Raw genomic sequence first — 195,203 nt, 5'->3', positions numbered from 1 at the left:
GAACATCTGCACCGCGATCAGCGCCGACAGCAGCGCCACGGGCACCAGTTCGGCGCCGGACCCCGGCCGGGTCAGCCGTAGAGGCGTTCGAGGACCTCGGCCACGCCGTCGTCGTCGTTGGAGGACGTACGGTGCCCGGCCGCGGCCAGCACCAGCGGGTGCGCGTTGGCCATCGCGTAACCGGCCCCCGCGAAGGCCAGCACGGCCAGGTCGTTGGGCATGTCGCCGAACGCCACCACCTCGGCGGGCTCGACCCCGCGCGCCAGGCACAGCTCGGCCAGCATGCCCGCCTTGGTCACGCCCAGGGCGCTGACCTCCAGAAGCCCCGGCACCCCGGAGTGGGTGACCTCGGCCAGCTCCCCCACGGCCGCCGCCGCGACGGTCGACATCTCGTCGACGGTGTGCGCGGGCGAGAGCACCAGCAGCTTGACGATCGGCTCGCCGGCCTCGCACGCCGAGACCACCTCCCGGTAGTGCCGCACGTCGTGCGCGACCCGCCTGGTGTAGCCGGACTCGGTGAGCACGCCCGTGCCGGTCTCGACGGCGAAGGCCGCCCCCGGCAGGGCCGCGGCCAGGCTGTCGGCGACCTTCCTGGCGGCCTGCGGCTCGATCGTGCGGCTGGCCACGATCTCCGCGGCGGCCAGGTCGTACAGCAGGGCGCCGTTGCTGCAGATCGCCAGGCCGGTCAGGCCCGCCTGGCCGGCGATGGCGTGGATGGAGCGCGGCGGGCGGGCGGTGACGAAGACGATCTCCGCTCCGGCGGAGCGGGCCAGGCCCAGGGCCCGCCGGGTGCGCGGGGAGACGACGCCGGCGGAGGTCAGGAGGGTGCCGTCGAGATCGGTGGCCACGATGCGGGGCGGGGGGGCTGAGGTCACGCCCCCTACCGTAGGTCCTGGCCGGGAGGGGCTCAGGAGTAGGGTGCCCTCGTGTCCTCCATCTCGGGGCGTTTCGCCCGGTCCGGGCCGCGTCCGGACGACCGGGTCGCCTCCGTCTTCCGGTTCGCGTCGGAGCTGGTCGCCTGGGTCGCGGCGCCGTGGGCGCTGCTTCCCGGGTCGGTGTGGCAGGCCGTGTTGTCGGTCGTGGTGCTGATCGGGCTGCCGACGGTGTTCGCCACGCCCGGCGACAAGCGGGGCGTGCCGGTCGCCGTGCCCGGGTTCGTGACCGTCGGGCTGGTCGCCCTCCAGCTCGTGGTGGCGGTGGCGGCGGCGTGGGTGGCCTGGCACGCGGTCGTGGCGGCGGTGGTCACGGTGCTGGCGGTGGTCACCGTGGTGCTGGAACTGCCGCGCTGGCGCTGGCTGCTGACGGGCTGAGCGGCCGCGCGTCCGGAGCTCTCAGAGGCGCATCTCGGCGGGCAGGCGGGTGGCGGCGTTGAGGAGCTCCAGGCCGAGCAGGTCGCCCGAGGCGCCGTAGTCGAGGACGACGCCCTCCGAGACGGTCTGCCGTACCGCCTCACCTGGCACTATTTCATGCTTCATCGCGATATAGGCGATGTCTTGTTCCTTGTCCCAGCTGACGTACACGGTCCGGGTGAGCTGGCGGTCCGGCGGGGCGTCGTCCGGCTGGAGCAGGCCCTCCTTGGCCTCGTGCGAGCCGGCCAGCGCCGCCCGTACCATGGCCAGCGCCACCTCGACCGCCTCCAGCGAGTCGCGCCCGGTCGCCCGGCGCTCGTGCTCCCACCCGGCCAGCCCGTCGACCCGGTACGGGCACGACCACTCCCCCGCCTCCTCGTACGGCATGCCGACGGCGACGGTCACCTCGCGCGGCGGCACGGTCTCCAGCACCAGCACCCGCTGGGCGATCTCGTACATGCCGCATGATCTACCCAGGCGCCCGCTTCCGGAAGACCCGCGCCGCGAGCCATATCATCAGGGGCCGATGCGTTCCGGGTTCCGGCGGCGGCGGGTTAGTGTGCGTTAGGGTCGCAAGGGGGCCTAGATGAACGAGTCGTTCGGCACACGCCTGCGTGCCAGGCTGGACAAATTCGGCCCGCTCTGTGTGGGCATCGATCCGAGCCCGGCGTTGCTCGACGCCTGGGGCCTCGACGACTCACCGGGCGGCCTCGAGCGCTTCAGCCGCACGGTGGCCGACACGATCAGCGACGTGGCCGCCGTGGTCAAGCCGCAGTCGGCCTTCTTCGAGCGCTGGGGCAGCCGTGGCATCGCCGTCCTGGAACGCACCATCGCCGACCTGCGCGAGGCCGGCACGCTGGTGCTGCTCGACGCCAAGCGCGGCGACGTCGACACCACGATGGCCGCCTACGCCGAGGCCTACCTCGACCGGGGCAGCCCGCTGGCCGCCGACGCGGTGACGCTCAGCCCCTACCTGGGGTTCGGCTCGCTGGAGGTGGCGATCACCTCGGCGGTGGCCAACGACGCCGGCGTCTTCGTGCTGGCCCGTACCTCCAACCCGGCGGCGGCCGGGCTGCAGCAGCGGGTGGCCGACCTGGTGATCGCCGGGGCCGCCGCGGCCAACGCGGGCCACGAGCCGTTCGGGCCGGTGGGAGTGGTCATGGGGGCCACGCTGCCCGCGCTCGACCACTCCCTGGCCGACCTCAACGGCCCGATCCTGGCGCCGGGGCTCGGCGCGCAGGGCGCCTCACCCGCCGACGTGGCCCGGCTGTTCGCCCCGGTACGCGGCTCCGTCGTGCCGTCGGTCTCCCGGGCCGTGCTGGCCGACCCGCGACAGCTGCGGTCGAGGACCCTGCGGTACCGGGACGAGTGCGTCACGTACCTGACGTACTGAGCCGGTTGACGGCGGCCAGCACCGCCCGTACCGACGCGGTGAGCACGGAGGTGTCCTGACCGGCGCCCCAGCCGATCACGCCGCCGACCGCTCCACCGACCCGGGCCTCCACGTACGCGACGGCGCTGCTGCCCGTCCCCGGGTCCACGGCGTGCTCGGCGTAGTGCAGGACGTCGACCTCGACGCCGTCCCCGGCCAGCGCGGCGGTCAGCGCGGACAGCGGCCCGTTGCCGGTGCCGCGCAGCGCCCGCCCCGAGTCCAGGACGCCCTCGAACTCGTGCGTCCCCGGCGCGGTCTCGGCCGTGCGCCAGGAGGCGAACCCGGCGCGCTCGCCGGGCGCGATGTAGGTGGCGTGGAAGAGCGCCCACAACTCGTCGGCGGTGATCTCCTCGCCGCTGTCGTCGGTGGCCCGCTGCACCGCCGCGGAGAAGTCGATCTGCAGGCGGCGCGGCAGGTCGAGGCCGTGGCGGGCGCCCAGCAGGTACGCGATGCCGCCCTTGCCCGACTGGCTGTTGACCCGGATGACCGCCTGGTAGCCGCGCCCCACGTCGGCCGGGTCGATGGGCAGGTACGGCACCTCCCACGGCGCCCGCTCCGGCGGCACGCCCAGCTCGGCGGCCCGCGCGGCGTGGTGGGCCAGGCCCTTGCCGATGGCGTCCTGGTGGGTGCCGGAGAAGGCGGTGTAGACCAGGTCGCCGGCGTAGGGGTGGCGGTCGTGCACGGGCAGGCGGTTGCAGTGCTCGACGACGCGCCGGATCTCGTCGATGCCGGAGAAGTCGATCATCGGGTCGACGCCCTGGGAGTGCAGGTTGAGCGCGAGGGTCACCAGGTCGACGTTGCCGGTGCGCTCGCCGTTGCCGAACAGGCAGCCCTCCACCCGCTGCGCCCCGGCGAGCACGGCCAGCTCGGCGCAGGCCACGCCGGTGCCGCGGTCGTTGTGCGGGTGCACCGACAGGATCACCGAGTCGCGGCGGTCGAGGTGGCGGTGCATGTACTCGATCTGGTCGGCGTACACGTTGGGGGTGGAGATCTCGACGGTCGCCGGCAGGTTGTGGATCACCGGGCGGTCCGGGGAGGCGTCCCAGAGGGCGGTCAGGTCGTTGCAGACCTCCAGCACGTAGTCGGGCTCGGTGAGGTTGAACACCTCGGGCGAGAACTCGAAGCGCACCGGGAGCCCGTCGGCCAGCCGGGCGACCTGGCCGGCCGCGTCCAGGATGAGCTTGCGCAGGGTGTCGCGGTCGTGGCCGAGCACCACGTTCCGCCAGGTGGGCGCGGTCGCGGTGTAGAGGTGCACGACCACGTCGGGCAGGCCGCGGATCGACTCGAAGGTGCGCTCGATCAGGTCCTGCCGGGCGGCGGTGAAGGCCACCACGGTCACGTCCTCGGGCACCGCGCCGGGCTCGGCCAGCTCCCTGAGGAAGTCGAAGTCGAGCCTGCTGGCCGACGGGTAGCCGACCTCGATCTCCTTGAAGCCCATCCGCACCTGGAGGTCGAACAGGCGGCGCTTGCGCGCCGGGTCCATCGGCTCGGCCAGCGCCTGGTTGCCGTCGCGCAGGTCGACCGGCACCCAGAGAGGGGCGGCGGTGATGCGGCGCGAGGGCCAGGCGCGCTCGCCGGTCAGGGGCACCTCGACCCGCTCGTGGGCGGGCCGGTAGCGGTGTGAGGGCATCGCGCTGGGGCGCTGCCGGTTCCATGCGTACACGTCTTCGTTCCTTCTTCGGCGGTCGGACGACCGGCAGCACCTCGCACGCCGCGGCGGGGTGCCGGTCCGGTCAGGCCCCGCCGCGGCGGCCGAGAAGAAGGAGACCGTACGACGACATGGCGGCTACACTAACCACAACACAGGTCCTCAGACAACCTGAGAGGTACGCATGCCGCTCGGCGCCCTCCGTCGCAGCCCCCTGGTCGACCAGGCCGTCCAGCACCTGCGCGAGCAGATCACCGAGGGCCACTGGCCGGTCGGCACCCGCCTGCCCGGCGAGAACGCGCTGGCCAAGACGCTCGGGGTGGGCCGGTCCACGGTCCGCGAGGCGCTGCGGGCGCTGGCCGGGGCGGGGCTGGTGCGGGCGCGTCAGGGCTCGGGCGTGTTCGTCATCGCCGCGGAGCCGGCCGAGGACTGGCCCACGCGGCTGCGCCGGGCCGCGATCACCGACGTGTACGAGGTCCGCATGGTGGTCGAGACCCAGGCGGCCAGGCTGGCGGCGGCCCGGCGTACCGACGAGGACGTGGCGGCGATGGAGGCGGCGCTCCAGGCCCGCGAGCGGGCGGCGGGCGAGGACGACGCGGCGTTCGTCGACGCCGACATCGCGCTGCACGCGGCGGTCGTGGCGGCGGCGGGCAACCCGGTGCTCACGGACCTGTTCGCCGAGTTCGCGCCGGCGTTGCGGGAGGGGCTGATCGACATGGTGGAGCTGCTGGAGCTGCGCGGGCACGACCGCAACCCGGGGCACGACGCGCACGCCGCGCTGGTGGCGGCGGTCCGCGACGGCGACGCGGCGGCGGCCGGCGACCTGCTGCAGGCCGAGCTGGAGCAGACCCTCGCCCGGCTGCACACGAAATCCGGCGCCTGGTGACCGCCGGGAGCCGGTCGCGGCGGGTGGGTCAGGCGGGTGGGTCAGGCGGTGGGGCCGGCGTCGGGGCGGATGACGTCCTCGCCTTCGTCGTCCTCCTCGGGCGGCTCCTCCGGGGTGGGCTCCTCCTGCTCGTCGGGCGGGTCCGCGGACAGCGGGCGGCGGGTCCTGGGCGATCCTGAGGCGGACCGCTCGGCGACCACGTCGCTCTCCCCGTCCACGCCTCCCACCGCCGCGGGCAGGTCGTCGGGCTTCTGGCTCATGGCCCCCACCTGCCCGAGACGGCGTCCCCTGACGCCCGGCCGGACGTCAAGGGACGGGCTAGGACAGCTCCCGCAGCGCGCCTTCGATCTCGGCCCTGACCGGCATCGACGTGCTGGCGCCCGCCCGCTGCACCGACAACGCCGCCGCCACCGAGGCGAAGCGCAGCGCCTCGGCCGGCGCCAGCCCTTCGGCCCGCGCGACCGCCAGCGCGCCGACGAACGTGTCACCGGCGGCCGTGGTGTCCACGGCCTTCACCTCGATCGCGGGCACCCGCAGCCGCTCCCCCGAGCGCGAGCCGTAGAGCGCGCCCCGCGAGCCCAGCGTGATGACGGCCTCCTCGACGCGTTCGAGCAGCGCGTCGAGGGCGGCGTCGGGGTCGGCCTGGCCGGTGATGTCGGCGGCCTCGTGCTCGTTCGGGACGATCATGGTGACCGCGTCGAGCAGCTCGTCGGGCAGCGGCTGCGCGGGCGCCGGGGTCAGGACGGCGGGCACCCCGGAGACCCGGGCCGCCTCCGCGGCGGCCACGACCGCCTCCATGGGCAGTTCGAGCTGGAGCAGCAGGGCCCGCGACCCGGCGATCGTGGCCAGGTCGCCGCCGGACGGCCCGGTCACGGTGCCGTTCGCGCCGGGCACGACGATGATTGAGTTGCCGCCGGCGTCGTCGACCACGATGTGCGCGATGCCGCTGGGGCCGGGCACCTGGCGCAGGCCGCGGACGTCCACGCCGGCCTCGGCCAGGGTGGAGCGCATCTCGGCCCCGAAGGCGTCGTCGCCGACCGCGCCGAGGAAGGCCACCTGCGCGCCGGCGCGGGCCGCGGCGATGGCCTGGTTGGCGCCCTTGCCGCCGGGCACGGTCCGGAACCGGTGACCGGTGACCGTCTCGCCCCGTTTGGGGGCTTGGGAGACGTACGCGACGAGGTCCATGTTGGCGCTGCCGAAAACCGAGATCATGAGGCCATCATCTCCTGAGTACGTCGCGCCAGTTCGCCGAGCCCCACCCCGTCGAAGCCGGTCAGGCTGCTGGCCAGGCTGTCGCGCATGAGCCAGCGGTCCGGTACGCCGCCGTTCAGCGCACCCGCCACGGACCCCGCCGTGGCCCCGGCCGAGTCGGTGTCCCAGCCGCCGGCGACCGCGCCCGAGATCGTGGCGGTGAAGTCGCCCGCGCCGTGGATCAGCGTGGCGGCGACCAGCGCGGCGTTGTTGATCGTGTGCACCCAGTGCAGCGTGCCATGCCGCTGGTGCAGCAGGTCGATGACACGCTCGAAGTCCGGCTCGCGGGCGGCGTCGGCGACCGCCAGGCCGACCGCCTCGTGCAGGCGGGAGCCGCGCGGCACGACCGACAGGCCCGCCTCGACGGCCTCCCGCGCCGAGCCGGCGACCAGGGAGGCGGCGCACATGGCCGCGACGAACATCGCGCCGTAGATCCCGTTGGCCGTGTGGGTCAGCCGGGCGTCGCGCCAGGCCAGCTCGGCGGCCGTGGCGGGGTCGCCGGGGTTGGCCCAGCCGTAGACGTCCGTCCTGATGAAGGCGCCGATCCACTCGCGGAACGGGTTGCGGCGGGTGGCCGTCTCCGGCGGCTCGAAGCCGTCGAGCAGGTTGCGGTAGGCGACCCGCTCGGCGGTGAACGTGCGGCCGGCCGGCAGCTCGTCCAGCCACAGCCTGGCGACGTCCTCGGTGGTGAAGCCGCGGCCGTGGCGCTCCAGGACGGACAGCGCCAGCAGCGGGTAGTTGAGGTCGTCGTCCTCGGGGATGCCGTCGACGTTCTCGGCCAGGGAGTTGACCGCGCTGCGCCGGTTCCACGGCCACCTGCGCGCGATCTCCTCCGGCAGGCCCTCGGCGGTGAACCAGCCGGTGACGGGCCAGTTGCCGGTGGCCTCGGCGATCTGCCTGATGCCCTCGCGCGGGATCTTCTCCACCGGCTTGCCCAGCACGCATCCGGCCGCCCGTCCCTGCCAGGCGCCCAGCAGCCGCGCCGGGTCCGCCTTCGCCGCGGTCCCGGCCGACGGCCAGTCGGGGCAGGCGGCGACGATGGCGTCCAGGTCGGAGGGCTCGGCCAGCGGCGAGGGGATCGCGGCCAGCTCGTCCAGCAGGCTCTCGGCCAGGGGACGCAGCCGGGCCGCGGCGGCCTCGGAGGCGCCGGCGCGCGGCGGCGCGTCGTGGCCGCCCGCCGCGTGCCACCGCCCGGCCAGCTCGCGCACCTGCGGCAGGTCGCCCCTGCCGTCCTCGCCGGCCTGGCGCAGCTCGTGGCCGACCAGGTCCTCCGGCTGGACCCAGGTGAGCCTGATCATCGAGCGTCCAGCTCGGCGAAGGCGGCCTCGTGGGCGCGCCGCCGCGCCAGGTCGTCGGCGTGCACCCGGCGCGCCACCTCGGCGATGGCCAGGCCGGGCGCCACCAGGTCGGTACGGCTGGCCGCCCCGACCTGCTCCACCCACTGCGCGGGCACCGCGGACAGCCCCCCGAGGGCGCCCGCGATCGCTCCGCCCATGGAGGCGATCGAGTCGGCGTCGCGGCCGTAGTTCACGCCGCCGAGCACGGTGTCGCGGAAGTCGCCCTTGGCCGCGACCAGGAATCCCAGCGCCAGCGGCAGCTCCTCGATACTGTGCACCCGGCTCGGCCGGCGCGCGCCGAGCCCCTGGTCGCGGTAGGTGTCGGCGACCGTGTCGAAGGGCCGTACGGCGGCGCGCAGCACCTCGAAGGAGCCGTCCCAGTGGCCGACGCCGGCCGCGGCCTCGCAGACCGCCTCGATGGCGGCGCGGGTGCCGTCCTTGGCCAGGCGCAGGCAGGCGGCGACCACGGAGTCGACCGTGGCGCCCGGCCGCATGGCCTCGGCGACGGCGGCGGCCATCACGCCGGCGGCCTCGCGTCCGTAGCTGGACTGGTGGGCCCCGGCCAGGTCGACGGCCTCGGCGTAGGCGGCGTCGGGGTCGGCGGCGTTGACGATGCCGACGGGCGCGACGTACATGGCCGCGCCGCAGTTGACGATGTTGCCGACGCCGGCCTCGCGCGGGTCGACGTGCCCGTAGTGCAGGCGGGCCACGATCCACTTCTCGGCCAGGAAGATCCGCTGCAGCGGCAGCGCCTCGGCCTCCAGCTCGGGGATCCACCGCCGCTCGCCCATCAGCTCCGGGACGAGGTGGTCGGCCATGGCGTACGCCCCCAGGTGCCCGCCGGCCTTCTCGTACACGCGGATCAGGGCGTGCGTCATCAGGGTGTCGTCGGTGATGTGCCCGTCGCCCTTGTGGTACGGCGCGATCGGCCGGGCGTTGCGCCAGTCCTCGTTGTACGGCGGCACGATGCCCTCGACCCGGCCCCCGTACCGCTCCACGATCTGTTCGGGAGTCCAGCCCTCGGTGGCGCCGCCCAGCGCGTCACCGACCGCCGCCCCCGCCACGCAGCCAGTGGCCCTGTCCTCAAGCGGCGTCATGCGATTCCCTTCGTCAGTTCGATCAGATCCTTGCCCGCCAGCTCCGGCAGGCAGCAGCCCGCCAGCGTGCGGGCCGGCGCGAGCCACCCCTCCGGGATCGCGCCGTACCCGCCGGCGGCCCCCGCCAGCGCGCCGGTCAGCGCCGGCGCCGAGTCGGCGAGCGCCGACAGGCAGGCGGCGGCCGGGACGGCGCGGGCCAGGTCGCCCCCCGCCGCCTCGGCCAGCGCCAGGGCGACGGGCACCGTCTGGGCGGCGCCCACGCCGTAGCTGTAGACGTGGTCGAGCAGCGCGGCGTCCAGCGCGGGCACCGCGCCGAACGGGTCGCCGGCCTCGCGCGCCGCGGCCAGCGCCACCCGGGCGTTGTGCCCGATGGCGGTGTCGGCGGGCAGGACGGCGAGCGCCGCCGCCACGGCCTGGCCCACCGAGCCCGAGGCGACCGCCGCGGCCACGGCGGCGGCCATGGCCTGGGCGCCGAGCAGGCCGTCGCCCGCGTTGGTGACCTGGGCGTCCTCGGTCGGGTCCCTCCCCAGCGCCCCGAACGCGACCGCCCGGACGGCGGCGGCGTCGTCGAAGTGGTGGGGGTTGTCGTGCCCGGAGGCCGGCGGCTCGACGCCCCTGGCCAGGTTGTCCAGCGCGGTGGCCACCGAGATGCGCGCCCGGACGCCGGTCAGCTCCCGGAACGCCGCGGCCCGCGGCCGGTCGATCGTCAGCAGCGTCCAGGCCAGCCATTCGGCGTCGTCGGACGGCCCGACGGCCAGCGGCGCGATCGGCTGGTTGAGCGCGAACGGCACCGGCAGCGTGGTGACCCGGTGCTCCTCGGCGAAGGCGTCCAGCTCGCGGTGCAGGCGCCGGCTCCAGGGCGCGTGCAGGGCGGCGCGGTGCCTGGCCGCGGGCCAGCCGACGGCGTCGCCCACGGCGAGCCCGATGAAGGCCCCCCTGATTCTGTCCCCCGACATGATGATCTACAGTCCTTCCGCCAGTTCGTCGGCGACGTCCAGCACGTGTCTTCCGGCCACGACGGGCAGGCATTTCCCGCTCACCGGGCCGATCCGGGCCGCCCATCGTCCGGGCACGCCCTGTTCTCCCTGGATGGCGCCGGCGACCGCGCCGGCGATGGCGCCGATCGTGTCGGCGTCCCTGCCCAGGCTGACCCCGAACGTCACCGTCGCCTCCACCTCGCCGCCGCCCGCCAGGACGGCGCCCAGCGCCAGCGCGACGGCCTCGGGCGCGAGGTCGGTCCAGGGGTAGTGCCGGACCACGACGGCCTCGTGCAGCGCCTCGACGAGGTCCGGCTCGGCCGGCGTGCCCTTGGCGGCCACGTCGCGCGCCCGGACGACGGCGCGGGCCGTCCAGGAGTCGGCGGGGATCACCGACAGCGCGGCCTCCACGGCCTCGGCGGGCGTGCCGCCCGCCATGGCGGCGGCCACCGCCCCGGCGACCGCGCGGCCGCCGAGTATGCCCTCGCCCGACCCGCTGACCAGCCCGTCCTGCTCGATGAGGCGGGCGGCCTCGGCCGGGTCGCCGGGGCAGAAGATCCCGTACGGCGCCGCCCGCATGGCCAGCCCGTCGGACCAGCCGTGCTGGTGGACACGCCCGGTCAGCGGCGGCTCCAGCCCCCGGCGGAGCGCTTCGATCGTGCCCAGCTCGGAGAAGCCGGCGCCGCGCATCGGCCCGGTCACCGACGGGATGATCTCCTGCCGGTACGCCCGCGCGACGTCGGCCGCGGTCAGGCCGTGCCCGTGCCGGACGAGCAGCGAGGCGGCGAAGATGGCGTACTCGGTGTCGTCGGTGCCGCCGCCCTCGATCTCGGTGAGCCGGCCCCACCGCCGCCGGATCTCCGACGGCGACAGGTTCTCGGCGGGGGCGCCGAGGGCGTCGCCGGCCGCCAGGCCGAGCAGACACCCCCGGGCCCTCAGGCGATGAGTCACTGCTGGTACCGCTCCAAGACCTGGTTGCCGTCCTCGACGAGCCGCTTGGCCGCGTCGTCGAGGGTGATCTTATTGGCGAAGTACTCCTGGAGGACCGGCGTGGCGACCTTGCTCTTCCACTCGTCGAAGCCGTTCACCTTCAGGAACGGGGCCACGACCAGGTTCTTGGCGGAGGCGGTGGCGACGTCCCAGCCGTTGTCCTGGGTGGTCATCGCCGGGTCGGCGGCGGCCGTCTGCGAGGTCGGCAGCAGCCAGTCGCCCTTGGCGAGCTTGGCCTGGTTGGCGCCGTTGAGGAAGAACGAGATGAACTTCATGGCCTCGTCCGGGTGCTTGCTGTCCTGGGCGATCGACAGCGTCTGCGAGACCGCGCCCTGCTGGGCGCTGGTGCCCTTCGGCGCGGGCAGCGTCACCCAGTCGAAGTCGTCCGGGGCCTGCTCGGCGACCTGCTGGCGCAGGTAGACGCCGGCCGGCAGCAGCGCGAACTTGCCCTTGTAGAAGGTGGGCAGCGGGTCGGCGGTGCCCTGGCCGAGCGCGGCCGGGTCGGCGGACTTGTCCTTGTAGAGCTGGTCGTGGATGCGCTGCAGCACCTCACGCTCCTCCGGCCCGACCTTGACCGTGGTCTTGCCCTCGGCGGTCTGGAAGAACGTGCCGCCGAAGTTGAGCGCCAGGTTGAGCGTCTTGTTGACCGGCGACTTCATCGGCCAGGCCACGCCGAACGTGCCGCCCTTGGTCATCTTCTTGGCGGCCTCGGAGAACTCGTCCCAGGTCCACGGGTTGTCCGCGGTGGGGACGCGCACCTTGGAGGCGTCCAGGAGCTTCTTGTTGGCGATGATGACCTGCGACTCCTGCAGGAACGGCACGCCGTAGATCCCCTGCTCGCCCTTGCCGCCGTTGAAGGTGACGGTGTCCCAGGCGGACTGCGGGATGTCGCCCTTGAGCTCGGCGGGCAGCTTGCTCGTCAGGTCGAGCAGGTAGCCGTCGGAGGCGAACCCGGCCAGCGCCGGCGAGTCGTTGTGGATCACGTCGGGCGCGGTGCCGCCGGCGAACTGGGTGACGAGCTGGTCGTTGACGTTGTCCCAGCTGCCCTGCACGTAGGTGACCTGGGTCTTGGGGTTGGCCTTGTTCCACTCGTCGACGATCTGCTTGTTGGCCGCGACGGACTCCTTCTGCCAGGCCAGGCTGAGGAAGTTGAGCTTCACCGGCTCGCCGGACGAGGCGGCCTCTCCACCGCCCCCTCCTCCGCTGCTGCCACACGCGGCGGCGAACGCGACGACGGCCGCCGCCGCCAATGCGGACTTGATTCGCATATGAGCCTCCTACTAGCCCTTCACGGCGCCGGCCATCAGGCCGGACTTCAGTCGCCGCTGAATGATTGCGAAGAAGATCAGGCTCGGGATCGTCGCCATGAGCGACGCCGCGGCCAGCGGGCCGAGCCTGGCCACCCCCTCGGGGCCGGTGAACCGCACCAGCGTGAGCGGGAGTGTCATCACGTCGGGGTCCTGGAGGATCACGAGCGCGAACAGGAACTCGTTCCACGACGAGATGAAAGAGAACAGCAGCGTGGCCACCACGCCGGGCGCGAGCAGCGGCGCCACCACGCTGGCGATCGAGCGCAGCCGGGTCGCGCCGTCGACGGCCGCGGCCTCCTCCAGCTCGCGCGGCACGGCCCGCACGTAGCCCTGGAGCATCCACAGCGCGAACGGCAGCGTGAACGTCACGTGCACGACGACGAGCCCCGGCAGGGTGTTCACCAGCTCCAGATCCCGCAGGATCATGAAGAGCGGGATGATGATCAGGATGAACGGGAAGACCTGGCTGACCAGCACCCACCCGATCGCGACCTTGTTGAGCAGGCTGCGGTAGCGGGCCATGGCGTACGAGGCCGGCAGCGAGATCAGCACGGTGATCACGCTGCTGAACAGCGCCACCACCAGGCTGCGGCCGGCCGCGCCGATCAGGTCCTGCTCGCCGAAGGCGTCGGAGAAGTTGGACAGGGTCGGCTCGCGCGGGATCCACGTCGGGTCGGCGAGCGCCATCTCCTGGGGCGTCTTCAGCGCCGTCGACAGCAGCCAGAACAGCGGGAACGCCAGGAAGACGATGTAGGCGACCAGCGCGAGGTACTGCGGGGCGCGTCTCATCGGGTCTCCCTCATCTGGCGCCACAGGTACAGGCCGAGCACCGTGAGCACGACGATCGCCATGGCCAGGCCGAGCATCGAGGCGTATCCGGCCATCCGGTAGCGGAACGCCTCCTCGTAGGCGAACAACATCGGCAGCCGGGTCTGGCCGCCGGGCCCGCCCTGGGTGAGCACGTAGACCAGGCCGAACTGGTTGATGTTCCAGACGAAGTCGAGCGAGGTGATCGACACGATCACCGGGCGCAGCTGCGGGAGCGTGATGCTCCAGAACCGCCGCCAGCGGCCGGCGCCGTCGACCTCGCCCGCCTCGTAGAGCTCCTTCGGGATGCCCTGGAGGCCGGCGAGCAGGACCACGGTGGTCTGCGGCATGCCGGTCCAGACGCCCACCACGATGATCGCGGGCAGCGCGAGCGAGAAGTCGGCCAGCCAGTTGACGTGCGTGCCGAGCAGGCTGTTCAGGATGCCCGCGTCGGGGTGGTAGACGAGCTTCCACATCAGGCCGATGACCACCGGCGGCATCGCCCACGGCACCACCGCGAGCACCCGGGCCAGGGTCCTGAAGCGCAGGTTCTGGTTGAGCAGCACCGCCAGGCCGAGCGCGGCCAGGAACTGCAGCACGGTCACCGAGACCGACCAGATCGCGCCGATCCGGAAGGAGGCCCAGAAGTCGTCGTCGGTGAGCAGCCGGCCGAAGTTCTCCAGGCCGACGAAGCTGGTCTCGTGGACGCGCGTGTTGCGGGCGTCGGTGAAGGCCAGGCCGATGCCGTACAGCAGCGGGCCGACGCTGAACAGCGCGACGGGCACCAGCGCGGGCAGCATGAGCAGCCACATCTCGCGGTTGCCGCGCGACTTGGGACGCCGCCGGGAAGGCGGGCGCCGGGGCGGTGCCGCCGTCGTCACGGTCGCGGTCACGTCCTGCCTCCCTCATGTCCGTAGGTCTCGCCCGCCGTCGAGGCCCGCACCACCAGGCGCGGCGGAACGGTGATCACGCGTGGCGCGGCGTCGTCGCCGTTCAGCCGGTCGAGCAGCAGCTCGGCGGCTGCCTTGCCGCGTTCGGCCGAGCCGAGCGAGACGCTCGACAACGACGGCCAGGACGCGGCGGCCAGGTCGGTGTCGTCCATGCCGACCACCGCCACGTCCTCGGGCACCCGGCGGCCCGCGGCGCGCAGCACGTCGAGGGCGCCGAGCGCGATCAGGTCGTTGGCGCACATCAGCGCGTCGACGTCGGGCGCCCGGTCCAGCAGCTCGGCCACCGCGCGGCCCCCTTGCGCGCGGTAGAAGTCGCCGATCTGGACCAGGTCGTCGTCGTAGGGCAGGCCGAGCTGCTGGAGCGCCTCGCGGTAGGCCGCGCCGCGCGAGGCGCCGGGCCAGGTGTCGGGCGGGCCGTTGACCAGCGCGATCCGCCGGCGTCCGAGCGCGTGCAGGTGGTCGACGGCGAGCTTGACGCCGGTGCGCGAGTCGGCCCGTACGTTGTCCACCGGCGTGCCCTCCGGCACCGTGCCGATGATGACGACGGGAGCCCTGGCCGCGGCCAGCATCTGCAGGTGGGCGTCGGTGACCCGGAGCGGGCTCATGATCAGCCCGTCCACGTAGCGCTCGCCCAGGCTGTGCAGCACGTCGATCTCGTCGGCCACGACGGCGTCGGTCGAGTGCAGGACGAGCCGGTAGCCGGCCGCCTTGAGCACCGGCTGGATCTGGCGCAGCATCGCCAGGTAGGCGGGGTTGCCGACGTCGGCCATGGCGAAGGCGACCTGGTGGGTGCGCCGGGACTTGAGCGACCTGGCCACGGCGTTGCGCACGTAGCCCAGCTCGTCGGCGGCGGCCATCACCTTGCGCACGGTCTCCTGCCTGGTCGGCAGGCCGTTGAGGACCCGCGAGACGGAGGCGATCGAGACACCGGCGCGCTCGGCGATCGTGGTGATCGTGGGTCCGTCGGCCAAGGCTGTCCTTCCGAGAAGGTAAACGTTTACGGGAAAGTGTCTGTAAACGTTTACCGTGTTTCGCACATGAAACCGGGCCCTAACTTCCGGGTCAAGTCACGATCCCATAACACCAGGTCAGCGGGCATATGGGCGAAAGAAGAGCGCCCGCTCCCCCGGGCTCGGGGAAACGGGCGCGCCAGGACACTTCAGAACGCTCCAGGCCGCGGACGGCCTCCGCGAGCCGCGGCCACACGAAGAGCCCGGCGGTTACGCGGAACGTTCGGCGGGGACGGGCACGGGCGGCGACTGCCGGGTGAGCAGGCGGATCCCCGGAGCGCCGCTGAGCGCGACGACGGCGGCCAGGACGGCCGGGATGATCAGGGCGACCGGCAGCGACCCGGTGGCCTCGGCCACGTACCCGAGGACCGCCGGGCCGAGCAGCAACCCGCTGTAGCCGAACGCCGTCACCATGGCCAGGGCGCGGCCCACCGGGCCGCCCGCCGCGCCGACCGCGCTGAACAGCACCGGCACGACCGTGGCCAGCCCCACGCCCGCCAGCGCCCAGCCGGTCCACGCGCACACCACGCGCAGCGGCCCGCCGAGCGCCGGGGCGGCGAGCACCAGGACGTACCCGAGGGTGGCGAAAGCGCCGGCGAGCTGGATCGTGCGCACCGAGCCGAGCCTGGCCCTGATCGGGTCGCCGAGCAGGCGGACGGTCGTCATCGCGACCGAGAAGATCGTGTAGGCCAGGGGCGCGTCGGCCGGGTCGGTGTGCAGCACCCACCGGGCGTGCAGGGCGGCCCAGTCGATGGCGGCGCCCTCGCTCAGGTGCCCGGCGAAGGCCGCCACCCCGAGCAGCGCGATCAGCGCCCACTTCAGCGTGCCGCCGCCCTCGCCGCCGGCCGCCTCCTCGCCGGCCTGCCGGGCGGCGTCGGGCAGGAGCACACGGCAGGCCAGCAGGTACAGGAACGGGACGACGACCGCCCCCGCCACCAGCAGCGCCTGCGGGTCGATCGACGCCCGCAGCGCGAGGGACGTCAGCACGCCCCCGGCCGCCCCGCCCAAGCTCCACGTGCCGTGGAAGGCCGAGATGATGGGCCGGCCGTAGACCCGCTCGACCTCGACGGAGTGGGCGTTGATGGCGACCTCGATCACCCCCAGCCCCATCCCGAACGCCAGCGCCAGCGCCATCAGCGACCCGTACGAGGGGGCCAGCGCGGGCCCGAGGAGCAACACGGCCGACAGCGGCCCGCCGATCCAGCACACCTGCCGGCTCGACCACCTGTCCACCAGCCGCCCGGCCACCAGCATCGACACGAGGGCGCCGCCGGAGATCAGCAACAGGACGGTGCCCAGCCTGGCGGCGCCGAGGCCGAGGCGGTCGTTCAACGAGGGCAGGCCGGCCGCCCACAGACCCATCACGAATCCGCTGAGGGAGAAGAGACCGAAGACTCCGACACGTGCCCGTCTGGCATCAATGAGGCTTTTGTTCACGCCTAGAGCATAAGCTGGGAGTTGTGAAAAGTGCTACGACGAGCGGCGAACTTCGCGCGCACAACCGGGTCCGGCTGCTGCGCGCGGTGCACGACTGCGCGGCGACCCGTACCAGGTCGCAGCTCACCCGCGATCTCAACCTGGCCAGGGGCACGGCGTCGGTGCTCGTCGCCGGCCTGGCCGAGGACGCCCTGCTGCACGAGGAGCCCGCCGCCGGGCACACCAGGGGACGGCCGACGCAGGTGCCCGGCCCCCACCCGATGGGCCCGCTGGCCCTGGCGGCCGACGTGCGCGAGGACGCCTGGGAGCTGGCGGCGTGCGAGCTGGGCGGACGGACGAGCGTGCTGGAGGTCCAGCCGCACGACGGCACCCCGGAAGGCGCCCTGGCCTCGCTCGGCCAGGCGGTGGCCGACCACCTGTCGCGGCGGGTGGTCGGCCTCGGGGTGGCCCTCGCCGGCCCGGTCCGGCACGACGGGCTGGTGGACATCGCCCACCTGGGCTGGCGGTCGGTGGACGTGCCCCGGCTGCTGGGCCTCGCGTGGCGGCCGGCCGGCCCGGACCCCGTCCTGGTCGGCAACGACACGGGCCTGGCCGCGCTGGCCGAGGCCAGGCGGGGACGGCTGCGCGGCGTACGGGTGGGCCTGCACCTGCACGTGGACTTCGACCTCGGCGGCGTCCTCGTCGTGGACGGCCGGCCGCTGGACGGCGCGAGCGGCCCTGGCGCCGAGTTCGGCCACATGCCGCTGGGCGGCGGCGACCGGCCGTGCGCGTGCGGCGCGGCCGGCTGCTGGGGCCAGGAGGTGGGCGCGAACGCGCTGCTGCGCCACGTGGGCCTGGCCCACGGCGGTGGCCGGGGCCGCGCGCAGGCGGAGGAGGTGCTGGCCGGCAGCCAGGAGGCGGTCGAGGCCGGGGCCCGCGCGCTCGGCCTGGGCATCGCCGCCCTGGTCAACGCGCACGACCCCGAGGTCGTCACGCTCTCTGGGCACGGCGTCGCGCTGCTGGAGCGCGCGGGAGAGGCCCTGACGGACTCCTGCCGGCCCGCGCTGATGGCCATCCGGCGGGAGCGTCCGCCCCGGATCGAGGCCGCCGCGCTGGGCTGGCGCGCCGCCCTGGTGGGGGCCATGGAGTCGGTCTTCGACGCCTTCCTGACCCCCGAAGGGCTGGAGAGATGGCGTGAAACCGGCCCCGACCAGGGCGCCGACACGCCCGGATCACGAAATGTGACGCATTCCACCCTCAAGGGGAAAATCTTGCAATAACTTCCGGCCACCCGAACGCCGACCAGGCGATCTTGCGCCCCCCTCCCCGGCGCTGTACGGATGGAAGGGCCCGGCGCGCTCACGATCATCGACGGGGGTGGGAACGCGTGGATCTCGAACTCGCGCTCCGCATGACCGAGGCCGCTCTGAAACAGGCCGTCCGGGAGGGCGCGCTGGTCTCGGTGGCGGTCGTGGACGCGGGCGGACATCTGGTGTCTTTCCAGCGTATGGCGGGTGCGGAGATCGCCGGGCCGGTGCTCGCGCCGGGCAAGGCGTACACGTCGGTGGCCCTTCGCGCGGCTACCGCGGACCTGGCTCCGCTGGTGGCGCCGGGCGGGGAGCTCTTCGGTCTGACTAGTGACAGATTCGTCTGTTTCGGGGGTGGTATCCCCCTCTGGGCGGACAACGGCGAAGGGGAACGGGTGGCCGGCGGCGTGGGGGTCAGCGGCGGCACGATCAGCCAGGACGTGGCGTGCGCCGAAGCGGCCGCCCTGGTGTGGCGGACCCGTTGAGCGGGCGCTTTCCGCAACACGAACCGCTGGTATCCGCCATGATTAGCCACTGCACCACGGGAAACAGTTTCCCGAACCCAACTCCCCGAGGAGAGAACGAGATGGCACTTCCCACTCTCACCCCCGAGCAGCGTCAGGCGGCTCTGGCGAAGGCGGCCGAGGCCCGCGCGGCCCGCACGGCCCTGCTCGCCAAGGTCAAGGCGGGCGAGCTGACCTTCGCCCAGCTCCTGGAGCGCGACGACGACATCGCCAAGAAGATCAAGGTGTCCCAGGCCCTGCGCGCCGTCAAGGGCGTCGGCCCGGCCAAGGCCACCGCGCTGATGGAGGAGGCCGGCGTCGACGAGAAGCGCCGTCTCGGCGGCCTGGGCGCCCAGCAGCGCAAGAAGCTGGTCGACGCGCTCGGCTAGGACCGGGCGGCCGGGTCCGCGCGCCATGTCGCGCGGACCGGCCGGCGACCCCTCGTAGGGCCAGGAGGGGCCGGAGAGCGGCGCACGCTCCACGGCGGGCCCGGCCGAGGGGTCAACCTCAGGCAGTCGACCCCAGGCGGTCAACCCCAGGCGGCGGTCAGGACCTCAGGTACGCCAGCACGGCGAGCACGCGGCGATGCTGGTCGCTGTCGTCGGCGTAGAGACCCAGCTTGCTGAAGATGCTCCTGATGTGCTTCTCCACGGCGCCGTCGCTGATGACGAGCTGCCGCCCGATGGCCGGGTTGGACTTGCCCTCGGCCATCAGCCCGAGCACCTCGCGCTCGCGCGGCGTGAGCTGCGCCAGCGGGTCGTCCTTGCGTCTGCGCACCATCAACTGGGACACCACCTGCGGATCGAACACGGTGCCTCCCGCCGCCACCCGCCGCAGGCCCTCCAGGAACTCGTCGACGTCGACGACCCGGTCCTTCAGCAGGTAGCCCACCGCGCCGCGGGCGTCGGCGAGCAGGTCGTCGGCGTAGGAGACCTCGACGTACTGCGACAGGATGAGCACCGGGGCGCCGGACACCCGTCGCCGGGCCTCGACCGCCGCACGCAGCCCCTCGTCGGTGAACGACGGCGGCATGCGCACGTCGACCACCGACACGTCGGGCCGGTGCTCGACGATCGCCTCCACGAGGGCGTCGCCGTCCCCCACGGTGGCGACCACCTCGCAGCCGAACTCCTCCAGCAGCCTGACCAGGCCCTCCCTGATCAGAACCGCGTCATCGGCCACGACTACGCGCACGGCACCTCCGCCACGATCACCGTCGGCCCGCCGTCCGGCGACCTGACGGTGAGCTCCCCGTCGACGGCCCGGAGCCGGTCGGCCAGACCGGCCAGGCCGTGTCCCTTGGCGACGTGTGCGCCGCCAACACCATCATCCCCGATCGTGAGCATGAGGACGTCACCGATACGGATGAGCTGAACCGTGCAGATGGTCGCGCGGCTGTGTTTGGCCACGTTGGTCAGGGTTTCCGCGCAGACGAAGTAGATCGCGTTCTCGGTCGCCGCCTGGAAGCGGCCCACGATCTGCACGTCGAGGTCGACCGGCACCGTGCAGCGGCCGGCGAGGGCGGCCAGCGCGGGCGCGAGGCCGCGGTCGGACAGGATGGGCGGCGCGATGCCGCGCGAGAGGGCCCGCAGCTCGTCGAGCGTCTCGCGGGTGGCGCTGATCGCCGAGCTGATGGTGGCCGAGGCGGCCTGCGGGTCCTTGGCGAGCTGCCGCTGCGCCCTGGACAGCTCCATGGCCAGGGAGACCAGGCGCTGCTGCGGGCCGTCGTGGATGTCGCGCTCCAGCTTGCGCAGCGCGTTGGCCTCGGCCGACACGGCCGCCGCCCGGCCCTCGGCCAGGTCGTCGATGCGCTCCTGCAACTCGGCGACGCCGGTCAGCAGCGCCCGGCCGAGCCCGGCCCTGACCAGCGCGGCCCCGCGCACCATGAACGGCATGACGAACGTGAAGACCAGGCCGAGGGAGACGTAGAAGATCGTGTTCACCACGTAGCCGGAGCCCAGCCCGAGCAGCTCGGGCAGCTCCGCGTTGCCGGGGATGCGCGAGGTGATCAGGCCGTAGAGCGGGTAGGTCAGCCCGAGGATCGGGATCGCCCAGAACACCACGGTCAGCACGAACGCCAGAATGGCGAACGGGAAGTTCAGGATGCCGTGCAGCAGGTCGAGCCACGACTGGCCGTTGGTCAGCGGGTTGACGATGCGGCGGAAGCGGCCCGCCCCCTCGGGCGCCGGACGGTAGCGGGGCCGCACCGGCGGGCGCTTGAGCACGTCGGAGAGCCAGCCGCGCTCGGCGTCGGCGAAGCCCCTCGCGATCAGGAGCGTGCCGGCCAGCAGCGGCACGCCGATCCACACGACCGCGGTGCCCACGCCCGCGGCGAAACCGGCGACCATGGTCACGAAGCCGATGACGGCCGTCGGGAATCCGACCAGCGTGTAGCGGGTGTCGAGAAGGACACGCCTCATCAGGGAGCGCATGCAATGAAGGCTAAGTCCCCCGGCGGAGCGGTACGAGCCGGTACGCAGGCGTCCGGGGGTAGGGCTGGCCCTACCTCCGGGGGTGGTGCGATCTTGACCTGAAGACGGCGGCCCGCGGCAATGTGCCCGGGCGTCCGGGACGGAAGCCTTGAGTCATCCGCTCTCCCGCTCGAAACGAGGCTCCCCCATGACCGTCCTGCTCGATCGTCCCGCGCCGGTACGGGCGCCGCGCGCGACGGCCAGGGACCCGTTCATCGACCTGCTGCGCGTGGTGGGCATGGCGCTCATCGTGCTCCAGCACTGGACGATCCCCGTCCTGTCCTACGAGGGCGGCCGGCTGACCACGGGGAACGCGCTGTCCATGCCGGGGGTGTGGGTGGTGACGTGGCTCAGCCAGGTCATGCCGCTGGTCTTCTTCGCCGGCGGGGCGGCCAACGCGATCAGCCGCGGCCGGTCGGCGAAGAGCGACCAGGAGTGGCTGGCCGGGCGGTTGCGCAGGCTCGCCTGGCCGTTGCTGCCGCTGGCGGCGGTGTGGATCCCGCTGCCCCACGTGCTGCTCACGCTGGGGGTGCCGGAGCAGCCGCTGGCGGTGGGCGCCAAGCTGACCGGGCAGTTGCTGTGGTTCCTGGCCGTGTACCTGATCGCGGTCACGGTCACGCCGTACGCGCTGCGCCTGCACCGCAGGTTCGGCGTGCTGGTCCCCGTCGCGCTGGCGGCCGGGGCGGCGCTGACGGACGTCGTGCGCTTCTCGACCGGCCTGGAGGCGGCCGGTTACCTGAACATCGTCTTCGTGTGGCTGGCCGTCCACCAGATCGGCTTCTTCTACGCCGAGGGCCGGGTGCGGCTGCCCGGGTTGCTGGCGGCCGGCGGGTTCGGCGTGGCGGCGCTCCTGGTGGGGTTCGGCCCCTACCCGGGCAGCATGATCGGCCTGCCCGGCGCCGAGGTGTCCAACATGGCCCCGCCCACGCTGGCCATCATGGCCGTCGGCGTCGGCCAGATCGGCCTGGCCGTGCTGCTGCGCCCCTGGCTGGTCCGGCTGCCCCTGCGCCGTGTCCTGGACTGGGCCGGCCCGCGGATCATGACGGTCTACCTGTGGCACATGCCCGCGCTGTTCGCCGTGACCGGCGTGGTCGTGGTCCTGCTGGGCGTGGAGACGCCGGAGCCGGGCAGCCTGTTCTGGTTCGCCGGGTGGCCGGTGTGGTTCGGGATGTTGTGCCTGGTCATGTGGGGGCTGGTGCGGGCGTTCGCGAGGTTCGAGACGCCGCCGTCGCTGCCGTACGGGACCGCCGGCCGCGGGGCCATGCTGGTGGCCGCGGGGCTGGTCGGGGCCGGGATCCTGACGCTGACCGTGGGCGGCTTCGTGCCGGGCGGCGGCCCGTTCCTGGCGGTGCTCGCGGTGCTCGGCGGCCTGCTGCTGACGGCGCCGAAGGCCCGCGTGTAACACCGGCGAAACGCGTCCCGGCCACAATCGGGCGGCATGACGACGATCCGCGACCTGACCGAGGACGACCTGCCCGCCGTGACCGCCATCTACGCCCACTACGTGACCGGCGGCGTGGCCACGTTCGACGAGACGCCGCCGGGAGCCGATGAGTGGCGGGTCAAGGCGGCGGCGCTGGCGGCGGCGGGGCTGCCGTTCCTGGTGGCCGAGGACGACGGCGCGGTCACCGGCTACGCCTACCTCAGCCAGTACCGGCCCAAGCCCGCCTACCGCCACAGCCTGGAGGACTCGATCTACCTGGCGCCCGGCTCCACCGGCCGCGGGCTCGGCCGCCTGCTGCTGGGCGAGCTGATCAAGCGGAGCACGACGACCGGCGCGCGCACCCTGATCGCGGTGATCGCCGACGGCGGCGAGCCCGCCTCGCTGCGGCTGCACGCCGCCTTCGGGTTCCAGGAGGCGGGACGGCTGAGGAACGTGGGGTTCAAGCACGGCCGGTGGATCGACACCGTGCTGCTCCAACTCGACCTCCATTAGGGGCGGCGGGTTCGACCACACGGCAATCTTCGGCAGGATAGAGACGTGAGCCTTCTCGTTGACCGCCTGCCGGAAGACATCGACGCCGACCCCGACGTCATATTCGACGCGTTCGTCGCCTGGAACGCCGAACGGGGGCTCACGCTCTATCCCGCCCAGGAGGAGGCCCTCATCGAGGTCCTCTCCGGCAGCAACCTGATCCTCGCCACGCCGACCGGCTCGGGCAAGTCGCTGGTCGCCGCCGGGGCCCACTTCGCCGCGCTGACCAGAGACGTCCGCACGTTCTACACCGCGCCGATCAAGGCGCTGGTGTCGGAGAAGTTCTTCGACCTGTGCGCCGTCTTCGGCACCGCCAACGTCGGCATGATGACCGGCGACGCCAGCGTCAACCCGGGCGCGCCCATCATCTGCTGCACGGCCGAGATCCTGGCCAACGTGGCCCTGCGCGACGGCGCGGCGGCCGACATCGGCCAGGTCGTGATGGACGAGTTCCACTTCTACGCCGAGCCCGACCGCGGGTGGGCCTGGCAGGTGCCGCTGCTGGAGCTGCCCGACGTGCAGTTCGTGCTGATGTCGGCCACGCTCGGCGACGTGTCGATGTTCGAGCGCGACCTGACCAGGCGCACCGGGCGGCCCACGGCCGTGGTCAAGCACGCCGAGCGGCCGGTGCCGCTGGTGTACTCCTACCGGATGACGCCGCTGCACGAGACGCTGGAGGAGATGCTCACCACCGGGCAGGCCCCCGTCTACGTCGTGCACTTCACGCAGGCCGCGGCCATGGAGCGGGCCCAGGCGCTCATGTCGATCAACATGGCGACCAAGGCCGAGAAGGAGGCCATCGCCACGATGATCGGCGGCTTCCGGTTCACCACCCGGTTCGGGCGGGCGCTGTCGCGCCTGGTCAAGCACGGCATCGGCGTCCACCACGCCGGGATGCTGCCCAAATACCGGCGGCTGGTGGAGCGGCTGGCCCAGGCCGGGCTGCTGAAGGTCATCTGCGGCACCGACACGCTCGGCGTCGGCGTCAACGTGCCCATCCGCACGGTCCTGTTCACCGCCCTGTCCAAGTACGACGGCAACAAGGTCCGCCGGCTGCGCGCCCGTGAGTTCCACCAGATCGCCGGGCGGGCCGGCCGCGCGGGCTTCGACACCATCGGCTACGTCGCCTGCCAGGCCCCCGAGCACGACATCGAGAACGCCAAGGCGCTGGCCAAGATCGGCGACGACCCCAAGCGGCGGCGCGGCTACGCGCGCAAGAAGCCGCCGGAGGGGTTCGTCGGCTGGAGCGAGGAGACGTTCGAGAAGTTGCAGCAGGCCGAGCCCGAGCCGCTCAACTCCCGCTTCAAGGTGAGCAACGCGATGCTGCTGGCCGTGATCAACCGGCCGGGCGACTGCTTCCAGGCGATGAGACACCTGCTCACCGACAACCACGAAGACCGCAAGTGGCAGCGTCGGCACATCAGCCAGGCCATCGCCATCTACCGGTCGCTGCTGGCCGGCGGCATCGTCGAGCAGTTCGCCGAGCCCGACGAGCAGGGCCGGCGGGCCCGGCTGACCATCGAGCTGCAGGAGGACTTCGCGCTCAACCAGGCGCTGTCCACGTTCGCGCTGGCCGCCTTCGACCTGCTCGACCGCGAGTCGCCCTCGTACGCGCTCGACATGGTCTCGATCGTCGAGTCCATCCTCGACGACCCCCGCCAGATCCTGTCGGCCCAGCTGAAGAAGGCGCGCGGCGAGGCGGTCGCCCAGATGAAGGCCGACGGCCTCGAGTACGAGGAGCGCATGGAGCAGCTCGCCGAGGTCATGTACCCGATGCCGCTCGACGACCTGCTGCTCGGCGCGTACGAGACCTACCGGCGCGGCCACCCGTGGGTCGGCGACTACACGGTCAGCCCGAAGTCGGTGGTGCGCGACATGTTCGAGCGCGCGATGACGTTCGGCGAGTACATCCAGTTCTACGAGCTGGCCCGCTCCGAGGGCACGGTGCTGCGCTACCTGGCCGACGCCTACCGCACGCTGTCGCGCACGGTCCCCGAGCACCTGAAGACCGAGGACCTGGTCGACCTCATCGAGTGGCTGGGCGAGCTGGTCCGCCAGGTCGACTCCTCGCTGATCGACGAGTGGGAGAAGCTGACCAACCCCGAGGAGGCGCTGGAGCGCCAGGCGCAGCTGGAGACCAAGGTGCGGCCGGTCACGGCCAACCCCCGGGCCTTCCGGGTGCTGGTGCGCAACGCCATGTTCCGGCTGGTCGAGCTGTGCGCCATCGAGAAGGAGGACGAGCTGGCGGAGCTGGCCCCCGACGTCGACTGGGGCGCGGCGCTCGACGCGTACTACGCCGACCACGAGGAGATCTTCACCGACGCCGACGCGCGCGGGCCCGCGCTGCTGCGGATCGAGGAGGAGAGCGGCCTGTGGCGGGTGCGCCAGACGATCAAGGACCCGGCCGGCGACGGCGACTGGGGCATCGACGCCCAGGTCGACCTGACCGCCTCCGACGAGGAGGGCCGGGCCGTGCTGCACGTGGTCGGGCTCAACCGGCTCTGAGCGACTGCGGAAGGAGAACAAGCCGTGTGCCGGAACGGACTGGCAAGGGCGTTCCGGCACCGGCTTGTCGCTTCATTCTCGGACGGCGAAGTTAGGCGTCGGGTCATGGCGATGTCTCAAGATCGAGACATTCAGCACTCCGCCAGCGTGCAGATCTTGGCGAGCATCGTGCCCGCGTCCTTCCGCTGGCGGCTGAAGTCGGCCTTGGCGGGCTTGCCCCACTCGCCGCCGGCCGTGTAGACGATCAGGGCGTTGGCGCGGCGGGTCACGACGGCCCGCTCGCCGCCGACGGCCGGCTTGCCGTGGTCGTAGGCCTGGCCGGTGACCAGCAGGCCCTCGTCGCCGAGTGCGATCTTGGCCGCGCCGTACCGGTAGCGGGCGGTGCCGCAGGCCCGTACGGCCGCCCTGAGGTCGCCGACAGCCTTGCCGGCCGCCTGCGGCGAGGAGTAGAGGATCACCTGCTCGGACTTGGAGTAGTCGGGCACCGACGTGTAGACGATCGTCCTGGCCGCCGTGCGCCCGGCCTGGCCCAGCCCGGCCTTCTGGCACGGGTTCACGACGAGCTGGGCGTTCTTCTTGCCGGACACCGTCCAGCTGTGCTCCGGATTGGGGTCCTTCTTGGCGGCGGCCTTCTCGTACAGCAGGAAGTTGCCCGGGATGGCCAGGCCGACGGCGACGAACAGTGCTGCGATCATGGGACAAAATGGTAGGGGTGAGCGACGAAGACCTCAGACGCGTGCTCGGGCTGCTCTGCCAGGACGACACCCTGCGCGCACTCGCGTCCCTGGTGCTCGGTGACACCGGCGACCTGCCCCCCAAGGCGCTCGACCGCCTGGCCAGCGGCGGCCTGGCCGAACGCGACGACGACGGCAAGTGGCGGGCGCGGCCGGAGCGCTTCCGCGAGCTGCTGCGGGAGCGGGCCGAGCCCCCCGCGGAGCTGAGCGCCGAGGAGCGGGTGCTGCGCACGTTCCTGGTCGACGGCCGGCTGACCACCATGGGCATGCGCCGCGACAAGCGGCTGATCGTGCTGCGCTACATCTCGCGGGTGTTCGAGCCGGGCGTGCGCTACCCCGAGACCGACGTCAACGTGGCCCTGCGGGCCTTCCACGACGACTTCGCGGCGCTGCGCCGCTATCTGGTGGACGAGGAACTGCTGTCCAGGGAGGGCAACGTCTACTGGCGCAGCGGCGGGCCGGTCGAGGTGTGAGGCGGGTCAGGGGGCTGAGGGGGGTCAGGGGCGGCGCAGGCGGGCGCGGTAGTCGCGGGGCGGCAGGCCGTACTCGCGCCTGAAGGCGCGGCTGAAGTGGAACGGGCTGACGAAGCCCGAGGCGGCGGCCACCTGGCCGACGTCCAGGTCGGTCACCTCCAGCAGGCTCGCGGCGTGCCGCACCCGCGCCCGGCGCACGGCGCCCATCGGGGTCTGGCCGGTCTCGGCCGCGAACAGGTGCGCGAACCTGGACGGCGACAGCGCCACCGCGCGGGCCAGCGAGGCGACCGAATGCTGGGCCTCGGGCTCGGCGGCGATGAGGTCGAGCACCCGGCGCACCCGCTCGTCCCCGCCCTCGGCCCCGGAGGCGGGAACGGCCCCCGCCGTGGCCAGCACCAGCACCTCCTCCACCGCCCCGAGCACCAGCTCCCGGGCGGGACTCGACATGACGACCGCCGGCGCGGGCGGCGGCGTGGTGGACGGCGGCCCGGCGGGGGTGGTGTGGCCGGGGATCCAGCGGGCGTCCTGGAGCGCGCGGTCGAAGGCCCGGTCGACGCGGTCGCGCACCCCGCCGGGCACGCCCGCCACGAGGTGGCAGCCGGTGGCCAGGGCGTACGGCGCCAGCCAGGCCGTCCAGGACGGGCGCGGCTGGAAGTGCACCCACCAGAACCGCCATCTCCCCGCCCCCGGCGCGACCCGGTAGCGCTGCGCCGAGCCCGGCCCGAGCACCGTCAGGTCCCCCTCCCGCACGGTGAACGCCGCCCCCGCCTGCTCGACCCGCCCCTCCCCCGCCTGGGTCCACAGCAGGAGCCAGCTCGGCGAACCGTGGGGGCGGCGGGTGCCGTACCCGGCCGGCTTGTCGTAGTGGCCGACGATCATCAGCTCGGCAGCAGGAACAGACAGGTTCTCAGCGGTCACGGTCATACCGTCCCACGAGCCGGATGCCTACGGTGAAGGGCATGAGGCTGAACGACTTCCACGACCGGGGGTACGTGCTCGTCCCCGCGCTGCTGGCTCCCGAGGAGGTGGCCGAGCTGCGCGAGGAGTTCATGGCCCTGCACGCCGCCGGCCCGATACCCGGGCATTTCTCCCCCGTCCCCCAGGATCCGGGCGCGCCCTACGACGTCCTGCGCGACTACCCCCGGGTCATGCACCCCCACCAGGTGAACGACGTCGCCCTGCGCTACCTGCTCGACGCCCGCTTCGCCGCGATCCTGCGCGAGCTGCTGGGCGAGGAGCCGATAGCAGCCCAGAGCATGTTCTACTTCAAGCCGCCGGGCGCCCGCGGGCAGGCGCTGCACCAGGACAACTTCTACCTGCGGGTCGAGCCGGGCACGTGCGTGGCCGCCTGGGTGGCGCTCGACCGCGTCGACCGCGCCAACGGCGGACTCGAAGTGGTCCCCGGCACCCACCTGATGGACCTGTTCTGTCCGGAGGAGGCCGACCAGGACCTCTCCTTCACCCGCGAGTACGTCCCGCCGCCCCCGGGGCTGGAGCGGGTGCCCGTGGACATGCAGCCCGGCGACGTGCTCTTCTTCAACGGCAGCCTGGTGCACGGGTCGGAGCCGAACAGCACGGCCGACCGGTTCAGGCGCAGCTTCATCTGCCACTACACCGGCCGCTCGGCCGAGCGCATCTCCTCCTGGTACGAGACGCTGACGATGGACGGCGAGCGCCTGCTCCTGGAGCCGTCGACCGGCGGCGGCCCCTGCGGCACCGAAGCCACCGGCCCCCACTGACCGCGGTCCGTCAGCCGCCGGATATGTCCGACTCCGCCTCGTCCGGGACCACGCAGTCCCACGGGTCGTCGAGCCACCCGTCAGGCAGTTGCACCTTCTGACGCTCGCCCGACTTCCCGCGGGGCGTGTCGGTGTTCGGCGGCCACGGCTGGTCGTGGTCGAGCTTGGCCAGCCCCTCCCTGAGCCCGTCGAGCGACTCGGCCGTGGCCAGCTCCCGCCGCACCGCGCTCCCGACCTCGAACCCCTTGAGGTACCACCCGACGTGCTTGCGGAAGTCCGCGATCGCGTACCGCTCGGTGTCGAAGCACTCGGTGAGGCCGGCCGCGTGGCGCTCCATCGTCCCGGCCACCTCGCCGAGCGTCGGCCTGACCCGCTCGGGGCTGCCGTTGAACGCGTTCTCCAGGTCCTTGAACAACCACGGACGCCCGAGGCAGCCGCGCCCGACCACGACGCCGTCGCAGCCGGTGCGCGCCACCATGCGCACCGCGTCGTCGGCGGACCAGATGTCGCCGTTGCCCAGCACCGGGATCTCGGGCACGGCCTCCCTCAGGCGCGCGATCGCCGCCCAGTCGGCCACGCCGCCGTAGTGCTGCTTCGCCGTGCGCGCGTGCAGGGCGATCGCCGCGACGCCCTCCTCGACCGCGATGCGGCCGGCGTCGAGGTAGGTCAGGTGGTCGTCGTCGATGCCCTTGCGCATCTTCATCGTCACCGGCAGCGCCCCCGCGTTCGCCACCGCCGCCCGCAGGATCCGCCGCAGCAGGTTCCTCTTGTACGGCAGCGCCGACCCGCCCCCGCGCCTGGTCACCTTGGGCACCGGGCAGCCGAAGTTGAGATCGACGTGGTCGGCGAGGTCCTCCTCGGCGATCATCCGGACCGCCCTCCCGACGATGTCGGGATCGACGCCGTAGAGCTGCAGGCTCCTGGGCCGCTCCGACTCGGCGAACCTGATCATCCTGAGCGTCTTGGGATTGCGCTCGACCAGCGCCCGCGTCGTGATCATCTCGCACACGAACAGCCCGGCGCCCTGCTCCCGGCACAACACCCGGAACGGCGCGTTCGTGATGCCCGCCATGGGCGCCAGCACCACGGGCGGCCATGCCCCAATCGGCCCAATCTTCACTCCGTCAGTTGTAGCGCAGCTCAGGCCGGAAGCGGTATTCGCCTATAGGCTGTGGACCGGCATCACCAGGGAGGGATCGATGCTTCTTCGCGTGCGCGTGGCGCTGCCCGACCGTCCGGGGTCTCTGGCCCAGGTCACCAAGGCCCTGGGCACGGCGGGGGCCGACATCACCCAGGTCACCGTCCTCGACCGGGGGGCCGGTTCGGCGGTCGACGACATCACCGTCTTCTGCCCCGAGAGCACCTCGCGGGAGATGCTGGTCAAGAGCCTGGAGAGCGTCGACGACGTCCGCGTGGAAGGCATCTGGACCACCCGCGAGACCGCCGGCACCTACCCCGAGCTGGAGATACTCAAGTACATCACCACGGCGGGCGACCGCGGGCTGACCACGCTCGTCGACTCGCTGCCCGTGCTGTTCAGCGCCGACTGGGCCGCCACGGCCGCCGACCACGGCGTGGTCTACGCGAGCTGGCGCGCCCCGCAGGGCCTGACCGTCCCCAGCCCGGCCCCGCCACGCCCGGCGGCCCTCACCCTGGACGGCGGCGTGCACGCCATCCACGCCTCGCTCCCGCCGCTCGCCCTCACCCTGCTGCTGGCCCGCTCCGAGGGACCGGCCTTCCACCGCATCGAGGTCCACCGGCTCACCCGGATCCTGGAGATCTTCCTGAGCCTGCCGGCCACCGAACGCGGCGTCGCCCGCCGGCTCCGCAAGTAGCGGGAAGCATCTGGTCGGAAAAGGCGCTAGAGTTAGGCACGCAACAGCGCGGAAGTGGCTCAGTGGTAGAGCATCACCTTGCCAAGGTGAGGGTCGCGGGTTCGAATCCCGTCTTCCGCTCGGAGTGGTTCGACTCGGTGGAGTGGCCGAGAGGCGAGGCAGCGGCCTGCAAAGCCGTCCACACGGGTTCAAATCCCGTCTCCACCTCCAAGGACGATTAGCTCAGCGGGAGAGCGCTTCCCTGACACGGAAGAGGTCACTGGTTCAATCCCAGTATCGTCCACCACACTCCAAGGCCAGACCCGGGACAACGGGGTCTGGCCTTTCGGCTGTCCGGGCTCCCTCGATGATGGCCGGTACGCGGACGAGCCCTCCCTGCGCCCCGGGCAGAGCGGTGGCGCGCCGCTGAGATGGTGACGGGATCCGGCATGTCGTCGAGCGGACGGAAGTTCGCGGCGCTCGGCACGTCCTGATCGGGGTGGCCGGGGACTCCGTATCTCTCGTGACCAGTAACGTGATCTTGAGAGGATCCGCTGGAGGAAACGTTGGGCCGTCGTGAGCAGCCGTTGGACCCGACCTCCGGGCCCGTCGCCCGATTCGCGTACGAACTGCGCAAGTTACGGCAGAAGGCCGGCGGGCTCACGTACCGGGCGATGGCGGCCCGCGCCCACTACTCCGCCGCCACCCTCGCCCAGGCCGCCGCCGGTGACCGGCTGCCCTCGCTGCCCGTCGCCCTGGCCTACGTCCAGACCTGCGGCGGGGACGTCGAGACCTGGCGGCGGCGCTGGGCGGAGGCCGACCGGGAAGCCCTCGCCCAAGCGGCCGCCGAGGACGACTCCCCCGCCCCGTACCTCGGGCTGGCCCGGTTCGAGACCAGCGACCAGGACCGCTTCTTCGGGCGCGGCGCGCTGGTGGAGCGGCTGGCGGCGCTGGTCGGCGAGCACCGGCTGGTCCTGCTCGTCGGGCCGTCCGGCAGCGGCAAGTCCTCCCTGCTGCGTGCGGGGCTGGTGCCCCGGCTGCTGCGGGCCGGGGGCTCCGGCGGCCGGCCGCCGGTGGTCCGCGTGGTCACGCCCGGCCCGGAGCCGCGGCCGGAGGAGGCCGGCGTGCGGGCGGACGTGCTCGTCGTGGACCAGTTCGAGGAGGTCTTCGCCCTGTGCGCCGACCCGGCGCGGCGGGCCGCCTTCATCGACGCGCTGCTGGCCGCCGCGCGGGCCGGGAGGGGGCCGCGGGTCGTGCTGGCCGTACGGGCCGACTTCTTCGGGCAGTGCGCCGGGCACCGCGGGCTGGCCGAGGCGGCCAGGGACGCGACGTTGCTGATGAGCCCGATGAGCGCGGCCGAGCTGCGGGCCGCGATCGTCCGGCCGGCGGCCGGGGCCGGGCTGGTCGTGGAGCGCGAGCTGACCGCCATGATCGTCGGGGAGGTGGCGGGCGAGCCCGGCGCGCTGCCGCTGATGTCGCACGCGCTGCTGGAGACCTGGCGGCGGCGGCGCGGCCGGGTCCTGACGGTGGCGAGCTACACGGCCGCGGGCGGCCTGCGCAGCGCCATCGCGCGCACGTCCGAGGAACTGTACGCCGGTCTGTCCCCCGCGCGGCGGGAGCGCCTGCGCCACCTGATGCTCCGCCTGGTCACCCCCGGCCAGGACGGCCAGGACACCCGCCGCCCGGTCGAACGCGCCGAGCTGCTCACCGGGGAGCCGGACGACGAGACCGGCGTGCTGCTGGAGCGGCTGGCCGAGGCGCGGCTGGTCACCCTCGACGAGGGACGCGTCGACCTGGCGCACGAGGCGCTCCTCACCGCCTGGCCCCGGCTGCACGGCTGGATCGAGGAGGACCGCGAACGCCTGCGCGTGCACCGCCGCCTGACCGAGGCGGCCGGCACCTGGACGGACCACGACCGCGACCCGGGCGGCCTGTACCGGGGGGTGGCGCTGGCCGTCGCCGACGAGCACCTCGGACGGGCCGACAGCCTCACGCCGCTGGAGCGCGACTTCCTCACGGCGAGCCTCACCGCCCGCGACGGCGAACGACGACGGCGCAGGCGGCGCACGACGGCCACCGCGGTGCTGCTCGTGCTCACGCTGACCGCGGCGCTGCTGGCCTGGCAGCAGAGCAGGACCGGCGAGCAACGGCAGCGCGAGGCCGAGGCCCGCCGCACGGTAGGCGTGGCGGCGAGCCTGCGCGACTCCGACCCGCGCGCCTCGATGCGGCTGGCCCTGGCCGCCTGGCGGCTGGCGGACCTGCCGGAGACCCGTTCCGCCCTGCTGACCGCGGCCGCCCAGCCGCCCCAGGACGTCTTCACCGACCCCGCCGGCGGCAACCGGACCAGGCGGCACCTCAGCGCCGACGGGCGGACCGTGATCAGCGTCGGCGCCGACCAGGTCACGTCCTGGGACCTGGACACCCGCCGCGCGACGGGCTCCATGCCGGGCCCCGGCGCGGCGCTCGACCAGCTGGGCGCCGGGCGAGGCGACGCGTGGACCCTGCCCATGCGCCTGCCGGACGGCGAGGTGGGACTGTGGGACCTGCGGACCGGCAGCCGGGCCCCGGCCGCCCTCGGCCGCGCGCGGGACGGGTACGAGGCCGGCCCGGACGGGCACACCGTCATCGGCTACGACGCCGGGCGGGACACCTACCGGGTCCGGGTGTGGGACACGCGGACCCGGCGCGAACCGCTGACGATCGCCTTCCCCCGCCGGGCGCCCGCCGAGCCGGCGGAGATCACCTGGGAGTTCGGGACGGCGTACCTGCGCAGCTCGGCCGACCGGCGCGACTGGGCGGACCCGTCGTTCCCGGACGCGACGCTCGGCCCGGACGGCCGCCTGCTGGCGCTGTGCGTGCCCGGCGAGCCGTTGCAGCTGTGGGACGTCGCGGCGGCCCGCAGGATCGGCACGCCGTGGGCGCCCGTCCTCACCCGCGAGCAGTGCCAGTACGAGCGGGTGCGCTTCACCCCCGACGGCGGGCGCCTGGCGGTGGTCACGAAGGAGAAGGTGCGCATGTGGGAGCTCGCGTCGGGGAAGGAGCTGCCGGGCGTCGTCCGCCGCGACGTCAGGGAGGTATCCTTCAGCGCCGACGGCGCCTTCCTGGCCGCCTCCGACGGCGCCGCGATCCTCCTGTGGCGCCTGGCCTCCCCCGAATCGCCGGTCTTCCGGCATCCCCTGTCGGGCGAGCAGGCGGTGGACCTGCGGGTGGACCCGGCGGCGAACCGGATCCGCTACCTCGCCGGGTCCGGCTCCACGTGGCCCGCCACCGTGCGCACCCTCGGCCTGGGCGGGGCGGCGAGCCCCGGATGGCGGGAGGAGGCGGCCGCCGCGGCGGCCTTCGGCCCGGACGGGGCCGCGCTGGCCCTCGGCTACCCGCGCCACGAGCCGGGCCTCGTGCGCTTCCGGCTGTACGACCGGCGGACCGGCCGGCCCACCGCCGACCTTCCGGAGGTGGCCTGCCCGGAGCCGGAGTCGCAGGTCCCGAGGTGCACGGTGCTGCTGGCCTTCGACGACGCCGGGCGGCGGCTGGCCTACGGCGGCTCCCCCCTGGGATACCGCTCGCTGCCCACCCGGGTGTCCGTGTGGGACGTCGCCGGCGTCCGCCTGTCGGACAGCCTGACGCTGGACGGCGACGCCCGCTCGGTCGGCTCCCTCGCCTTCGGCCCCGGCGGCACGCTGCTGGCGGCCTCCCCGCCCGTGGTGGGGAGGCTGAGCGTCTGGGACCCGCGCAGCCGGACCGTCACGAAGGTGCTCCCCGACGTCACCGGCCACGAGCTGCGGACCGACCGCGACCGGCGGCTGCTGGTCACCTCCGCGGGCGACCTCGTCGATCTGCCGTCGATGAGGCCGATCCAGGGCCGGTACGGGCCCGGCGAGACCACCTCCCTGGCCTTCAGCCCGGAGAGCCGCTACCTGGCCGCGGGCGACGCCACGGGCCGCACCGTCCTGTGGGACGGCCGGGCGGAGCGCCGTCTCGGCACGCTGGCGATCCCCACGACGGCCGCCGCCGACCGCAGCGTCATGGTCAACGCGCTGGCGTTCTCGCCGGACGGCACGGTCCTCGCGACCGGCGGCGCGAACGGCTCGCTGCAGCTGTGGGACGTGGCATCCCGCCAGCCGATCGGATCGCCGCTGCCCACGCCGGGCGACGCCGTCCTCGCGCTGGCCTTCGGCGACGGCGGCCGGGTCCTGTACGCGGCCGGGGAGCACGTCCCTGTGCAGCGGTACGAGCTCGATCCGGCCGCCTCGGCCGCCGTCCTGTGCCGGCGGGCCGGGGAGCTGACGCCCGCGGAGTGGCGGACGTACTTCCAGCGGCGTCCGTACCAGCGGGGTTGTCCGCCCGGCCGGCCGGCGGCTCCCACCCGGGCGGCGCCGGCCGGTGGGCCGGGAGAAGAATCGTCCCCATGGACATCGAACGTGCCCGCACCGCCCTCGCCGCCGCCTACCGCGAGTTCACGGCCGCGGTGAAGGAGACGGACCCGCTCAGGCCCACCCGGTGCGCCGGTTGGGCCGGGGTGGATCTGCTCTTCCACGTGCTGTGCGACGCCCAGCGGGCCCTCGTCGCGTTCGCCACCCCCGCCGAGGGGCCGCCCGACGTGGACCACGTCACCTATTGGAGCTCTTTCCAGCCCGTCCCGGACGCCCCGGACGGCGGGGGCGGCGCGGACGCCCACGCCTGGTGGGTACGCAGGTCCGCCTCCGCCTTCACCCGGCCCGCCGGGGTGTTGCGGGTGTGGGAGGACACCGCCCCCGCCGCCGTGCGGGCGGCGCTCGCGGCCGACCCGGCGGGGCACGTCGCCACGCAGGGCCACATGATCGCCGTTCCCGACTTCCTGGCCACTCTGGCGACCGAGGCCGCCGTCCACCACCTCGACCTGCGGGCCGCGCGGCCGCCCGCCCGTGAGGCGCTGGAACTGGCGGGCGAGACCCTCGACGGGCTGCTCGGCGCGGACCGCCCGTCCCGTCCGGACCTGGCCACGTACGTGCTCGAAGCCACCGGACGGCTCCCGTCCACCGACGACCGCTTCCCGCTGCTGGGCTGAGCACCGCGGAGCCGAGGGGGCCGTGCTCTCGTCGTGATCATCCTGCGGCAGGATCTGCTCGTGAAGAAGACGATGATCATCGCCCTGACGGCCTGCGCCTGCGTGCTGACGGCGACCGCGCCCGCCCAGGCGGCCCCCAAGGACCCCGTACGCGCCCTCAAGGCCAAGCTCGCCGCCGGGCACGGCGTGCGGTTCACCGAGACGACCGTGCTCTCGGGCCCGAACAAGGGCAGGATCCAGAGTCGCAAGGGCACCTTCCAGTTCGACGCGAAGGGAGTGGCGGCCTCCGACATCACCGCCACCCCCGTGGGCCGGCCCCGCGAGCGTACGATCAGCATCGGCAAGGTCAGCTACACCTCCGGCGGCATGTGGTCGGACCGCCTGCCGGAGGGCAAGTCGTGGCTCAAGGGCAACGCACTGCTCGGCGGCGGCAGCGGCTTCCACGGGCAGGTGATCAACCCCGTCGAGCCCACCACGCTGGCGGCGCTGGTCAAGAAGGGCAGGCTGAGCGGGAGCACGCTCACCGGGAAGATCACCTTCAAGGAGCTGGAGAAGGTGTCGCGCTGGTTCGGGGCCTCGATCCCGCTGCGCATGCATGACGACACGAAGGTCTCGTACACGCTCACGCTGACCTCCGCCGGGCTGGTGAGCCGGGTGCGGTCGTCGTACGCGGCCACGGGGGTCCTCGACACCAGCCGGTTCGAGGGCGGCACGATCACCATCGACAGCCGCTTCACCGGGTGGGGCGCCAAGGTGTCCATCAAGGCGCCCGACTCCGACGCGGTGACCACCGACACCGGCGAGTGACCGCCCCTCCCGGGTGCCGGCCGCACCTGAGGGGGGTTCAGGCGTCGTCCGGGTGCATGCGGAAGTCGGCCAGGCACTCGGCGGCCCTGCCGGTTTCCGGCAGCGCGACGGCCGCCTCCATCGCGGTGCGGCGGACGGTCGTCGTCATTTCCCCATCCCCAAGGTGATGCCTTCGGTGACGCGGCGTCCGACCCAGGCGAAGAGCACCACCATGGGCAGCACGACCACGCAGACGCCGGCGAACATGCCGCCCCAGTTGGTGCCGGTGTACTGCTGCTGCTGGGCGAAGCCGATCAGCGCCACCGGCAGCGTCTCCTTCTCGTCGTCCTGCATCAGCACCAGGGCGAGCATGGTCTCGTTCCAGGAGACGATGAGCTGCAGCACGAACACCGTGACCAGCCCCGGCCTGGCGACCGGCACCACGATGCGCAGGAACGTCCGCCACACCCCGGCGCCGTCCAGCGCGGCGGCCTCCTCCAGCTCGCCGGGCAGCGACCGGAAGAAGCCGGTCAGCAGGAAGACGGTGAACGGCATGGCCGTGCCGACGTAGGCCAGGGTGAGGCCGGTCAGGGTGGAGGTGAGCTCCAGGCTGCTCAGCATGAGGAAGATCGGCAGCAGGACGACCTGCGTGGGCACGCCGGTCCCGAGCGCGAACAGCAGCGTCAGCGGCCGGCCCGCGCGGTTCGCCGTCCGGGTCAGCGCGTACGCGGCCGGCGCGGCGACCACCACGGCCAGCACCGAGGACAGCACGCCCACGACCGCGCTGTTGACCGCGGCCCGGCCGAAGTTCCCGACCTCCAGCGCGGTCAGGTAGTTGTCCAGCGTCGGCGGGATCGGCAGCCGCCACGGATGGTCGAACACGTCGCGGGTGCTCTTCAGCGATGTGATCAGCACCCACGCCAGCAGCGCCACGTCGGCGGCGACGACCGCCCACACGACCGCCTTCATGGGCGCGAGCCTCGTCGTTCGCCTGGTCGGTCTCATGGTCGGCCCCCCTTCAGAACCGGACGGCTTCACGGTCGAGCGCCCGCCGCAGCAGGAGCACCACGGCCGCCGCGATCAGCAGGCTGAACAGCGCGCCGGCGGCGGTCATCCCCAGCTCGGGCGGCGAGCCGGAGCCGCCGTACGTGGCCGCGTAGCTGTAGAGGGCGACGGTCCAGGTGCTGCTCGGCGGGGTGCCCGCGGTGCCGCCGCCGAACACCAGCACCAGCTCGAACACCTTGATCGAGCTGATGGTCCACAGCAGCGCGCAGACGCTGAGCACGTCCCAGGTCAGCGGGATCGTGACGTGCCGCAGCCGCTGCCAGGACGTGGCGCCGAGCAGCGCGCAGTCCTCGTAGAAGGAGGCGGGGATGCGGTCGACGGCGGCCATGATGATCGTGGTGTAGTACCCGACGGCCGCCCAGATCGCCACGATCATGATGAGCGTGAACGTGTTGTCCACGGCCAGCCACTTGGGCGGGTCGCTCACCCCGAAGACGCCCTTCAGCACGGTGTTGACCAGCCCGTCGGGGTTGAACAGGAAACCCGCCACGATGGCCGGCACCAGCGCGCTGACGATGTTGGGGAAGAACAGGATGTTGCGCGCGACCAGCCGCCCGCGCATCTCCCTGAGCACCATCGTGAGCGCGAACCCGGCGGCGAACGTCACGCCGCCGCCGACGACCAGCAGCTTCAGGGTGTTGAGCAGCGCGGTGTGGAAGACCGGGTCGCCCAGCAGGCGGGCGTAGTTGCGCAGGCCGACGAAGCGCGAATCGCCGTACCCGGCGGTCTGCTGGAGGCTGATCCACACCGCGTGGCAGGCCGGGCCGAGGACGAAGACGGCCAGCAGCGCGAGGGCCGGCCCGACCATGGGGACGAAGGCCCGCTGCCGGGCCCGCACGGCCGGACCGGGCCGCGTCTCGGGTTCGGCCGCCATCAGCTGCCCTGGTTCTTCCAGAAGCCGGCCTGCACCGCGGTGATCTTGTCCACGAACCCCTGCGCGGTGAGCCTGCCGTTGAACAGCTCGCCCACCGTCGGGTAGTAGACCTTGTCGGTCCAGCCCGGCACGCTCAGCCCGGCCGCGAACGGGTAGGTCTCGGGCACGCTGTCGAGCTGCCTCTTCACCCCGGCCAGGGCCTCGGGCACGAACGCGTCCTCGCGCGGCGAGAGCACGGAGGCGGTCCTGGCCAGGTCGTCGGCGAACTCCTTGGTCGTCAGGTACGCGATGAACCGCTCACCGGCCTCGACGTTCCCGGCCTTGGCCGGCATCGCGAAGCCGAACTGCACGACCTCCTCGCCCTTGGCCGGCCCGCCGACCTCGGGGAAGGGCATGGAGGCGGGCTTGAACCCGGCCCTGGCGTACGAGCCGACCTCGCTGGGCAGCCAGGAACCCATGATCATGAACGCGGCCCGGCCCTGGGCCCAGTTCTTCTGCTGCTCGGGGTATTTGCTCGCGTCGTACCCCTTGAGCAGGTAGCCCTCCTTGGCGAACCGCTCGATCTGCCGGGCGGCGGCCAGCACCTCGGGCTTCTTCCACGACTGCCCGGTCCTGTCCTCGGCGAGGGCCTTGAGGCCGTCCGCGCCGATCGTCCGGTAGAGGTAGTAGTTCATCCAGTAGGAGTCGGACCAGTACTGTTCGCCGTCGGCGGTGAGCGGGGCCGTCCGGCCGCCGGCCTTGAGCCTGCCGAGCAGCGCCAGGAACGCGTTCCAGTCCGTCGGCGGCGTCCCGGTGACGGTGGCGGCGTCGTAGAACAGGCCGATGCCGGCCACGCTGTAGGGCACCATGTACGGCTGCCCGTCCGGCAGCCGCAACGCCGGGCTCTGCGAGTACTTGGCCGGGATGACGTCCTTGACCTTCCTGCCCGCCTCGCCGGGCACGTCGGCCTCGTACACCTTGGCCAGTCCACGGGCCACGCCCGGGGTCACCATGAACGGCCGGATCGTGTCGTCGGACTGGTCCACCACGTCCGGCACCTTGGACGTGGTGAGCGCGGCGGGCAGCTTCTGCTTGACCACGTCGCGGCCGGCCCACTCGACCCTGACCTTGATGCCGGTGGCCCGGGTGAAGCGGGTGATCGCGGCCTGCAGGGCCACCTGCTGGGGCTCGCCCTGCTTCCACATCGACCAGTAGACGAGCTCCTTGCCGGCCGCGTCCTGGGCGCCGCCGCCGCAGGCGGTGACCAGGCTGAGGGCCAGCGCGCCGGCGGCGAGCCCGGCGAACGCTCTGCGGATGGGAAGGGATCGGGATGAGCTCATCGAGCGGCACCGCCTGTCGTGTGAGGTTCGGGGGGTGATCGGCCCGGCGGGGCCCGGTGCGGGGCCCCGCCGGAGGAGGGTCAGCCGACGGCCCAGCGCTGCAGCGCCGAGCCGGTGTCGTCCTGCTGGGTGACGAGGGCGCCGTCGGCGGTGGAGGCCGTGGTGAGCAGCAGCCCGCTCTTCTGCGAGGCGATCCGGTAGCCGCCCGCGGGGGCGGGGGTGACCTGCCAGCGCTGGTTCGCGGCGCCGGTGCACGTCCACTGGATGACCTTGGCGCCGGCGGCGGCCGAGCCGCCGCTGACGTCCGCGCAGAGCTTGGACAGGCCGTTGGCGATCTGGTAGGAGCCGTCGGACTGGCGGGTGAAGACCCAGCGCTGGTTGGCGCCGGAGTTGGGGGTCCAGGTGATGAGCTGGGTGCCCGGGGTGGTGGAGTGGTCGGGGTCGTCCAGGGCCTTGCCGGCGGCGGTGAGAGTGTGGGGGCCGCTCAGGTCGCCGCCCGAGGCGCCGGTGTCGGTCAGCGTCAGGGTCTGCTCGGCCGCCGTGCGGTGGCCGCCTACCGTCCCGCCGGAGGTGTCGCTCCAGTGGCGTACGGGGGTGGTCTCGGCCGGTCGGGCCGCGTCCGCCGTCAGGGCGAGCGCGAGGCCGCTGTAGCGGTTGACCAGCCGGTGGCCGCTGCCGCCCGGCACCACGAACCACTGCTGACCCGCGGTGGGCCCGCCGGCGCCGGGGGCGGTGACGGCCGGCTTAGCCCCCCAGGCGCGGCCGGCCGTCGTGGCCGCGTCCACGCCGAGCAGCCCGCCGGTCGAGGCGTTGGCGACGCGGTAGGAGCCGTCGCCGTTGGAGGTGAACGTCCAGTTCTCCAGGGCCGAGCCGGTCGGGGCGGCGGTGGAGGTGGTCGCCGGGCCGCCGGAGACCTGGGCCAGGACGCGGCCCGCCCCGGTGCCGATCCGGTAGGTCCTGGCCGGGTCCGCCGGGGCGGGGGCGGGCGCGGAGGAGGTGACGGTGAGGTTCGCGTACTCGCCGCTGGAGGTCGCGCACTCGATCGAGCAGTACGAGCGGAACGTCCTGCCGACGATGGCCGAGCCGGTCCTGCTCACGTCGTCGAGGAACCAGCGGTACCAGGAGCCGGAGACGTAGCTGCCGGTGTCGCCGATCAGGCGCCATCGCTGGGTCGACAGGTCGTCGGTGACGTAGAGGCGCTGCGGCTGACGGCCGGAGACGACCTCGGGCTCGCCGAGGTACAGGCCGAGGTGGGCGTCGTAGGCGATGTTCATGATGAACAGGTCGGACTTCGGCGGCAGCTTCCCGGCGGCGATCTGCTGGTCGACCGTGCCGGTGCCGGCCGGGTCGTAGTCGCCGCTCACGGGCGTGTAGCCCCGGGGGTTGGCGGCGGTGACCGGGACCATGTTGCTCTCCTTGCCGCCCACGCCGGGCTGCGACCAGGAGCCGTCGTACCACTTGGTCCACGAGCCGGTCGCCATCCTGGCCGACATCGGCGCCCGCGCCACGTGGGCCAGGCCGCCGTTGCCGCCGCCCACGCCGCCCTTCGGGATGATCCGCGAGCCGTAGTAGACGTAGAAGTAGCCCGAGACCGGGTCGGCGAACAGGCGCGGGTCGCCGTCGCCGTAGTCGTAGGTCTGGTTGGGGAAGGCCGCGCCGTCGTCGCGCTTCGTGCTGTACGGCGAGGTGATCGCGTGGCCGAGGATGGTCCACACCCGGCCCTGGTCGCGGGAGACGGCGTAGTCGAGCGAGTCGTAGTGCAGGCCGTCGCCGAAGGGCCGGGGGGTGAACTCGTTGTGGACCAGGCCGTACCAGTCGCCGGTGTCGGGGTCCACCCAGACGCCGACCAGGTCGCAGTAGTTCTTGTGGGCGTACCCCGAGCCCGCGCCGGCGGGGGTCGCCTCGACGCCGGTCGGGCTGTTGTTGCAGCGCCAGGTCGTGTCGTTGTTGCGGTCGGCGGAGTTGGCCGGGTTGACCGCGTCGCTGATCGCGGCCGAGCGGGTGGCGGTCTCGAAGGTGGTGCCGGTGAAGAAGTCCCAGTAGCGGGGGTCGGAGGCGCCGTAGAGGGCGGCCGACTGCTGGAAGTAGAAGGTGCCGTCCTTGTCGATGTAGGTGGCCGCCGGGGTGTCGGTGGGATGGGCGTAGCGGCCGGTGGAGCCGACGGTGATCGTGTAGGTGGCGTCGGGCGGTGCGGCCGACGCGGGCGGGACGGCCAGGGAGCCGCCCAGGACCAGCGTCAGGGCCGCGGCGGTGGCGGTGAGCACGTTGCGATGGGGGGACACGGGTGCTCCTTTCTGTCGGGCACGCCACATCTGGCGGCCCTTGGGGAACCACGAGCCGGAACCGCGTGGCCGGACCATACGCCAGATTTGACCGCTCAAACAAGGCCCGAATTTGCGTTCTTGCTCTCTTGTCCGGTCAAACGGCACGTAATGCGCACAATGGTTGACGAGATCAGAGCCGGGCGGTTACGTTTCGGGGCGACGTCATTGGACCGGTCAAACCCCCTTGGAGGCCGCGTGGTCACGATGCAGGACGTGGCCGAGCGGGCCGGGGTCACCAAGCAGACCGTCTCCAACGTGGTCACCGGCCGCGTCCGCGTGCGCCCCGAGACCGAGGCCAGGGTGCGCGCGGCCATCGCCGAGCTCGGCTACACCCCCAACCTGGTCGCCCGCTCGCTGGCCACCGGCACCACCATGACCGTCGGCCTGTTCGTGCCGACGGTGGCCAGCTCGTTCTACTCGGCCGTGGTCGAGGAGGCCGAGAACGTCCTGGAGGAGCACGGCTACCACCTGCTGCTGTGCACCACCCGCCTCGACGGCGACCGGGCCCGCCGGCACATCACCGGCCTGACCAGCCGCTCGGTCGACGCCCTGCTGATCGCCGGCGACAACGGCCTCACCGAGCACCTGCCGCTACTGGCCGACGCGCGTTTCCCCGTGGCGCTGTGCGCGTGGGAGAGCGAGGTGCCCGACACCCTGCCCGTCGTCACGATCGACTACGAGCAGGCCGGCTACCTGGCCGGGCGGCATCTGCGCGAGCTGGGCCACGAGCGGGTCGCGGTGCTGAGCAGCGCGCCGCACGCGCTGCGCGTGCAGGGGTTCCGGCGCGCGTTCGCCCGCGACGGCCTCGACGTCCCGGCCGCGGCCGTCTTCACCGCGCCGGAGCCGACGGCGATGGGCGGCTTCACCGCCGCCACCGCGGCCCTGACCGCCGACCCCGGCGTGACCGCGGTGTTCTGCACCCACGACATCCTCGCGCTGGGCGCGCTGGAGGCGGCCCGGCTCGGCGGCCGCTCGGTCCCCGGCGACCTGTCGGTGGTCGGCCACGACGACATCGACGAGGTACGGGTGACGCACCCCGCCCTCACCACGGTCGCCGTCCCGAGCAGGGAGATGACCAGGCAGGCCATCGAGCTCCTGCTGCGCGCCCTGGACGAGGGCCGCCCGCCGGTCAACTCCCTGCAGCTGCTGCGCTCGACCCTGATCGTCCGCGCCAGCAGCGGCCCCGCCTGACCTCCTGCGGCGCGGCGTACCCGGCCAGCGTGCGGTACAGCCGACGTCCGCAGCTCCGGGCGCTCCAGCCCGCCGCCGCCCCGACGGCGACCCCGGCCAGCACGTCGCCCGGGTAGTGGGCGCCCACGTACACACGGGAGGCGGCCACCGCGGCGGCGAGCAGCGTGACCGAGGTGGCGACCGGCAGCGGCGCGTCCCTGGCGACCGCCACCGCGAAGGCGACCGCGGACGCGCTGTGCCCCGACGGCAGCGACGAGGACGCCGGCACCCGGCGGCGCCGGATCACCGGGATGAGGTCCGTGAGCGGCCGCGGCCTGCGGATCGCCTGCTTGACGACCATGCTGGTCAGCGGGCTGGCCAGCGAGATCGCCAGCAGCCCGCGGACACCCGCCCGCTGCAGCCGCGGCCGGCCCGTCATCATCAGCAGGCCCGCGACCAGCCCCCACAGGACCGAGTTGTCGGCCGCCGACGACAGATGCGGCAGCAGGGCGTCGAGCACGGGCAGGTCGGAGCGCGCGACCCGGTCGAAGGCCCGTTTGTCCCAGGCGTCGAAACGTTCGAGCAGCATCATCCAGCCGATCACCTCCGCGACGGCCCTACACCTGCCCGCCGATCATGCCGATCATGCCCGGGACGGCCTGGCTCCCGTGCTCTCCCTCACCACGAGCTCGGGCTCGACCAGCCGCCGCGCCTCGGGCTCGTGCCCGGCCATGAAGTCGAGCAGCAGGTGGAAGGCGTGCCTGCCGACCTCGCCGAAGTCCTGGCGCACGGTGGTCAGCGGGGGCCAGAAGTAGGCCGACTCGGGGATGTCGTCGAACCCGGCCACGCTCACGTCTTCAGGCACCCGGCGGCCGGCCTCGCGCAGCGCGCGCAGCACGCCGAGCGCCATCTGGTCGTTGGCCACGAACACGGCGGTGACGTCGGGGTTCTCGCAGAGGCGGCGGCCGAGCTGGTAGCCCGAGCGGGCGCTCCAGTCGCCGCGCAGCACCTCGGGCACCTCCCGGCCGGCGGCCTCCAGCACGCCGCGCCAGCCCTCGATGCGGCCGTTGGCGTCGAGCCAGTCGGCCGGGCCGGCGACGTGCCAGACCGTCTCGTGGCCGAGGCTGAGCAGGTGGCGGGTGACCCGCCTGGCGCCCGCCTGCTGGTCGACCTTGGCCACCGGCACGGGGATGTCGTCGCCGGCGTCGACGGCCACCACCGGCATCTCGGGCGGCAGGTGGCGCAGGCCGTCGGCGGCCGACTCGTGCGGCGCCACGATGATCACACCGTCGACCGCCTGGGCGCGCAGCCGCTGCACGCCCTCCTCCATCGACCTGCGGCTGAGCGAGGGCAGGCTGGCGATGCTGACGTTGTAGCCGGCCCGCCTGGCGGCCTGCTCGATGCAGTAGAGCGTGGAGGCCGGGCCGTAGAGGGTGGTGTCGATGCTGACCACGCCGAGCACCCCGGACCTGCCGGTGACGAGCTGGCGGGCGGCCTGGTTGGGCCGGTAGTCGAGCTCGCGCACCGCGGCCATGACGCGGGCCCTGGTCTCCGCGCGGACCCGGTCGGGCGCGTTGAGCACGCGCGAGACCGTCATGGCCGAGACCCCGGCGAGCACGGCCACGTCCATGAGCACCGCCGGCCTGTCGCCCTTCGATTTCACCGCCGCTCACCTCCTGTCAGCGGTAACGCTAACAGGCCCGGGGCGCTCCCGCGCGACCGCGCGGGAGCCGCGAACGGCCCCCGCCGACCCGCGGCACGCCTGGTCGGCGGCCTGACTCTGCCAGGCAACTGCCAGGAACGGTAGGTAGTCTGCCTCGCCATGAACTGGCAGCGGCACGTCAACAAAGCGCTGGTCAGGTTCACCGGATTCCAGATCGAGCGAGTCGGGAACACGCCCCCTCCCCCGCCCGCTCCCGAGATCAGACCGCCCGCGGATCCGCTAACCGACCGGCTGCTCGAATCCCCCGTCTTCCTCCTGTCCCCCGTGCGGTCCGGCTCCACGCTCCTGCGCGCGATCCTCAACGCCCACCCGGACCTGCACGCCCCGCACGAACTGCACGTACGCCGGTTGCGGGTGCAGTTCGGCACCCCGCTGGCGGCCAGGGCGATGGCCGCGCTCGGGCACAACCAGGCCGATCTGGAACACCTGCTCTGGGACCGGGTGCTGCACCGCGAGCTGGTCCGCAGCGGCAAGCGGTACGTCGTGGACAAGACCCCCGCCAACGCCTTCGCCCACCAGCGCATCGCCGCCTGCTGGCCGGACGCCCGCTTCGTCTTCCTGCTGCGCCACCCCGCCTCCATCGCCACGTCCTGGCACGAGGCCGGCCCCGACCGGCGCACCCCCGAGGAGGCCGCCCTCGACGCCCTGCGGTACATGAAGGCCGTGCAGAAGGCCAGGGCCGCGCTGCCGGGGCTGACCGTCAGGTACGAGGAGCTGAGCGCCGAGCCCGAGCGCGTCACCCGCGAGATCTGCGCGTTCCTCGGCCTGGAGTGGGAGCCGCGGATGCTCTCCTACGGCGAGCAGCAGGTGCTGGAGAAGGGGCTCGGCGACTGGCGGGACAAGATCAGGACCGGAAGCGTCCAGCCCGCCCGCGAGCTGCCCTCCCCCGACCGGATCCCCGACCCCCTCAAGCCCATCGCCCGGACCTGGGGGTACCTCGCGTGAAGATCCGCTACCTGATGCTGCACGCCTACGGCATGGGCGGCACGATCCGCACGGTGGTCAACCAGGCGAACGCGATGACCGCGGCCGGGCACGACGTCGAGCTGGTCAGCCTGGTACGGCGGCGCGCGACCCCGCAGTTCGCGATCGACCCCCGCATCACCGTCACCACGCTGGTGGACCAGCGCGAGGGCAGGCAGCCCGACTCCGTCGGCCGCAGGGCGTGGCGGCGGATCCGCGGCAAGATCGTGCCGCGCGGCGAGTTCGCCGCCGACTACTTCACCGAGCGGGTGGAACGCGCCGCGATGGACTACGTCTCCGGCCTGAGCGGCGGCGTCCTGGTGACGACCAGGCCCGCGCTGAACCTGATCTCCGCCCGGCGCACCCCCGCCGACGTCGTCAGGATCGCGCAGGAGCACATGAACCTGTCCGCCTACCCCGACACTATCCGCGGGGAGATCGCCCGCCACTACGGCAAGTTCGCCGCGATCACCGTGCTGACCAGGACCAACAAGCACGAATACCAGCGCCTGCTGCCGGACACGCCGGTGGTGGTGATCCCGAACGCCGTCCAGCGCGTGCAGCAGGAACGTTCCCGGCAGGTCGAGCCGGTCGTGGTGGCGGCCGGGCGGCTGGTGCCACAGAAGGGGTTCGACCTGCTCATCGAGGCGTTCGCGCAGGTCGTACGGGTGCATCCGGAGTGGCGGCTGCGCGTCTTCGGCACCGGGCCGCGCCGCAGCCAGCTCAGCGGGCTCGTCGCCCAGCACGGGGTGGGCGACCACGTGACGCTGCCCGGCCGTACCGAGCGGCTGGAGAAGGAGCTGGCCGAGGCGTCGGTCTACGCGCTCAGCTCCCGCTTCGAGGGTCTGCCCATGGTGATGATCGAGGCCATGACGCACGCGCTGCCCGTGGTCGCCTTCGACTGCCCGACCGGGCCACGGGACGTGCTGACCGACGGCGTGGACGGCGTCCTGGTGCCGCCCAGGGACGTGGACGCGCTGGCCGCGGCGCTGATCCGGGTGATCGGCGACCGGGAGCTGCGGGTGCGGATGGGCGAGGCGGCGGCGGCGACGTCGCGGGCGTACGGGCCGGAGGTGGTGATGCCGATGTGGGAGGAGCTGTTCTCCGGGCTGACGCGGGGGCAACAGGTGGCGGACAACCTCTGGACGGGCCGCTGACGGTCCCGGCACGGAAAGATCTACCTGGTGGATCCGCCGGTGGCGGCGAGGTTTCTAACGATTTGGTCACATATTTTGCCTCAAATCGTTAAAAGCATGCCAAACCGGGCGGCAGCCTGGGGTGCATGCGTAACCGGAAAGCTCGACTCACCGCGTTCGCAGGCGCCTTCGCCCTGGTCACGGGGCTGGGCGTGCCCGCGTACGCGCAGACCGCCGCCCCCTCCGTCGCCGTCCCCGCCCTCGCCACCCCCGCCACCCCCGCCCTCGCCGCCTCCGCCGCCGACGCCGGGGCGCCGGCCGTTCACGGCCGGGCCGCCTACCTGATGGACGCCCGGTCCGGCGCCGCCCTGTTCGGCAAGGCCGCCGACACCCGCATGCCGATCGCCAGCCTCACCAAGACGATGACGGCGTACGTCGTCCTGCAGTCGGCCAAGCCCACGGACATGGTGGAGATCGCCGCCCAGGACGCGCGGTACGCCGAGGACGGCGGCGGCACCACCGCCGACCTGCGGCCCGGCGACCGGCTGCCGGTCGGCGAGCTGCTCTACGCGCTCATGCTGCCCTCGGGTGCCGACGCCGCCCACGCGCTGGCCCGTACGTACGGGCCCGGCGTGCCGGGGTTCGTCGCCAAGATGAACGCCACCGCCCGCTCGCTCGGCATGAACGACACCCGTTACGTCAACGCCGACGGGCTGCCGACGCCGGCGGGCGACGGCTGGTCCACCGCCCGCGACCAGGCCGTACTGGCCGCCAAGGCCCTCCAGGTGCCGCTGATCGAAGGCGTGGCCGGGACCCGGTACCACGAGCTGGCCGCGACCGGCGAGCACGGCGCGTACGGCTGGCGCAACACCAACCGCCTGCTCGCCGAGCCGGGGGTGATCGGGTTGAAGACGGGGTTCACCCGCGCGGCGGGGTACAGCCTGGCCTTCGCCGGCGATCGGGACGGGCACCGGCTGGTGGGCGTGATCCTGGGCGAGTCGGTCTCCAGCCGCCGCTTCGACACCGCCCAGGCCCTCCTCACCTGGGCCCCCACCCGCGCCTCCGCCTGACCCACCACCAAACCCCTCACCACCTGACAGGCGTCGCCTCCGGGGCGGCTGGTTGTCCGCATGATGGACGCTCGTGATCTCTTGGGTTAGTTTGCCCGGCATGAACGTTCGCATCGCGATGAGCGTGCTGTCCGCGGCGCTCGTGCTCGCCGCCCCGCTCCCCGCCCACGCCGCCACTCCCAGCCCCGGCCTGGGCCTCGGCTGGGAGCTGAAGGAGACCGGCGTGACCGCCCGCTTCCGCGGTCTCGCGCCCGTCAGCAGGGACGTGGTGTGGGCCGCCGGCACCGGCGGAACCGTCCTGCGCACCGTGGACGGCGGCCGCACCTGGCAGAACGTCTCCCCACCCGGCACCGAGTCCCTCCAGTTCCGCGACGTGGAGGCGTTCGACGCCCGCCACGCCCTGGTCCTGTCGATCGGCACGGGCACGGACGGCCGCGTCTACCGCACCGAGGACGGCGGCCGCACCTGGACCGAGTCCTTCAGGAACGACGAGCCGAACGCCTTCTACGACTGCATGGCCTTCTTCGATCGCCGCCACGGCCTGGCCATGAGCGACCCGGTGGACGGCAGATTCCGCCTCCTGGCCACCGAGGACGGCGGGCGGAGCTGGCGGGTTCTCCCGTCCACCGGCATGCCGGACGCGCTGCCCGGCGAGGCCGGTTTCGCGGCGAGCGGTCAGTGCCTGGTGACCGCGGGCGGGCGGGACGCCTGGATCGCCACCGGCGGCGGCGAGCGGTCGCGCGTGTTCCGTTCGGCCGACCGCGGGCGTACGTGGACCGTCTCCGACACCCCGATCCCGGCCGCCGACCCCGCGAAGGGCGTCTTCGCGCTGGCCTTCCGCGACCGGCACCGCGGGATCGCGGTCGGCGGCGACTACCAGCCCGGCCTCCCCTCCCCGAACGCCGCCGCGGTCACCAGGGACGGGGGCGCCACCTGGCGGACCGCCACGACCCCGCCGCCCGCGTACCGGTCGGGGGTGACGTGGCTGCCGCACCTGCCGTTCGCGGCCATCGCCGTCGGGCCCACGGGCAGCGACGTGACGTACTCCGGCGGGACCCGCTGGGAGACCTTCGACGGCGGCTCGTTCGACACGGTCTCGTGCACCCCGGACCTGTCCTGCTGGGCCTCCGGCGAACAGGGCCGCATAGCCCGTCTCCGCCTCCGCTAGCGCGGCGGAGGCACGGGTCAGCGGACGCCGCGGGGTCTGAACTGGATGCTGATCCGCGGCCCCGCGGGCCGGGCGGTCTTGGGGATGGCGTGCTCCCACGTCCGCTGGCAGCTGCCGCCCATGACGATCAGGTCGCCATGGCCGAGGTCGCGGCGGATCGAGGGGCCGCCGCCGCGCGGGCGCAGCAGGAGCGGACGCGGGCTGCCGACCGAGACGATCGCGACCATGGTGTCCTCGCTGCTGCCCCGGCCGACGGTGTCGCCGTGCCAGGCCACGCTGTCGCGGCCGTCGCGGTAGAAGCACAGGCCCGCGGTGCGGAAGGGCTCGCCCAGTTCCTCGCCGTAGTGGGCGTCGAGCGCCGCTCTGGCCTGGTCGAGGACGGGGTCGGGCAGCGTCTCGCCCTCGTCGTAGAACTTCAGCAGGCGCGGGACGTCGAGGACCCGGTCGTACATGCGGCGGCGCTCGGCGCGCCACGGCACCGTCTCGGCCAGCCGCGCGAACAGCGTGTCGGCCCCCGTCAGCCAGCCGGGCCGCAGGTCGATCCAGGCCCCGTGGTCGAGGTACGTCCGGCGGACCGTGGCGCCCAGCCGCCCGACGCCGAGCTCCTCGTCGAGACCCAGCAGGGATGCTTGGAACGCGGCTTTCATGAGGCCGAGTCTATGCCATTGTTCAAACACATATTCGACTCGGGGCCGGTGGAAGGCGCCCGGCCTGTGCGGTACGCAGTCCGTACAGGCCGGGCGGGTCGCCGCCGGCGGGCGCCAGGCCCGCGCAGGACGATCACCCGAGCTCTTCCCCACCGGGACCGGCCCTTAACACGGATCCTGTAACGTCTTGCCAGTGTTGACACGTTACATGGCCGGGGTGGTCGCGGCCCGGACCGGCGATGAGATGTCCGGGCCCGCCCTCCTGGTGGCCGGGCTCGCCGCCACCGGGTCGCCGCTGCTGGGGGCGTCGCTGCTGGCCGGGCTGACCGTCTCGGCGGCCGTCGGTGGGCCGCTGCTCGGCGTGCTGCTGGACCGCGCCCGCCGTCCGGGCCGCTTGCTGGCGTTCTGCCTGCTCGGGTACGCGGCCGGCCTGCTGCTGGTGGCGGGCGGCGTCGGGCGGGTGCCCGGGACGGCGCTGGTGGCGCTGGCCGTCGTGACCGGGCTGGCCGGCCCCGCGCTGACCGGCGGCTGGACGGGACAGCTCCCCCTGGTCTCCGGGCCCGACGGGGGGCGGCTGGCCCGGGCCACCACGCTCGACGCCATGACGTACAACGTGGCGGGACTGGCCGGTCCGGCGGCGGTCGGCGTGGTCGCGGCCGTGGCCGGCGGGACGGCGGCGGTGCTCGTCTCCGTGACCCTCCTCCTGACCGCCCTCCCCGCAGCCTGGACCCTGCCCACCCGCGCCCCCCGCGACCGGCCGATCGGCGGTGACCTGCCCGCAGGCGACCGGCCGGTCGGCGGGCGGCGGCGCTTCGGCCGCCTCACCTCGCCGGTACGGGCTGCGGGAGCGGTCATGCGGGAGATGGCGGCCGGGGTTCGGGCGGTGCTCGGGAACCGGGTGCTGGGGCGGGCCACCGCCGGGTCGATGGTCTCGTGCGCCGGGGCGGGCATGTTCGTGGTGTCGGCGCCTGTGCTGGGACTGGAGCTCACGGGCGACAGCAGCCGCGGCACGCTGCTGCTGGCCGTCACGGCGGCGGCCGGGCTGGCCGCGAACGGACTCCTGGCCTGGCGCGGCGGCCCCCGCAGGAGGAACCCGACACCGTCGTGGGACGCGACCCTAGCCTGGTCCACCGCGCTGATCGGCGCGGGCATGGCCTTGGCCGCCATGGCCGCAACAGCCGCAGCCGGCACGGCAGGAACGGCCGCAACGGGTACGGCCCTGGCGGGATCTGCCCCGGCGGGGACAGCCCTGGCCGGGACAGCTGGGGCGTACTGGATCGCGGTGGTCGCGGCGGGGCTGGTGGGCGCGGGCGAGGGGCCGCAGTTGACGGCGCTGTTCGCGGTGCGGCAGCGCGAGGCCCCCGCCGGGCTGCGCAGTCAGGTGTTCACGACCGGCGCCAGCCTCAAGATCACCTCCTTCGCCGTCGGATCGGCGCTGGCGGGCCCGCTGAGCGCCCACGCGGCCGGCGCCGCCCTGCTGACCGGAGCGGCCTTACAGGCCGTGGCCGCCTGCGTCCTCCTCCGCCGCCGCGGTTAGCGGCCGTCATCAGGGGGCCGCGGGCACCGGCAGGCGGCGGTCGGGCGCGTGCGTGAGCAGCCAGTCCGGGGGCGCGGTGGGCGCGGGTGTCAGGGGGTGGGCGCGGGCGCCAGGAGGGTGGGCGCGGGTGCCAGGAGGGTGGGCGCGGGTGCCAGGAGGGTGGGCGCGGGTGCCAGGAGGGTGGGCGCGGGTGCCAGGAGGGTGGGCGTGGGTGCCAGGAGGGTGGGCGCGGGTGCCAGGAGGGTGGGCGTGGGTGTCAGGGGGGTGGTTGGGGGCGGGCGCGGTGGGCGGCGACGCGGGCGCGGGTGGCGCAGCGGGTGCCGCAGTAGCGGCGGGGGCTGCCCCCGCCCAGGTCGAGGTACGGCCGTCCGCACCCCGCGGCCGCGCACAACCCGCCCGGAACGCGCTGATGGTCGGCGACCAGCACGGCCAGGGCCATCGCCGAGGAGGCCAGGAACCACTCGGCCCACGGCGCGTCGTCGCCGCTGTCGACGTGGAGGTGCCAGGACGTCGTGCCCCGGTGGCTGGTCAGCCTGGGCGGCCGGGCGGTCTCGGCGAGCAGGCGGTTGAGCAGGCCCGCCGCCTCCCCGGCGTCGCGCGCGCCCAGCACGTCGCGCAGCCGGGCCGCCGCCGCGCGCATCGCGGCCACGTCGGAGTCGTCGAGGCCCAGGTCGCCGTGCTCGCCGTGGCGGCGCAGGACGTCCGTCACCGAGGCGGGCGTCGGCTCTTCGTGCAGCAGCGCCACGCACAGCTCGACGGCTCTGACGGCCATCGCCCTGGTCGAGTGAACCTCCACGCGGCAAGCGTATCCACGGCGGGGCTCCCCCTGCCCCGCCGCGGATCCTGCCCCGCCGCGGACCGTGCCCCGCCGCGGACCGTGGTTCGGCGTCAGCCGCCGCAGGCGGCGAAGACGAAGCTGTCCTTGAGCACGGTGTACCGGTCCCTGACCCGTACGGCGCCCGTCCCGGTGTCGACCTGGACGATGGTCATCCTGGACGAGCCGGACACCAGGTGCAGCGTGACCTGCGTGTCGCCGGTCCAGTCGATCATGCTGAGCTCGCCGTCCGGCAGCTTGATCTTCCTGCGTCCGGTGACCTCGTCGGTGGCGAGGTCGTAGGTGAGCAGCTCGGTCTTCCTGCCGCGGATCACGACCGCCGCCGTGTGCCCGTCGCCGGCCAGCGCCTGCGGGCCGTTGGCGGCCACGACCTGCGGCGGCGTGACGCGTACGAGATGCTCGCCCGTCTGGTCGCGGACGACCAGGTCGGTGACGGAGTCGTCGGACTCGATCGTGGACAGCACCTCGTCGCCGTCGCCGCTGAACCCGAGGAGGGTCTCGTCGGCGGGCACGGTGCCGAGCAGGGCGCCGGTCGCGGTGTCGAAGATCTTCGTGGCGGCGGGCCTGTCGCTCTGTACCACGACGGCCAGCCGCGCGCCGTCGTCGGAGAGCTGCAGCGTCACCTCGTTCTGGGCGACCCGCGGCAGCGCGTCCTTCGGCAGCAGCGTGAGGCCGCCGCCGAGCACGCGGACGGCCGGCCGCCCGGCCTTGGTGAGGTACGCCACGCGCTGCCCGTCGCCGCTGACCGCGATCGGCGCCGGCGAGGTGACGGTGGACCTGCGCCTGGCGTCGAGCGCGACGACCTGGGCGTCGGGCAGCGTCATGCGCCTGCCGTCGTGCATGACCAGCCGCCACTGCCCGCAGGGCCTGGACGCGCCGTCCTTGTCCGGGCAGCCCTTGACGGAGGCGTACCGGATGCTGTCGTGGCCGTGCTGTGGCGCGGCCTGGGCGGCGGCCGGCACGGCGGTGAGGGTGAGCAGGGCTGCGGTCAGCAAAGGGACGATTCTCACGATGGTCACTCCCCCGGGAACACGATGGTGTGCGGGTCGGGGCCAACCTTGTACGTGTCCGTACGGCGGGCCTGGCCGGAAGCGGGGTCGACGGTGAGCACCCGTACCACCGTCGACTTCGTGGTGCTGCTGTCGTAGGAGTAGGCGACGAGCGTTCCGTCAGGGGTCCAGCGGGCGTGGTCGGGCGGGGTGTCGCTGGTGAGCGGCAGGTTCACGCCGTCGGAGAGCCGGGCGGTCTCCAGGTCGTACGTGCGCATCCGGGGCGGACCGCCACGGCTGCCGCCGGAGCTGAACGCGGCGACGGTGTGCCCGTCGGCGGACAGCGCGAGGGTGACGGCGTTGGCGACGAACTGGGGGGCCGGGCTCCGCAGCGCGCGGCCGTCGAGCCCGTAGGAGTGCAGCCATTTGGTGCCGTCGCTCAGGTCGCGGGTGGTGAGCACCTCGTCCCCGTCGCCGCTGAAGCCGGCCGGTTCGCCCTTGACGGTCAGGCCGGTGATCCTGCCGGTGGCCAGGGTGAGCACCTCGGCGTGGCCCCGGCGGCCGACGAGGACCCGGTCGCCGGCCGGTGAGAGGTAGAGGGCGTCGTCCTCGCCGGGCCGGAGGGACCTGGGCAGCTCCCTGACCGGGCCGCCGGCCGCCGCCCGTACGACCAGCCGGTGGTCGCGGGCCCGCTGGTAGACGATGGTCCGGCCGTCGCCGCTGAGGGCGAACAGGGAGGTCGCGCGGTCCTTGGCGCGGGCGGCGGAGTCGCCGACGGTGACGGTGCGGCCGTCCCGCAGGAGCAGGTGCCAGGGGCCGCACGGGGACGTGCCCTCGACGGGCAGCTCGCAGGCGGTGACCCAGGCCGCGCGGGCCTGCGGCGGCCCGGTGCGCGCAGGTGCGGCGGCGGCCGGCAGCCCCAGCCCGCCGGCGACCGCCGGCGCGAGGAGCGCGACGGCCGCTGAGGATAGCCTCATGAGTGGTGATCCTTTCGCTCACCTGGTTAGACCCATGGGCACGGTGGCGAGTTGGTCACATGTAGGCCACGCTTCAGGGCAGCGGGCGCCGCCCCGCGAAGCCCAGATCCGTACGGTGGTACCAGGCGAGCTCGGGCTCCCCCTCGATCCAGCACAGCCGCACCGAGGACCCGCCGAGCACCGAGGGGAAGTCGATCAGCAGCGGCGCGACGCCCTTGACCTCGATTCCCTGCTCGCTCCACCGGGTCAGCGTCTCTTCGATGCGCGCCTCGATCGCCTTGATCTCGGGCAGCCCGCCGAGCCGCGACCCGCCGGCGGCCTCCCGGTCGAAGGCGATCTCGGCCAGGTCGGCGCGGCCCGCGACGATCTCCCGCGCCTCGGCGATGATGCCGGGCAGCAGGGCGCGCGCCTCGTCCAGGGTGAAGATCCGGTCCATGCGGAAACGCTACCCGTTCGGCTGGTAGGCGTGGATGAGAAGCCGCTCGGCCTCGTCGAAGTAGTCGTCGAGGTAGGCCGCCGCCTCCTCGGTGCGGCCGGCCGCCAGCAGGGCGAGCAGCGCGCGGTTGCGGTCGATGAACGGCTCGTGGAAGGCGCGCGGGTTGTCCATCACGTGGAAGACCAGGCGCAGCTCGGCCAGGAGCTGCCGCATGGCCTCGTCGAGGCGGGGGCTGCCGTGCAGGCCGACCAGGGCCTGGTGGTAGCGGATGTTGGCGGTGCCGACGCCCTGCCAGTCGCCCTGGGCGGCGGCCCGCTCGGCGTCGCGCACGGCCTCCTCGATGAGCGCCAGCGCCTGCCGCGACGCCGTGCGCCGGACGGCGGCCCCTTCGAGCACCCGCCGCATCGTGTAGAGGTCGGAGACGTCCTCCACGGACGGGAGCCGGACGAAGACGCCCCGGTTGAGCCGGTGGTCGAGCAGGCGTTCGTGGCCGAGCAGGCGGAACGCCTCGCGCAGCGTGTTGCGCGAGACGCCGAGCCCTTCGGAGATGACCTCCTCCGACAGCCGCTCGCCCGGCGGGAAGGCGCCTTCGATGATGCTGTCGCGGAGGATGTCGGCCACGCGCTCGGCCGTGCTGCTGCGGCTCAGTCTCGACCGGTGCCGGGCGAGGTCCGCGACCACGTCTTCCACGTTCGCCAGGGAATCATGGAGCAAACCTCTTGTCGAATTGTTCAACAATCCTTACGTTGAAACTATCCCCTCGACCATCTGGGAGCCTTCGATGTCAAGCTCCGCGCACCAGACCCGCCGGGTGATCCTCGCCGCCCTCGTCGGCACGTCCCTGGAGTGGTACGACTTCTTCCTCTACACCACGGCCGCGACGCTGGTCTTCGGCAAGCTGTTCTTCCCGTCGCTCGACCCGCTCAACGCGACGCTGGCGGCCCTGACCACCAACGCCGTCGCGTTCGTCGCCAGGCCGCTCGGCGGCGTGGTGTTCGGGCACTTCGGCGACCGGGCCGGCCGCAAGACCGTGCTGGTCGTGACGCTGCTGCTGATGGGCCTGTCCACGTTCCTCATCGGCCTGCTTCCCGGCTACGCGAGCGTGGGGGTGGCCGCGCCCGTCCTGCTGGCCGTGCTCCGCTTCGTCCAGGGCTTCGGGCTCGGCGGCGAGTGGGGCGGCGCGGTGATCATGTCGCTGGAGCACGGCGACAGCAGGCGGCGCGGCTTCAACGCGAGCTGGCCGCAGGTGGGCGTGCCCGCCGGGTACGTGCTGGCCACCGGCCTGCTCGCGATCCTGTCCTTCGCCCTGTCGGACGCGGCCTTCCAGTCGTGGGGATGGCGGGTGCCGTTCCTGCTGTCGGGCGTGCTGGTGCTCGTCGGGCTGTGGGTGCGCACGCGGGTCACCGAGTCGCCGCTGTTCTCCCGCGTCGAGAAGCACGGCGCCACGGCCAGGATGCCGCTGGTCGAGGTGCTGCGCACGCATCCGCGGGCGCTGCTGTCGGCGTTCACCGCGCGCATCGGGGTGGACGTGGCCTTCTACACCTTCACCGCGTACATCATCGTCTACCTCACCGGGCAGCTGAAGCTGGAGCGGTCGGTGGCGCTGTACGCGGTGCTGATCGGCTCGCTGCTGCAACTCGCCCTGATCCCGCTGTTCGGCGCGCTGTCGGACCGGCTGGGCCGGCGGCCGGTCTACTTCGCGGGCGTGCTGGCGGCGGCCGTGTGGGTGTTCGCGTTCTTCCCGCTGCTGGACACGAAGTCGTTCCCGCTGATCGTGCTGGCGGCGGTGGTCGCGCTGGCCGCCCACGCCGCCATGTACGGCCCGCAGGCCGCCTTCATCGCCGAGCTGTTCAGCACCCGCCTGCGCTACAGCGGCGCGTCCATGGGCTACCAGGTGGCCGGGATCGTCGGCGGCGCGCTGGCCCCGATCATCGCGCTCAAGCTCTTCGACCTGTACGGCACCACCCTCGCCGTGTCCCTGTACGTGGTTGTCGCGCTGGCCGTCACCACCGTAGGTTCGGCCATCGCCCCGGAAACCCGCGACCTGGACATCGCCGCCGGCGAGAGCGGCACCGCCAGGAGGCTGCCCGGCCAGGTGGGTCCCTTCGCCTGAAAGCGGAGGAAGGCGGGAACGCCGCGAAGGCGTGGGCGGCGGCTGCCACCGCCGCCCACGCGAGCCGCTCAGGCGCCGCTCTCAGACGGCGGTCTCGGGCTCGGTGACCCGCGGGCGCCTGCGCCAGTCGCCCTTGAACGCCGCCATCGAGGCCAGGAACACGACCTGGCCGGCCAGCGCCACGGCGAGCCAGGTGCCCCAGCCGCCCGCGGAGACCACCATGGGCGAGACGACCAGCAGCACCACGATCATGACGCGGACGACCATGCCCCAGATGCCCAGCGCCGAGCCCTGCAGGCGCGACTCGACGTCCTCGGCGTTCTCGGAGAAGTTGGCCATCCACGGCACGTACGCGACGCCCATGAACAGGAAGAGCAGCGCGTAGACGGCGGTGACGTGCCCCGCCGGGACGCCGGGGCCGACCAGGCTGATGAAGTAGGCCAGGGTGAGGACGGTCAGCGCGGTGCCGGCGGCCGTGAACGGCTTGCGCAGCCGCAGCCGGTCGGAGACCCGGCCGACGACGACCACGGCCACCGCGTTGAGCACGATGCCGAGCGCCACCACCCGGTTGGCCCCCGCGGGCTCCAGGCCGAACGCCTCCACCAGGATCGTCTGCCCGAAGATCGCGAACGTCCAGTAGAGCACCTGCCAGCCGGTGTTGCCCAGGACGTGGGCCCACAGGTGGGGATGCCGGAACAGCTCACGCACCCGTCCGGCGTCGACCTTCTCCTCCGCCGCCACGGCCTCCTCGGCGTCGAGCACCTGGGCCCGCAGCGCGGCCGACGGCTCGGCGATCTTCCAGACGATGACCGCGCACATGGCCAGCGAGACGACGCCCATGATGATCGCCTGCGACTGCCAGGCGTTGTCGAACAGCGGCAGCGTGAACCCGGCGATGAACGAGGCCAGGAAGGACGCACCGACCGGCCCCCACGTCCAGAACGCGAACGCCTGGGCGCGGCCGAGGCGCGGGGAGAAGTCGCGGACGAGGGAGGCGGTGATGGTGATCCCGGCGCCCTCGATGAACAACATCAGGCAGCGCACCCAGAACAGGCCGGCCACGGTGTCCACGGTGGCGAGCAGGAAGTTGCAGGCCGCCGTGACGGTGAGGGTGGGCACCAGGAGCGTGACCCGTCCCCAGCGGTCGGACAGGATGCCGCCGACGCCCGCCGACAGGCCGCCGATCAGGACCGATCCCGCGGCGAGCAGGCCGTAGACCGTGAGCGACATGCCCAGGTCCTTCATCAGCAGCGGCAGGATCGTGGCGAGCGTGGTCTCGAAGTTGGCCACCAGGCTCGCCAGCACGGCTATCGCCAGCAGGAAGATCCGCCGACGACCGACCGGGTACACGCTCAGCTCGCGGACATAGAACGGCTTCATTCCCATCCTCCGGGGACGGTGTGTGACGGTCGCTCTAGAACGCGTTTCTAGTTGCCTCAGAGTTGCCCTTCTCAGGGGTGTTCGTCAACGGCGGCGGCGGTCACGATGTGATCTCGATCACAGCATTCCCGTTGTGACGGAATCGCTCCCGATTCACAGAACAACCACCCGCGAATAGGCATAAACTGCGCGCCTGTGAGCCTGCCTGTACGTGAACGTTCCCCCCGGCCCGGCGGCGGCCGGCACCGCCGCCCCGTGCCCACGTCCCTGCCGCCGGACGCGCCCATGCTCGTGCTGGCCACCCCCGGCGGCACCGGCGGCGTGGCCGAAGAGATCGCGGCCGTGGTGCGGGTCGACAACCCGCAGATCGAGGTACGGCTCACCGCCGTCGCCGACCTGGCAGACTCGCTGCCCGCGGGCCGCGACGCCGTCGTGGTGCCCCTGCTCACCTGGGACGACCCGGTCGTCATGGCCGAGATCGGCAAGGCCATCGCGGCCGCCGGCTCCGGCGCGGTCGCCACCGAGGCGCTCGGCCCCCACCCGCTGCTCGCCGAGGCCCTGCACATCAGGCTGGCCGAGCGCGGCCTGGCCAGGGCCGACCGCGTCCGCCTGCTCAACGTCTCCAGCCCCGTCGACGCCGTCATCCTCGGCACGGTGGGCGGCGAGCGCGCGGTGCACGCCGTCCAGGCCACGGCCGTGCTGCTGGCCTCCAGGCTCACGCTGCCGGTGGTCGCCGCCTCGCTGGACAGCGAGCCCGGCGTGGACGTCGCCGCCCGGCGCCTGCGCGCCGCCGGGGCCGAGCGGCTGGCCATCGCGCCCTGCCTGATCGGTCACGAGGCCCCGGCGGAGATCGTCGAGCGCGCCGCCGCCGCCGTCGAGGCCGGTCACGCCGAGCCGCTCGGCGCGCACAGCGCCGTCGCCGAACTTGTCGCGCGGGCTTACGGCAGTCAGCTGGCGACTTGACACCCTTGTAAAGATCGCTACAGTCGCGTTACCTTCTGCGCATGCGGCGCGTGACGGTCATCGGCGAGCGAATCGGACTTCGTGACCTCACCGACGCCGACGTCGTCCCGCTGCACTCCGTCTACGGCGATCCGGCGGCCACGCAGCACATGCCGTTCGCGCCGCGCAGCGTGCAGGAGGTCGCCGCCCTGGTCGGCCAGGCCATGGAGGCGGCCGCCGCCGAGCCGCGCCGCCTCTACGTGCTGGCCGTCGTGGACGCCGACCGGCGGCACGTGATCGGCGTGGCCCGCCTGAAGATCGACCCCGACCTGCCCCACAGCGGCGAGATCGGCTTCGGCCTCCATCCCGACCAGTGGGGCCGCGGCATCGGCACCGACCTGGTCCGGCTGCTGCTGTCGTTCGGCTTCAAGCAGCTCGGGCTGCACCGCGTCTGGGGCGCGCGGTCGCCGGCCAACCTGCCCGCCCAGCTCGCCATGCTGACGGCCGGCATGGTCGAGGAGGGACGGATCCGGCACCACGTGCACACCCCGCACGGCTGGCGCGACTCCATCGTGCACGCGGCGATCCAGGACGAATGGACCGAACGCTAGCGGCGACGAGTGGACGGCGAGTGGCGCGCGGCGGAATTGTCGGTGGCACGTCCTACGATGAGCCTCCTCACGGAGGGATAGCCGCATGCCTGACTCGCTGATCGTGCCCCTGTTCGTCACCACCGACCTCCCGCCGCCCGCGGACCTGGCCGAGTTCGGTGAGCTGCTGGCCCGCACGGCGCGGGTGCTCGGCCCCGGCGGCTCCGAGGCGGTCCTGTCCGGCAAGGTGTTCTGGCTCGACCGGCCGGTGCTGCCGGCGCAGCGGCCCGCCGCCGACGACGAGCTGCGCTTCGCCGGGATGCTCGGCCACCTCCTCACGTCCGGGCCCGGCGTCCGCGAGGTGGTGGCCGGCCTGCGGCGGGCGATCGGCGCGGCGGTGACCGAGCGCTACGGCGACGTGGGCGCGGCGCCCGCCGTGTTCGCGATCCGCGACCGCGACGTGCGCGAGCGCACCCCCGACTCGGCCCTGCCCGTCGACAGCCGGCGGGCCGCCGAGCTGGTCGGCGCGGCCCGGTGAGGACACTCCCGGGCGGGGTAGTCCAGAGGCATGCTCTATGGCAAGGAACACGTGCAGCGCTATCAGGCCACCGACGGCGCGGAGGGGCACGACTGGAACAACACCACCGTCCTGCTCCTGACCACCAAGGGGCGTAACTCCGGCAAGCCGTACACCACGCCGCTGATCTACCAGCGGTTCGGTGACGACTTCCTCGTGGTCGCCTCCAAGGGCGGCGACCCCGAAGATCCCCAGTGGTACAAGAACCTGCTGGCCCATCCCGACGTCGAGGTGCAGGTCAAGGGCGACAGGTTCAAGGCCCGCGCCCGCACCGCCGCGGAGGAGGAGAAGCCCGCGATGTGGCGGACGATGACCAGCACCTGGCCCCAGTACGACGAATACCAGGAGAAGACCGACCGCCGGATCCCGGTGGTCGTGCTCGAACGCGCCACCTAGGCAGTCACCGGGCCTCGCCGGCCTTCCGAGCGGTCACCAGGGCCTCGTCGGCCTCGGGGAGCCAGGAGCCCGGCGGGCGGCGCAGCCAGTGGCGGGCCCGTCCCAGCTCGGCGACGGCGGCCAGGAGCGCCGCGAGGCCCGGGTGCCGCAGGCCCTCGGGATGCACCAGGTTCTGCAGGCCGAGCGGCACGGGCTCGGCCAGCGGCCTGTTCACCGCGCCCGGGATCCCACCGATCCCGGAACGCGGGAGCCCGTCCCGTTCGTTGGCCGGGCATGGCTGACATCCCCTACGACCGCAAAGAGCAGTTCAAGCAGATCGAGAGCGGCCTGCTCCCCGGCGAGCAGATCATCGCCGTCTACGACGCGATCGGGGCGGGCACCGGGTTCCTGGGGCTCACGGACCGGCGGGTGATCGTGCAGGACAAGTCGTTCGTGGGCAAGCGCATCGCGATCACCAGCATCCCCTACGCCAAGATCTCGGCGGTGAGCGTCGTGAGCAACAAGTCGCTGGCCGGCGGGTTCTTCTCCTCGGGCGCCATCGCCATCCACGTCGGCACGCACACCTACGAGGTGGACTTCCGCGGCGACAACAAGGCCCACCACGTGCACAACGTCATCCTCCACTACATTTCGCAGGCCTGATCGGCGTCACGCGTGGTCTCGTGGGCAGGGTTGAGCGTATTCTGCCGGTGATCACGAAGGGGGCGAGTTGCGGCGTTCCGTACGTGCCCGCGCGGCCGGTCTCGGCGTGCTGCTGACGCTCCCGGCCTGCGCCGGGCCTCCCGGGCGGGACGTCCCGTCCGCACCGGCGGTGAGCCTCACGGTCCAGGCCCGCTGCCCCCGGCCCGGCGGCGACGACCTGCGCGCCGAGCCCGTACGGTCACCGTGGCGGACGGTCCCGGCGGGCGACGGGCACGGCACGCTCGACCGGCTCGCGGTCGCCCCCGACGGGGCGGTGTGGGCGGTGCGTTCCGTCCAGCGCGAGACGTCCGCCGGGATGGAGACGACGTCCGGCGGGCTGGGCCGGTGGGACGGCGCCCGCTGGCGCACGTACGCGCTGCCGTCCCGGATGACGGTGGCCGCCGTCGGAGCGGTCTCGGGCGAGCGGGCGTGGGCCTTCGGGACCGGCGACGACGAGCGTCCCGGCCTGGTCGCCGGCGTCGCGGACGGCGCCGTGAGCGCCTCCACGCCGCTCAAGGAGGGCGCCTCGGCCATCGGCCTGCACGGCACCGCGGCGAGCGGCCCGTGGGCCGTGTCCGGGCGCGACGCGCTGCGCTGGGACGGCTCGGCCTGGCGCGCGTACCGGCTGCCCGCCCCGGCCCGCGCCCTCGGCGGCGAGGGCGCGGACGTGTGGACGGTGGGCGAGACCGCGCACGACCCCGCGGCCCGCTGGAACGGCGCCGCGTGGCAGGCGGTGCACCTGCCCGAGCCGGGCGCGCCCGAGGGTGCGCGGTCGGCCCGGACGGAGCTCGGCGACGTGGCCGTGCTCGGGCCGGACGACGTGTGGGTGGTCGGCGGGGTGTCCTGGTTCCCGCCCGACGAGTACGACGAGCAGGGCGAGCCCCTGGAACGCCGCCGCCCGCTGGCCCTGCACTGGGACGGCTCGGCCTGGCGGTGCCGCTGGGGCCCGGAGGGCGCGGCCTTCACCGAGGCCGAGCCCGACGGCCGGGCGGGCCTGTGGGTGCTCGACTCGACCCGCTCCCGGCTGCACCACTACGCGGCCGGCCGCTGGACGACGACGAGCGTGCGCGGCACGGTCACCGCCCTGGCCCGCCGCCCCGGCACCACCGAGGTGTACGCGGCGGGCTGGACCGGCCCCGAGGGCGACCTGACCAGGCCGGCCCTCTGGCTCACCCGCTGACCCGCTGACCCGCTGACCCGCCGCCACCCTTACATGCAGGTGAAGCCGTTCGGGGCCGCCCGGCAGAAGTCGCGCAGGTCGCGCAGCCAGGAGGCGGTGGCCGAGTAGTTGAGCGCCAGGTCGTCGCGGTGGAACCGGTGGTCGTCGGGCTCCTCGGTCACCTCGCCGTCGAGCCGGACCCGTCCCCGCTCGGGCAGGCCGCCCAGGTAGTCGTCGAGGAACGCCGCGATGCGGCTCGCGTCGGCGCCGGTGAGCGTCGTGCCGCCGTTGAAGCCGAGCAGGCACGCGGTCTCGGGGTCGAGCACCCGCGCCTCCTCCAGCAGGGACAGGGTCGGGCGCCAGTTCCAGGCGTTGACGCTCAGGCACCCGCCCTCGGGGGTCTCCAGATCCCAGCCCATGCGTTCAGGGACGGCGCAGCGAGGCGTAGAGGTCGAGGGTGCGCCGGGCGATGCGCTCCCAGGAGAAGTGCTCGACGGCCCTGGCCCGGCCGGCGCGGCCCATCTCGGCGGCCCGCGCCGGGTCGGCCAGCAGCGCGTTGACCCGCTCGGCCAGGTCGGCGGCGAACGCCTCGGGGTCGTGCGGGGTGCCGTCGGGGCCCTGGTCGATCGGCACCAGCAGGCCCGTCTCGCCGTCGGCGACGACCTCGGGGATGCCACCGGTCGCGGTGGCCACCACGGGCGTCTCGCAGGCCATGGCCTCCAGGTTGACGATGCCCATCGGCTCGTAGACCGACGGGCAGACGAAGACCGACGCGTGCGTGAGGAGCTGGATGACCTCCGGCTTGGGCAGCATCTCCGAGATCCAGAGCACGCCGTCGCGGTCGAGGCCGCGCACCAGCCCGGTCACCTCGGCGGCGATCTCCGGCGTGTCCGGCGCGCCCGCGCACAGGACGAGCTGGGCGGCCGGGTCGAAGGAGCGGGCGGCGTGCAGGAGGTGCACCAGGCCCTTCTGCCGGGTTATGCGGCCGACGAAGATCACGTAGGGCCGGTCGGGGTCGACGCCGTGCTTCTTCAGCACGTCGAGGCCGGGGTCGGGGGCGTACTGGGCGGTGTCGATGCCGTTGTGGATGACGGTGACCCGGCCGGGCGGGATCTCGGGGTAGGCGGCCAGCACGTCGCGGCGCATGCCCTCGCTGACCGCGATCACCGCGTCGGCGGCGGCCAGGGCGGTGCGCTCGGCCCACGACGAGACCGTGTAGCCGCCGCCGAGCTGCTCGGCCTTCCACGGGCGCAGCGGCTCCAGGCTGTGGGTGGTGACGACGTGCGGCACGCCGTGGAGCATCTTGGCGACATGCCCGGCGAAGTTGGCGTACCAGGTATGGGAGTGGACGACGTCCGCGCCCTCGCAGGCGGCGGCCATCTCCAGGTCGACGCCGAGCACCTGGAGGGCGGCGTTGGCCCGCTCCAGGCCGCCGGGCACCCGGTAGGCCGACACGCCGGGCTCCTCGCGATCGGCTCCGAAGCAGCGCACCCGGACGTCGGCCAGCTTGCGCAGCTCCCTGGCCAGGTACTCCATGTGCACCCCGGCGCCGCCGTAGACGTCCGGCGGGTACTCCCTGCTGAGCAGATCAACACGCATGCCCACGACCTTACGACGCGCCGGGCCCGGCGCCCTCCAGCGAGCGGCAAGTTTTGCGCCGACCATCAACTCCGGCACCGCACTTGTGAACCGACGCAAGCATAGGGAACACATCGATACAGCCCAATGTCGGTAAGTCCGGCCCCTGCTCTACGCGGATAAGTCAGGACACGGCGGCACAGCACAGTGCGCGGTTTCGTCGATAGATCGGCCATTTACGGGTAGCGTCCTGGACATGAGGTCCCGGAGGGTGCTTGCGGTTGTGCTGGCAGGTGGAGAGGGCAAGAGGCTCATGCCGCTCACGGCGGATCGGGCCAAACCGGCGGTGCCGTTCGGGGGGATGTATCGGCTGATCGACTTCGTGCTGTCGAACCTCGCGAACGGCGGCTTCCTGAAGATCGTGGTGTTGACCCAGTACAAGAACCACAGCCTCGACAGGCACGTCTCCCGTACCTGGCGGCTGTCGGCGATGCTGGGCAACTACGTGACCCCCGTGCCCGCCCAGCAGCGGCTCGGGCCGCGCTGGTTCTCCGGTTCTGCGGACGCGCTGTTCCAGAACCTGAACCTGATCTACGACGAGATGCCCGAGCACGTGATCGTGTTCGGCGCCGACCACATCTACCGCATGGATCCGCGGCAGATGGTCGAGCAGCACGAGGACTCGGGCGCGGACGTGACGGTGGCGGCGATCCGCCAGCCGCTGTCGCTGGCCGACCAGTTCGGCGTGATCGAGACCGACCCCGAGGGCCGCCGCATCGTGGCCTTCAGGGAGAAGCCGAAGGACGCCGTGGGCCTGGCCGACTCCCCCGACGAGGTCTACGCCTCGATGGGCAACTACGTCTTCAAGACGCAGGCCATGATCGACGCGCTGCGCGAGGACGCGCTCGACCCGACCAGCAAGCACGACCTGGGCGGCAACATCATCCCGATGCTGGTCAAGTCCGGCGGCGCGGACGTCTACGACTTCAAGAACAACATCGTGCCCGGCTCCAGCGAGCGCGACCGCGGCTACTGGCGCGACGTGGGGACCCTCGACGCCTACTACGAGGCCCACATGGACCTCATCTCCGCCCACCCGATCTTCAACCTGTACAACGACAAGTGGCCGATCTTCACCGGGCACGACCCGCTGCCCCCGGCCAAGTTCGTGCACAACGACGGCGACCGGGTGGGCCGGGCGATCGACTCGCTGGTCTCCCCCGGCGTGATCGTCTCGGGCGGCATGGCGATGCGCTCGATCCTGTCGCCGAAGGTCGTGCTCCACTCGCACTCGCTGGTGGAGGACTCCGTGCTGATGGAGAACGTCAAGGTGGGCCGGGGCGCGATCGTGCGCAAGGCGATCATCGACAAGAACGTGGTGATCCCCGACGGCGCGCGCATCGGCTTCGACCTCGACTACGACCGCACCCGCTTCGCGCTGACCCGCGGCGGGGTCGTGGTCATCGGCAAGAACGAGATCGTCGACCGTTAGGGCGCGGGCGGGCCGGTCCGCGCCCGGGGCCGGCCGCGTGCCGGGCGGCGGCCGTCCGGATCGGCTCCGGCGGCCCCGCGAGTGTCCTCATCGCGTGGGCGGACGGGTCCGGGGCTCGGCCGGTCGACAGCGGGGGGTGTGGGGCGCCGGGCACGGCGGGCACCCGGCAACGCAGGATCCCGGGCCACGCACGGCGCGGCCCGGGCTCAGGTGGTGCGACCTCAGATGCCGGCGCCGACGCCCAGGCTGCCGTACGCCCAGCCGCCGGGCCAGTAGCCGCGGCCGCCCCAGTAGCCCCAGTTGTAGCCGTCGTAGGGACGCCCGTAGCCCCTGCGGTGCTCGCATGCCTCAGCGTCACGGTGTCCGGCGGACACGCCCCACGGCGTGATGCGGAGCGCGGTCGAGTCGTCGGACGTGCTCAGGTCGCACTTCTCGTGATGGTCGTTGGCGTTGGCCGCCCCCGCCATGCCGAACAACGCGGCGACGGCGAAGCCGCCGGCCACGATGAGGTTGGCTTTCATGATTCCCCCTGGATCACGAAGTGACATCGCTGCTCACTGTACGTAATCGCTTCCGTACCGCGTGTAACGCCACGCCAAGAAAGGACTCGGCGCTTTCCGGTGCCACCCCGGTGATGTCCGGCCTTCTCCGGCCACTCCGGAAACCCCCGCCGCGCCCCGGAACGCCGGTCGCAGGGCCGGGACGCGTAGTCTGCTCCGGACGCCGCCCGCACACGGCGGGGTCGCCGTGATCCGTCCGGAGAGGACCTCATGCCGCCCACACCGCCCGGCCCCTTCACCGGCCGCTCCGTCACCGACCTGGCCCGTGACCTGCGCGCCGGCCGGACCACCGCCGCCGAGCTGGCCCGGCTGGCGCTCGACGCGGCCGTCACCCTGGATCCCGCGCTCGGCGCCTTCGTCACCGTGGACCCGGTGGGCGCGACGGCCGCCGCCCGGCGCGCGGACCAGGAGCTGGCCGCGGGCACCGACCGCGGCCCGCTGCACGGCGTGCCGGTCGCCGTGAAGGATCTCATCGACGTCGCGGGGCTGCCCTGCACGATGGGGTCGCGGCACTTCGCCGGCCACGTCGCCGAGGCCGACGCCGCCTGCGTGACGCTGCTGCGCGGGGCCGGGGCGGTGATCGTCGGCAAGACCACGACGCACGAGTTCGCGTACGGCCCCACCGGCGACCGCTCGGCCAACGGCCCCTCGCGCAACCCGCGCGACCCCGGGCGCATGTCCGGCGGGTCGAGCGGCGGCAGCGCGGCCGCCGTGGCGGCGGGCATGGTGCCGCTCGCACTCGGCACCGACACGGGCGGTTCGGTGCGCATCCCGGCTGCTCTGTGCGGGATCGCCGGGTTCAAGCCCGCCTACGACGCGATCCCCACCGCCGGGGTGTTCCCCCTGTCCCGGACGTTCGACCACGTCGGCGTGCTGGCCGCAAACCCGCTGGACTGCCTGGTGGCCTACCGGCAGCTCGCGACCGGCGGGCCACCGCCCGCCCGTGACATCGCCGGTGAGGCGGCGGTGCGGGTGGGGTGGCTCGATCCCGCCGTCCTGTCGCCCTGCGATCCGCGCGTCGTGGAGGTGGCGCGGGCGGCGGCGGGCGCGGGGCTGGGCGAGGTCGGGCTGCCCGGGGAACTGGCCGAGGAGCTGCGGGAGACGTACGCGACGGTCCAGGGCGCGGAGGCGTCCGCCGTGCACGCCGACCGGATGGCCAAAGCGCCCGAGCTGTTCGACCCCGAGGCGCTCGACCGGCTGCGCGCGGCGATGGATCTGCCCGCCTGGGCCTACGTCAAGGCCCTGGACGAGCGGCCCGCGCTGGCCGCCGCGGCGGAGTCGCTGTTCGACGACCATGACGTGCTGGCGCTGCCGGCCGTGCCGCTCGTCGCGCCGCCGCTGGAGCAACGTCAGACCGAGCTGGACGGGCGGGCCGTCGCCGTCCGGGCCGCGCTGCTCGCCCTGACCAGTCCGTGGAACGTGCTCGGCCTGCCCGCGCTGACGGTGCCGGCCGGCTCGGTGGACGGCCTGCCGGTCGGGCTGCAGCTCGTCTGCCGGCCCGGCCGGGAGGAACTGCTGTTCCGGGTGGCCGGCTCACTGGGCGGGTGAGGATGGGCGGGTGAGGAAAGGTGGGCCCCGGGCCGGCCCGGCGCAGGCCGGACCCGGGGGCGGGGGCTCGTGTCCGGCCGGGGGGCGCCATTCCCGTCGGCCAGGCCGAAGCCCACGGCCCTTTTCTTTCAGGGCCGTACGTCCGAGTGGCAGGATTCGAACCTGCGGTGCTCCTGCTCCCAAGGCAGGCGGGCTGACCAAACTGCCCCACACTCGGTCATGAAATCAACGAAGCCGCCCCGGCGGAGGCCCGGGACGGCTTTCCTGGTCGATTCTCCGCGGAATCACCTGGAAAGCCTTGGCCGCAGCTCAGGCCGGTTGCCGGACGGCCTGGAGGGTCGAGGTCCGCACATGGCCGCCGCCTTTCTCGTCGTTTCCGTGAATGTCGTTCCGGAACGAGATCAACGGTAGACCGGGGGCTGCCGGAAATGCCACGCATTTATCGCCGGTCGCGGTCCTGGTCGTTGGTCCAGGCCACCCCGGCGCGCGTTTCCGGCGCCTCGACGCGGAACCGGGGAAGGGCGTCCGGGTAGTTGTCGCGGACGAAATTGACGAGGAATTCGCGGACGTCGCACTTGAGGTCCCAGGAGGAGGGCGAGTCGGCGGCGCTCATCAGGGCGCGCAGCTCGACCAGGCCGTTGGGCAGCACGTCGGTGACCTGGAGCGTCCAGTCCTTCTGGTCCCACAGCGGGTTGCCCTGGAGGAACTCGTACAGGGCGTCGCGCAGTTTGGGCACCGGCACCGCCCAGTCGACCCGCAGGAACACCACGGCGAGCACCCGGCTGCCGTGCCTGGTCCAGTTCTCGAACGGGTTCTGGGTGAAGTAGGAGACGGGCAGCACCAGCCGCCGCTCGTCCCACAGGCGCAGCACCACGTACGTGAGCGTGAGCTCCTCGATCCTGCCCCACTCCTTCTCCACCACGACCACGTCGTCCAGCCGCAGCGCGTCACTGAAGGCCAGTTGCAGCCCGGCCAGCATGTTGCCGATGGTCGGCTGGGCCGCGATGCCGACGATGGCGCCGGCGATGCCGGCCGAGGCCAGCAGCCCGGCGCCGAGCGCCCGCACCTGCGGGAAGGAGAACAGCATGGCGCCGAGCGCGATGACGATGATGACCGCGGCGGCGATGCGGCGCACCAGCGCGATCTGCGTCCTGATCCGCCGCGCCCGGCGGTTGCGCTCGCCCTCGACGAGCACCAGCCGGTCGAGCACGACGTCCGTCAGCGCGTACGTCGCCTGGATGATCAGCCAGGTCACCGTGCCGATGGTGAGCAGGCCGATGACGCGGTCGACCGACTGGGCCATGCCGCGCTCGTCGGCCGTGTCACCGAAGATGCCGGGGGCGAAGACCAGGTTGCAGGCCACCGTGGCGGCCACGCAGAAGGCCGGCCACGTGCAGTGCTCGACCAGGTGGCGGGCCAGTGCCCATTTTCGTCCGACCCGGATCAGCACCCGGCGGACCACCTCCACCAGGAGCACCGCTCCGACCACCGAGATGACGAGGATCGGCCAGGCTGCCGGCGACTGCACGTTTCGCGCCCCCTATGTTGTAGAACGTCGCTTCAAGGTCACATTGCCCTCAACCGCCACTCCATACGCACGGACACGCCCTTTCGGCTAGTGGCCGTTCCCGCAACTGCCCCAGCACGTCGTGGCTCTGGTGCTGGCCAGCAGCCCGAGATCGCGCAGCACGGCCTGGGTGCGCTCGACCTCGGAGGTCAGCCAGAGGCGGAAGTCGTCCCCGCTGAGCGGGATCGAGATCCACCCCGCCGTCCGGCACGCCCGCCGCCACGAGGCCGACGAGGTCACCTCGTCGCACATGCGCACGGCCGACTCCCTGCCGTCCTCCGGCATGTTCTCGGGCCCGACGGCCGCGGCCCAGTCCGCGAAGTCCACCCGTACGCCGGACTCCAGCAGGGTCGGCACGTCGAGCTCCGGCACCCGGCGGGCGCAGGAGACGGCGAGAGCCCTGACCCGGCCGCCGTCGATGGCCGCGCGCCAGTCGCCGAGCAGGCCCGCCGCGGCCGCCGCCTTGCCGCCGAGCAGCGCCGAGACGGCCTCGTGGCTGCTGGGGTAGCCGGTGTAGTCCATCTGCCTGGTGTCGGCGCCGAGCCCCTTGGCGATCAGGCCGAACAGCAGGTGGTCGGGCTCGCCCTGCGGCCCGCCGGCCAGCATCGTCCCGCTCGGGTCGGCCCGCAGGTGGGCGCCGAAGTCGTCGAAGTCGGTGAACCGGGAGTTGGCGGGCACGACGACGACCTCGACGTCGCCGGTGAGCCTGGACAGCGGGGTGGAGGTGTCGAGCAGCGTCTGCCCGTTGTTCAGCTCGGAGGCCGCCAGCGCGGGCAGGCCGGTCACGGTGATCCGCGTGCCGGTGGGCGACGCGCCGACGCCGGAGGCGCGCGCGGCGGCGGCGAACGCCTCGCCGACCCGGGCCCAGCGGTCGCCGCCCGCGACGATCGAGAACCGGCCTCTCGCGCCGGCGGGGCCGCCGACGACGTGCTCCGTCCCGCATCCGGCCGCGCACGCCGCCGCGCCCAGGGTCCATGCCAAGAAACGCCGACGACGCATCCGCCCTCCCCCGACCTTCGCGAGTACCGCCATTACCTGAAGTTATTGACAGTTCACTCGCTGTTACACATCGGGATACGGTTGACCGAAATTTCGGCGTATACCGGAGTCAGTCCTGCTTCGTGGCCACCCCAGCCATCAGGGACGACGGCAGCGACCAGTCGCCCACCAGCTTGGGCCGGTCCGGCCGCCAGTCCACGGCCTGCACCAGGCCGGGCGGGTCGAGCGCGAAGCCGCCGAAGAACGCGCGGATCTCGGCCGGGCTGCGGTCGGCCCCGCCCGAGCCGGCCGAGCCGCGGCGGAACGGCCGCGGGTTCTCCTCGTCCGACAGGCGTCCCATCGAGGTGGCGTGGGAGATCACCAGGCGACTGCCGGGCGCGACCGCCTCGCGCAGCGCCGCCACCGCGCCCTGCGGATCGGCCGCGTCGGGCAGGAAGTGCAGGATCGACACCAGCACGATCGCGACCGGCCGCGACAGGTCCAGGAACCGGCCCGCGCGGGCCAGCACCGCCTCGTGGTCGAGCAGGTCGGCCTCGAGGAAGGCGGCCCTGTCCGCCCCGGCGAGCAGGGCCCTGGCGTGCGCGGCGACGACCGGGTCGTCGTCGACGTAGACGACCCTGGCCGCCGGCGCGACCTCGTGCACGCTGCCCTGGGTCGGCAGCCCGCTGCCCAGGTCGATGAACTGGGTGATCCCCGCGGCGGCGACGTAGCGCACGGCACGCTGGAGGAAGGCCCGGTTCGCGCGGGCCAGCGGGACCGCCTCCGGGACCAGCTCGGCGAGCTGGTCGATCGCCAGGCGGTCGACCGCGAAGTTGTCCGTCCCGCCGAGCATGTAGTCGTACATGCGTGCGAGATTCGGAGTGTGGGGGTCGAACTGCCGCACAGTAATGAATTTATGTGGTCCGCAGCCGGATAACACTACCCTGCGAGGATTGTGGCTGAATTTATTCCACAGTCACGCTCTTGGCGAGATTGCGAGGCTTGTCCACGTCCCTGCCGAGGGCGACCGCCGCGTGGTAGGCCAGCAGCTGGAGCGGGATCGTCAGCAGCATCGGGTCGAGCTCGATCTCGTTCTTCGGGATCACGATCACGTCGTCGGCCAGCTTGGCGTCGGGCTCGCGGTGGCCGACCATGAGCACCTGGCCGCCGCGGGCGCGGATCTCGCCGAGCGTGGTGAGGTTCTTGTCGAGCAGCTCGTCGTCGGGGACGATCGCGACCGTCGGCATGTCCGGGCCGATCAGCGCGAGCGGGCCGTGCTTGAGCTCGCTGGCCGGGTACGCCTCGGCGTGCACGTACGAGATCTCCTTGAGCTTCTGCGCGCCCTCGCGGGCCACCGGGTAGCCCCTGACCCGGCCGATGAACATCATGCTCGGGTGCTTGGCGTACTTCTGCGCCAGCTCGGCGATCTTGTCGCCCTGGGCGAGGATCTCCTCGATCTGGCCGGGCAGCCGGCGCAGGCCCTCCACGATGCGCCGCCCGTCGGCCGGCGACAGGTCGCGCACCCGGCCCAGGTGCAGCGCCAGCAGCGCGAAGGCGACCGAGGTCGAGGTGAACGCCTTGGTCGAGGCGACCGACACCTCGGGCCCGGCGTGCAGGTAGATGCCGCCGTCGACCTCGCGGGCGATGGCGCTGCCCACGGCGTTGACGATGCCGATCACTCGGCCGCCCTTGCGCTTGAGCTCCTGGACGGCGGCCAGCGTGTCGTAGGTCTCGCCCGACTGGCTGATCGCGACGTAGAGGGTGTCGGGGTCCACGACGGGGTTGCGGTAGCGGAACTCGCTGGCCGGCTCGGCGTCGGCCGGGATGCGCGCCAGCTCCTCGATGAGCTGCGCGCCGATCTGCCCGGAGTAGTACGCCGACCCACAGCCGATGATCTTCACCCGGCGGAACGAGCGCGTCTCGCGGGCGTCCATGTTGAGGCCGCCGAGGTGGGCGACGTGGAAGCGCTCGTCGAGGCGGCCGCTCATCGTGCGGGTCATCGTCTCGGGCTGTTCGGAGATCTCCTTGAGCAGGTAGTGCTCGTAGCCGCCGGTGTCGTAGTGGCCGGCGTCCCAGTCGACGGTCAGCGGCTCCTTGGCGGTCTCGCGGGCGTCGCTGGCGAAGGTGTGGAAGCCGTCGGCCTTGAGCACGGCCAGCTCGCCGTCCTCCAGGTGCACGACCTGGCGGGTGTAGCGGACCAGGGCGGCGACGTCGGAGGCGGCGAACATCTCCTTCTCCCCGATGCCGAGCACGATCGGGCTGCCGTTGCGCGCCACGACCACCTCGCCCGGCCGCTCGGCGTCGATCACCGCGATGCCGTACGTGCCGACGATGTTCTTGAGCGTCTTCCTGACCGCCTCCTCCAGGGAGTCGTTCTCGTCGGCGGCGCGGGCGATCAGGTGGGCCAGGACCTCGGTGTCGGTCTCGGACAGGAACTCGACGCCGTCGGCCTCCAGCTTGGCGCGCAGCTCGCCGGCGTTCTCGATGATGCCGTTGTGCACGACCGCGATGCGCTGGTCGGCCGACAGGTGCGGATGCGCGTTCTCGTCGCTGGGCACGCCGTGGGTGGCCCAGCGGGTGTGGCCGATGCCGTGGTTGCCCTTGAACCGCACCGGCACGACCTTGGCCAGGTCGGCGACCCGGCCCTTGACCTTGCGTACCTTGAGTCCCTTGTTCGACACCACGACCCCGGCGGAGTCGTAGCCCCGGTACTCAAGCCGCTGCAGCCCTTCCAGCAGGATGGGCGCCGCGTCCTTGGGGCCCACGTAGGCCACGATTCCGCACATCGAGGTCTCCTCTTATCCGTAAACGATCCTGCGGAGCTGCCGCAGCGACAGCTCTGGTGCCGCTACCCGGCGTGCGGGTAACTCGGCGGCGATCCGGGGGAAGATCTCGTCGTTGGTCAGGCCGCGGGCCTTGAGCTCGCCGTGACGGCGCCGTACGAACTCCTCGACCGGCTCGGAGAAGTACGACAGCACGTCGGCGACCACGCGGGCCGCCTCTCCTGGGTCGAGCGCGCTCGTCCGGGTGAGATGGGCGATGAGGTCTTCATAGGGATGCCGCGCCGTGGACACAGACGAGGACATTACGCATCTGGAGCGAGACACGCCAACATCCTGCCCGGAATCGGGCAGGATTTAACTCCAGGACGCTTCCACTTCTCCCCTGCCGCTCGCCGACGAGCCGGCGGACGGATCCCGGGATTCTCATCCGTATCATCCGACCCGTCTGACACATCCCTTTCTGGGAATGGTTACGGTCAGTGATCGAGCAGTGCCGTTCCGTGGGGAGATGTCATGCAGCTCCGGCTTGCCGCCGTCCTGGCCACCAGCTTGTCCGCCGGTCTGTGCGTCGTCGCCGGCGGCCCGGCCGCTCCCGCCGTCATGGGCGGCACGGGCGTCCGGGATCAGGGGCGGCAGGCCGACTTCGCGGCCGCCGCGGCGGAGTTCGGGGTGCCGGTCAGCGTGCTGCTCGGGGTGTCGTACCTGGAGTCGCGGTGGGACGCCAACGGCGGGCGTCCCAGCACGGCCGGCGGGTACGGCCCGATGCACCTGGTGGACGCCGTGGCCGCCGGGCAGGCGGGCACGGTCGCGGAGGGCTTCGCGCCGGGCGACGCCAGGGGCGACGACAGCCGCCCGCTGCCCCGGTCGGCGACCCGGCCGGTCAGCCGGTCGGCCTCCCGGTCGCCCCGGTCGGCTTCGCAGGCGGGGGCCCGGTCGGCGGCACGGTTGATGGCGGGATCCGGCACGTCGGCGGCTTCGCTGCCGGACACGACGCTCGCCCTGGCCGGGCGGCTGGCCGGGGTCGCGCCGCGGGTGCTGCGCGCGGACCCGCGCGCCAACATCAGGGGCGGCGCCGCCCTGCTCGCCTCCTACCAGCGCCGCCCCAGCCCCGACCCGGCCGACTGGTACGCGGCCGTCGCCCACTACGCGGGCACCCGTGACCCGCTCGCCGCGCGCTCGTTCGCCGACGAGGTGTTCGCGGTGCTGGGCGAGGGCGTCGCGCGGCGCACGGACGACGGCTTCGACGTGCGGCTGGACGCCGTGCCCGGCCTGCGCCCGCCCGCGGCGCCGGCGAAGAGCGCGACCGGCGACGACTCCGACGAGGACGACGACCCGTTCTTCTTCTCCGACATGGAGCCCGAGGGCGACGACGACTCCGAGTCGGCCGACGAGTCCGACTGGGACGTGCCCGCGCAGGACGAGATGCCGCTGACCGCCGCCGACTCCTCCACCGGTTCGTCCGCCGAGTGCCCGAGCAGCCTGCGGTGCGAGTGGATGCCGGCCGCGTACAAGAGGTACGGCAGGAAGAAGGACCGCGGCTACGGCAACCACGACCGGGTCGAGGGCCGCCGCCAGGTCGACTACATCGTCATCCACGACACCGAGGGCGGCTACCAGGGCATCCCGTCGATGGTCGGCAACCCGAGGTACGTGAGCTGGCACTACACGGTCCGCTCCCGGGACGGGCACGTCGCCCAGCACGTGCCGACGAAGGACATCGCCTGGCACGCCGGCAACTGGGACTTCAACGCCCGCTCGATCGGCATCGAGCACGAGGGCTACCTGGCCAGGGGCTCCTGGTACACCGAGGCGATGTACCGGTCGTCGGCCAGGCTGGTGCGCTACCTCGCCGGCCGGTACGGCATCCCGCTCGACCGCGCCCACATCCTCGGCCACGACAACGTGCCGGGCGCCACGGCGCAGGCGGTCGCCGGCATGCACGAGGACCCCGGCCCCTACTGGGACTGGGCCCACTACTTCGAGCTGATGAACCACCCGATCAAGGGCGACGGGACGGGCTCGTCGGTGATCATCCGGCCCTCCTACGACGACAACCGGCCCTACTACACCGGCTGCGCCAGCACCAAGCCCGGCCGCCGGTGCCCGGAGCACGGCGCGGCCAGCGTGTGGCTGCACACCGGGCCGAGCGAGAGCGCCCCGCTGGTCAGCGACGCCGGCAAGCACCCAGGGAAGCCGAGCACGTACAGCGTCTACGACCACAGCGCCCGCGCCTCGACCGGGCAGCGGTTCGCGGTGGCCGGACGGCAGGGCGACTGGACGGCGATCTGGTACCTGGGGCAGCGGGCCTGGTTCCTCAACCCGTCCTCCGCCCCCACGGCCGTGCCGGCGACGGGCCCGCTGGTCACGCCGCTGGCCGCGGGCACCAAGGTGTACGGCCGCGCCTACCCGGAGCGGTCGGCGTACCACGGAGGCGGGGTCCAGCCGTTGACGCCGCTGCAGTACCGGATCGGGCCGGGGCAGTCGTACTCGCTGGGGGGCACGGTCACCGGCTCGTTCTACTCGGCCGGCGCCTTCAACCCGGCCAGGCACGTGCGGGTCACGGGGTCCGTCCGGTACCACCAGATCCAGCTCGGGCATCGTGTCATGTTCGTCCAGGCCAAGGATGTGCGCGTCATCCGCTGAATTTCGCCCCACGGGGCTCGGGCTGCGCACGGGCACTCCGCGAAGACGATATGGTTTTCCCGTGACCCCGCGAGTTCGCGGGGGATTCACGCGGAAGTGGCTCAGTGGTAGAGCATCACCTTGCCAAGGTGAGGGTCGCGGGTTCGAATCCCGTCTTCCGCTCGGAGTCATACTCCTGGTGGAGTGGCCGAGAGGCGAGGCAGCGGCCTGCAAAGCCGTCTACACGGGTTCAAATCCCGTCTCCACCTCGGTGGTACAACGGACTCTTCTGGGTCCGGTAAAGTAAAGAGCGCCATGCGGAAGTGGCTCAGTGGTAGAGCATCACCTTGCCAAGGTGAGGGTCGCGGGTTCGAATCCCGTCTTCCGCTCTGAGTGACAACTCAACAAAGGACGATTAGCTCAGCGGGAGAGCGCTTCCCTGACACGGAAGAGGTCACTGGTTCAATCCCAGTATCGTCCACCCACGCTCGTCGGGAGTCAGACCGGGTTTCGGTCCGGTCCGGACAGCGGTCAAGCCCCAGCGAACGGCAGATGCCGGACGACTGGGGCTTCTTCGTTTCGAGAGCCGGGCCCCGCCTTTCCGGGCAAAGCCCGCCCGCGGCTCCAGACACTCATCCCCAGGCGGTCGCCCGTCGGACCGCCGGCCCCGGGGCCTGTACGGAGTTCGGCTCTCCAGGCCGGCCAGCGGCTCGTACTCGTCCGGCAGGTCACGTCCCACGGGCTGCCGGTACGGAACCGCCACATCACCAGCCGCCGTAGATCCGGTCTCGGGCCGCGCTCACCCAGCGGTCGATCAGGGACCGTTCTTCGCCGGTGAGGTCTCCCCGCCATGTTCGATGGCCCACCAGGGCCACCGGCCCTACCCCCCGGGCTGTCGCGCGGCCTGCGCCAGTGCCTTGATGTCGGGGATTCGGTGTATCGCGGGCGTATCGAAATGCGCATACGCCACCGCAACAGTCCTCCGTCTTCAGTAGAGGCACCGACCACATGGTGGTGATCGGCTGCCGGCGGCGGTCGCGGTCAGACCTGCAGCGGTCGGTTCGTCGTCAGGAAAGGACCGTGATCATGGACTCTGCAGGTGGCGTCGGCCGGCGGCGGCTGCTCGGGTGGAGCGGGCTCGCGGCGGCCGGCGTGGTGGCGGCCGGCGCGCCGCTGGTGGGCGGCCGGCCCGGCAACCGACAGCACCGTCCGGCCGTAACCGGCCCCGGCATCCCGCCGGACACCCGTCCCGGCGGAGCCTACGACCGGTACGTGGCGAAGCTGGCCGCGGAGGGCAGGTTCTCCGGCGTGGTGCTGCTGTCGCACCGGGGCCGGACGGTGCTGTCCCGCAGCTACGGCATGGCGGACAAGGAGAAGGGGATCCGCAATCACGAAGGCGTCGCGTTCAGCCTCAGTTCGGCGGGCAAGCCGTTCGGCGCGGTGGCCGTCCTGCAGCTGGTGCAGCAGGGCAAGCTGAAGCTGTCGGACACGGTGGGCACCCACCTGACGGGCTACGCCAAGGACGTCGCCGAGCAGGTGACCGTCCACCACCTGCTCTCCGGCACCTCCGGGCTGAACACCCCGGAGGAGGACCCGCAGCGTATCTTCCGGAGCCGGGAGGAGGTGCACGAGTTCTACGAGCAGTGGGCCCGGAAGGCGAAGCTGGTGGCCGCCCCCGGCACCCCCACCGAACACGCCGGCGCCGACGTCGTCATCCCGGCGCTGATCGTGGAGGCGGTGACCGGCAGGACGTACTGGGACTACGTCGAGGAGAACATCTTCAGGCGCTGCGGCATGACCGGCTCGGCGTTCTACACCAGGCGGCAGTGGCTCACCGATGCGCACATCGCGCACCCTCACATGAGGCTGGCTGACGGCAGCGTGGTGGACGCCGTCCGCAACCTGGGCAAGAGCAGCTCGAACCAGTCCACGCCGGGCAGGAATCCCGGCCGTAGCTTCATCGACGTCCCCGGGGACGGGGGCTTCGCCACCGCACCGGATCTGGTCCGGTTCGCGCACGCCCTGAGCGAGGGCACAGTGCTGGAACGGCCCTACGCCGAGGTGCTCACCGCGGCCAGGTCCCCCCACGGGCCGCAGTCGTTCGGGGCCTACCACATGCCGGTCCGCATCGTCAGCGGTCAGTGGGTGCACGGGCGCGCCGGCGCCAACCCCGGTGTCGGCGCCAGCTGGAACATCTACCCGTACACCGGCTGGGTCGGTGTCATCCTCAGCAACACCGACGGCGGGACGCTGCAGGAGCTGACCGGGCGGGAGGTACAGGCCGTCACCGGAGGCACGCCCGGCGGCGGCGGGGGCGGCTGAGGTGGTCCGGCGGTCGACACCAAGAGAACGGATCTCCTGACGTCTCCTGTGGCCACCGCAGCCTGATGCCGGCCGGTCACGGTCCTTCGCGCACCTCTCACCGGCGCGCAACAGATCGACCACAACCGCAGGGTCAGTCGGGGCGCTGAGGGAACACGGCGTTGCCTGCCCTGAGTTCGCGCGCGTCCCGGCTCGGCGCAGCGGACGTCGCCGCCAGGTGATCGACTCCGCGGCCACACCTTTGAGAGGCCTTTCGAGCGAGCGAGGAGTTGGTCATGGATCGCATGGTGGAGATCGCCATTCCGGTCTACAACGAGCAGCATGTGCTGGCGTGCAGCGTGCGAAGACTGCACACCTATCTGGAAGAGACGTTCCCCTACCGGTTTCGGATCACGATCGCCGACAACGCCAGCGTCGACGGAACGTGGCAGGTCGCGCAGGCGCTGGAGACCGAACTGCAAGGGGTCCGGGCAGTACGGCTGGAGCAGAAGGGCCGGGGACGGGCGCTGCGGCATGTGTGGAGCCACAGCGACGCCGACGTGGTCGCCTACATGGACGTGGATCTGTCCACCGACCTGGACGCCTTCTTTCCGCTGGTGGCGCCGCTGATCTCCGGGCACAGCGATCTGGCCATCGGGACCCGGCTGACGCGCGGGTCGGCGGTGGTACGCGGCCCGAAGCGGGAGCTGATCTCCCGGGGGTACAACGTGTTGTTGCGCACGACGCTGGCGGCCCGCTTCACCGACGCCCAATGTGGCTTCAAGGCCGCGCGGACCGTGATCGCCAGGGCGTTGCTGCCGTCGGTGCAGGACGAGAAGTGGTTCTTCGACACCGAGTTGCTGCTGCTGGCCGAGTGCAACGGGCTGCGCATCCACGAGGTGCCGGTGGACTGGGTCGACGACCCCGACAGCCGCGTGGACGTCCTGCGAACCGCACTGGATGACGTGAAGGGCATGGCCCGGGTGGCGCGGCGCATGCTGACGGGCGCGTTCGACGCCCCGGTGGAGAGCCGGCCGCGGCCGCGGCTGCCGGCGGGGATGGCCCGGCAACTGCCGACTTTCGCGATCATCGGGGTGTTCAGCACGATCGCTCAGCTGGTGCTGTTCGTGCTGCTGCGCATGGTGATGGGGCCGCTGTGGGCGAACGCGGTCTCGCTGTTGATCACCACTGTCGGCAACACCGCCGCCAACCGCCGGTTCACCTTCGGGGTGACGGGCCGGGAACGGGCGTTCAGGCAGCAGCTGGAGGGCGGTCTGGCGTTCCTGCTCGGACTGGTGCTGAGCACCGGCTCCTTGGCCCTGCTCCACGCCCTGGCGCCCGGGGCGCCACGGGCCGTCGAGATCGCCGCGCTGGTGACCGCCAACGGGGTCGCGACGCTGGTGCGGTTCCTTCTGATGCGCACCTGGATCTTCCATCCACGGCGCCTGGGGCGCCGGTCGGCCCCGGCCGATCCGACCGTCGGCACGGCCCGGAAGGACGAGGCCGCATGACCATCCGCGTACGTCGTGCACAGACGCCCTCCGATCCGCGGGGCCCGTCTGACAGGCCCCGCTCGCATGCCGCATCGGGGTGGCTGCGCCGGCTGGCCTTGGGCGGGCCTGAAGATCCGCGCTGGTCGCGTCCGGCGCTCTGGGGCGTGCTGTTGGCGGCTTTCGTGCTGTACGCGTGGAACCTGTGGTCGGCCGGCTACGCCAACTCCTACTACTCGGCGGCGGTCAGGAGTGGCACCGAGAGCTGGCAGGCGTTCTTCTTCGGGGCCCTGGACTCCGAGTCGTTCATCACCGTGGACAAGCCGCCGATGGCGCTGTGGGCCATGGGCCTGCTCGCCCGCGTCGTGGGGTTCGGGACGTGGAGCCTGATGTTGCCGCAGGTGCTGGCCGGGGTGGCCGCCGTCGCGGTGCTGCACGCCACGGTACGGCGCGCGGCCGGGTTTCCGGCGGCGCTGATCGCTGCCGGGGTGCTGGCGCTGACCCCGATCACGGTGGCCATCAACCGCGACAACAATCCCGACACGCTGCTGGTTCTGTGGCTGGTGCTGGCCGCGTGGTCGTGTCAGCGCGCGATCGAGTCGGGACGCCTGCGCTGGCTGCTGGCCTCGGCCGCGTTCGTGGGGTGCGGGTTCAACACCAAGATGCTGCAGGCGTTCGTGGTCGTCCCGGCGCTGGCGCTGGCCTACCTGGTGGCGGCCAGGCCGGGCGTGCTGCGCCGGGTGCGGCATCTGCTGGCGGCGGGTGCGGTGCTGGTGGTGTCGAGTTCCTGGTGGATGGTGGTGGTCGACCTGACCCCGTCCGGGAGTCGCCCGTTCATCGGAGGCAGCACCGACGGCACCGTGCGTGACCTCGTCATCGGCTTCAACGGCCTGGGCCGGATCTTCGGCCTGGAGACGCCCGGCGGCGGCCGTGGCGGCGGGGGTTTCGGCGGCGCCGCGGGCGCGGGACGAATGTTCAACGACATGGTCGGCGGTCAGATCTCCTGGCTGCTGCCGTTCGCGATGCTCGCGCTGAGTGCGGGGGTCGTGCTGCTGTGGAAGCGGTCGCGCACCGACCTGGCCCGGGCCGGGCTGGTGCTGTGGGGCGGCTGGCTGGCGATGTACTGCGCGGCGTTCAGCTTCGCCAAGGGCGTGTTCCACCCGTACTACACCACGTCTCTGGCCCCCGCGATCGCCGTACTGGCCGGAGCGGGCGGGGTGTGGTTGTACGACGCGTACCGGGGGCCGGTCCGGTGGTCGTGGGTGCTGCCCGTGGGCGTCGCGGTCACAGGGGCGTGGTCCTTCGCGCTGCTGAACCGGACGCCCGACTGGAATCCATGGCTGCGCTGGGTGATCGTGGCGGCGACCGTGCTGGCGGTGCTCGCGCTGGCGGCCGCGCGGCTGCCGTGGGCGCCGGGCCACGGCATCGTCGTCGCGTCGATGGCGTTCACGCTGGTCGCGGCCCTGGCAGGTCCGGGGGCGTACGCGGCGGTGACCGCGTTCGGCGGTGGCAACACCAGCGGCAACGCGCTGGCGGGGCCGTACGCGGCGCAGGCCCAGAACGGTCAGCCTGGGAACGGTCCGGCGCCGCCCCAGGGGCGGGGCGGCATGCTGGTGGTCGGCGGGCCGGCCGGTGAGTTGAGCGACGACATGGTCGGCTACCTGCTCAAGAACCGGGGCGGTGCGCGCTGGCTGGTCGCCGTGGTCAGTGCCCAGCAGGCGTCGTCGATCATCCTGTCGACCGGCGAGCCGGTGATGGCGATGGGCGGCTTCACCGGGCAGGACCCGGCGATGACGGTGGCCAGGCTGCAGGAGTACGTCCGCAAGGGCGAACTGCGCCACATCGTGATCAACGGGTCGGGTCGGAGCGGTCCCATGAGCGGCGACCCCGCCATCGCCTCATGGGTGCGGAAGAACGGCACGAGGGTTCCCGCGAGCGTGTACGGCGGCATGTCCGACGAGGGCGGCGGTGAACTGTACCGGCTCGGCTGAGGGGGGAGGCCGAGCGGGCGGATCACGGCCAGGGGGTGGACGGCTCCTGCTCGATCGTCGTCACGCTCGCGTCCCCCGGCCGCTCCAGTGGCATACGGCGATCAGGGGTTGGGTCTTCGCCGGTGGTGGCGGCGTCGAGTGATCGCAGGGCCCGCCCGGCTGCCGGCGATCAGCCCGTACTCGCCCAGGACCAGCAGCCCGATCCCGAGCGCGCGCAGCGTGCTGTGATCGGCGGAGTCCCGGGCGCGGGCGGAGTCGACGAGCGTGGTGAGCAGGCCACGGTCGCGGGGGACCATCCGTTGGCGTTCGTCGTAGGTGATGAGCTGGTTGATTGCGTCGAAGAGCACGGCCTGACCTGGGCTACAGATATTCGTGGGGGCCGGTGGGCACGGGCTCGCCGGCGGGTGTGGCGGGGCGGTCGTCGTCGGACAGGCCGGTGAGGATGACGGCGAGTTCGGCGCGGGTGTGGATGCCGAGCTTGCGGTAGATGCGGGCCAGATGGGTGTCCACCGTGCGCTTGCTGATCGACAGCGTCGTGGCCACCTCCAGGTTGCTCATCCCGCGCAGCACCAGGTCGGTGACCCGGCGTTCGCCGACGGTCAGCACGTGGTCGTCCTGGCCGGGGATGAGGGTGGCGGCGCGCGCCGGGGCGGTGGCGGCGCGGTGCTTGTCGGCCAGGGCGGCCAGGCGGCCCGCGCCGCAGTCGGCGGCCAGCCGCAGCGCCAGGGCCAGCGTCTCGTGGGCCTTGCCGTCGTCGCCCGCCTGGCGCTGGGCGATGCCGAGGCGCAGCAGGGCCCTGGCGTGTTCGAGCCGGGCGCCGCGGTTGCCCAGCAGGGCGACGGCCTCGTGCAGCATGTCGAGCCGGACCCGGCCCTCGTGGGCGAGGCTGCCCGCGCTGAGCGCGCGGGCGACGACGGTGGGCGCGCCCCAGGCGCGGGCCAGCTCCAGCTCCCGCTCGGCCACCATGCGGGCCGCCGACCGCTCCCCGGACAGGACGTACGCCAGGATCGAGTTCGTGCCCCAGGGCACGCAGGCCGGGTTGGTGATGCCGGCGGCGGTCAGGCGGCGGCCGCACTCCAGCAGGGTCAGCAGGCCGTCGCGCGGGCGGCCCTGCGCGAGCCGGAGACGGCCCAGGGCGTCGAGGGCCTGCCCGGAGATCATCGGGTGCCAGTCGCCGTACGGGGCGACGGACTTCAGCGCCGACTCCGCGGCCTCCAGGTCGCCGAACTCCACCAGCACCCGGGCGGCGCAGGCCGCGGCGGCCACGTGGAAGCCCTCGGCCTGGCACGCGCGCGCGCTGGCGACGGCGGCCTCGGCGTCGGCCAGCCCGGCCTCCAGGCTGCCGAGCTGGTAGCGCACCTCGGCCCTGGTCAGCAGCGCCAGCGCCAGGCCGGTGCCGGAGCCGGCCTCCTGGGTCTCGCTGACCAGGCGTTCGGCCCAGTAGGAGGCCTCGTCGAGGCGGTCGCCCCACACCAGCGGCAGCACGGCGGCCGCCGGCACCGGGCCCTGGCCGTCGAGGCAGCGCCGGGTCTGGGCGAGCGTGCGCGGCAGGCTGCGGCCCCGCGCGCCGGTGGCCAGGGCCAGCACGCTGAGGAACTCCCTGGCCGCCGGGCTGACCAGCGTGCCGAGGGAGCGTCCGAGCCGGCGCAGGCCGAGCCGTCCGGCCGAGCGGCCCCACAGCAGCGCCTGGGCGGCGAACACGAGCAGCAGGTCCGCGCCGCCGAACTGGGGGGCGGCGGCGGCGCTCCCGGCCGCGCCGGCGAAGACCTCGGCGGCCTCGGCGGAGTTCGCGGTGACCAGGATGTCGGCGAACGGCGCCAGCGACATCAGGGCGTGCGGGGCCATCCTGACCCGGCCGTAGGCGGTGCGCAGGTGGCGCAGGCAGGCGGGCAGGTCGCGGTGCTTCTCCACGGCGCCCAGCTCGGCGGTGACCTCCAGCACGGTGTCCTGGTCGTCGGTCTCGGCCAGCGCGCGGTGCAGGTAGCCGGTCGCGTCCTCCCACGAGTGCCGGGCGGCGGCCTCGCCGGCGGCCTCCCGCAGCACGGTGACGGTGAGCGGGTCGCCGGTCGGGCCGGCCGACATCAGGTGGCGGGCCGAGCGTCTCAGCGGCGCGCCCAGCCGGTACAGCAGCGACGCGGTACGGCGGTGCAGCCGGTCGCGCTCGCCCGGGTCCATCCCGGCCAGCACGGCCTGCTGGATGCGCGGATGGGCGAAGCGGTCGGGCGGCGTGCCGGTGACCAGCCCGGCGCGGCGCAGCGTCTCCCCCGCCGCCCTGGCGGTGTCCTGGCCGTGCCCGGCGATCATGGAGGCGACCTCCATGCCGTCCTCGGGCGCGACGATGGCCAGGCTGCGCAGCAGGTCGACGCCCGCGGCGTCCACGCCGGAGCCGCTGCCGGACAACCAGCCGAGCGCGGTCTCGGTCAGCGCCAGCGCGCCGATGTCCAGCACCCGGGGCAGCTCGGCGCTCACCGGGCGCACGCCGGACCGTCCGAGCCGCCCGGCCAGCTCCCGCAGCAGCAGCGGGTTGCCCTGGGTGAGCCGGTGGCAGGCGGCGGCGACCTCCTCGCCGATCTCGTCCCCGATCTCCTCGCCGCCGCCGAGCACGGACTCCATGAGCCGGGCGGCGCATCGGGCGCACAGGGGCGCGGGCCGCAGCAGCCGCGTGTACGGCAGCGCCGCCAGGTCCCTGGCCAGGTCGTCGGGGCCACCGGCGTCGGCGGTGGTGTCGGCGGTGGTGAGGATCATCGCGATGGGCAGGCCGTCGAGCCGCCGGGCGATGTAGGAGCACCACTGGGAGGACTGCGGGTCGGTGTGGTGCACGTCGTCGACGGCGATGATCAGCGGCCGGTCGCCGGTGAAGGACCGGGTGGCCCGGTAGAGGCCGTGCAGCAGGTCGGGGGTGACGGGATGGCCCCGGTCGAGCCCGCCGCCCAGGTCGGGGCCGACGACGGCGCTCCCGCCGGACGGCGGCGCGCGGCCGGCGGTCATGAGCGGTTCGAAGAGCTGGCGGACCACGCCGAACGGGTGGTCGCGCTCGGTGGGGTGGCCCCTGGCCATCAGCAGCAGCGCACCCACCTCGCCCCTGGCCGCCAGCGCGGCGTTGAGCAAGGTGGTCTTGCCCATGCCCCGGGCCCCCTGGATCAGCAGGACGGAGGGGCCGCCGGCACGGACCCTCGACAACGCCTCCCGCATCGCGGCGGTCTCGACGTCACGGTGTAGCAGCGGCTGTCCCGAAGACATCGCCACTCCCCACAGTTCGGCCCCCCTGAAACTGTCCACCAGGATCATGCCGCCCGGGGCGGGCGGGCTGTCAATACCTAGGCGCACGAATCCGACTAATCAGGACTATTGGCACCGGGTTCAACAGCAAGCCCATGCCGGGGCGCATGCGCATTCCCGACGGACCAATACGTATTTTCCCCGTCGTCCCGGTGAAATGCGTACGCCGGAATTACGTCTTTACACCGGATCCGGGCCGGTGCGACTCTGCGATCAACCGATTTGGACCCGATACGGGGAGGGTCATGGACCGCCCACGTCTCAAGGCGCACTTCACACCCCAGGTGATCGACGGGTCGAAGGTTTTTCTCCTGGCCGAGGGGCAGCACTACCTCGTCCAGTCGGCGGGGGCCGGGAAACTCCTTCCCTACCTGGACGGACGGCGCACCGTCGCCGAGATCGCGAGCGCGCTGAGCGACGAAGTGCCGCTCCCGCAGACGCTCATCGCCATTCGCAAATTCGCCGCATTCGGCCATCTCGCCAATGGCCGCCCCGATTGGCCGGACAGCACGCTGGCATTCTGGGACGCGCAGGGAATTGACCCCGTCCACGCCCACGACGCGCTCTCCCGCGCCGAATTCACCGTCGTGGCCTGCGCGGGGGCCGACACCGCGCCGCTGCTCCCGGTGCTGCGCGAGCACGGATTGCGTATACGTACGGCCGGCGTGGAGGAGGCGGCCGCCGAGCCCGGCGGGACGATGTCGGTCGTGGTGGCCGGCGACTACCTCGATCCGGCGCTCGACCGGCTCAACGCCGCCTACCTGGCCGCCGGGCACCCATGGGTGCTGGTGAAACCGGGCGGGATCACGCTCTGGGTCGGCCCGGTGCTCCAGCCGGGACGTACCGGCTGCTGGGCCTGCCTGGCGCAGCGGCTGGCCGGGAACCGGCAGGTCGAGCGGTACCTGGCGGGCAAGCGCGGCGGCGGGCTGCCCTTCCACCCGGCGCGGGAGTCGGCGCCCGCCGGTCCGGCCGTGGCGGGCGGGCTGCTGGCCGTGGAGCTGGCCCGGATCGCCGCGGGGGCGGCCTCCTCGCGGCTGGAGGGCCGGATGACCACCGTCGACCTGCGCACGCTCGGCGTCATGGAGCACACCCTGGTCCGGCTGCCGCAGTGCCCGGCCTGCGGCGATCCCACGCTGATCAGCGAGCGCAGCCCCAAGGTCGCGCTGTCGGCGCGCAGCGCCCGGCACGTCACCGACGGCGGCTACCGCATCGAGCCGCCCGCGCGTACGTACGCCCGGCTGGAGAAGCACATCAGCCCGCTGATCGGCGCGGTCACCCGGCTGCACACCTTCGCCGAGCAGGACAACGGCGTCACCTACAGCTTCACCGCGGGCCACAACTTCGCCATGATCGGCGACAACATGGACCTGCTGCGGCGCAACCTGCGGGGGCAGAGCGGCGGCAAGGGCCGGACCGAGGTGCAGGCCAAGGTGAGCGCGCTGTGCGAGGCCATCGAGCGCTACTCGGGGGTCTGGCGCGGCGAGGAGCCGGTCACCGAGGCCGCCTACGCCGACCTCGACCCGGCGGTGGCCGTCCACCCGGAGTCGCTGCTGCACTTCTCCGACGCCCAGTACGCCGGCCGCGAGGAGTGGAACAAGGACCCCGCGCACCGGCTGCACCTGGTGCCCGAGCGGTTCCGTACGGACCTGCCGGTCGACTGGTCACCCGCCTGGTCGCTGACCGAGGAGCGGGAGCGGCTGGTGCCCTCCGGCTACGCCTGGTACGGCCACCCCGACCTGGAACGCCACTTCTACTGCGTGGGCGACTCCAACGGCAACGCCTCGGGCAACTCGATCGAGGAGGCCGTCCTTCAGGGCTTCTGCGAGCTGGTCGAGCGTGACGCGGTGGCCATGTGGTGGTACAACCGGGCCCGGCGGCCGGCCTTCGACCTGGACTCGCTGCGCGACCCGTACGTCGACACCGTGCGCGAGTTCTACCGCGGCATGGACCGCGACCTGTGGCTGCTCGACATCACGACCGACCTCGGCATCCCGGCGTTCGTCGGGGTCTCGCACCGGCTGGGGCACCCGGTGGAGGACGTCATCGTCGGGTTCGGCGCGCACCTCGACCCGCGGATCGCCGCCATCAGGACGCTGACCGAGGTCAACCAGTTCCTGCCCTCGGTGGAGCGGCGCGACGAGCGGGGCGAGACGCTCTACCTGGACGACGACGTCGCCACGCTGGCCTGGTGGAAGGAGACCAAGCTGGCCGAGGAGCCGTGGCTGGTGCCCGACCCCGCCGCGCGTCCCCGCACCCTGGCCGACTACGCCCGCTCGGACGGCGGCGACCTGGCCGGTGACGTGCAGACCTGCGTGGCCAGGGCCGCCGCGGCCGGGATCGAGGTCATCGCGCTCGACCAGAGCCGCCCGGACCTGGAGCTCAGCGTGGTCCGGGTGATCGCGCCCGGCATGCGGCACTTCTGGCGGCGGCTCGGCCCCGGCCGGCTGTACGACGTGCCGGTCTCGCTCGGCTGGGTCCCCGAGCCCCGCGCCGAGGACGAGCTCAATCCGACCAGCGTCTTCTTCTGACCGGTTCGCGGGGCCCCTGGGTGACGGAGAGGAGCGGGCCATGGACGAGACCAAGCTGCGGCTGCGGCGGGACGCGGAGCTGACCGAGGCGGACGGCGAGGTGCGCATCTCGGCGCCGGCCGGCTCGCTCGGCCTGCGCGGGCTCGACGCCGGCACCGCGGCCGCCCTGCGGATCCTGGGCGGCGGCGACGCGGGCGAGACCGCCCTGGCCGCGACGGTGGGCGAGGCCGGGTTGCTGCGCTGGAACCTGCTGGTACGCCGCCTGTCCAGGGCCGGCCTGCTGGAGTACGCCGCGGCGGGGGCCCGGCTGCGCCCGGTCGGCGCCGGGAGCGTGGAGCCCGCGCCCGCGCCGGCGGCGGACACGCCGATCAGGCTGTCGCGCTTCGCCGTCGTCACCGCCGGTGATGGCGTGCTGACCGTGCGTTCCCCGCGCAGCCCGGCGGTGGTCGAGCTGTCGCCGGACGTCTGCGGGCTGCTCGGCGCGCTGGCGTCCTGGACGACCCCGGCGGAACTGGCGGCCGACGGCCGGCCGCGAACGCCGGCGCAGGGGCAGGTGCTGCGGTTCCTGGCGGCGGCGGGCGTGCTCGCCACCGGCCCCGAGGACGACGACCTGCGCCAGGCCCAGTGGCACCCGCGCGACCTGTGGCTGCACGCCCACAGCCGCGGCCCCCGCTACACCGGCCGCTACGGCGGCACGTACGCCTTCACCTCCCGCTTCGACCCGGTGCCCGCCGGCCCCCCGCCGTGCACCGGCGAGCGGATCGAGCTGCCCCGCCCCGACCTGGAGCTGCTGGCCAAGACCGACCCCAGCCTGACCGACACGCTGGAACGCCGCCGCTCCCTGCGCGAGCACGACCAGGACGCGCCCATCACGCTGGCCCAGCTCGGCGAGCTGCTCTACCGGACGATGCGGCGGCGGGCCGTGTTCACCTCGCCGGACGGCCAGGAGCTGGCCGACCGGCCCTACCCCTCCGGCGGCTCGGTCCACGAGCTGGAGGTCTATCCGCTGATCGTGTCCTGCCAGGGGGCCGAGCCGGGACTGTGGCACTACGACACCGCCGGGCACGCCCTGGAGCTGGTCTCGCCGCCCACGCCCGCCGTGCGGGCGCTGGTCGAGCGGGCCAGGTCGGCGGCCCAGCTCACCGGCGACCCGCAGGTGGTGCTGACCGTCACCGCCCGCTTCGGCCGGGTGATGTGGAAGTACGAGACGATCGGCTACTCGCTGGTCCTCAAGCACGTGGGCGTGCTCTACCAGACGCTCTACCTGGCCGGCACGGCCATGGACCTGGCCGTGTGCGCGCTGGGCGGCGGGGACGCCGCCGACTTCGCGCTGGCCAGCGGCCTGGACTACCTGACCGAGGGCAGCGTCGGCGAGCTGATCGTCGGCAGCCGGCGGTGATGGGCACATGACGGCACGACGGCGGCCTGACGGCCGCTTCCAGGGGACGGCGTGATGAAGTTCCGGTTCAAGGCGTTGCAGCGGATGCGGGAGCCCGACGAGCTGGACTCGCCGACGCTGCTGGCCTCTCCGCGCGGGTGGATCGCCACGTTCGTGGTGCTGATCATCGTGGTGGCCGCGGGGGTGTGGTTCTTCGCCGGCAGGCTGCCGGTCACGGTGCCCGCCGTGGGGCTGCTGACCCATCCCGGCGGCACGGCGCGGCTGCAGAGCCCGTACGGCGGGACGGTGCGCTCGATGCTCGTCCAGCCGGCCGAGGCGGTGCGGGAGGGCCAGGCGGTGGCGGTCATCGCCGCCGACGGCGGGTCGGAGCAGGTGGTGCGCAGCCCGTTCACCGGGCGGGTGGTCGCCGGTTCCGCCGTGCCGGGGCACGTGGTCAGGGAGGGCGAGGAGCTGCTGCTCATCGAGCGTACGGACGCGCCGGGCGACCGGCTGGTGGCGATGTTGTTCGTGCCGGTCGACCGGGCGATGGGCGTGGTGCCGGGCAAGCCGGTCGATCTGGCGGTCTCCTCGGCGCCGCCCGGCGCGTACGGGCTGCTGCGCGGCCGCGTCGTGTCGGTCAGCGCCTATCCGGTGATGACCGAGCAGGCCGCCGACCTGGTGGGCGGCGAGGACCCGGCGCGCGGCTACCTGCGGAACACGCCGTCCCGGCTGGTGATCGTGGACCTGGTGCGCGATGCCGCCACGCCGTCCGGCTACGCCTGGTCGACCAGGAACGGGCCGCCGGTGGGCCTGCAGTCGCAGGTCTCCGTCAGTGGCGCGATAGGGCTGGGCAGCCAGACGCTCTTCGACCTGCTGCTCGGGCGCTGAGGTGAGCCGCGTGAGCGCCCCCGCAGCCCGGCCGAAGGAGGGATGCGTGACCACGACCAGCGCCCCCGGGAGGGACGTGTGACCACCACCGGCGTCCCCGAGCAGGGGCATGTGGGCCAGGCCCCCGGGGAGCCCGCCGCGCCCGCTCCCCCGGCGGCCCCCGTACGGCGGCGGCGACGGTGGAGATGGCGGCGGCGCACGCCGACGGTGATCCAGATGGAGGCCGTGGAGTGCGGGGCCGCCTCGCTGGCGATGATCCTCGGCTACCACGGCAAGTTCGTGCCGCTGGAGGAGCTCCGCTCGGCCTGCGGCGTCTCCCGTGACGGCGCCAAGGCCTCCAGCGTGGTGGCCGCCGCCCGCCGCTACGGGCTGATCGCCAGGGGCTTCCAGATGGAGGCCGAGGACCTGCGCTCGCTGACCGAGCCGGCCATCGTGTTCTGGGCGTTCCAGCACTTCATGGTCCTGGAGGGGGTGCGCAGCCGGTTCGGCAGGAAGGCCGTCGCGGTCAACGACCCGGCGGGCGGCCCCCGGATGATCGACTGGGACGACTTCGACTCCGGCTTCACCGGCGTGGTCCTGACGTTCGAGCCGGGGCCGGACTTCCGGCCCGGCGGCCGGCCCACCCGGGTCGGGCAGGCCCTGCTGGCGCGGCGGCTGCCCTCGGGCCGCGCGCTCCCGCTGGTGCTGCTGGCCAGCCTGCTGCTGGTCGTGCCGGGCATCATCGGGCCGGCGTTCAGCCGGGTGTTCATCGACCGGATCCTGACCGGGCGCGACCCGGGCTACCTGGTGCCGCTGCTGTTCGCGATGGGGGTCACCGCGGTCGTGGTGTTCGTGCTGACCTCGGTGCAGCGGCACTACCTGCTGCGGCTGGAGATCCGGCTCGGCCTGGTCAGCTCGGCCCGGTTCTTCCGCCATCTGCTGCGGCTGCCGGTGGAGTTCTTCCTCCAGCGCCGTCCGGCCGAGGTGGCCAAGCGGGTGCAGGCCAACGACGGCGTGGCCGAGATCCTCTCCCGGGACCTGGCCGTCACGCTGGTGAACCTCGTCCTGGTGCTGTTCTACGCGGCCGTGCTCATCCGCTACGACGTGCTGCTCGGGCTGGTCGGGGTGTCGATGGCGCTGCTGAACATCCTGGTGCTGCGCCAGGTGTCGCGGGCGCGGACGGACGCGGTGGCGGCGCTGCGGGCCGACCTGGGGAACCTGACCTCCACCACGTTCAACACGCTGCAGCTCGTGGAGACCGTCAAGGCGACGGGGGCCGAGCCGACGGCGTTCCAGCGCTGGGCCGGGTTCCTGGCCAAGGCGGTCACCGCCAAGCAGCGGCTGGGCGTGGCCACGGCCACGCTGACCGTCGTGCCGCCGCTGCTGGCCGGGATCAACAGCGGCCTGATCCTGCTGATCGGCGGGCTGCGGGTGGTGGACGGGGTGATCAGCGTCGGCATGCTGGTGGCGTTCCAGACGCTGCTCAACGCCCTGTCCAGGCCGGTCACCCAGCTCACCAACCTGGGCGGCCAGTTGCAGGACATCTCGGCCGACATCTGCCGCCTGTACGACGTCGAGAAGTACCCGATGGCCAGGACGTTCGAGCGGGCAGCCACCGGCGGGGAGCAGGCCGACCCGGGCGGGCGCCTGGACGGGCGGCTGGAGTTCGCCGACGTGACCTTCGGCTACAACGCGCTCGCCGCCCCCGTGATCAGGAACCTGTCGTTCACCGTGGTGCCGGGCCGCCGGGTGGCGATCGTCGGCAACTCCGGCAGCGGCAAGTCCACCGCCGGCAAGCTGGCCGCCGGCCTGTACGCGCCGACCGCCGGCCAGGTGCTGCTGGACGGCCGGCCGCGCGACGACCTGCCGCGGGCCGTCGTGGCCGCCTCCGTCGCCTACGTGGACCAGGACATCACCCTGTTCGAGGGCACCGTGCGCGACAACCTGACGTTGTGGAGCGACGACGTGCCCGACGAGGTGGCGGTCTCGGCGCTGCGCGACGCGGCGCTGTTCGACCTGATCGCGGCCCGGCCCGGCGGCCTCAACAGCCGGGTGCTGGAGGGCGGCAGGAACCTCAGCGGCGGCCAGCGGCAGCGGCTGGAGCTGGCGCGGGCCCTGTCGATCCAGCCCACGCTGCTGATCCTGGACGAGGCGACCAGCGCCCTGGACCCGGAGACCGAGCGGACCATCGCCGACAACCTGCGCAGGCGCGGCTGCGGCTGTCTGATCATCGCGCACCGGCTGTCCACCGTGCGCGACGCGGACGAGATCATCGTGCTCGACCGCGGCGAGGTGGTCGAACGCGGCAGGCACGCCGAGCTGCTGGCGCTCGACGGCCACTACGCCGAGCTGCTCAGGAGCTCGCGCAAGAACGGCGACGGCGGATGACACGGAGGATGACGCAGTGCTGAAGGTGGCCGGTTTCTCCCCGTTCTTCACCGACGCCGCCACGCCGGTGGACTACTCGGCGGAGAACCTGTTCGTGTTGTCGGGCGTGCGCGAGGTGCTGCTGGTGGAGGAGGGCGCGGTCGACCTGTTCGCGGTGCGGCTGGAGGGCGGCCGTCCGGTCGGCCGGTGGCACTACCTGTGCCGGGTCCGGCAGGGCACGCTGCTGCCGGGCTCGCCCAAGGGGCCCAGGCACGGCATCGTGGGCCGTCCGGTGCTCGGCACCCGGGTGTCGCGCCTGCCGCTGGCCAGGCTGGGCGAGCTGTCGGGCACCAACCGGTCGGCCACGATGTCCACCGCCGAGTACGGGCTGGCCGTCCGGCAGTTCGTCCGCGGGCTGGAGGCCGGGATGATCGCGCTGGCCACCGCCCTGCGCGACGCGCTGCCGCCGCGCGAGTTCGTCCCGCTGCTGCCCGACGCGGTGACCGAGCTGCCCGCCGGACGCGCCGCCCGGTCGGTGGACGGCGTGCGGTGGATGACCGTCGAGGCGGGCGCGGTCGAGATGCCCGACGGGGTGGCCGGCGTGCTGACCGCGGGCGCCGAGCTGGCGGTGACCGAGCGGGACTGGCTGGTCGCCGACGCGCCCGCCCGGCTGCGCGCCCGTTCGACCTGGCAGCTGCTGGCCGACGAGACGATCTGGGCCCGCTGGGTCGAGCACGCCATCCGCTTCCTCTACACCGTGGACCGCCGGGTCGAGCGGCGGCGGGCGCTGGAGCTGGAGGCGTTGCGGCGGCGCAAGGAGCGCGAGGCCGGCACGACGCGGGCGGCCCGCCGCGGCTTCGACACGCTGCTCCGCGACACGGAGGCCAAGGTGCGCCTGGCCGACGTCACCGCCGACCCGCCGACGCTGGCCGCGGCCAGGCTGGTGGCCTCGCACGGCGGGTTCACCGTGACCGCGCCACCGCCCGGCCAGGCCCGGGCGGCCGACCCGCTGCAGGCCGTCGCGCTGGCCTCCGGGGTGCGCACACGCTCGGTCCGGCTGGACGACGGCTGGTGGAAACACGACATCGGGCCCATGGTGGGCTACCGGTCCGACGACGGGACGCCGGTGGCCCTGCTGCCGATCGGCTCGCGGTACGTGGTGGCCCAGCCGGGCCACAGCCGGGTCACGCCCGTCACCAAGGCGGTCGCGGCCACGCTGAGCGGCAAGGCCGAGGTGCTGTACCAGCCGCTGCCGCGCGAGGTGCGGACCGTGGCCGGGCTGCTGCGCTTCGGCCTGGCCCGCAACGGCCGCGACTTCTGGGTGCTGGCCTCCCTGGGCACGCTGGTGGCGGTCATCGGCCTGCTGGTGCCCGCGATGACCGGGCTGGTGCTGGGGACGTTCGTGCAGCGGGCCGAGCGCGACCTCATCGTGCAGGGCGCGGCGCTGGTGATCGGCGGCGCGCTGGTGGCGGGGGCGCTGTCGATCGTGCAGAACGTCGCGGCTCTGCGCATCGAGGGCCGCTCGTCGGCCCGGGTGCAGGCGGGCGCGTGGACGCGGCTGCTGTCGCTGCCCGTCACGTTCTTCGGCCGGTACTCCACCGGCGAGCTGGGCACGACCGTGCTGGGCGTGAGCGCGGCGCAGGAGACGCTGTCGGGCGTGATGACCACGGCGACGCTCGGGCTGTTCGGCGGGCTGGCCAACCTGGCGCTGGTGTACTTCTACGACGTCGGGCTGGCGCTGCTGGCGACACTGCTGGTGCTGGCCGGCGTGCTGGTGTGCGCGGTCGCCGGCTTCTTCGAGGTGCGCCTGCAACGCCGCCTGTACGAGCAGGAGCAGCGGCTGTCCTCGCGGGTGTTCCAGCTCCTGTCGGCGGTGCCCAAGCTGCGCGTGGCGGCCGCGGAGGACCAGGCGTTCGGCGTGTGGACGCGCGACTTCATGGCCACCAGGACCACCTCGGCCGCGGCCCGGCGGCTGCAGAACGTGGTGACCACCTTCAACGCCGGGTTCCCGCTGGTCTGCTCGGTGGTGATCTTCGCCGTGGCGGCCGGGCCGCTGCGCGGGCAGCTCCCGATCAGCGCGTTCCTGGCCTTCTTCGCCGCGTTCAGCCTGCTCATTGCCTCGGTGTTGCAGTTCACCGGGGCGGCCATCACGGCCATGGGCGTCGTGCCGATGCTGGAGAAGCTGGCGCCGGTGCTGGAGGCCGAGCCGGAGGACCACGCGGGCAAGGCCGACCCCGGCGACCTGTCGGGCCGCGTCAGCCTGTCGCGGGTCTCCTTCCGCTACGGCGAGGACGGCCCCGCGGTGCTGACGGACATCGACCTGTCGATCGAGCCCGGCGAGTTCGTCGCGATCGTCGGCCCGACCGGCAGCGGGAAGTCCACGATCCTGCGCCTGCTGCTCGGCTTCGAGCAGCCCGACGTCGGCTCGGTCCTGTACGACGGCCAGGACCTGGGCGAGCTGGACCTCGGGGCGGTGCGCCGGCAGTGCGGCGTGGTGCTGCAGAACGGCGCCCTGCTGGCCGGTGACATCAGGCAGAACATCGTCGGCAGCACGAACCACACCATCGACGACGCCTGGGAGGCGGCGGCGATGGCCGGCATCGCCGACGACATCACGGCCATGCCGATGGGCATGCACACCGTCCTGTCGGAGGGCACGAACACGCTCTCCGGCGGCCAGCGGCAGCGCGTCATGATCGCCAGGGCGCTGGTCTCGCGGCCCCGCATCGTCTTCTTCGACGAGGCGACCAGCGCCCTGGACAACCCCGCCCAGAACGTCATCGCCGAGAGCACCCGGCGGCTCAACGCCACGCGCGTGGTCATCGCCCACCGGCTGTCCACCGTCCGGGACGCCGACAAGATCCTGGTGCTCGACGGCGGGCGCATCGTCCAGCAGGGCACCTACGACGAGCTGCTCACCGAGGAGCAGGGGCTGTTCGCGCGGCTGGCGCGGCGGCAGATGTGAGCGCACGGAAGGAGCCGTCATGGAGTTCGCGCTGCTGATCCACGGGCCGGAACGGGCCTGGGCCGAGCTGCCCGAGCAGGACCGCGCCGAGCTGTTCGCCGCCTACCTCGACTTCGGGCGGCAGCTGCGGGAGGCCGGCGTCACGGTGCTGTTCGGCGCGCGGCTGGCCCGTCCGGACGCGGCCAAGGGGGAGCCGCGCGAGGACGGCCGTCCCGAGCTGGGCGGCATGTGGATCCTCGACCTGCCGTCGGAGGAGGCGGCGCTGGAGTGGGCCGGGCGCCTGCCGGCCGGGCCGGGCGACCGGGTCGAGTTACGGCGCTGCGACCGTGGAAGGATGTCACGATAGTGCCAACCGGGGCTCTGCCCGCGCCCCACCACGCCTTTGGGGCAGAACCCACAGGGAGGTAGACGACTCATGGACTTCGTGCTGCTGATCCACGGCGACGAGATGCTCTGGGACGCCTTCAGCGAGAGCGAGCGGGAGCGGATGGCCGAGGCGCACCGTCAGTTCGGCCGGGCGATGGCGATGGCGGGGGTCAAGGTCAAGTACGGCGCGGGGCTGACCAGGTCCAGGGAGGGCAAGCTGGTCAGGCCCGACGGGCCCGCCGTCGACGGGCCGTACGCGGTCGGGCGGGAGCAGATCGGCGGTATCTGGGTCATCGAGGTCCAGTCGGCCGAGGAGGCCGAGTCGTGGGCGCGCAAGATGCCCTACGCGCCCGGCGACATCGTCGAGGTGCGTCCCTGCGACCCGGCCTCCTGAAGGGCCGGGCCCCGGGCCGCCCTCAGTAGCGGGCTCTGCGGCTGAGCAGCACGCCGACGGCCAGGAACAGCAGGCCGGCGGCGCCGTACACGATGGCCAGCGAGGTCGAGGGCGGCTTCTCGCTGGCGTTCACGACGGCCAGCCCGAGGCCCACGATCGCGCTGATGTAGCTGAAGATCGCGATGAAGATCTTCCAGAACGGACTCATGACGTGCTTCCTTCCGATGGGTGCTGAGCCGGTCCGTACGGTGCGGTCCCGGCGACGACGAAGCCGAGCAGCATGACCCAGGCGTCCGGGTCGGCCAGGAAACGCCGCCAGCGGTCGGCGGCCAGGGCGAGCCCCGCCATCGGCAGCGCGCCCGAGGCGACGAGCGGCGCCAGGCGTTCGGGCCCCAGGTGCGGGGCGAAGGCCGCGGTGGGGTGGGTGTCGTTGGTGGTGGCGAACGGCCGCAGCACCACGTCGGCGAACCCGCCGCGGCGCAGCAGCCGGGTGAGCTTCCTGCCGATCTGCCGGTCTCCTCCGGCGCCGCGCTGGGCCTGCGCCATGGTGGCGTGGACGGAGGCCAGCTCCGGGTACATCGGGTCGGCCAGCCCCCACAACATGCTGTCCACCTCGACGACCACGATCCGGCCGCCGGGACGCAGCACGCGGAGCGCCTCGGCCAGCATCGGCGCCGGATCGCCCACGTGCTGCAGTACGTACCGCAGCAGTACGCCGCCCACGCTGCCGGTACGCAACGGCAGCCGGGCGCCGTCGGCGGTGACCAGCGGGGCGCCGCAGCCGCCCGCGTTGCGCAGCAGGGCGGCGTCCACGTCGAGCGCGATGACCGGCAGCCCCGGCTCGGCGGCGCGCAGCCTGCGGGTCACCGCGCCGGACCCGGCGCCGAGCTCCAGCAGCGGGCCCTGGCCGGTCAGGCCGAGGTCGCGCATGATGCGCAGCTCCTCCTCGAAGGAGAGCGCCGCCTGGGCCTCCAGCCGGGCCAGCTCGCCCGCCACGCCGCCCCAGGTGGTGTTGGCGGCGTCGTAGGAGCCGGTCGCGGCCTGAGCGCTCATCGGGGCGCTCATCGGGGCGCTCACCGGGGCCTCGGGGTCATCATCAGGCCGTGCCGGGGCCGCAGCGTGACCAGCGCCTCGGGCTCGACGGGGAAGCCCGCCACCAGCTCCATGCGCAGCCCGCGCAGGATGACCGCGAGCACGAGCGTGGCCTCCACCAGCGCGAAGTGCCGCCCGACGCAGATGCGCGGGCCGCCGCCGAAGGGCAGGTACTGGTGGCTGAGCAGCCGGGCGGCCCGGTCGGGGTCGAACCGCTCCGGCCGGTACGCATCCGGCTCCGCCCAGTACCTCGGATCCCGGTGCAGCACCCACGGGCTGACGCACACCAGCGACCCGGCCGGTACGTCGTAGCCGTCCAGCACGTCGTCGGCCGTCCCGCGGCGCGAGATCAGCCAGACCGGCGGGTAGAGCCGCATGGCCTCCTGGACGGCCTGCCGGCAGCGCCGCAGCCTGGGCAGGTCGGCGGCGGTGGGCGAGCGGCCGGCCAGCACCTCGTCGATCTCGGCGTGCACCGCCTCGGCCGCCTCCGGGTTGCGGTCGAGCAGGTAGAGCGTCCAGGTCAGCGACTTGGCGGTGGTCTCGTGCCCGGCCATGACGATGGTCAGCACCTGGTCGCGCAGGTCGGCGTCGGACATCGCGTGCCCCTCGGCCAGCATCGCGCCGAGCAGGTCGTCGCCCGCGCCGCCGGCCCGGCGGGCGGCGATGATGAGCCTGGTGACCTGGTCGAGGAAGGCCCGCGCGCGCAGGAAGCCGGCGTGCCGGGCGGCCGTGTCGACCGGGTCGGGGTCGTCGCTGGGTACGTAGTGGCCGATGAAGCGGTTGACCGCGTCCACGGCGCGGCCGAAGCCCTCGCCCGCGCCGCCGATGTCGGTGCCCAGCATGGCCTTCACGATCACGGTGAGGGTGAGCGAGGTCAGGTCGTGGTCGACGCGTACGGGCCGGCCGCCGGCCCAGTGCGCCACCAGGTGCTCGGCCGCCTCCACGATGACCCGGTCGAACCGGCCCACCTCCGCGGGCCTGAACGCGGGCGCGCACATCCTGCGCTGGGCCGCCCACTCGGCGCCGTCGCTGGTCAGCAGGCCGTTGCCGAGCAGGGGGCGGAGCATGTCGTCGTCCGGCGTGCGTTCCTTGGTGTAGGCGGCGCCGTGCTCCTTCAGCACGTGCCTGGCCAGGTCGGGTCGGTTGAGCATGTAGACCGGCTCGCCGTCGGCGTCGTGGCGGGTGACGTCGCCGAGGGCCGCCATGGCGGTGACGAACTCCAGCGGAGCGTCGCGCATGGCCCTCAGGCTCTGGGTTCCGGCGGGTCCCGGCGGCACCCGGGGGGATACGTACGTCCCGGACATGGGTTCTCCCGATGGCTTACGCAAACGAATATTATCGATACGCATTTCCGGCCATCGAATACGTATATCGCTTCGTATTGTTCCGGTCGGCGTATTTGCAGAGTACCTTTTAAGCAGAGGGCTCTCAATACTTAATCCAGGGCCCCGGAAATTAAGTCTAGGCACTGCGAATTCGGCTGTGTAAGACTCCGTTCCGAGACGGCGCACCGCGCCGAAGGGGAAAAGCTCCAGGAGGACGCAATGGCCCTGAACCCCAGAGAGCGGACCGAATTCGTCAACGCCTACACGCGAGTCCTGATCACCGCGTGGTCGAGCGAGGAATTCTCGGCGAAGCTGGACGGCAACCCTCGTGAGGCGCTGGCCGAGGCCGGCCTCGAGGTTCCCGCGGGCGCCCAGATCACCCTCGTGCGCAACGTTCCCGACGGCCACCACGACACGAACCTCGACGTGCAGGTCTCGCTGTGGGAGCGCGGGCTGGAGACGGGGACGTTCGAGTTCCACATCCCCGAGACGCCGCAGATCGACATGGCCGAGCTGAGCGAGGGCGACCTCGACTCGATCGCGGCCGGCGTCGACGTCAACTGCTGCTGCTGCCCCTGCTGCTGCTGCACCTGACGCCGGGAGCCACGCACGCCAAGAGGAGGTAGAGGAGATCATGTCCGACGACCAGGCGAACCCCATCCACGTACGGGGGCTGCGCAAGCAGTACGGTCCCGCTCTCATCCTGCAGGGTGTGGACCTGGACGTTCGTCCCGGAGAGGTGTTCGCCTTACTCGGCCCCAACGGCGCGGGCAAGACGACCACGGTCGAGATCCTCGAAGGCGTGCGCAGGCGTTCGGGCGGCGACGTGCGGGTCCTCGGCCGTGACCCGGCCGAGGACGCCCCGCGGTGGCGGGCGCGGCTCGGCATCGTGCCGCAGACGACGGGCGCCTACGCGGACCTGACCGTCCGCGAGGTCGTCGAGCACTTCGCCGCCTTCTACCCCGCGCCGCTGCCCGCGGCGCAGGTGATCGACATGGTGGGCCTCGGCGCCAAGGAGCGCAAGCAGGCCCAGACCCTCTCGGGCGGCCAGCTGCGCCGCCTTGACGTGGCCGTCGGCGTCGTCGGCGACCCCGACCTGATCTTCCTCGACGAGCCGACCACCGGGCTGGACCCGGAGGCCCGGATGGAGGCGTGGGACCTGGTCCGCTTCTTCGCCGACCAGGGCAAGACGACCGTGCTGACCACCCACTACCTCGACGAGGTGGAGGCGCTGGCGCAGCGCGCGGCCGTGATCGTGGCCGGCCGGATCGTCGAGACCGGGCCGGTGGGCGAGCTGGGCGGGCGGCGCGACACACCCGCCGCGGTGAGCTTCACCCTCACCCCCGAGCTGAGCGCGGCCGACCTGCCGGACCTGCCCGCGGGCACCGCGCTCGACCCGTCCTGCGCGCCCGGCGTGCCCGGCGGCACGCTCACGCTGCTCACCCACACGCCCACGCGGGCCCTGGCCGCGCTGCTGCCCTGGGCCGCGCGCGCGGGCGCCGACGAGCTGCCCGACCTGCGCGTCCACCGGCCCACGCTGGAGGACGTCTACCTCAAGCTGATCCGCGAGAACCAGGGGGCCCAGGCATGACCAGCTCGAACGCGATCGTGGCCGAGCAGGGCCGTCCCGTGCGTGCATCGGGCGGCGGGTCAGGGCTGTGGCGGGCGTCGGCGGCCCGTTCGTCGGTGGAGCTGAAGTCGTTCTTCCGCAACCGGCAGTCCTTGTTCTTCACGCTGCTGCTGCCGATCGTGCTGCTGCTGGTGCTCGGCTCGATCTTCTCCGGCACGGTCCCCGGCACGCACACCGACTTCAAGCAGATGTTCGTGGCCGGGATCATCGCCTGCGGCATCATGAGCGTCAGCTTCAACGGCCTGGCCATCAACATCGCGATCGAGCGGGACAACGGCATGATCCGCCGCCTGGCCTCCTCGCCGATGCCGAAGACGGCGTACTTCGTGGGCAAGATCGTCCGGGTGGTGGTGACCGGGGTGCTGGAGGCGGCGATCCTGCTGGGCGTCGGCGTCGCGCTGTTCCGCCTGCCGCTGCCGCCGGACGCCGGGCACTGGCTGACCTTCGCCTGGGTGCTGCTGCTCGGGGCGACGTCCTGCTCGCTGCTGGCGGTGGCCTTCAGCGCGATCATCCCGAACGCCCGCTCGGCCGCGGCGATCGTCACGCTGCCGTTCCTGGTGCTGCAGTTCATCTCCGGGGTGTTCTTCCCCTACAGCGAGCTGCCGGCGTGGATGCAGAGCCTGGCGGCGTTCTTCCCGCTGAAGTGGATGACGCAGGGCCTGCGCTCGGTGTTCCTGCCGGCCGACTTCGCGGTGGTGGAGCCCGCCGGCACGTGGGAGCTGGGCAGGACCGCCGCGGTGCTGGGCGCCTGGTGCCTGGCGGCGCTGCTGCTGAGCCTGCTGACCTTCCGCTGGCGCGGCGCCAACGTCCGCTGACCGGGGAAGGGGCTCAGATGGCGAGGGTGAAGCCGGTCAGCCTCCTGGGCACCAGGCCCGGCGCCCAGGCGGGCGGCTTCCCCGTGCGGCGCAGCCCGGGATACCGCTCCAGCAGCCCGCTCAGCAGCAGCCCGCCGGCCTGCCTGACCAGCGGCGCGCCCAGGCAGAGATGGGTGCCCGCGCCGAAGGCCAGATGGGGGTTGGGCGAACGGGCGACCAGCGGCTCGTCGGGCCGGTCGAACACCGCCGGATCGCGGTTGGCCGCCCCGACCAGGGCCAGCACCCTCGCCCCCGCCGGGATCACGCCGCCGTCCAGCGGGACCTCCTCGGTGGTCACCCGGGCGGTGAACGGGATCGGCGACTCCAGCCGCAGCAGCTCGTCCACGGCCGACTCGGCCACGTCCGGGCCGCCGTTCCTGATCAGTCCGGCGGCCTCCGCACGCGGCAGCAGCCAGTGGAGGGCGTTGCCCACCATCTCGGCCAGCGGCTTCCATCCGCCGACGACCGTGAGCGCGGCGATGCCGAGCATCTCGGCCCTGGTCAGCCGGTCGTCGGCGGCCAGCCGCCCGAACGGCGAGCCGCCCGGCCCGTTCCCGGCGGCTTCGGCGGCGGCGTCGGCGCGCTCGCCGAGGAAGCGGGTGAGCTCGCCCATCGCGGCCCGCCCGGCCGCGGCGGCCTGCGGCCCGGCCAGCGGGTCGAGGTTGACCGACACGCGGGCGGCCAGCCCGGCGAAGGCCGGCACGTCGGCGGCCGGCAGGCCGAACAGCCTGGCCAGCACGCCGGTGGCCAGCGGCTCGCCGAGGTCGGCGGTGGCCTCGATCTCCTCCCGGCCGGCCAGCGCGTCGAGCACCGCGCCGATCCCGGCCTCGATGTCGCCCGCGATGCCGCGGATCGCGGCCGGGCCCATCAGCAGGGCGCCGGGCGAGCGCAGGCGCTGGTGCTCGGGGGGATCGGTGGTCAGCATCGACGGCGGCAGCTCGTCGTCCCTGACCCGCTCCCGCTGCCCGAGCGCGGCCGAGAAGCGCGGGTCGCGCAGCGCGAGCGCGCAGTCGGCGTGCGCGGTCAGCAGCCACATGCGCGAGGTGACGTCGAAGTGCACGGGATCGTGCTCGCGCAGCCAGCGGTACGCCGGATACGGGTCGAGCCGCCCGCGAGGAGAGAACGGGTGCGCAAGGTGGCCGGGCAGCGTGCGGGGTGCCGTCATGGCGTCTCCTCGTGATCAGGCCGAGGACAAACTACTACAGAGGATGTGCCGGTGGCAGAGCTTGACGTCGTCGTGATCGGCGCCGGGGTGAGCGGGCTGACGGCGGCCGCGCGCCTGGCCGCCGCCGGGCTGGCGGTCACGGTGCTGGAGGCCAGGGAGCGGGTGGGCGGCCGGATCCGCACCCACCGGCCGTCCCTGCTGGAGCTGGGCGCGCAGGTGATCCACGGCGACCGCAACCCGATCGCGGCGCTGCCCGGCCTGGAGGCGCCGGTGCCGGTGCCGCGGCGCGCGGCCCGGGTGCTGCTGCCCGGCGGGCCGCGCCCGCTGACCGCGCTGCGGCCCACGCCGCCGCTGCTGGAGGACCGGCTGACGTCGGGCGCGGCCCGGGAGTCGCTGCGCCGCCTGGCGGTGGCGAGCCCCTGGGACGTGCCGGTCGCGGCGTGGCTCAAGGAGGAGACCGCGCGGTGCCCGCAGGCCCTGGAACCGGCGGCGGAGTGGTTCAGGCAGAACTGGGCGGCCGAGCCGGAGGCGCTGAGCGCGCCCGCGCTGGCCGCGCTGCGGCGGGCCGACCGGTCGGGGCGGGGCGAGTTCGCGCTGCCCGGCGGCTTCGACCGGCTGCCCGCGCGGCTGGCCGAGGGGCTGCGGGTACGGCTCGGCGACGCGGTCGTCCGCCTGTCCTGGACACCGGGCCGGGTGCGGGCGCTGACCGCCGCGGGGCACGTGGAGAGCGCCGCCGCCGCCGTGGTGACCGTGCCGCCGCCGGTGGTCGCCGAGGGGCGGCTGGTGCTGGACGACCTGCCCGTGCGCAAGCAGGCGGCGGCCTACGAGCTGCGGCCCGGCGACGCCTGGTGCGGGCTGGCCGCCTATCCCGTGCCCGCCCCCGAGTCCGTCGTGGTCTTCGACGCCGGCGGCCGTCTGGGGTTCGTCAGCACGACCGCCGGGCGGCCCGAGGTGCTGGTGATGGCCAAGGCCCGCACCGCCGCGGCGGCCCGGAGCGCGTGGGCCGAGCCGGGCGGCCTGGCCGCGCTGCTGGCCCGCGCCCTGCCGTGGACGCGGGGGCTGAACCCGGAGGTGGTGGTGTCCGACTGGGGCGCCGACCCGTGGGCGGGCGGCGCGTACACCTACCCGGGCGTGGGGACGTTGTGGGCGTCCCCGGCCTGGGCCGAGCCGCTGGGCGGGACGGTCTTCTTCGCCGGGGAGGCCACCGTCGGCCTGTCCGGTCCGCCCATGGCGCACATGGCGATGGCCAGCGGGGAGCGCGCGGCCACAGAGGTGATTGGGGCGCTGGAGAGATGACGGCCGGTAACGGGCAGCTCCACGGCGGGTGGTTCCTGCTCGCCCTCGACGACGAGATCGGCCCGGGGATCACCCCGCTGCGGCTGGGCGGCGCGCGCCTGATGGCCGTGCGCGACGGCGAGCGGATCCGGGTGTTCGAGGCCACCTGCCCCCACCGTGGCGCCCATCTGGCGTACGGCGGCAAGCTGGACGGCGACTGCGTGATCTGCCCCTTCCACGGCAAGCGGATCTCGCTGGGCGGGTCCGGCCGGCGCTGGTCGGTGGGCGAGCTGCGGACGTTGCGGGCCGGGGCCGCGCTGTTCGCCCGGCTGTCCGGCGACCCCGGCGACGACCGCGGCTTCGAGCAGGTGATCAAGCAGGCGGCCGAGGACCTGGTGATCGTGGCGGCGGTGAACCAGCCGGTGACGGTCCCGGCCGAGTACGTCGTCGAGAACGCCTTCGACGCCCAGCACTTCAGCACCGTCCACCTGGTGCCCTCGGTGCGCGGCATGCGGGTCAGCATGGGCGGGCACGACGAGCTGGTCATCGAGGGCGAGTTCCGTACCAAGGCGCCGCCGTGGGAGCGGGAGCGGCGGCTCGACTTCGCCTCCCGTTTCGTGGCCCGCGCCTACAGCCCGCACCTCGTGGTGACCGAGCTGGGCACGGAGTCGGCGCCGTACACGATCGTCACGGGCGCGGTGCCGGACGGGACGGGCTGCGTGGGCCGGGTGGCCATCGGCGTGCGGCCGGACCAGCAAGGCTCGCTGCCCGCGCTCGTGCACGGCGCCCGCTACGCCTTCGACCAGGACCGCGTGGTCTGGGACCACCTGGACATCGGCGCCCCGCAGCGGCTGGACGCCGGCGACACCCCGGTCATCGCCTTCCGCCGCTTCTGCCAGGGCTTCGCCCCCGTCCCCGCCACCGCCGGAGCGTCCTCATGAGCCTGTACGTGCGCTCGACCGGCGAGGGCCGGGCCGTGTTGTGGATCCACGGCTACACGATGGACGCCTCGGTGTGGGAGCCGCTGTGGAACCTGCTGCCCGGCTGGCGGCACGTCGGCGTGGACCTGCCGGGGCACGGGCGGTCCGGGCCGCTGCGGCCGGGCACGTCGCTGCCCGCGCTGGCGGCCGAGCTGGCCGGGCTGGCCAGGGCGGAGTCGGCCACGCTGGTGGTGGCCGAGTCGATCGGCTCGATGATCGCCCTGCAACTGGCCGTCGACCACCCCCGCGACGTGCGCGGGCTGATCGTCGGCTCCCCGACCATCGCCGGCGCGCCTCCCGAGCCGGGCACCGCCGAGCGTTACCGGGCGCTGGCCGGGCTGGCCAGGATGGGCGCGGACGGCGAGCAGCTCGCCGACCTGTGGATGTCCTCGCCGCCGGACATCTTCCGCGGCACCGAGGACCATCCCGAGCTGCGGGCCAGGCTGCGGGCGATCGTGGCCGGGCACTCGTGGCGGGAGCTGCGCGACGGCGCGATGCACGGGCTGAGCAGGCACGTCCACACGGCCGACGACCTGCGCGGCATCCGGGCGCGCACGCTGGTCGTCGTCGGCGACCGGGACATGCCGACGTTCCGGGCCGGCGCCGCGCTGCTGCGCGGGTCGGTCCCCCGGTGCCGTACGGTCACCGTCCCCGGCGCGGGGCACCTGTGCCTGATCGAGCGGCCCGGGGTCGTGGCGCCGCTCGTCGCCGAGCACCTGCGGCTGTCGGCCCTGGACGCGGACGAGGAGGCCGGGCGTGCCGATTCACGAGCACTATGAGCCGGGCGAGCCGTGCTGGGTGGACTACGGGGCGCTCGACCCGGCCGGCGCGCGGGCCTTCTACGGGGAGCTGTTCGGCTGGACCTTCCGTGAGGAGGGCGGCTACTCCTTCGTCGAGCTGGGCGGCCAGGTCGTGGCCGGTTTCGGCCGGGTGCCGCCGGGCCTGCCCGCCTCCTGGAACACCTACCTGGCGGCCCCGGACGTGGACGCCCTGGCCGTACGGGTGAAGGAACTGGGCGGCGGCGTCGTCTTCGGCCCGATGGCGGCCGGCGAGGACGGGCGCGTGCTGTTCGCGACCGACCCGGCGGGGGCGGCGGTCGGCTTCTGGGAGGGGCACCGGCCGGCCGGGATCGTGCTGGCCGGCGAGCCGGGCACGTGGTGCGCCCACGAGCTGTGGTCGGCCGGCGCCGCGTTCTACCGGGACCTGCTCGGCGCCGCGCCCGCGGTCCGGGAGGGGACGGGGGCGCGGCCGCAGTGGATGACGTTCTTCGCGACCGCGGACCGCGCCGCGACCGCCGCGACGGCGGCCCGGCTGGGTGCCACGACCGCCCCCGGGCATCCCCGGGCGACGATCGTGCGCGACCCGTGGGGGGCCCTATTCGCGCTGACGTGACCGCCCGGACAGCACGAAGAACAGGGCCACGAGGACGGCGCCGGCGATGACGACCACCGAGCCGACCGTCTTGCCGATCAGGAAGGCCACGACCACCGCGGCGGCGTAGACCAGGGGAACGACCAGCCGGAGGTTCAATCCCATGCGCGCTCCTTGAAGAAAGACGGAACGGAACTCAGACGCATCATCGAACAGGCCGGGCCGGCGGTCCAGAATAACGCCGGAATATACGTATCGGCCTACGTATTGGGCCCCACCTGCCGGGCCCGTCACTGCGTAATACGTATCGATTATCGGAAGGGCTCGCGATGACCAAGGTATTAGTGATCGGCGGCGGCCCGGCGGGCTCGATCGCCGCGACGCTGCTGGCCCGTAACGGAATGGACGTCCGGCTGCTGGAACGCGAACGTTTCCCGCGTTACCACATCGGCGAGTCCGTCTCGCCGTCCTGCCGGACGATCATCGACTACGCCGGGGCGCACGAGAAGATCGAGGAGCGCGGCTACCCCGTCAAGGAGGGCCTGCTGCTGCGCTGGGGCGCCGAGCGCGACTGGACGGTGAACTGGGCGGCCACGTTCGGCCCCGAGGTGCGCTCCTGGCAGGTGGACCGGGACGACTTCGACCAGGTGCTGCTGGACCACGCCGCCTCCCAGGGCGTCGAGGTGATCCAGCGGGCCAGGGTCAGGCGCGTGCTGTTCGAGGACGGCCGTGCCTGCGCCGCCGAGTGGGACCGCGGCCTGGAGCGCTTCGATCACGTGGTCGACGCCTCCGGACGCGCCGGGGTACTGTCGGCGCAGCACTTCCGTGACCGACGACCGCACGACGTCTTCAGGAACGTCGCGATCTGGGGCTACTACCAGGGCGGCGACCTCCTTCCCGGCACGCCGGGCGGCGGCATCAACGTGATCTCCGCACCGGAAGGGTGGTACTGGGTGATCCCGCTGCGCGGCGAGGTGTTCAGCGTCGGCTTCGTCACCCACCAGACGCGCTTCCTGGAGCGGCGTCCCCACTACCGGTCGCCGGAGGAGATGTTCCACGCGGTGGTGGCCGAGTCGCCGACCGTGGCGGGGCTGGTCGGCAAATTCACCGGCCCGGTGCGCATCGAGCAGGACTTCTCGTACGTGGCCGACTCCTTCTGCGGTCCCGGCTACCGCATCGCCGGCGACGCCGCCTGCTTCCTCGACCCGTTGCTGTCGACCGGGGTGCACCTGGCCATGTACAGCGCCCTGCTGGCCGCGGCCTCGATCACGGCCACCGAACGCGGCGAGGTGAGCGAGCAGGAGGCCCAGGGCTTCTACGAGTCCCTGTACCGCAACGCCTACCAGCGGCTGCTGACCATGGTCTCCTCGGTCTACCGGCAGTACCGCGGCCGGGCCAGCTACTTCTGGCTGGCCCAGCACCTGGTCAGGGGCGACAGGTCCGACCACGCGTTCGCCTCGATCACGGCCGGGCTGTCCGACCTGACCGACGCCACCACCGCCGGCGGCACCGCGCCGATGAGCGAGCTGGTGACCGCCGCCCACGACGCGGGGCTGCGCGCCCTGCGCAACGTCACGCCCGCCGGCAGCACCCTGGCCCCCATGCGCATGGACGCCAACGACCTGTACGACGCCGCCACCGGCCTCTACCTGACCGCTCACCCCCGGCTCGGCATCAGCCGCTCACTGACGAGGACGCCTTGATGAAGTCACTGGTCCGCCTGCTCCTGCCGCTCGCCTTACTGGCGGCCCTGCTCTCCCCCGGCCCGGCGACGGCCGCCCGGACGCCCTCCTCGGCCGCGGGCGGGCAGGCGTTCACCGGGCAGGCGGAGGCCATGCGGCGGCTCTCGTTCATGATCGGCACGTGGGCGGGGGCGGGCTGGACCGTCACGCCCTCGGGCACGCGGCAGGAGTTCCTGCAGACCGAGCGGGTGCGCCGGCAGGCGGGCGACCTGGTGATCTCGGTCGAGGGTCAGGGTCGCGACAAGGCCGACCCGCGCACGATCGTGGACAGCGCCCTGGCGGTGATCAACTACAACGAGGCGACCGGCCAGTACCGCTGGGAGGCGTTCTCGCGCGGCTACGTCACCACGGTGGGGCCGGTGGTCGGCGACGACACCTTCCAGTGGAGCCTCCAGACGCCCGGCTACACCAGCCGCTACACGCTGACGTTCACCGCCACGACCTGGCACGAGATCGGCGAGACCACCGTGGACGGCGGTCAGACCTGGCACCAGAACTTCCAGATGGACCTGCGCCGGCTCTACTGACGCCTGCGCACACTTGTACAAATGTAACACTCCGCGAAAATTTGGTAGCAATGCGTGCATAGTCCCAGTTCAGCCGGGTACCGCGATTCCATTGGCTCCTCGTCCTGGAGGAAACCGTGGACATCAATATTGGCCAAGGCCTGACGGACGCCTGGCGACAGGTCGCGACGTTCGTGCCCAGGCTGGTCGCGTTCCTGGTGATCCTGATCATCGGGTGGATCGTGGCGAAGGCGCTGCAGAAGCTCGTGGACAAGATCCTCGACCGCGTCGGGTTCGAACGGGCGGTACACCGCAGCGGCGTGCAGCGCTGGCTCGAAAGCAGCCGGTACGACGCCAGCGGGCTGCTCGCCAAGCTCGTCTACTACGCGATCCTGCTGATCACCCTGCAGATCGCCTTCAGCGTCTTCGGGCCCAACCCGATCTCGTCGCTGCTCAACGGGGTGGTGGGCTGGCTGCCCAAGGCCGTGGTCGCCATCGTGATCATCGTGATCGCCGGGGCGATCGCCCGGGCCGTCAGGGATCTCGTCGACGGCGCGCTCGGCGGGCTGTCCTACGGTCGCTGGCTCGGCATCGCGGCGGCCGTCTTCATCTGGGCGCTGGGCATCATCGCCGCGCTCAACCAGATCGGCGTCGCCACGACCGTCACGACCCCGGTGCTCATCACCGTCCTCGCCACCATCGGCGCGATCCTGGCCATCGGCCTGGGCGGCGGGCTCGTCCGCCCGATGCAGCAGCGCTGGGAGCGCTGGATCGGCCGGATCGAGGCGGAGGCGCCGCAGGCCAGGGCGCACGCCGAGGCGTACCAGCGGGGGCGTGAGGACGCCCGCACGATGGCCCGGCCCGCCGAACCGGCCCGGACCACGCCCGGCGCCCCCGGCACGACCGGCACGACCGGCCCGACCGGCCCGACGGGCACGACCGGCGGGGCGACCCGCGCGGACATCCCGCCGGAGACCTGAGCTCCGTGTGGCCGGGACGAGCGCCCGGTCACGCGGACCCACCCCGGCCGGCCGAGCCCCGGCCGCCGGGTGAGCCGGCCCCGCGCCGGCGACCTTGCCAGAGGGGGCGAGGGGAAGGAGACTCCTTCCACGAACTCCTCGGGAGGGACATGAGCAGAGAGCGCTTAGTGAAGGACAGGGCCGGCGAGGCCGCCCGGCCGGAGCAGTGGCAGCCGGGGGATCTCGTCCTCGACACCCGTGGCCGGCTGTTCGTGCGTGCGTCCGGGGAGGACGAGAGGCTCGGTCGCCCCTGGGCCCTGCCGTTGCACGACACGCTCGACGTGTCCGGCCGGCTCAGGCGGGTTCGGCGAGGAAGCCCTGCTCGCGGGCGAGCCAGCAGACCGCCGTCAGCCGCAGGGCGGGCGCGTCGTGGTCGCCGCTGAAGATCCAGCCGCGGTGGCGCAGCTCGTCGAGGAAGCCCAGCAGGTAGTCGCCCAGGGTCTCGCGGTCGAGCGGGATCGCGTCACGCAGCAGCGCCGCGTGCTGGTCCACGGCCGCGACCAGCGCCGGCTCGGACTCCATCCTGGCGAGCTGGGCATGGCCCAGCGTGTCCATCAACCACCGCAGGGGCGAATGCGCCCAGCCCTCCTCGAAAACCACGCGCCAACTTTAAGGCATCGCCCGAGGTCAGGCCGCCTGGGGGGGCGGTAGCGCGGTCAGTCGAAGGGCAGCCCGACGTAGTTCTCCGCCAGCGTGGTCGCCGCCGCCTCGGAGGAGGTGACGTAGTCCAGGTAGGAGGTCTGCAGCCGCCGTCCGTACGCGTCGTCCTCGTCGAAGGTGTGCAGCAGCGTCGTCATCCACCACGAGAAGTGCTGCGCCCGCCACACCCGCTTCAGGCACGCCCGCGAGTAGCCGTCGAGCAGCTCCGACGAGCCGTGCTCGAAGAAGGCCGCCAGCGCCTCGGTCAGCACCCGGACGTCGGCCACGGCCAGGTTCAGCCCCTTGGCGCCGGTCGGCGGGACGATGTGGGCGGCGTCCCCGGCCAGGTAGAGCCGCCCGTACTGCATGGGCTCGGCGACGAAGGAGCGCATCGGCGTGACGCCCTTCTCGATGATCTCGCCGGTGGTCAGCTCGAAGCCCGGGACGGTCTCCAGCCGGGCCTTCAGCTCGGCCCAGACGCGCTCGTCCGGCCACTGCGCCACGTCGGCGTCGGCCGGGACCTGGAGGTAGAAGCGGCTGACCGTGGGCGAGCGCATGCTGTGCAGCGCGAAGCCGCGCTCGGTCCTGGCATAGATCAGCTCCTGCGACGAGGGCGCCACCTCGGCCAGGACGCCGAGCCAGGCGAACGGGTACTCCCGCTCGAACACCTCCAGGACCCCGTCCGGGACGCTCGGACGCGAGACGCCGTGGAAGCCGTCGCACCCGGCGATCACGTCGCAGTCGAGCCGCTCGCCGCCGAAGGTGAGGTACGGCTCGGACCCCGGCGAGTGCACCGCGACGTCCTCGACATCGAACCGCAGGTCGCCGCCCGCCGCCAGCCGGGCCGCGATCAGGTCCTTGACGACCTCCTGCTGGCCGTAGACGGTGATGGCGCGGCCGGGGACGAGCTTGTCGAAGGCGATGCGGTGGCCCGCGCCGCCGTACCGCAGCTCGATGCCGTGGTGGGGCAGGCCCTCGCGCAGCATGCGCGCGCCGACCCCCGCCTCGACGAGCGTGTCCACCGTGCCCTGCTCCAGGACGCCCGCGCGGACCCGCCGCTCGACGTAGGCGCGGCTGCGCTTCTCCAGCACCACCGAGGAGATGCCGCGCAGGTGGAGCAGATGAGACAGCAGGAGGCCCGCGGGGCCCGCGCCGATGATCCCGACCTGAGTTCGCATGAGGGAAGTCTGCTGCCTGCCGGCCCCGGGAGCCGAGTAGCCTCTTCCACTGAGTGGAAGAATCGCGCAGGAGTGTGGTCATGTCCGGAGGAGCCCGGCGTCCGGGGCAGACGGTGACGTCCAAGGTGCTGGCCATCCTGGGGGCGTTCGACGCGGCCCATCCGCAGCTCACGCTGACCGACCTGGCCAGGCGGAGCGGGGTGCCGCTGAGCACGGCCCACCGGCTGGTGGCCGAGCTGGAGGAGTGGCAGGCGCTCAGCCGCTCCCCCGACGGGCGGCTGCGGGTGGGGCTGCGGCTGTGGGAGCTCGGCCAGCTCGCGCCCGGCAGCCTCCAGGGCCGCGCGCACCCCTGGCTCCAGGAGCTGTTCGCCACCACCGGCGAGAACGTGCACCTCGCCGTCCGCGACGGCCTGGAGGTCCTGTACGTGGACAAGGTGTACGGCAGGCGGGCCGTGCCCATCGTCTCGCGCACCGGCGGGCGGCTGCCGATGCACCCGACCGGGGTGGGCAAGGCGCTGCTGGCCTTCGAGCCGGAGTGGTTCGTGCAGGCGTACCTGGCCCGCGCGCTCGAACGGCCCACGCCGCACACCGTCACCGAGCCGGGCCGGCTGGCCAGGGAGCTGGCGGCGGTGCGGGCGCAGGGCTACGCGCTGACGCACGAGGAGATGACGCTCGGCTCGTGCTCGGCGGCGGCGCCGGTCGTGGTGGACGGGCGTGCGGTGGCGGCCGTGGGGATCGTGCTGGCCTCGCGGCGCGCCCGCGAGCTGCCCCGGCTGGTGGACCCGCTCCTGGAGAGCGCCGCCCGGATCGCCGCCGCCTGCCGGACCCCGTGACCGGCCGCCGGCTGGCGGTCAGTCGGTGAACTTCTGGATGCGGTCCTTGAACAGGGTGGTCGCGATGGCCGCCTTGTGCGGCTGCCCCTTCAGGAACGCCTGGGCGAAGCTCTTGGCCTGGTCGTAGGAGACCTTGCCGGGCATGGGCGGCTCGTTCGGGTTGACGTCCACGTCGACCAGGGCGGGGCCGTCGTGGGCGAGCGCCTGCCTGATCGCCGCGGCCACGTCCCCGGATTTGGTGACCTTGGCGCCGAACCCGCCGCACGCCCTGGCCCAGACCGAGTAGTCGGCCTCCGGCTGGGCGAAGCGCACGCCGTGCTCGGGGTAGCCGAGGACCATCTGCTCCCACAGGATCTGGCCGAGCGAGTTGTTGTTGTTGATGACGACCTTGACCGGCAGCCGGTGCTGGGCGGCGGTCAGGAACTCGGCCATCAGCATCGCGAACCCGCCGTCGCCGACGTAGGCGATGACCTGCCGGCCGGGGAAGGCGTGCTGCATGGCGATGGCGTACGGCAGGCCCGGCGCCATCGTGGCCAGCGTGCCCGACAGGTAGAACTCGCGCCCGCCGCGGATCGTCCAGTGGCGGGCGGCCCAGGTGGCGATCGTGCCGCTGTCGCAGGTCAGGATGGCGTCGTCGGCGGCCAGGTCGTCCAGGACGGACATGGCGTACTGGGGGGCGATCGGGTCCCTGTCGGGGTTCTCCAGGCTGTCCATGTCGGAGCGCCACCTGGCCATGAGCTTCTGGTACTTGGCCAGGTGGCCGTCGCCGTCGCGCCGGGTGAGCAGCGGCAGCAGCTCGCGCAGGCCCTCCTTGGCGTCGCACACCACGGGCACGTCGGTCGGCACCCGCGCCCCGGCCCTGGTCGGCTCGGCCTCGAACTGCACCACCCGCGCCTTGCCCGGCTCGGGGAGGAACTTCGAGTAGGGGAAGTTCGTGCCGATCATGAACAGCACGTCGGCCTCGTCCATCAGCTCCTCGCTCGGCTTGGTGCCGAGCAGCCCGATCCCGCCCGTCGTGTACGGCGAGTCGTCCGGGACGACCGCCTTGCCGGGCAGCGTCTTGACCACCGGCGCGCCCAGCGCCTCGGCCACGGCCAGCACCTCCCGCCGGGCGTGCAGCGCGCCCTGCCCGGCCAGGATGGCGGGCCGTTGCGCGGCGTTGAGCACCTCGGCGGCCCGCACCAGGTCCTCCTGGCGCGGCAGCCCCGGCGGCCGCAGGTAGATCGGCGCGGTCTCCGGCGCCCGCACCGGCGCGACCGTCCGGTACGGGTCCTCCCCAGCCTCGGCCACCTGGATGTCGTTGGGCAGCGTGAGATGGGCGACGCCGCGCCGGGCGTAGGCCGTCCGGACGGCCAGGTCCACCAGCGAGGGCAGCTGGGCCGGGTTGGTGATCATCATGTTGTACTCGGCCACGTCGGCGAACAGCTTGTCGAGGTGGACTTCCTGCTGGTAGCCGGTGCCCAGCACGGCGGTCTCCTGCATGCCGGTGATGGCCAGCACGGGGACGTGGTCGAGCTTGGCGTCGTAGAGGCCGTTGAGCAGGTGGATGCCGCCGGGGCCGGAGGTGGCCAGGCACACACCGATCCGTCCAGTGGCCTTGGCGTAGCCGGTGGCCATGAAGGCGGCGGCCTCCTCGTGGTGCACCAGCACGAACCGCACCCGGTCACGGTGACGGCGCAGCCCCTCCATGATGCCGTTGATGCCGTCGCCGGGCAGGCCGAAGACGGTGTCCACGCCCCACTCGGCGAGCCGTTCGACCAGGGATTCGGATGCGATACGAGCCATATTGGCGGCTCTACCCCGCACCGCCGTCCACAGACCTCGTCACGAAAATCATTGTCATCTCCGGGGATTCGCGGGTATGGACCCGGCATGCGCATTCTGGTCACAGGAGCCACCGGCACCCTCGGCAGGGCCCTCGTGCCCGTCCTGCTCAAGGCGGGACATCGGGTACGGGCGCTCAGTCGTACCCGGCACGAGGACCGCGGGGGCGTGGAGTGGGTGTGGGGCGATCTGGCCTCGGGCAAGGGCGTCGCCGAGGCCGTCCGGCAGGTCGAGGCCGTCGCGCACCTGGCCACCGGCGGCCGGCAGAGGCGCGCCCAGGTGGACCTGGCCGGCACCCGCACGCTGACCGCGGCGGCCCGCGCGGCCGGGGCCTCGCACGTGCTGCTGCCCTCGATCACCGGCGCGGACCGCGCGCCGGGTCACCGTCACAAGCTGGAGGCCGAACGGCTGGTCAGGGAGAGCGGCATGGCCTGGACGATCGTCCGCGCCACCCCGTTCCACCAGTCGGTGGACCGGCTGCTGCGTGACCTGGCGGCGCTGCCCGTGCTGCCGGTGGACCGCTCGCTGCTGTGGCAGCCGGTGCACGTGGACGACGTCGCCGGCCGCCTGGCCGCGCTGCTGGCCGGTGGCCCGGCCTGCGCCGTCGTCGAGTACGGCGGCCCGCAGGTCCTCGGCACCGAGGAGCTGACCAGGACCTGGCTGGACGCCCGCCGCCTGCGCCGCCTGTGCCTGCCGGTGCGCATCCCGGGCCGGCTGGCCGCCGCGCAACGCGCGGGCGCGTTCACCACCGAGGCCGACCCCAAGGGCCGGATCACCTGGCACGACTACCTGTTCCCGCCGCCGCCCGTGCCCTCGGACGACTTCGCCGAGGAGCACACCGCCTCGCCGACCAGCCCGGCCACGCAGCCCGAGCGGGACCCGTCCGTGCGCGTCTACGGCGGCGACGAGGGCTACCAGCGGCCGACCCGCGGCTGAGACCGGTTACCGATTCGTTAGGCACCCCCCTCTTGCTGGGCTTTCTCCGCCGTCGGTACCGTCACTGAACAACTTGTTCAGCCTGACCGATCGAGAGGTTCGATGACGGACCTGGGTACCCGCATCCGGGTCTACCGAGGCATGCGCGGCATGACCGTGCGCGCCCTGGCCGGCGAGGCCAAGGCGAGCCCCAGCTTCATCAGCCAGCTCGAACGCGGGCAGACCAGCGCGAGCATCGGCATGCTGCGCAGGATCGCCTCCGCGCTCGGCATCACCGTGGCCGACCTGTTCAACGAGGACGACGAGCCCGCCCACCGCGTGGTGCGCCGCGCCGAGCGTCCCGAGCTGGCCACCGCGCCGGGCACCCGCAAGTTCCTGATCTCCCAGCGCCCGCTGCGCACTGTGGAGATGTACGCCGGCGAGTTCGACCCCGGCGCCTCCACCGGCGACGAGCCGTACACGCACGGCGACTCGCAGGAGATCTTCCTCGTGCTGCGCGGCAGCCTCACGCTCTGGCTGGGCCCCGCCGGGTCCGCCGCCGCGCACCCGCTGGGGCCCGGCGACAGCGTGGAGTACCGCACCTCGGTCCCGCACCGGGTGGTCAACGACGGCGACGAGACCGCCGAGGTGCTCTGGGTGATCAGCCCGCCCACCCCGTCCGCCGGGGAGAGAGCGGACGGGGAAACAACGGACGGGCAAGCAGCAGCCGTGGAGGCAGAACAGTCATGACAGGCATCCCGCTCACCGACGACTTCGCCAACGGGGGCGTCTCGTTCTGGTACCGGCAGATCGGCCTGCCGGCCAGGCGGCCCTCGCTGCCCGGCTCCCGCGAGTACGACGTGGCGATCGTCGGCGGCGGCTACACCGGCCTGTGGACGGCGTACTACCTGAAGAAGGCCCAGCCCGACCTGCGGATCGCGATCCTGGAGAAGGAGTTCGCCGGGTTCGGCGCCTCCGGGCGCAACGGCGGCTGGCTGTCGGCCGAGTTCGCCGGCTCCCGCGAGCGGCACGCCCAGGCCCGCGGCCGGCAGGCCATGATCGACCTCCAGCACGCCATGTTCCGCGCGGTGGACGAGGTCATCGACGTCACCCGCGCCGAGGGCATCGACGCCGACGTGCACAAGGGCGGTCTCGTGCACGTCGCGACCAACCCGGCCCAGCGGCGGCGGCTCCGCGAGGAGGTCGCCGACCTGCGCTCCTGGGGCTACGGCGCGGACGACATGCGGCTGATGGACCGCGACGAGCAGCGCGAACGCCTCCAGGTGGCGGGCACGCTGGAGGCCGCGTACTCGCCGCACTGCGCCCGCGTGCAGCCGGCCAAGCTCGCCGTCGGGCTGGCCTCGACCGTGGCCGCGCTGGGCGTGGACGTCTTCGAGGGCACGACGGTGACCGAGATCCGGCCGCGCGTGGGCGGCGGCAAGGCGACCGCGCACACGCCGCTCGGCATCGTCTCGGCCGACTACGTCATCCGCGCCACAGAGGGCTTCACCGCGTCACTGGCCGGGCAGCACCGGCAGTGGCTGCCGATGAACAGCTCCATGATCGTCACCGAGCCGCTGCCCGCCGAGGTGTGGAAGCACATCGGCTGGGCCGGGCACGAGCTGCTCGGCGACCAGGCCCACGCCTACGTCTACGCCCAGCGCACGGCCGACGACCGGATCGCGATCGGCGGGCGGGGGGTGCCGTACCGGTTCGGGTCGCGGACCGACCGCCGGGGGGCCACCCAGGCGCGGACGGTGGCGCTGCTGTGGCGGATGCTGGTGAAGCTCTTCCCGGCGGCGGCCGACGCGCGGGTGCAGCACTCGTGGTGCGGGGTGCTCGGCGTGCCGCGCGACTGGTGCTCGACCGTGCACCTCGACCACGCGAGCGGGCTGGGCTGGGCCGGCGGGTACGTCGGCAGCGGCGTCACCACCACGAACCTGGCCGGGCGCACGCTGCGCGACCTGGTGCTGCGGCGGGACACCGAGCTGACGGCGCTGCCGTGGGTGGGCCGGCAGGTGCGGCAGTGGGAGCCGGAGCCGCTGCGGTGGGCGGGCGTGCAGCTCATCTACACGCTGTTCCGGGCCGCCGACCGCCACGAGAACGACCGCGGCACCGGCACCTCGCTCTACGCCCGCCTCGGCAACCTCGTCTCGGGCCGCTGACCGCCGCTCGCCGGTGAGGGGTCAGGGGCCGCCCGCGCCCTGCCAGGGGTCGTAGTCGGCCTCCAGCGGCTCCTGCGCCGGCCGCTCCTCCTCCGGCACGTGCTGGAGGTTGACCCGGATCCGGTACCACACGCTGCTGCGCCCGCGCATGCCGTCGACCAGCACGTCGGCGGGCTCCAGCAGGGCCGCGACCTCGGGGTGGCGGGCCTTCCAGCGGTCGAGCCCGGCCAGGGCCTCCTCCTTGTGCTGGGCCCTGGCGATCTCGACGACCGGCATCGTCTGCTGCCTGCGCCCGCTGCCCTTGGGCGGCTTGGGCGCGGGCCCGAGCTCCTCGGCCAGCTCCAGCAGGCCGTCGAGCGAGCCGGCGTGCAGGTCCATGTCCTCCCACGGGTCGCCGATCTCGGCCAGCCGCTTCGGCACGCTGTCGACGGTGAACTCCTCGGGCCGGCAGCCGGGCACCTCCTCCCAGCTCAGCGGGGTGGACACGCGGGCGTCGGGCACCGCCCGCACCGAGTACGCCGAGGCGACCGTGCGGTCGTAGGCGTTCTGGTTGAAGTCGACGAACACGCCGTGGCGCTCCTCCTTCCACCACCGGCTGGTCGCCAGGTCGGGGGCCCGCCGCTCGACCTCGCGCGCCACGGTCTCGGCCGCCTTGCGCACCTGGGCGAACGACCACCGCCGGTCGATCCGGGCATAGACATGGAACCCCCGCGACCCGGACGTCTTGGGCCAGGCGACCAGCCCGTGGTCGGCCAGCACCTCCCGTGCCACCTGCGCGGTCGCCAGCACGTCGGCCCACTCGACGCCGGGGACGGGGTCGAGGTCGATGCGCAGCTCGTCGGGCCTGGCCAGGTCGTCGGCGCGGACCGGATGGGGGTTGAGGTCGACGCACCCGAGGTTGACCACCCAGAGCAACTGCGCCAGATCGGTGCAGACCACCTCTTCGGCGCTCAGCCCGGACCGGTAGCGCAGCTCGGCCACCTCGATCCAGTCGGGCCGCTTGGCCGGCGCGCGCTTCTGGAAGAACGCCTCCTGCTCGATGCCGTGGACGAACCGCTTGAGCACCATCGGCCGCCCGTGCACGCCGCGCAGCGCCGCCTCACCGACCGCCTGGTAGAACCGGATCAGGTCGAGCTTGGTGTGGCCGGACCGCGGGAAGACCACCTTGTCGGGGCTGGTGACGCGGACGGAGCGGCCCGCGACCTCGATGTCAGGCATGAGATCACGATACGCGGCGGGTCCGACAGTCAGCCGGGACGCCACCCCCGGCTGCGCGCCTCCCAGTACGTCAGCCCGAGCCGCCGGTGCAGCTCGACGGCGGCCTCGTGGTGCTCGCGCGCCTCCCGTCCGCGGCCGAGCCGGCCGGCCAGCTCGGCCAGCACGTCGTGCACCGAGCCCCAGGCGGCGCTGCCCATGCCCATGACGATGAGCTGGCCGGCGATGGGCAGCAGCCGTTCGTACAGCTCGGCGGGGTCGGGCGTGCCGAGGCGGGCGGCCACCAGCCCCCAGACGGGGTGCAGGAAGTCCGCGGCCCAGTCCTCGCGCAGCTCCACCCCCCACCGGCCGATCAGCTCCCGGGCGAGCTCCGGCCGCCCGGCCTCCAGCGCGGCGAGCACGGCCAGCGGGCGCACCGGGCTCATCAGCGGCCGCTCCCCCGCCGCCACCAGCTCCTCCAGCAGCTCCGCGCCCCGGCCCTGGCCCCGCCTGCAGGTGTAGAGGGTGCCCAGGCGGCGCGCCTCGATCCCCCACAGGCTGCCGCCGAACGCGAGCCCGGGGAAGCGGCCGAGCAGGGCCTCGGCCTCGTCCCAGCGGGCGTGCAGGGTGTGCGCGGCGGTCTGCGAGACGCGGACCATGGCCTCCAGCTCGGGCCTGGCGACCTCGTGCAGGAGCTGCTCGCAGCGGTCCAGGTCCCTGGCCCACTCGGCCAGGTCGCCCGCGCGCAGCAGGCACGACATGCGCAGGACGCGCCCGACCAGCCGGGCCTCCCTGGGCAGGCCGGGGACGGCCAGCATCTCCTCGGCCGCCCTGCGCCGCGCGTCGTTGCGGCCCGGGACGAACCCGGCGATCAGGTAGTTGTTCAGCGCCTTGGCCAGCAGCATCGGGTCGTCCAGGCCGCGGGCCAGCTCGACGGCCTCCAGCGCCAGCCGCTCGCCCTCCGCGCGGCGCGGGCCGTAGTGCAGCTCGATGCCGAGCGTGCCGAGCAGCGCCGCCCTGGACGCCGGGTCCACACCGCCGGCGAGCAGGTCCTCCAGGACCGCGACCATCGTCTCGTCCACGACGCCGTACGGCCGCCAGTTCCACACCGACAGCCCGCCGAACACCGAGACGGCGGCCACCAGCGCGTCCTTGTCGCCGAGCCGCTGGGCCTGGGCGACGGCCTCGTCCAGGTCGCGGTGGGCGCCGGCGGCGTCGCCCAGGCTGCGGCGGGCCCGGCCCAGCTCGGTGAGCAGCCGGCAGCGCCGCGGGGAGTCGCCGGGCGGGAGGTGGGCGAGCGCCAGCTCCCACAGCTCGACGGCCTCCTGGTAACCGTGCCGGGCGGCGGCCTGGGCGGCGGCCTCGCCGGCGTGCGTGACGGCCTTGGGCGCGCCGCCCAGCCTGGCCGCCGCGGCGAAGTGGCCGGCCAGCAGCGCCGGGTCGGCGCCGGGCACGCTCTCCAGGTGCAGGCCGGCGCGCAGGTGCAGCCGGGCGCGGGCGAGCGTGGTCAGGCCGGCGTCGAGTGCCTGGCGGACGAGGGCGTGCGAGAAGCGGTAGTCGGCCGCCTCGGTCAGCAGCCCGGCGGCCAGGGCGGGCTCCAGGCCGGTCATGACCTCCTCGACCGGCTGCTCGACGAGCGCGGCCAGCAGGTCCACCTCGACCTCCCGCCCCGCGACGGCGGCGGCCCTGAGCAGGTCCAGCGTCGGCCCGGGCAGCCTGGCCAGCCTGCGGTCGATCACGTCGCGTGCGCCGGGCGGGACGAGATGGCGTTCGCGCTCGGGCAGCCGCAGCAGCTCGGTGAGGTAGAACGGGTTGCCGCCGGAGCGGTCGAGCAGCTCCCCCGGGTCGGCGCTCACCTCGCGCAGGCGCAGGAAGTCGCGCACCCCGTCGGCGTCGAACGGCGCGAGCGGCAGCCTGCGGCCCTCCCCGGACAGGGCGGCCAGGGTCTCGCGGAGCTGGGCCGGGTGGCCGGCCGGCTCGGGCCTGAGGGTGGCCAGCACCAGGGCGGACGTGCCCGCCAGCTCGCCGGCGACGTGGCCGAGCAGCTTCAGCGACGAGGCGTCGGCCCAGTGCAGGTCCTCCAGCACCAGCAGCAGCGGGCCGCCGCGCAGCGAGTCGAGCACGGCGTCGTAGAGGTCGAACAGCTCGGCGTGCGGCGACGGCGGGATCATGCCCGCCCGCGTCCACGGCCAGAACGCCGGGGCCCTGGCGTCGTCCAGGCACCTGCCCCACTCCACCCGGAAGCCGCGGGCGGCGGCCAGGCCTGCGGCGGCCCTGGCCAGGCTGGTCTTGCCGATGCCGGGCTCGCCGGTGACCAGCGCCGCCCCGCCCCGCCCGGCCCGTGCCGCGCCCAGCAGCTCCTCCAGGGTCCGCAGCTCCGCCTCCCTCCCCACCAGCCGCTCCCCCGCGCCCCGGCCGGCCACCGGCACGGGCTTCGCCGGGGGCTCCGGGGCGGCCTCCGCCTCCTTCTCCGTCCCCGGGTCCTCCGCCGGAGTGGCGGTCGTCGCGCCGGGGGCGTCCAGGGCCGGGGACTGGTCGAAGACGGCCTGTTCCAGACGTCTGAGCTCAGGTCCCGGCTCGATGCCCAGCCGTCCGGCCAGCAGCCCGCGCACCCGGCGCAGGGCGGCCAGCGCGTCGGCCTGCCGGCCCGCCCGGTAGAGCCCGAGCACCAGCAGCCGCCACGCCCGCTCCCGGTACGGGTACGCCTCGGCCAGCGACTCCAGGTCGGGCACGGTGGCCTCGCCCAGCTCCAGCCGCGCCTCCAGCCGGTCCTCCTCGGCCGCCAGCCGCAGCCGCGCCAGCCGGGCCGGCACCTCGGGCGCGAGCCCCGGGAACTCGGCCAGCGGCTCGCCGCGCCACAGGCCGAGCGCCCGGTCGAGCACCCGTGCCGCCTCGCCGTGCCGCCCCTGCCGCACCAGCCGGGCGCCGTCGGCCGTCCAGGAGGCGAAGCGGGCGACGTCCGTCTGGCCGGGCGCGATGTCCAGCAGGTAGCCGGGCTCGCGGGTGAGCAGCATTCGGGGCGGCGTGCGCGGCCTGCGTCCGGGTTCGAGCACCCGCCGCAGGTGCGACACGTACGCCTGGAGCGTGGCGGTGGCCCTGGCCGGGGCCTCCCCCGCCCACAGCTCGTCGATCAGCCGGTCGAGCGGCACGATACGGCCCGGTTCCAGCGCCAGCATGGCCAGCACCGCGCGCTGCTTGCGGGTGCCGAGGTCGAGGCGGCGGCCGTCGGCGTCGTCCACCTCGAGCGGCCCGAAAAGTCTGAACTCCACAGACCTCAAGTCAACCCCAATTCCCACGCAAGTGGGGCGACGCATCATTGATCGCATGAACGAACTGAGGAACATGACGGCCGGCCCGGTGCTGCTCCCCGGCGACGACGGCTTCGACCAGGCGCGACGGCCCTGGAACCTGGCGGTGGACCAGCCGGTGCGCGCGGTGGTCGAGGCGGCCGACGCCGACGACGTGGCCGCCGTGATCGGCTACGCCCGCCTGCACGGCCTGGCGGTGACCGCGCAGCCGGGCGGCCACGGCGCGTCGGGCGACACCGAGGGGACGATCCTGCTGCGTACCGGCCGGCTGGGCGGGGTGGAGATCCGCGACGGGGTGGCGCGCGTCGGCGCGGGCGTGAAGTGGGGCGAGGTGCTGGCGGCCGCGAGCCCGCTCGGGCTGACCGGCCTGGCGGGCAGCTCGCCGGTGGTGAGCGTGACCGGTTACACCCTGGGCGGCGGCCTGAGCTGGTTCAGCCGCAAGTACGGCTTCGCCGCCGACAGCGTGCGCGCCGTCGAGGCCGTGGACGCCGACGGCGGCCGGGTCAGGGTGACCGCCGAGCGCGACCCCGAGCTGTTCTGGGCCCTGCGCGGCGGCGGCGGCGACTTCGCGATCGTGACGGCGCTGGAGTTCGACCTGCACCCCGCGCCCTTCCTGTACGGCGGCCGGATCATCTGGCCGGCCGACCGCGCCGAGCAGGTCATGGCGGCCTTCCGCGAGGTCACCGCCGACGCGCCGGAGGAGCTGTCGGTGTGGTTCCAGCTCCTGACGCCGCCCGGGGCCCCCGGCTTCGTCATGGCCGACTGCACCTACCTCGGGGCCGACCCGGGGGCGCTGCTGCGGCCGTTCGAGGCGGTGGGCGGGGCGATCGCCGACACCAGGCGGCGGCTGCCGGTGGCCGAGCTGGCCTCGATCTGCGACGAGCCGGTCGACCCGAGCCCGGGCGTGGGCCACACCGAGCTGCTGACCAGGCTGGACGACGAGGTCGCCGGCGTGCTGGCCGGCGAGCCGATCGAGCCGCTGCTGGCGGTGCAGGTCCGGCACCTGGGCGGGGCCGTGGCCAGGCCGGTCGAGGGCGGCGGCGCGGTGGAGCGGCTGGCGGAGCCGTACCTCGTGCACTCGCTGGGCCTGCCGTCGCCGGAGGTGTCGGAGCGGATGGAGCGGCTCGGCAAGTCGCTGGTGCCGTTCAGCACCGGGCGGCGTCCGTTCACGATGCTGCACGGCGGGGAGCAGGCGGCGGCGGCGTTCTCGCCCGAGACGCTGGCCCGGCTGCGCGACCTCAAGCGCGCCCGCGACCCGCTCAGCGTCATCAGGTCCAACTTCCCGGTGCTCGGCTGACCGGCCTACGCCTCGTCGAGGACCAGGTCGTACGTCGCCCGGGGCGCCACGAAGGCGCACAGCTGGGCGGCCTCGGCCAGCAGGGCGTCGCGATCCGTACGGCGCAACGGGGTGAACGGCCGGATGCGCAGTGTCCGGTCCCGGATCTGCCAGGTGCCCTGCCACATGCCGTCGACCAGGAAGGTGCCGGTGGTCGCGCCGTTGCCCGGGGGGAGCGGGACGGGGCGGTTGCCGGGGATCATCCGGGTCCGGTCCTTGTGTGACAGCAGCAGATTGTCGTATTCGGGGAGGAATCTGGGCGGGGCGGGCACGTCCTCGGCCGGCCGGGGCGCGTCGGGCAGGTCGTACAGCACCTGCCGCTCCTCCCCGCGGAACACCCGCAGGGGCAGCCGCTCCACCACCTCGCGCAGGTGGGTCAGCCCGGACCACAGCTGGACGTCCGCGACGCTCGCCGGGCCGAACGCGCCGAGGTAGCGCAGCACCAGCGCGTCCACCGGCACCGGACGCAGCGGCGCGCCCAGCCAGTTCTCCACGGGCGTCCACGCGGCGGGGCCGGTGCCGCCCCAGACGCCCCGCGGCGGCACCTGGCACAGCGCGAGGTGATGCGTGGCCGCGTAGGCCAGCGCGCTCGGATCGGCGCCCGGCCGGCTCTCCGCGAGCAGCCTGCCGAGCTCACCGCGGGTGCGCGGCCGCTCCGCCAGCAGCCGCCCGGCCTGTTCGAGCAGCGCCTCCCGGTCCACGTCCCCGAGACCGCGGCGGAAGTGCGCGCGGAAGTCGGCGGCGTGCAGCGGATGGAACAGCGCGCGCCAGCCCAGGCAGTCGCGGGCGCTGACCAGGTGCACGGTGTTGCGCATCAGGTGCAGCCGCACCACCTGGCGCTGCTCGGTCAGCGCCGACAGCTCGCCCGGCGCGAAGCCCCGCAGCCGGGTCCACAGCCCCACGTACGGGGCCAGCGGCGCCTGGGACTGCATGCCGCCCAGGTGCTCGATCGCGTCGATCGCCCGGACCGGCGCGCGGTCCAGCAGGTACTGGCGGGCCAGCGTGGCCCGGTTGAGGCGACGCCGGCTCAGCACGTCGCTCACCGCAGCGGTCCGAAGAAGGCCCGCAGGTCGGCCGCCAGCACGGCGGGGGCCTCCATCGCGGGGAAGTGCCTGCCGCGCTCGAACTCGCTCCAGTGCGCGCCGGCCGGCGCGGGCACCAGCCTGCGCACCGTCTCGTCGGCGCCGAAGACCGCGAACCCCTGCGGCACGGCCGGCGGCGCGCCCCAGTCGGCGGAGTGGGCCTGCTCGTACAGGGTGTGCGCGGCGGAGGCGCCGGAGCCGGTGAACCAGTACAGGCTGACCGTGGTGAGCAGCTGGTCGCGGTCGACCGGCAGGTCGGTCCACTCGTGGACCTTCTCGGCGATCCAGGCGAGCTGCAGCAGCGGCGAGTCGGCCAGGCCGTAGCCGATGGTCTGCGGCCGGCTGTTCTGGATCGCCAGGTAGCCGGAGCCCTCCTTCCGGAAGGCGTCCATCCGGCTCAGGATCAGCTTGTCGACCGGGTCGTCCGGGTCGAGCCGGTCGACGATCCCCGGCATGAAGGTGGCGACGTTCGCGGCGGTGAACGGATCGGTCACCACGTGCACGCCGACGACGTGCTCGCCGTCGAGGCCGGCGAGCAGGCCGGACACGCCCGCGCCGACGTCGCCGCCGTGCACGCCGTACCGCTCGTAGCCGAGGCGGCCCATCAGCTCGGCCCAGGCGCGTGCGGTGCGCCCCATCGACCAGCCGGTCCCGCCCAGCGGGGTGGAGAAGGCGTAGCCGGGCAGCGACGGCGCGACGACGTGGAACGCCTGGCCCTCGTCCGGGTCGACCAGCGGCTCGATCAGGTGCAGGAACTCGGCGACGGAGCTCGGGTAGCCGTGGGTGATCAGCAGCGGCCTGGCGTCGGGCCGGTCGGACCTGACGTGCAGGAAGTGCACGCGCTGGCCGTCGATCTCGGTGGTGAACTGCGGATGGCGGTTGAGCCGTGTCTCCTGGGCGCGCCAGTCGTACCGCGTGCGCCAGTACTCGGCGAGCTCCTTCAGGTGGCCCAGCGGCACGCCGCGGGTCCATTCCACGCCGGGCAGCTCGCCGGGCCAGCGGGCGTGGGCGAGCCGGTCGTGCAGGTGGTCGACGTCGGCCTGGGGGATCTCGACGCGGAAGGGCTGGATGTCGTCGCGCACGGCGCTTCTCCTTGTCAACGGCACGGCCATGAGTGCTCTTGCGCTCATGCGGAGAAGACTAGGAACATTCACGGAAAGGATCGTTCCTAGATTGTCGTCAGGATCGAAGAATGCTGGAAACCTCGGCGCGGCTGCTGCGCCTGCTGTCCCTGTTGCAGGCCCGGCGCGACTGGACGAGCACCGAGCTGGCCACCCGGCTCGGCGTCACCACCCGCACCATCCGCAACGACATCGGCCGGTTGCGCGCGCTCGGCTACCCGGTCGACGCGCGGCCGGGCGTGGCCGGCGGCTACCGGCTCGGCTCGGACGGCGCCCTGCCGCCGCTGCTGCTGGACGACGACGAGGCGGTGGCGGTCGCGATCGGCCTGCGTACCGCCGCGAGCGGCTCGATCGCGGGGATCGAGGAGACCTCGATGCGGGCGCTGGCGAAGCTGCAGCAGGTGCTGCCCGCGCGGCTGCGCCACCGGGTGAGTGCCTTCCAGGCGTACGCGCTGCCGATGCCGTCGCGCGGCTCGCAGGTCGATCCCGACGTGCTGACCGTGATCGCGAGCGCGTGCCGCGACCATGAGCGGCTCCGCTTCGACTACCGGGCGCATTCCGGGGCGGCCGGCCTGCGCTCGGTGGAGCCGTACCGCCTGGTGCACGACCGGCGGCGCTGGTACCTGGTGGCCTGGGACGTCGACCGGGACGCCTGGCGCACCTTCCGGGTCGACCGGATCGAGCCGCGGACGCCGACGGGACCGCGCTTCACGCCCCGCGAGCTGCCGCCCGACCACGAGATCACGGCGCGGGTGGCCCGCGGGGCCGGCGAGGCGACCTGGCGCTACCGCGCGCGGGTGATCGTGCACGCGCCCGCCTCGCACGTGCGGGACCGGCTGCCGATCCCGGTGGAGGTGCAGCCGCTGGGCGAGGACCGGTGCGTGTTCGAGCCGGGCTCGGACCATCCGGAGATGCTCGCCCTGCACCTGGGCATGCTGGACGCGGACTTCACGGTCGTGGACTCGCCGGAGCTGGTGGCCGCGCTGCGCACGCTGACGAGCCGCTACCAGCGCGCGATCGACGCCGGCCAGGCCGAGCCGCCTCCTTAGGCGAAGTCGCCGTGGCGGCCCGCGCCGGCGGCGAACCTGGCGGCGCCGTCCGCCGCGTCCGGCAGCGAGACCAGGCCGTGGCGCAGCTCGTTGCGCATGGCCTCCGCCTCGGGCAGGCCGTGCTGCTCCAGCAGCGACATGCGGTCGCCGCGCAGGCACGCCTGCGGGAACGCGGCGATCCGCGCGGCCAGCTCCTCGGCGTGCCGCCGGGCCGTGCCGGTGGGCACCAGGCGGTTGACCAGGCCCATGTCACGGGCCTCCGGGGCGCTGACCGCGCGGCCGGTGAGGATCATGTCCATGGCACGGGAGGCGCCGACGAGCCGGGGCAGCCGCACCGTGCCGCCGTCGATCAGCGGCACGCCCCAGCGGCGGCAGAAGACGCCGAACACCGCGTCCTCCTCGGCCACCCGCAGGTCGCACCAGAGGGCGAGCTCCAGCCCGCCGGCCACGGCGTGCCCGGCGACGGCGGCGATCACCGGCTTGGACAGGCGCATCCTGGTGGGCCCCATGGGGCCGTCGCCGTCCTCGCCGACGTGGTTGTCCAGCGCCTTGAGGTCGGCCCCGGCGCAGAACGTGCCGCCCTCGCCCCACAACACCGCCACGGCCGCGTCGGAGCGCTCGAAGTCGCCGAACGCGTCCGTGAGCGCGTCGGCGGTCTTCCTGTCCACCGCGTTGCGCGCCTCCGGCCTGCTGATCACGACGGTGGTGACGGGCCCCTCGCGCTCGACGCGTACGGCCATGCGACCCTCCTCCGGGGAACGTGCGGCTTCGCCTCGGGGAAACCTGCCGAGCGTACCCTCAGGCGAGGGCCCCGGCCAGCAACGCGTCGAAGTGGTCGGCGGCCGGGGCGTCGATGCCGCGCAGCGGGCCGCGCTCGGCCAGGTGCGCCTCGGCGTACCGGCGGGCGACCAGGGCCTTGCGACCGTCGTCGAGGCCCCAGCCGGCCTGGTCCTCCAGCAGGGCGGCGGCGTAGACGTCGGCCATGAACTGGGCCAGCGGATAGAGGCGTTCCTCGGCGAGCGCCGGGTCGAGCCCGTGCCAGGCCTCGACGGCCTTGGACAGGTCGTCGATCCGCGCGTTCACCAGGTCGGAGGTGGCCAGGGCGCGCAGGCGGCCCAGGAACGGCACATGGGCCTCCTCGCGCAGCATGGCGCGGCGCACGTCCAGGCACAGGATGTTGTCGCCGCCCTCCCAGATCGGGTTGACCTGGGCGTCGCGCAGCAGCCTGGCCACCGGCCACTGCTCGATGTAGCCGTTGCCGCCGTGCACCTCGATCGCGTCGCTGGCCGCCGTCAGGCCGAGCCGGGCGGCGCGCAGCTTGATCAGCGCGGGCCCGAGCCGCAGCCGGGGGCCGACCAGGCCGTCGAACACCATCGCCTGGGCGGCCTCGACCTCGACGATCAGCTCGGCCAGCTTGCGGCGCATCAGGGGCTGGTCGATGAGCGGGCGGCCGAACGCCTCGCGGGAACGCGCGTAGCAGATCGACTCGACCAGGGCCCGCCTGGCCACGCCGACGCCCATCATGGCCACGCCCAGCCGGGAGGCGTTGGTGAGCTTCATCATCGTCCCGAGCCCGGAGCCGGAGCCCCGGCCGGCCAGCAGGAACGCCTCGGCCCCGGTGAACTCGACCTCGGCCGAGGCGACCGAGCGGGTGCCCAGCTTGTCCTTCAGTCGCCGGATGCGCACCCCGTTGCGCGAGCCGTCGCGCCGCTCCCACAACGCCAGGAACGGCGCCACCGACCCGTCGGGCGTGCGGGCGAGCACCACGAACGCCGAGCCGTTGGCGTTGGAGGCGAACCACTTGAACCCGGTCAGCCGCCACGCCTCCCCGTCGGGCTCGGCCCACGCCTCCAGGGCGGCCAGGTCGGAGCCGCCGGTGCGTTCGGTGAACATCTGGGCGGCCTCGCCGGAGTAGTAGCCGTCGGCGAAGATCTCCCGGACCCGGTCGCGCACGTCCGGCGGCGCGTGCTTCTCGGCCAGCGAGACCACCATGTCCCCGCCGGTGCCGAGCGCGCAGCCCATCCCGATGTCGGCCTGGTCGAGCAGGTACGTCCAGGCCGCCGCCAGCGCGGACGGGTCCGCCCCGTTCGCCCGTGCCTCCTCGGCGAACGACGGCGAGGTGAAGTTGTCCTCCATGAGCGCCGCGCGCGCGGTCCGGAAGGACGGCGGCATGACGACCCGGCTGACGTCCCTGCCCCACTTGTCGTACTTCTCCAGGCGGGGCGGGTTGCGATCGGTCTCCTCGGCGCACTCGGCGACCAGGCCGCCCATCAGCGCGCCGAGCCGTTCGAGGTGGGGCTCGGCCCAGGCGAAGCCGTCGCCGAGGTGGCGCCGCATGAGCAGGCGCAGCGTGGGGTCGCAGGTCCACCAGTTGCGCCCGGCCGCCCCCTGGTAGCGCTCGGTGGCGTAGCGGTCGCTGTGGTCGAAAGGTTCGATGAGATACCGGCCCATACTGGCGAGTGTTACATATAATCAACACGCGATGGAAGACCGTAACACCTCACTCAGCGCCCGGTCGGCGGTCCTGAGCGCGCTGCTGGGCAGCCACCCGCCCCGCCTGCCCGCCCGTCACCTGGTGCGCATCGGCGCGCTGTTCGGCATCGCCGAGGGCACGGTCCGGGTGGCGCTGTCGCGCATGGTGGCGGCCGGCGACCTGACGCAGCAGGGTGGCCGCTACACGCTGTCCGAGCGGCTCGTCGAGCGCCAGGCCCGGCAGGACGAGAGCCGCGACCCGCACACCAGGCCGTGGGACGGCACGTGGGAGGTGGCGGTGGTCACCGCCGAGCGGCGCGCCCCGGCCGACCGGGCCGCGTTCCGGCACACGATGTCCGCGCTGCGCATGGGCGAGCTGCGCGAGGGCACCTGGCTGCGTCCGGCCAACCTGGTGCGCGAGTGGCCCGAGACCGTCACCGCGCAGTGCACCCTGATCGACGGCCGCCCGCACCGCGACCCCACCCCGCTGCTGTGGGATCTCGACGGCTGGGCGGCCGAGGCGGGCCGGCTGGAGCGGGCGCTCGACCGGGCCGACGGGCTGGCCGAGGGCTTCCTGGTCTCGGCCGCCGTGCTGCGCCACCTGCTGGCCGACCCGCTGCTGCCCGCCGAGCTGCTGCCCGCGGGCTGGCCGGGAGCCGCCCTGCGGGCCCGCTACGACGCCTTCGACCACCGCTACCGCGAGGTCCTGCGCGCGCACATGGAGGGCTGAGCCTTCCATGTGCGCCACTGTCAGAGGGCGACGCCGAAGACGATGCGCTTGTTCCTGAACTCGGTGACGCTCCACAGCTTGCCGCCGCGCACCGTCAGGTCCTCGGGCCCGATCGGGTAGGGCCTGGTCAGCAGCTTGTCGGCGCCGTGGACGAGCAGCCTGCCGTTGGTGGCGGCGTCGGCCGCCTGGCTCAGGTACCACTTGCCGCCCCACGAGACCGCGCCCTGGATCTTGGGGTGGCCCATGACGAAGGCGTCCTTGGGCGTGCCGTCGGTCAGCGGCAGGTTCCAGCGGGCGACCCACCCGCCGGGATCGTTCTCCCGGTACTCACCCGCCACCAGCGCGGGCGTGCCGCCGCTGCGGTCGACCGACAGGAACGAGAAGTGCGGCCCGCCGCGCGCGAGCTTCCAGCAGTCGGTCTGCGGGAGCAGGTAGCGGTAGCCGAAGGCGTGGAACCTGCCGCCGGAGCGCCCGATGCGCGCGGGGTCGCCCAGGTCGCTCTGGGCGGTGCGCAGGTCGAGCAGGTTGCCCAGGTCGAAGACGCGCAGGCCGTTGTAGGTGTCGGCGACGTAGAGCAGGTCGCCGTGGCAGGCCAGGCCGCCCGCGTGCACGTCGATCGGCCCGTACGAGCCGTCGGGCCTGGCCTCGACCAGCAGCGCGTGCTGGTACTTCAGCGTCCGGGGGCTCAGGAACGACACCCTGATCCCCCGCTCGCCCGCCGCCGGCTTGAAGTACCAGCTCACCAGCAGCACCGGCACGCCGATGTTGCCGGACTCCTCGCCGCAGGTCACGCCCTGCGGGTACCAGTCGACCGTGTCCTGGTCTTTCGCGTCGAAGGCGTACCAGTCCGACGGCCTGGGCCGCATCGAGCCCAGCGCCGCCGTCGCGCCCTTGTGGACGGCGGTCCTGTTGGCGTGCGCCAGCAGGGCCTCGACCCCGGTCGCGCCGATCTCCTGGGCCAGCTTCGCCGCCCCCGTGGCCAACGTGCCCGTGGCCCGCGTTAACGCGTAGGGCGCCTTGTCGGCCGGTACCATCCCCGTCGCCGCCATATCTGCCTCACTTCGTCCGTCTCTCGGAGTAGTTTGACGGACGTGCGGCGGCATTTGTTGGCGTTCAGTCCCACAGGTGCACCGGCAGGCCCGACAGGGCCAGCTCGCGGTAGCGGCGCACGAGCCGTTCCCGGTCGCCGCCGAAGCGCGCCAGCGCCTCGCGCTGCCAGACCGCGCCGGTGCGCCGCAGCCGGGTGCGCTGGGCGACGACGTCCAGCGCGGTGTCGGCGTCGTGCGGGGTCACCCCGGCCGCCAGCAGCGCGGCCCGCGCCTCGGGCAGCAGCCTGAGCACCAGGTCGGCGGCCTCGAACTCGCCGTCCAGCCCCGGCCAGGTCAGCTTGGCCTCCAGCCCATCCTGGGCGGCGCGGTAGAAGTTCTGGTACGCCTCGGCGAACCGGTAGCCGGTCAGGTCCCGCTCGGCCTGCGACAGTGTCAGCCCCAGCAGGAACGCCGTGTTCGCGGTCATGTCCGCGCACGAGGGCCCGGCGGGCAGCGCGCGCATCTCGACCCGCAGGTGGCCGCCGTCGGCCGGGTCGTAGACGGGCCGGTTCCACTGCCAGATCGTGCCCTGGTGCAGCCGCAACTCGGGCACCTCGTGCGGCTCGGCGTCGTCGGACAGGTCGGGCACGATCGGCTCGTAGTCCTGGACGTACCGCTCGAACAGCTCGTGCGCGCCCTCCCGCACCCAGTCCGAGCCGAAGGTGACCCGCCCGTCCCTGCGCCCGCGCCGCTCCACGTCGCGGTCGTCGGCCGCCTCCTCCATCAGCGCGATCCGCGTCTCCGCCCACAACTCCCTGCCCAGGAAGAACGGCGAGTTGCCGCACGCGGCCAGCACCGGCCCGATGGCGAGCTGGGCGGCGTTGAACAGCCGGGCGAAGCGGTCGGGCGGCGTGCGGATGTGCACCTGCCAGGAGGTGTTGGCGCTTTCGAGGATCACGTCCTCCACCGACAGCTCCAGATCCTCGATCTTGACGAGGAACGGTTCCAGCCGCAGCCGCCTGATGCCCCTGCTCATGGCCCGGTAGCGGTTCTGGTCGCTCATCGCGCCGATGGTGAAGTCCTCGGCGGCCAGCGTGGGCAGGATGCCGATCGGCAGGGCGCCGCCGTCCTCGACGGCGGCGTCCACCTTGGTCACCGTCTCCTGGATCTCGGCCCCCATGCGCTCGAAGGGCGTGCCGGCCAACGGCATCGGGGTGAGGTTGACCTCGATGTTGAAGCGGCCCAGTTCGAGCACGACACGCGGGTCACCGAGCCTGTCCCGCACCTCGTCGTTGCGCGGCAGCGGCCGTCCTTGCGCGTCGACGAGGAACAGCTCCAGTTCGGCCCCGATCGTGGCCGGCCCCTGGCCGAAGCCAGGGGTTTCGAGCAGTTCGCGAAGAGTGCCGAGCTGCTCCCGGATGCGTTCTCCGAAGCGCGCGTACTCCGCCTCGGAGAACCGCTCTTTGTCCAGATCTCGTCCCATCGCCCCCTTCTGTCCAGTACGCACGTGTCCACACCTCACCAGCCGATCGGTCCGCCGTCCTCCAGGTAGGCGCCGGTCGGGCCGTCGGCGTCCAGGGTCGCCAGCCGTACGGCGATGGCCGCGCCCTGCTCGGCGGTGCGGAAGCCGGTGTGCGCGTTGAGGTCGGTCGCGCAGTAGCCCGGGTTGGCGGCGTTCACCTTGACGGAGGTGCCCATCAGCTCCTTGGCGTAGCAGACGGTGATCATGTTGAGCGCGGTCTTGGAGGAGTTGTAGGCGGCGAAGTTGATGTCCCACAACGGGCTGTCCGGTGTGAGCGCCAGGCTGATCGAGCCCAGCTCGCTGGACATGTTCACGATCCGGCCCGCCGGCGACCTGCGCAGCAGCGGCAGCATGGCGTTGGTCACGGTGACCACGCCGAACACGTTCGTCTCGTAGACGTCCCTGAACTCCTGCGCGGTGACGGCGCTCGGGACGCTCCCGTCCAGCCCGCCGGCGACGCCCGCGTTGTTGACCAGGATGTCGAGCGAGCCGTACTCGGCCTCGATCCACTTGGCCGCGGCGGCCACGCTCGCCTCGTCGGTCACGTCGATCCGCACGTACGGCAGGCCCAGCCGCCCGGCGGCGGCCCGTCCGCGCTCCTCGTCGCGGGCCCCCACGATCGCGGTGGTCCCCCGCTCCGACAGCAGCCGCGCGATCTCGTGACCGATCCCCTTGTTGGCGCCCGTGATCAGGGCAGTCGTTGTCATGGCCCAACGTTCTCCCAGGCCGGAGCGGGGACGGGAGAGACCCGCGGAAGCTGGGATCAGCGGTACCACCGTCGCGCGCCCGCACACCTGCCCCCAGGACGGAGGATGGAGGCATGAACCGCGACGAACTGGCCGGCTTCCTGCGCAGCAGGCGCGCCCGCGTCACCCCGTCCGACGTGGGCCTGCCCGGCGGCGGGCGCCGCCGCACGCCCGGCCTGCGCCGCCAGGAGGTGGCCCAGCTCGCCGGGATGTCGATCGACTACTACATCCGGCTGGAGCAGGGCCGGGGCCCGCACCCGTCGCGGCAGGTGCTCGGCGCGCTCGGCCGGGCGCTCATGCTGGACCAGGACGAGCGCGCCCACCTGTTCCGGCTGGCCGGCCAGGTGCTGGAGACGCCCCGGATCAGGCAGGACGTGCCCGCGAGCATCCTGCACCTGCTCGCCTTCCTGGAGGACGTCCCCGCCTACGTCCTGGACGCCCGCTACGACCTGCGCGCCTGGAACCCCCTCGCCAACATGCTCATGGGCGACCTGGACTCCCTGCCGCCCGACGAGCGCAACGTGATCCGCTGGGTGTTCATGTCGCCCGGCATCGCCGAGCACCTCTCCGACGAGGAGAAGAGCCGCTTCGCCCGCGCCGCGGTCGCCGACCTGCGCGTGGCCGCCGGCCGCTACCCCGACGACCGGGCGCTGCGGGCGCTGGTGGCCGAGATGCTGGCGCTCAGCCCCGAGTTCGCCGAGCTGTGGGCCAGGCACGAGGTGGAGGTGCGCAGGGAGCAGCGCAAGCAGGTCACCCATCCGGTCGTCGGCACGATCGACGCCATCTGCCAGGTGCTCCCGGTGCCCGACCGCGAGGACCTGCGGCTGGTGCTCTACACCACCGAGCCCGGCTCGCCCTCCCACCGGGCCTTGCGCGACCTGCGGCGACTCACTCTAAGCTCATGAGATGCGAGCGGTTGCCTTTGACGTCTTCGGCGGGGATCTCGACCTGCGCGAGCTCCCCGATCCCACCCCCGCGCCCGGCGGGGCGGTGATCCGGGTCGAGGCGACCGGGCTGTGCCGCTCCGACTGGCACGGCTGGCAGGGGCACGACCCCGACATCAAGATCCTCCCCCACGTGCCCGGTCACGAGCTGGCGGGCGTGATCGAGGCCGTGGGCCCCGACGTGCGCGGCTGGCTGCCGGGGGCGCGGGTGACCGTGCCGTTCATCTGCGCCTGCGGCACCTGCGCGGCCTGCGCCACGGGCGAGCAGCAGGTGTGCGAGCGGCAGACGCAGCCTGGCTTCACCCACTGGGGCTCCTTCGCCGAGTACGTCGCCGTCGACCACGCCGACGTCAACCTCGTCCCGATCCCCGAGGAGATGGCCTACGCCACCGCCGCCGGGCTCGGCTGCCGCTTCGCCACCGCGTTCCGTGCGGTCGTCCAGGTGGGCGAGGTGCGGCCGGGAGAGTGGGTGGCGGTGCACGGCTGCGGCGGCGTCGGGCTGTCGGCCGTGATGATCGCGGCGGCGTCCGGGGCGCGGGTGGTGGCCGTGGACATCAGCACCGACGCGCTGGAACTGGCCGAGCTGGCCGGGGCCACGCACTTCGTCAACGGCTCGGCCGGCGACGCGGCGGCCCAGGTCAGGGAGCTGACCAGGGGCGGCGCGCACGTCTCGCTCGACGCGCTGGGCAGCCCCCGCACGTGTGCGGCCTCGGTCGAGAGCCTGCGCAGGCGTGGGCGGCACGTCCAGGTCGGCCTGCTGCCGGGCGGGCCGACGCCGGTGCCGATGGCCCGCGTGATCGGCCACGAGCTGCGGCTGCTCGGCAGCCACGGCATGGCCGCGCACGCCTACCCGCCCATGCTGGAGCTGATCAGGGCCGGGATCCTGCACCCGGACCAGCTCGTCACCCGGACGATCGGCCTGGCCGACGCGGGCAAGGCGCTGGCCTCGATCGGCTCGGTCCCGGGCGTGACGATGATCCTGCCGCGCGCGGGCGCGTGAGGGCCGGGCCGCGTACGGGCGGGTGAGCCGGGCTCACTCCTCCAGCTGCACGCCGAACGTCCTGAGCACCAGCGCCAGCATGGCGTAGTGCGCGACGAGGACGACCAGCTCGATCCTGCGCACCTCGTCGTAGCGGTCGCACAGGGCCGCCCAGGTGGCGTCGGTGAGGTCGCCCGCGTAGTGGAGGTCGTCGGCCACCTGTAACACCAGGCGGTCCTCGACCGGCCAGAGGGCGTCGAGCTGGCGGACCGACTCGATCTCCACGTCGGTCAGGCCCACCTCGCGGGCGATGCGGGCGTGGTGGACCCATTCGTACGCGCTGCCGCTGTGGAAGGCGGTGCGCAGGATGGCCAGCTCGCGGTCGCGGGCCGGCAGCGTGCCGTTGAGCAGCGCGCCGCCGAAGCGCAGCCAGCCTTCGTAGACCGCGGGGTGCCGGCCCAGCGTCGTGAACACGTTCTGGGGGTTCGCCTGCTGAAAGTCGTCCCATTCCGCAGGAGGCAGGGGCTTCACTCGAGGCTTCATGGCCATGAGCATTCCCCAATGAGCGTTCACTTGTGCAGGCGGCGGCTTTACCGTCACTTAGGAGGACTTTCCACAGTGCGGGCTTTAGGTCAGGATTGAGTCGCCCGCAGGACGTTGCAAGCCTGGTCGACCGCAAGGACCCCATGGTGATTCGAACGTTGCTCGCTGAGGACATGAACCTGGTACGAGGGGCGCTCGTGGCGCTGCTGGCCTACGAGGAGGACATCGAGGTCGTCGCCGAAGTCGAGCGGGGGGACCGCATCCTGGCCGCCGCCCAGTCGTGCCGTCCGGACGTGGCGGTGCTCGACATCGCCCTGCCGGGCATGGACGGGCTCGCCGCCGCCGGTGAACTGCACGACAAGCTGCCCGGCTGCGGCGTGCTGATCCTGACCGGCGTCGGCACCCCCGGGCTGCTGAAGCAGGCGCTGGAGGTGCACGTACGGGGGTTCATGGCCAAGGACGCGCCGCCGGAGCGGCTGGCCGACGCCATCCGCCGGGTCGCCGACGGCGAGCGGGTCATCGACTCCGAGCTGGCCATCGCGGCCATGCGCCCCGAGGAGCCGCCGCTCACCCCCCGCGAGCTGGACGTGATCGGCGCGGCGGCCGACGGCGCCTCCATCGGGGAGATCGCCGCGTCGCTGTTCCTGGCCGAGGGAACGGTCCGGAACTACCTGTGCCGGACGACGTCCAAGCTGGGCGCGCGCAGCCGCATCGACGCCATCCGCATCGCCCGCGAGTCCGGCTGGATCTGACCTCCCTCCGCCCACCTCCGCCCGCTCAGGGCCGGGTGTGGGCGGCCAGGAAGGCCAGGACGTCGGCGGCGAGGGCGATGGACCGGCTGACGGCGCGGGCACCGTGGCCGACGTCGCGCTCGTGGCGCAGCAGGACGGGAGGCGAACCGGCGCCCTGGGCCCGCTGGGCCCACTGCATGGCCGCGCACATCTTGCGGGCGTGCATCGGGTCCACCCGGGTGTCGGCGGCCGAGACGGTGAACAGCGTCGCCGGGTAGCCGGCGTCCGGCCGGACGTGGTGGTAGGGCGAGTAGGCCATCAGCCAGGCCAGGTGGTCGGGGTCGGCGGGGTCGCCGTACTCGCCGGTCCAGGACGGGCCGAGGCCGCTGAGATGGTAGCGGGCCATGTCCAGCAGCCCGGCCGAGCAGACGGCGGCGGCGAACAGGTCGGGGCGCTGGGTGAGGGCCGCGCCGACGAGCAGGCCGCCGTTCGACTCGCCCCAGATGCCGAGTTGCTCCGGGGTCGTCCAGCCGTCGGCGACCAGTTTCTCGGCCGCGGCGACGAAGTCGTCGAAGACGTTCTGCTTGCGTTCCAGCATGCCGTCCCGGTGCCAGGACTCGCCCTCCTCGCCGCCGCCGCGCAGGTTCGCGATGGCCAGCACGCCGCCGGACTCCACCCAGGCCAGCGAGTCGGCCGCGTAGCCGGGCATGAGGGGGATGCCGAAGCCGCCGTACCCGTTGAGTATCGCCGGGCGGGGGCCCGAGCCGGAGGAGAGCGCGACCACGACCATGCGCACGGGGGTGCCGTCGGCCGAGGTGTACTCGACGTGGTGGCTCTTCACGTCGGGCAGCGCGACGCGGCCGGGCGGGGCGGCCCACAGGCCGGCGGCGCCGGTGCGGGCGTCGTAGCGCCAGATCTCGGCGGGGGTGACGGCGTCGGTGTAGGTGAACCAGGCCTCGTGGCCGCCCTCGGGGCGGGAGCTGAGCGAGGCGATCGAGCCGCTGCCGGGCAGCGGCACCTCGCCCAGCCGCTCCCCCGTCCTGGCGTCGTGCACGGCGATCTCGCCGACCGCGTGGCGGGTCCTGGAGACCAGCAGGCGGTCGCCGTCCAGCAGGGTGAACGCGCCGAGCACCGCCTGGGGGTCCTCGGGCACCAGCTCGCGCCACACCTCGGGCTCGGCCGGGTCGGCCACGCACAGCCGGCGCCGGGGGGCGTTGCGGTCGGTGAGCAGGTACAGGCGGCCGTCGGAGGCCACCGCGCCCGCCGTGCGCACGTGCGCCCCCTCCTGGACGACCCGCAGCTCCGGCCGGGCCGGGTCGCCGCCGGCCAGGTCCGCCAGCCAGAGCGAGTTGCCGGCCGTGCCGCCCGCGGAGATCGTCAGCCAGCGGCCGTCCGCGCTGAGCTGCACGCCGTAGGAGACCGGCCCGCCGGTCAGGACGGGGACGTCGTCGGGGACGCCGAGCCGGTGCAGGTGCACGCCCTCGTGGAAGCGCACGTAGTAGAAGCCCTCGCCGCCGGGCAGCCAGGCGACCGGCGAGTAGCGGCAGCCGCCGATGGGGCCGTCCACCAGCTTGCCGGTGTCGACCTCCTCGACGTACAGGTCGGCCTTCTCGTCGCCGCTGCGCGAGATCTGGTAGGCGACCAGGCGGCCCTGCGGGTCGGGCTGCCAGTCGTCCAGGGTGGTCAGGCCGCTGGGGTCGCGGTCGGCCGGGTTCAGGAAGGGCCGGTCGTCGCAGTACAGGACCGGGTGCTCCTGGCAGCCGGTCTGCCGCAGGTGGAAGCGCCGGCCGCCGCGCCACACGGGCGGGGTGACCAGGCCCGTGACGCTCAGCTCGGTGAGTCTGGCCAGGAAGCGCTCGCGGTCCGGCAGGCGCGCGGCGGCCTCCCGCCACAGCCGGTCCTGCGCGGCCAGCCACTCCCCGGTCCGCGGGTCGAGGGGGTCCTCCAGCCAGCGGTACGGGTCGGGGATGTCGCGCCCGTGGAGGCGGTCGGTGACCGGTTGACGTTCGGCGGGCGGGTACTCGTCTGCAAATGTCATGACACGGGCTCCGGTTGCCAGTGGCCGGCCAGGTCGGCGTACAGGGGCGAGACCCGGATCAGCTCGTCGTGCGTGCCGATCGTGATCCGGGGTCCGTCCATGAGCAGGACGCGGCGGGCGCGCAGCGCGGAGGTGAGGCGGTGCGCGACCACGATGAGCGTGCCGCCCCTGGCCGCGAAGGCGTTCTCGGCCAGGGCTTCGGCGGCGGGGTCCAGGTGACAGGTGGCCTCGTCCAGGATGACCAGCGGGGCCTGTGTCAGGTGGGCGCGGACGAGGGCGATGAGCTGGCGCTGCCCGGCCGACAGCGCCGCCGGGTCCAGCGTGGCGTCGTACCCGCCCAGGCCCTCGATCAGGTCCGTGGCGCCCAGGGCGGCCACGGCCTCGTCCAGGCGGCCGGCCCCGGGCGCGAGGTAGGCGAGGTTGTCGCGCAGCGTGCCGCGGAAGACGTACGCCTCCTGGGGGATCAGCACGCGGGCGGCGGGGTCGGCCCGGTCGGCGGGGACGCCGCCGACCAGCACCTCCCCCTCGCCGGGCCGCAGGATGCCGCTGAGCAGGGCGGCGAGCGTCGATTTGCCCGCGCCGCTCGGGCCGACGACGGCCAGGTGGTCGCCCTCGGGGACGGTGAGGTCGAGGCGGTCCAGGACCGGCGCCGAGTGCGGGCCGTAGGCGAAGGAGACCGACCGGAGCGTGACGCCGCCGCCGGACGGGCGGACCTTGGGCGGGGCCGGCGGCTGGGGCGGCGCGGCGGCGGCGATGCGGCGCAGCGTGGCCACGAGCCGCACGCCGCTCACCCCGAGCCCCTGGACGAGCCCGCCGAGCGCGGGGGCCAGCGACTGGGTGACGTAGGCGAGCGCGCCGACGATCACGCCGGGCCGGGCGCCGCCGTCGAGCAGCCAGGGCGTGCCGGCGAGCAGCAGGACGACGGGCAGCCAGCCGCCGACGGCCAGCGCGGCGGTGCGCACCGCGGTCACCCTGGCCAGGGCGCGGGCGGCGTCGCGCTGCGCGCCGACCTGGCGGGCCAGCCGCTCGTCCTCGCGGTCCTGCAGGCCGCACGCCTCGATGTCGCGCAGCCCGGCGGCCGTCGCGGTCATCGACCGGGCCAGCTCCTCGTCGGCCAGCAGGAACGCGCGCTGCCGCCGGGCCAGCGCGGGCAGCGAGGCCAGGAAGAACGCCAGCCCGGCCGCGAACGGCGGCAGCACCAGCACGAGCGTGCCCGGCGCCAGTGTCAGCAGCCCCAGCACCACGCTGACCAGCGTGAAGGCGAACCCCCTGACCGTGGTGACGACGGCGGCGAAGGCGTCCCTGGCCAGCTCGACCTGGAGCCCGGCCCGCGCGGTGGCCGCGCTGTCGGGCCGCTCGTCGAGCGGGCGGCGCAGCGCTCCCTGCACCACCCGCGTCAGGAGGTCGTCGCGGAACGGCTCGGCCACGGCGGCCACGGCCAGCACCACCTGGCGGGCGCCGACGGCCGAGACCAGCCACGCCAGGCCGAGCGCCGCCAGCCAGGCCAGCCCGGTCAGCGGCCTGGCGCGGGCGAAGCCGTCCTCGATGGCGCGGGCGACGGCGTGCCCGACGAGGAAGGCGGGCGCGGCCTCCAGCACCGACCAGAGCAGGATGGCGACCAGCCGCCGTGGGTCGCGGACGAGCGCCCGCCGGAACCCGGCCGGCGCGTCGGTGACCGCGGAGACGCCGGCGGCGGGGGTCATGGGCGGGCCTCCTGGAAGACGGCCCGGTAGGCGGGGTCGCGCCACAGCACGTCGTGTGGGCCGGCGGCGCGCACCCGGCCCTCCTCCAGCCAGACGACCTGGTCGGCACGGGCGGCGGTGGCCAGGCGGTGGGCGGTGATCAGGCGGGTGCGGCCCCTGGGGTCGCCGGTGAGCGCCCGGCTGACCTCGCGTTCGGTGACGGTGTCCAGGCTGGAGGTGGCGTCGTCGAGCACCAGCAGCCGATCCCCCCGCGCGAACGCCCTGGCCAGGCCGAGCCGCTGCCGCTCGCCGCCGGACATGGGGGTCTCGGCCAGCGGCGTGTCGTAACCGGCGGGCAGCCGGCGGACGAACCCGTCGGCACGTGCCGCCAGGGCGGCCTCCCGTCCCGCCTGGGAGCCGGGGACGGCGCTGATCGCCTCGCCGACGGTGTCGCCGACCAGCACCGGCCGCTCGAAGGCGTAGCCGATGGCCGAGCGCAGGCCGTCGCGGGTCAGCTCACGTAACGGGACGCCGTCGAGCAGCACGTCCCCGCGTTCGGGGTCGGCCAGCCGGCCGGCGAGCGCGGCCAGCAGGGACTTGCCGGAGCCCGACCGTCCCACCACGGCGGTGACCGTGCCGCCGGGGATCGTCAGGTCGCCCACGGTGAGCCCGTCCGCGGCGACGTCGCGGAACTCGACCGTGCCGGGGCCGGACGGCAGCGCGCGCGTGCCGTGCCGGACCGGGGGCAGGGTGAGGACGTCGGCGACGCGGGCGGCGGCGGCCCGCGCCCTGGCCAGGCCGCCGACGTAACCGAGCGAGGTGCTGAGCGCGGCGCCGAGGGCGGCGTAGCGGGCGGCGGCGTACAGGTCGCCGACGGTGAGCCGCCCGGCGGCCAGCATGAACCCGCCGGCGGCCAGCACGGCGACCTCCAGCAGCGGGATCATCAGCCCCGACCGGACCCCGGCGGCGGCGTTCGCGCGCCACAGGGCCATGCCGTGCGCGCGCAGCCGGGGCAGGGGCGCGAGCACGCGCCGGGCCTCCTGGCCGGCGGTCCCGGCGGCGGCGATGGTGCGGGCGCCGTCGAGTGCGTCCACGAGGCGGGCCGCGATCTCGCCCTGGACCTCCTGGTAGCCGCCGGAGATGACGGTCGTGGCGCGCAGGAAGGCCCGCAGGACGAACACGATGAGGACGATGCCGGCCGCGAGGGTGAGGGTCAGCAGCGGATGGATGAGGGTGAGCGCGACCAGGGCGCCGACGGTCGGCACCAGCAGGGCCAGGGCGCCGGTGACCGTCTCGGGGGCCCGTCCGGCCTCCTCGGCGTTCAGTCCGGCCCGGGTGACGAGTTCACCCTCGGGGAAGCGGCGGGTGGCGGCCCGGCCGACGCCGAGCACGTGCCGCAGCACGCCGAGCCGCAGCCGGGCGGCCGCGTACGCGCTGCTCGCCCCTCTGGCCCAGCCGCCGAGGCTCTCGCAGAGCACCACCACGGCGACCACGCCCGCGCACAGCGCCAGGGCGGTGGCGGCGTCCGGCGAGCGGACGAGGAGCAGGTCGATTGTGCGGCCGACGAGGAACGGGACGGCCAGCTCACCGGCCGCGCCGGCGACGGCGGTGACCGCCAGCACGGCGGGCCACGGGCCGCAGCGCCGTACGGCGTCCGTCACCAGGCGGTCTCCCGGTCCCACCTGCCGGCCTCCTTCAGACTCGGGAGGTCCCCGCGCCACCACGAAACGGCGCGGGGACCCTGACAGCTATCAGTGGCAGAGAGCGACACTGAGGTTGCTCGGGTGACCCGAGTGACACGTGAGAGCAGTGAGCGAGCTGCCGCCGCTGGCCACGTCGCTGGCCGCGGGAGCCTCCAGACCCTGCAGGTCGAGAAGAACCATGTTCTTACACCTCCTTCCGCGGTTGATCATGCGCAGGCCGCTCTGGTGCGGCCTCCAGGAACGGCAGGCGTGCCGGCTGGTCTCCCAGCACCGCCCCGAGGGCGAACAGCACGCCGGCCGTACCGGTCGCGAAATCCATGGACAGGCGCAACAGCCCGTCGCCGGGGAAGGCCAGGCCGCCGCCGTACGGCATGGCGTGCCAGCTCAACCCCTTGATCAGCTCGCGGGCCACCGGATCGCCGGCGAGTGCCGCGATGATGCCCGCGCGGCCGGTGAACAGCCCCGGCTGGACGAAGAACCCGGCGCGGGCGACCAGCTTGAGCCGGTCCAGCTCGGCGGCGAGTTCGTCGTCGTCGCGGTGCGCGAGATGACGTCTGAGCACCATGGCGATGCCCACGGAGCCCTCGTCCAGGTAGGGCAGCATCCGCCAGCCCTGGTTCACTTGGAGCGAGCCGTCCTCCGAGGCCCGGCAGCGCCGCAGGTCCTGCCTGAGCGCGATCTCGGCCAGGTCGAGCAGCGCCCGGTCGCCGGTGTGCTCGTAGGCGTGCAGGAAGAGCAGGGCGGAGCCGGACGAGCCGTACATGAGGCCGGCTCTGGGGTTGTTGCCGCCGCTGATCTCGGGCACGTCCTCGGGGCCGCCGAGGCGGTCGGCGCAGATGTCCACCGCGCGCATGGCGTGCCCGGTCAGGGCGGGCTCGGTCCGGCCGAGACGCAGGAGGTTCAGCCCGATGCCGGACAGGCCGGAGAACAGGGCCGTCTCCAGGCGGTCCCACTGCTCGCGCAGGGCGATGTCGACGACGTCGAGCGCGTCCTGGCGGTGCCCGAGCCGGTCGAGGACGTGGGCGATGCCGTGCAGGCCGTCGTACAGGCCGATGCCGGAGCCCGCGGCGGGACGCAGGGCGCGCTCGCGCAGCCAGGTCTCGTACTCGGGGAAGGGTCCGAGGCCGGTGGCCGACAGGGCGAGCAGCACGCCGGCCGCGCCGGTCGCCACGTTGAGGCCGCCGCCGGGCTTGAACTGGGCGACGTCGCCGGGGAAGAGGCGGTCGTCGCGCTCGGGGGTCGCGGCGGCCCGGATGGCCCGGCACATCGCCTCCCGCAGCTCGGCCCAGGTGGCCGTCCCCGGTATCGGCACGGGGGTCTCCACGGCCTGGTCACCCGCGATGGTCGCGGCGGCGGTGTCCATGAAGGCACCGGGGACGGGGAAGGTCTCCTTGACGATCCGCGCGAGATGGACGATCTTCGGCCGGTGGATCGGCAGCATGATCGTGCACTGCGGGGCGAACAGGGCGAACCGCAGGCAGGCCAGCGCGTACCGGTCGACCTCGACGCCGTGGCGGTCGCGTGGGGCGGCGAAGGCGGGATGGGCCAGCGCGGCCCTGGCCCGGTCGGCGGCGAGGGTGGCGACCTCGTAGTCGATGAGCACGACCCGGCCGTCCTGCGTGAGCAGGATGTTGTCGGGGTGCAGGTCGCCGAAGACGACACCGCGTCCGTGCAGCGACTCGACGGCCTCCTCGACGCTCTCCACCGTCGTGGTGGCCCAGGCGGTGTAGTCGGCGAGGTCCTGCTCGTCGCAGGTGGCCCGGGTCAGCGGGAAGCGGTGCACCAGCCGCCGCTGGAGCGGGGTGCCGTCCACGAACTCCTGGACGAGGAAGTGGTGGCCGCCGATGGCGAAGTAGTCGCGCAGCTCGGGGGCGGCGGGCAGGCCGGCCAGGCGGCGCAGCATGTCGCGCTCGTGTTCGAGCCTGGCGACCGCGTCCCGGCCGGCCACGTCGAGGCCGGCGTGCGGCCTGGCCTCCTTGAGCACCACCTGTTCGCCGGTACGGGTGTCGCGGGCCAGGTAGACGCCGCCGCCGTTGGAGAAGTGCAGCACGCTCTCGATCCGGTACGGCAGCCCTTCCATGGTCACCGCGTTGCGCGCGGCCAGGTGGGGTTCGAGGAACTCGGGCAGCGTCGTCCAGGGCGGCACCGAGAACGTCGCGCCGCGCACGTCGGGGATCAGCTCGCCGTCGCCGTCCTCGACGGCCAGCACCCGCTCCCCGGAGGGGGACAGGCAGTGCCGCTCAGCGAACCCGCCGTACCGGACGAACATCGGCCCGTCGCCGTAGCGCAGGTCGCTCAGGATGTACGGCCCCTCGACGCCGCGCAGCAGCTCGTCGAGCTCCTTGAGCACGAGTTCGAGCTGCCCCTCGTCCCGGGGGTAGATGGTGACCAGCTTGCCGCTGGACGCCCGGGAGGCGGCCTTGGAGTTGACCATGACGAGCACCGCCGGGCCGCGCAGGAACTTGAAGGCGACCCCGCGGGGCACGCAGTAGTCCCACACGGTGTCGACGACCTTCTCGGCGTCCTCGACGCGGGCCGACACGTGGATCTTCCAGCCCTGGGTCGGCAGGGGCGCCTCGCCGGTGGGCATGTAGTACGCCCAGGTGTCACTGAGGTCGTGGGCCCAGCCGTCGGGGACGGGCCGGCGCAGGTGGGCGAAGTCGGCGTCCGCCGCCGTGCTGTGGTCGGGAGTGTCGTAGAAACACTGGTCCACAAGGCAGTAGAGCTCGTACTTGTCCATTTGGCGCGGCCCTCCGAGGCGGTGTGCTTAGAGCCTGCCGCACCCGCGCCGGGTCGGACTAGTAACACGCAACATAAGCCATATATGGCTATGGAATGCGCTTTGATGCGTTTTTCACAAAAGGTAATTATATGCGCGGGGCATAAACACTGAACGAGAATTCCCCGCTGCGCGACGTGGACGCCTCCAGCCAGCCGCCCAGCGCCGAGACGCGTTCGGCCAGGTTGAGCAGGCCCTGACCGGCGTCTCCCGGCCGGCGCGGCGGGCGGACGCCGTCGTTCCTGATGGACAGGCGGACGACGTTGTCGCGTTCCATGAGCTGGATCCAGCACTGTCCGGCCTCGGCGTGCCGCAGCACGTTCGTCACACCCTCGCGCAGCGCGTGTGTGAGGGCCTCCTCCACGTCGGGGTGCAGGTCACGGCAGGCCACCCTGATCTGGCAGCGCACCCGCGCCGACTCCAGCAGCGCCCGCGCCGAGCCCAGCTCGGCCGCCAGCGAGGAGCTGCGCAGGCGGCCGTGCGCGACGGCCCGGACGTCGGCCGACAGGTCGCGCAGCAGTTCGAGCGTCTCGCCCACCTCCTGCCGGGCCTTCTCGTCGCCTTCGGCCACCAGCCGCTGGATGAGCTGCGCCTTCAGCGTCAGGACGGTCAGCCGGTGCCCGACCAGGTCGTGCAGGTCGCGGGTGAAGCGGCGGCGCTCCAGCGTCACGGCCTGGCGCATGACGTCGGTACGGGCCCCGGACAGCCGGCGCACCCGGGCCAGCAGGCTCAGCAGCGCGAACTCCACGACGCCGATCAAGGGGGTGACCAGCGCCCACACCGGCTCGACCTGCCAGGAGCCCGGCGCGGCCAGCAGCACCGGCCCGCACGACAGCGCCAGCGCCACCAGCACGACCGACCTGATCCGGGACGCGACCACGAGCAGCGCGCCGGCCAGCAGCCCGCACACCGGGGTCCAGGCCGGCCCGAGCACCGCGAGCGGCACGTACGTGAGCCACGCCTGGACGGCCACCAGCCACCACGAGCCGGCGCGCCGCGCGGGCTCCTCCAGGACGAACCTGCCGTGCAGCGTGAGCAGGACGGCCAGCGCCACCGACCCCTCGACCACCAGCCCCGACCCGGCCAGCCCGGCCTGCACCGGGATCACCAGCCCGACTCCCCCCGCCGCCAGGCCGAGCCCGCCGGCCCAGCCGAGAGACGCCAGGACGTGTGCCTTGGAACGTAATCGAGGCGCCGGGCCACGGTCTGTGGCGTCCACCTCACCCCCGGTGTGCGGTTGACGTGACGGGACAGTACGCGTGGCGAGTGCGCTCACCGCTCCCTCGTTCCTCTAATCGACCTGACACGGCCACCTTATGTAAAGACCGAGGCCGCTTCCGGACACGCTGACTTCCCACCCCACAAGGGGTTAGGCAGTTCATATCAGTCATAGGGTGTCGGTATGGATTACATGCGACTTGGCACCACAGGTATGAAAGTTTCTCGCATCTGTTTGGGGATGATGAGCTACGGCGATCCGGCCCGCCAGGAATGGGCGCTGCCGGAGGAGCAGGCCGAGCCGATCATCCGGCGGGCCGCCGACGCGGGCGTGACGTTCTTCGACACCGCCGACATCTACAGCCGCGGCCGGAGCGAGGTCGTCACCGGCGCCGTGCTGCGCCGGATCTTCCCCCGCCGCGAGGACTACGTGCTGGCCACCAAGGTCTACTTCCCGATGGGCCGGGGCGCCAACGACGGCGGCCTGTCGCGCAAGCACATCCTCTCGGCCGTCGACGCCTCGCTCGCCCGGCTCGGCACCGACTACGTGGACCTGTACCAGATCCACCGGTGGGACGACGAGACGCCCATCGAGGAGACCATGGAGGCGCTGCACGAGGTGGTCAGGTCGGGCCGGGCCCGCTACATCGGCGCGTCCACGATGTGGGCCTGGCAGTTCGCCAAGGCCCAGCACGTCGCCGAGGCCAACGGCTGGACGCGGTTCGTCTCGATGCAGAACCACTACAACCTGCTCTACCGCGAGGAGGAGCGCGAGATGCTGCCCCTCTGCGCCGACCAGGGCGTGGGCGTGATCCCGTGGAGCCCGCTCGCGCGCGGCGTGCTGGCCAGGGCGGGCGCGGCGGGCCCGCAGGCCGCCGCGACCGCCAGGACCGGCTCCGACGCGCGCATCGACTTCCTGTACGACCCCGACAACGACCGGCGCATCCTCGACCGGGTCGCCCAGCTCGCCGCCGAGCGGGAGCTGCCGGCGGCCCAGATCGCCCTGGCCTGGCTGCTGCGCCAGCCGGGCGTCACCGCGCCGATCGTCGGGGCCACCAAGGACGGTCACGTGGACGACGCCGTGGCGGCCGTCGGGGTGGAGCTGACGGACAAGGAGCTCGCATTCCTGGCCGAGCCGTACCGGCCGCGTGAGGTCAGGTTCTGAGCACCGGGATTGTCGGTCGGAGATCCTAAGGTAGGGGCATGCGGGCTAATGAGGAGGCGGCGGCGGCGCTGCAGGAATACGCGGAGCTGTTCGCGCTGAGCGGCGGCGACGCCTTCCGGGTGCGGAGCTACCAGAAGGCGGCCAAGGCGATCGCCGGGTTCCCCGAGGACATCGCGGAGGTCGACGTGCGCGGCGTCCCCGGCGTCGGGGAGGCCATCGCCAAGAAGATGGAGGAGTTCCTCCAGCGCGGCAGCTTCCGGCAGCTCGACGACCTGCGGGGCCGCGTGCCCGAGGGCGTGCGGCGGCTCACCCGGGTGCCCACGCTCGGCCCCAAGACGGCCATCATGCTGTTCGAGGACTACGGCATCGACTCCACGGTGGCGCTGGGCGAGGCCATCACCTCCGGCCGGCTCGACGGCGTCAAGGGCCTCGGCCCCAAGACCCTGGCCAACCTGCTCAAGGGCATCGAGCAGCTCGAGCAGTCGGGCCGCCGGGTGCACATCGGCGTCGCCATGGCCCTGGCCGAGCAGGTCATCGGCTCGCTCAAGGCCGAGCGCGTCGCGTACGCGGGGTCGCTGCGGCGGATGAAGGACACGATCGGCGACATCGACATCCTGGCGGTGGCGCCCGAGTCGATCATGGCCGACTTCCGCGCCCAGCCCTACGTCGCCGACGTGATCGCCGCGGGCGAGAAGAAGACCTCGATCCGCACGACCTCCGGCGTCCAGGTCGACCTGCGCCTGATCCCGGCCGGGTCGTGGGGCGCGGCGATGCAGTACTTCACCGGCTCCAAGGAGCACAACGTGGCCATCAGGGAGATGGCGGTGAAGAAGGGCTGGAAGCTGTCCGAGTACGGGCTGTTCGAGGGCGAGCGGGTGATCGCCGCGGAGTCCGAGGAGGACATCTACGAGGCGCTCGGCATGCAGTTCGTGCCGCCGCCCATGCGGGAGGACGGCGGCGAGGTCAAGGCGGCGCTGCGCGGCGAGCTGCCGGTGCCGGTGGAGCTGGCCGACCTCAAGGGCGACCTGCACACCCACACCGACCTCACCGACGGCATCGCCTCCCTGGAGGACATGGTGGCCGCCGGCGCCGCGCGCGGCTACTCCTACTACGCGGTCACCGACCACGCGCCCGACCTGGCCATGCAGCGCATGACCCTGGACAAGGCGCTGGAGCAGCGCGGGCGGGTGGCGGAGTTGCAGAAGCAGTATCCGCACATGCGCATCCTGCACGGGTCGGAGCTCAACATCGCGCCCGACGGGTCGGTCGACTGGCCCGGCGAGGTGCTGCGCGAGTTCGACGTGTGCGTGGCCTCCGTCCACTCGCACTTCGGCATGTCACGGGAGGAGATGACCCGCCGGTTCATCGCCGCCTGCGAGAACCCCTATGTCGACATCATCGGCCATCCGACCACCCGGAAGATCGGCAAGCGGCCGCCGGTCGACGCCGACTGGGACGCCGTCTTCCGGGCGGCCGCCCGTACGGGCACCGCGATGGAGATCGACTCCTACCCCGACCGCTCCGACCTGCCGGCCGACCTGGTGCGGCTGGCCAAGCACCACGGGGTGAAGTTCTCCATCGACAGCGACTCGCACGCGATCCCCCACCTGGCCCACCAGCGGTTCGGGGTCGGGATCGCGCAGCGGGCCTGGCTGACGGGCGACGACGTCATCAACACCTGGCCCCTCGACCGCCTCCTCACCTTCCTCGGCCGCTAACCCTCCACCCGTCCCGCGGGCGGCGGGCGTCGGGGTGCGAGTCGGGCGCGGCCCGCACCCAGCGCGGGCCGCACCCGAGCCTCGACGGGGGCATCCGCCGCAGATGGTCACGGCCCTTCTCCAGGAACGGGCATCCACCAGAATTCTGCTCTCAGATTCGGACTTAACACCCTAAATCGGGACATTTGCCGCAACCTTAGAGCGGAAGTGCCCCCTGAAGCGGGGGCTAACGCACACACGCAGCACCCGGCGAGCACCACGCAAGGGCCCCTCCGGCGAGCGGCGTACACATGGGCCCTCCAGCGGACGACACGCACAGGACCCCACCCGCGGACGGCGCACGCAGGGCCCCTCCGGCGCGCGGCGTGCCCGGCGGCGTGTGCAGCACCTGCCAATGGCAGGCATGAGGGACCGTCCGGTGGTGGCGGGTGGCAGGGGCCGTCCGGTGGTGGGTGTGCGCGTGATTCCTTCTGCTTCGCTAGCTTGGACGGCGATGGACAACCAGCCCCCGCCCCCCGCGGCCCCGGACCCGGCCTCTGCGCCCCGGCCCGCCGACTCCGCCGGACCGCACTCCGATCCGGCCGCCACCCCCGGCGACTCCGCCAGGCCGCCCGGCGAACCAGCTGCCGCCGCCGACTCCGCCGGGCCGCCCGGCGAACCGGCCGGCACTGCCGCCGCCGCCGGCGATCCCACCAACGATCCGGCCGCCGGGCCGTTGGCTGGTCCTGCCGCCGCACCCGCCAAGAGCCCCAGGACGGGGCGCCGGGCACGTCGAGTATGGAAGGTCGTCGTCGTCGCGCTGGCCGGGCTGTTGTTCGCCGTCGTCGGCGGGGTCGCCCTGGCCTATCCCTCGCTCGCCGCCACCACCTGCCCCGGCTGCTACGGCCTGACCGAGCTGAGCCCGGGAGTGCACGTCGAGGACGGCCTCACCCCCGCCCAGCGCGAGCACGTCGGCGAGGTGGCCGACCAGGCCGCCCGCCGGGTCACCACCTTCTACGGCGGCCGCCTGAGCTCACCCGGCCTGCTCGTCTGCCTGACCGAGGCGTGCTACCGGCGCATCGGCGGCGGCCAGGAGCGCGGCGTCGCGGTGCTCAACCGGTCGGTCATGCTCTCGCCGCGCGGCCTCGACCCGGTGATCGCCTCCCACGAGATGTCCCACGTCGAGCTGCACGCCAGGCTCGCCTCCTCCGCTGACGTGCCGCAGTGGTTCGACGAGGGGCTGGCGGTGGTGGTCTCCGGCGACCCGCGTCACCTGGCCCCGGAGTCCGCGCCCGACCGCTGCCTGGTGGCGCCGTCCGGGCCGCTGCCGGTGACGCTGGAGGAGTGGCTGCGCACGGCGAGCGCGGACCCCGCCACGTACGCCAGGTCGGCCTGCCAGGTGAGCCGCTGGCTGGGCGAGAACGGCGGCCGTGCCGGACTGCTCGGCCTGGTGACCAGGCTCAACGCCGGCGAGCCCTTCTCCGCCCTCGTCCGGACGCACTGACGAACCACCCCGAAAGGCACGGTTGCCGCCCCCGTGCCGCTGGGTAGGTCTCGGTACGGCTGGAACGGTCCCACGACCGGGACAGCATTCGGCAAGCACGCGCACGCGGAGACAGCGCGAGGAGATTAAATGGTTTCCAGGTAGGAAATACGTCTTGCGAGAGGTGGCTCCCATGAAGCAAGTCGCGGCGACGATCGTCAAGCCGCTGCCCGACCAGCTGTTCCTGGTCCACGACGGGAACGCGGAGATGCGATGGGAGGCGATGGCCGGGGTCGGCTACCACACGCCGAACGACCGCTTCTTCGTCAGGAACCACACCTCCACCCCGCTGATCGACGCCGCCGGCTGGCAGCTCCACCTGCACGGCGCCGGGCTGCGCGGGCCGCGCGCCCTCACCTACGACGAGCTGCTGTCGATGCCCTCGCGCACCTACGACGTGGCCATCGAGTGCGCCGGCAACGGCCGCGCGTTCTACGGCACCCAGCAGGGCGACCCCGCGCCCGGCACGCAGTGGGGCCTGGGGGCCGTCGGCGTGGCGAGGTGGCGCGGCGTGCCGCTGCGCCACCTGCTCGCCGAGGCCGGCCTGCGCCCCGAGGCCGTGGACGTGCTGCCCACCGGCCTCGACGCGCCCTTCGAGCACCACGGCCACGTCCGCCGCCCGCTGCCCGTCGCCAAGGCGATGCACGACGTGCTCGTGGCGTACGAGATGAACGGCCGGCCGCTGCCGCCCGACCACGGGTTCCCGGTACGGCTGGTGGTGCCGGGCTGGGTGGGGATCGCCTCCATCAAGTGGGTGGGGGACATCGAGGTCTCGACCAGCAAGATGTTCACGCCGTGGAACACCGTCTTCTACCGGGACGTCGCGGCGCAGCCCGTGAAGAGCGCCTTCGAGCTGCCCTGGGACGCCCGGCTGCCGATCCGCGGCCCGCACGCCTGGCGCGGCCGTCCGGGGCCGCACGTGCTGCGCGGCCGGTCGTGGTCGGGGCGCGGGCGGATCGTCGCGGTCGAGGTCAGCTTCGACGGCGGGCAGTCCTGGCACCCGGCCGAGCATCATGGCCCGCACCTGGTCGGGGCGTGGCTGCCGTGGCACGTCCAGTGGGCGCCGAAGCACACCGGGCCCGCCATGCTGATGGCCAGGGCCACCGACGAGACCGGCGCCACGCAGCCGCTGCGCACGCCCAAGCACCCCTTCGGCTACGCCTTCGACGCGGTCGTGCGGCATCCGGTGCAGGTGGTCAACGGATAGGTAAGTGTCACGAACACGGCTGAGCTGGCCGTTCATCAGGAAGTGGTTCGGAGGTGTGCATTTCATCTGAAAGACTCTCGCGGAAACGTTACGGAAATGACACCGTGCGAGGCTTTCGCACAAGACGAAGAACCCGTTGAAGAACGCAACGAAGAAGGGAGAGCAGATGCGCCAGCTGACCCCGTTGGACGCCCAGTTCCTCCATGTCGAGTCCGAGACCACCGCGGCGCACGTCGCCGGGCTGGCGGTCCTCGACCCGGCCGGCGGCGCGGTGGACCGGGACGCGCTGGCCGAGCTGCTGCTGGACCGCGTCCACCTCTCCCCCGCGCTCAGCCTGCGCCTGGTCGAGGTGCCGTTCGGGCTCGACCGTCCCTACTGGTGTGCCGACCCGGACTTCGACCTGGCCAACCACCTGTTCGAGACGACGCTGCCGGCGCCCGGCGACGACGCCGCGCTGGCCGCGGCGGTGGCCGCGATCCACGAGCGCAGGCTCGACCGGTCGCGTCCGCTGTGGGAGATGCACCTGATCAAGGGGCTGGCGGGCGGCCGGGTCGCGGTCTACACGAAGGTGCACCACGCGGCCATCGACGGCGTGTCGGGCGCGGAGACCCTGGCGACCCTGCTCGACCTGACCCCGGAGGGCGTGCGGGAGCGCGGGCCGCGCCCGGCGCCGCCGCGGCAGGACCCGCCGGGCCTGGTGGAGATGCTGGCCGGGGCCGCCGTGCGGACGCTCACCCATCCGGTGCGCGCCGCCCGCTCGGTGGTCAGGGCCGCGGGTGACCTCGACGCGATCCCGCTGGCCGGCGCGCTGCCCGGTGCGCAGGCGATCGCCAGGGCCGCCCGGCTGGTGACCGGCGACCAGAAGCAGCGCCCCGAGCTGCCGGGGCTGACCGCGCCGCGCACGCCGTTCAACGGGCCGATCAGTGCGCGGCGCGAGCTGTCGTTCGGGTCGGTGCCGCTGAAGGAGGTCAAGAAGGTCGCCAAGGCCAACGGCATCAGCGTCAACGACGTGGTGATGACGCTGTGCGCCTCGGCGCTGCGGTCGTGGCTGGACGAACGGGACGCGCTGCCCGCCGAGCCGCTGGTGGTGGCCGTGCCGGTGTCGGTGCGTACGGGCGGGGCCTCGGACGTGGTCGGGAACCAGATCTCGGCCATGGTGGCGCCGATGCCGACGAACGTACCCGACGCCGGGGATCGGCTGCGGGCGGTCGGCGAGACCATGAGCAGGGCCAAGCGGCGCTTCGCCCTCGCGCCGGCGAGCTGGCTCGGCGAGCTGTGCTCGCTGCTGCCCGCGCCGGTCACCAGCCTGGCCACCCCGGCGATCTTCCGGCTGGCCGGGACGGCGTTCCCGCCGATCAACCTGATCATCAGCAACGTGCCCGGCCCGCAGTTCCCGCTCTACATGTGCGGCGGCCGGGTGCTGGCCTACTACCCGCTGTCGGTGCTGACCGACCTGTCCGGCGGCGTGAACATCACCTGCTTCTCCTACGACGGCATGCTCGACTTCGGCATCGTGGCCTGCCCCGAGCGCGTGGACGACGTGTGGGGCCTGCTCGGCCACCTGCGCGACGCCCTCGACGAGCTGCTAGCCGAGGGCGTGGGCGATGAGTTCGGCGACGGCGTCGGGGTCGATCTGGTGACCGGTTAGCTGGCAGAGGTTCTCCTGGTAGAGCAGCACGGCGGCGAACGTCGCCGCGGCCACCTCCAGGCGGGCCGCGTCGCCGCGCGTGCCGGGCAGCGCCAGCTCCAGCGCGAACCTGGCCCTGCTGATCAGCTCGCCGTTGAGCCTGCCGAGCCGCTCCTTGACCGAGCCGTGCGTGTCGGCCTCGCGGAACAGGATGCGCCGCATCGCCGGTGAGGCCCGCAGCGGCAGCCCGCGCGCCAGCCGGGCCAGCGTGCCGGCCGGGTCGCCGGGCACGGCGTCGACCTCGCGGCCCTCCTCGACCAGGGTGCGCTCGTCGACGAGGGCGACGAGTACGTCGATCTTCCGCGGGAAGTAGTGGAAGATCAGCCCTTTGGGGACTCTCGCGAGCCGGGCGATCACCGCGGTCGGCGTGGCCTCGTAGCCGCCGCCCGCGAACAGCTCCTCGGCCGCGTCCAGGATGCGCGTGCGCGCGTCACCGATCGACACAGCTCGCACCCTAGCGCCACCTGCGACTTCATCGCCATCCCGCCGGGGCGAGAGCCTGCTGCCCTCCGGCTCCGGTGTAAGCTTGAGACGTAGATGTCTCATATTTGACGGAGTTGTCTCATGGTGGTGAGCCGGGAGCAGATCATGACCGCGGCGATCCAGCACCTCAACGAGTATCCGGCCGCCTCGATGGCCCAGCTCGCGGAGGCGGTGGGGGTCAGCAGGGCCACGCTCCACCGGCAGTTCAGCAGCCGCGAGGAGCTGATGACGGCGCTCGGCCACCGCGCGCACGACCGGTGGCACGAACTCCAGGTGCGCGCGGACGTGCCGGCCGCCGCCGCCTCCGACGACCCGCACGTGCTCCGCGCGGCCCTGGAGACCCTGCTGGAGGGGTGGATCGAGGTGGCCGACGAGTACGGCTTCGGCCTCACCGACTACGCGATGGCCGTGCACCCGGAGCTGCTGCGCCGCTCGGAGGAGCTGGAGGAGCGCGAGATCGCGCTCTTCGCCGCCGCCCAGCGGGCCGGCCTGCTGCGCGCCGACCTGCCTCCCCGCTGGATCAGCAACACGGTCTACGGCCTGCTCGTGGCCGTCCGGGAGAGCCTGCGACGCGGCGACGTCGCCCGCAGGGACGTCGCCAGGCTGCTGCGGGAGACGTTCCTGGCCGGCGCGGGCGCCGGGGGGTGGTCGTGATGACGGCCACCGGCCTCTCGGCGCGCCGGCGGTGGGCGGGCCTGGCCGTGCTGTCGGCCAGCGTGCTGCTCGTGGTCATGGACATGACCGTGCTCAACGTCGCCCTTCCCGCGATCACCGAGGACCTGCGGCCGACCTCGGTGGAGCTGCTGTGGATGGTGGACGCCTATTCGCTGGTGCTGTCCGGGCTGCTGGTCACGGCGAGCGCGCTCGGCGACCGGTGGGGGCGCAAGCGCATGCTGCTGGCCGGGTTCACCGTGTTCGGGGTGGCCTCGACGGCGGTGCTGCTGGCCGACTCGGCCGCCGAGGTGATCGCCGTACGGGCGCTGCTCGGTGTGGGCGGCGCGATGATCATGCCGTCCACGTTGTCGATGATCCGGAACCTGTTCACCGATCCGGGCGAGCGGGCCAGGGCGCTCGGCGTCTGGTCGGCGATGGCGGCGATGGGCGCGGCGCTCGGCCCGATCCTGGGCGGGTTCCTGCTGGAGCACTTCTCCTGGCAGTCGGCGTTCCTGGTGAACGTGCCCGTCATGGCGGCGGCCGTCGTCGCCGGGCTGCTCCTGCTCCCGGAGACGCGCAACCCCAGGCCGGGCCGGTGGGACGCGCTCGGGACCGTCCTGTCGATGGCGGGCATGGCCGCGCTGCTGTACGCGGTCAAGACGTTCGGCAAGGACGGCCTGACCTCGCCCGCCGCCCTGGCCGCCACCGTGGTCGCGGCGGGCGCGCTCGGCTGGTTCGTGGTGCGGTGCGCGCGCAGGCCCGATCCGCTGCTGGAGATCAAACTGTTCCGCAGCGCGCCGTTCTCGGCGGGCGTGGTGACGGCGCTGACCACGTCGATCGCGATGGCGGCCGTGCTGCTGCTGCTCGCGCAGTGGATGCAGCTCGTCCAGGGGTACGCGCCGCTGGAGACGGGCGTGCGGCTGCTGCCGGCCGCGCTGGCCGCGCTGATCGCCTCGCCGCTCGCGCCGGTCCTGGCCGAACGCGTCGGCGCCCGGGTGGTGCTGACGGGCGGGCTCGCGGTGACGGGGCTGGGGTTCCTGCTGGTGTGCCTGGCGCCGCAGCCGCTGGGCTACTGGCCGGTCGCCGTCGCGCTGGCGCTGATCGGCGCGGGCAACGGCGCGCTGGCCATCGCCTCCGCGGTGATCATGGCCGGTTCGCCGCCGGAGAAGTCGGGCAGCGCGGCGGCCATCGAGGAGACCAGCTACGAGGTGGGCGCGGCGCTCGGCGTGGCCGTGCTGGGCAGCGTGGCGGCCGCGGTCTACCGGAACGCGCTGAACTACGCGGGCCCCGGCGCGGGCGCGGCGAGCGAGTCGCTGGGCGGCGCGCTCGACGTGGCCGCCGACCTCGGGGCGCAGGGGGCGCGGCTGGTGGAGACGGCCAGGGCGGCCTTCACCGACTCGCTGGCGCTGACCTCGGGGGCCGGGGCGGCGCTGATGCTGGTCGGCGCGCTGGTGGTCTGGCTGCTCACCCCGCGTGCCCTCGACCTGGCGTCCGTGGAGCACTGACCGAGGGCCGCGCCGGCCGCGTCCGTGGAGCACTGGCCGAGGGCCGCGCCGGCCGCGTCCGTGGAGCACCGGCCCTGGCCGCGCCGGCCGGCGGTCGCGGGCGGCCTCGGCACCGCCGCTGACCTGGCGGCACGTGACCGGGGCGCCGTCCGTGCCCGCTCGCCGGTGGCGCGGATAATGGCCGCATGAGATCAATAGGCACGACGGACCTGTCCGTTTTCCCGATATCGCTCGGCACCAACGTCTTCGGCTGGACCGCGGACAAGGAGACCTCGTTCGCGGTGCTCGACGCCTACGTCGAGGGCGGCGGCAACTTCATCGACACGGCCGACGTCTACCCCCACTGGGTGACCGGCGAGTCCACGTCCGAGCTGATCATCGGCGAGTGGATGGCCGACCGCGGCAACCGGGACTCGGTGGTCGTGTCCACCAAGGTCGGCATGCTGGAGGGGCTCGAAGGGCTGGCCCCGGCCACCATCCGGGCGGCCGTCGAGGACTCGCTGCGCCGCCTGCGCACCGACTACATCGACCTGTACTGGGCGCACGTGGACGACCACGACACGCCCCTGGTGGAGTCGCTGGCCGCCTTCGACGCCCTGGTCAAGGAGGGCAAGGTGCGCCAGATCGGCGCGTCCAACTACGGGCCGGCGCGGCTGGCCGAGGCCCTGCGGATCTCCCGGGACGAGGGGCTGGCCGCGTACGTGGCGCTGCAGCAGCCGTACAACCTGGTCGACCGGGGGTACGAGGGCGAGCTGCGGGACGTGGTGGCGTCGGCCGGCCTGTCGAGCACGCCGTACTTCGGGCTGGCCCGGGGGTTCCTGACCGGCAAGTACCAGCCGGGCGTCACGGTCGACAGCCCGCGGGCCGGGAAGGCGGCCGAGTACCTGGACACCGAGCACGGGCGCAGGGCGCTCGAAGGGCTGCTGAAGGTGGCGGCCGAGCGCGGCGCCGAGCCCGCCTCCGTGGCGCTGGCCTGGCTGGCCGCCCAGCCCACGGTCACCGCGCCGATCGCCAGCGCGCGCGACCCCCGTCAGCTCAAGCCGCTGCTGGCGGCGGCGGAGCTGGAGCTGGGCGAGGAGGAGCTGGCCCTCCTCGACGAGGCCTCCCGCCCCTGATCGACCGGCGCCCGGCCCCGCGGCGTCGGCGGGGTCGGCGGGGTCAGCGGGCGCGGCCGGCCAGCGAGACGCACAGCTCCCTGAGCGCGACGGCGTCAGGCAGGCATTCGTCCAGTACGTCCAGCGCCGCCTTCAGGTGCCGGGCGGCCAGGCGGTCCGCGATCGTCCGGCCGCCCGCCTCCTCGATCAGGCAGGCGGCCAGCGTCAGGGCCGCGTCGTCGGTCTCGCCCGAGGCCAGCGCGTCGGCCAGGCGGCGGGCCGCGGGCTCGCCCGATCCCAGCGCGGCGAGCACCGGTAGGGTCTTCTTCCGCAGCCGCAGGTCGCCGTGCACGGGTTTCCCGGTGACCTGCGGATCCCCCCAGATCCCCAGCACGTCGTCGGCGATCTGGAAGGCCACGCCGAGCTCCACCCCCATGGCCCACATGCGCTCGGACAGCTCGGGCCGGCCCCCCAGCGCGACCCCCGCCGCGGCGGCCGCCCCCAGCAGCGCGCCGGTCTTGCCCGCCGCCATCTCGGTGTACTCGGCCATGCTCACCTCGCCGGGCCCGCTCCAGGGACGGCTTTCGAACGCCATGTCGGCCGTCTGGCCCTGGACCAGCTCGACGAGGGCTCGCGACAGGTAACCCATCGCCTCCGGACGGCCGGCGAGCCGGGCCACGGCCAGGGCCAGCAGCGCGTCCCCTGCCAGGAGGGCCGGCCCCACCCCGTACGCCTTCCACAGGGCGTCCCGGTGCCTGCGTCTTTCGTCCTGGTCGATGATGTCGTCGTGCACGAGGGAGAAGGCGTGCACCAGCTCGACCGCGACGGCCCCCGGCAGCGCGGACTCGGCGGTGCCGCCGGCGGCCTCGGCGCTGAGGAGGGCGATGGCCGGTCGCACGCTCTTGCCGCCCGCACCCTCGTACGGGCGCCCCGCGGCGTCCGACCAGCCCAGGGTGTAGGAGACCATGTCGGCTCCCCGCGGGTGAAGGCGGGAGACGGCGGCGCGCATGGCGGGCTCCACCAAGCGGCGGCAGCGCGCGATCACGTCGGTGTCCGGCAGGGGCGGTCCGGTGCGGCTGAGGTTCACAAGATGTTCCTGTCAGACTTCGATCTTGAATGTCTATGTACGGCCATGTGATACTCCAGCCTGAGTCTAACTTTCGTCATTAAATGTCCGTTATGTAAGACGGGCTCAGAGGAGACACGCCCGTGGCGGACAATGCCACTGCCCCCAGGACTGTCCCTTTCCTCGGTAGGCTCAGCAGACACCACCGCGTCCCGGTGCACGCGCTGGAAGAGGCTGGCGCCGAGGCCGGCGGCCGGGTCGTACGGCTCGACATGGGCCCCTTCCGTCCCTACCTCGTTACCCACCCCGACCACGTCGAGCATGTGCTCACGGTCCGCCAGCCCAACTACGTGCGCGCGGGCATGTTCTGGGACCCGCTCGCGCCCCTGCTCGGCGAGAGCATCCTGTCCGACGGCGAGAACTGGGCCGACAGCCGTCGGATCCTCCAGCCGCTGTTCGCCGCCCGGCACCTCAACGCCATGGCGGAGAACATGGCCCGGATCATGGACGAGCTGATCGAGACGACCGTCGTCCCCGGACGGCCGTTCGACGTGACCGAAGGCATGGGGGCCCTGGTGCACCCGGTGATCGTGCGGCTGTTCTTCGGGGCGAAGATCTCCATGGCGGACATCGACCGGCTGGCGCCGGCCTATGACGTCGCCGTCACCGCCAAGGCGCTGCGCCTGGTGCTGCCCTTCGTGCCGCACCGGGTGCCGCTGCCGGGCGACCGGGCGTTCAGGCGAGCGATCAAGACCATCGACGAGGTCGTCTACCCCTGCATCGCGCGGGCCCGCCACGAGGAAGGCGACGACGTGATCTCGCGCCTGGTCAGAGCGAGGGCGGACGACGGCGGCGACCGGCGCATCAGGGACGACCTCGTCGCCATGCACGGCGCCTCCACCGAGACCACCTCCACCGCGATGTCCTGGGTCTGGCCGACGCTCCAGGCGCATCCGGAGATCGCCGCGAAGGTGTACGAAGAGGTGGACCGCGTGGTGGGCGACGAGCCGGCCGGCATCGCCCACCTGCCGCACCTGCGATACCTGAAGATGTTCGTCAGCGAGCTGCTGCGGGTCTACCCCCCCGGCTGGCTCCTGCCCCGCAGGACCGTCGAGGCCGACGTGGTCGGCGGCGTCGGCGTCGAGGCCGGCTCCACTGTGATCCTCAGCCCCTACCTGACGCACCGGCTGCCGGAGTTCTGGGACCGCCCGGCCACGTTCGACCCCGGACGCTTCGCCCCCGGCGGGGACACGCGGCGGCACCGCTACGCCTACTGGCCCTTCGCCGCCGGGCCGCACGTGTGCCTGGGACAGCATCTGTTCGCGTTGAAGGCGCCGCTGCTCATCGCCGGCATCCTGCGCAGGTACCGGCCCCACGTGCACCTCGACCGGCCGATCGTGCCGCGCCTGGCCTCCACGCTGCGCCCGCCGCACGGATTGACCATGACACTGGAGAAGCGACGGTGAACCCCTTCGACATCGGCCGCACCTGCGCGCTGGCCGTGGCCGGCGGGCGGGAATTGGCCGCGCACGCCGCGCACTTCGGTGACCTGTTCCCCGCCGGCGCCTTCGACGCCGGGCTGCACCTGTCCCTGGGCCTCGCCGGCGCCTTCGGCTCGCCCTCGGCGACCGCCGCCGAGCTGCGGGCCGTCAACCGGGCCTCGCTGCTGGTGTTCGCGGTGGACCGGCTGATCGACCACGAGGCCGGCACGCGCGAGGAGGTCGCGGCGCTGATCGGCGACTGCCTGTCGGAGTCCCCCGCCGGGCCGGCCGGCGCATTCGCCGCCGACCTGCGGGCGGAGCTGGGCACCACGCCGGAGCTCGCGTCGGCCTGGCGTGACCGGCTCGCGCGCATGCTCGCGGCCATGGCCCGCGAATGGGAGTGGAGCCGCGCGGACGAGCCGCCCGCCGTCGAGGAGTACCTGGCCAACGCCGACAGCTGCGGCGCCTCCTTCGTGGCCGTCTCGCACTGGATCGCCGCCGGCCAGGTGGGCGGGCCGGGTGACCTGGAGGTCCTGCGCCCGGCGGGCGAGGCGGTGCAGCGTTACCTGCGTCTGCTCAACGACCTGGCCACGCACCACCGGGAACGGGCGTACGGCGACTTCAACGCGTTCGCCCTCGGCCTGACCCACGACGAGGTGACCGAGCGGATGGCCGTGCTGGCCCGCGAGGCGCACGCGCTGATCGAACCGCTGCGCGGCGCCCATCCGCGCCCGGCCGGCTACCTGGCATGGCAGATCGACTACAGCACAGGCTTCTACGGCCTGTCCGACTTCTGGGCGACGACGTGAACCTCTCCGAACAAGCATGTCTCCTGGTCAACGAGCTGATGGCCAAGCCCTGGGGCCAGGTGTCGCCGTCGGTCTACGAGACCGGGCGCCTGGTCACGCTCGCCCCCGGCCTGGCCGGGCATCGGGAGCGGGTGGCGTACCTGCTGGCGGAGCAGCACGGCGACGGCGCCTGGGGCGCGCCCGACGGCTACGGGCTGGTGCCCACGCTGAGCGCCACGGAGGCCCTGCTCACGGCGATCGCGCGCGGCGACGGCGACGACGGCATCCTGCTCCCGGCCGCCGAGGCCGGGCTGGAGGCGTTGCGTCCCATGCTGGCCGCGGCGTCGGAGCCGCCGGACACGCCGGCCATCGACCTGATCGTCCCCGCCCTCGTCGAGCTGGTGAACCGCCACCGTCCGGAGGGCTCCCCGCTGCCGCTACCCCCCACCATGGACACCACCCGGCTCACCCTGGTCAGGCGGCTGCTGGCGTCCGGCGCCGAGCCGCCGCAGAAGGTCCAGCACGTGCTGGAGGTCGTCGGGGCGACGGGGGCGATACGACCGGCGCCGATCGGCACCGTCGGCGCCTCGCCCGCGGCCACCGCCGCCTGGCTGTCGGCCCGGCCCGATCCCGAGGCCGCGGGCCCGGCCCGCCACCACCTGCGGGCCGTCGCCGGACGGTACGGCGGCCCGGTGCCGGTGGGGCTGCCGATCACCGTCTTCGAGCGGGCCTGGGTGCTGAGCTGGCTGCTCAGGGCGGGCGTCCCCGTGGACGTGCCGCCGGAGATGACGGCCGACCTGTGGGCCACGATCGGGCCCGCGGGCACCCCCGCCGGGGCCGGTCTGCCCGCCGACGCCGACACCACCAGCGTGGCGCTCTACGCCCTGGCCCTGCTCGGGGTTCCGTACGAGCCCTCGTCGCTGGCGACGTTCGATACCGGCGCGCACTTCTGCACCTGGCAGGGGGAGGACGGCACGTCCGTCAGCGTCAACGCCCACGTGCTGGACGCGCTGGGCCAGTACGCGCGGGTCAGGCCGGCGGCCGGGGAGGCGTACCGGCCATGGATCGAGCGGGTGGCGAGGTGGCTGGCCGAGCGGCAGCGGCCCGACGGGAGCTGGAGCGACAGGTGGCACGCCTCCCCGTACTACGCCACGTTGAGCTGCATGCTGGCGCTCGGCGAGTTCGCCGGCGCCCGATACGCCGGGGCCGTCCGCAAGGGGCGGGAGTGGATTCTGTCCACGCAGCGGGCCGACGGATCCTGGGGCCGGTGGGCGGGCAGGCCGGAGGAGACGGCGTACGGGATGCAGGCCCTCCTGCTGGCCGGCCCCGAGCCGGACGAACGGTGCCGAGGGGCGGCGCGGCGCGGTTATGAGTACCTGAATCGGACAGCCAATTTATCCGACTATCCACCGTTGTGGCATGACAAGGAGCTTTACTCGCCGACAGCCATCGTGCGGGCAGCGGTCATCGCCGCTCAGCATGTCACGATATGTAGCACCGAAGGAAATTCCAGGTACGAAAACAGGACATAATACCCTTTCCGGTGCTCTAGCGTGTTGAGGCAGTATTCTCGCGTTGCTAAGGTGATCCGAGTGCCGGATTTCTGGAGTGCCCCATTCTCCGCCTTGACATGGCCTGCTAACCCCGCGGTCTTTTCTTCCGGAGGACTTCATGCGCTTCCGTAATGCCAGTGTCCGGGCCAAAGTCACGGCGCTTATCGTGTCGCTCACGCTGTTGTGGGTGTTCGCGGCCTGGGTCACGGTGCGGGAAGGCGTCAACCTGCTCGGGGCCGCGACGGTCGACGGCAGGATCGTCGAGCCGAGCGAGCCGCTGCTGGTGGAGCTCCAGCGCGAGCGCCGGCTGACCGTCGCCCACCTCGGCACCGGATCCCGCGTCGTGGACAAGGGCATGCGCGACCAGCGAGCCAGGACCGACTCCCTGCGCGCCGAGTTCACCTCCATGGCCCAGGGCGACGTCGTCGACCTCGCCGCCGAAGACTCGCTCGTCGAGCGCATCGCCGCGGTCAACGCCGAGCTGGACAAGCTCGTGGCCGCGCGCAAGGCGATCGACGCCGGCAAGACGGAACCGTCCCGGGCGACGCAGCAGTACAACAGCACGATCGACGCGATGTACCGCATGTACGACTCCGTGGCCGCCTTCGACGACAAGGACATCGCCGCGGACGGCCGCGCGTTGTCGGACATGCACCGCTCCCGGGAGTTCCTGGCCCGCGAGGACTCGCTGCTGTCCGGGGTGTTCGCCAAGGGCGGGTTCACCGCCGACGACCACGCCGAGTTCCTCAGGATGTCGGCCGTCTTCCACTACACGCTGACCGACGCGCTGAACCGGCTGCCCGACGAGGACCGGGCCACCTTCGACGCCTGGCTGAAGAGCGAGCCCGTCGTCCGGCTGCAGACCATGGAGGCGCAGCTCGTCCGGTACGAACCGGGGACGGGCCCGCTTCCGGTGAGCGGCGAGAGCTGGCGCGTGGCGGCCGACGCGACGCTCTCCGGCATGCACACGCAGGTGGTCGCGGGCGGTGACCGCCTGTTCGACCGGATCGTCCCCGTCGCCATCGGCGTCGTCATCCGGCTCCTCCTGGCCGGCGGCCTCGGCCTGATCGCCGTCGTCGCCTCGATCATCCTGTCCATCACCACCACCAGGCAGCTGCTCGCCCAGCTGCAGAAGCTGCGCGACGCCGCCCACGAGCTGTCCGACGACCGTCTGCCCGGCATCGTCGAGCGCATCGGCCACGGCGAAGTGGTGGACGTCGCCAAGGAGGCGCCCGCGCTGGAGTTCGGCGACGACGAGATCGGGCAGGTGGGCCAGGCGTTCAACACCGTGCAGCGCACGGCGATCAGCGTCGCGGCCGAGCAGGCGGAGCTGCGCCGCAGCATCCGCGACATCCTGCTCAGCCTGGCCCGCCGCACCCAGGGCCTGGTGCACCGGCAGCTGACCGTCCTCGACGTGATGGAGCGCCGGGAGACCGACCCCGAGGAGCTGAAGGAGCTCTTCCGCCTCGACCACCTGGCCATCCGGATGCGGCGCAACGCCGAGAACCTGATCGTCCTGTCCGGTTCGTCGCCCGCCCGTACGTGGCGGCGGGCGGTCCCCATGGTGGACGTGGTGCGCGGCGCGCTGGCCGAGGTCGAGGACTACACCCGGGTCACGCTCATGCCGATGGGCGAGGTGGTGCTCGTCGGCCGGGCCGTCGGTGACGTCATCCACCTGCTGGCCGAGCTGATCGAGAACGCCGTGTCGTTCTCGCCGCCGTACACGAACGTGCAGGTCAGCGGCCAGCTCGTGGCCAACGGGTACGTCATCGAGATCGAGGACCGCGGGCTCGGCATGAAGCCCGAGGACCTCGACGCGGCCAACGAGCGCATCGCCGACCCGCCCGAGTTCCGCATCTCCGGCACCGCCCGGCTGGGGCTCTACGTGGTCAGCCAGCTCGCCCGCCGGCACGACATCCAGGTCGTGCTGAAGCCCTCCCCGTACGGGGGGACCACGGTCGTGGTGCTGCTGCCGCAGGAGCTCGTCGAGCTCGACCCGGCGCCGCGGCACCCGGAGGGCGACACCCGGCCGGGCCTGCCGCGCCGGACGAGCACCGGGACCACGCTGGCCACGGTCGCGCGGCCCGCCGAGAACGTCCGCACCCTGACCCCGCCGCGTCCCGCCCCGATGCCCGCCTCGATGCCCGCCCCAGTTCCCGCCCCCACCCCCTCCCAGCTCCACGCGGTGGCCGCCCCCTTCCCGGCACCAGCACCCTCGCCTTCACCTGAACCAGAACCGCCCGCGGAACCGGAGCAGCAGCCTGTGGCCGAGTTCACGCCGTCCGGCCTGCCGTTCCGAGTCCCTCAGGCCAACCTGGCGCCAGCGCTGCGTGACGACACGCCGACGCAGCCCGACTTCGAGGAGGACGATGACGAGCGCTCGCCCGAGGAGATCCGCGCCATGATGGGATCCCTGCAGTCAGGCACCCGTCTTGGCCGCACCGAGGCGGCCAGGCTGATGGAAGAGCAGCCGGGAGGCGAGGCATGAGCGCCGCGGCCCGGCTCCCGACGGGAGGCCCGACATGACGCCCAGCGCGGGCACCGACCTCAACTGGCTGCTCGACGACCTGATCGGCCGGATCAAGGAGGCCGAGCACGCCATCGTGCTGTCCTCCGACGGCCTGCTCATGGCCTCGTCCGCCGGTCTGCAGCGCACCGACGGGGAGCACCTGTCGGCCGTCGCCTCCGGCCTGCAGAGCCTGGCCAAGGGCGTCGCGGAGCACATCTCCGCCGGCGCGGTGCGGCAGACGGTCGTGGAGTGGAAGTCACAGTTCCTGATCGTGACGACCGCGGGCGAGCGCGCCTGCCTGGCCGTGCTGTGCGCCCAGAACGCCGACATCGGGCTGGTGGCGTACGAGATGGCGATGCTGGTGGCGCGGGTCGGCCAGTACCTCACCTCCGGCGCGCGCAACGCCGAGGCCGTCGCCAGGAGCGACCGGTGAGCACCACGGAGGAGTCCACGGACGAACACTGGATAGATCCGGAGATCATCCGGCCCTACGTCGTCACGCGCGGGCGGACCCAGCCTGCGCACGGCAAGTTCGACCTCATCTCCATGGCGCTGGCGGTGGGTCCGCCGCCGGGGCCCGACGCCGGGCTGGACCCCGAACACCTGCGTATCCTCCAGCTCTGCCGCGAACCCAAGTCCGTCGCCGAGATAGCCGCGCACCTGAACCTCCCGGCCGGCACGATCCGCGTGCTGCTAGGCGACCTGTTCGACCGCGAACTCGTCTCTGCCCAGGAACCGCAATCCGAGGTGGACATGCATGACATGAAGATGTACAGGGCGGTGCTCGATGGTCTTCGCTCGCTCTGAGCGCCCGCGCCTCCCGACGGCGATCAAGATCCTGGTCGCCGGCGGATTCGGTGCGGGCAAGACGACGATGGTCGGAGCCGTGTCCGAGACCCGGCCGTTGCGCACCGAGGAGGTGCTGACCGACCGCAGCGTGGGCGTCGACGACCTGACCTCCGTGGAGGCCAAGCGCACCACCACGGTGGCCATGGACTTCGGGCGCATCACCCTGGGCACCGACTACGTCCTGTACCTGTTCGGCACCCCTGGGCAGGAACGCTTCTGGTTCGTGTGGGACGAGCTGGCCGAGGGCTCCCTGGGGGCCGTCATCCTGGCCGACACCCGCCGCCTGGCCGACTGCTTCCCCTCGGTCGACTACTTCGAGCGGCGCGGGACGCCGTTCGTGGTGGCGGTGAACTGCTTCGAGGGGTCGCCGACGTTCGAGCTGGACGAGGTGCGGCTGGCACTGCAGCTCAACCCGTCGATCCCGATCGTGATGTGCGACGCGCGGAAGCGGGACTCCAGCCGAGAGGTGCTGATCACCCTGGTCAAGCACTCGGCCCGGCTGCGCGCGGAGCCGGTCGGAAGCTGAGAACGGCCCGAGGCCGGGCCGGTCCCACGCTCGACCTGCCCGGCGCGCCCGGTGGCCCCGCCCGTCCCCGTCGGCCGGGCGGGGCCGCCGGGCGCGGTCATGAGCGGGGACGACTGCCTGAAGGTCGTCGCGTACGCCGCCGACGAGGCGGACCTGGCGTCCTGGCCGTGGCCGCACCTGTCCGTGGAGGTGCACGACCGGCGAGGCTGACCTCGCCCGCCTGCCGCTTGACGGCGCGGGCGTCCGGGCAGACCTTGGCAGGTGAGACGATCCGCCTGCGTGCGGGAGGCCGGGCCATGACCGACGACGAGCTGCTGTCCGAGCGGGTGGCGGGCGGGATCCTGCCCCGCGTGCTGACCACCTTCGACATGGTCGCGATCTTCGTGGCCATCGTCCTGTTCATCACGAACGCCGCCGTCATCCAGAGCGCCGGTCCGGCCGCGTTCGGCTGGTGGGCCCTCGCGTTCGCGCTCTTCCTCGTGCCGTGCGCGATCGTCACGGGGCAGCTCGGCGTGATGTTCCCCGGCGAGGGGTCGATCTACCTGTGGACGAGCAAGGCGTTCGGGCCGTTCTGGGGGTTCTTCGCCGGGTTCTGCGCGTGGTGGCCGGGCGTGCTGGTCATGGTCGCCACGGGGACGCTGACGATGTCGTTCCTGGGGCTGGTGTTCCCGGCCCTGGGCGAGCTGCCGGTGCAGGCCCAGGGCGGGATCATCGTGGTGATCCTGGCGCTGGCCGCCGTGCTGGCCGTGCTGCGGTTCAGGCTCACGCAGAACGTGGTGAACGCGGTCTTCGTCGCCTACGGGCTGGCGATCCTGCTCATGTTCGCCGCCGGGGTCGTCCACCTGCTGCGCGGCAACCCGCCGGCGACCGACCCGTGGGACTTCGCCACCTGGAGCCCGTCGGCCGAGCACGGCGTCAACTTCGCCAACTGGAGCTTCTTCGGCCTGGCGGTGCTGGCCCTGCTCGGGGTCGAGGTGCCGCTGAACATGGGGGTGGAGATCCGGCACGAGCGCGCGGTGACCCGCTACCTGCTGTGGGGCTCGCTCGCGGTCATGGTCGCCTACCTGGCGGCGACGTGGGGCGTGATGGTGTCGGTGCCGCCGGACCGGGCGGCCGGGGTCACGGCGGTCGCCCAGGCGGTGGGCGTCGGGCTCGGCGAGTGGGCGGGCCGGCTGGTGGCGCTGCTGCTGGCGGCCGGGTTCTTCGTCATCACGGTGGTCTACGACTACTCCTTCGCCCGGCTGATCTTCGTCTCCGGGCTGGACCGGCGGCTGCCCGCCGTGGTCAGCCACGTGAACGCCCACAAGGTGCCCGACGTGGCCGTCTGGATCCAGACGGTGCTGGCGGCGGTGTTCACGGTGGCGGCGTTCGTCGTGGTGCCGTTCGCGTCGGCGACGCCGGCGGACGCCCAGACCGAGGTCTACAACGTGTTGCAGGCCGCGGTCACGGTGATCTGGTGCCTGTCGATCGTGGTGCTGTTCGTGGACGTGCTGATCATCCTGCGGCGCTACCGGACGCAGTTCGAGGCGCGGCGGCTGGCCTCGCCCGCCGTGTTCTGGGCCGCCTCGATCGTCGGCGCGCTGGCCTCGCTGGTGGGCGTGGTGGCCACGCTGTCGGGCTCGTGGACGCCGCTGATCTCCAACGACGCCGGCACGGTCACCCTGTTCGGCGCCCGCGTCGCGTACGGCACCTGGTTCTGGCTGGTCGGCGGCATCGCCCTGGCCTCGCTCGCGGTCGGGGCGCTGCTGTACCTGGCCGGCCGGGCTCACGCCCGTACCCGCTGACCGGGGCCCGGCCGGTGGCGGGCCGGGCCCCGTCACGCACAGGGAGAGCGAGGGTCAGTGCTCGGTGGCCTTCTCGGCGCCGACGCCGGTCAGCGAGCGCACCTCGATCTCGGCGTACTTGGCGGCGTTGTACTCCTTGCTGAGGATCGTGCCCAGCCAGCCGAACAGGAAGCCGAGCGGGATGGAGACGATGCCCGGGTTGCTCAGCGGGAACCAGTGGAAGTCCACGCCGTGGATCAGCGCGGTCACCGCGGCGCCCGCGGGCGGCGGCGGGGCCGAGACCACCGGCGAGAAGATCACCAGGATCAGCGCCGAGCCGAGGCCGCCGTAGATGGCCGCGACCGCGCCCGCCGTGTTGAACCTCTTCCAGAACAGGCTGTAGAGGATCGCCGGCAGGTTGCCCGAGGCCGCGATGGCGAAGGCCAGGGCGACCAGGAACGCCACGTTCTGGCCCTGGGCGAGGATGCCGAGGCCGATCGCGACGGCGCCGATGACCAGCGCCGAGACGCGGGCCACCACGACCTCCTGCCGCTCGCTGGCGCCGCCGCGCTTGAAGACGTGCGCGTACAGGTCGTGGGCGAAGCTGGAGGAGGAGGCCAGGGTCAGGCCCGCGACGACGGCCAGGATCGTGGCGAAGGCGACGGCGCCGATGAGCGCGAGCAGGATCGTGCCGCCGACGTCGCCGAAGATCTGCGCGCCGATCCGCTCGGCGAGCAGCGGGGCGGCGGTGTTGGCCGCCTTGTCGGCCTTGAGGATGTCGGTCTTGCCGACGATGGCCGCCGCGCCGAAGCCGAGCACCAGGGTCAGCAGGTAGAACACGCCGATGATGCCGATGCCCCACAGGACCGACTTGCGGGCGTCCTTGGCGGTGGGGACGGTGTAGAAGCGGATGAGGATGTGCGGCAGGCCCGCCGTGCCGAGCACCAGCGCGAGGCCGAGGCTGATCAGGTCGATCTTGCCCGCGAGCCCCTGGGCGTCGGTGCCGTACTTCAGGCCGGGGATGAGGAAGTTGCCGGGGTTGGCCTTCGGGCCGCTGGTGGCGGCGGCCTGGCCGAGCAGGGACGAGAGGTTGAAGCCGTACTTGCCGAGCACCAGCAGCGTCACCAGCGCGGCGCCGGTCATCAGCAGCACGGCCTTGACGATCTGGACCCAGGTGGTGCCCTTCATGCCGCCGAACACCACGTAGACGATCATCAGCGCGCCGACGCCGATGATCGTCCAGACCTTGCCGGCCTCGCTGGTGATGCCGAGCAGCAGGCCGACCAGCGCGCCCGCGCCGACCATCTGGGCCAGCAGGTAGAAGATGCTGACCACGATCGTGGACACGCCCGCCGCCGTGCGCACCGGGCGCGGGCTCATCCGGAACGCCAGCACGTCGGCCATGGTGAACTTGCCGGAGTTCCGCATCAGCTCGGCCACCAGCAGCAACGCCACCAGCCAGGCGACCAGGAACCCGATGGAGTACAGGAACCCGTCGTAGCCGGAGACGGCGATGATGCCGGCGATGCCGAGGAAGGAGGCGGCCGACATGTAGTCGCCGCCGATCGCCAGGCCGTTCTGGACGCCGCTGAAGGACCGGCCGCCCGCGTAGTAGTCGGCGGCGGTCTTGGTCTGGCGGCTGGCCCAGAACGTGATGGCCAGGGTGCCGGCGACGAAGGTGAGGAAGAGGATCATCCCCAGCGTCGTGGAACTCACTGCGTCTTCTCCTCGACCTCGTGACGGAGCTTGTCGGCGATCGGGTCGAGCTTCCTCTCGGCATGCCGCGCGTACGCCCACGCGATGAGGAACGTCGAGACGAACTGCAGCAACCCGAAGATCAGCCCGACGTTGATCTCGCCGAACAACTTGATGCCCATGAAGTCGCGGGCCCAGCCGGACAGCACCACGTACAGCAGGTACCACACCAGGAAGGCCACCGTCATGGGGAAGGTCCAGCGGCGGAAACGCCGCTTCAACTCCTGGAACTCACTGCTCTCCTGCACCTGTTCATAGACGGACGCGTCATGTTCTCTGGTCGTCACGAGACCTCCACTGTGATGCGGATCACGCTCAACGTAAGAGCGCAACCTACCCGTCGTGGAGAGGCGTGGGGGTGCTGTTCGGCGAGCCGCTCGCGTACCGCGATTAGTTGGGGATGGCCTGCGGTGAAAGGTCTGTTCAGCGCGATGAGCGGTCGGGTATTCCGTTCACCCCGATATCGGACGCGGGGGGCCGGGCAGGGCGCTCAGCGCCTGATCCAGGTCCTCGACGAGGGCCGCGGTGGGTTCCAGGCCGATCGACAGGCGGGCCAGGCCGACGGGGATGCCCATGGTGGCCCGCACGCTCTCCTCGACGGTCAGGGCGGGGGCGTTGACCAGGCTCTCGAAGCCTCCCCAGGACACACCAATCCTGAAATGTCGCAATTTATCGAGGAAAAGAGCGGCCTGTTGGCGATCGTCCGTGACGAGTTCGATGCTGAACAGGCTGGAGAAGCCGGACATCTGACGCAACGCGGTCGCGTGGCCCGGATGGGAGGGCAGCCCCGGATGGTTCACCGCCCGTACGGCGGGATGCCCCTCCAGGAACGCCGCCACCGCTAGCCCCCGCTCCTGGTGGGCGGCCATCCGCACAGGCAGCGTACGCAACCCCTTGATCACCTTGGCCGCGTCGTGGGGCGACATGGCCGCGCCGTAGAGCTGGTACTCCGTCAGCGCGAGCGGCCGGATCAGCCGGGCCGGCCCGACCACCACGCCGCCGACCAGGTCGCTGTGCCCGCCGACGTACTTCGAGAGCGAATGCACGACCAGATCCACGCCCAGCGTCAGCGGTTTCTGGAACAGCGGCGTGGACCAGGTGTTGTCCATGACCGTGACGAGCCCGCGACCGCGCGCCCAGGCCGCCACCTCGGCGATGTCCACGATCGCGTACGCCATGTAGGAGGGCGACTCGAAGTACAGTAGGCGGGTACTCGCCCTGATAGCGCTGTCACATCCCGCGAGGTCGTCGACGTGCGTATGCGTGACGCCGTACTTCTCCAGGTAACGCAGGAACTGCGTGGTCGGCCCGTACACCGCGCCGAGCACCAGCACGTGGTCACCGGCGGACACCAGCGAGGAGATCGTCGCCGAGATGGCGCCCATCCCCGAACCGAAGCACTTGGCCCGCTCACCGCGTTCCAGCGCGGCCAGCTTGCGCTGCGCCACGTCGACGGTCGGGTTGGTGCCGCGGCCGTAGACGTACCGCTCGTCCTCGTCCCGGATCGCGGCTCCCAGCTCGGCCGCCGTCCCGAAGGTGAACAACGAGTTCTCGAACACCGGCGGGTTCACCGCGCCCAGTGTCCATGGCTCGTCCTCGCCCGTCCGGCCGCAGATCCATTCATCCTCCATGGGGGCAGACTATGACAACGCGTAAGCCCACCATGGCGGACGTCGCCCGGCACGCGGGCGTCAGCCTGAAGACGGTGTCCCGCGTGGTCAACCAGGAGCCGCACGTCCGGGCCTCGCTGCAGCAGCGGGTGCACGACTCGATCAGCGCGCTCGGCTTCCGCCGCAACGAGGCCGCCGCCCGGCTGGCCCGCGGTGCGACCATGCTCACGCTCGGCCTGGTGATGGAGAACATCTCCAACGAGTTCTACGCCCGGCTCGCCGCCGCGGTGGAGGCGGCGGCGGCCGAGCACGAGGCGCTGGTGGTGTTCGGTTCGTACGAGGAGCGCCCGGACAAGGAGCGCATGCTGATCGAGTCGATGCACGCGCGGGGCGTGGACGCGCTGATCGTCGTGCCCTCGCCGGCCGACCACGCCTGGCTGGCCGAGCACGGCGGCCCGCGCACGGTCTTCGTCGACCGCGTGCCGCGCGGGCTCGACCGGGCCGACGTGGTCATGCTCGACGACGAGCGCGGCGGCCGGACGGCGACCGCGCACCTGCTCGCCCACGGGCACCGCCGCATCGCGCTGATCTCCGACGACGACGGGCTGAGCTCGGTGCACGACCGGGCCCGCGGCTACCGGGCGGCGCTGCGCGAGGCGGCGGCGGCGGCCGACGAGGCGCTGGTGGTGCGAGGGGTGTTCGATCCGGGGCGGGTGTCGTACGAGGTGGGGCGGCTGCTCGACCTGCCCGACCCGCCGACGGCGTTCTTCGCGACGAACAACCGGGCGGCGATCGGCGTGCTGCAGGCGTTGCGGGAGCGTCCCGAGCGGCCGGCGTACGTGGGGTTCGACGACTTCGCGCTGGCCGGCCTGTTCAGCCCCGGGGTGACGGTGGTGCGGTACGACATCGGCCGGCTGGCGCGCGGCGCGGTGGAGCTGCTGCTGGATCCGGTACGCGAGCCGCGCCGGATCACGGTTCCCGTGGAACTGGTCGCCCGGGGGTCCGGGGAGTCGCCGCCTGGCTGACCTTCCGGTCAAACCTCTCCCAAGTCCCCTTATGTCGGAGCCTGATGGGATACGTGAGGGGTAATCGCAGGTCATGGCCGAGAGCAGCCCGTACCGCGATGACCGTACGCCCGAGGAGCAGGCGCTCGGCTCCGACGCCTCGGCGTCCGCCCGTCCGAACCCTGAGGTCTGCCTGGAGATCTCCGAGGTGCGGGTGGAGGAGACCGGGCCGCAGGGCCGGGCCCCGGGTGCCCCGCGTGGCGGCGCGCAGGCGCGGGCGACGCTGCGGGTACGGCTGGACGACGTGGCGCACCTCATCGACCACCTCCTGAACGCCGCCCCCCACCTCCTGGACCACCTCACCCCGACCACCGCCACTCCCCCGCCCCGCACTCCGCGCCACGCCTTCCCCACGACCCCACACTCCACGAACACCCCCCGCACCGCGGGGACGCCCGCCTCGGCGGCGCGGGGAGGCGGGGCGTGGGGAGGCCGGCCGATGGAGGGCGGCGAGGTGCGGCGGGGGTGGCCGAGGGGCGGTGCCCCCTCCTGGCGACCGGAGCGGAAGCACGCGGGCGACCTGGGAGCGGCCACCGGACGAACCATCCACCACGCGGCCCCCGGCGAGGAGGCCCCGCACACCGTCCCGGGACACGAGGTGCTCGACGTCGAGACCCACGCCGGGACGGCCGCCAGGCCCATGACCGAACAGGCCGCCCGGCACGGCGACGCCTCCCACCCGACGCCCCCGACCAGACCGTACTTCGCCCCCGACGAGGGAACCCTCCCTGACGAGCCGCCCACCGCGGGCGCCACACCGTACGAGCCCTCCCGCCAGGGCGGCACGTACGAAAGCCCTGGCGTCGGCCCCTCCCGCCAGGCCCAGGACGTCATGCCGTCGCCTGCGGACAGTCGTTCCGGCCCGGCCCGGCCCGCCGGGCGGGACCCGGGGCCCGGTCGTTCCAGGACCCCGCACACCGGCGTCGGCCCGCGCCCCGGCCTGGACCCTCCGCCGCAGGAGCCGTCCCACCCCGGCCTCGCCCATCGGATACCGTCCCAGCCCGGCCCTCGGCCACGGGCGTCGGCCCAGCCCGCCCACGCGCCGCACGCGTCAACGCAGCAGCAGCCCGGCCGCCCCGCGGCCCGACCCGGAAGCACGCCACAGGAGTGGACCCGTCCGCACGTCCCGCCGCAGGGGACCGCCCAGCCACGCCCGGGACGAACCCCAGCCCCACCCGACACCGAGCCAGAGGGGCCGGCCCGGCCGGAAGGAGCGGGTCAGCCCCGGCCCGGCCGAAGCACGTCCCCCCGGCCCGCCGGCCTGTACCGCCCCGGCCTGGACCCACCACCCCAGAGCGCACACCCTCACGACCAGGGCATCCCGCGTCCCACGCGAAGCGACCGCGTGGAGGCCGGAGGTGTGGCGCAGAACGAGGCCGCCAGCGGGAACGGGGTGGCGTCGGAGCGCTTGGGAGGCGTCGCCGCGGGCTGGTCGTGAGCCGGAAGGTCTCGACAGGCCCGGGGCGGGGTCAGGGGGAGCGGGGGTGCCAGTCGCCGCGGTCCAGGTCGAGGTTTTCCGGGGTGTGGAGGCGGACCATCGTGCGGGCCACGCCGGGCGGTACGCGGTGCGGGGTCAGGAACGACACCGACACCATCACGGTGAACGCGATCGGCACCGTCCAGGCCGCCGGCTGGGCCAGCAGCGCCCCGGTGAGCCCCTCGTACGGCCCCCCGGTGATCGTGGCGAGCACGGCCGAGCACGCCAGCCCGCCTCCCACGAACAGCCCCGCCAGCGCTCCGGTCGTGGTGAGCCGCCGCCACCAGATGCCCAGCACCAGCAGCGGGCAGAACGACGAGGCGGCCACCGCGAACGCCAGCCCCACCACGTCCGCGACCGGCAGCGCCCGCGCCCACAGCGCCAGCGCCAGCGGCACGGCGACGGCCATGAGGGTGGCGATCCGGAACGAGCGCACCCCGCCCTTCAGCAGGTCCTGCGCGATCACCCCCGCGACGGACACGGTCAGCCCCGAGGAGGTGGACAGGAAGGCCGCGAACGCCCCGGCCGTCACGAGGGCGGTGAGCAGGTCGCCGAGCGTGCCGCCGATCATGCGGCTGGGCAGGGTGAGCACGACCGCGTCGGTACGCACGAGGTCGGGGGCGTAGAGGCGGCCGAGCCAGCCGTACAGGGCGGGCAGCAGGTAGAACGCGCCGAGCAGGGTCAGCACGACCAGCGTCGTACGGCGGGCGGCCCGGCCGTCGGGGTTGGTGTAGAAGCGCACGAGCACGTGCGGCAGGCCCATCGTGCCGAGGAACGTGGCCAGGATCAGCGAGTACGTCGAGTAGAGCCCGTACTCCTTGGCCCCGGCCAGCGGCATCTGCCAGGTGGTCGCGTCCTGGACGCTGAGGGCGGGCGCGCCGTCGCCCTTCCAGGCCAGCAGCAGGAACACCAGCGGCACGGCCAGCGCGGTCAGCTTGAGCCAGTACTGGAACGCCTGCACGAACGTGATCGACCGCATGCCACCGGACAGCACGTTCACCGCCACCACGCCGGCGACCAGCAGCCCGCCCGCCCACACCGGCGCCCCGGTGATCGTCCGCAGCACCAGGCCGGCGCTCTGGAACTGCGGCATCAGGTACAGCCATCCGATCAGGACGACCAGCACGCTGGCGGTCCTGCGTACGGTCATCGACTCCAGCCTGGCCTCGGCGAAGTCGGGCAGCGTGTACGCGCCCGAGCGCCGCAGCGGCGCCGACACCAGCACCAGCAGCACCAGGTAGCCGCCGGTCCATCCGACGGGCAGCCACAACATGTCCACGCCGTAGGACAGGATGAGCCCGGCGACGCCGAGGAAGGAGGCCGCCGACAGGTACTCGCCGCCGATGGCGGAGGCGTTCCACAGGGGGCTGACGGTCCGGGAGGCGACGTAGAAGTCGGAGGTGGTGCGGGAGAACCTGATGCCGTACGCGCCGATGAGCACGGCCGCCGCCATCACGACGACCACCGCGGTGAGGCTCACGAGGGGCCTCTCGCGCCGGTCACCGGCGTTCCACCAGCTCGGCGAAGTGGCGTTCGTTGCGCTCGGCCTGGCGGACGTACAGCCAGGCGCCGATGACGAAGGCGGGGTAGATGAGCCCGGCCAGCACCGCCCACGGCAGGGAGACGCCGAGGACGTCCACCTCGCGCAGTTCGGGGATGAGCAGGAACAGCAGCGGCAGGCCGCCGACCACGCAGGCCAGCACGGTGCAGACGAACAGGGCGAGCCGGAACTGGGTGCGCAGGAGCGAGCGCATGTAGACCTCGCCGAGGCGGGTCTGCTCGTCGATCTCCCTGGTGGCCGGGTAGCGGGGGCGGCGGGCGGCGGCGGTGCGCGGGCTGGTGACGCTGACCCGGCGCGGCGTCTCGGAGCGGCGGAAGGCGTCCATGCGGCGGGCGGCGTCGGTGCGCGGCGGCCCCGCCGGGCGCCCTGGCCGGGGATCGGGGGTCATTCCGTCCTGCCCTTCCTGGCGCGGCGGACCAGCAGGTCGCGCAGCTCGCGGGTGTGCCGCCGGCTCACCGGGAGCTCGGTGTCGCCGACCCGAACGCTGCACCGGCCCGAGTCGATGTGCAGTTCCTCGATGTGCTTGACGGCGACCAGATGGCTGCGGTGCACCCGGACGAACCCGGCCGGGGCCCAGCGTTCCTCCAGCGTGGCGAGCGGGATGCGGACGAGGTGGCTGCCGTTCGCGGTGTGCAGCCGGGCGTAGTCGCCCTGGGCCTCCACGTAGACGACGTCGGCGCTGGAGACGAACCGGGTCACGCCGCCCAGCTCGACGGGGATGGTGTCGCTCTCGCCGGTCTCGGCGGGCACGTCGGACGAGACCGCCACGCGCCTGATGGCCTCGGCGAGCCGTTCGGGACGTACCGGTTTGAGCAGGTAGTCCTCGGCCTTGATCTCGAAGGCGTCCACCGCGTGCTCCTCGTACGCGGTGACGAACACGACCCGCGGCGGGTTGGCGAACTGCGACAGCAGCCGTCCGAGCACGACGCCGTCCAGCCCGCGCATGCGGATGTCGAGGAAGACGGCGTCGATCGGGCGGCCCTCGGCGATGCCGCGGTCCAGCAGGCGCAGCGCGGCCGCCCCGTCGCGCGCCGTCACCACCTCGCCGATGCGGGCGTCGGCGCGGAGCAGGTAGGACAGGTCCTCCAGCGCGGGTAGCTCGTCGTCCACCGCCAGGACGCGCAGCCCGGTCACACGTCACCCCTCACACCTCGAATGCATTAGACAGTGATGAAACCGGCACCAAACGTCAAGGCCGTCACGGCGGGGTCACAGGTGGGAGCAGGTGTGCGGGGAGACCGGCGGGGGTCAGCGGACCGAGACGCCGGGGTGGTACTTCGGCAGGCGCACGTTGACCTTGGTGCCCGCGCCCGTGCCGGTCTCGACGACCAGGCCGTACTCGTCGCCGTAGACCTGGCGGAGCCGTTCGTCGACGTTGGCCAGGCCGACGCCGCCGGTGGGGGCGATCTCGCCGGCCAGGATGCGGCGCAGCCGGTCGGGGTCCATGCCGAGGCCGTCGTCCTCGACGCTGATGCGGCACTCGGCGCCGGCGTCCTCGGCGATGATCGTGATGCGGCCGACGCCGTTGCGGCTCTCCAGGCCGTGCCGGACGGCGTTCTCGACCAGCGGCTGCAGGCACAGGAACGGCACCGCCACCGGCAGCACCTCGGGGGCGATGCGCAGGGTGACCTGCAGCTGGTCGCCGAACCTGGCGTGTTCGAGGGTGAGGTAACGCTCGATCGAGTGCAGCTCCTCGGCCAGCGTGGTGAACTCGCCGTGCCGCCGGAAGGAGTAGCGGGTGAAGTCGGCGAACTCCAGCAGCAGCTCGCGGGCGCGTTCGGGGTCCGTACGGACGAAGGAGGCGATCGTGGTGAGCGAGTTGTAGATGAAGTGCGGCGAGATCTGCGCGCGCAGGGCCCGGACCTCCGCCTCCATGAGCAGCGTGCGCGAGCGGTCGAGCTCGGCCAGCTCCAGCTGCGAGTTCACCCAGCCGGCCACCTCCTGCGCCGCCCTGACCAGGCCGGCCGAGGCGTTCTGCCCGTAGGCGGCCAGCGCGCCGACCAGGCGGTCGTCGGTGGTGAGCGGGACGACGACGGCGTGCCGGATCGGGCATTCGAGCAGCTCGCAGTCGATGGTGAGCACCTGGGTGCGGCCGTCCTGCAAGGTGGCGGCGGCGTGCTCGAACGCCTGGGCGGCGTGGTGGTCGCCGGCGCCGTCGTAGACGAGCAGGCGCTCGCGGTCGGTGATCGCGAGCGCGGCCGAGCCGAGCAGCGCGCGCAGGTGGCGGGAGGCGCGTTCGGCGCCCTCGGGGGTCAGGCCGGCCCGCAGCGGCGGCCCGGCCATGGAGGCGGTGTGCAAAGTCTCGAACGTGGCCCGCTCGGCCGGGCTGGTGCCCAGCTCGCGGCGGCCCCGCATGACGCGCCAGAGCACGATCGCGGGCACGCCCACCAGCACGGCCACGACGGCGACGCCGACCAGGTACTCCACGCGCCCCGAGCCTAGCGCCCGCCGCCGCCCGCCCCGCCGGCCCCCCTCACTCGGCCGCCAGCGCCTTGGCGACGGCCGCCGCGTAGGTCTCGGCCTCCTGCGCGGACTCGTAGGTGGTGCGCGGCCAGAAGAAGCCGCGCAGGCCGTCCTTACGGTTGCGCGGCACGACGTGCACGTGGAGGTGGGGCACGCTCTGGCTGACCCGGTTGTTCATCGCCACGAACGTGCCGGCCGCCGCCAGCCCCTCCTCCACGGCCCTGGCCATGGCCTGGACCCGGGAGAAGAACGGCCCGACGTCGGCGAGGTCGGCCAGCGTCTCGACGTGGAGCCGGGGCACGACGAGCACGTGCCCCTTGAAGACCGGGCGGGTGTCGAGGAAGGAGACGGCCACCTCGTCGGCGCTCACCACGTGGGCGGGACGCGCGCCGGCGATGATCTCGCAGAACAGGTCGGTGCTCACCGCCCGACCTTATCGGCGAAGGCCGTCCAGCTCGTCATGTTGGGCGCGGTCCACTCGGCGGGGGCGTGCAGGAAGTGCTCGCCGACGCGCTCGCGCAGCCGTCCGGGGACGTCGGCGACCTTGGCGCCCCTGCAGTGGTAGACCAGCCCGCCCGGCCGCTGCCCCATGGCCATCCAGGGCAGCCAGGGCGAGACCCGGCACCAGGAGAAGACCGCCGGCACGTCGGGCATGCCGGACTCGACGTCGGCGGCCGAGGCGAAGAACTGGAACAGTTCCAGCGCCCGATACGTGTCCCGAGCCGAGTTTTCCGGATATTTCGCGACAGGTAGCGGCGAAGGGTAGGAGAGGCGGATGTCGGCGTTGAAGACGACCTGCTCCCCCAACCGCGTCACCGGCACCGGATAGGCCCCGAGCCGCTGGTTGACCGGGTCGTTGAAGACGTGCTGCACCTCGACGGACCGCCCGGTGAGCGGGTTGTCCCACACGTCGACCGGTTCCCTGGTCCTCGGGTCGAGGTAGAGCGCCGCCTCCCTGGTCAGCAGCTCCCAGCCGCCGTCGGCCGGGCGAGCCCGCGCCACGTTCAGGCCCTCGAAGCCGAACAGGTGGTGGGGGCCGTCGTCGTCCTGCCAGCCGTAGACGTCGCCGGTCCAGCAGGAGATCGTCTCGGCGCCGTCGGCCGAGGCACGCACCCGGATGAAGTCCATGATCCGGAGCTTACCCCTTGTTTCGAGACAGCATGTTGCTATCTTTAGGGACATGGTGTCGCTAAATGAGCGGACCCGGCAGAGCTGGCTCCCGCTGATCGTGCTCGGCGTCGGGATGTCGATGATCATCATCGACGCGACGATCGTGAACGTCGCCGTCCCCGCGATCATGGACGATCTGGGGTTGTCGGCCACGGACGTCGAATGGGTGAACTCCATCTACTCCCTGGCCTTCGCCGCCCTGCTCATCCCCCTCGGCCGGACCGGCGACGTGCACGGCAGGCGCCGGATGTTCGCCGTCGGCCTGGTGGTGTTCCTGGCCGCGAGCATGCTGGCCGCCTCCGCGCCGAGCGGCGCGCTGCTCATCGCCGCCCGCGTCGTCCAGGGGGTCGGGGCTTCCATGGTGGTCCCGATGACGCTGGCGATCATCAACTCCCTCTACACGGGCTCCCGCCGGACGATCGCCTTCGCCGTCTGGGGCTCGATCATCGGCGGCATGGCCGCGCTCGGCCCGCTGCTCGGCGGCTGGGTGGTGACCGACTTCGGCTGGCGCTGGGCGTTCTGGGTGAACCTGCCGATCGGCCTGCTCGTGCTGCTCGGCACGGCCAGGGTGCCCGAGTCGAAGGACCCGGCGGCGGGCGGCTCGGACGTCCCCGGCGTGCTGCTGTCGGTGGTCGGCCCGGCCGCGCTGGTGTTCGGCCTGATCGAGGGCCAGCGCTACGGCTGGTTCACGCCGACCGGCGAGGCCACGCTGTTCGGGTGGGCCTGGCCGCTCGGCGGCGTCTCGCCGATCCCGTTCGCCTTCGGGCTCGCGGCGCTCGCGCTGGCCGCGCTGCTGCTGGTCGAGCGCTCGCGGACACGATCGGGCCGCCCGGTCGTGCTGGACCTGTCGCTGTTCGCCATCCCCTCCTTCCGGTACGGCGGCGCCGCCGCGATGATCATCAGTCTCGGCGAGTTCGGCCTGATCCTGGTGCTGCCGCTGTTCCTCCAGGCGGCCATGGGGTTCACCGCGTTCGCCACCGGCCTGATCATCGCCTCGCTGGCCGGGGGCACGTTCCTGGCGGGCGGCGTCGTCCCGCGGCTCGGCCTGGCGCCCAGGCTCATCGTGCGGCTGGGGCTCGTCCTGGAGGCCGTGGGCGCGATCGCGATCGGCCTGGCCGTCTCCCCCTCGCTCGGCCCGTGGACGCTGGTGCCCTGGCTCGTCCTGTACGGCGTCGGCGTCGGCTTCGCCTCGGCCCAGCTCCCGAACGTGATGCTCGCCGACGTGCCCGCCCGCCGCTCCGGCGTGGCCTCCGGGCTCCAGAGCACGATCCGCCAGCTCGGCGCCGCCGTCGGCATCGCGGTGCTGGGCGCCGTCCTGGTCACCGGCCTGGACGCGGCGATGGCCGAACGCCTGCCCGGCAAGCCCGCGCTCGGGCAGGCCGTACGGGAGAGCGCCGGCGCGGCCATCGCGGCGATCAGGGAGCCCGCCGACCACGCCGCCGCGGTGGCGGCGGGCGCCGACGCCACCCGCCGGGTCACGATCGTGACCGGCATCGTGCTGTTCGGCGGCGTCGGGGCGACGTTCCTGCTGCCCGATACTGGGAGGAGACGACGCGAGGAGGAGTGAGTCCGGTGCCGAGGATCAGCGCGGCCACGGTGGCCGACCATCGGGCCAGCCAGCACGCGGCCCTGCTGGCGGCCGCCATGGAGATCCTGGCGGCCGAGGGCCCGGCCGGGCTCACCCCCGCGGCCGTGGGCGCGCGGGTCGGGCTGGCCCGCTCCAGCGTCTACCGCTACTTCTCCGCCACCGCCGACATCCTGGCCCAGCTCGTGGAGGACGCGATCCCCCGCTGGGCCGACCGGCTCGTCACGGCCACCCGCGACGGCGGCCTGGAGGAGCGGGTGCGCGCCTTCGGCGCCGTGTCGCTGGCGTTCGTGACCAGCCCCGACCACGCGCTGCTGCGCGCGGTGGCCGCGGTCGACCTGCCCGCCGAGTGCCGCCACCGGCTCGACCAGCTGCACGAGACGATGATCGAGCCGCTGCGCGGCCTGCTCGCCGAGGCCGGGGAGCCGCATCCCGACCTGGTGGCCCACCTGGGGTGGAGCATCCTGGGCGAGGGCCGGCGCCGCCTTGCCGCGTGCGCCGACGCCGGCGCCGGCGCCGGCGCCGACGCCGAGATGATCACCGCGACCACCCTCGACGTGTTGTGCCGCGCCGTGCTCAGCGCACGGTGATCTCGAAGATCGCCTCGCCCGACTGCCGCCTGCTCTCCTCGTCGGGCGGCGTCGAGCTCCGGCCGCACCGCCAGCAGTCGCGCAGCGTGATCTCGGCGGTGCCCGGGCTCTTGGTGTTGAAGACGAAGTAGGCGGTGCCGCCGCTGCCGGGGCCCTGACCCGCGCTCTTCCGCTCCTCGCTGATGTAGGAGGCCACCCTGGCGTCGGGCACCGCCGCCAGCCGCCAGTTGTCGCCCACCGAGGGGTTGTCCGGGACGGCCAGTGAGAACCGCTGCCCGGGGCGCAGCTCGGCGTGTACGGTCGTGCCCTTGGCGCCCTTGACGACGGTGCCGAAGTCGCTGACCGCCGAGCCGCCGCCGCAGCCGGCCACCAGGCCCGAGGCCACCAGGGCGAGTGCGGCGACGACGGCCTTTCCACGCTTCACTCGGGAAGGCTATCCTCCTTCGGCGGATCCCGGGGCTCCACGTACGGCTCCTGCCCGACGGGCTCGCCCTCGGCGATCTGGCGTTCCCTGATCAGCTCGGCGTCCAGCTCGGCGCCCAGCAGCAGGGCCATGTTCGACAACCACAGCCAGATCAGGAACACCACGACGCCGGCCAGCGTGCCGTAGGTCTTGCCGTAGGACCCGAAGTGGGCCACGTACAGGGCGAAGCCGCCGGAGACCACGACCCAGAGCACCACCGCGAGCAGCCCGCCGGGGGTGATCCAGCGCACGCCGGGCTGGCGCACGTTCGGCGCGGCCCAGTAGAGCACCATGATCAGCCCGGTCGCGACGAGCGCGAGCACCGGCCATTTCAGGATGTCCCAGGCGGTCACCAGCGCGCTGCCCACGCCGAGCGCCCTGCCGACGCTCCTGGCCAGGTCGCCGGTCAGCGCGACGGAGATCGCGCCGAGCGCCAGCAGCACGGTGGCCAGCACGGTGAGCCCGATCCGGAGCGGGGTCACCTTCCAGAACGGACGCCCCTCGTCGATGTCGTAGATGGTGTTGCCGGCCCGGATGAACGCGCCGATGTAGCCCGACGCCGACCAGAGCGCGACCAGCAGGCCGACGATCGCGACCAGGCCGGCCGAGGCCGCGTTCTCCTGGACCGATCGCACACCCGTGACGATCAGGGAGCGCACCTCGTCGGGCGCCAGCACCACGAGGTTGCCGACCAGGGTGGCGGTGTCGCGCCTGCCGAGCAGGCCGAACACCGACACCAGCACGATCAGCGCCGGGAAGATGGACAGGACGGCGTAGTAGGTGAGCGCTGCCGCGAGGTCCTGGACGCCGTCGTTGCGGAACTCGACGACGGTGCGTTTGAGCACGCTCCACCAGGCCCTGCGCGGCAGTTCCGCAGGTCTTTCGGGGGAACGCACGCCTACTTCGCCCTGTTGCGCTTCCTGAGGCGCCTGACGACGAGGGCCGTCACCGCCGCCGCCGCGGCCAGCAGCAGCACGGGACGCTTGCGTGCCCCGGTGGCGGCGTCCTTGACCTGGTGGGGCGTGGCCTCGCGGACCTTGCCCGCGACCTCGCCGGCCATGCCCTTGGCCGTGCCGGTCACCTCGGCGGCCTTGCCCTTGGCCACGCCGGTCATCTCGGCGACCTTGCCCTTGGCCGTGCCCGCCGCCTCGGTGGCCCGGCCCTTGAGGTCGGCCTTGTGGGCCAGGGCGCTGACCGTGTCGCCCAGTTCGTTCCTGGTTTCCTTGATGCTTTTTCGCACGTCGTCCTCTTCCTCTTCCTCGTCGTCCTCGCCGCGGCCTCCGGCCAACGACTCCTCCTCGACCGCGCGGCTCTCCACCGCCTCGGTCCGGTCGTCGGGCACGGGGGGCTCGGGGATGAAGGTCTCGTGCTCCTGCCGGGCCAGCTCGGCCCGTTCGGCGTTCTCCGCAGCCCCCGGTCTCGTCGGAGGCACGTTGATCGACTCGCGTTCGGTCGGCGTGCCGACGGTCGCCCTGCGGGCGCCCACGTCACCGGCGTGCTGCTCGCTGTATCCGGGGTCCGTCTCGCTCATCGGCGTGCCCTCTCCTTGACCATGTCGATATCGGCCTTGACGCTCGCGATGGTCTCTTCGGGGACCGGCGGCGTGGCCTGTTTCACCTGGTTCTTTCCGGTCAGGCCGAGCAGGGCGGCGGCGATGAGCAGGACCGCCCCCACGATCGCGGCGGCCGCCCACCCGGGCATGACCAGAGCGAGGAGCAGGACGACGGCGGTCACCAGCGCGGCACCGCCGAAGAACGCGGCCATCCCGGCCGCGCCGAACAGCCCCGCGCCGAACCCCGCCCGCCTGCCCTTCTCCGCGAGCTCCAGCCTGGCCAGGCGCAGCTCGTCCTTGACGAGCCTGGAGACCTGGTCGGACAGATCACTGACCAGCTTGTGGGTATCGTTCACGACGTCGCCTCCTCCGCTGAGCAAGGCGACTACCCAGCTGACCGCCTGTTATTACCTCTTGGCGGCCTTCAGCAGGAACCGGAGGACGGACGCCACCGGCGACTTGGGCGCCTCGCACCAGTTGTCAGGCTGCTTCGGCTTGCTCCACGGTGAGGGGAGCTCGCACGAGGGAGCCTGCGGCTCAGGCCGCTCACACCACGATCCGGGAGTGTTCATACTTCGATGGTACGACTTGCGGCCCGGCCCGCAGAAGACTCGCGGACCGGTCGCTCCGGGCCGGCGGTAACCTGCCGGGGTGCTGGTACACGGGGTGTGGGCGGGTGACGGGCTCGCCTTCTGGGGAGAGGTTCCCGATCGGGCCGCCGCCGTGTCCCGTGGGGCGGGCGAGCGGCCCCATCCGTTCGCCGCGTCCCCGGCCGAGCTGCCCGGCGCGCCGGGGCTCGGGGTGGGCGGGCCGCCGTCCAGGGTGCTGGAGCTGCTGCTGCCGGGGTCGGCCAAGGGGCCGCTGCCCTCGCCGGAGACGGGGCTGCTGACGGAGGTGGCCAGGCCGCGGCTGCTGCCGTGGCGGGTGCCCGCGGTCGTGCTGCCGCCCGCCGAGGCCCTACGTGCGCTGGACGGCCGGCCGGGCGACGCCACCGCCACCGTCCGCCACTGGGCCGCCGTCGCCGCACTCGCCCGCGACCTGGCCGGCCGCGGCCGGGTCGTCCCCCAGCTCGTGCCCGCGCCCGATGCCGACGGCGCCGCGCTGGCCCTGTGGCGGCCCGTGCTGACCGGGGCCGACGCCGCCTACTTCCGTGACCTGGCCCTGGCCATGCCGCCCGCCTGCCGCACCTGGGCCGCCGAGCGCCCGGCCGCCGGGGTGCAGCTCCAGGCGCTGGAGGCGTTCACCGACGCGCTCGTCCGGCAGGCCGTCACCACTCCCCTGGCCGCCGCCCCCACGACGCCGCGGGAACGGTGGCTGGCCGCGCTGACCGGCGACCCGGCCTGCCCCGACGACCCCGGGCTGCGCGAGGAGCTGGACCGCTGGCGGGCGGCCGTCATGGCGGCCGAGGGCGCCACCCGCGTCTGCTTCCGCCTGCTCGAACCGGCCGCCGGCGACGACTGGCGGGTCGAGCTGGCGTTGCAGGCCGCCGACGACCCCAGCCTGTACATCCCGGCCGCCCGCGTCTGGAGCGGCGAGAAGGGCCTGCCCGGCCGGCCGGAACGCGAGCTGCTGGCCGGGCTCGGCCGGGCCGTGCGGCTCTACCCCGAGCTGGACCGGGCCCTGCGCGTGCCGGAACCGAGCGAGCTGGCGCTCGACACGGCGGGTGCGTTCGGCTTCCTGCGCCAGGCCGCGCCGCTGCTCCAGGCGGCCGGGTTCGGGGTGCAGCTGCCGCGCTGGGCGGGCCGTACGCGGCTCGGGCTCAAGCTCACCACCAGGACCAAGCCGCAGACGGCGGCCGTCAGCCAGGGCTTCGGGCTGCGTGAGCTGGTCGACTTCCGCGTCGACCTGGCGGTGGGCGAGGAGACGATCGGCGAGGCGGAGCTGGCCGAGCTGGCCAGGCTCAAGGTGCCGCTGGTCCGGGTCCGCGGCCAGTGGGTGGAGCTGGACGACCGGCAGCTCAAGGCGGCGCTGCGGGCGGTGGAGGGGGTGCGCGCGGGCGAGGCGGCGGCGGCCGACCTGCTGCGTCACGTCATCCAGGGCGACGACGAGCTGCCGTTGCTGGCGGTCGACGCCGACGGCGTGCTCGGCGACCTGCTGTCGGGCCAGGCCGAGCGGCGGCTCACCCCGCTCGCGACCCCGCCGGGCCTGGACGCCGTGCTGCGGCCCTACCAGGAGCGCGGCCTGGCGTGGCTGAGCTTCCTGTCGGAGCTGGGTCTCGGCGGGGTGCTCGCCGACGACATGGGCCTGGGCAAGACGGTCACGACGCTGGCGCTGCTCGTCCACGAGCGGGCCGCCGCGCCGACGCTGCTGGTCTGCCCGATGTCGCTGGTGGGCAACTGGCAGCGGGAGGCGGCCAGGTTCGCCCCGGGGCTGCGTGTGTACGTCCACCACGGTTCGGGCCGGGACGCCGCCCGCATCGCGGAGGCCGACCTGGTGATCACCACGTACGGCACCGCCCACCGCGACCTGGAGACCCTGCGGGAGCACGAGTGGCGCCGGGTGGTGTGCGACGAGGCCCAGGCGATCAAGAACAGCGGCACCCTCCAGGCCCGCGCCGTCCGGTCGATCCCCACCGGCACCCGGCTGGCCCTGACCGGCACGCCGGTCGAGAACCACCTCGCCGAGCTCTGGTCGATCATGGAGTTCGCCAATCCCGGCCTGCTCGGACCGCGGGCCCGCTTCCGCACCCGGTTCCAGGAGCCCATCGAGGCCCACCAGGACGAGCAGGCCGCCGATGCGCTGAAGCGGGCGACGGGCCCGTTCATCCTGCGCCGCCTCAAGACCGACCGGTCCGTCATCTCCGACCTGCCGGAGAAGATCGAGATCAAGGAGTGGTGCCCGCTCACCCCCGAGCAGGCCACGCTCTACCAGGCCGTCGTGGACGACATGCTGGCCCGGATCGACGACAGCGAGGGCGTCGAGCGGCGCGGCCTGGTGCTGTCGGCCATGGCCAGGCTCAAGCAGGTCTGCAACCACCCGGCCCACCTGCTCAAGGACGGCTCCCGCCTGGCCGGCCGGTCGGGCAAGCTGGCCCGGCTGGAGCAACTGGCCGAGGAGGTCCTGGCCGAGGGCGAGAAGGCGCTGCTGTTCACGCAGTACGCCGAGTTCGGGACGATGCTCCAGCCCTACCTCGCCCAGCGGCTCGGCCGCCCGGTCCTGTGGCTGCACGGCGGCCTGCCCAAGAAGACCCGCGACCGTCTGGTCGAGCGTTTCCAGCACGACCGGGAGCCGATGTTGTTCCTGCTGTCGCTCAAGGCGGCCGGCGTCGGGCTCAACCTGACGGCGGCGAGCCACGTGATCCACGTCGACCGCTGGTGGAACCCGGCCGTGGAGGACCAGGCCACCGACCGGGCCTTCCGCATCGGCCAGCGCAGGAACGTCCAGGTGCGCAAGCTGATCTGCGCGGGCACCCTCGAAGAGCGCGTCGACCAGATGATCGAGCGCAAGAAGGCGCTGGCCGAGCGGGTGGTCGGCGCCGGCGAGGAGTGGCTGACCGAGCTGTCCACCGACGAGCTGCGCGAGGTGTTCCGCCTCACGGGAGGGTCCTGACCATGCCCGACTGGTACGACGGCGGCGGCCCCATCGAGGTCGAGGGCGGCCTGCGGGCCCGGTCGCGGCGCGGCAGCATCGGCTCGGCCTGGTGGTCCAGGCGCTTCGTCGACATCCTGGAACGCGTCTGCGACAAGGGCCGCCTGTCCCGCGGCCGCGCCTACGCCCGCAAGGGCCAGGTGCTCTCGATCGACCTGTCGGCGGGGCTGGTCCGGGCGTCCGTGCAGGGGTCGCGGCCGGCGCCGTACGACGTCGTGGTCAGGATCGGCGTCCACGGCGAGGACGTGTGGGCGCGGCTGGAGGAGGCCGTCGCGGCGCAGGCCGTCCACCGGGCCAGGCTGCTGGCCGGGGAGATGCCGGTCGAGATCGAGGAGCTGTTCGCCGCCCATGGCGTCGACCTGTTCCCGCGCGACCTGGACATGGAGTGCTCGTGCCCCGACTGGGGGTTCCCGTGCAAGCACCTGTCGGCCGTGCTCTACCTGCTGGCCGAGTCGTTCGACGACGACCCTTTCCTGGTGCTGGCCTGGCGCGGGCGCACCCGCGAGCAGCTGCTCGGCTCGCTGGCCGACGACCCGCCCGCGCCCGATCCGCTGGAGGTGGCCGACGTGCCGTTCGCCGACCGGCTGGCCGACTTCTACGCCCCCGGCGCCACCGCGCACCGTCCGGAACGCCGCCCCGCCGCGGCCGCCGCCGACCTGCTGCCGCGGGTCTTCCCGCCGCCCGCCGGCCTGGCGGACGCGCTCGCCCCCGCCTACCGGGCGCTGGGCGAGGGCTGAGGTCAGTTGTCCTCGAAGGAGTCGGGGACCATCACGCGCACGCCGTTGGGCACCACGCGCAGCGTGATCGGGGTGCGCAGGCGCACCTCGCCGTCGACGTCGGCGGCCATCGGCGGGTCGGTCTCCAGCAACATCTCCCGGCCGACCACGAACGGGCCGCCCGCCAGGCTGCGCCAGCGGCCGGTGGTCGCCCGCAGCAGCGTCTCGCCGAGCAGGCGCAGCTTCTTGCCAGAGCCGAGCTGGTAGGCCACCAGCATGCCGTTGTCGATGCTGATGTCCCTGGCCACCTGCCAGCCGCCGTGGAAGCGGCCGTTGGCGATGTTGAGCTGGTGGGTGAGCAGCTCGTGGCGCTGGCCCTCGACGGTGATGTAGGCCCGGAAGGGCCGGTGGCCCGGCAGGACGGTCAGCGCGGTCATCGGGTAGGCCGGACGGCCCACGATGCGCTTGAGCCACGGCTTGACCCGGCCGGCCACCTCGACCGAGACGCCGAAGCTGGCCAGGTTGGCGAAGGGCCGGTCGCCGGCCATGCCGAGGTCGATGTCGGCGACCTTGCCGGTGGAGAACACCCGGATGGCGCCGGCCAGGTCGAGCGGCAGCCCGAGGCTCCTGGCGAAGTTGTTGGTGGTGCCGAGCGGCAACACGCCGAGCGCCACGTCGCGGTGGGCGACGTGGCGCACGGCCGAGGAGAGGGTGCCGTCGCCGCCGCCCACGATCAGCAGGTCGGGGTTGGTGGCGAGGGCGGTGTCGAGCAGGTCGCGCAGCCGCTTGGGGTTGTAGACCGACAGCTCGGCCAGCGGCTCGAACCCCAGGTTGTGCAGCTGCTCGATGACCTCGAAGTAGTGGTGGCGGCCGCGGCGTGAGCGAGTGTTCACCACCACCGCCACCCGGCGATCCCGCCGGATCGCCTCAGTGTGCTCGATCTTGGTGCGCAGTTCGCTCATGGTCATCAATCGTAGGCGCTGTATCCGCCGCTCAGTGCTGGATCGAGGGCCGCCGGAGACCCGGCGGCCCTCCTCACGCTACTTCTTCGGCGGGACGACCTGGACGATGGCGCCCAGGTTGCCCGGCAGCGGGCTGATCAGCTTGAACTGCACGCCCAGCGCCTTGCCCTCGTCGCCGGGGTTGCCCGAGCCGGCGACGTGGCCGTTGCCGAGGTCGGTCCCGTACAGCTCGGTGGCGGGGGTGCCGTCCAGGTGCACCACGCGGGTGCTGTACGGCTGGTCGCCCTTGCTCGGCACCACCGTGGAGGCGTCGAAGTCACGGTAGTAGAGCGAGCCGTTCTGCAGCTCGAAGCCCGGAACCCAGGTCTTCGCGTCGGTGAAGTTCGGCACGCCCTTGAGCGCGGGGACGTTGGTGCAGTACTCGCTGAACGGCTCGTCCGGCGCCTCCAGGCACTCCTTCAGCGGGTAGGTCTTGTTGAAGGAGAACGCCGCGTTCGAGGACTGCGTACGGCCTTCCAGGTTCTTGTGCCTGGTCGGGTCCTTCTCGGCGGCGGTGCCGGTGCGGCGCAGCGGGTCGTAGTGCGAGTCCACGACCAGCAGGCTGCCCTTGGAGCCGATGCTCGGCGGCAGGGTCAGGTTGTTGACCACCGAGTTGTTGGTGAAGGTCGAGTCGCGGTACCAGACCAGCAGGCCGGGCGCGTTGTACTTGACCTTCTCGACCTTCCACGCCCCGTCGCGGGAGTAGTTGGTGTCGTAGGCGTACTGCAGGCCCTTGTCGAAGCCGTCGAAGTTGCGCCACTCGGCGAGGTAGAAGCGGGAGATCTCGCGCGAGCCGTTGTTGACGGTCCAGCCCTGGCCGCTGGTGTTGGTGAACGTGCCGCCGGTGGCCTTCCAGCCGTTGTCGCCGTTCTCGACGTCGTCGCTCCAGACGGCGGTGCCGCCGTTGGTGAGCGAGAAGTCGTCGGCGTGCCAGCCGCGCGGCTCGAAGGCGGCGTCGGTGTTGTAGGTCAGGCGCAGCTTGATCGACTGCCCGGCGTACGGCGTCAGGTTGACGTAGTCGTGCCGCCACTGGCCGCCGGTGTCACCGGTGAGCCCGTACTTCTTGTTGCCGAACGTCTTGAGGTTCTTGTTCGGGTCGGGGTAGCCGTCGGGGGTGCTGACCTCGGTGCCGGCCTCGTCGTAGACCTTGAGCTGGGTCCACGTCTGGCCGCCGTCGGTCGAGACCTCCACGAAGCCGAAGTCCCAGTCCTGCTCGATCTCGTAGTTGTTCCACATCCAGAACCGCACGTCGGAGCCCGCGGGCACCGGGACGTCGCGGGTCAGGGTCTGGTTGGCCCAGTCCTGGTCCAGGTTGGACCACCAGGCCTTGGTGCCGCTGTGCGGGTCGATCATCTTCAGCGGCGTGGAGGCCAGGTTCACCCGGACGCCGTCCTCGGTGAGCTTGGGCGTGCGCGAGGACTGCCCGACCGTGACGAGCCTGCTGGCGTCACCCGGGTTGAACGTCTTCGGGTTGGCCCAGCCGAGCACCCACTTGTCCCACAGGCCCATGTGCGTGGGCATGGACTGGAAGATGGGGCCGGAGTGGGAGCCGCTGGACATCAGGTCCCAGAAGTCCACCGCGGAGCTGGCCTGGCCGCTGGTGTCGTACAGGTCGGGCAGGCCGAGGTCGTGGCCGTACTCGTGGGCGAAGACGCCGACGCCGGAGTCCTCGGGCTGCACGATGTAGTTGGAGATCTTCTTGTCGCTGCCGGGGATCTTGTAGCCGCCCGCGACCGCGCTGGAGTGCGCCCAGATGGCGTAGGTGCCCTCGGCGCCGCCGTCGGAGGACTTGTCCTTGCCGGCGTGCACCATCACCAGGTGGTCGATGACGCCGTCGGGCTCGTTGAAGTTGCCGTCGCCGTCGGAGTCGGCCACGTCCTCCAGGTCGTAGTCCGCCCACGGGAAGTTCGGCTGGGCCGCGGCCAGGGCGTTGACCGTGTCGATGGCGAGCTGGCCCGCGCCGGTCGGGTTGCTGGGGTGACCCGACATGTCCTGCGGCTGGCCGCCACAGGCCGCGGCGCCGTAGTACGCCTCGGAGTGCGGGGCCTTGATCCAGCCGACCGCCGAGCCGGTGACGGAGTAGGCGCCCTTGGACAGCTCCTCGTACATCTTCTTCATCGTGAAGCCGGAGATGTCGATGCCGGGCTTGCCGTCGCGCGGGTCCTTCAGGTCCTTGCGCACGCGCTCGGTGATGCCCTTGTCGCTGTAGAGCATCTTGTTGAAGTGGTCGGTGCTGAAGTCCTTCAGCCAGAAGGAGTTGTTGTCCTTCTGCGGCAGCGTCGCCGGGTCGGGGATGTTGTTGTGCAGCGGGCCGTTCTTGAGCGTGCCCGGCGGCTCGACCACGCAGTCGTCCGGCGGGCTGTCGGTGGTGCGCAGCCGGTTGAAGCCGGAGAAGTCGTCGTTCGCCTGCTCGTTGAACTCGACCAGGACGGTGAGGAGCTTGGCGGTCTTGACCTGCTTGGAGTTCTTGAAGATCCATTCAGCCGGGTTGCGGCCGGTCCTGATCGCCTGGTTCTCGCGGGCGGCGAGGACGCGGGCCGCGGCGGGGTTCCCGCTGACGAACTTCCTGTCGAACTTCTCCGCCGGTGAGAGCGAACGGGCCTTGCCCTTGTTCAGGCCGGGTTCCTGCGGCTCCTTCTCGACCCGCGGGGGCGCGTAGTTGATGTAGTAGTCCGCCGCCGAGGGCTGGTAGCTGGCCACTGACGTGGCCTGGGCCGCCGGGACGGTCAGCGCGGCGCCGAGGAGGGCGACCGCCGGGAACACGACTAACAGGCGCTTTGAGCTTGGCACCAGGTACCCTCTCTGCCCGGGGTCGCCGGGCGCATGGCCATAGGGTGTGCAATGCCGGACGCTAGAGGGTGGATAAACGGGTCGTAAAGTACGTTGTTGAAATGTGATCAAACTACGACATTTTGACCAACAGAATTGCCGCGGCGGCGTCGCCCGCAATGGCCTCGCATAAACGGAACAACGCGATCTTGAAACGCCGGATCCCCCGGAGGGTCAGTCGGTGGCGAGCACCGGCGGCGGCTGCTCGGGGCCGGTGTCCGGCTCCACCGCGGGCGTCGCGTCCTCGTGCGGGTAGTGCAGGTCGAACGCGGGCCGCTCGGAGCGGATCGGCGGCATGCTGGTGAAGTTGTGCCGCGGCGGCGGGCAGGAGGTCGCCCACTCCAGCGAGTTGCCGTAGCCCCAGGGGTCGTCGAGCGTGACCCTGGGCGCGTGCCTGGCCGTCTTGTACACGTTGTAGAGGAACGGCAGCGTCGAGGCGCCGAGCAGGAACGCCCCGGCCGAGGAGATCTCGTTGAGCGCGGTGAAGCCGTCGGCCGGGCTGTAGTCGGCGTACCGGCGCGGCATGCCGAGCTGGCCGAGCCAGTGCTGGACGAGGAACGTGGTGTGGAAGCCGGCGAACAACGTCCAGAAGTGCACCTTGCCGAGCCGGTCGTCCAGCATCTTGCCGGTCATCTTCGGCCACCAGAAGTAGAAGCCGGCGAACATGGCGAACACGACCGTGCCGAAGACCACGTAGTGGAAGTGGGCGACGACGAAGTAGGTGTCGCTGATCTGGAAGTCCAGCGGCGGCGAGGCCAGGATGACGCCGGTCAGCCCGCCGAGCAGGAACGTGACCAGGAACCCGACCGCGAACAACATCGGCGTCTCGAACGACAGATGGCCGCGCCACATCGTGCCGATCCAGTTGAAGAACTTCACCCCGGTCGGCACCGCGATGAGGAACGTCATGAACGAGAAGAACGGCAGCAGCACCTGCCCGGTCGCGAACATGTGGTGCGCCCACACGGTCATCGACAGCCCGGCGATGGCGATGGTGGCCCCGATCAGGCTCATGTAGCCGAAGATCGGCTTGCGGCTGAACACCGGGATCACCTCGGTGATGATCCCGAAGAACGGCAGCGCGATGATGTAGACCTCGGGATGGCCGAAGAACCAGAACAGGTGCTGCCACAGCAGCGGCCCGCCGTTCGCGCCGTCGAAGACGTGCGTGCCGAGCTTGCGGTCCGACTCCAGCACCAGCAGCGCGGCGGCCAGCACGGGGAAGGCCATCAGCACGAGCATGCTGGTCAGCAGCACGTTCCAGGTGAACAGCGGCAGGCGGAACATGGTCATGCCCGGGGCGCGCATGCCGATGATCGTGGAGATGAAGTTGACCGCGCCGAGGATCGTGCCGAGGCCGGACATCACCAGGCCCATGATCCACAGGTCGCCGCCGACCTGCGGCGAGTGGATGGCCGACGACAGCGGCGTGTAGGCGAACCAGCCGAAGTCGGCGGCCCCGCCCGGGGTGAGGAAGCCCGCCAGCACCATGAGCCCGCCGAACAGGAACAGCCAGTACGCCACCGCGTTCAGCCGGGGGAAGGCCACGTCGGGCGCGCCGATCTGCAGCGGCATGACCACGTTGGCGAACCCGGCGAACAGCGGCGTGGCGAACAGCAGCAGCATCACCGTGCCGTGGATGGTGAACAGCTGGTTGTACTGCTGCTGGCTGAGCACCTGCATGCCGGGCTGCGCCAGCTCGGCCCTGATCAGCATGGCCATGACGCCCGCGACGAGGAAGAAGCCGAAGGAGGTGATCAGGTAGAGGTACCCGATGACCTTGTGGTCGGTCGTCGAGAGCCAGGAGGCGATGACGGTCCCGGTACGGCGGCGCCTGACCTGCTCGATCGAGGTCTGCCGAACAGTCGCCACGGCTGCTCCCTCCTTCGCGGAGTTGTGCCTGCCCGATGTCCTCCATTCCACTCCGGCGATCGCCGGACGGGAAGCGCTTCTTTAGAACGTCTTTGAACCGGTGTCCCACATGCCGGGCGATTACCGGACCCCTGGTGGATTTCTTCTATCCTTTGGACCGAACCGACTCGGAGGAGAGATCTCGTGACCGCACAGAGTGACTACGCCGCCCTCGTCCAGCGGGGGCTCTCGCTCGACCTCACCCGGGGCAAGCCGTCACCGCGCCAGCTCGATCTCTCCGACGGCATGCTCAAGCTGCCCACCTCCGTCAAGGCCGCCGACGGCACCGACGGCCGCAACTACGGCAACCTCCAGGGCCTGCCCGAGCTGCGCGAGATCTTCGCGCCGCTGGTCCAGGTGCCCGCCGGGCAGCTCGTCGTGGGCGGCAACTCCAGCCTGACGCTGATGCACGACACGATCGTGCACGCGCTGCTGTCGAAGGTGCCGGGGGCCGAGCGCCGCTGGGTCGAGGAGCCGGAGATCACGTTCCTGTGCCCGGTGCCCGGCTATGACCGGCATTTCACCATCTGCGAGCGGCTCGGCATCAAGATGACGGCCGTCCCGATGAACGCCGACGGCCCGGACATGGACGTCGTGGAGCGCCTGGTCGCCGCGGACCCGGCGGTCAAGGGCATCTGGTGCGTGCCGAAGTACAGCAACCCGTCCGGCGTCACCTACAGCGACGAGACCGTGCGCAGGCTGGCCGCCATGCCGACGGCCGCCCCCGACTTCCGGATCATGTGGGACAACGCCTACGCCGTCCACCACCTCACCGACACGCCGGACGAGCTGGCCGACCTGCTCGCGCTGGCGGCCGAGCACGGCAACGCCGACCGCGTGTTCGTCTACGCCTCCACCTCGAAGGTGACGTACGCGGGCTCGGGCGTGTCGTTCTTCGGCTCCTCGCCGGCGAACGTGGAGTGGTTCCTCGCCAACACCGCCAAGCAGTCCATCGGCCCCGACAAGCTCAACCAGCTCCGGCACGTGGAGTTCCTGCGCGACGCCGCGGGCGTGGCCGCGCACATGCGGCGGCACGCCGAGCTGATCGGGCCGAAGTTCGAGCTGGTCGACAAGGTGCTGACCGAGCGGCTCGGCGGCCTGGCCACCTGGACCAGCCCGCGCGGCGGCTACTTCATCAGCCTGGAGGTGCCGCACGCCGCCGAGGTCGTGGCCAGGGCCAAGGCCGCGGGCATCGCGCTCACCCCGGCCGGCGCCACCCACCCCTACGGCCAGGACCCGGCCGACCGCACGATCCGCATCGCCCCCACCTTCCCCGAGCTGGACGAGCTGGAGCAGGCCATCGAGGGCCTGGCCGTCTGCGTCCGCCTGGTGGCGGAGGAGCGCGGCTAGATCGCCCGGCCCCGGAAGCCGAAGATGTACTCGCGCGTCTCGCCCGGATGGAACGAGACGCCGACCCCCGGCTCGAACGCGACGTTGTCGCGGGCGCAGTAGTACAGCCGTTCCCACACGGCCAGCGCCTTCTCCCGGGCCGGGGCCTCGGCGTGGTCGCGCCTGCGGGCGCCGCGCGCGCCGAGCACGAACAGCAGCCCGAGCCCCCAGAACAGCCCGGTGAGGCAGAACGGCGCGAGCAGCACCTCGCTCCACTGCGAGTCCTTGCCCATCGCGATCACCAGCGACACGACGAGGTGCACCAGGGCCGCCACGCCGAGCATGATCCACCCCTGGTTCCTGGCCCAGGGCGTGTAGTGGCGGCTGGGGAACGACATCCACACCGCGAGCTGCGTACGGCTCATGACGTGCTTCGACGCGCCCATCGACGGCGCTGTCGGCAGGTCGGCGACCTCGCGCTGGCCGGGCAGCCTGACCCTTCCGATCCGGTATGTCGTCCCCGAGGCGACCGCGCCCGGAACCGAGACGAGCTGGTCAGCCTGCGTACATACCGGGCACCTGACTTCCACCCAGGGCAGTCTGGCCTTAAGGAACGGTCCGCGCAAACCGTAAGGTGCAGGTGTGAGACCGATTGATGCCCTGGTGAACTCGCTGTCCGAAGCTCGCGTGCTGACCGACCCGGACGTGATCGACTCCTACGCCCGCGACCGCACGTTCGTCGAGCCGGGCAAGCCGCTCGGCGTGGTGCTCGCCGCCTCGCGCGAGGACGTGGTGACGACCCTGCGGTGGGCCACCGAGCACCGGGTGCCGGTCGTGCCGCGCGGCGCCGGCACGGGCCTGGCGGGCGCGGCCACCGCCGGCGACGGGACGATCGTGTTGTCGCTGGCCAGGATGACGGCCATCAGGGAGCTCTCGCCCGCCGACGAGATCGCCGTGGTGGAGCCGGGCGTCATCACCGCCGACCTCGACCGCGCCGCCCGCGAGCACGGGCTGATGTACGCGCCGGACCCCTCGTCGTACGAGATCTCCACGATCGGCGGGAACCTGGCCACCAACGCCGGCGGCCTGCGCTGCGTGAAGTACGGCGTCACCAGGGACGCCACGCTCGGCCTTGAGGTCGTGCTGGCCGACGGGCGGATCCTGAACACCGGCCGGCGCACGATGAAGGGCGTCACCGGCTACGACCTGACCGGGCTGTTCGTCGGCTCGGAGGGCACGCTGGGCGTGATCACCGCGGCCACCGTGCGGCTGCGGCGGGCGCCGGCCGCGCCGCCGGCGACGTTCGCCGCCGAGTTCGGCTCGCTGCGCGAGGCGGGCGCGGCCGTGTCGGCGATCATGGCCGCGGGCTGCCAGCCCTCGCTGATGGAGCTGCTGGACCGGGCCACGCTGGAGGCCATCGACGACTGGCGCAACATCGGGCTGGAACCGGCCACGCAGGCCATGCTGATCGGCCAGTCCGACGCCACCGACGGCCAGGCCGTGGCCGCCCGCATGGAACGGCTCTGCCTGGACAACGGCGCCTCGTTCGTGGCCGTCTCCACCAACCCGCAGGAGACCGAGGAGCTGGTCGGGCTGCGCAGGATGGCCTACCAGGCCAAGGAGCGGCTGGGGGCGTGCCTGGTCGAGGACGTGTGCGTGCCGCGCTCGGCGCTGCCCGAGATGATCACGGCGATCGAGGCGGCGGCGGTCCGGCACGGCGTGCGGATCTGCACGGTCGCCCATGCCGGTGACGGCAACCTGCACCCGGTCTTCATCTTCGAGCACGGCACCGCCGAGCCGCCCGCGCAGGTGTGGGCCGCGGCCGACGAGGTGTTCCGGCACGCGTTGTCGCTCGGCGGCACGCTGACCGGCGAGCACGGCGTGGGCGTGCTGAAGCGGCGCTGGCTGGGGCTGGAGTCCGGGCCGGTGGCGGCCGAGGTGCAGCAGGGCATCAAGGCGGTCTTCGACCCGCTGGGCATCATGAATCCGGGCAAGGCCATCTGAATTTGCCAAGCCGTGACCTTGGGCTCCGGCGCGGACACGACCTGCGACGAAACACTGACATGTCCCGTCAAAAGGTGGACTTAGTTAGAGGTCCGGCAGACGCCCCACATGTCACGCTGGTAGCGTTTTGCCCCATCTGTTGGTTGTGATGGGGGTCTCACGTGAATCAGTTCCAGCCGCTGGCGGCGGACGACCCGCGGCGGCTGGGGGCGTACGACATCGTCGCCCGGCTCGGCGAGGGTGGTCAAGGTGTCGTTTATCTGGGCAAGAGTGACTCAGGTGACCAGGTCGCCGTCAAGCTGCTGCACAACGCCCTCGTGGCCGACGCCGACGCGCGGACCAGGTTCCTGCGCGAGGTGGCGGTGGCGCAGCGGGTCGCCCGGTTCTGCACCGCGCCCGTCCTCCACGCCGACCTGGACGGGAGCCGCCCGTACATCGTGAGCGAGTACGTGCCCGGCCCCTCGCTGCGCGAGCTCGTCATCAACGAGGGCCCGCGGCGGGGCGCGGCGCTGGAACGGCTCGCGATCAGCACGGCCACCGCGCTGGCGGCCATCCACCGGGCCGGGATCCTGCACCGCGACTTCAAGCCCGCGAACGTGCTCATGGGCCCCGAGGGGCCGGTCGTGATCGACTTCGGCATCGCCCGCGCGCTGGACTCCCCCGGCGCGACGGCCACGGGGATGGCGATGGGGACGCCGTCGTACCTGGCGCCGGAGCAGCTCAGCGGGGCCGCCGTGTCCGAGGCCGCCGACGTCTTCGCGTGGGGCGTCACGATGGTGTACGCGGCCACCGGCAAGCCGGCGTTCGGGGCCGACTCGATCCCCGTGGTGATGAACCGCATCCTGAACGAGGAGCCGCAGCTCGGCGGGATGGAGGGCGAGCTCGCCGCACTGGTCGGCCTGTGCCTGTCGAAGGACCCGGCGCAGCGGCCGAGCGCCGACGAGCTGATCGTCCGGCTCACGGGCCAGCCCGCTCCCAAGGCCGCCATCGAGCCGGTCACCGGCGCGACCGCCACCCCGGCCGTGCCGCACCAGGCCGGCCCCGCGACCGGCGGGCCGCACGCGGGGGCCTCCGGTGCGGCGCAGGACGCCTACCCCGGTCCCTGGACCCAGCCCACCGGCACCAACGCCGTGCCCCGGCAGCCCGGTCCCGACAACCGTCCCGCCCCCGGCGTCCCGCAGGCACCGGCGGGCGGCCCCCAGGGTGCGGCGGGCCCTCAGGGCGCGGCGACCGGCCCGACCGGCCCCGGCGCGCCAGGCTCTTGGAAGGTGATGACGCGCATACCCCACACTTACGCTTTTTGATCAAACA

173 protein-coding genes and 8 tRNA genes are annotated in these 195,203 nt (G+C 73.0%); 94 read left to right on the top strand and 87 right to left on the bottom strand.

The genetic code is table 11. The features are described from left to right. Positions 1-71: 71 nt before the first annotated feature. Positions 72-875: an HAD hydrolase family protein gene (locus ABZ444_RS17190; RefSeq protein WP_357997141.1), complete on the bottom strand. Its 804-nt coding sequence runs from the start codon at positions 873-875 to the stop codon at positions 72-74. Between the two features lie 51 nt (positions 876-926). On the opposite strand from ABZ444_RS17190, the gene ABZ444_RS17185 reads away from it, so the two are divergent. Then, entirely contained in the window at positions 927-1,310 is a 384-nt protein-coding gene (locus ABZ444_RS17185; RefSeq protein WP_357997138.1) for a hypothetical protein, read from the top strand. A 21-nt stretch (positions 1,311-1,331) separates the two neighbouring features. On the opposite strand, the gene ABZ444_RS17180 is transcribed toward ABZ444_RS17185, so the two are convergent. Beyond that, positions 1,332-1,808 carry a DUF2283 domain-containing protein gene (locus tag ABZ444_RS17180; RefSeq protein ID WP_357997135.1) on the bottom strand — a complete coding sequence of 159 codons (477 nt, stop codon included), beginning with the start codon at positions 1,806-1,808 and terminating at the stop codon, positions 1,332-1,334. 127 nt (positions 1,809-1,935) lie between these two features. Between ABZ444_RS17180 and pyrF the strand changes: the two genes are divergently transcribed. After that, positions 1,936-2,742: an orotidine-5'-phosphate decarboxylase gene (gene pyrF, locus ABZ444_RS17175; RefSeq protein WP_357997132.1), complete on the top strand. Its 807-nt coding sequence runs from the start codon at positions 1,936-1,938 to the stop codon at positions 2,740-2,742. On the opposite strand, the gene leuA is transcribed toward pyrF, so the two are convergent. Then, positions 2,723-4,411, bottom strand: a complete 1,689-nt coding sequence (leuA, locus tag ABZ444_RS17170) for a 2-isopropylmalate synthase (RefSeq protein ID WP_357997151.1) — start codon at positions 4,409-4,411, stop codon at positions 2,723-2,725. The two genes, pyrF and leuA, sit on opposite strands and share 20 nt — an antisense overlap. A 202-nt stretch (positions 4,412-4,613) precedes the next feature. On the opposite strand from leuA, the gene ABZ444_RS17165 reads away from it, so the two are divergent. Then, positions 4,614-5,315 carry an FCD domain-containing protein gene (locus tag ABZ444_RS17165; protein WP_357997129.1) on the top strand — a complete coding sequence of 234 codons (702 nt, stop codon included), beginning with the start codon at positions 4,614-4,616 and terminating at the stop codon, positions 5,313-5,315. 41 nt (positions 5,316-5,356) lie between these two features. On the opposite strand, the gene ABZ444_RS17160 is transcribed toward ABZ444_RS17165, so the two are convergent. From ABZ444_RS17160 to ABZ444_RS17110, 11 genes are all read right to left on the bottom strand, one after another. Then, positions 5,357-5,575 carry a hypothetical protein gene (locus tag ABZ444_RS17160; protein ID WP_357964297.1) on the bottom strand — a complete coding sequence of 73 codons (219 nt, stop codon included), beginning with the start codon at positions 5,573-5,575 and terminating at the stop codon, positions 5,357-5,359. 58 nt (positions 5,576-5,633) lie between these two features. Next, positions 5,634-6,527 (bottom strand): ribokinase, encoded by an 894-nt coding sequence (gene rbsK, locus ABZ444_RS17155; protein WP_357997126.1) that lies wholly within the window; start codon positions 6,525-6,527, stop codon positions 5,634-5,636. Then, positions 6,524-7,864, bottom strand: coding sequence for an ADP-ribosylglycohydrolase family protein (locus ABZ444_RS17150; protein ID WP_357997123.1), 1,341 nt, complete (start codon positions 7,862-7,864; stop codon positions 6,524-6,526). Before ABZ444_RS17150 ends, rbsK begins: the two co-directional genes overlap by 4 nt. After that, positions 7,861-9,000, bottom strand: a complete 1,140-nt coding sequence (locus tag ABZ444_RS17145; protein WP_357997120.1) for an ADP-ribosylglycohydrolase family protein — start codon at positions 8,998-9,000, stop codon at positions 7,861-7,863. Before ABZ444_RS17145 ends, ABZ444_RS17150 begins: the two co-directional genes overlap by 4 nt. Next, positions 8,997-9,956, bottom strand: a complete 960-nt coding sequence (locus ABZ444_RS17140; RefSeq protein WP_357997117.1) for an ADP-ribosylglycohydrolase family protein — start codon at positions 9,954-9,956, stop codon at positions 8,997-8,999. The genes ABZ444_RS17145 and ABZ444_RS17140 overlap by 4 nt, the downstream gene beginning before the upstream one ends. A gap of 6 nt (positions 9,957-9,962) precedes the next feature. Next, positions 9,963-10,928: an ADP-ribosylglycohydrolase family protein gene (locus ABZ444_RS17135; protein WP_357997114.1), complete on the bottom strand. Its 966-nt coding sequence runs from the start codon at positions 10,926-10,928 to the stop codon at positions 9,963-9,965. Next, on the bottom strand, positions 10,925-12,235 hold the full coding sequence (locus tag ABZ444_RS17130) for a sugar ABC transporter substrate-binding protein (protein ID WP_357997111.1): 1,311 nt from the start codon (positions 12,233-12,235) through the stop codon (positions 10,925-10,927). Before ABZ444_RS17130 ends, ABZ444_RS17135 begins: the two co-directional genes overlap by 4 nt. Positions 12,236-12,247: 12 nt before the next feature. Further along, positions 12,248-13,066, bottom strand: coding sequence for a carbohydrate ABC transporter permease (locus ABZ444_RS17125; protein ID WP_352328137.1), 819 nt, complete (start codon positions 13,064-13,066; stop codon positions 12,248-12,250). Further along, positions 13,063-13,977, bottom strand: a complete 915-nt coding sequence (locus ABZ444_RS17120) for a sugar ABC transporter permease (RefSeq protein ID WP_357964307.1) — start codon at positions 13,975-13,977, stop codon at positions 13,063-13,065. The genes ABZ444_RS17125 and ABZ444_RS17120 overlap by 4 nt, the downstream gene beginning before the upstream one ends. Beyond that, the gene (locus ABZ444_RS17115; RefSeq protein ID WP_357997108.1) at positions 13,974-15,005 is read right to left on the bottom strand and encodes a LacI family DNA-binding transcriptional regulator; all 1,032 of its coding nucleotides are present in this window, start codon (positions 15,003-15,005) and stop codon (positions 13,974-13,976) included. The genes ABZ444_RS17120 and ABZ444_RS17115 overlap by 4 nt, the downstream gene beginning before the upstream one ends. Before the next feature lie 249 nt (positions 15,006-15,254). After that, positions 15,255-16,481: an MFS transporter gene (locus tag ABZ444_RS17110; RefSeq protein ID WP_357997105.1), complete on the bottom strand. Its 1,227-nt coding sequence runs from the start codon at positions 16,479-16,481 to the stop codon at positions 15,255-15,257. Between the two features lie 23 nt (positions 16,482-16,504). Here ABZ444_RS17110 and ABZ444_RS17105 point away from each other — a divergent pair, with 23 nt between their 5' ends. The 3 genes from ABZ444_RS17105 to mihF all read left to right on the top strand — a co-directional run bounded on the left by ABZ444_RS17105 (position 16,505) and on the right by mihF (position 18,659). Beyond that, a complete protein-coding gene (locus ABZ444_RS17105; protein ID WP_357997102.1) occupies positions 16,505-17,740 on the top strand; it encodes an ROK family protein in 1,236 nt (411 codons plus the stop codon). 107 nt (positions 17,741-17,847) lie between these two features. Next, positions 17,848-18,252, top strand: a complete 405-nt coding sequence (locus tag ABZ444_RS17100; protein ID WP_357997099.1) for a heme-binding protein — start codon at positions 17,848-17,850, stop codon at positions 18,250-18,252. Between the two features lie 101 nt (positions 18,253-18,353). After that, positions 18,354-18,659 (top strand): integration host factor, actinobacterial type, encoded by a 306-nt coding sequence (mihF, locus tag ABZ444_RS17095; protein WP_043641121.1) that lies wholly within the window; start codon positions 18,354-18,356, stop codon positions 18,657-18,659. 157 nt (positions 18,660-18,816) lie between these two features. Here mihF and ABZ444_RS17090 read toward each other — a convergent pair whose 3' ends face one another. Next, complete coding sequence (locus ABZ444_RS17090; protein ID WP_357997096.1) at positions 18,817-19,464, bottom strand: response regulator transcription factor; 648 nt, start codon at positions 19,462-19,464, stop codon at positions 18,817-18,819. Further along, positions 19,455-20,702, bottom strand: a complete 1,248-nt coding sequence (locus tag ABZ444_RS17085) for a sensor domain-containing protein (protein WP_357997093.1) — start codon at positions 20,700-20,702, stop codon at positions 19,455-19,457. The genes ABZ444_RS17090 and ABZ444_RS17085 overlap by 10 nt, the downstream gene beginning before the upstream one ends. 187 nt (positions 20,703-20,889) lie before the next feature. On the opposite strand from ABZ444_RS17085, the gene ABZ444_RS17080 reads away from it, so the two are divergent. The 3 genes from ABZ444_RS17080 to ABZ444_RS17070 are packed head-to-tail and all read left to right on the top strand — an operon-like array spanning position 20,890 to position 25,221. Continuing rightward, positions 20,890-22,143, top strand: a complete 1,254-nt coding sequence (locus ABZ444_RS17080) for an acyltransferase (protein ID WP_357997090.1) — start codon at positions 20,890-20,892, stop codon at positions 22,141-22,143. Between the two features lie 36 nt (positions 22,144-22,179). Further along, positions 22,180-22,677, top strand: a complete 498-nt coding sequence (locus ABZ444_RS17075) for an N-acetyltransferase family protein (RefSeq protein ID WP_357997087.1) — start codon at positions 22,180-22,182, stop codon at positions 22,675-22,677. 45 nt (positions 22,678-22,722) lie between these two features. Next, entirely contained in the window at positions 22,723-25,221 is a 2,499-nt protein-coding gene (locus ABZ444_RS17070; RefSeq protein WP_357997084.1) for a DUF3516 domain-containing protein, read from the top strand. 131 nt (positions 25,222-25,352) lie between these two features. On the opposite strand, the gene ABZ444_RS17065 is transcribed toward ABZ444_RS17070, so the two are convergent. Continuing rightward, the gene (locus ABZ444_RS17065) at positions 25,353-25,916 is read right to left on the bottom strand and encodes a hypothetical protein (protein ID WP_357997081.1); all 564 of its coding nucleotides are present in this window, start codon (positions 25,914-25,916) and stop codon (positions 25,353-25,355) included. Positions 25,917-25,924: 8 nt separating this feature from the next. Between ABZ444_RS17065 and ABZ444_RS17060 the strand changes: the two genes are divergently transcribed. Next, positions 25,925-26,428 carry a DUF2087 domain-containing protein gene (locus ABZ444_RS17060; protein ID WP_357997078.1) on the top strand — a complete coding sequence of 168 codons (504 nt, stop codon included), beginning with the start codon at positions 25,925-25,927 and terminating at the stop codon, positions 26,426-26,428. A gap of 24 nt (positions 26,429-26,452) precedes the next feature. On the opposite strand, the gene ABZ444_RS17055 is transcribed toward ABZ444_RS17060, so the two are convergent. After that, positions 26,453-27,346: a helix-turn-helix domain-containing protein gene (locus tag ABZ444_RS17055; protein WP_357997075.1), complete on the bottom strand. Its 894-nt coding sequence runs from the start codon at positions 27,344-27,346 to the stop codon at positions 26,453-26,455. A 41-nt stretch (positions 27,347-27,387) separates the two neighbouring features. Between ABZ444_RS17055 and ABZ444_RS17050 the strand changes: the two genes are divergently transcribed. After that, complete coding sequence (locus tag ABZ444_RS17050) at positions 27,388-28,167, top strand: phytanoyl-CoA dioxygenase family protein (protein WP_357997072.1); 780 nt, start codon at positions 27,388-27,390, stop codon at positions 28,165-28,167. A 10-nt stretch (positions 28,168-28,177) separates the two neighbouring features. On the opposite strand, the gene dusB is transcribed toward ABZ444_RS17050, so the two are convergent. Beyond that, positions 28,178-29,287 carry a tRNA dihydrouridine synthase DusB gene (dusB, locus tag ABZ444_RS17045; protein ID WP_357997069.1) on the bottom strand — a complete coding sequence of 370 codons (1,110 nt, stop codon included), beginning with the start codon at positions 29,285-29,287 and terminating at the stop codon, positions 28,178-28,180. A 79-nt stretch (positions 29,288-29,366) separates the two neighbouring features. Here dusB and ABZ444_RS17040 point away from each other — a divergent pair, with 79 nt between their 5' ends. From ABZ444_RS17040 to ABZ444_RS17010, 7 genes are all read left to right on the top strand, one after another. Further along, positions 29,367-30,002 carry an ACT domain-containing protein gene (locus ABZ444_RS17040; protein WP_357997066.1) on the top strand — a complete coding sequence of 212 codons (636 nt, stop codon included), beginning with the start codon at positions 29,367-29,369 and terminating at the stop codon, positions 30,000-30,002. 48 nt (positions 30,003-30,050) lie between these two features. Then, positions 30,051-30,122: transfer RNA gene (locus ABZ444_RS17035), tRNA-Gly, on the top strand. A 16-nt stretch (positions 30,123-30,138) separates the two neighbouring features. Then, positions 30,139-30,212, top strand: a tRNA-Cys gene (locus ABZ444_RS17030). Position 30,213: 1 nt separating this feature from the next. Continuing rightward, a tRNA-Val gene (locus ABZ444_RS17025) sits at positions 30,214-30,288 on the top strand. 280 nt (positions 30,289-30,568) lie between these two features. After that, positions 30,569-34,450, top strand: a complete 3,882-nt coding sequence (locus ABZ444_RS17020) for a hypothetical protein (protein WP_357997063.1) — start codon at positions 30,569-30,571, stop codon at positions 34,448-34,450. Further along, positions 34,387-35,025, top strand: coding sequence for a maleylpyruvate isomerase N-terminal domain-containing protein (locus tag ABZ444_RS17015; RefSeq protein WP_357997060.1), 639 nt, complete (start codon positions 34,387-34,389; stop codon positions 35,023-35,025). The genes ABZ444_RS17020 and ABZ444_RS17015 overlap by 64 nt, the downstream gene beginning before the upstream one ends. Before the next feature lie 60 nt (positions 35,026-35,085). Continuing rightward, on the top strand, positions 35,086-35,832 hold the full coding sequence (locus ABZ444_RS17010; RefSeq protein ID WP_357997057.1) for a hypothetical protein: 747 nt from the start codon (positions 35,086-35,088) through the stop codon (positions 35,830-35,832). Between the two features lie 144 nt (positions 35,833-35,976). Here the strand turns inward: ABZ444_RS17010 and ABZ444_RS17005 are convergent, their stop codons facing one another. The 4 genes from ABZ444_RS17005 to ABZ444_RS16990 all read right to left on the bottom strand — a co-directional run bounded on the left by ABZ444_RS17005 (position 35,977) and on the right by ABZ444_RS16990 (position 41,351). Beyond that, on the bottom strand, positions 35,977-36,780 hold the full coding sequence (locus tag ABZ444_RS17005; protein ID WP_357997054.1) for a carbohydrate ABC transporter permease: 804 nt from the start codon (positions 36,778-36,780) through the stop codon (positions 35,977-35,979). A gap of 49 nt (positions 36,781-36,829) precedes the next feature. Further along, positions 36,830-37,750 (bottom strand): sugar ABC transporter permease, encoded by a 921-nt coding sequence (locus tag ABZ444_RS17000; protein ID WP_357997051.1) that lies wholly within the window; start codon positions 37,748-37,750, stop codon positions 36,830-36,832. Further along, complete coding sequence (locus tag ABZ444_RS16995; protein ID WP_357997048.1) at positions 37,750-39,069, bottom strand: ABC transporter substrate-binding protein; 1,320 nt, start codon at positions 39,067-39,069, stop codon at positions 37,750-37,752. The genes ABZ444_RS17000 and ABZ444_RS16995 overlap by 1 nt, the downstream gene beginning before the upstream one ends. 80 nt (positions 39,070-39,149) lie before the next feature. Then, entirely contained in the window at positions 39,150-41,351 is a 2,202-nt protein-coding gene (locus ABZ444_RS16990; RefSeq protein WP_357997045.1) for an RICIN domain-containing protein, read from the bottom strand. Between the two features lie 246 nt (positions 41,352-41,597). On the opposite strand from ABZ444_RS16990, the gene ABZ444_RS16985 reads away from it, so the two are divergent. Further along, on the top strand, positions 41,598-42,584 hold the full coding sequence (locus ABZ444_RS16985) for a LacI family DNA-binding transcriptional regulator (RefSeq protein WP_357997148.1): 987 nt from the start codon (positions 41,598-41,600) through the stop codon (positions 42,582-42,584). Here ABZ444_RS16985 and ABZ444_RS16980 read toward each other — a convergent pair. Then, entirely contained in the window at positions 42,523-43,167 is a 645-nt protein-coding gene (locus ABZ444_RS16980; RefSeq protein WP_357997042.1) for a phosphatase PAP2 family protein, read from the bottom strand. The genes ABZ444_RS16985 and ABZ444_RS16980 overlap by 62 nt on opposite strands. A gap of 39 nt (positions 43,168-43,206) precedes the next feature. Beyond that, the gene (locus ABZ444_RS16975) at positions 43,207-44,193 is read right to left on the bottom strand and encodes a LacI family DNA-binding transcriptional regulator (protein ID WP_357965838.1); all 987 of its coding nucleotides are present in this window, start codon (positions 44,191-44,193) and stop codon (positions 43,207-43,209) included. Positions 44,194-44,385: 192 nt separating this feature from the next. On the opposite strand from ABZ444_RS16975, the gene ABZ444_RS16970 reads away from it, so the two are divergent. The 4 genes from ABZ444_RS16970 (at position 44,386) to ABZ444_RS16955 (ending at position 48,623) form a co-directional block, all read left to right on the top strand. After that, positions 44,386-45,231 carry a sulfotransferase gene (locus ABZ444_RS16970; protein ID WP_357997039.1) on the top strand — a complete coding sequence of 282 codons (846 nt, stop codon included), beginning with the start codon at positions 44,386-44,388 and terminating at the stop codon, positions 45,229-45,231. After that, the gene (locus ABZ444_RS16965; protein ID WP_357997036.1) at positions 45,228-46,406 is read left to right on the top strand and encodes a glycosyltransferase family 4 protein; all 1,179 of its coding nucleotides are present in this window, start codon (positions 45,228-45,230) and stop codon (positions 46,404-46,406) included. Before ABZ444_RS16970 ends, ABZ444_RS16965 begins: the two co-directional genes overlap by 4 nt. 125 nt (positions 46,407-46,531) lie before the next feature. Continuing rightward, entirely contained in the window at positions 46,532-47,455 is a 924-nt protein-coding gene (locus ABZ444_RS16960; RefSeq protein WP_357997033.1) for a serine hydrolase, read from the top strand. A 100-nt stretch (positions 47,456-47,555) separates the two neighbouring features. Continuing rightward, the gene (locus ABZ444_RS16955) at positions 47,556-48,623 is read left to right on the top strand and encodes an oxidoreductase (protein WP_357997030.1); all 1,068 of its coding nucleotides are present in this window, start codon (positions 47,556-47,558) and stop codon (positions 48,621-48,623) included. 17 nt (positions 48,624-48,640) lie between these two features. Here the strand turns inward: ABZ444_RS16955 and ABZ444_RS16950 are convergent, their stop codons facing one another. After that, entirely contained in the window at positions 48,641-49,270 is a 630-nt protein-coding gene (locus ABZ444_RS16950) for an alpha-ketoglutarate-dependent dioxygenase AlkB (protein WP_357997027.1), read from the bottom strand. Positions 49,271-49,463: 193 nt separating this feature from the next. Between ABZ444_RS16950 and ABZ444_RS16945 the strand changes: the two genes are divergently transcribed. Further along, positions 49,464-50,807 carry an MFS transporter gene (locus tag ABZ444_RS16945; RefSeq protein ID WP_357997025.1) on the top strand — a complete coding sequence of 448 codons (1,344 nt, stop codon included), beginning with the start codon at positions 49,464-49,466 and terminating at the stop codon, positions 50,805-50,807. Positions 50,808-51,063: 256 nt separating this feature from the next. On the opposite strand, the gene ABZ444_RS16940 is transcribed toward ABZ444_RS16945, so the two are convergent. The 5 genes from ABZ444_RS16940 to ABZ444_RS16920 all read right to left on the bottom strand — a co-directional run bounded on the left by ABZ444_RS16940 (position 51,064) and on the right by ABZ444_RS16920 (position 54,734). Continuing rightward, a complete protein-coding gene (locus ABZ444_RS16940) occupies positions 51,064-51,603 on the bottom strand; it encodes a CGNR zinc finger domain-containing protein (RefSeq protein ID WP_357997022.1) in 540 nt (179 codons plus the stop codon). 92 nt (positions 51,604-51,695) lie between these two features. Next, entirely contained in the window at positions 51,696-52,652 is a 957-nt protein-coding gene (locus ABZ444_RS16935; protein ID WP_357997019.1) for a hypothetical protein, read from the bottom strand. 5 nt (positions 52,653-52,657) lie between these two features. Further along, positions 52,658-53,608, bottom strand: coding sequence for a hypothetical protein (locus ABZ444_RS16930; protein WP_357997016.1), 951 nt, complete (start codon positions 53,606-53,608; stop codon positions 52,658-52,660). Between the two features lie 73 nt (positions 53,609-53,681). Further along, the gene (locus ABZ444_RS16925) at positions 53,682-54,044 is read right to left on the bottom strand and encodes a DUF2203 domain-containing protein (RefSeq protein ID WP_357997013.1); all 363 of its coding nucleotides are present in this window, start codon (positions 54,042-54,044) and stop codon (positions 53,682-53,684) included. A gap of 9 nt (positions 54,045-54,053) precedes the next feature. Continuing rightward, on the bottom strand, positions 54,054-54,734 hold the full coding sequence (locus tag ABZ444_RS16920) for a GntR family transcriptional regulator (RefSeq protein ID WP_357997010.1): 681 nt from the start codon (positions 54,732-54,734) through the stop codon (positions 54,054-54,056). A 91-nt stretch (positions 54,735-54,825) separates the two neighbouring features. Here ABZ444_RS16920 and ABZ444_RS16915 point away from each other — a divergent pair, with 91 nt between their 5' ends. Then, positions 54,826-56,157 (top strand): MFS transporter, encoded by a 1,332-nt coding sequence (locus ABZ444_RS16915; RefSeq protein WP_357997007.1) that lies wholly within the window; start codon positions 54,826-54,828, stop codon positions 56,155-56,157. Positions 56,158-56,238: 81 nt separating this feature from the next. Here the strand turns inward: ABZ444_RS16915 and ABZ444_RS16910 are convergent, their stop codons facing one another. After that, positions 56,239-57,537, bottom strand: coding sequence for an MFS transporter (locus ABZ444_RS16910; protein ID WP_357997004.1), 1,299 nt, complete (start codon positions 57,535-57,537; stop codon positions 56,239-56,241). Between the two features lie 195 nt (positions 57,538-57,732). On the opposite strand from ABZ444_RS16910, the gene ABZ444_RS16905 reads away from it, so the two are divergent. The 4 genes from ABZ444_RS16905 to ABZ444_RS16890 all read left to right on the top strand — a co-directional run bounded on the left by ABZ444_RS16905 (position 57,733) and on the right by ABZ444_RS16890 (position 60,042). After that, positions 57,733-58,500, top strand: a complete 768-nt coding sequence (locus tag ABZ444_RS16905) for a hypothetical protein (protein WP_357997001.1) — start codon at positions 57,733-57,735, stop codon at positions 58,498-58,500. Positions 58,501-58,541: 41 nt separating this feature from the next. Then, positions 58,542-59,090, top strand: a complete 549-nt coding sequence (locus tag ABZ444_RS16900; RefSeq protein WP_357964371.1) for a GNAT family protein — start codon at positions 58,542-58,544, stop codon at positions 59,088-59,090. Positions 59,091-59,175: 85 nt separating this feature from the next. Further along, complete coding sequence (locus tag ABZ444_RS16895) at positions 59,176-59,607, top strand: hypothetical protein (RefSeq protein WP_357996998.1); 432 nt, start codon at positions 59,176-59,178, stop codon at positions 59,605-59,607. A gap of 30 nt (positions 59,608-59,637) precedes the next feature. Then, on the top strand, positions 59,638-60,042 hold the full coding sequence (locus tag ABZ444_RS16890) for a nitroreductase family deazaflavin-dependent oxidoreductase (RefSeq protein WP_357996995.1): 405 nt from the start codon (positions 59,638-59,640) through the stop codon (positions 60,040-60,042). Between the two features lie 4 nt (positions 60,043-60,046). On the opposite strand, the gene ABZ444_RS16885 is transcribed toward ABZ444_RS16890, so the two are convergent. Continuing rightward, positions 60,047-60,256: a hypothetical protein gene (locus ABZ444_RS16885; protein WP_357996992.1), complete on the bottom strand. Its 210-nt coding sequence runs from the start codon at positions 60,254-60,256 to the stop codon at positions 60,047-60,049. Positions 60,257-60,315: 59 nt separating this feature from the next. On the opposite strand from ABZ444_RS16885, the gene ABZ444_RS16880 reads away from it, so the two are divergent. Together ABZ444_RS16880 and ABZ444_RS16875 are read left to right on the top strand one after the other, a co-directional pair. Then, the gene (locus ABZ444_RS16880; RefSeq protein WP_357996989.1) at positions 60,316-60,684 is read left to right on the top strand and encodes a PH domain-containing protein; all 369 of its coding nucleotides are present in this window, start codon (positions 60,316-60,318) and stop codon (positions 60,682-60,684) included. Positions 60,685-60,751: 67 nt separating this feature from the next. Further along, positions 60,752-61,903 (top strand): hypothetical protein, encoded by a 1,152-nt coding sequence (locus ABZ444_RS16875; protein ID WP_357996987.1) that lies wholly within the window; start codon positions 60,752-60,754, stop codon positions 61,901-61,903. Positions 61,904-61,932: 29 nt separating this feature from the next. Here ABZ444_RS16875 and ABZ444_RS16870 read toward each other — a convergent pair whose 3' ends face one another. Both ABZ444_RS16870 and glgA read right to left on the bottom strand, forming a co-directional pair. Continuing rightward, on the bottom strand, positions 61,933-62,301 hold the full coding sequence (locus ABZ444_RS16870) for a hypothetical protein (RefSeq protein ID WP_357996985.1): 369 nt from the start codon (positions 62,299-62,301) through the stop codon (positions 61,933-61,935). Between the two features lie 4 nt (positions 62,302-62,305). After that, positions 62,306-63,481, bottom strand: coding sequence for a glycogen synthase (gene glgA, locus ABZ444_RS16865; protein WP_357996982.1), 1,176 nt, complete (start codon positions 63,479-63,481; stop codon positions 62,306-62,308). A gap of 235 nt (positions 63,482-63,716) precedes the next feature. Here glgA and glgC point away from each other — a divergent pair, with 235 nt between their 5' ends. Beyond that, positions 63,717-64,952 carry a glucose-1-phosphate adenylyltransferase gene (gene glgC, locus ABZ444_RS16860; RefSeq protein WP_352329862.1) on the top strand — a complete coding sequence of 412 codons (1,236 nt, stop codon included), beginning with the start codon at positions 63,717-63,719 and terminating at the stop codon, positions 64,950-64,952. Positions 64,953-65,173: 221 nt separating this feature from the next. Here glgC and ABZ444_RS16855 read toward each other — a convergent pair whose 3' ends face one another. Then, the gene (locus ABZ444_RS16855; RefSeq protein WP_357996979.1) at positions 65,174-65,473 is read right to left on the bottom strand and encodes a hypothetical protein; all 300 of its coding nucleotides are present in this window, start codon (positions 65,471-65,473) and stop codon (positions 65,174-65,176) included. A gap of 249 nt (positions 65,474-65,722) precedes the next feature. On the opposite strand from ABZ444_RS16855, the gene ABZ444_RS16850 reads away from it, so the two are divergent. Continuing rightward, a complete protein-coding gene (locus ABZ444_RS16850; RefSeq protein WP_357996977.1) occupies positions 65,723-67,060 on the top strand; it encodes an amidase in 1,338 nt (445 codons plus the stop codon). 141 nt (positions 67,061-67,201) lie between these two features. On the opposite strand, the gene ABZ444_RS16845 is transcribed toward ABZ444_RS16850, so the two are convergent. The 6 genes from ABZ444_RS16845 to ABZ444_RS16820 all read right to left on the bottom strand — a co-directional run bounded on the left by ABZ444_RS16845 (position 67,202) and on the right by ABZ444_RS16820 (position 72,691). Further along, positions 67,202-67,277: transfer RNA gene (locus tag ABZ444_RS16845), tRNA-Pro, on the bottom strand. Between the two features lie 222 nt (positions 67,278-67,499). Then, positions 67,500-68,588, bottom strand: coding sequence for a mechanosensitive ion channel domain-containing protein (locus tag ABZ444_RS16840; protein WP_357964388.1), 1,089 nt, complete (start codon positions 68,586-68,588; stop codon positions 67,500-67,502). Between the two features lie 87 nt (positions 68,589-68,675). Then, on the bottom strand, positions 68,676-69,626 hold the full coding sequence (locus ABZ444_RS16835) for a tripartite tricarboxylate transporter substrate-binding protein (protein ID WP_357996974.1): 951 nt from the start codon (positions 69,624-69,626) through the stop codon (positions 68,676-68,678). A gap of 109 nt (positions 69,627-69,735) precedes the next feature. Next, positions 69,736-70,509, bottom strand: a complete 774-nt coding sequence (locus ABZ444_RS16830) for an SAM-dependent methyltransferase (protein WP_357996972.1) — start codon at positions 70,507-70,509, stop codon at positions 69,736-69,738. 61 nt (positions 70,510-70,570) lie between these two features. Further along, positions 70,571-72,391, bottom strand: a complete 1,821-nt coding sequence (gene glmS / locus ABZ444_RS16825) for a glutamine--fructose-6-phosphate transaminase (isomerizing) (protein WP_357996969.1) — start codon at positions 72,389-72,391, stop codon at positions 70,571-70,573. A 12-nt stretch (positions 72,392-72,403) separates the two neighbouring features. Then, on the bottom strand, positions 72,404-72,691 hold the full coding sequence (locus tag ABZ444_RS16820) for a hypothetical protein (protein WP_352328428.1): 288 nt from the start codon (positions 72,689-72,691) through the stop codon (positions 72,404-72,406). A gap of 210 nt (positions 72,692-72,901) precedes the next feature. Between ABZ444_RS16820 and ABZ444_RS16815 the strand changes: the two genes are divergently transcribed. The 8 genes from ABZ444_RS16815 (at position 72,902) to ABZ444_RS16780 (ending at position 80,792) form a co-directional block, all read left to right on the top strand. Next, positions 72,902-75,031 carry a peptidoglycan recognition family protein gene (locus tag ABZ444_RS16815; RefSeq protein ID WP_357996965.1) on the top strand — a complete coding sequence of 710 codons (2,130 nt, stop codon included), beginning with the start codon at positions 72,902-72,904 and terminating at the stop codon, positions 75,029-75,031. 90 nt (positions 75,032-75,121) lie between these two features. Beyond that, positions 75,122-75,193 (top strand) — tRNA-Gly (locus tag ABZ444_RS16810). A 15-nt stretch (positions 75,194-75,208) separates the two neighbouring features. Beyond that, positions 75,209-75,279, top strand: a tRNA-Cys gene (locus ABZ444_RS16805). 48 nt (positions 75,280-75,327) lie between these two features. Then, positions 75,328-75,399, top strand: a tRNA-Gly gene (locus ABZ444_RS16800). A gap of 20 nt (positions 75,400-75,419) precedes the next feature. Beyond that, positions 75,420-75,491: transfer RNA gene (locus ABZ444_RS16795), tRNA-Val, on the top strand. A 605-nt stretch (positions 75,492-76,096) separates the two neighbouring features. Further along, on the top strand, positions 76,097-77,332 hold the full coding sequence (locus ABZ444_RS16790) for a serine hydrolase domain-containing protein (RefSeq protein ID WP_357996962.1): 1,236 nt from the start codon (positions 76,097-76,099) through the stop codon (positions 77,330-77,332). A 275-nt stretch (positions 77,333-77,607) separates the two neighbouring features. Next, positions 77,608-78,822, top strand: a complete 1,215-nt coding sequence (locus tag ABZ444_RS16785) for a bifunctional glycosyltransferase family 2/GtrA family protein (protein WP_357996959.1) — start codon at positions 77,608-77,610, stop codon at positions 78,820-78,822. 146 nt (positions 78,823-78,968) lie between these two features. Beyond that, positions 78,969-80,792, top strand: a complete 1,824-nt coding sequence (locus ABZ444_RS16780; protein ID WP_357996956.1) for a glycosyltransferase family 39 protein — start codon at positions 78,969-78,971, stop codon at positions 80,790-80,792. Between the two features lie 101 nt (positions 80,793-80,893). Here the strand turns inward: ABZ444_RS16780 and ABZ444_RS16775 are convergent, their stop codons facing one another. Both ABZ444_RS16775 and ABZ444_RS16770 read right to left on the bottom strand, forming a co-directional pair. Continuing rightward, positions 80,894-81,139 (bottom strand): hypothetical protein, encoded by a 246-nt coding sequence (locus ABZ444_RS16775; RefSeq protein ID WP_357996953.1) that lies wholly within the window; start codon positions 81,137-81,139, stop codon positions 80,894-80,896. Between the two features lie 13 nt (positions 81,140-81,152). Beyond that, entirely contained in the window at positions 81,153-84,032 is a 2,880-nt protein-coding gene (locus tag ABZ444_RS16770; RefSeq protein WP_357996950.1) for an AAA family ATPase, read from the bottom strand. A gap of 284 nt (positions 84,033-84,316) precedes the next feature. Between ABZ444_RS16770 and ABZ444_RS16765 the strand changes: the two genes are divergently transcribed. The 7 genes from ABZ444_RS16765 (at position 84,317) to ABZ444_RS16735 (ending at position 94,936) form a co-directional block, all read left to right on the top strand. After that, entirely contained in the window at positions 84,317-86,599 is a 2,283-nt protein-coding gene (locus ABZ444_RS16765) for a TOMM precursor leader peptide-binding protein (RefSeq protein WP_357996947.1), read from the top strand. Between the two features lie 40 nt (positions 86,600-86,639). Then, positions 86,640-87,998, top strand: coding sequence for a SagB family peptide dehydrogenase (locus ABZ444_RS16760; protein ID WP_357996944.1), 1,359 nt, complete (start codon positions 86,640-86,642; stop codon positions 87,996-87,998). Between the two features lie 54 nt (positions 87,999-88,052). Further along, a complete protein-coding gene (locus ABZ444_RS16755) occupies positions 88,053-88,865 on the top strand; it encodes an HlyD family efflux transporter periplasmic adaptor subunit (protein ID WP_357964412.1) in 813 nt (270 codons plus the stop codon). Positions 88,866-88,907: 42 nt separating this feature from the next. Beyond that, positions 88,908-91,232, top strand: coding sequence for an NHLP family bacteriocin export ABC transporter peptidase/permease/ATPase subunit (locus tag ABZ444_RS16750; RefSeq protein ID WP_357996941.1), 2,325 nt, complete (start codon positions 88,908-88,910; stop codon positions 91,230-91,232). A 16-nt stretch (positions 91,233-91,248) separates the two neighbouring features. Beyond that, the gene (locus ABZ444_RS16745; RefSeq protein ID WP_357996938.1) at positions 91,249-94,176 is read left to right on the top strand and encodes an NHLP bacteriocin export ABC transporter permease/ATPase subunit; all 2,928 of its coding nucleotides are present in this window, start codon (positions 91,249-91,251) and stop codon (positions 94,174-94,176) included. Positions 94,177-94,195: 19 nt separating this feature from the next. Further along, a complete protein-coding gene (locus ABZ444_RS16740; RefSeq protein WP_357996935.1) occupies positions 94,196-94,522 on the top strand; it encodes a YciI family protein in 327 nt (108 codons plus the stop codon). Between the two features lie 69 nt (positions 94,523-94,591). Next, entirely contained in the window at positions 94,592-94,936 is a 345-nt protein-coding gene (locus tag ABZ444_RS16735; protein ID WP_352356825.1) for a YciI family protein, read from the top strand. A 22-nt stretch (positions 94,937-94,958) separates the two neighbouring features. Here ABZ444_RS16735 and ABZ444_RS16730 read toward each other — a convergent pair whose 3' ends face one another. The 3 genes from ABZ444_RS16730 to ABZ444_RS16720 are packed head-to-tail and all read right to left on the bottom strand — an operon-like array spanning position 94,959 to position 97,266. Continuing rightward, positions 94,959-95,144, bottom strand: a complete 186-nt coding sequence (locus ABZ444_RS16730; protein WP_352326166.1) for a hypothetical protein — start codon at positions 95,142-95,144, stop codon at positions 94,959-94,961. Then, positions 95,141-95,989, bottom strand: a complete 849-nt coding sequence (locus ABZ444_RS16725) for a methyltransferase domain-containing protein (RefSeq protein ID WP_352356827.1) — start codon at positions 95,987-95,989, stop codon at positions 95,141-95,143. Before ABZ444_RS16725 ends, ABZ444_RS16730 begins: the two co-directional genes overlap by 4 nt. Positions 95,990-96,009: 20 nt before the next feature. After that, positions 96,010-97,266 carry a cytochrome P450 gene (locus ABZ444_RS16720; protein WP_357996931.1) on the bottom strand — a complete coding sequence of 419 codons (1,257 nt, stop codon included), beginning with the start codon at positions 97,264-97,266 and terminating at the stop codon, positions 96,010-96,012. Between the two features lie 306 nt (positions 97,267-97,572). On the opposite strand from ABZ444_RS16720, the gene ABZ444_RS16715 reads away from it, so the two are divergent. Genes ABZ444_RS16715 through ABZ444_RS16705 form a run of 3 tightly spaced genes read left to right on the top strand, consistent with a single transcriptional unit; the run spans position 97,573 to position 99,798 of the window. Then, positions 97,573-97,947, top strand: a complete 375-nt coding sequence (locus tag ABZ444_RS16715) for a hypothetical protein (protein WP_352326163.1) — start codon at positions 97,573-97,575, stop codon at positions 97,945-97,947. Positions 97,948-97,987: 40 nt separating this feature from the next. Next, a complete protein-coding gene (locus ABZ444_RS16710) occupies positions 97,988-98,944 on the top strand; it encodes an ABC transporter ATP-binding protein (RefSeq protein WP_357996928.1) in 957 nt (318 codons plus the stop codon). Continuing rightward, entirely contained in the window at positions 98,941-99,798 is an 858-nt protein-coding gene (locus ABZ444_RS16705; RefSeq protein ID WP_357996925.1) for an ABC transporter permease, read from the top strand. The genes ABZ444_RS16710 and ABZ444_RS16705 overlap by 4 nt, the downstream gene beginning before the upstream one ends. A gap of 13 nt (positions 99,799-99,811) precedes the next feature. Here the strand turns inward: ABZ444_RS16705 and ABZ444_RS16700 are convergent, their stop codons facing one another. Then, positions 99,812-101,002, bottom strand: a complete 1,191-nt coding sequence (locus ABZ444_RS16700) for a cytochrome P450 (protein ID WP_357996922.1) — start codon at positions 101,000-101,002, stop codon at positions 99,812-99,814. A 51-nt stretch (positions 101,003-101,053) separates the two neighbouring features. Here ABZ444_RS16700 and ABZ444_RS16695 point away from each other — a divergent pair, with 51 nt between their 5' ends. The 4 genes from ABZ444_RS16695 to ABZ444_RS16680 are packed head-to-tail and all read left to right on the top strand — an operon-like array spanning position 101,054 to position 104,649. After that, a complete protein-coding gene (locus ABZ444_RS16695; RefSeq protein ID WP_357996919.1) occupies positions 101,054-102,298 on the top strand; it encodes an FAD-dependent oxidoreductase in 1,245 nt (414 codons plus the stop codon). Beyond that, positions 102,295-103,218, top strand: coding sequence for a Rieske 2Fe-2S domain-containing protein (locus ABZ444_RS16690; RefSeq protein WP_357996916.1), 924 nt, complete (start codon positions 102,295-102,297; stop codon positions 103,216-103,218). Before ABZ444_RS16695 ends, ABZ444_RS16690 begins: the two co-directional genes overlap by 4 nt. Further along, positions 103,215-104,036: an alpha/beta hydrolase gene (locus ABZ444_RS16685; protein WP_357996914.1), complete on the top strand. Its 822-nt coding sequence runs from the start codon at positions 103,215-103,217 to the stop codon at positions 104,034-104,036. Before ABZ444_RS16690 ends, ABZ444_RS16685 begins: the two co-directional genes overlap by 4 nt. Beyond that, complete coding sequence (locus tag ABZ444_RS16680; protein ID WP_357996912.1) at positions 104,014-104,649, top strand: VOC family protein; 636 nt, start codon at positions 104,014-104,016, stop codon at positions 104,647-104,649. The genes ABZ444_RS16685 and ABZ444_RS16680 overlap by 23 nt, the downstream gene beginning before the upstream one ends. On the opposite strand, the gene ABZ444_RS16675 is transcribed toward ABZ444_RS16680, so the two are convergent. Continuing rightward, entirely contained in the window at positions 104,632-104,793 is a 162-nt protein-coding gene (locus ABZ444_RS16675; protein WP_352329725.1) for a hypothetical protein, read from the bottom strand. The genes ABZ444_RS16680 and ABZ444_RS16675 overlap by 18 nt on opposite strands. 164 nt (positions 104,794-104,957) lie before the next feature. On the opposite strand from ABZ444_RS16675, the gene ABZ444_RS16670 reads away from it, so the two are divergent. From ABZ444_RS16670 to ABZ444_RS16660, 3 genes are all read left to right on the top strand, one after another. Then, positions 104,958-106,331 carry an NAD(P)/FAD-dependent oxidoreductase gene (locus tag ABZ444_RS16670; RefSeq protein WP_357996910.1) on the top strand — a complete coding sequence of 458 codons (1,374 nt, stop codon included), beginning with the start codon at positions 104,958-104,960 and terminating at the stop codon, positions 106,329-106,331. After that, positions 106,331-106,897 carry a hypothetical protein gene (locus tag ABZ444_RS16665; protein ID WP_357996907.1) on the top strand — a complete coding sequence of 189 codons (567 nt, stop codon included), beginning with the start codon at positions 106,331-106,333 and terminating at the stop codon, positions 106,895-106,897. Before ABZ444_RS16670 ends, ABZ444_RS16665 begins: the two co-directional genes overlap by 1 nt. 116 nt (positions 106,898-107,013) lie before the next feature. Then, complete coding sequence (locus tag ABZ444_RS16660; RefSeq protein WP_357996904.1) at positions 107,014-107,856, top strand: hypothetical protein; 843 nt, start codon at positions 107,014-107,016, stop codon at positions 107,854-107,856. 333 nt (positions 107,857-108,189) lie between these two features. Here ABZ444_RS16660 and ABZ444_RS16655 read toward each other — a convergent pair whose 3' ends face one another. Together ABZ444_RS16655 and ABZ444_RS16650 are read right to left on the bottom strand one after the other, a co-directional pair. Then, positions 108,190-108,495 (bottom strand): DUF6401 family natural product biosynthesis protein, encoded by a 306-nt coding sequence (locus tag ABZ444_RS16655; RefSeq protein WP_357996901.1) that lies wholly within the window; start codon positions 108,493-108,495, stop codon positions 108,190-108,192. A gap of 56 nt (positions 108,496-108,551) precedes the next feature. Next, positions 108,552-109,712: a 4-hydroxybenzoate 3-monooxygenase gene (locus ABZ444_RS16650; RefSeq protein WP_357996898.1), complete on the bottom strand. Its 1,161-nt coding sequence runs from the start codon at positions 109,710-109,712 to the stop codon at positions 108,552-108,554. Between the two features lie 80 nt (positions 109,713-109,792). On the opposite strand from ABZ444_RS16650, the gene ABZ444_RS16645 reads away from it, so the two are divergent. After that, positions 109,793-110,545, top strand: a complete 753-nt coding sequence (locus tag ABZ444_RS16645) for an IclR family transcriptional regulator (RefSeq protein WP_357996895.1) — start codon at positions 109,793-109,795, stop codon at positions 110,543-110,545. An 18-nt stretch (positions 110,546-110,563) separates the two neighbouring features. On the opposite strand, the gene ABZ444_RS16640 is transcribed toward ABZ444_RS16645, so the two are convergent. Then, positions 110,564-112,330: a thiamine pyrophosphate-dependent enzyme gene (locus ABZ444_RS16640; RefSeq protein WP_357996892.1), complete on the bottom strand. Its 1,767-nt coding sequence runs from the start codon at positions 112,328-112,330 to the stop codon at positions 110,564-110,566. An 87-nt stretch (positions 112,331-112,417) separates the two neighbouring features. Here ABZ444_RS16640 and ABZ444_RS16635 point away from each other — a divergent pair, with 87 nt between their 5' ends. The 3 genes from ABZ444_RS16635 to ABZ444_RS16625 all read left to right on the top strand — a co-directional run bounded on the left by ABZ444_RS16635 (position 112,418) and on the right by ABZ444_RS16625 (position 115,449). Then, positions 112,418-113,305 carry an NAD(P)H-binding protein gene (locus ABZ444_RS16635; protein WP_357996889.1) on the top strand — a complete coding sequence of 296 codons (888 nt, stop codon included), beginning with the start codon at positions 112,418-112,420 and terminating at the stop codon, positions 113,303-113,305. 102 nt (positions 113,306-113,407) lie between these two features. Next, positions 113,408-114,034 (top strand): cupin domain-containing protein, encoded by a 627-nt coding sequence (locus ABZ444_RS16630; RefSeq protein ID WP_357964447.1) that lies wholly within the window; start codon positions 113,408-113,410, stop codon positions 114,032-114,034. Continuing rightward, positions 114,031-115,449, top strand: a complete 1,419-nt coding sequence (locus ABZ444_RS16625) for an FAD-binding oxidoreductase (RefSeq protein ID WP_357996886.1) — start codon at positions 114,031-114,033, stop codon at positions 115,447-115,449. The genes ABZ444_RS16630 and ABZ444_RS16625 overlap by 4 nt, the downstream gene beginning before the upstream one ends. Before the next feature lie 21 nt (positions 115,450-115,470). Here ABZ444_RS16625 and ligD read toward each other — a convergent pair whose 3' ends face one another. Both ligD and ABZ444_RS16615 read right to left on the bottom strand, forming a co-directional pair. Continuing rightward, entirely contained in the window at positions 115,471-116,667 is a 1,197-nt protein-coding gene (ligD, locus tag ABZ444_RS16620) for a non-homologous end-joining DNA ligase (protein ID WP_357996884.1), read from the bottom strand. Between the two features lie 29 nt (positions 116,668-116,696). Next, a complete protein-coding gene (locus tag ABZ444_RS16615; RefSeq protein WP_357996881.1) occupies positions 116,697-119,912 on the bottom strand; it encodes a BTAD domain-containing putative transcriptional regulator in 3,216 nt (1,071 codons plus the stop codon). Positions 119,913-119,967: 55 nt separating this feature from the next. Between ABZ444_RS16615 and ABZ444_RS16610 the strand changes: the two genes are divergently transcribed. Further along, entirely contained in the window at positions 119,968-121,248 is a 1,281-nt protein-coding gene (locus ABZ444_RS16610) for an FAD-binding protein (RefSeq protein ID WP_357996878.1), read from the top strand. Positions 121,249-121,253: 5 nt separating this feature from the next. Here ABZ444_RS16610 and ABZ444_RS16605 read toward each other — a convergent pair whose 3' ends face one another. Further along, positions 121,254-122,330 (bottom strand): winged helix DNA-binding domain-containing protein, encoded by a 1,077-nt coding sequence (locus tag ABZ444_RS16605; protein WP_357996875.1) that lies wholly within the window; start codon positions 122,328-122,330, stop codon positions 121,254-121,256. Then, positions 122,327-123,451 (bottom strand): epoxide hydrolase family protein, encoded by a 1,125-nt coding sequence (locus tag ABZ444_RS16600; protein ID WP_357996872.1) that lies wholly within the window; start codon positions 123,449-123,451, stop codon positions 122,327-122,329. The genes ABZ444_RS16605 and ABZ444_RS16600 overlap by 4 nt, the downstream gene beginning before the upstream one ends. Before the next feature lie 110 nt (positions 123,452-123,561). Between ABZ444_RS16600 and ABZ444_RS16595 the strand changes: the two genes are divergently transcribed. Next, complete coding sequence (locus ABZ444_RS16595; protein WP_357996869.1) at positions 123,562-124,539, top strand: YafY family protein; 978 nt, start codon at positions 123,562-123,564, stop codon at positions 124,537-124,539. Here the strand turns inward: ABZ444_RS16595 and ABZ444_RS16590 are convergent. Both ABZ444_RS16590 and ABZ444_RS16585 read right to left on the bottom strand, forming a co-directional pair. After that, the gene (locus tag ABZ444_RS16590; protein WP_357996866.1) at positions 124,536-125,279 is read right to left on the bottom strand and encodes a crotonase/enoyl-CoA hydratase family protein; all 744 of its coding nucleotides are present in this window, start codon (positions 125,277-125,279) and stop codon (positions 124,536-124,538) included. The genes ABZ444_RS16595 and ABZ444_RS16590 overlap by 4 nt on opposite strands. Before the next feature lie 58 nt (positions 125,280-125,337). Then, positions 125,338-126,990 (bottom strand): acyl-CoA dehydrogenase family protein, encoded by a 1,653-nt coding sequence (locus ABZ444_RS16585; RefSeq protein ID WP_357996863.1) that lies wholly within the window; start codon positions 126,988-126,990, stop codon positions 125,338-125,340. A gap of 31 nt (positions 126,991-127,021) precedes the next feature. Here ABZ444_RS16585 and ABZ444_RS16580 point away from each other — a divergent pair, with 31 nt between their 5' ends. Further along, complete coding sequence (locus ABZ444_RS16580) at positions 127,022-127,741, top strand: PaaX family transcriptional regulator C-terminal domain-containing protein (RefSeq protein ID WP_357996860.1); 720 nt, start codon at positions 127,022-127,024, stop codon at positions 127,739-127,741. A 20-nt stretch (positions 127,742-127,761) separates the two neighbouring features. Here the strand turns inward: ABZ444_RS16580 and ABZ444_RS16575 are convergent, their stop codons facing one another. The 3 genes from ABZ444_RS16575 to ABZ444_RS16565 form a co-directional block, all read right to left on the bottom strand. Then, a complete protein-coding gene (locus ABZ444_RS16575; protein WP_357996857.1) occupies positions 127,762-128,790 on the bottom strand; it encodes a hypothetical protein in 1,029 nt (342 codons plus the stop codon). A gap of 64 nt (positions 128,791-128,854) precedes the next feature. Next, positions 128,855-130,252 (bottom strand): glutamate--cysteine ligase, encoded by a 1,398-nt coding sequence (locus ABZ444_RS16570; protein ID WP_357996854.1) that lies wholly within the window; start codon positions 130,250-130,252, stop codon positions 128,855-128,857. A 35-nt stretch (positions 130,253-130,287) separates the two neighbouring features. Continuing rightward, the gene (locus ABZ444_RS16565; protein ID WP_357996851.1) at positions 130,288-130,998 is read right to left on the bottom strand and encodes an SDR family oxidoreductase; all 711 of its coding nucleotides are present in this window, start codon (positions 130,996-130,998) and stop codon (positions 130,288-130,290) included. Between the two features lie 113 nt (positions 130,999-131,111). On the opposite strand from ABZ444_RS16565, the gene ABZ444_RS16560 reads away from it, so the two are divergent. Continuing rightward, positions 131,112-131,942 carry a helix-turn-helix transcriptional regulator gene (locus ABZ444_RS16560; RefSeq protein WP_357996847.1) on the top strand — a complete coding sequence of 277 codons (831 nt, stop codon included), beginning with the start codon at positions 131,112-131,114 and terminating at the stop codon, positions 131,940-131,942. A gap of 1 nt (position 131,943) precedes the next feature. Beyond that, on the top strand, positions 131,944-132,981 hold the full coding sequence (locus ABZ444_RS16555) for a zinc-dependent alcohol dehydrogenase family protein (protein WP_357996844.1): 1,038 nt from the start codon (positions 131,944-131,946) through the stop codon (positions 132,979-132,981). A gap of 33 nt (positions 132,982-133,014) precedes the next feature. On the opposite strand, the gene ABZ444_RS16550 is transcribed toward ABZ444_RS16555, so the two are convergent. Then, positions 133,015-133,503, bottom strand: coding sequence for a carboxymuconolactone decarboxylase family protein (locus ABZ444_RS16550; RefSeq protein WP_357964473.1), 489 nt, complete (start codon positions 133,501-133,503; stop codon positions 133,015-133,017). A gap of 143 nt (positions 133,504-133,646) precedes the next feature. Between ABZ444_RS16550 and ABZ444_RS16545 the strand changes: the two genes are divergently transcribed. Beyond that, positions 133,647-134,255: a response regulator transcription factor gene (locus tag ABZ444_RS16545; protein ID WP_357964475.1), complete on the top strand. Its 609-nt coding sequence runs from the start codon at positions 133,647-133,649 to the stop codon at positions 134,253-134,255. 25 nt (positions 134,256-134,280) lie between these two features. Here ABZ444_RS16545 and ABZ444_RS16540 read toward each other — a convergent pair whose 3' ends face one another. From ABZ444_RS16540 to ABZ444_RS16515, 6 genes are all read right to left on the bottom strand, one after another. Then, a complete protein-coding gene (locus ABZ444_RS16540; RefSeq protein WP_357996841.1) occupies positions 134,281-136,272 on the bottom strand; it encodes a prolyl oligopeptidase family serine peptidase in 1,992 nt (663 codons plus the stop codon). After that, on the bottom strand, positions 136,269-137,975 hold the full coding sequence (locus ABZ444_RS16535) for an ABC transporter ATP-binding protein (protein WP_357996838.1): 1,707 nt from the start codon (positions 137,973-137,975) through the stop codon (positions 136,269-136,271). The genes ABZ444_RS16540 and ABZ444_RS16535 overlap by 4 nt, the downstream gene beginning before the upstream one ends. Continuing rightward, positions 137,972-139,636, bottom strand: a complete 1,665-nt coding sequence (locus ABZ444_RS16530) for an ABC transporter ATP-binding protein (protein ID WP_357996835.1) — start codon at positions 139,634-139,636, stop codon at positions 137,972-137,974. The genes ABZ444_RS16535 and ABZ444_RS16530 overlap by 4 nt, the downstream gene beginning before the upstream one ends. A gap of 69 nt (positions 139,637-139,705) precedes the next feature. Then, a complete protein-coding gene (locus ABZ444_RS16525; protein ID WP_352327332.1) occupies positions 139,706-139,837 on the bottom strand; it encodes a SapB/AmfS family lanthipeptide in 132 nt (43 codons plus the stop codon). A gap of 4 nt (positions 139,838-139,841) precedes the next feature. Then, positions 139,842-142,397: a class III lanthionine synthetase LanKC gene (gene lanKC, locus ABZ444_RS16520; protein WP_357996832.1), complete on the bottom strand. Its 2,556-nt coding sequence runs from the start codon at positions 142,395-142,397 to the stop codon at positions 139,842-139,844. 127 nt (positions 142,398-142,524) lie between these two features. Next, positions 142,525-143,544 (bottom strand): histidine kinase, encoded by a 1,020-nt coding sequence (locus ABZ444_RS16515; protein ID WP_357996829.1) that lies wholly within the window; start codon positions 143,542-143,544, stop codon positions 142,525-142,527. Positions 143,545-143,838: 294 nt separating this feature from the next. Here ABZ444_RS16515 and ABZ444_RS16510 point away from each other — a divergent pair, with 294 nt between their 5' ends. The 5 genes from ABZ444_RS16510 (at position 143,839) to ABZ444_RS16490 (ending at position 150,914) form a co-directional block, all read left to right on the top strand. After that, the gene (locus ABZ444_RS16510; RefSeq protein WP_357996826.1) at positions 143,839-144,819 is read left to right on the top strand and encodes an aldo/keto reductase; all 981 of its coding nucleotides are present in this window, start codon (positions 143,839-143,841) and stop codon (positions 144,817-144,819) included. 38 nt (positions 144,820-144,857) lie between these two features. Beyond that, positions 144,858-146,537: a DNA polymerase/3'-5' exonuclease PolX gene (gene polX / locus ABZ444_RS16505; RefSeq protein WP_357996823.1), complete on the top strand. Its 1,680-nt coding sequence runs from the start codon at positions 144,858-144,860 to the stop codon at positions 146,535-146,537. Between the two features lie 493 nt (positions 146,538-147,030). Next, a complete protein-coding gene (locus ABZ444_RS16500; protein ID WP_357996820.1) occupies positions 147,031-148,020 on the top strand; it encodes a hypothetical protein in 990 nt (329 codons plus the stop codon). Between the two features lie 172 nt (positions 148,021-148,192). Next, complete coding sequence (locus ABZ444_RS16495) at positions 148,193-149,266, top strand: sulfite oxidase (RefSeq protein ID WP_357996817.1); 1,074 nt, start codon at positions 148,193-148,195, stop codon at positions 149,264-149,266. Positions 149,267-149,432: 166 nt separating this feature from the next. Further along, positions 149,433-150,914 (top strand): wax ester/triacylglycerol synthase family O-acyltransferase, encoded by a 1,482-nt coding sequence (locus ABZ444_RS16490; RefSeq protein WP_357996814.1) that lies wholly within the window; start codon positions 149,433-149,435, stop codon positions 150,912-150,914. Here ABZ444_RS16490 and ABZ444_RS16485 read toward each other — a convergent pair. Then, positions 150,852-151,397 carry a helix-turn-helix domain-containing protein gene (locus tag ABZ444_RS16485; RefSeq protein WP_357701039.1) on the bottom strand — a complete coding sequence of 182 codons (546 nt, stop codon included), beginning with the start codon at positions 151,395-151,397 and terminating at the stop codon, positions 150,852-150,854. The genes ABZ444_RS16490 and ABZ444_RS16485 overlap by 63 nt on opposite strands. A gap of 120 nt (positions 151,398-151,517) precedes the next feature. Between ABZ444_RS16485 and ABZ444_RS16480 the strand changes: the two genes are divergently transcribed. The 3 genes from ABZ444_RS16480 to ABZ444_RS16470 all read left to right on the top strand — a co-directional run bounded on the left by ABZ444_RS16480 (position 151,518) and on the right by ABZ444_RS16470 (position 154,710). Beyond that, positions 151,518-152,090 (top strand): TetR/AcrR family transcriptional regulator, encoded by a 573-nt coding sequence (locus ABZ444_RS16480; RefSeq protein WP_357996811.1) that lies wholly within the window; start codon positions 151,518-151,520, stop codon positions 152,088-152,090. Continuing rightward, a complete protein-coding gene (locus ABZ444_RS16475) occupies positions 152,090-153,595 on the top strand; it encodes an MFS transporter (protein WP_357996808.1) in 1,506 nt (501 codons plus the stop codon). The genes ABZ444_RS16480 and ABZ444_RS16475 overlap by 1 nt, the downstream gene beginning before the upstream one ends. Positions 153,596-153,780: 185 nt before the next feature. Beyond that, on the top strand, positions 153,781-154,710 hold the full coding sequence (locus tag ABZ444_RS16470; RefSeq protein ID WP_357996805.1) for an aldo/keto reductase: 930 nt from the start codon (positions 153,781-153,783) through the stop codon (positions 154,708-154,710). Positions 154,711-154,753: 43 nt separating this feature from the next. On the opposite strand, the gene ABZ444_RS16465 is transcribed toward ABZ444_RS16470, so the two are convergent. Continuing rightward, positions 154,754-155,776, bottom strand: a complete 1,023-nt coding sequence (locus tag ABZ444_RS16465; protein WP_357996802.1) for a polyprenyl synthetase family protein — start codon at positions 155,774-155,776, stop codon at positions 154,754-154,756. Positions 155,777-155,898: 122 nt separating this feature from the next. Between ABZ444_RS16465 and ABZ444_RS16460 the strand changes: the two genes are divergently transcribed. The 9 genes from ABZ444_RS16460 to ABZ444_RS16420 all read left to right on the top strand — a co-directional run bounded on the left by ABZ444_RS16460 (position 155,899) and on the right by ABZ444_RS16420 (position 165,245). Beyond that, complete coding sequence (locus ABZ444_RS16460; RefSeq protein ID WP_357996799.1) at positions 155,899-157,221, top strand: cytochrome P450; 1,323 nt, start codon at positions 155,899-155,901, stop codon at positions 157,219-157,221. Further along, positions 157,218-158,045, top strand: coding sequence for a terpene synthase family protein (locus ABZ444_RS16455; RefSeq protein WP_357996796.1), 828 nt, complete (start codon positions 157,218-157,220; stop codon positions 158,043-158,045). Before ABZ444_RS16460 ends, ABZ444_RS16455 begins: the two co-directional genes overlap by 4 nt. Next, complete coding sequence (locus tag ABZ444_RS16450; protein ID WP_357996793.1) at positions 158,042-159,556, top strand: prenyltransferase/squalene oxidase repeat-containing protein; 1,515 nt, start codon at positions 158,042-158,044, stop codon at positions 159,554-159,556. Before ABZ444_RS16455 ends, ABZ444_RS16450 begins: the two co-directional genes overlap by 4 nt. Before the next feature lie 187 nt (positions 159,557-159,743). Continuing rightward, a complete protein-coding gene (locus ABZ444_RS16445; RefSeq protein WP_357996790.1) occupies positions 159,744-162,065 on the top strand; it encodes a sensor histidine kinase in 2,322 nt (773 codons plus the stop codon). Positions 162,066-162,099: 34 nt separating this feature from the next. Beyond that, positions 162,100-162,519 (top strand): roadblock/LC7 domain-containing protein, encoded by a 420-nt coding sequence (locus ABZ444_RS16440; protein WP_357996787.1) that lies wholly within the window; start codon positions 162,100-162,102, stop codon positions 162,517-162,519. Continuing rightward, on the top strand, positions 162,516-162,893 hold the full coding sequence (locus ABZ444_RS16435; RefSeq protein ID WP_352356948.1) for a DUF742 domain-containing protein: 378 nt from the start codon (positions 162,516-162,518) through the stop codon (positions 162,891-162,893). Before ABZ444_RS16440 ends, ABZ444_RS16435 begins: the two co-directional genes overlap by 4 nt. Next, positions 162,874-163,461 carry an ATP/GTP-binding protein gene (locus tag ABZ444_RS16430; protein ID WP_357996784.1) on the top strand — a complete coding sequence of 196 codons (588 nt, stop codon included), beginning with the start codon at positions 162,874-162,876 and terminating at the stop codon, positions 163,459-163,461. Before ABZ444_RS16435 ends, ABZ444_RS16430 begins: the two co-directional genes overlap by 20 nt. Positions 163,462-163,512: 51 nt before the next feature. Next, positions 163,513-163,671: a hypothetical protein gene (locus tag ABZ444_RS16425; protein WP_357996782.1), complete on the top strand. Its 159-nt coding sequence runs from the start codon at positions 163,513-163,515 to the stop codon at positions 163,669-163,671. A gap of 86 nt (positions 163,672-163,757) precedes the next feature. Further along, entirely contained in the window at positions 163,758-165,245 is a 1,488-nt protein-coding gene (locus ABZ444_RS16420) for an APC family permease (protein WP_357996779.1), read from the top strand. A gap of 54 nt (positions 165,246-165,299) precedes the next feature. Here ABZ444_RS16420 and ABZ444_RS16415 read toward each other — a convergent pair whose 3' ends face one another. From ABZ444_RS16415 to ABZ444_RS16405, 3 genes are all read right to left on the bottom strand, one after another. Then, positions 165,300-166,919 carry a cation acetate symporter gene (locus ABZ444_RS16415; protein ID WP_357997145.1) on the bottom strand — a complete coding sequence of 540 codons (1,620 nt, stop codon included), beginning with the start codon at positions 166,917-166,919 and terminating at the stop codon, positions 165,300-165,302. A 17-nt stretch (positions 166,920-166,936) separates the two neighbouring features. Continuing rightward, entirely contained in the window at positions 166,937-167,266 is a 330-nt protein-coding gene (locus ABZ444_RS16410; protein ID WP_357996776.1) for a DUF485 domain-containing protein, read from the bottom strand. 165 nt (positions 167,267-167,431) lie between these two features. Continuing rightward, the gene (locus tag ABZ444_RS16405; RefSeq protein WP_357996773.1) at positions 167,432-168,610 is read right to left on the bottom strand and encodes a PLP-dependent aspartate aminotransferase family protein; all 1,179 of its coding nucleotides are present in this window, start codon (positions 168,608-168,610) and stop codon (positions 167,432-167,434) included. A gap of 11 nt (positions 168,611-168,621) precedes the next feature. Between ABZ444_RS16405 and ABZ444_RS16400 the strand changes: the two genes are divergently transcribed. Both ABZ444_RS16400 and ABZ444_RS16395 read left to right on the top strand, forming a co-directional pair. Further along, positions 168,622-169,614, top strand: a complete 993-nt coding sequence (locus ABZ444_RS16400) for a LacI family DNA-binding transcriptional regulator (RefSeq protein WP_357996770.1) — start codon at positions 168,622-168,624, stop codon at positions 169,612-169,614. A gap of 73 nt (positions 169,615-169,687) precedes the next feature. Further along, positions 169,688-171,091 carry a hypothetical protein gene (locus ABZ444_RS16395; protein ID WP_357996767.1) on the top strand — a complete coding sequence of 468 codons (1,404 nt, stop codon included), beginning with the start codon at positions 169,688-169,690 and terminating at the stop codon, positions 171,089-171,091. A gap of 31 nt (positions 171,092-171,122) precedes the next feature. Here the strand turns inward: ABZ444_RS16395 and ABZ444_RS16390 are convergent, their stop codons facing one another. The 6 genes from ABZ444_RS16390 to ABZ444_RS16365 form a co-directional block, all read right to left on the bottom strand. Beyond that, positions 171,123-172,610 carry a cation acetate symporter gene (locus ABZ444_RS16390; RefSeq protein WP_357964520.1) on the bottom strand — a complete coding sequence of 496 codons (1,488 nt, stop codon included), beginning with the start codon at positions 172,608-172,610 and terminating at the stop codon, positions 171,123-171,125. Positions 172,611-172,629: 19 nt separating this feature from the next. Next, positions 172,630-173,079 carry a hypothetical protein gene (locus ABZ444_RS16385; protein ID WP_357996764.1) on the bottom strand — a complete coding sequence of 150 codons (450 nt, stop codon included), beginning with the start codon at positions 173,077-173,079 and terminating at the stop codon, positions 172,630-172,632. Beyond that, complete coding sequence (locus ABZ444_RS16380; protein WP_357964524.1) at positions 173,076-173,825, bottom strand: LytTR family DNA-binding domain-containing protein; 750 nt, start codon at positions 173,823-173,825, stop codon at positions 173,076-173,078. The genes ABZ444_RS16385 and ABZ444_RS16380 overlap by 4 nt, the downstream gene beginning before the upstream one ends. Positions 173,826-173,939: 114 nt before the next feature. Continuing rightward, complete coding sequence (locus ABZ444_RS16375) at positions 173,940-175,118, bottom strand: histidine kinase (protein WP_357996761.1); 1,179 nt, start codon at positions 175,116-175,118, stop codon at positions 173,940-173,942. A 46-nt stretch (positions 175,119-175,164) separates the two neighbouring features. Further along, positions 175,165-175,578, bottom strand: coding sequence for an HIT family protein (locus ABZ444_RS16370; protein WP_357964526.1), 414 nt, complete (start codon positions 175,576-175,578; stop codon positions 175,165-175,167). Next, positions 175,575-176,282 (bottom strand): DUF1838 family protein, encoded by a 708-nt coding sequence (locus ABZ444_RS16365; RefSeq protein ID WP_357996758.1) that lies wholly within the window; start codon positions 176,280-176,282, stop codon positions 175,575-175,577. Before ABZ444_RS16365 ends, ABZ444_RS16370 begins: the two co-directional genes overlap by 4 nt. A 52-nt stretch (positions 176,283-176,334) precedes the next feature. Between ABZ444_RS16365 and ABZ444_RS16360 the strand changes: the two genes are divergently transcribed. Continuing rightward, positions 176,335-177,891: an MFS transporter gene (locus ABZ444_RS16360; RefSeq protein ID WP_357996755.1), complete on the top strand. Its 1,557-nt coding sequence runs from the start codon at positions 176,335-176,337 to the stop codon at positions 177,889-177,891. 5 nt (positions 177,892-177,896) lie between these two features. Next, positions 177,897-178,499, top strand: coding sequence for a helix-turn-helix domain-containing protein (locus ABZ444_RS16355; RefSeq protein WP_357996753.1), 603 nt, complete (start codon positions 177,897-177,899; stop codon positions 178,497-178,499). On the opposite strand, the gene ABZ444_RS16350 is transcribed toward ABZ444_RS16355, so the two are convergent. From ABZ444_RS16350 to ABZ444_RS16335, 4 genes are read right to left on the bottom strand one after another with little or no spacing between them, the layout of a single operon-like run. Continuing rightward, positions 178,486-178,923: a protease inhibitor I42 family protein gene (locus ABZ444_RS16350; protein ID WP_357996750.1), complete on the bottom strand. Its 438-nt coding sequence runs from the start codon at positions 178,921-178,923 to the stop codon at positions 178,486-178,488. The genes ABZ444_RS16355 and ABZ444_RS16350 overlap by 14 nt on opposite strands. After that, positions 178,920-179,858, bottom strand: a complete 939-nt coding sequence (locus ABZ444_RS16345; protein WP_357996747.1) for a YihY/virulence factor BrkB family protein — start codon at positions 179,856-179,858, stop codon at positions 178,920-178,922. Before ABZ444_RS16345 ends, ABZ444_RS16350 begins: the two co-directional genes overlap by 4 nt. Positions 179,859-179,860: 2 nt before the next feature. After that, positions 179,861-180,493: a DUF3618 domain-containing protein gene (locus tag ABZ444_RS16340; RefSeq protein WP_357996744.1), complete on the bottom strand. Its 633-nt coding sequence runs from the start codon at positions 180,491-180,493 to the stop codon at positions 179,861-179,863. Beyond that, positions 180,490-180,870, bottom strand: a complete 381-nt coding sequence (locus tag ABZ444_RS16335) for a phage holin family protein (RefSeq protein ID WP_357996741.1) — start codon at positions 180,868-180,870, stop codon at positions 180,490-180,492. The genes ABZ444_RS16340 and ABZ444_RS16335 overlap by 4 nt, the downstream gene beginning before the upstream one ends. 295 nt (positions 180,871-181,165) lie before the next feature. On the opposite strand from ABZ444_RS16335, the gene ABZ444_RS16330 reads away from it, so the two are divergent. Together ABZ444_RS16330 and ABZ444_RS16325 are read left to right on the top strand one after the other, a co-directional pair. Further along, positions 181,166-184,063 (top strand): SNF2-related protein, encoded by a 2,898-nt coding sequence (locus tag ABZ444_RS16330; protein ID WP_357996738.1) that lies wholly within the window; start codon positions 181,166-181,168, stop codon positions 184,061-184,063. Positions 184,064-184,065: 2 nt separating this feature from the next. After that, entirely contained in the window at positions 184,066-184,839 is a 774-nt protein-coding gene (locus ABZ444_RS16325) for an SWIM zinc finger family protein (RefSeq protein WP_357996734.1), read from the top strand. 2 nt (positions 184,840-184,841) lie between these two features. On the opposite strand, the gene ABZ444_RS16320 is transcribed toward ABZ444_RS16325, so the two are convergent. The 3 genes from ABZ444_RS16320 to ctaD form a co-directional block, all read right to left on the bottom strand. After that, positions 184,842-185,780, bottom strand: coding sequence for a diacylglycerol kinase family protein (locus ABZ444_RS16320; protein ID WP_357996731.1), 939 nt, complete (start codon positions 185,778-185,780; stop codon positions 184,842-184,844). Between the two features lie 78 nt (positions 185,781-185,858). Beyond that, entirely contained in the window at positions 185,859-188,609 is a 2,751-nt protein-coding gene (locus tag ABZ444_RS16315) for an immune inhibitor A domain-containing protein (protein ID WP_357996728.1), read from the bottom strand. 213 nt (positions 188,610-188,822) lie between these two features. Next, positions 188,823-190,520: a cytochrome c oxidase subunit I gene (gene ctaD, locus ABZ444_RS16310; RefSeq protein ID WP_357996725.1), complete on the bottom strand. Its 1,698-nt coding sequence runs from the start codon at positions 190,518-190,520 to the stop codon at positions 188,823-188,825. 183 nt (positions 190,521-190,703) lie between these two features. Between ctaD and ABZ444_RS16305 the strand changes: the two genes are divergently transcribed. After that, positions 190,704-191,909, top strand: a complete 1,206-nt coding sequence (locus tag ABZ444_RS16305) for an aminotransferase class I/II-fold pyridoxal phosphate-dependent enzyme (RefSeq protein ID WP_357996722.1) — start codon at positions 190,704-190,706, stop codon at positions 191,907-191,909. Here the strand turns inward: ABZ444_RS16305 and ABZ444_RS16300 are convergent. After that, positions 191,906-192,478 (bottom strand): hypothetical protein, encoded by a 573-nt coding sequence (locus ABZ444_RS16300; RefSeq protein ID WP_357964553.1) that lies wholly within the window; start codon positions 192,476-192,478, stop codon positions 191,906-191,908. The genes ABZ444_RS16305 and ABZ444_RS16300 overlap by 4 nt on opposite strands. A gap of 52 nt (positions 192,479-192,530) precedes the next feature. On the opposite strand from ABZ444_RS16300, the gene ABZ444_RS16295 reads away from it, so the two are divergent. Continuing rightward, positions 192,531-193,892 carry an FAD-linked oxidase C-terminal domain-containing protein gene (locus ABZ444_RS16295; RefSeq protein ID WP_357996719.1) on the top strand — a complete coding sequence of 454 codons (1,362 nt, stop codon included), beginning with the start codon at positions 192,531-192,533 and terminating at the stop codon, positions 193,890-193,892. 161 nt (positions 193,893-194,053) lie between these two features. Beyond that, positions 194,054-195,196, top strand: coding sequence for a protein kinase (locus ABZ444_RS16290; RefSeq protein ID WP_357996716.1), 1,143 nt, complete (start codon positions 194,054-194,056; stop codon positions 195,194-195,196). The last annotated feature ends 7 nt before the right edge of the window (positions 195,197-195,203 follow it).

This window comes from Nonomuraea sp. NPDC005730 (assembly GCF_040630865.1).
GTDB lineage: Bacteria > Actinomycetota > Actinomycetes > Streptosporangiales > Streptosporangiaceae > Nonomuraea.
The sequence above is the reverse complement of the archived record's forward strand: the minus strand, read 5'-3'. Positions and strand labels throughout refer to the sequence as shown.

Coding starts and splice junctions, on each gene's coding strand:
- ABZ444_RS16685 (WP_357996914.1), top strand. CDS start 103,215: ATGAGCCTGTACGTGCGCTCGACCGGCGAGGGCCGGGCCGTGTTGTGG.
- ABZ444_RS17140 (WP_357997117.1), bottom strand. CDS start 9,956: ATGTCGGGGGACAGAATCAGGGGGGCCTTCATCGGGCTCGCCGTGGGC.
- ABZ444_RS16555 (WP_357996844.1), top strand. CDS start 131,944: ATGCGAGCGGTTGCCTTTGACGTCTTCGGCGGGGATCTCGACCTGCGC.
- ABZ444_RS16995 (WP_357997048.1), bottom strand. CDS start 39,069: ATGAGCTCATCCCGATCCCTTCCCATCCGCAGAGCGTTCGCCGGGCTC.
- ABZ444_RS16665 (WP_357996907.1), top strand. CDS start 106,331: ATGAAGTCACTGGTCCGCCTGCTCCTGCCGCTCGCCTTACTGGCGGCC.
- mihF (WP_043641121.1), top strand. CDS start 18,354: ATGGCACTTCCCACTCTCACCCCCGAGCAGCGTCAGGCGGCTCTGGCG.
- ABZ444_RS16725 (WP_352356827.1), bottom strand. CDS start 95,989: ATGAGCGCTCAGGCCGCGACCGGCTCCTACGACGCCGCCAACACCACC.
- ABZ444_RS16850 (WP_357996977.1), top strand. CDS start 65,723: ATGCCGCCCACACCGCCCGGCCCCTTCACCGGCCGCTCCGTCACCGAC.
- ABZ444_RS16770 (WP_357996950.1), bottom strand. CDS start 84,032: ATGTCTTCGGGACAGCCGCTGCTACACCGTGACGTCGAGACCGCCGCG.
- ABZ444_RS16670 (WP_357996910.1), top strand. CDS start 104,958: ATGACCAAGGTATTAGTGATCGGCGGCGGCCCGGCGGGCTCGATCGCC.
- ABZ444_RS16925 (WP_357997013.1), bottom strand. CDS start 54,044: ATGGACCGGATCTTCACCCTGGACGAGGCGCGCGCCCTGCTGCCCGGC.
- pyrF (WP_357997132.1), top strand. CDS start 1,936: ATGAACGAGTCGTTCGGCACACGCCTGCGTGCCAGGCTGGACAAATTC.
- ABZ444_RS16545 (WP_357964475.1), top strand. CDS start 133,647: ATGGTGATTCGAACGTTGCTCGCTGAGGACATGAACCTGGTACGAGGG.
- ABZ444_RS16400 (WP_357996770.1), top strand. CDS start 168,622: ATGACAACGCGTAAGCCCACCATGGCGGACGTCGCCCGGCACGCGGGC.
- ABZ444_RS16835 (WP_357996974.1), bottom strand. CDS start 69,626: ATGCGTCGTCGGCGTTTCTTGGCATGGACCCTGGGCGCGGCGGCGTGC.
- ABZ444_RS16730 (WP_352326166.1), bottom strand. CDS start 95,144: ATGAGTCCGTTCTGGAAGATCTTCATCGCGATCTTCAGCTACATCAGC.
- ABZ444_RS17180 (WP_357997135.1), bottom strand. CDS start 1,808: ATGTACGAGATCGCCCAGCGGGTGCTGGTGCTGGAGACCGTGCCGCCG.
- ABZ444_RS16785 (WP_357996959.1), top strand. CDS start 77,608: ATGGATCGCATGGTGGAGATCGCCATTCCGGTCTACAACGAGCAGCAT.
- ABZ444_RS16720 (WP_357996931.1), bottom strand. CDS start 97,266: ATGCGCGACGCTCCGCTGGAGTTCGTCACCGCCATGGCGGCCCTCGGC.
- ABZ444_RS16700 (WP_357996922.1), bottom strand. CDS start 101,002: ATGACGGCACCCCGCACGCTGCCCGGCCACCTTGCGCACCCGTTCTCT.
- ABZ444_RS16970 (WP_357997039.1), top strand. CDS start 44,386: ATGAACTGGCAGCGGCACGTCAACAAAGCGCTGGTCAGGTTCACCGGA.
- ABZ444_RS16735 (WP_352356825.1), top strand. CDS start 94,592: ATGGACTTCGTGCTGCTGATCCACGGCGACGAGATGCTCTGGGACGCC.
- ABZ444_RS16595 (WP_357996869.1), top strand. CDS start 123,562: ATGCTGGAAACCTCGGCGCGGCTGCTGCGCCTGCTGTCCCTGTTGCAG.
- ABZ444_RS16705 (WP_357996925.1), top strand. CDS start 98,941: ATGACCAGCTCGAACGCGATCGTGGCCGAGCAGGGCCGTCCCGTGCGT.
- ABZ444_RS16550 (WP_357964473.1), bottom strand. CDS start 133,503: ATGAAGCCTCGAGTGAAGCCCCTGCCTCCTGCGGAATGGGACGACTTT.
- ABZ444_RS16710 (WP_357996928.1), top strand. CDS start 97,988: ATGTCCGACGACCAGGCGAACCCCATCCACGTACGGGGGCTGCGCAAG.
- ABZ444_RS16575 (WP_357996857.1), bottom strand. CDS start 128,790: ATGGCGGCGACGGGGATGGTACCGGCCGACAAGGCGCCCTACGCGTTA.
- ABZ444_RS16760 (WP_357996944.1), top strand. CDS start 86,640: ATGGACGAGACCAAGCTGCGGCTGCGGCGGGACGCGGAGCTGACCGAG.
- ABZ444_RS16415 (WP_357997145.1), bottom strand. CDS start 166,919: ATGATCCTCTTCCTCACCTTCGTCGCCGGCACCCTGGCCATCACGTTC.
- ABZ444_RS16635 (WP_357996889.1), top strand. CDS start 112,418: ATGCGCATTCTGGTCACAGGAGCCACCGGCACCCTCGGCAGGGCCCTC.
- ABZ444_RS16580 (WP_357996860.1), top strand. CDS start 127,022: ATGGAAGACCGTAACACCTCACTCAGCGCCCGGTCGGCGGTCCTGAGC.
- glmS (WP_357996969.1), bottom strand. CDS start 72,391: ATGTGCGGAATCGTGGCCTACGTGGGCCCCAAGGACGCGGCGCCCATC.
- ABZ444_RS16930 (WP_357997016.1), bottom strand. CDS start 53,608: ATGAGGCTATCCTCAGCGGCCGTCGCGCTCCTCGCGCCGGCGGTCGCC.
- ABZ444_RS17040 (WP_357997066.1), top strand. CDS start 29,367: ATGCTTCTTCGCGTGCGCGTGGCGCTGCCCGACCGTCCGGGGTCTCTG.
- ABZ444_RS16880 (WP_357996989.1), top strand. CDS start 60,316: ATGGCTGACATCCCCTACGACCGCAAAGAGCAGTTCAAGCAGATCGAG.
- polX (WP_357996823.1), top strand. CDS start 144,858: ATGCGGGCTAATGAGGAGGCGGCGGCGGCGCTGCAGGAATACGCGGAG.
- ABZ444_RS16440 (WP_357996787.1), top strand. CDS start 162,100: ATGACGCCCAGCGCGGGCACCGACCTCAACTGGCTGCTCGACGACCTG.
- ABZ444_RS17165 (WP_357997129.1), top strand. CDS start 4,614: ATGCCGCTCGGCGCCCTCCGTCGCAGCCCCCTGGTCGACCAGGCCGTC.
- ABZ444_RS16855 (WP_357996979.1), bottom strand. CDS start 65,473: ATGAAAGCCAACCTCATCGTGGCCGGCGGCTTCGCCGTCGCCGCGTTG.
- ABZ444_RS16890 (WP_357996995.1), top strand. CDS start 59,638: ATGCTCTATGGCAAGGAACACGTGCAGCGCTATCAGGCCACCGACGGC.
- glgA (WP_357996982.1), bottom strand. CDS start 63,481: ATGCGTGTTGATCTGCTCAGCAGGGAGTACCCGCCGGACGTCTACGGC.
- ABZ444_RS16870 (WP_357996985.1), bottom strand. CDS start 62,301: ATGGGCTGGGATCTGGAGACCCCCGAGGGCGGGTGCCTGAGCGTCAAC.
- ligD (WP_357996884.1), bottom strand. CDS start 116,667: ATGCCTGACATCGAGGTCGCGGGCCGCTCCGTCCGCGTCACCAGCCCC.
- ABZ444_RS16430 (WP_357996784.1), top strand. CDS start 162,874: ATGGTCTTCGCTCGCTCTGAGCGCCCGCGCCTCCCGACGGCGATCAAG.
- ABZ444_RS17075 (WP_357997087.1), top strand. CDS start 22,180: ATGACGACGATCCGCGACCTGACCGAGGACGACCTGCCCGCCGTGACC.
- ABZ444_RS16960 (WP_357997033.1), top strand. CDS start 46,532: ATGCGTAACCGGAAAGCTCGACTCACCGCGTTCGCAGGCGCCTTCGCC.
- ABZ444_RS16495 (WP_357996817.1), top strand. CDS start 148,193: ATGAAGCAAGTCGCGGCGACGATCGTCAAGCCGCTGCCCGACCAGCTG.
- ABZ444_RS16985 (WP_357997148.1), top strand. CDS start 41,598: ATGCAGGACGTGGCCGAGCGGGCCGGGGTCACCAAGCAGACCGTCTCC.
- ABZ444_RS17015 (WP_357997060.1), top strand. CDS start 34,387: ATGGACATCGAACGTGCCCGCACCGCCCTCGCCGCCGCCTACCGCGAG.
- ABZ444_RS16320 (WP_357996731.1), bottom strand. CDS start 185,780: ATGAGCGAACTGCGCACCAAGATCGAGCACACTGAGGCGATCCGGCGG.
- ABZ444_RS16915 (WP_357997007.1), top strand. CDS start 54,826: ATGTCAAGCTCCGCGCACCAGACCCGCCGGGTGATCCTCGCCGCCCTC.
- ABZ444_RS17150 (WP_357997123.1), bottom strand. CDS start 7,864: ATGATCAGGCTCACCTGGGTCCAGCCGGAGGACCTGGTCGGCCACGAG.
- ABZ444_RS16560 (WP_357996847.1), top strand. CDS start 131,112: ATGAACCGCGACGAACTGGCCGGCTTCCTGCGCAGCAGGCGCGCCCGC.
- rbsK (WP_357997126.1), bottom strand. CDS start 6,527: ATGATCTCGGTTTTCGGCAGCGCCAACATGGACCTCGTCGCGTACGTC.
- ABZ444_RS16815 (WP_357996965.1), top strand. CDS start 72,902: ATGCAGCTCCGGCTTGCCGCCGTCCTGGCCACCAGCTTGTCCGCCGGT.
- leuA (WP_357997151.1), bottom strand. CDS start 4,411: ATGCCCTCACACCGCTACCGGCCCGCCCACGAGCGGGTCGAGGTGCCC.
- ABZ444_RS16420 (WP_357996779.1), top strand. CDS start 163,758: ATGACCGACGACGAGCTGCTGTCCGAGCGGGTGGCGGGCGGGATCCTG.
- ABZ444_RS16950 (WP_357997027.1), bottom strand. CDS start 49,270: ATGAAAGCCGCGTTCCAAGCATCCCTGCTGGGTCTCGACGAGGAGCTC.
- ABZ444_RS16750 (WP_357996941.1), top strand. CDS start 88,908: ATGCGTGACCACGACCAGCGCCCCCGGGAGGGACGTGTGACCACCACC.
- lanKC (WP_357996832.1), bottom strand. CDS start 142,397: ATGGACAAGTACGAGCTCTACTGCCTTGTGGACCAGTGTTTCTACGAC.
- ABZ444_RS17145 (WP_357997120.1), bottom strand. CDS start 9,000: ATGACGCCGCTTGAGGACAGGGCCACTGGCTGCGTGGCGGGGGCGGCG.
- ABZ444_RS16385 (WP_357996764.1), bottom strand. CDS start 173,079: ATGACCCCCGATCCCCGGCCAGGGCGCCCGGCGGGGCCGCCGCGCACC.
- ABZ444_RS16490 (WP_357996814.1), top strand. CDS start 149,433: ATGCGCCAGCTGACCCCGTTGGACGCCCAGTTCCTCCATGTCGAGTCC.
- ABZ444_RS16365 (WP_357996758.1), bottom strand. CDS start 176,282: ATGGACTTCATCCGGGTGCGTGCCTCGGCCGACGGCGCCGAGACGATC.
- ABZ444_RS17125 (WP_352328137.1), bottom strand. CDS start 13,066: ATGAGACGCGCCCCGCAGTACCTCGCGCTGGTCGCCTACATCGTCTTC.
- ABZ444_RS17130 (WP_357997111.1), bottom strand. CDS start 12,235: ATGCGAATCAAGTCCGCATTGGCGGCGGCGGCCGTCGTCGCGTTCGCC.
- ABZ444_RS16480 (WP_357996811.1), top strand. CDS start 151,518: ATGGTGGTGAGCCGGGAGCAGATCATGACCGCGGCGATCCAGCACCTC.
- ABZ444_RS16675 (WP_352329725.1), bottom strand. CDS start 104,793: ATGGGATTGAACCTCCGGCTGGTCGTTCCCCTGGTCTACGCCGCCGCG.
- ABZ444_RS16820 (WP_352328428.1), bottom strand. CDS start 72,691: ATGTCCTCGTCTGTGTCCACGGCGCGGCATCCCTATGAAGACCTCATC.
- ABZ444_RS16405 (WP_357996773.1), bottom strand. CDS start 168,610: ATGGAGGATGAATGGATCTGCGGCCGGACGGGCGAGGACGAGCCATGG.
- ABZ444_RS16975 (WP_357965838.1), bottom strand. CDS start 44,193: ATGGACGTGGCCGTGCTCGCCGGGGTCTCGGCCATGACGGTCTCGCGC.
- ABZ444_RS16910 (WP_357997004.1), bottom strand. CDS start 57,537: ATGAAGCCGTTCTATGTCCGCGAGCTGAGCGTGTACCCGGTCGGTCGT.
- ABZ444_RS17160 (WP_357964297.1), bottom strand. CDS start 5,575: ATGAGCCAGAAGCCCGACGACCTGCCCGCGGCGGTGGGAGGCGTGGAC.
- ABZ444_RS16690 (WP_357996916.1), top strand. CDS start 102,295: ATGACGGCCGGTAACGGGCAGCTCCACGGCGGGTGGTTCCTGCTCGCC.
- ABZ444_RS16540 (WP_357996841.1), bottom strand. CDS start 136,272: ATGACATTTGCAGACGAGTACCCGCCCGCCGAACGTCAACCGGTCACC.
- ABZ444_RS17000 (WP_357997051.1), bottom strand. CDS start 37,750: ATGGCGGCCGAACCCGAGACGCGGCCCGGTCCGGCCGTGCGGGCCCGG.
- ABZ444_RS16325 (WP_357996734.1), top strand. CDS start 184,066: ATGCCCGACTGGTACGACGGCGGCGGCCCCATCGAGGTCGAGGGCGGC.
- ABZ444_RS16340 (WP_357996744.1), bottom strand. CDS start 180,493: ATGAGCGAGACGGACCCCGGATACAGCGAGCAGCACGCCGGTGACGTG.
- ABZ444_RS16525 (WP_352327332.1), bottom strand. CDS start 139,837: ATGGTTCTTCTCGACCTGCAGGGTCTGGAGGCTCCCGCGGCCAGCGAC.
- ABZ444_RS16475 (WP_357996808.1), top strand. CDS start 152,090: ATGACGGCCACCGGCCTCTCGGCGCGCCGGCGGTGGGCGGGCCTGGCC.
- ABZ444_RS16510 (WP_357996826.1), top strand. CDS start 143,839: ATGGATTACATGCGACTTGGCACCACAGGTATGAAAGTTTCTCGCATC.
- ABZ444_RS16625 (WP_357996886.1), top strand. CDS start 114,031: ATGACAGGCATCCCGCTCACCGACGACTTCGCCAACGGGGGCGTCTCG.
- ABZ444_RS16360 (WP_357996755.1), top strand. CDS start 176,335: ATGGTGTCGCTAAATGAGCGGACCCGGCAGAGCTGGCTCCCGCTGATC.
- ABZ444_RS16755 (WP_357964412.1), top strand. CDS start 88,053: ATGAAGTTCCGGTTCAAGGCGTTGCAGCGGATGCGGGAGCCCGACGAG.
- ABZ444_RS16640 (WP_357996892.1), bottom strand. CDS start 112,330: ATGGCTCGTATCGCATCCGAATCCCTGGTCGAACGGCTCGCCGAGTGG.
- ABZ444_RS16535 (WP_357996838.1), bottom strand. CDS start 137,975: ATGACCCCCGCCGCCGGCGTCTCCGCGGTCACCGACGCGCCGGCCGGG.
- ABZ444_RS17080 (WP_357997090.1), top strand. CDS start 20,890: ATGACCGTCCTGCTCGATCGTCCCGCGCCGGTACGGGCGCCGCGCGCG.
- ABZ444_RS16500 (WP_357996820.1), top strand. CDS start 147,031: ATGGACAACCAGCCCCCGCCCCCCGCGGCCCCGGACCCGGCCTCTGCG.
- ABZ444_RS16470 (WP_357996805.1), top strand. CDS start 153,781: ATGAGATCAATAGGCACGACGGACCTGTCCGTTTTCCCGATATCGCTC.
- ABZ444_RS16955 (WP_357997030.1), top strand. CDS start 47,556: ATGAACGTTCGCATCGCGATGAGCGTGCTGTCCGCGGCGCTCGTGCTC.
- ABZ444_RS16715 (WP_352326163.1), top strand. CDS start 97,573: ATGGCCCTGAACCCCAGAGAGCGGACCGAATTCGTCAACGCCTACACG.
- ABZ444_RS16790 (WP_357996962.1), top strand. CDS start 76,097: ATGGACTCTGCAGGTGGCGTCGGCCGGCGGCGGCTGCTCGGGTGGAGC.
- ABZ444_RS16610 (WP_357996878.1), top strand. CDS start 119,968: ATGAACGAACTGAGGAACATGACGGCCGGCCCGGTGCTGCTCCCCGGC.
- ABZ444_RS16650 (WP_357996898.1), bottom strand. CDS start 109,712: ATGCGAACTCAGGTCGGGATCATCGGCGCGGGCCCCGCGGGCCTCCTG.
- glgC (WP_352329862.1), top strand. CDS start 63,717: ATGAGGTCCCGGAGGGTGCTTGCGGTTGTGCTGGCAGGTGGAGAGGGC.
- ABZ444_RS16570 (WP_357996854.1), bottom strand. CDS start 130,252: ATGGGACGAGATCTGGACAAAGAGCGGTTCTCCGAGGCGGAGTACGCG.
- ABZ444_RS16565 (WP_357996851.1), bottom strand. CDS start 130,998: ATGACAACGACTGCCCTGATCACGGGCGCCAACAAGGGGATCGGTCAC.
- ABZ444_RS17005 (WP_357997054.1), bottom strand. CDS start 36,780: ATGAAGGCGGTCGTGTGGGCGGTCGTCGCCGCCGACGTGGCGCTGCTG.
- ABZ444_RS16590 (WP_357996866.1), bottom strand. CDS start 125,279: ATGGCCGTACGCGTCGAGCGCGAGGGGCCCGTCACCACCGTCGTGATC.
- ABZ444_RS17065 (WP_357997081.1), bottom strand. CDS start 25,916: ATGATCGCAGCACTGTTCGTCGCCGTCGGCCTGGCCATCCCGGGCAAC.
- ABZ444_RS17060 (WP_357997078.1), top strand. CDS start 25,925: ATGGTAGGGGTGAGCGACGAAGACCTCAGACGCGTGCTCGGGCTGCTC.
- ABZ444_RS16585 (WP_357996863.1), bottom strand. CDS start 126,990: ATGGGCCGGTATCTCATCGAACCTTTCGACCACAGCGACCGCTACGCC.
- ABZ444_RS16895 (WP_357996998.1), top strand. CDS start 59,176: ATGCCTGACTCGCTGATCGTGCCCCTGTTCGTCACCACCGACCTCCCG.
- ABZ444_RS16645 (WP_357996895.1), top strand. CDS start 109,793: ATGTCCGGAGGAGCCCGGCGTCCGGGGCAGACGGTGACGTCCAAGGTG.
- ABZ444_RS17050 (WP_357997072.1), top strand. CDS start 27,388: ATGAGGCTGAACGACTTCCACGACCGGGGGTACGTGCTCGTCCCCGCG.
- ABZ444_RS16630 (WP_357964447.1), top strand. CDS start 113,408: ATGACGGACCTGGGTACCCGCATCCGGGTCTACCGAGGCATGCGCGGC.
- ABZ444_RS16395 (WP_357996767.1), top strand. CDS start 169,688: ATGGCCGAGAGCAGCCCGTACCGCGATGACCGTACGCCCGAGGAGCAG.
- ABZ444_RS16740 (WP_357996935.1), top strand. CDS start 94,196: ATGGAGTTCGCGCTGCTGATCCACGGGCCGGAACGGGCCTGGGCCGAG.
- ABZ444_RS17085 (WP_357997093.1), bottom strand. CDS start 20,702: ATGCGCTCCCTGATGAGGCGTGTCCTTCTCGACACCCGCTACACGCTG.
- ABZ444_RS16765 (WP_357996947.1), top strand. CDS start 84,317: ATGGACCGCCCACGTCTCAAGGCGCACTTCACACCCCAGGTGATCGAC.
- ABZ444_RS16900 (WP_357964371.1), top strand. CDS start 58,542: ATGCGGCGCGTGACGGTCATCGGCGAGCGAATCGGACTTCGTGACCTC.